Below are 226,133 nucleotides of genomic sequence, written 5' to 3'. Positions count from 1 at the left end.
AGGGTCGAGCCGCCGGTGAGCCCGGAGAGCTGCTTGCCCGCCGGCGTCGCCGACATGTCCATCTGCAGCTCGCCCTGGAGGCCGGCGGCCCAGGAGACGGCCCCGGTGGCCGTGATCCGGCCGCCGCCGACGCTGATCTCCTCGGTGATCTTCGCGGAGGTCTGCGCGCCGGTCTTCTCGGTCACCAGCTTCAGGTAGGCCGCGGGGGTCAGCTTGACCGGGGCCTCCTTGGTCGGCTCGGCGGTCGGGGTGGGCGCGGCCGGAGCGGGCGCGGCCGTGGTCGGCTGGGCGGCGGCCGTGGTCGGCGCGGCGGGCGCGGCGCTGCCGCCCTTGTCGTCGCCGTTGCAGGCGGTCGCGGTCAGGGCCAGTGCGGCCAGCACGACGGCCACGGCGGTGTTGCGGGTGGTGGTTCCAGCCATGATTCCCCCTCCGAGGAGCTCCCGGGCGCACGGTGTGCCCGGAACGGAAGCCGGTGAAAGACGAGCCCGGTGGGCTCAGTGGAAGAGCTTGGCGAGGTCGGCCGCCTTGCCCACGTCGCTCGCGGCGGGTGCCTCGATCTTGGGAGCGGCGCCCAGGCCGGAGTACTTGACCGTGACGGTCGACTTCTCGCCGCCCTTGTCGCCGTACTCCTTGAGCTGCACGAGCTCCTGCTTGGCGTTGATCCAGAGGTCGACGGTCAGCGTCTTGCCGTCCTCGTCGAGCGACTTCTGCACGGCGGCCCGCTGGTCGGCGCTGAGCGCTCCCAGGCCCTCGACGAGCTTCGCGGTGTCCTCGACCGCGTGGAAGTGCGTGGTCTGGACCCCGTCGACGGTCTCCGGTCCGACCTTGGTCGGCTTCCCGGCCTGGGCCGCGACGGTCAGCTGCAGGACCGGGTTGACCATCTGTGCGGTGGTCAGGAAGACCCCGGCCGTCGGCCCGAGCACCGGGTCCTTGGGGTCCATCCTGGCCCAGTGCCGGCCGCCCAGCGCGGCCGTCGCGGGGCCGCCGCCGAGGTAGAGGTCGTCACCGATGACGCGGGCCTTGGTGCCGCCGCTCCCCTGGCCGACCAGGTCGACCGCGAGCTTCTGCCGCCAGTCGGCGGCGCCGGTGCCGGTGTCCTCGGGCGTGACCACGCTGATGCTGCCGTTGCCGGCCTTCTGCATCACCAGGGCCGAGGCCGCCAGCGCCGCCTTGGGATCGAGGTCGGCCACCTGGCCGGCGAGCGCGTCGGCCGCGGACTTCGGATCCGTCCTGGCGTCGGACGTACCGCTGCTGCTGCAGGCCGCCAGGGCGGCGACCAGGACGGCGGACGTGGCGACGACGGCACCGAGCCGCAGAGCGTGCATGAGCAGATCCCCCCGTTGCGACCCGGTCCCGGGCCGTTCCCAGCAGACTCTAACCAATCACCGAGCCCGCTCCCCACCGGATATCCCCGGCCGGGTCACCCCGCCGCGGCCGGGCCCTCCGGGGGTGTCCCGGTCTCCGAGACGTCGGTCGTGGTGACCACGGTTCCCGCGCTGCCCCGGGCGGTGGCGCGGAGTCTGAGCAGGTGGTCGCCGGGCGCGACCCAGAAGTCGTAGCCGATCGTGGTGACCCCGCGCTCGCGGTAGTACACCAGCACCGCGGCGAGCCGCGCCTCGCCGATCCCCTCGTCCGCGGCGAAGAACTCGGCGACCGAGGCCGAGCCCTGGTAGTGCGCCACGGTGGTGCCGGCCAGTTGCTCGCCGCCGAGCGAGGTGAGCTTGCCGGCCAGCGCCATGGCGTGGGCGCGGCCGCCCGGATTGCTGACCAGTCCGGTGAACCAGCCGCCCGCGTACCCTGCGCCGTTGCCGCGCGGGTCGAGCGACTCGGCGTCGGCCCGCTCCGCGCGCCGGCCCGGGGCCCCGTCGTACCCGAGGTCGAGGGTGCCGTCCTGGACCCGGAGCCGGCCGCCGCCCCGCTCGTCGGTGACGGTCAGGTCGGCGTCGTCCCGGGCTCCCCAGGACACCGTGCCGGAGGCGGTGCGGCGCCCGTCCGGCCCCTCCTCCACCGCCTCGATCCGCGCGCCGCCCACGTCGTCCAGGGCCTGCGCGGCCGAGAGCAGCACCTGCTTGGGCGGCCGGACGGTCGCGGCCCCGTCGTCCGGGGTGCGGTCCCCCGAGACGGCCATCAGACTGCAGGCGGTCAGGGCGCCGGCGAGCAGCAGCAGGGCGGCTCCCTGGGCGGCGGGGCGAAGGGCGGGCGGCACTGCACACTCCGGCGGTCGGCTCAGGGTCGAAGGTCCGGTCATATCGTCGGACCGGCCGAGCGTACGACGCGGGGCGCGCCGCTCGACCCCCGCGCCGGTCTCGATCCGGACACAACCCACCCGCGGCGCCCGCCTCCGCCACCGGCGGACCGCCCCCGGACACGACGGCGGGCCCGCACCCCCGAAGAAGGGGTACGGGCCCGCCGTACGGACTGCTGCTGCGCCCAGGACGCGGCTACCGGTCGGAGCCCATGGCTCAGACGGCGGCCGGGTCCTCCTCGACCAGGAGGTTGCGGGTGCGGTTCGGGTCCACCGGGATGCCGGGGCCGATGGTGGTGGAGACCGCGGTCTTCTTGATGTAACGGCCCTTGGCGGCGGACGGCTTGGCGCGGAGCACCTCGTCCAGCGCGGCGGCGTAGTTCTCGACCAGCTGCTCGTCGGTGAAGGAGACCTTACCGATGATGAAGTGCAGGTTCGAGTGCTTGTCGACGCGGAACTCGATCTTGCCGCCCTTGATGTCGTTGACGGCCTTCGCGACATCCGGGGTGACGGTGCCGGTCTTCGGGTTCGGCATCAGACCACGGGGACCGAGCACGCGGCCGAGGCGGCCGACCTTGCCCATGAGGTCCGGGGTGGCGACGACGGCGTCGAAGTCCAGCTTGCCCTTGGCGACCTCGTCGATGAGCTCGTCGGCACCGACGATGTCGGCGCCCGCAGCACGCGCGGCCTCGGCACGCTCGCCGGTCGCGAAGACCAGGACCCGAGCGGTCTTACCGGTGCCGTGCGGGAGGATCACGGTGCTGCGGACCATCTGGTCGGCCTTGCGCGGGTCGACACCCAGACGCATGGCGACCTCGACGGTGCCGTCGAACTTGGTGGTGCTGGTCGCCTTGGCGAGGCGGATGGCCTCGAGGGGGGCGTAAAGGCGCTGGCGGTCGACCTGAGCGTCCGCGGCCTTCAGAGCCTTGCTGCGCTTCACTGCTGCTCCTGAATGGTGATGGGAGTTGTGGTGCCTCGGGCCTGCGCAGGCCCTACCACGGGGGGCGGGACCGAGACGTCGGTCCCTGGTGGAACGGGGCTGCTCAGCCCTCGATGGTGATGCCCATCGACCGGGCGGTGCCGGCGATGATCTTCTCCGCCGCGTCCAGGTCGTTGGCGTTCAGGTCGGGCATCTTGGTCGTGGCGATCTCGCGGACCTGGGCGCTGGTGAGCTTCGCGACCTTGGTCTTGTGCGGCTCGCTGGAGCCCTTGTCGACGCCCGCGGCCTTCAGGATGAGGCGCGCGGCCGGCGGCGTCTTCGTGATGAAGGTGAAGCTGCGGTCCTCGTAGACCGTGATCTCCACCGGCACGATCATGCCGCGCTGCGACTCGGTCGCAGCGTTGTAGGCCTTGCAGAACTCCATGATGTTGACGCCGTGCTGACCCAGCGCGGGGCCGACCGGCGGCGCCGGGTTGGCCGCACCGGCGTTGATCTGGAGCTTGATAAGCCCCGTGACCTTCTTCTTCTTGGGAGGCATGTCTCTCCGGGTCCTTCCGAGAGGTGATTGCTGGTGTGTGCCGAAACCGGGGCGACACCCGGTCGCCAGCACACACATCGGACCAGGTTAACGCGGATGCGCCGCTGGACCAAAACGGCTTTCGGGGCGGGAGCCGCAGCCCCCGCCCCGAAAGCCGAAGAACGGGACGACTAGTTCTTCTGGATCTGGTCGAAGGAGAGCTCCACCGGGGTCTCCCGGCCGAAGATCTCGACCAGGCCCTTGACCTTCTTGGAGTCGGGGTTGATCTCGTTGATGGTCGCCTGCAGGGTGGCGAAGGGGCCGTCGGTGACGGTGACCGAGTCGCCGACCTCGAAGTCGAGCACCTGGACCTCGACCGGGCGCACCGGCGAGGCCTTGCCGGCCTCCTTGGCCGCCTGGCGCTCGACGTCCGGGGCGAGCATCTTGACGACCTCGTCCAGGGTCAGCGGGTACGGGTCGTAGGCGTTGCCGACGAAGCCGGTGACACCGGGGGTGTTGCGCACGACGCCCCAGGACTCCGGGGTGAGGTCCATGCGCACCAGGACGTAGCCGGGGAGCTTGTTCTGGCGGATGGTCTTGCGGTCGCCGTTCTTGATCTGGACGACCTCCTCCTGGGGCACCTCGGCCTGGAAGATGTACTCCTCCACGTTGAGGGAGACCGCGCGCTGCTCCAGGTTCTGCTTCACCCGGTTCTCGTAGCCGGCGTAGGTGTGGATCACGTACCACTCGCCGGGCATGAAGCGCAGGTCCTCGCGGAACTTGGCGACCGGGTCGACCTCGACGGCCGGCTCGACGGCCTCGGCCTCGTCCTCGGCCTCGTCCTCGGCGACGGGCTCCTCGTCGGACTCCTCGGACTCCACGTGCAGCGCGGCCTCCTCGGCGGGCTCGCCGGCCTCGGCCTCGTCGTACGCCTCGGCCTCGTCCTCGTCGCCGTCCGCGGCGTCCACGATCTGCTCGGCGGACTCGGCGTCGTCAGCCAGCTCGGCCGCGTCCAGCTCGGCGGCGACATCCGCCTCGCGGACGGTCTCGTCGGCGTCGTACAGGGGGGACTCAGACACGGTGGCTGCTTCTTTCCTGGAGATGGTGAAGGTGGCGCGCTCCGGGACCGCTCCGGCGCCGCTCGCTCGCGCGGGCGCCGACGGATGCCTCGGAGACTTCAACAGTACCGAGTCAACGGTAGCGGCCCCGTACGTCCGGCGCCGACAGCTCGACCCGGGCCGAAGAATCGGCCCGGGTCGGGAGGCTGTGGTGGAGGTCGTGCGGCTCGGTCAGCCGAAGATCCAGAGGCTGAGCTTCGAGAAGCCGTAGTCGAGGCCGGCCACGAAGGCCATCACGACGACGACGAAGACGACCACGACGGTGGTGTAGTTGACCAGCTCGTTGCGGCTGGGCCAGACGACCTTGCGCAGTTCGGCGATGATCTGGCGGTAGAAGAGGGCGAGACGGGCGAACACGCCCTTCTTGGCGCGCTTGCCGGACTTCTTCTCGCCCCGCTTGCGGTCGCGACGCGACTCGCCGCCGGCAGGCGTGGTCTCGGCAGCGCCGTCGGCACCCTCGGGGTTGCCGCTCTCAGGCGTTGCGGTGGAGCCCGTGGTCTCCGTCACTCGTCCTCACCTGAATCCGGGTCCTGCCGATCATCACCTGCGTACCCGATCGGGCACGAGCGGCCGGCTTAAGCGGTGCTGTTCGGTGCCCTCTCCGCATCAAGCCCGCTCGCTCTGTGGAGCGAACGGGCTGAATGCGGATCAAGCAGCAGGGCAAGAGGGACTCGAACCCCCAACCGCCGGTTTTGGAGACCGGTGCTCTACCAATTGAGCTATTGCCCTACGGTGCCTCGCGGCTCCAGTAGCGGCCACCAACGTACCGCATCTTCCGCCGCTGTATGCACAGGTGGTGGAAGCTGTGGCTTCTCGGTGGCCGTCGAGGAGTGAGTGTACGTGGTCGAGGGGTGTTTGGTCGAACCTCTTCCGCTTCCCGGCCGGTCCCGGGCGGTTTCCCCCCGCTCCGGCCCCGACCGCTCCGGACCGCGGCCGGGGCCGGAGCGGGCACCGGATCACGGGCGGGATCACGGGCCGGAGTGCGGCCGCGATGCGGACGGGCCCGTACATATGGTGAAACCACCGCACCCGGTCCGTCCCGGTTCTGCGACCATGCAGGCATGAGCGCTTCCACCCCGCAGCCCGACAGTTCCGTCCGCCCCGCCGACCGGCGCGTCTCCGCCCGGATCGGTGCGATCGCCGAGTCCGCGACCCTCGCCGTGGACGCCAAGGCCAAGGCCCTCAAGGCGGCCGGCCGGCCGGTGATCGGCTTCGGCGCCGGCGAGCCGGACTTCCCCACCCCGGACTACATCGTCGAGGCCGCCGTCGAGGCCTGCCGCGACCCCAAGAACCACCGCTACACCCCCGCCGGCGGCCTGCCCGAGCTGAAGGCCGCCATCGCCGCCAAGACGCTGCGCGACTCGGGCTACGAGGTGGACCCCGCCCAGATCCTGGTGACCAACGGCGGCAAGCAGGCGATCTACGAGGCCTTCGCCGCGATCCTCGACCCGGGCGACGAGGTCATCGTCCCGGCGCCGTACTGGACCACCTACCCGGAGTCCATCCAGCTGGCCGGCGGCGTGCCGGTGGAGGTCGTCTCGGACGAGACCACCGGCTACAAGGTCTCGGTCGAGCAGCTGGAGGCCGCCCGGACCGAGAACACCAAGGTCGTCCTCTTCGTCTCCCCCTCCAACCCGACCGGCGCGGTGTACACCCGGGAGGAGGCCGAGGAGATCGGCCGCTGGGCGCTGGAGCACGGCCTCTGGGTGCTGACCGACGAGATCTACGAGCACCTGGTCTACGGCGACGCGTCCTTCACCTCGCTGCCGGCCCTGCTGCCCGAGCTGGCCGACAAGTGCATCGTCGTCAACGGCGTCGCCAAGACCTACGCGATGACCGGCTGGCGGGTGGGCTGGGTGATCGGCCCCAAGGACGTCGTCAAGGCCGCGACCAACCTGCAGTCGCACGCCACCTCGAACGTCTCCAACGTCGCGCAGCGCGCCGCGATCGCCGCCGTCACCGGTGACCTCTCCGCCGTGCACGAGATGCGCACCGCGTTCGACCGCCGCCGCCGGACCATCGTGAAGATGCTCAACGAGATCGAGGGCGTCGTCTGCCCCGAGCCCGAGGGCGCCTTCTACGTCTACCCGTCGGTCAAGGCCCTGCTCGGCAAGGAGATCCGCGGCAAGCGCCCGCAGACCTCCGGCGAGCTGGCCGCGCTGATCCTGGACGAGGCCGAGGTCGCGGTCGTCCCCGGCGAGGCCTTCGGCACTCCGGGCTACCTGCGCCTGTCGTACGCGCTGGGCGACGCCGACCTGGTCGAGGGCGTCAGCCGGATCCAGAAGCTGCTCGGCGAGGCCACCGCCTGACCGACCTCCCGGCGACACCCGGGCAGCCGCCCCCTTTTCACCCCTTCGGGGGATGGGAAGGGGGCGGTTCCCGTATCGGGGCCGGATGCGGCAGGATCGGCGAATGGAACGCCTGTTGAATCCGCGAGACGTCAGGGACCTCCCCAAGGCCCACCTGCACCTGCACTTCACCGGCTCGATGCGCCCGGCCACCCTGCTGGAACTGGCCGACAAGCACGGCGTCCGGCTGCCCGAGGCGCTCAGCTCCGGCGAGCCGCCCAGGCTGCGGGCGACCGACGAGCGCGGCTGGTTCCGGTTCCAGCGCCTCTACGACACCGCCCGCTCGGTGCTGCGCGACGAGGCCGACATCCGCCGGCTGGTGCTGGAGACCGCCCAGGACGAGCGGCGGGACGGCTCGCGCTGGCTGGAGATCCAGGTCGACCCGACCTCGTACGCCCCGCGGCTGGGCGGTCTGATCCCCGCCCTGGAGCTGATCCTGGACGCGGTGGAGCACGCCTCCGCGGCCACCGGTGTCGGGATCCGGGTGCTGGTGGCGGCCAACCGGATGAAGTCCCCGATGGACGCCCGGACGCTGGCCCGGCTGGCCGTCCGCTACGCCGACCACGGCGTGGTGGGCTTCGGCCTCTCCAACGACGAGCGCCGCGGCCTCGCCCGGGACTTCGACCGGGCCTTCGAGATCGCCCGCAAGGGCGGCCTGCTGGCCGCCCCGCACGGCGGCGAGCTGGCCGGCCCGGAGTCCGTCCGGGACTGCCTGGACGACCTCGGCGCGGGCCGGATCGGCCACGGCGTCCGGGCCGCGGAGGATCCGCGGCTGATGCAGCGGCTGGCCGACCGTCAGGTGACCTGCGAGGTCTGCCCGTCCTCCAACGTCTCGCTGGGCGTCTACGAGCACGCCGAGGACGTGCCGCTGCGGCGGCTGTTCGACGCGGGCGTGCCGCTGGCGCTGGGCGCCGACGACCCGCTGCTCTTCGGCAGCCGGCTGGCCGACCAGTACGAGCTGGCCCGCGACGTGCTCGGCTTCGGCGAGGCCGAACTGGCCGAACTGGCCCGCCAGTCGGTCCGCGGCTCGTGCGCGCCGGAGAGCGTGCGCAAGGAGCTGCTGGCGGACATCGACGCCTGGCTGGGGGACGGCGCCGCTACAGCGTGACGCCGACCATCACCGGCTCGTTCACCAGCTCCACGCCGAAGGCCGTCCGCACGCCGTCCCGGATCTCCCGGGCGAGTGCGAGCAGGTCCTCGGCGGTGGCCGCGCCGCGGTTGGTGAGGGCCAGGGTGTGCTTGGTCGAGAGGGTGGCCGGGCCGCTGCCGTAGCCCTTGCCGAAGCCCGCCCGGTCGATCAGCCAGGCGGCCGAGGTCTTGGTGCAGCCGTCCGGCGCCGGGTAGGCGGGGGCGGTGAGCTCGCGCTGGGCGGTCAGGGCCAGGAAGGCGGCGTACTGCTCGGCGCTGAGCACCGGGTTGGTGAAGAAGGAGCCGGCGGACCAGGTGTCGTGGTCGGCCGGGTCCAGCACCATGCCCTTGCCCGAGCGCAGCCGCAGGACGGCGCCGTGGGCGTCGGCCAGCGGGACCGGCGCGCCCGGCTCGACGCCGAGGTGGCGGGCGGTCTCGGCGTACCGGACGGGGGTGGAGAGCCCGGCGTTGTCCTCCAGCGCGAAGCGGACCCGCAGGACCACGTAGCGGTCCGGGTCGGCCTTGAAGCGGCTGTGCCGGTAGGAGAAGGCGCACTCGGCGTTGGAGAGGGTGACCACCCGGTCGTCCCGGCGGTCGTAGGCGACCACCTCGGTGATCGACTGGGCCACGTCCTGACCGTACGCGCCGACGTTCTGCACCGGGGTGGCACCCGCCGAGCCCGGGATGCCGGCCAGGAACTCGATGCCGGCCAGGCCGCGCTCCACCGTACGGGTGACCGCGTCGGCCCAGACCTCGCCGGCGGCCAGCTCCAGGACGGTGCCGTCGAGGGCGAAGCCCTCGGTGGCGATCCGCAGCACGGTGCCGGGGAAGCCGGCGTCGCTGATCACCAGGTTGGAGCCGCCGCCGAGGACGAGCAGCGGCTCGCCGGCCGCGTCCGCCTCGCGGACGGCGGCGACCACCTCGTCGTCGGTGGTCGCGGTCACCAGGCGGCGGGCCGGGCCGCCGAGCCGGAGGGTGGTCAGCGGGGCGAGGGGGGCGTCGAGTTCTACCTGCACGCCCCCAGCGTACGGGGAGGGGCCGGGCGGCCCCTCCCCCACCGCGCGCTCAGGCCAGGCGGACGACGGCGCGGGACATGCCCAGCACCTTCTGGCCGCCGTAGGTCGCCACCAGGTCGACCTGGACCGTGCGGTCCTCCAGCAGCTTGGCCACCTTGCCGGTGACCTCGATCACGGAGCCGACGCCGTCGTCGGGCACCGGCACCGGGCGGGTGAACCGCACGCCGTACTCGACCACCGCACCCGGGTCGCCGACCCAGTCGGTGACCACCCGGACGGCCTGGGCCATGGTGAACATGCCGTGGGCGATGACGTCCGGCAGGCCGACCTCCTTGGCGAACCTCTCGTTCCAGTGGATCGGGTTGAAGTCGCCGGAGGCGCCCGCGTACTGCACCAGCGTGGCGCGGGTCACCGGGAAGGACTGCGCGGGCAGCTCGGTGCCGACCGCGGTCTCGTCGTAGCGGATCGCCATGGCGTTACTCCCCTGCCTCGTCGGCGGCCCGGGCCACCAGGGTCATGACCGACGTCACCACGTGCTCGCCGCTCGCGTCGGTCACCTCGCCGCGCACGGTCAGCACGTCGTTGCCGGCGAGGGACTTGATGTTGTCGATGGTCACCTCGACCGAGAGCCGGTCGCCGGCCCGCACCGGGCGGGTGTAGCTGAACTTCTGGTCACCGTGCACCACGCGGGTGTAGTCCAGGCCCAGCTGAGGATCCTCGACCACCTGGCCGGCCGCCCGGTACGTGATGACGAACGGGAAGGTCGGCGGGGCGATGACGTCGGGGTGGCCCAGCGCCTTGGCGGCCTCCGGGTCGGTGTACGCCGGGTTGGCGTCGCCCACGGCGACCGCGAACTCGCGGATCTTCTCCCGGCCGACCTCGTACGGCTCGGTGGGCGGGTAGGTCCGCCCGATGAAGGAGGGGTCGAGCGCCATGGGCAACTCCTCGGAAGTGCGTGCGGGTGACGCGTGTGCGGGTGACAAAAAGACTCCGGGCCACACCCTGGAGGGGTGCGGCCCGGAGTCGGAGACCTGAATCACACAGGCCCGGTGACACGCGACAGGGTCAGCGGGTCTCGCGGTGCGCGGTGTGCGAGTTGCAGCGGGGGCAGTGCTTCTTCATCTCAAGACGGTCCGGGTCGTTGCGCCGGTTCTTCTTGGTGATGTAGTTCCGCTCCTTGCACTCCACGCAGGCCAGCGTGATCTTCGGGCGGACGTCGGTGGCAGCCACGGGAGTGCCTTCCTTGGACAATGAATAAGAACACAACAAGAGTAGCCGACCGGGAGTGCGATCTCCCGACCGACTACGCGGGGTAGCGGTGACCGGACTTGAACCGGTGACACAGCGATTATGAGCCGCTTGCTCTACCAACTGAGCTACACCGCCACAGTGAGCAGGACGCCAGCCGGAGCTGACCCCTTTTCACCAGAGCCCCCATGCGGAATCGAACCGCAGACCTTCTCCTTACCATGGAGACGCTCTACCGACTGAGCTATAGGGGCGAACGAGGAAGACATTACACGTTCCGCGCCCAGAGGTGAAATCCGTATCCCGCCGCGAAGTCCGCAGGTCGGCGGGCTGCACGGTCGAGCGATCGAAGGCCGGGTGTTCGAGCGGCCTCCGGCGGTGCGGCCCGACGCGATACGACTATTGCCCGCCTCCCCGCCGCCCGCGTCCGTGCGCCATAGGCTCGACCCTCATTGATCGGGACGGGCCGGGCCCCGCACGGGCCAGCGCGAGGAGGAGCCGGGCGATGGACAGCGCAGCCGCCGACGGGCCGCACTCCGGGCCCGGCCCGTCGGCCAACCCCCTCGGGCACGGCCCGGTCCTGCTGCTCACCGATGCCCGGCTGGCCGACGGCCGGGTGGTGGACGTGCGGATCAGCGGCGACCGGATCCAGGCCGTCGGCACCACCGGCAGCCTCGGCCCGCTGCCCGCCCTGCCCGGCACCCCCACCGCCACCACCGGCGCCCGGATCGACCTCAAGGGCTATCTCCTGCTGCCGGCCCCCGCCGAGGCGCACGCCCACTACGACGCCGCCTTCGCCGCCGCGCTGCCCGCCCCGCCCCCGGACACCTCGGCCGACCTCACCCGGCGGGTCACCGAGGCCGCGCTGACCTCGCTCGGCTACGGCGCCACCGCACAGCGCACCCACGTCCGGATCGGCGACGTGCACGGGCTGGGCCGGCTGGAGGCGGTGCTCACCGCGCGGCAGGCGCTGCGCGGGCTGGCCGAGCTGCAGGCGGTCGCGATGCCCCGGCTGCTGACCGGCCGGGCCGGGGCGGACGGCCGGGCGCAGCTGCGCGACGCGCTGAAGCTGGGGGCGACGGCGGCCGGCGGCTGCCCCGAGCTGGACCCGGACCCGGCGGGGTACGTCCAGGTGCTGCTGGACGCCGCCCGGGAGGCGGACTGCCCGGTGGACCTGCACACCACCGGCACCGACCCGGCGCAGCTGGCCCGGCTGGCCGGCGCGCTCGCGCCACTGCGGCCCCGGGTGGTGCTCGGCCCGTGCGGGGCGCTGGCCCCGGGCGCCTCGACGGTGCTGGCCACCAGCGGTGTCCGGGTGGTCTGCCTGCCGCAGAACGGCTGCTGCACCGGGCTGGAGGGCCGGGCCCCGGGGATGCGGCCGGGACTGCTGCGCGAGCTGGTGACGGCCCGGGTGCCGCTGGCCGCGGGCAGCGGTTCGCTGCGCGACCCGGCCAATCCGGTCGGGCGGGCGGATCCGCTGGAGGCCGCGTACCTGCTGGCGTCGGGCGGGGTGCTGGACGCGGAGGCGGCGTACGACGCGGTGGCCAACCAGGCGCGGGCGGCGCTCGGGCTGCCGCCGGTGCGGGTGGACGCCGGGTTCCCGGCGGAGCTGCTGGCGGTGCGCGGGGACAGCCTGGCGGGCGCGCTGGCCGGCGGGCACAGCCGCCTGGTGGTGCACAGCGGACGGGTCGTCAGCCGCACCAGTGCGGTGCGGGAGTTCGCGGACACGGTGGCGCTGGCGCTGCCCCGCCAGTCGGGGAGCCCGGGCGGGGGCTGAACCGCCCGGGCGGCTCCTGACGGCCCGTCGACGGGGGCGCCGCTCAGGGTTCGAAGCGGTAGCCGATGCCGGGTTCGGTGATCAGGTGCCTTGGGCGGGCCGGGTCGCGCTCCAGCTTGCGCCGCAGCCCGGCCAGGTAGACCCGCAGGTAGTTGCCGCGCCCCTCCTGCGCGGGGCCCCAGACCTCGCGCAGGATCTGCCGCCCCGGCACCAGCCGGCCCGGGTGGGCGAGCAGCAGCGCGAGGATCCGCCACTCGGTGGGGGTGAGCCGGACCGGGCCGTGCGGGCCGGTGACTGTGGTGGCCGCGAGGTCCACGGTGTGGTCGCCGATCACCGGCGCGGCCGGGGCGGTCGCGCCCGGCAGCCGGCGCAGCACGGCGCGCAGCCGGGCCAGCAGCTCCTCCATCAGGAACGGCTTGGTGAGGTAGTCGTCGGCACCGGCGTCGAGCGCGTTCACCTTGTCGGTGGCGTCGCAGCGGCCGGAGAGCACGATGATCGGGACGGCGCTGCGGCGGCGCAGGCCGCGGATGACCTCCATGCCGTCCAGGTCGGGCAGGCCGAGGTCGAGCAGGACGGCGTCGGGCGCGGTGTGCGCGGCCCGGTCCAGGGCCTCGCCGCCGCTGGCGGCCGTCCGGACGGCGTACGCACGGGCGCTGAGGTTGATCCGCAGGGTGCGCAGCAGCGCCGGTTCGTCGTCGACGATCAGGATCTCACTCATGGTCGGGACCCCCGGGGCGTGCGGCGGGCAGGGTGAGCAGCATCGTGGTGCCGCCACCGGGCGTGTCCTCGACCTCCAGGCTGCCGCCCATGGCCTCGGCGAGGCCGCGGGAGAGGGCGAGGCCGAGGCCGACGCCGGTGGTGTTGTCGGTGTCGCCCAGGCGCTGGAAGGGGAGGAAGACCCGGTCGCGGTCCTCGGGGGCGATGCCGGGGCCGCGGTCGATCACCCGGACCTCGACCCGGTCCTGGTGGTGGCTGGCGGTGACCAGGACGGGTGCGCCGGGCGCGTTGTGGCGCAGGGCGTTGGTGATGACGTTGGCCAGGACGCGTTCCAGCAGCGGCGGGTCGGCGAGCACCGCCGGGGCGGTGTCGAGGTCGAGCGGCCGGACCGGCGCGTACGGGTCGGCGAGGGTGTCCAGCGCGCGCGGAAGGATGTCGTCGAGGTGGGTCTCGGCGAGGTGCAGGGTGAGGGCGCCGGCCTGGAGGCGGCTCATGTCGAGCAGGTTGTCCACCAGCCGGGTGAGCCTGACCAGCGATTCGTCGGCGGTGGCCAGCAGTTCGGCCTGGTCCTCGGGCGAGAACTCCACGTCGGGGCTGCGCAGCGAGCCGACCGAGGCGAGGGCCGCGGCCAGCGGGGTGCGCAGGTCGTGGCTGACGGCGGCGAGCAGGGCGGTGCGCATCCGGTCGGCGGCCTTGATCGGTTCGACCTCGGCGGCGACCACGGCGAGCCGGTCGCGTTCGAGGGCGGCGGCGACGTGGGCGGCGAAGGCGGTCAGCACGCGCTGGTCCGCGGCGGGCAGCCGGCGGCCGGTGAGGACCAGCACCGCGTCGGGGCCGACCGGGACCTCGGTGGCCTCCGTCGCCCGGCCGGGCCCGGGCCGGCTCTCGCTCTCGCTGGCGGCCAGCACCTCACCGCCGGTGCGTTCCAGCAGGGCGACGGAGTCCATGCCGAAGGCGGTGCGGGACTTCTCCAGCAGGACGGGCAGGGCGGAGCCCGCGTCCGGGCCGCCGAGGTGCGGGGTGCGCAGCACGCTGCCGGCCAGGGTGGAGAGGGTCTCGGCCTCGGCGGTGGCCCGGGCGGCCCGGGTGGTGAGCCGGCTCGCGTGGTCGACCACGGTGGAGACGGTCAGCGCGACGGCGGCGAAGACGATCAGGGCGACCAGGTTGTTGGTCTCGCCGATGGTCAGGGTGTGGACGGGCGGGATGAAGAAGTAGTTGAGCAGCACCGAGGCGACCACCGAGGCCAGCAGCGCCGACGTGGCGCCGCCGAGCAGGGCGACCGCGACGACGCCGAGCTGGAAGATCAGGGCGTCGGTGGTCAGGTTGACCGTCTCGTGGAAGCGGGAGAGGACGACGGTGAGCAGCGAGGGCACCGCCAGGCCCGAGGCGAACCCGGCGACGGTGCGGCGCCTGGAGTGGCGGCGGCCGAGCGAGGGCAGCCGGCCGCGGCCGGTGAACTCGTGGGTGACCATGTGGACGTCGATGTCCTCGGAGGCGTCGACGGTGGTCTCGCCGATCCCGGGGCCGGTGAGGAAGCGGTTGAGCCGGCCGCGGCGGCTGGTGCCGAGCACCAGCTGGGTGGCGTCGTGGGCGCGGGCGAAGGCGAGCAGCGAGGTGGGGATGTCGTCGCCCACGACCACGTGGTAGCTGCCGCCGAGGGTCTCCACCAGCTGCCGCTGCTGGGCGAGCGCGCCGGAGGAGGCGCCGGCCAGGCCGTCGCTGCGGGTGACGTGGACGGCGATCAGGTCGCCGCCGGCGGTGCGGTCGGCGATCCGGGCGGCGCGCCGGATCAGCGTCTCGCCCTCGGGGCCGCCGGTGAGGGCGACCACGACGCGCTCCCTGGTCTCCCAGACCCGGTCGATGTTGTGACTGGCCCGGTAGTCGCGCAGCCCCTCGTCGACCCGCCCGGCGACCCAGAGCAGGGCGAGCTCGCGCAGGGCCGTCAGGTTGCCGACCCGGAAGTAGTTGGAGAGCGCGGCGTCCACCTTCTCCGCCCGGTAGACGTTGCCGTGGGCCATCCGGCGGCGCAGCGCCTGCGGGGCCATGTCGACGAGTTCGATCTGGTCGGCCCGGCGGACCACCTCGTCCGGGACGGTCTCGCGCTGCGGGATGCCGGTGATCTTCTGGACGACGTCGTTCAGCGATTCCAGGTGCTGGACGTTGACCGTGGTGATGACGTCGATCCCGGCGGCCAGCAGTTCCTCCACGTCCTGCCAGCGCTTGGCGTGGCGCCCACCGGGGATGTTGGTGTGGGCGAGCTCGTCCACCAGGACGACGGACGGCTTGCGCGCGATGACCGCGTCGAGGTCCATCTCCTCGAAGTCCGATTCGCGGTAGGAGCGTCGGACGCGGGGCAGGACCTCCAGGCCGGTGAGCATGGACTCGGTGTTGCGGCGGCCGTGGCACTCGATGTAGCCCACCACGACGTCCGCGCCCCGCTCCTGTCTGCGGCGGGCCTCGTCCAGCATCCGGTAGGTCTTGCCGACACCGGGGGCGGAGCCGAGGTACACCCTCAGCCGGCCGCGGCGGGGGCCGCTGCCGGGGGCGAGGTCGCGGGCCATGGACGCTGCTCTTTCGTCTTCGGGGCGGGGTCGGGGCGTGCGGCGGCCGACCCGGGCGCGGGGCGGTGCCCCTTGCCCGGGTCGGCCCGGTCTCACGGATCCGATCGGATGTCCGTCACTTCTGTTCCGCCAGCGCGGTGTTGAGCAGGACGACGTTGACGCCCTCCTGTCCGAGGAAGCCGAGCGAGCGGCCCTCGGTGTACTTCTCGACCAGCCTGTTCACCGTGTCGACCGGGAGGTTGCGTTCCTTGGCGATCCGGTGGACCTGCTCCTCGGCGTAGGCCACGGAGATGTGCGGGTCGAGGGAGGAGCCGGAGGCGGTGAGCGCGTCCACCGGCACGCTGGCCGGGTCGACGCCGTCGAAGGCGGCGACCGCGGCCCGGCGGTCCTCGATCGTCTTGGTGAGGTCCTCGCTGTTGGGGCCCTGGTTGGAGGCGCCGGAGACCTTGCCGTCGTACTTGTTGGCCGAGGGGCGGGGCTGGAACCACTTCGGGTCCGGCCGGGCCTGCTCGTTCTCGTCGTCCGGGTTCTGCTTGGGCAGGTCGTAGTTCTGGCCCAGCAGGCTGGAGCCGATCTCCTTGCCGTCGGCCGTCTTCACGATCGAGCCGTTGGCCTTCTGGCCGAAGGCGGCCTGGGAGATGCCGGTGACCAGCAGCGGGTAGGCGACCCCGAGGATCACCGTCATCACCAGCAGCATCCGCAGTGCGCTGAAGTGCGTGCGCAGGAGGGTGGGCAGGGGCTTGGACATTCCGGGAACTCCTCTCTCAGCTCAGGCCGGGGATGAACTGGACGACCAGGTCGATCGCCTTGATCCCGACGAAGGGGACGACCAGACCGCCGAAGCCGTAGATCCCGATGTTGCGGCGCAGCAGCGAACTGGCGTCGGACGGGCGGTACTTCACCCCGCGCAGGGCGAGCGGGATCAGGCCGACGATGACCAGGGCGTTGAAGACGATGGCCGAGGTGATCGCGGACTGCGGGCTGTGCAGGCCCATGACGTTGAGCTTGTCCAGGCCCGGGTAGACCGCCGCGAACATCGCCGGGATGATCGCGAAGTACTTCGCGACGTCGTTGGCGATGGAGAAGGTGGTCAGCGCGCCGCGGGTGATCAGCAGCTGCTTGCCGATCTCGACGATCTCGATCAGCTTGGTCGGGTTGGAGTCCAGGTCGACCATGTTGCCGGCCTCCTTGGCCGCCATGGTGCCGGTGTTCATCGCGACGCCGACGTCGGCCTGGGCGAGGGCGGGGGCGTCGTTGGTACCGTCGCCGGTCATCGCGACCAGCTTGCCGCCCTCCTGCTCCTTCTTGATGAGGGCCATCTTGTCCTCGGGGGTGGCCTCGGCGAGGAAGTCGTCCACGCCCGCCTCCTCCGCGATCGCCTTGGCGGTCAGCGGGTTGTCACCCGTGATCATGACGGTCTTGATGCCCATCCGGCGCAGCTCGTCGAAGCGCTCCCGCATGCCCTCCTTGACCACGTCCTTGAGGTGGACCACCCCCAGGACACGGGCGGGCTCGGCGCCGGTCCTCGTCGCCACCACGAGCGGCGTGCCACCGGCGGCGGAGATCCCGTCGACCAGTGAGGAGACCTCCAGGCCGACCGAACCGCCCTGCGCGACGACCCAGTTGGTCACGGCGTTGGCCGCGCCCTTGCGGACCTGGTGCAGGCCGTCCGCCTCGTCGAGGTCGACGCCGGACATCCGGGTCTGCGCGGTGAAGGGCACCCAGGTGGCGTGCGTCAGCTCGCCCTGGGCCCGGGCCCGCAGGCCGTACCCGGTCTTGGCCAGGACCACGATCGAGCGCCCCTCCGGGGTCTCGTCCGCGAGGGACGAGAGCTGCGCGGCGTCGGCGAGCTCCTCGGTGGAGGTGCCGGGCGCAGGCAGGAACTCGGCGGCCTGGCGGTTGCCGAGGGTGATGGTGCCGGTCTTGTCGAGCAGCAGGGTGTTGACGTCGCCCGCGGCCTCGACGGCGCGGCCGGACATCGCCAGCACGTTGCGCTGCACCAGCCGGTCCATGCCCGCGATGCCGATCGCGGAGAGCAGGGCGCCGATGGTGGTCGGGATGAGCGCCACGATCAGGGCGACCAGCACGATCGTCGACTGCGGCGCACCCGCGTAGGTGGCCATCGGCTGCAGGGTGACCACCGCGACCAGGAAGACGATGGTCAGCGAGGCCAGCAGGATGTTGAGCGCGATCTCGTTCGGCGTCTTCTGCCGGGCGGCGCCCTCGACCAGGGCGATCATCCGGTCGATGAACGACTTGCCCGGCTCCGAGGCGATCTTCACCACGATCCGGTCGGACAGCACCTTGGTGCCACCGGTCACCGCGCTGCGGTCGCCGCCCGACTCGCGGATCACCGGCGCGGACTCGCCCGTGATCGCCGACTCGTCCACCGAGGCCACGCCCTCGACGACGTCGCCGTCACCGGGGATGACCTGCCCGGCCTCCACCACGACGTGGTCGCCGAGCCGCAGCGCGGTGCCGGGCACCTCCTCCTCGGCCTGCGACCTCGGCCAGTCCGTGAGACGCCGGGCCGTGGTCTCGGTCTTGGTCTTGCGCAGCGTGTCGGCCTGCGCCTTGCCGCGGCCCTCGGCCACGGCCTCGGCCAGGTTGGCGAAGATCGTGGTCAGCCAGAGCCAGACGGTGATCGACCAGGCGAACACCGACGGATCGGCGATCGCGGCGACGGTGGTGACCACCGAGCCGACCTCGACCACGAACATCACCGGGTTCTTGACCATCACCCGGGGGTCGAGCTTCCTCACCGCGTCCGGCAGCGAGGCGACGATCAGCTTCGGGTCCAGCAGTCCGCTGGCCACTCTGTGCGGCGCCGCGGCGGGCGCCTCCGGCTGGGCGGCCGGCTTGTCGGTAAGGGTGGACGACATCAGGAGAGACCTTCCGCGATCGGCCCGAGTGCCAGGGCCGGGAAGTAGGTGAGACCGACGACGATCAGGACGACGCCCGACAGCAGGCCCACGAACAGCGGCTTGTGGGTGGGCAGGGTGCCCGGGGTGGCCGGGACGGGCTGCTGGCGGGCGAGTGCGCCGGCCAGGGCGAGGACGAAGACCATCGGCAGGAACCGGCCGAACACCATCGCCAGGCCCAGCGCCGTGTCGTACCAGTCGGTGTTCACCGTGATGCCGGCGAAGGCCGAGCCGTTGTTGTTCGCGGCCGAGGTGAACGCGTACAGCACCTCGGAGAAGCCGTGGGCGCCCGAGTTGAGCATCCCGGCCCGCTCACCCGGCAGCGCCATCGCGACGCCGGTGCCGACCAGCACGATCGCCGGCGTGGTCAGGATGTAGAGGGAGGCGAACTTCATCTCCCGGCCGCCGAGCTTCTTGCCCAGGTACTCCGGGGTGCGGCCGACCATCAGGCCGGCCACGAAGACCGCCACGATCGCCAGCACCAGCATCCCGTACAGGCCGGAACCCACCCCGCCGGGCGCGATCTCGCCCAGCATCATGTTGAACATCGTGATCCCGCCGCCGAACGGCGTGAACGAGTCGTGGAAGGAGTTGACCGCACCGGTCGAGGTCAGCGTCGTCGAGGCGGCGAACAGGCTGGAGGCCGCGATGCCGAACCGCTGCTCCTTGCCCTCCATCGCCCCGCCGGCCGCGTTCATCGCCGCACCCGAGTGCTGCGACTCGAAGAAGGTGATCAGCGCCACCGAGGCAACCCAGAACAGGCCCATCACCGCGACGATCGCGTACCCCTGGCGGTTGTCGCCGACCATCCGGCCGAACGCCCGCGGCAGCGCGAACGGGATCAGCAGGATGAGGAAGATCTCCAGAACGTTGGTGACGCCGGTCGGGTTCTCGAACGGGTGCGCCGAGTTGGCGTTGAAGAAGCCGCCGCCGTTGGTGCCCAGCTCCTTGATGACCTCCTGCGAGGCCACCGGCCCGCCCGGGATCGACTGCGGATCGCCGGCCAGGGTGGCCACCTCGTGGAAGCCGTGGAGGTTCTGCACCACGCCGTTGGCCACCAGGACCAGCGCGAACACGATCGAGAGCGGCAGCAGCAGGCGCAGGCAGATCCGGGTGAGGTCGACCCAGAAGTTGCCCAGCCGGTCGGTGCGGTTGCGGGTGAACCCGCGGATCAGGGCCGCCACGACGGCGATGCCGACCGCGGCGGAGACGAAGTTCTGCACCGCCAGACCCGCCATCTGCACCAGGTGCCCCATCGCCGACTCACCGCTGTAGGACTGCCAGTTGGTGTTCGTGACGAACGAGATCGCGGTGTTCCACGCCTGGTGCCCGGCCATCTGCTCCACCCCGAGGTTCAGCAGCAGGTGCTGCTGAAGCCGGATCAGGCCGTAGAGGAAGAGGACCGAGACGGCCGAGAAGGCCAGCACCGAGCGCAGGTAAACCGGCCAGCGCTGGTCGGCGTCGGCATCGACGCCGACCACCCTGTACAGGCCGCGCTCGACTCTCAGGTGCTTCTTGGAGGTGAGGATTCGGGCGATGTAGTCGCCCAGGGGGCGGTAGCACAGGACCAGCGCGGCCACCAGGGCCAGGACCTGCAACCAGCCCGCGAGAGTGGAGCTCATGTCAGAACTTCTCCGGGTAGATCAGCGCCACGACGAGGTAGCCGACGAGGGCGACGGCGACGATGAGACCTGCGACGTTCTCGGCGCTCACAGCTTCTCCACCCCCCGCGCGATCAGGGCGATGACACCGAACACGGCAACCGTGACGGCGACGTAGATGAGGTCGGACATGGGCTCCACCACGGTGGTTCGGAGGTGGCCGCAGCCCCGGCCCGGCGGGCTCGGCGCGGCACCGGCGGCGGGCCGGCGATGCCAGCCAACCGCGTTCACGGGCCGTTACCGCCGCTCTTGACGGCCTCCATACGCCGCCCGTTCGATTGTTGACGGGCTCCATACGGGGGTCGCCGGGGGCCGGTGAGAACGTCCGCGTGGGGGTCGTGGCCGGCTCGGGCACGGCGAGAGCCCCGGGCGGGTTGCCCGGGGCTCTCGGTGCCGGCGGTCCGTGGGCGCCCTCGGTGGTTCGGCCTCCGGCGGTCGTCACCCCGGGCGGTCGCCGACCCGGGCGGTCGGCGGCCCGGGCGGTCGCCGGCTCGGGCGGTCGTAGCCCCGGGCGGTCGGCGGCCCGAAGACGTTCGTCGCCCCGGGCGGTCGTCGCGCCCGCGACTCGCCCCCTCAGGCGTTCTCGGGGGCCGGGAGCTTCTCGTACTCCGACCGCGCCTTCGGCTCACCGCGCCGGACCGCACCGGGTGCCCGGCCGGCGGGGTGGTGCGCCCGGCTGGAGGAGCTGAGCTGCCACGGCACGCTGATCACCATCACCCCCGCGGTGAACAGCAGCCGGCTCTTCAGCCAGAGCGCCGACTGGTTGTGCAGCAGGTGCTCCCACCAGTGCCCGACCACGTACTCGGGGATGAAGACGGCCACCGCCTCCCGCGGGCTGCTCCGCCGGTACTCCCGCACGTACTGCAGCACGGGCTTGGTGATCTCCCGGTAGGGCGACTCCAGCACCCTGAGCGGCACCTGGACGTCCAGTTCCTCCCACTGCCGCTCCAGTTCGGCGGTGGCGTCCTTCTCCACCGCGACCGTCAGCGCCTCCAGCGAGTCCGGCCGGAACGCCTCCGCGTAGCCGAGCGCCCTCAGCGTGGGCTTGTGCAGCTTCGACACCAGCACGATCCCGTGCACCCGGGACGGCCGCACCGACTCCGCGTCCGGGTCGTCCACCGCCAGCTCCGCGGCCACGCCGTCGTAGTGCCGGCGGATGCCGCGCATCATCACCCAGAGCACGGCCGCGGCGACCACGGCCAGCCAGGCGCCCTGGGTGAACTTCGTCAGCAGCACGATCACCAGCACCAGCGCGGTGGTCACCGCACCGAAGGCGTTGATCACCCGCGACCGCTGCGCCGAGCCGCGCACGGCCGGGTCGGTCTCGGTGCCGAGGACGCGGTTCCAGTGCTTCACCATCCCGATCTGGGAGAGCGTGAAGGAGGTGAAGACGCCCAGGATGTAGAGGTGGATCAGACTGGTGACGTCCGCGTCGTACAGCCAGAGCAACCCGCCGGCCACCACCGCGAGCGCGATGATGCCGTTGGAGAAGGCGAGGCGGTCGCCACGGGTGTGCATCTGCCGGGGCAGGTAGCGGTGCTCGGCCAGGATCGAGGCCAGCAGCGGGAACCCGTTGAACGCGGTGTTGGCCGCCAGGATCAGCACCAGCGCGGTGACGGCCTGGATGAAGTAGAAGAGGACGCTCTGGTCCCCGCCGAAGATCGCGGCCGCCAGCTGGGCGATCACGGTCTGCTGCGGCGCCGTGTGGCAGTCCCCGGCGAAGCCGGTCAGCTGGCAGGCGTCGTCGGTGATGTGCACCTTCGCCATCAGGGCCAGCGCGGTGATGCCGACGAACATGACCACGGCCGTGGTGCCCATCACGACCATCGTGGCGGCGGCGTTCTTCGACTTGGGCGCGCGGAACGCCGGCACACCGTTGGAGATCGCCTCCACCCCGGTCAGTGCCGTGCAGCCGGAGGCGAACGCCCGCAGGCCGAGCATCAGCAGGCCCAGACCGGCCAGGGTGTCCTTGCCGTCCACCGGCAGCACCCCGTACGCGGCGCTGGCCGCCACCGGGGTCTCTCCGAAGACCGCCTTGATCAGACCGGTGACCACCATCAGCAGGATGCCGCCGATGAAGAGGTACGTCGGCGCCGCGAACGCCTTGCCCGACTCCCGGACTCCGCGCAGGTTCATCGCCGCGAGCAGGACCACGAAGCCGAGCGCCAGCTCGACCCGGTGGTCGGCCAGCGAGGGGAGCGCCGAGATGATGTTGTCGACACCGGAGGCCACCGACACCGCGACCGTCATCACGTAGTCGACCAGCAGCGAAGCGGCCACCACCAGGCCGGAGTTGGCGCCGAGGTTGCGGGACACCACCTCGTACGAGCCGCCGCCGCTCGGGTAAGCGTGCACGACCTGGCGGTAGGACATCACCACGACCGCCATCAGGGCGACCACGCCGGCCGCGACCCACGGGGTCAGGTAAAGGAACGCGGTACCACCGACGGTGAGCACCAGCAGGATCTCCTGGGTCGCGTAGGCGACCGAGGAGAGCGGGTCGGAAGCGAAGATCGGCAGCGCCAGCCGCTTGGGGAGCAGCGTCTCGCCCAGCTCCTCGCTGCGCATGGCTCTGCCGATCACTAGGCGCTTGAGCGCCTGGGGCACGTTGAACACATGGGCGAGCGTAAGCGCGCCGAACGGGCGCGCAATCGGCCGTCGCGGAGCGTCCGGAACGCCCGGCACGCCCAACGGGCGGGGTGTTCCCGCAGGTCGGAGCCGCTAAGGGCGGAATGTGCCGGGCCGCGCGGCGGCGTTTCGAGGGCATCAAGGAGGGCCGTTAAGACATCGTCAAGATATGACGATCAGACCTGACGTTTGCCTCTTATCGGTCGATATCGGACAGCACTACATCCGCATCCGGAGCCGGCAGACCACCGCGTCGGTGTGGCGGCGCAGGGCCCGGTCGATGACGGCGCCGCGCCGGTTCTGCAGCGCCCGCCGCCAGGGCCGGACCGGTTCGACCTCGGGGATCAGGACGGTGAGGCGGTCGTAGGCGTGCTCGGCGGCGAGGGCGCTGACGAAGCCGGCGATCGGCGGGCCGAGGCGGCGGTGCGCGTCCGCGATCTCCACCAGCGGCACGCCCGGCCGCCAGAGCTCCCAGTCCCGGCGCAGTGCCTCGGTGGCGGCGGTGTCGTGGGCGACGGTGACGGCGATCACCTCGTCACCGAGCGAGAGGGCGGCGGAGAGGCCGTCCCGGGTGAGGCGGGTGATCGCGGTGACGGGGACGACGACGAGGCTGCGCTGCGGGGTGAGGGGGCCGGGGATGCGGCCGAGTTCGAGGCGTTCGCCGATGCGGGCGTAGGCGCGGTGGACGGCCTCGAAGAGCAGGACGAGCAGGGGCAGGGCCAGGCAGATGCCCCAGGCGCCCTCGGTGAACCTGGTGCCGGTGACGACGAGGGCGGCGACGCCGGTGAGCAGGGCGCCGAAGCCGTTGAGCCCGGCCTTCGCCCGCCAGCGGGCCGGCCTCTCGCGCGACCAGTGGCGGACCATGCCGACCTGGCAGATGGTGAAGCCGACGAACACCCCGATCGCGAACAGCGGGACGAGGCTGTTGACGTCGCCGCCCGAGCCGACCAGCAGCACCGCCGACACCGTCGCGAGGAAGAGCACGCCGTGCCGGTGGACCTGGCGGTCGGCGCGCAACGCGAAGACGTGCGGGAGGTGGTTGTCGCGGGCGAGCAGGTGGAGCAGGACGGGCAGACCGCCGAAGGAGGTGTTGGCGGCGAGCCCGAGCAGGACCACGGTGGCGAACTGCACCAGGTAGAAGCCGGCGCCGTGTCCGAGGGAGGCGTCCGCGAGTTGGGCGAGCACCGTGACGCCCTCGACCGGTTGCAGGTGGAAGCGGCCGATCAGCACGGCCAGTCCGATCAACATGACGCCGAGCAGTGCGCCGAGCGCGACCTCGGTGCGCTGCGCGCGCTTCACGCCGGGCGTGCGGAAGGACGGGACGGCGTTCGCCACCGCCTCCACGCCGGTCAGCGCCGAGCAGCCCGCCGCGAAGGCCTTGAGCAGCAGCAGCGCACCAACGGTGGTGGCGCTGTCCGCCAGCACGGACGGGTGCCCGGCGGCGGCCGCGGTGCTCGCCGGCGCGTCCCGGAACAGGCCGACCACGACGATCGCCAGGACGGAGAGCACGAACACGGCCGTCGGCGCCAGGAACCACCGCGCCGACTCCGCGATCCCCCGCAGGTTGACCGCGGTGACCAGCGCCAGCACGCCCAGGCACAGCCACACCCGCTCGCCGTACAGCCCCGGCACCGCCGAGGTCAGCGCCGCCACCCCGGCCGTCACCGAGACCGCCACGTTCAGCACGTAGTCGATCACCAGCGAGGCCGCCGCCGTCAGTGCCGTGCGCCGCCCCAGATGTGCCTTGGCCACCGCGTACGAGCCGCCGCCGTCCGGGAACGCCGCGATCACCTGCCGGTACGAGGCCACCAGCACCGCCAGCAGCACCGCGATCGCCACCGTGACGGGAAGCGTGAACCCGAGCCCGTACCCGCCGGCCGCGGCCAGCACCAGCACGACCGACTCCGGCCCGTACGCCACCGACGCCATCGCGTCCAACGACAGGGCAGCCAGCCCACCCAGCACGGAGAGCCGGTGGCGCTCGTCCGGGGCCCCGGGCGCCGCCCGGCCGGTATCGGGCGGCGCGGACTCGGCGGTGAGCGCCGGAGTGACGGGGCTGGACATCGGACGGAACCTCCGCGGTCGGGTAGTGCTCCCGATCCTGCGGGCCGGTCCTGCTCCGCATCATCCGCCCCTACGGGTTCCTGACGCCTCGGCAGGCACTCTTGACGCGCCCTTGACGGCCCCTCGCCAGGCACCCTGAGAGCGTGCGCGAGCTCAGGCGGGGGACGCGCGAGGGGCGGGCGGACCGGTGTCCCGGCGGGCGCCGGTTGGGAAGACGATCAGCTCATACGGAGGACTCCGGCGCACCTCGGCACGTCCGGAACGTCTCAGCGGAAAGGCCGAACGGCCCGACCGCCCCTGAGGACACTGTGCTGCTTCATCCATGTAATTGCAAGTGATATGCAATAAGAGCCGCCTCCAGCCCACCCCGACCTCATCCCCGATCATGCGCTACTCTCCGCGCATGTCCGACCACTCTCCGCCCCTGCTCCTGATCGACCTGGACCACACCCTGGTCGAGCGCGACGGCACCGCGGACGCCTGGACTCCGGCCTTCTGCGCCACCCACGGCCTCCCCGCCGAAGCCGCCCCCGCCGTCTTCGACCTCTTCCTCGCCGACCGCTCGCCCGTCGGCTTCGCACGGATCGCCGCCGCCTACGGCCTCCCCCACTCCGGCGAGACCCTCTGGGAGGAGCACGTCGCCCAGGAGGCCGCCCGCACCCACCTGATCCCCGGCGTCCCGGCAGCCCTCGCCGCCCTCCGCGAGGCCGGCTGGGTCATCGCCGTCGTCACCAACGGCTGCACCGACATCCAGCGCGCCAAACTCGCCCGCACCGGCCTGCTCCCGGCCGTCGACGCCGTCTGCGTCTCCGAGGAGGCCGGCGCTCGCAAGCCCGCCCCCGAGATCTTCCACCTCGCCGCCGCCCGCCTCGGCCGCACCCTCACCCCCGACGCCTGGATGGTCGGCAACAACCCCGCCACCGACCTCCGGGGCGCCCACGCCGTCGGCCTGCGCTCCATCTGGATCACCCCCGCCCCGGCCCCGCCGCTCCCCCCGTCACACCCCGCCCCTACTTACACCGCCCCCGACACCCCCGCCGCCACCACCCTCCTCCTGGCCACCCCCTGACCCCCAAAACAGAACCGGCCCCGAACAGCGTCTCCGCTGTTCGGGGCCGGTCTGGTAATCCAGTGGCTGGTGCAGGGTTCGAACCTGCGTAGCTTGCGCGACAGATTTACAGTCTGCTCCCTTTGGCCGCTCGGGCAACCAGCCAGGATCGGTGTCTCGCGGGGCTTCCCCCGCTCGACTCCGTAAACGATACCTGATGCCAGGGGGTGGTTCGCCACTCGGTTGGTCACGTGATGATCAAGGCGCGCGGGGCGCTCGCCGCAGGCGGGGGCGGGGTGGCGCTGGATAGGCTGGGGCGGCGGTCGTCCGGTGGGGCGGGCCGTGCCAGTGAAGCCACAGCATCAAGGAGACCAACACCCATGGCCGACTCCAGTTTCGACATCGTCTCGAAGGTCGAGTGGCAGGAGGTCGACAACGCGATCAACCAGACCTCCCGCGAGATCGCCACCCGCTTCGACTTCAAGAACGTCGGCGCCGAGATCAGCCGCTCCGGCGAAACGATCGAGATGAAGGCCAGCGGCGAGGAGCGCGTGAAGGCCGTGCTGGACGTGCTGCAGAGCAAGTTCATCAAGCGCGGGCTGTCGCTGAAGGCGCTGGACGCCAAGGAGCCGCAGCTGTCCGGCAAGGAGTACAAGATCTTCGCGAACGTGAAGGAGGGCATCTCCCAGGACGATGCCAAGAAGGTCGCGAAGATCATCCGCGATGAGGGCCCCAAGGGCGTGAAGGCCCAGGTCCAGGGCGACGAGCTGCGGGTCAGCTCGAAGAGCCGCGACGACCTGCAGGCCGTGCAGGCGCTCCTCAAGGGCAAGGACCTGGACTTCGCGATCCAGTTCGTCAACTACCGCTAGCAAACCCCGCTGACCTGCGGGAACGCTAGCTTTTCGGCCCGGGAGGGCACAACGCTGAAGATGGCGCCAATCGCTACCCTCCAACCCTCTCGGGCCGAGCCGGGACAACCAGGCTCATCCCGCTCCCGTCTACCCGCCGCAGCCAAATGGCCGTGTCAGAGCTGGCCGCTACGATCCCAGGACGGCAACGGCAGGCACGGTTGATGCCCCCGTTGCGGGGAACCACATCCGGCCTGGGGGGTCGATGGCAACGGGAACCGTGCTTTGGTTCAACGAGGAGAAGGGTTACGGCTTCATCCGCGTTGACGCCGGAGCTGACGTCTTCGTCCACTACAGCGCGATCAGTGGCGCGCCCAACGCAGACGGCTATCGCACCCTCGCCGAAGGGCAGCGCGTCTCGTTCGGGGTCTCCCGAGGGCAGAAGGGACCCCAGGCGGACATGGTCGCGCCGTTGGACGAACACCAAGGTGACAACACCGATCAGTCGCCTCAGCCGATCGCCGGCGAGGAGACGCTGGGCATAGAGCTGCGAGACGGGCGGATCCGTTTGGTTGCGGTGCAACCCGACGGACGGGTCCGGTTCGTCGATGCGCCCCGCGAGCAGCACAGTCTCCTGTACGTCGCATCGCTTGAAGCAACCAGTTGGAAAGCCCTGGTGGACGAGCTGGAGAGCCTGATGAACTCTCCCCAGGTCGCCGAGCGTGATCTGCAGAAATTCTTCGAGCAGAACCCAGAGTTCATCTGCGGTGACACCTACGAGGAAGCGCGGCCTCACATAGTCCTCAAGCGCGATGGAGAGGGACCCTTGATCCCCGACTTTGCCCTGAAGCCAATCAACACCAGTGCCCTGTGCGACCTGCTGGAGATCAAGCTCCCCAAAGCCCGGCTTCTGACAGTACAGAAGAACCGGGTCCGCATCTCGTCGGCGATCATGGAGGCTTGTGCTCAACTCCGGGAGTACCAGTCCTACTTCAATAGCCTGGACAACCGCCGGTCAGTCGAGAGAGCTTACGGCCTGCAGTTCTTCCGCCCGCGGATGATGGTCTTGATCGGCAAGCGAAGCGACTACGCGCCGACCAGCCTTCGAGATGCCGAACTCGATGTGCCCGGCCTCTCGATCATCACGTACGACGACATCCTTGAACGGGGGCGGGCACGACTACGGCGCGTGCGCGGTTAACGCTCGTCGCCGCCCACGTAGTACGCCTATCAACCGCTAACTCTTCCGTTCAGTCGAGCTAATCGAGGGCACCGCACTGAAGACAGCCTCGATCGCAGCCCTCGTCGTGTCCTCCTCGTCCGGCCACAGGGCGTGTAGGTATTGAGCGTGATCGACGGCTTGGCGTGGCCGAGCCGCTTCTGCACCGTCTTCACGCTCTCGCGGTGCTTGATCAGCACCGAGGCATAGAAGTGCCGGAGGTCGTGCATCGTGGCGTCGTCCGGCACCTGGCGGAGCGTCGGCTCCGCGTCGGCCGGCCGGCCACGGCGCTCCCAACTCTTGAGCGCGCCCTCGTACTGCTTCCGCAGGGCGTTGTCGGCAACCCGCACGAGGGTCTCCCACACCGACGCCCAGGCCGCACGGCGGATCGCCTCACCGCGCTCGTTGGTGAAGACGAGCAGCGCCTTCCGCCGCTTCCACTTGGAGGGGCGCGGGTCGGTGCGGTCCTCGATATCGACCCGGCGAGCCGGGTACTTCTCCAGATGCGCCGCCAGCGCGTCCATCGCGGGCTTGGCCACCGGGACCATCCGGTAGCTCTCGTGGGTCTTGGGCGGCGCAAGGTACGGCTCGCCCCGATCAGGGCCGACGACTTGTTGCTTCACCTGGACCGTGCCGCGCTTGAAGTCGATGTGCTCCAGCTCGAGTCCGAAACAGCTCGCCCTGACGCAGTCCCGAGGCCGCCGCCAGTAGCAGCAGCACCCGGTACCAGCCGGGAGCAGCGTCGACCAGGGCAGCCACGACCTCGACGGCGAGCGGGACGATCTCCTTGCGCGGCGGGGGTGGCAGCTTCACCCCCTTCGTCGGGTTGAACGGGATCTGGCGGTCGAGCTCCGCTACGCGAAGGATCGCGGTCACGTAGCTGTAGTGCACCCGCAGGGTCGACGGCGCCAGGATCTTCGAGCGGTCCTTGACCCACGCCTGGATCTCCGAGGTCTTGAAGCCCGCGATGGCCCCGTGGCCGAGGATCGGGTAGATGTGCAGGCGAAGCGCCCGATCGACGCGCTCTACGGTGCTCGACCCGTGGACGGCGCTCGCGCGCCGGCGACGCCGGGTTGCAGCGGCGAGGCGAGGACCGAGCGGTGCCCGATCAGAACCCAGAGTCCCAGCGCGGCACGCGGCGGTCGCCAGCAGCCGCGAAGACAACGCTGAGGAGAGGGTCGATCTGGATGCGAAACGTGCCGGTGTCCTCATCACCCATGACCATCAGGTCCCGGCCCGCAAGCAGCTGCCGCGTCTTGTGCGGGTCGGTCACCGAGACATGCAGCTGAGCGACCGGCTGAGCCGGTGTCGCAGACGCCTCACGGTCTTGGGCAAGAACGAGCTGACCGTACGACACCCAGGTAGGCCCGTAGTGGTCCGGGTCGAGGCCAAAGAAATCCTTGAGTGTGCGGCGTACGTGCTCAGCGTCAGCGACGGGCAGGTAGGCCCCTTGTAGCAGGGCTCCGCTGCTCGGTTTAGGGGCACGCGGGCGCGGTTGTTCGACCCGGGTAGCAGCAGGACTTGGCTCGACGTCGAACAGCGGGATCTGACGTGAATCGGGCCGGCGCAGGTAGAGGGTCTGTCCGTCCTGGGTCACCGCTTCTAGCCACCGGCTGGCGTTGTCACCCGTGGCCGGGCTCACTTGGGCGTTGCGGCGGTCGGGCAGTTGAAGCACGTGTGGACCGCCCACCACATCGGAGATCTGCTCGGTAAATACGGTTCGAGCCCGGTGGGCCTGCTCATACGTCGGAGTCTTCATCCGGGCCTTCTCTGGCCCGGTTAGGAGCCCTTCGGCCAGGTTGATCAGCAAGGTGCGATCCTGGACGGAGCGACCGTAACCCCCAAGCCATTCGGTGCCGAGCGCCGCACCGAGCAAGGCTCCGGTCATGGAGGCCAGAGTGTCGGTGTCAGCTCCCTCAAGGTGAGCGGCGGTGGCAAGGCCACGGTCCGGGCTGGAGGCCGAACGTGCAGCAAGGTAGGCGGCTGCCACCGCGCACAAGGTCCCTGACCCACGTGCGTCCGTGGAGGTGAGGCCCTGCCGGGTGAGGAACACGGTCGGGGCGCTGATCGCACCCTCCCTCAACTCCCTTTGTGCGGCGGCTAGGAGCTGCTCGACCTCGGCGGCGACCCCCAGCCATGCCTGATCGAACCGGTCGTCGAAGTGGCCACCAGCTCGGTGTTGCCACGCGTCCGGCAGGGCTCGCCAGAACGGCTGCTGCCACTGCTTTGCATCGTCCAGCAGGGTGTCGACCAGCCATCCATACGGCAGTGGCGCAGGTTCGCGCAGACTGACCCACAGCGCGTAGGCCTGCACCAACGCGCCGAGCAGCGCCCGCGGGTGGCCGTGAGTGGTGGCCGCGTCCCGGACCACGTCGGTGGCGAGCTCGTCGAACCGCAGGTCCTGATGGTGGACTAGAACGTGCGGGGCGATCCGCATCGCGGCGCCGTTCGCGCCGGTGGCAAAGTACCGGGCCACCGCCGAAGACGGGGCTTCCCAGGGAGCGCGGCCGCGCGCCCAGGCACGGCAGGCAGCCTTTACGCTGGCACCCGCGCCGCGCTCGTAGTCCAGTAGAAACGGCCACTCCACGCGCTCCAGCCAGGCCAGCCACTGCCTGCCGCCCATCAATCGTGCGCGCGCAACCGCAATGGTCATCTGGGTGTCGTCGCTGTAATCGCCAGCGCCAACCCTCTCAGGAATGCGCTGCTGGCGCGAGCCCGCGAACCGTTCCCAGGCAAAGAAGCCTCCCGAGCCGCCCGGAGCCCCGGTCAGCGGCCGGGTACGGTCACGGCGCTCGAAGGGCCAGCCCAGCGCGTCGCCGACCGCAGCGGCCAGCAGCGTGCCAGTCGCGCGATCGCGCCAGGGGTGAAGGGCGGGCGATGCAGTCACGAGGGTCACTCTGCCAGAGTCGTTCACGGGTTGACGGGACGCTCGGCAGGACGCCGCCCGGCCCGCACCACGTTGCTGAGCTGATACTTGTCGAACATTACGGGGCTCACCAGAATCGGCGGAAGGAGCTTGCCGGTGCCTAGGTGAACGGTCAATCGGTACCGCTCCAGCTCGGCCTGCTCTTCAGACTGAACGATCACCGCTGTGATGGCGGTCGCGGATACCGGCCCAGGGATCAGCACCTCGGCTTGGTCGTCGGTCGGGGCCCAAGCCGGGTGGCCGGGCCCGCGCCGGCGGACTGCGTTGCCGGTCACCTCCGGCGCGAACATGGCCTCGAACGCGGCCATGCCCTGGGCGACACCCGCGCCGCCCCGGCGGGCAGCGTTGTAGGGGCAGAAACCGGCCCCCGACAGGTCCAGGAGCCGGGGATCCAGCGCGAGGACCACCCACTCCTTGAAATGCGGATCTTGAGCCCGGGCTCGGTCCAGGTACCAGGTGTTGGGATATTCGATGCTGCAGTTGATGTGGTGCAGGTAGCCGTCGAGGCGCTGCTGGTCGGTGGGCCGGAACCCGTCGCGGCTCTCCCGCAGCTCCGCCGCGCCGCGCAACTCGCCCGTGGCCAGGATATGGCCCAGGCCCACGGCCTTGGTGAAGTGGCAGAGCCGCGTGATGCCGCGCTGCTTCGCCCGTTCCCAGATCTCCGTCATGAAGCAAGCCTATGGAAGAGGTCTGACACCGCGTCGGGCATCAGAGGAGTGAGCGGGCCGGAACGCAGGATGACCAGCTCGCTTCGGGCGCGGGTGACTGCCACGTACAGCTGCCGTGCTTCCCGCGCCATCGCCTCCTCCAGGCCGTGGGCCGCGACCTCGCTCGGCTTGGGCAGCTCCTCCGCATCGCACAGTGGCAGGATTACTGAGTCGAACTCCAGACCTTTCGCGGCAGAGTAGGTGCCGTAGAAAACGCCGGGCCCCTGCGGCCACGACTGGAGTTCGCGGTGGATGCGGTAGTGCTGGTGCCGGGGATCCAGGTACCGCTTGAGTGTCGTCTCCTGGTCGCGGGTGCGCATCAACACAGCAACCCGCCGGTCTGCGGCCAGACCGTTGGCGTAGGCGGCAGCCAGGCGCAGCTGCTCCGCCTTCGAGACCGCCGTCACAATCGTGGGAGGCGGCCCGTCGGCGGTCGGCGTCCGCGGCGCGACCAGGTCGACCTCGTCGCGGAAGTGAGACATCTCAGACATCGCCTGTGCCAGGCGAGCGATCTGACGGCTGTTTCGGTAGTTCTGCTCGAACTCGACCGTGTTTGATACCGACAGCCCCAGCGATCTCCAAGACATGCGGCTGCCGTAGATCTGCTGCGCATAGTCGCCGAAGAACGTCAGCGACCCGTCCTGGGGGATCGCCGCAGCCAACGAGCGAATCATCTCCGGGGTGAAGTCCTGACCCTCGTCGATCACGATGTGCCGGTAGCGGCGTGCCCGCGCGTCGGTCTTCAGGTGTTCCAGCACATGGCTGGCCACGTCGTCCCAGTCCATGCTCAGGCCGGAGGTGGCGCGCAGCTCGAGATACCGGCGGTACACCTGGTACACCACAGCCCGGTCGGCCGGGGCCAGAGGCGTGCCACGGCCAATGCGCGGCACTCCATTGAGGTAGATATCCTCGGCGGTCACCCCGTGGCCGGCCATCCAGTGCAACTCGTCCAAGAAGAAGGCCAGCGGCCGGCTGGCCACCGCCCGCTGCGTGGTCGCCCGCACCTCAGTCAGTGCCTTCTCGACCAGCGCCTCCTTGATCTTGCAAACATAGACCGGGCGGCCAGTCACCGAGCTCAGGTAGCCCAGCGCGAACTTGTGGTAGCTCTCCACGGTTAGACGTGGGGCGCGGGCGCCGACCGATCTCAGGTACGTCACCAGTGCCCGGTTGAAGGTGAGCAGGAGCGTCGGCCCGCCAATTCCGGGCGCTCCGGCCAGGTACCTGGCCCGATGCACCGCCATTGTCGTCTTGCCGCTGCCCGCTGTGCCCAGCACCACCAGATGCCCCTGCGCAGTCAGGTAGACGACCTCGCGCTGCTGTCCGTGCGGCTCCGGAAGATCAACCCCCACCATGGGGAGCAGTATGTCGTGAGTGCGAACAGATTGTTGGATGTTCTCGCGCATTGCACGCACCGAACGTTCCGATAATTGTGCGGGCAGAGACATTTGCCGCCTCCAACGAGGGACCTGCGCGGTGCCCCGACCGCCGATCACCGGCGCGAAGACCGCATTCGGCGGTGCAGCCGCGTGAGCCAGCCGCCAGGAGCTTCTGCCAAGGTGTCGCTTCCACCGTGCGACCCCTGGTTCACACGTTGGGTCAGGGCAGTTGACCCAGCCACTGCACGTACGCCGAACGATGAGAGGGAAGCCGGGGAGGGCCGGGGCGGTTCAGGCGAGGGCCGCCCAGCGGGCCGTGCTGCGGTGGGCCGGGAGGCCGACGGCCTCGAACTCGTCGACGTCACGGGTCCCGTCGGCCCGGGCGGACTCCACACGGGCGCCGAGGTGGCGCAGGGCGCGGGAGATCGGGCTGCCCTCGGGCGGGAAGGGCGCGAACTCGGCGCTGGTGAGAGGGCCGAGGGCGAGACGGCCGTCGGCCCAGACGGCGGCGCGCTGGGTGCCGCTGCCGCCGAAGAAGCAGGCCTCGACGCAGGCGATCGGGCCGGCCTTGGACCAGGCGGCGAGCCGCCGCCCGGACCCGTCCGGGAGCCAGTCGAACCCGGCCGTTTCCCCCGACGCGCCTTCGCCGCCGCCGACTTGGTAGCCGAGTGCGGCCAGGAACGCGGGGGTGGCCGGGATCAGGGCCAGCCCCTGCGACAGCGGGGCGAGACGGGCGACCGGCACCTCGGCGGCGGCCACCGCTAGCAGCTCCGCCGAGCCGATCAGCGCCTGAAGTTCGTATGGCATTCAGTCATCCTGAACCACGGCACTGACAGTCCGCCCGCGATTTACGAATCCGTGCCTCGACGGGAATCGGCCCGAGAGCGGCGCTCCGGCCGGACGCCGTGGAGCAGGGCGAGCACGGTGACGTCCACGGCGTCCTCCGGCTCGTTCCCTGGGCGCTTCTGCGTCTCGGCGAACAGCAGGTCGAAGGCTCGGCGAGGCCGGCTCCGGAGCCGGACCGGGGTCCGGCCGAGCCGTCCTCCGGGTGCTCAGGTCGAGCCGGCCGCAGCCGGCGCCCGCGGCCGGCCGGACGCTGCGCCGCCCTCCTGGCCGGGCGAGCGGTGACCGGCCCGACACCCACCCGGTCCGGCACTACGCCGCCCCGGTCCGGGCGTGATAGGGCATCAGTGACGGCCGCCGGCCCCGGCGTCCGGCGGCGCGCGGTGGGATCCGTCGTGCGCCGCCGGTCCGGGGTGCCGGGCGTCCGAGGCCAGTGCCCACCGCAAGACGCTGCCGATCCAGGAAGGCGGGAGACACCCGTGCCACGACCGTTCACCACCGAGGACTACGCCGCCCGGATGGCCCGGGCCACCGCCGACGCCACCGCCGCCGGGCTCACCGGCCTGGTCGTCGCCCCGGGCCCCGACCTGGTCCACCTCTGCGGCTACCAGCCCACCGCGATCACCGAGCGGCTGACCGCGCTCGTCCTCACCGCCGGGCGCGAGCCCGCCCTGGTCGTCCCCAGGCTGGAGCGCCCGGACGCCGAGAAGGCCCCCGGCGCCCCCGCCGTCCGGCTGGTCGACTGGACCGACGGCGAGGACCCGTACGCCGCCGCCGTCCCGCTGCTCGAACCCGGCGGCCGGTACGGCGTCTCCGACAACGCCTGGGCCATGCACCTGCTCGGCTTCCAGGCAGCCCTCGCCGGCACGCGCTGGACCTCGCTCACCGAGTCCCTGCCGATGCTGCGCGCCGTCAAGGACGGCGACGAGCTGGAGCGCCTGGCCGCGGCCGGCGCCGCCGCCGACGCCGCGTACCGGGGAATCCTGGAGGTCCGGTTCGCCGGTCGCCGGGAGACCGACGTGGCCGCCGACCTCAGCGCGCTGCTCATCCGCCACGGGCACAGCCAGGTCGACTTCACCGTGGTCGGCTCCGGCCCCAACGGCGCCAACCCGCACCACGAGGCCGGCGACCGGGTCATCGAGCCCGGCGACACCGTGGTGCTGGACTTCGGCGGCCTCAAGGACGGCTACGGCTCGGACACCACGCGCACGGTGCACGTCGGAGCGGACGTGCCGGACGAGGTCCGGAAGGTCCACGACGTCGTCCGGCGGGCGCAGCAGACCGCGTTCGAGGCCGTCCGGCCCGGCGTGAGCTGCCAGGAGATCGACCGCACCGCCCGCCGGGTGATCACCGAGGCCGGCTACGGCGAGTACTTCATCCACCGCACCGGTCACGGCATCGGCATCACCACCCATGAACCCCCGTACCTGGTCGAGGGCGAGGAGCGGCCGCTCGTCCCGGGCATGTGCTTCTCGATCGAGCCCGGCATCTACCTCCCGGGGCGGTTCGGGGTGCGGATCGAGGACATCGTGACGGTGACCGGGGACGGCGGGCGCCGGCTCAACAACACCCCGCACGAACTGGGCATCGTCGCGTAGACCGCGCGCCGGCCGGCGTGACCGCGCAGCCGCGGCGTCACCGCCCACAGGTCGGCGTCAGCGCCCGCAGGTCGGCGTCAGCGCCCGCAGGTCGGCGTCACCGCGGCCCGGCCGCCCCCACCCGGCCCGCGGTTACGCCGACCGGCGGCTTTCTGAGGCTTTGCTGGGCGGCAGGCCGTTCGCGTAGAGAGTCCTCAAAGAATGCCTTGCTAGCTTCGACCGGCATGACCAAACTGCTCCGCCCGGCGCCGCTCCCACCCGAGCGAGCCGGGCGGCTGCGTCCGGTGAACCGGCCCCTGCCGGGTGCGCCTGCCGGCGCCCTGTCCCGGCTCCGGCTGCTGGCGTGGCCGCTCTACCTCCTCGCACTGCTCTGGTACCTGCGCGCGTACGGGCTGCCGTACGCCAACGACGTGGTGTTCTGCTGGCTCATCGCCGCGTTGCTGGCCGCCGCCGTGCACAGCGGTCACGGGCCGCGCGGCTTCCTGCTCGTCCTGCGTGACTGGGTCCCCGTGATGGCCGCCGTCTGGGCGTACTCGCTGCTGCGCGGCTACGGCGCGCACACTCCCTGGGCACCGCACTGGCGGCCGCAGCTGCGCGCCGACGAACTGCTCGGTTTCGGCGAGACCTGGACCGTCCGGCTCCAGTACGGGCTCTACACCCCCGGCTCGCCGCGCTGGTACGACTACGCGGCGGTCACCGTCTACCTGTCGCACTTCTTCGTGGTCTTCGTGGTGCTGGCCGTGCTCTGGCGGCGGCGCCACGACCGGTTCCGCCGGCTGCTCACCTCCTACCTCGCCCTCACCTTCGCCGGCTTCGCGACGTACCTGCTGTACCCCGCCGACCCGCCGTGGCTCACCGCCCAGGAGGGGAACATGCCGGCGCTCACGCGGGTGGTGTCGGACGTCCTCACCCAGAGCGGGCTGCCTCGGGCCGGCTCGATCTTCGAGAACGGCAGCCGGTTCGCCAACGACGTCGCCGCGATGCCCTCGCTGCACTCCGCCTACCCGGCGATGCTGCTCTTCTTCTTCTGGCCGACGGCGACGCGCCGGGTGCGGGTGCTGCTGGTCGCCTACCCGCTCGCGATGGCGTTCACCCTGGTCTACGGGGCCGAGCACTTCATCGTCGACATCTTCGCGGGCTGGGCCTACGCGGCGGCCGTCGTGTACGGGCTGCGGTGGCTCCGGGAGCGGCGCCACGCCCGGCTGCGGGCCGCCGGCCGCGGGGCCCCGGCCGGATCCGGTGCCCTGGACGAAGCCGGCGCCCTGGCCGGATCCGGTGCCCGGACGGCCCCCGGCACCCCGGCGGCGGGCGCGGGCCGGGCAGACTGGACGGGTGACCGACAAGCCCGCGAAGCACGCCGAGTCCCCGCATCCGACGAAGTCGGCGAAGGCCGCGCCCACGGGGCCGGCCCGGTCGGCGAGGTCCACGACGCCGGCGGGGTCCACGACGCCGGCGAGGTCCGCGACGCCGGCGAGGTCCGCGACGCCGGCGGTGGTGAAGCCGACGGCCGAGCAGCTGCTGGCCGCCCGTGACACCACCATCCCGGAGGTCGTCGCGCCCGGCCTGCGGGTGCTCTTCTGCGGCATCAACCCCGGACTCTGGTCCGGCGCCACCGGTCACCACTTCGCCCGCCCCGGGAACCGGTTCTGGCCCGCGCTGCACCGCTCCGGCTTCACCCCCCGCCAGCTGCGCCCGGACGAGCAGCGCGAGCTGCTGGCCCTCGGCCTCGGCATCACCAACGTCGCTCCGCGTGCCACCGCCAAGGCCGACGAACTGACGGCCGACGAACTGCGCGAGGGCGGCGCCGCGCTGACCGAACGGGTGCTGCGGCTGCGTCCGCGCGTCCTGGCCGTCCTGGGCATCGGCGCCTACCGCACGGCGTTCGGGCGGCGGACGGCCGCGATCGGACGCCAGCCGGAGGGCATCGGGTCGACGGAGGTCTGGGTCCTGCCCAACCCGAGCGGCCTCAACGCGCACTACACCTTGGACGGGTTGGCGGCCGAGTTCCGCCGGCTGCGGGAGGCTGTGGAGCAGCCGGCTGCGGAGGAGTAGCGGCTGAGTGGTGGCGGCGTGGTGGGTGGCGGCGTGGTGGGCGGCGGCGTGGTGGGCGGCGGCGCGGCGGCGCAGCAGCCTGCGCGCCACCTCCGGTCGACCGCCGTGCCGACCGCTCACGCGCGGCCCCGGCGGCGGCCCGGGCCCGGCGGCGAGGCCGGCCGTCGACAGGCCGTCGGCCGGCCGCGGCCTCAGGCCGCCGACAGGCCCTCCGGAAGGGTCGCCGAGCGCAGTTCGCGGATCAGCGCCCGGACGGCCGCCGTGCCCGCGAGCTCCGGTGTGGTCACGTACCCGACGTACCGGCTGGGCGGCTGCGGGCCGAGGTCGGTGACGGCCAGGCCGGCCGGGGCGCCGAGCAGGGCGGTCCGCGGCATGATGGCCATCCCCAGCCCCTGCGAGACCAGCGAGAGGGCCACCGTGTCGTCCTCGACGTCGATGGTGGCGGGCGGGATCCAGTCCTGACGGTCCCACCAACTGCGCGTGTAGGAGCCGCAGTTCTCGTCCCAGTCGACCAGCGGCAGCCCGCGTGGCGCGGGGTGGCCGTCCGGGTGCGCCAGGGCGTAGGACTCCTCGAAGAGGCGGACCGCGACCAGTCCGGGGACGGCCGGCGGGCCGCCCGCGTCCAGGGTGGCGAGGCCGAGGTCGGCGCGACCGTCCGCGACCTCGCCGGCGGTGCCCCGCCCGACCTCGCGGACGATCCTGACCTGCGCGGTCAGCTTCGGGTGACGGGCCGCCAGCGCGGCCAGTACCGGCGGCAGCAGGTGGGCGGCGACACTGCGGAAGGCCGCGATGCGCAGCGTGCCGGAGACCTCCCCGGCGCCGCCGGCCGCGGCGGCCGCGCGCACCTCCGGCCCCATCGCCTCCAGCAGCCGCAGGACCCGCCGGGCGTACGCGACGGCCCGCGCGCCTGCCTCGGTGGGGCGTGCGCCGTGGCGCCCGCGGTCGAAGAGCACCGCGCCGAGCTTCCGCTCGCAGCCGCGGACGGCGTGCGAGACGGCGGACTGGGTGGTGGCCAGGCGCGCGGCCGCGGCCGTGAAACCCTGTTCCTCCTCGACGGCGACCAGGATGCGCAGTTCCTGCGGGGCGAGATCGGGGACGGCGGCGGCCCGCGCGAGGTCGGTCATGCCTCGAATCTAGAGGCCGCCCGCGCGTGCCCCGACTCCGGCCCATCGAAGCTGTTCATGGAAGCGGCTCTTCCATCGACGCGCACCCCTGCCCGGCCGGCCCCCGCCCTCCCTACGGTGATCACGTTCGCCCGGCCGGCCCGGCGCCGCGCCCCGCAACGGCAGCACCCGCTCGCACCCGCTCGCACCCCCACCGCACCCGCACCCCCACCCGCACCCACCCGGAGTCACCGCCATGTCGCGCCCCACCGCCCTCGTCGTCCACCAGGTCTCCCGCCCGGTCGGCGCGCCCACCGCAGCCGACTTCGCCTTCCTGGAGGAGCCCGTCCCGGCACTCGCCGAGGGTCAGGCCCTGGTCGAGAACGTCTACCAGTCCGTCGACCCGTACATGCGCGAGGAGATGGACGAGGGCGGCTGGGCGCTGCACGCCCCGCTGGAGGGCCGGACGCTCGGCCGGGTGGTGGAGTCCCGCGGTTCGGCCCTGCCGCTCGGGGCGCTGGTCTTCCACCGCAAGGCCTGGCGCACCCACTCCGTGGTCGGTCCCGGGGAGGCGACCGTACTGCCCGACTTCGCAGGCGTCCCGCTCAGCGCCCACCTGAGCGTCCTCGGCGGTACCGGCCTCTCCGCCTGGGTCGGCCTGACCCGGATCGCCCGTCTCCAGCCCGGCGAGACGATCTTCATCTCGGCAGCGGCCGGCGGCGTGGGCTCCGCCGCCGGGCAGCTCGCGCGGCTGCTCGGCGCCGGCCGGATCGTCGGCAGCGCCGGCTCGGCCGCCAAGGTGGAGCACCTGACCGAGCGGCTGGGCTTCGACGCCGCCTTCGACTACCACGACGCTCCGATCGCCGACCGGCTCCGCGAGGCCGCCCCGGGCGGCCTCGACGTCTACCTCGACAACGTGGGCGGCGACCACCTCGAAGGCGCGATCGACGCCCTGCGCGACCGCGGGCGGATCGCCTGGTGCGGCGCCGTCGCCCAGTACAACCACCTCCAGGACCCGCCGGCCGCACCGCGCAACCTCTACGACGTGGTCGGCAAGAGCCTGCGGCTGGAGGGGTTCCTGGTCCGCGACCACCTGGACGCCCGACCGCAGCTGTACGACTTCCTCGTCCCCCACCTGCGCTCGGGTGCCGTCGTCCCGGACGAGACCGTCGTCCGCGGCTTCGAACACGTGGTGGACGCCTTCCTCGGCATGCTCCGCGGTGCCAACACCGGCAAGATGATCGTCCAGCTCGCCGAGGCGCCCTGACCGAGGTGCCGCCCCTTCTCGCCTAGCGCCTGCGGCCGGCCGGGTCGCCCTCCCCCGAACGAACGGTGACCAGGCCGGACTCGTACGCCGCGATGACCGCCTGGGCGCGGTCGCGCACGTCGAGCTTGCCGAAGAGGCTGGTGATGTAGTTCTTCACCGTGGAGAGGCTGATGTCCATGGCCCGGGCGATCGCGGCGTTGTCCAGGCCGGTGGCCATCAGCCGCCACACCTCCACCTCACGGGGCGTGAGCTCCCCCGCCGCGACGCCGGGCGGTGGCGGGGCGCCGAGCGGCGTCCGGACGTAGGCGGAGATCAGCCGGGTCAGCAGGCGCGGGGCGACCACCGCCTCCCCGGTGTGGACGGTGCGGATCGCCGCGGCGAGGTCCTCCGGCGAGGCGTCCTTGGGCAGGAACCCGTACGCGCCGGCGCGCAACGCCGCCACCACGTACTCGTCCATGTCGAAGGTGCTCAGGGCCAGGACCCGGCATCCGGGCAGCGTGCGGGCCAGCTCCTCGGTCGCGGCGACCCCGTCCAGGACGGGCATCCGGATGTCCATCACCACGACGTCGGGCTCCAGCCGCCGGGAGAGCGCGACGGCCTGCTCGCCGTCCTCCGCCTCGCCCACCACCTCGAAGGCGGGGTCCGGCGAGAGGATCAGTGACAGGCCGCGCCGGACCAGCGGCTGGTCGTCCGCGATGAGGACCCGGATGCCGGGGGTCACGGCCGTCACCGGTACACCGCCTCCCCGCGCAGCCCGCCGCCGACGTGCCCGGCCGTCGCCGCGTCCGCCTCCCCGCTCTGGACGGCCGCCTCGGCCGTCTCCTCCGGCGCCAGCGGCAGCTCGGCCACCACGGCGAAGCCGCCCTCCGGCCGCGGCCCCGCCCGCAGGGCGCCGCCGTGCAGGGCGACCCGCTCGCGCATGCCGATCAGGCCGTACCCGCCGCGCACCGGTTCGTGCCCCGCGTCCTGGGACGGCGCGCCCCGGCCGTCGTCGCGCACCTCGACGGTGATCCCGTCCGCGCGGTAGGTCAGCAGGACGGACGCGCTGGCCGGCCCCGCGTACTTGCGCGCGTTGGTCAGGCTCTCCTGGACGATCCGGAACACCGTCAGGCCGAGGGTCGGCGGCAGCGGCCGACGCGGCCCGCGCACGGTGAACGCGGTCGGCAGCCCGGCCCGGCGGGACTCGTCGACCAACCGGTCGAGGTCGTCCGCCCCGGGCTGGGGCGAGGCGGGGGCGGCGTCCGGTTCGTCACCGGCCCGCAGAACGTCCAGCAGCTGGCGCATCTCGCGCAGGGCCAGCCGCCCGGAGGACTCCAGGGTGACCAGGGCCTCCTGCACCACCTCCCGGTCGGCGAGGTTGGCCCGGGCGCCGCCGGCCATCAGCTGCATGGTGGTGATGTGGTGGGCCACGATGTCGTGCAACTCCCGGGCGATGCGGCGGCGCTCCTCGGCCACCGCGCGCTCGGCCAGCAGCCAGCGGTTGGCGTCCACCTCGCGCTGCCAGCGGGTGACCGCGAGGCCGCCGCCGGCCACGAGCGTGGCGGAGGCGACGGCCGCGACGCCCGATTCCACGGAGGGCACCGGGAAGTCGCTCTGGCTCAGCATCGTCACCAGCGCCGTCGCCGCGACGGCCGCTGCGGTGACCGGCCAGGCGCGGTTGCGGCCGACCGAGTACACCGCCACCGTCAGGACGGCCCCGAAGTGGATGCCCATCGGGGTCGACAGGTCGATCGCGCACTGGAGCACCAGGACGACGGCGAGCGTCCGCAGCGGGTGGCGGCGCCGGGCGAGCAGCGGCACGCCCGACAGCACGAGCAGGACGAAACCCGGCAGGCCGACGCCGCGGGTGCCCCCCACCTCGCCGACGAGCAGACGGGCGAGCAGGTCCAGCATGCCGGCTCCGACGGCCACCAGCGCGTCCGCCTGGGTCCACGGCAGGCCGTCCCCGCGCTCGCGCGGCACCTCGCCCACGGCCTCCCCGGGGCGTTGACGCCCGTTCATTCCCGTCCTCCCGGCTGAGCAGCGTTGACGCCCCATTCTGGCACCGGCCCGCCCGGCCCCGGATGGTCCCTGCGGGCGAGGACGGGCGGGCGGACCAGGAGCACGGTCCCCGGTTCCGGCCCGCCGGGGGAGCGGGGGCCCCGCCCTGGATCGTCCGCTGCCCGGACGCCGGGCACCCCCTTCGCCTGATGGTCTGTAACCCTGCCGGGAACCCCCGGCGACCCGACCGACGTTCGCGTCCATCAGCCGGAGGGCACAGTGATCCGCGCACTGACCGGATTCTCCACCAGACACGCCTGGAAGGTCATAGCCCTCTGGGCGGTGCTGGGACTGGCACTGAGTGCGCTGAGCCCGACACTGCTCGGCCGGGTCACCCAGTCCCAGACCGGTGACTTCCTGCCGAAGAGCTACGACTCGGCCGCAGCCCTGCGGATCGCCGAGGATCAGTTCGGGGTCGAGCCCGACGCCACCACGGTCACGGTGCTGGTCGCCCGCGGCGACGGCAAGGCACTCACCGACGGCGACCGGCGGCGGATCGAGGCCGAGGCGGCGGAGCTCGGCAAGCGCCGGGTCACCATGCCGAGGGAGAAGGACGAGCCGGCGTTCCTCAAGCCCGACCGCTCGCAGACCCCCCGGATCGCCCCGGCGACGACGGCGCCCGACCGGAGCTTCGAGCTGCTCTCCGTCGAACTGACCGGCAGCGCCGTGGACGAGGGCGTCCAGGAGGTCTACCGGACCTTCCGGGACTCAGCCCGCGCGCAGTTCGCCGCCGCCGGGATGCGCACCGGGTTCACCGGCGCACTGGCCGAGGCCGCCGACAGCGCGGACGACAACCGGGTCGCCACGCTGATCGGCAGCAGCCTGGTCACCGGGCTGATCGTCCTGCTCAACGTGCTGGTGTTCCGCAGCGTGCTCGCTGCCGTGCTGCCGCTGCTCGCGGTCGCCATGATCGGCGGAGTGGCCGCCGGAGCGGTGGCCGGCGCCGCGACGCTCACCGGCCTGCGGCTGGACGTCTCCACCCCCGGTCTTATCTCCGTGGTACTGCTCGGCATCGGCGTCGACTACCTGCTGTTCCTGCTCTTCCGGTTCCGCGAGCACCTGCGCGCCCGGCCCGACCAGCCCGCCCGGGAGGCGGCCGCCGAGGTGTCCGGCCGGGTCGGCACCGCGATCACCTCGGCCGCACTGACCATCGTGGCCGCCTTCGCCACCCTGGGCGTGGCGAGCTTCGGGCAGTTCCGCTCGCTCGGCCCGGCGATCGCCGTCGCCGTCCTGATCATGCTGCTGGGCAGTCTCACCCTGATGCCGGCCCTGCTCGCCGCCTGCGGCCGCAAGATGTTCTGGCCGTCCCGCAGCCTGGACCGGCAGCCGCGGGCGGGCGCGGCCGCCCGCTACGGCGCCCTGGTCGCCCGTCGTCCGATGGTCCTGCTGCTCGGCTCCGTCGCGCTGCTCGGCGCCCTCGCCGCCGGGATGACCGGGATCCGGATGGACTACGGCCAGGGCGGCGACTCCGGGACGGCGGCCGCGGCCACCGCCAAGGAGATCGCCCGTGCCCTGCCGGCCGGCGTGTCCGACCCGACCACCGTCTACGTCACCGCGAACGACGGCGGCACCCTCGACGCCGCCCGGCTCGACGGCCTGTCCCGCGCCCTCGCCAGGACCGAGGGCGTCGGCCAGGTCGGGGCCACCGCCCTGAACGAGAACCGCCGCGCCGCCCGGATCGACCTCTTCCTCACCGCCGACCCGCAGAGCGCACGGGCCCGCGACCTGGCCTCCGGACCCGTCCGCGCCGCCGTCGCCGCCCACACGCCCGCCGGGACGAGCGCCCACGTCGGCGGCACGGCGGCGGTCTTCGCCGACATCTCCGTCGCCGTGGACGAGGACCTGGCGGTCGTCTTCCCGGTCGCCGCCGCCCTCATCGCCCTGATCCTGCTGCTCCTGCTGCGCAGCCTGCTCGCCCCGGTGGTGCTGATGCTCGCCGTCGGGCTCGGCTTCGCCGCCACCCTGGGCGCCGCCACCCTGCTGTTCCAGCACGTGCTGGACGAGCCGGGCGTCAGCTTCACCCTGCCCCTGGTGCTGTTCCTGTTCGTCGTCGCACTGGGCACCGACTACAACATCCTCATCACCGACCGGATCCGCGAGGAGATGCACCACCCCGGCCCGGCCCGCGCCGCCGTGGCCCGCGCCGTCCGCCACACCACGCCCGCCGTCGCCACCGCCGGCCTGGTCCTGGCCGGCTCCTTCGCCACCCTCGCCACCACCCCCGGCAGCGCACAGATCGCCTTCGCGCTGACGCTCGGCATCCTCCTCTCCGCCGTCGTCCTCTCGCTCGCCCTGGTCCCGGCCCTGGCCACCCTGCTGGGCCGCGCCCTCTGGTGGCCCCTGCGCCCCACCCGCCACCACCCCACCGCCCCCACTACTCCCACCGCCCCCGCTACCCCCACCGCCCCGTCTCCGACGCGCGCCCTCATCCCCTGACCGGTCCGGGCGGCCAGTGGACGCCGGACCCTCACCGCTCCGCCGTCGGCTGACGCTGAGCGGCCCCGAACAGAGCGAACGCTGATGGCCGACGAGGATCTCCGCCCTCGTCGGCCATCAGCGCTCGTGACGGCTAGTAGGTGCCCCATCTCTCGTCGGTGGAGACGACCTCGCGTCCGAGCGGCATCAGGGAGATCGGGATCATCTTGAGGTTGGCCCATCCGAACGGGATCCCGATGATCGACAGGAACAGCGGGATGCTGGTCGCGATGTGCGCCAGCGCCAGCCACCAGCCGGCGAAGACCAGCCAGACCACATTGCCGACGCAGGACGGCGCCCCCGCGTCCGCCCGCTCCACGGTCGTCCGCCCGAAGGGCCAGATCACGAAGCCGGCGATCCGGAAGGCCGCGATGCCGAACGGGATCGTGATGATGAGGATGAAGCAGACGATGCCCGCCACTGCGTAGGCGATCGCCATCCAGATGCCGCAGAAGATCAGCCAGATCGCGTTCAGGACGAATTCGAGCACCTTCATGGCGAGCACCCTCTCGCGGTGTACGGTCAGCTCCTCCCTCCGATCATCCCCGCCCGGGGGCGTGTCCACTCGGTGGGAGACCCGGCGCCGGCCCGCCGAGGTCAGCCGGCCGGGCCCGCTACAGCGGGGTGACGGCCTTCAGGACCAGCAACAGGGCCACCGCCGCGTTGACCGCGCAGAGCGCCGAGGCCGCCGTCCCGATCGCCGCCACCATCGCGGCGACGCCCGCCCTGGAGTGGGCCGGGGGCCAGTTCCGCGCGGCCGGCACCGGGCCGAGCAGCGCGGCCACCCGGCGCGGCACCGGCCCGGGAGCGGCGAAGGCGGCGAAGCCGGGCACCGGGGCCCGGTGCGAGACCAGCGCGGCGCGGGCCACCGCCCGGGCCGTGACCCGCCGGTCGCCCACGGCCTGGGCCGACTCCTCGTCCGCCCAGCGCTCCGCGCTGTACGCCACCGCCTGCTGCAGCGGCCGCAGGAACGGGTTGACGCAGCCCGCGAGCTGCGTGGCCAGCAGGTAACGGTGGTGCCGGTGCTCCAGGTGCGCCCGTTCGTGGGCGAGCAGCGCCTCCCGCTCGTCGGCGGCCAGGCCGGCCAGCATCCCGGTGGAGACCACCACCCATCCGGGCGATCCGGGCAGCGCGTACGCGTACGGGCTGGCGTCCGGCAGCACGGCGACGTCGTCGGCGTCCGCCGCACCTGCGGCCGCGGCACCCGCGCCGGCGACGCCGCCCGCGCCGCTCACGCCGCCCCCGCCCGCCACGGCCCGGCGGCCCAGCGCCCGGCGGGCCCGGGCGCGGACCCGCAGGTGCCGGACGGCCGTCCGAAGACAGGCCGCGGCCACCGCGGCCAGCAGGCAGATCGCCGCCGTCCCGACCGTCTCGTGGTACGGCAGCGCCGCCCGGACCTCCGGGTCGGACCAGCTGTCCGGCAGCGGATTGCCCGGGATCTGGGCCGTGCCCACGACACCGGTCAGCCCCAGGCAGACGGCGCTGCACAGCGCCATCACCGCGCCGATCGAGGTCAGCAGCCGGGCCGCGCCGCGCGGGTGCAGGTGCTGCTCGGCGAGGCGGGCGATCGGAACCGCCGTCAGCGGCAGGACGAGCGGGAGGAAGACGAAGACGCCCACGGGTCAGCTCTCACGGTCGGCCACTGCCGGATCGGCGGACGCGCTGTCCAGCAGGGCCCGCAGCAGTTCCTCGTCGTGCGGCAGCAGAGCGGTGACGAAGCTGGCCAGCACGGCGTCCCGGTCGGGCTCGCCGTCCAGGACGCGCCGCATCCGCAGGGCCGCCAGGCCGGCCGCGTCGGAGGCGGCCTGCCAGAGGTAGGAGCGGCCGGAACGGCTCCGGGAGACGGCGTTCTTGGCGTGCAGCCGGGAGAGGATGGTGATCACCGTGGTGTAGGCGAGGTCGCCGTCCAGGTGCTCCTGGACCCAGCCGGCCGTGGCCGGGCCGGGCGCGCGCTGGAGCACCGCCAGCACCTGGGCCTCCAGTTCGCCCTGGCCGCGCCGCCGGCCCCGCGGGTCCCCTGCCGCCGGGGCGTTGGTCTCCTCTGCCATGGCGGCCATCCTAACGAGCGCCCGGGGACCGCCTGCGGACCGCCCGGCGCCGCCGGACGGGCACCGGAGGGGCGCCGGAGGGGCGCCGGACGGGCACTGGAGGGACGCCGGAGAGACACCGGAGGGACACCGGACGGGCCGGACCGCCCCCCGCTCAGACCAGCGGTTCGCGGGCGGTCCGCCGCCGCTGCGGCGCGGCGAGGTCGGGGTGGTGCAGGTCGAAGGCCGGCGACTCCGAACGGACCCTCGGCAGGGTGGTGAAGTTGTGCCGCGGCGGCGGGCAGGCGGTGGCCCACTCCAGCGACCGCCCGTACCCCCACGGATCGTCCACCGTCACCTTCTCGCCGTACCGGGCGGTGTACCAGACGTTGTAGAGGAACGGCAGCGTGGAGAGGCCCAGCAGGAACGAGCCGATGCTGGAGACGGTGTTGAGCGTGGTGAAGCCGTCCGAGGCCAGGTAGTCGGCGTACCGGCGCGGCATCCCCTCGGCGCCCAGCCAGTGCTGCACCAGGAAGGTCGCGTGGAAGCCGACGAACAGCGTCCAGAAGTGCATCCGGCCGAGCCGCTCGTCCAGCATCCGCCCCGTCATCTTCGGCCACCAGAAGTGGAACCCGGCGAACATCGCGAACACGACCGTCCCGAACACCACGTAGTGGAAGTGCGCCACCACGAAGTACGAGTCCGATACGTGGAAGTCGATCGGCGGCGCGGCGAGCAGGACGCCCGTCAGGCCGCCGAACAGGAAGGTGACCAGGAAGCCCACCGTCCACAGCATCGGGGTCTCGAAGCTCAGCGAACCGCGCCACATGGTGCCGATCCAGTTGAAGAACTTCACCCCGGTCGGCACCGCGATCAGCATCGTCATGATCGAGAAGAACGGCAGCAGCACCTGCCCGGTGACGAACATGTGGTGCGCCCAGACCGTGATGGACAGACCGGTGATGGCGATGGTCGCCGCGATCAGGCCGGAGTAGCCGAAGACCGGTTTGCGGCTGAAGACCGGGATCACCTCGGTGACGATGCCGAAGAACGGCAGCGCGATGATGTACACCTCCGGGTGCCCGAAGAACCAGAACAGGTGCTGCCAGAGCAGCGCGCCCCCGTTGGCGGCGTCGAAGACGTGCGAGCCGAACCGGCGGTCCGACTCCAGGCAGAGCAGCGCGGCCGCGAGCACCGGGAAGGCGAACAGCACCAGCACGGCGGTGAGCAGCACGTTCCAGACGAAGATCGGCATCCGGAACAGGGTCATCCCGGGGGCGCGGAAGCAGACGATCGTGGTGATGAAGTTGACCGAGCCCAGGATGGTGCCGAAGCCGGAGAAGGCCAGGCCCATGATCCAGAGGTCGGCGCCGAGGCCGGGGGTGTACTCGGCCCTGTTCAGCGGCGCGTAGGCGAACCAGCCGAAGTCGGCCGCCCCGTCGGGGGTGAGGAAACCGTAGACCGCGATCAGCGAGCCGAACAGGTAGAGCCAGTAGGCGAGCGCGTTCAGCCGGGGGAAGGCCACGTCCGGCGCGCCGATCTGCAGGGGCATGATCCAGTTGGCGAACCCGGCGAACAGCGGCGTCGCGAACATCAGCAGCATGATCGTGCCGTGCATCGTGAAGAGCTGGTTGTACTGCGCGTTGTCGAGCAGTTGCATCCCCGGGCGGGCCAGTTCGATCCGGATCAGCATCGCCATCAGGCCGCCGAGCAGGAAGAACAGGAACGAGGTCGTGATGTAGAGGGTGCCGATCCGCTTGTGGTCGGTGGTGGTCAGCCAGCCCACCAGCGCCCGGCCGCGACGGCGGCGGGCGGCCGCCCGGAAGCGGGCCAGCCGGGAGGAGCGCGGCGCACGCGCGGCCTCCTCCACGTCGTCCTTCGGCAGAAGAGTCACGCGGCGCGCCTCCGTGCTCGGGCCGGGCGGCGGCCCCGCCGGAGCGGGCGGACCGGGCCCGGACAGTGGTCGCACAACCACTACCAGTCCCGCTCCGCGCGCCCCGGCGGCGCGCGGAGCCCGTCACCCGAACAGGTGCGCCCGATTGCCCGGCGCCCGGGTTCGGCGGACGGTCGAAGTCCGAACGCCTTTCCGTACGCCCGTTCCGGGCCCCGGCGCGTCGCCTCCGTGCGGCCGCACCCACGGCCCCGGCGCACGGCCCAGGAGGAGCACCATGAGCAGCGCGTCGCCCACCCCCGACCAACCCCCGCCCTGGCGCTCCGGCACCGGGCAGCCACCGCCGCCGACCTCGGTCAACCGGTTCGGCGAGTGGGCCCCCGGGCTGGTCGTCTTCGCCGGTGTCCTGATGCTGATCAACGGCTTCTTCGAGGCCTTCCGCGGCATCATGGCGATCGCCGACGACGACGTCTTCCTCACCACCCCGCGCTACGTGTTCCGCTTCGACCTCACCGGGTGGGGCTGGGTCCACGTCATCATCGGCGCGGTGGTCGCCCTGATCGGTGGCTTCCTCCTCTCGGGCGCCCGCTGGGCCCGCTGGGCCGCCGTCGCGGTCGTCGCGCTGAGCGCCCTGGAGAACTTCCTCGACCTCCCGTACTACCCGTTCTGGTCGATCATCGTGATCGCGGCGGACGTCTTCATCATCTGGGCGCTCTGCGTCTACCGCCCCGAGAACACCTGACCGTCCGCCACCGCGCCGCGCCCGCACCCGGTGCCCGGGTGCGGGTGCGGGCGCGGGCGCGGGCGCGGCGGCCGTCCCGGCCTCAGCTGCGGGCGCGCTGGGTGACCGCGATGCAGACCAGTACCACCACCGCCGTGACCGGCGCCGCAGCCGGCAGCTCCTCGCCCAGCAGGAGCACCGACCAGACCAGCGTCAGCAGCGGCTGCGCGAGCTGGAGTTGGCTGGCCTTCGGCACGCCGATCGCCGCCATCCCCCGGTACCAGACCACGAACCCGCCGAACTGCGACACCACCGCCGTGTACGCCAGCCCCGCCACCGCCTTCGCACCCGGGTGGACCGGCTCCGCGGGCAGCGCCAGTGCGGTGGTCAGCACCGTGACCGGCAGCGCCGCGACCACCGCCCAGCCGATCACCTGCCACCCCGGCAGCTCCCGGGAGATCCGCCCGCCCTCCGCGTACCCGGCGGCGCAGACCAGCAGCGCGGCGAACAGGTAGAGGTCCGCGAGGGTCGGCCGGCCGTGACTCTGCATCAGGGTGAACGTCAGTACCGCCGCCGCCCCCGTCAGCGCCGCGCCCCAGAAGGCCCGGGACGGCCGCCGGCCGGTCCGCAGTGCCGCGATCGAGGCGGTGGCGACCGGCAGCACCCCGATGACGACGGCCGAGTGCGCGGTCGACGAGGTCCGCAGGGCCAGCGTGGTGAGCAGCGGGAAGCCCAGCACGCAGCCGGCCGAGACCACCAGCAGGCCGGGCCAGTGGCGGCGTTCGGGGACCGGGACCCGGGCGGCCGCCAGGCAGACCGCGGCGAGGAGCCCGGCGAGGACCCCGCGCAGCCCGGTGGCCGTCCACGGACCGAAGCCGCTCAGGGCCCAGGCGGTGGCCGGGAAGCTGAACGAGAAGGAGAGCACCCCGAGCCCGGCCAGCACGGTGCCGGAGCTCCTGGGGGAACGGCCGCCGCGGGAGGAGCCGCTGACGCGGGAGGAGCGGCTGCGGCTGGGGGCGCCGTCGGCAGCGCGGGCTCCGGGGGCAGGCGCCGGCTGCTCGGGTGCTATCGCGAGGGACTGAGTAGCGCTATCTTGTGCCGTCATGAACGAGCGTAGCAGCGTCACCGGACTCGCCGACATCCTCCGACGGGAAGTGGAGCGCTATCCGGAGGGGCGGAAGCTGCCGTCCAGCCGGGCGCTGGTCGAGCGCCACCAGGTCAGCCCGGTGACGGTCTCCCGGGCGATCGCCGTGCTGGCCGCCGAGGGCCTGGTGGTCTCCCGGCCGGGCGCCGGGGTCTTCCGCGCCGCCGCCTTCGCCCCGCCCACCGCGCCCGCCACCGCCCCGCCGCCGGGGCGTTCCGGCGACCTCTCCTGGCAGGAGGTGGCGCTGAGCGCCGACGGCCCGCGCACCCCCGCGGCGGAGCCGCTGCTCGCCACCCTGAACGTCCCCGCGCCCGGGGTCGTCGACCTCACCGGCGGCTACCCCCACGCCTCGCTGCTGCCGGAGCGCCTGCTGGCCGCCGCACTGGCCCGGGCCGGACGGCGCCCCGGCGCCTGGGACCGCCCGCCGGTGGAGGGTCTGACCGAACTGCGCGGCTGGTTCGCCCGCGACATCGGCGGCAACGGCGGGCCGCTCGACGCGGGGGACGTGCTGATCACCGCCGGCGGCCAGAGCGCGCTGACCGTGGCCCTGCGCTCGCTGGTCGCCCCCGGCGCCCCCGTCCTGGTCGAGTCCCCGACCTACCCCGGCACCCTGGCCGCCGCCCGGGCCGCCGGACTCCGGGTGGTACCGGTGCCGGTCGACGCGGACGGCGTGCGCACCGACCTGCTGGCGGCGGCCTTCGACGCCACCCGGGCGAGGCTCTTCGTCTGCCAGCCGCTGTTCCAGAACCCGACCGGCGCGGTGCTCTCGGCCGAGCGGCGGGCAGAGGTGCTGCGGATCGCCCGGACCGCCGGCGCCTTCGTGGTCGAGGACGACTTCGCCCGCCGCCTGGTGCACTCCGACTCCCCCGCGCTGCCCCGCCCGCTCGCCGCCGACGACCCGGACGGCGTGGTGGTCCACCTGCGCTCGCTCACCAAGGCGGCCTCGCCCAACCTCCGGGTCGGCGCACTCACCGCCCGCGGTCCCGCCCGCCAGCGGCTGCGGGCCACCCAGGTGGTGGACAGCTTCTTCGTCTCCCGGCCGCTCCAGGAGGCCGCGCTGGAGCTGGTCGCCGACCCCGGCTGGGCCCGCCACCTGCGCACGCTCGGCGCCGAGCTGCGCGACCGCCGGACCGCCACCATCGCCGCGCTGCGCCGCGAGCTCCCCGGTCTGCTCGGCGCGTACCGGCCGGGCGGCTACCACCTCTGGCTCCGGCTGCCCGACGGCACCGACGAGACAGCGCTCGCCGCCGCCGCGCTCCGGGCCGGTGTCCTGGTCGCCCCCGGCCGCCCCTACTACGCGGCCGAGCCGCCGGCCCCGCACCTGCGGCTGAGCTACGCCGGGGTGGACAGCCCCGCGCACGCCGCCGAGGGCGTCCACCGGCTGCGCCGGGCGTACGAGGAGACCGCCGCCGGCTGAACCCGGAACCGCCCCCGGGCCCGCCCGGCCCCCCGGCCGCGGCGGGTGGGCCGGGTGCGGGTGGCGGGGCGCGGGTGGGCCGGGCGCGGGTGGCGGGCGTTCAGCGCCGGTAGCCGGCCATCTGCTCCAGCCGGGCGATCCGCTCCGCCATCGGCGGGTGCGTCGAAAACAGCCGGGCGCCGGCCTCGCCCGGCCGGAACGGGCTGGCGATCATCATGTGGCTGGCCGTCTGGAGCTGCGGCTCGGGCGGCAGCGGCAGCTGCCGGGTGCCGGCCTCCAGCTTCCGCAGCGCGCTCGCCAGGGCGAGCGGGTCCCCGGTGATCCGGGCGCCGTCGGCGTCGGCCTGGTACTCGCGGGAACGGCTGACGGCCAGCTGGATCAGCGAGGCCGCCAGCGGCCCGAGGATCATGATCGCGAGCGTCCCGAACAGACCGGGCCCGTCGTCGTCCTCGCTGCGTCCGAACGGGATCAGCCAGGCGAAGTTCACCAGGAACATCACCACCGAGGCGAGCGCCCCGGCGACCGAGGAGATCAGGATGTCCCGGTTGTAGACGTGGCTCAGCTCGTGCCCGATCACGCCCCGCAGCTCGCGCTCGTCCAGCAGTTGCAGGATGCCGTCGGTGCAGCAGACCGCCGCGTTGCGCGGGTTGCGGCCGGTGGCGAAGGCGTTCGGCGCCGGGGTGGGCGAGATGTAGAGCCGGGGCATCGGCTGCCGGGCGGAGGTGGAGAGCTCGCGGACGATCCGGTAGAGCCGGGGCGCCTCGATCTCGCTCACCGGGCGGGCCCGCATCGCGCGCAGCGCGAGCTTGTCGCTGTTCCAGTACGCGTAGGCGTTGGTGCCGAGGGCCACCACCAGGGCGATCACGAATCCGGTGCGGCCGAAGAGGCTGCCGATCAGCAGGATCAGTGCCGAGAGGCCGCCGAGCAGTGCGGCGGTCCTCAGTCCGTTGTGCCGGCGGTGCACGGCAAGGCCCTCCAATGGTGCGGTGGGGAAGCCCTCTCTGCCTCGTCCCTCTGCCCGCTCAACGGGTGGGGCCGTGGGCCTTGTTCCCTTGTGACCTCGCCGGTGACCGCCGCACCGCACCCACCGGGGCCGGCCGGGGCGGGCCCGGCCGGCGGAGGTCAGAACAGGGTGCCGCCGACGACCTGGAGGACGAGCTCCGGGGCCACCGAGAGCACCACGGCCGCGGAGGCGGTGAGTCCGAGCGTGGCCGCGAGCGGGACCGGGAGCCGGCGCTCGGTGACAGCCTCGCCGACCGGCTCCCCGGCCGCCACCGGAGCGAACAGCCGCGCCGTCCAGAGCAGGTAGTAGTAGAGCGCCACGACCACGTTGACGGCCATCACCACGGCCAGCCAGCCCAGCCCGGCGTCGACCGCGGCGCGGAACACCACGACCTTGCCGAACAGGCCGATCACGCCCGGCGGCAGGCCGGCCAGGCAGAGCAGGAAGAAGGCGAGCGCCAGGGCGGTCCAGCGCCGGCGGGCGAACAGGCCGCGGAAGTCGTCGACGCTGGTCCCGGCCCGCCGGCCGACGGCGGCGACCACGCCGAAGGCGCCCAGGTTCACCACGCCGTAGATCAGCGCGTACGCCGCGGTGGCGCCCAGCGGGTCGGTGCCGGTGGGCGCGTACCCGGCGGCGGCCAGCGGGACCAGCAGGTAGCCGGCCTGGCCGACCGAGGACCAGGCGAGCAGCCGGACGGCGCTGTACCGGGTGTCGAACCGCTGGCGCAGCGCGCCCGCGTTGCCGACCGTCATGGTGGCGGCGGCCAGCACCGCGAGCACCAGGCCCCAGGTGTGCGCGTACGGCCGGAACGCGATCACGGTGACCAGCGCCAGGCCGGACAGGCCGGCCGCCTTGCCGACGACCGAGAGGTAGCCGGCCACCGGCAGCGGGGCGCCCGTGTAGGTGTCGGGCACCCAGAAGTGGAACGGGACGGCGGCGACCTTGAAGGCGAAGCCGACCAGGGTGAGCACCGCGCCGACCTCGGCCAGCGGCTTCAGCTGGGCCGGAGCGTGCGCCAGGCCCTCGGCCACCGCGCCGAGGTGGAGGTTGCCGGCGGCGGCGTAGACGAACCCGACGCCGAGCAGCATCACGGCGGTGGCGGTGACGGAGGTGAGGAAGAACTTGAGCGCGGCCTCGGCACCCCGGCCGTCCCGGCGCAGCGCGACCAGCGCGAAGGCCGGCAGCGAGGCCACCTCCAGGGCGATCACCAGGGTGGCGAGGTCGCGGGAGGCGGGCAGCAGGGCGGCGCCGGTGGCGCTGGAGAGCAGCAGGAACCAGTACTCGCCGCCGGGCAGCTTCTCGTCCTCGACGGTGTGCACCGAGAGCAGCGCGGCGATCAGTGCGCCGCCGAGCGCGAGCAGCTGGAAGACCAGGGCGAAGTGGTCGGCGACGTAGGAGCAGCCGGCGTTGTCAGTGGCGCCTGTTACGTTCTGCGCACAGAACGTCACCCGGGGCGACCCCCCGGTGAGCGGGAGGAGCGAGATGAGCGCGAGGGCGAGTCCGGCCGCGGCGAGCAGGCCGAGGAGCCTCTTGTGGCGCTCGGGCAGGAAGAGGTCGGTGACCAGCACCGCGAGGGCGGCCACGGCGGCGATCAGCGGGGGCGCGATCGCCACCCAGTCCACGGACTGGATCAGGCTGCCCGGGTTGGCTACGGCGAGGGAGGTCACAGTGTGCTGCCCCGTGGAGTGAGGTCCGAGTGCGGCGAGCTGGGGTCCGAGCATGCTCAGCCACCCCCGAGGAGGAGCTTGACGGCGGGTTCGGAGAGGCTCAGCAGGAGCGCCGGCCAGAGTCCGGCCAGCAGGGTGAGCGCGGCCAGCGGCGTCCAGCTGACCGCCTCGTACGGGCGCAGGTCGGCGAGCTCGGCCACCGGGGCGGGCTGCTTCGGGTCGCCCATGCAGACGCGCTTGACCACGACCAGCAGGTACGCGGCGGTGAGGAGGGTGCCGAGGCCGGCCAGGACCATGTAGGTGAGGAACGCGGGACGCGAGAGACCGGCGGCCGGGTCGAAGGCGCCGAACATCGCGAGCAGCTCGCCCCAGAAGCCGGCCAGGCCGGGCAGGCCGAGGCTGGCGACGGCGGCGAAGGCGAGCAGGGCGCCGATCCGCGGGGCCCGCCCGTAGAGCGCGCCGCCGGTGGAGCCGGCCAGGGTGTCGAGGTCCGCCGTGCCGTAGCGGTCCTTGAGCGCACCGACCACGAAGAAGAGCAGACCGGTGATCAGACCGTGGGCGATGTTGGCGAACAGCGCGCCGTTGACGCCCACCGCCGTGAGGGAGGCGATGCCCAGCAGGACGAAGCCCATGTGGCCGACGGAGGAGTACGCGATCAGGCGCTTGAGGTCGCCCTTCGAACCGGGGCGGGCGAGCGCGAGGCAGGCCAGTGAGCCGTAGACGATGCCGACGGCGGCGAACGCGCCCAGGTAGGGGGCGAGCGTCGCGGTGCCGTCGGGCACGACCGGGAGGAGGACGCGGACCAGGCCGTAGGTGCCCATCTTCAGCAGCACGCCGGCGAGTAGGACGGAGCCGACGGTCGGGGCCGCCGTGTGCGCGTCCGGGAGCCAGCTGTGCAGCGGCCAGGCAGGGGCCTTGACCGCGAGGCCGACCATGATCGCCAAGGCGGCGGTCACCTGGGTCGTGTGGCTCAGGCCGTTGCCGTGCGCGGCGGCCAGGGCCTGCATGTCGAAGGTGCCCGCCTTGCTGCCGACCAGCAGGAAGCCGAGCAGCATCACGGCCGAGCCGAGCAGGGTGTAGAGGATGAACCGGTTGGCGGCCGGCACCTTCGCGCCGCTCCCCCAGCGGGCGATCAGGAAGTACATCGGGATCAGCACGATCTCGAAGGCCAGGAAGAAGAGCAGCAGGTCCAGCACCGCGAAGGTGGCGAGCATGCCCACCTCGAGGAGGAGGAACAGCCCGACGAAGGACTGCGCCGACGGACGGGGCGCCGACGGACGGCCCGCACCGGGGGTTCCGCCCGGGGCGTCGCCCGAGGGCGGCCGCTTCTCCGAGTACAGCGCGCAGAGGAAGGTGAGCAGCGAGGTCAGCACGATCAGCGGCAGCGAGACGCCGTCCACGCCGAGGTGGAACCGGACGCCGATGGCCGGGATCCAGGACACGTCCGTGGTGGCCTGCATCCGGGCGGGCTCGTCGTGGTCGAAGCCGGCCGCCAGCACGACGGTCAGCACGAGCACGGCACCGGTGACGGCGCTGTTCAGCCGGAGCGCGCGCCGGTCGGCGACGGCCGCGTCGGCGCCGAACACCGGCGCCAGGGTCAGCGCGGCGCCGGCCAGCGGCAGCAGCAGGAGGGCGATGAGGACTGCGTTCATCGGGGGCTCCTACGGGCGGTACGGGCGGCGGTGGACATCGGGGGGACCGGCGGGGCGGGGCGGGGCATCCGGCTACACCGCCACCAGGACGGCCAGCAGGACGACGCCGGCGAGCAGGGCGCTGAGGTAGGTCTGCGCGTTGCCCGTCTGCGCGAGCCGGACGGCCCGGCCGAGCAGGTTGGCGCCGAGCCCGCTGCCGCGCACGTAGGTCTCGATGACCTCGCGGTCGAGGAAGCGGACCAGCTGCGCGGCGGCGGCCACCGGGCGGACGAACAGCGCGCTGTAGAGCCGGTCGACGCCGAAGCCGTGCCGGGCCGGACCGAACAGCGGGCCGAGCAGGGCACGCCCGGGGTCACCGACGATCACCTCGGCGGCCGGGGCTCCGGCCTGCTCGGGCACCCGTCCCGCGTCGGCCGGCTCGGGGCGGCCGGCCGCGACCCGCGCGGTGGCGGAGCGCCAGGCCCCGTACGCCAGCAGTGCGCCGATCACCGCGAGGCCGGTGCCGATCACGGCGGTGACGGGCGAGGGGCGCAGCGAGCCGCCGTCCAGCAGCGCGGGCAGCCAGGCGGAACGCAGGCCGAGCACGCCGAGGCCCATGGTGGGGAGGGCCAGCACCCAGAGCGGCCAGCGCATCGCGGGCGGCTCCGCGGTGGCCGGGTCGGCCTCGTCCACCTCGGGCGAGTACGGCGCGTCGGTCTCGTGGTCCGGCCGCCCCGCCCCGTGGGCGACGGCGGCGACGGCCGCCGGGGTGTGGAAGGTGATGAGGAACATCCGGGCCGCGTAGGCCGCGGTGAGCAGCGCGGTGAACGCGGCCGAGACCAGCACGATCCACCCGGCCGCCTCCGGGACGGCCGAGGCCGGGCCGAGGCCGTTGGTCAGCGCGTCGCCGTCGGCGGCGTGCTCGGCGGCGGTCAGCACAGCCTCCTTGCTGAAGAAGCCGGAGAACGGCGGCAGCCCGACCAGGGCGGCCAGCGCGATGCCCATCGTCCAGTAGGCGTCCGGGACGCGCTTGCGCAGCCCCGGCACCCGGGACATCGCGGAGATCGAGTTGGTGTGCGCGGCGTGGATCACCACACCGGCGGCGAGGAACAGCAACGCCTTGAAGACGCCGTGGGTGACCAGGTGGAAGACGGACGCCTCGCGGTCGCCGCTGGCCAGCGCGCCGGCCATGTAGCCGAGCTGGCCGACGGTCGAGTAGGCGAGCACCCGCTTCAGGTCGTCCTGCGCGAGTGCGCAGAGCGCCGAACCGATCATCGTCACGGCGGCCATGACCGCCAGCACGACCAGCGCCGCCCCGGAGAGCAGGAAGACCGGCAGCAGCCGGGCCACCAGGTAGATGCCGGCCGCGACCATGGTGGCGGCGTGGATCAGCGCGGAGACCGGCGTCGGGCCGGCCATCGCGTCCGGGAGCCAGGTGTGCAGCGGGAACTGCGCGCTCTTGCCGGCGACCCCGGCGAGCAGCAGCAGCGCGGTCAGCGTCGGGTGGCCGAGCCGGCCGTCGGTGGCGGCGGCCAGCACGTCCGGGACCCGGAAGCTGCCGGCGTCGGCGCCGAGCAGGAAGATCCCGAACAGGAACGGTACGTCGCCGAGCTTGGTGACCAGGAAGGCCTTCAGCGAGGCGGAGCGCGCGTCGGCGGTCTCCCAGTGGTGGCCGATCAGGAAGTACGAGCAGATGCCCATGACCTCCCAGCCGACCAGCAGCACGATCAGGTCGCCCGAGTAGACGACCAGGAACATCGCCGCGGTGAAGAGCGAGACCAGCGCCGCGTACGAGGGGTAGCGCGGGTCGCCCTTGAGGTAGGCGGTCGAGTAGACCTGCACGCAGGTGGCGACCAGGCCGACCAGGACGGAGATCAGCGAGCTGTAGCCGTCCAGGTAGAAGCCCAGCGAGATCTCGGGGCCGCCGGTCGGGGTGAGCCGGGTGGCGGCGTCCAGGACCTGGCCGGTGCCGAGCTGGAGCGCGACCACCACGGCGAGCACGGCCGAGGCGGCGACCGGCACGATCGCCAGCGGCTTGGCCAGCCCGGGGGCCCTCCTGCCGGTGGCCAGGGTGGCGGCGGCACCGATCGCGGGCAGCGCGGGGACGAGGGCGGGCAGGGCGAGGTTCATGCGGCGGCCTGGCCCTTCAGCGCCTCGGCTCCGGTCGGGGCCTCTTCGGCGGTCTCGGCCGGGTCGCCGAGCTCGGTGGCCCGGTCGACGTCCGCGGTGCCCCGGGCCCGGAACAGCAGCAGGACGATGGCGAGCCCGAGACCGATCTCGGCGGCGGCGATGGTGATGGTGAACAGGGTGAGCGCCTGGCCGGCGTGCAGGGAGTCCCGCAGCCAGACGTCGAAGGCGACGAGGTCGAGGTTGACGGCGTTGAGCATCAGCTCGACGGACATCAGCACCAGGATGACGTTCCGCCGGGCGAGCACGCCGTAGACGCCGACGCTGAACAGCAGCACGGCGAGCACGGCGGGGTAGGCGAGGTGCATCAGCTCTCCTCCGCCGGGGTGGTCCCGGACGCGGCTGCGGTCGGCGCGGCGGCAGCGGCAGCGGCAGCGGCGGCGGCGGCGGTCGGGCCCTCCGGAGCGGCCTTCGACCCGCCGGCGGGATCGGGCTTCGGCTCCGCGGCCCGCGGCGCGGTGGCGGCGACCGTCCCGTTGCCGCCCACCGGCCGGCCGGCCCTGATCCGCCCCGCCCGGGGCGGCGGCACCCGCCGCTTGGCCCCGCGCGACAGCACGATCGCACCGACCAGGGCCGCCAGCAGCAGCACCGAGAGCGCCTCGAACGGCAGCACCCAGGTCCGGAAGAGGCTCGCCCCGGTCACCGCGGCCGAGCCGCCGCCGGCACCGAGGTCGATCCAGGACTTCCGGAAGGCGTCCACGACGAGGGTCACCAGCGTGCCGGCCGAGGCCAGCGCGACCACCAGGGCGACCCAGCGGTTCTTCGAGTCGGCGTCCGGCGAGCGCCCGATCGGCGCCTTGGTCAGCATCAGCCCGAACAGCACCAGCACGACCACCGAGCCGAGGTAGATCAGCACCTGCACCCAGGCGATGAACTCGGCGGTGAGCAGCAGGAACTCCACCGCGAGCCCGCCGAGCGCGGCGACCAGCCAGAGCGCGGCGTGCACCAGCTGTCTGGTGGTCACGGCGACCACGGCCGAGCCGAGCACGGCGATGCCGACCAGCAGGAAGACGATCTCGACCCCGGTCGGGGAGAGGAACGAACGGGCGGCCGGGTCCAGCGACCCGGTCGCAGCGATCAGGGCGGCGCTCACTCGGCGTCCTCCTTCCCGTCCGGCTCCTGCGGCGCGGCGGCCGCGGCGGCGGCCGCCGCCAGCTTGTCCGCCGCCTTGCGCGCGGTGACGATCTCCTTGGGCTCCTCGGCCCCGGGGTCCAGTGCGGGCGGCGCCGGCACCGTCCACATCCACTCGCGGAGCTTCTCCCGCTCGTGGGTCAGCTCCAGGATGTCCGTCTCCGCGTACTCGAACTCCGGCGACCAGAACAGCGCGTCGAACGGGCACACCTCGATGCAGATCCCGCAGTACATGCAGAGCGAGAAGTCGATCGCGAACCGGTCCAGCACGTTGCGGGTGCGGGCGCGGGCGTTCGGGTCCGCGGCCGGCAGCGTCTCCTTGTGGGAGTCGATGTAGATGCACCAGTCCGGGCACTCGCGGGCGCAGAGCATGCAGACCGTGCAGTTCTCCTCCAGCAGCGCGATGACGCCGCGCGAGCGCGGCGGCAGCACCGGCTGCACGTCGGGGTACTGCGCGGTGACGCTCTTCCTCGTCATCGTCCGCAGGGTGACGGCCAGGCCCTTGGCCAGGCCGGAGCCGGGGAAGGTCATGAGATCGCCACCTTGATGACGCCGGTGAGGGCGAGCTGGACGAGGGCGAGCGGGATCAGCACGGTCCACGCGAACTTCATCAGCTGGTCCTCGCGCAGCCGCGGATAGGTGACCCGCAGCCAGATGACGACGAAGGCCAGCGCGAAGGTCTTGAGGATCGTCCAGAGCCAGCCGAGCTGGTCCGGCAGCGGTCCGTGCCAGCCGCCCAGGAACAGCACCGCGGTCAGCCCGGACACCACCAGGATGCCTGCGTACTCGGAGAGCAGGAAGAAGGCGAAGCGCAGGCCGGTGTACTCGGTGTACGCGCCGAAGATGATCTCGGAGTCGGCCACCGGCATGTCGAACGGCGGGCGCTGCAGCTCGGCGAGCCCGGCGGTGAAGAAGACGAACGCGCCGATGAGCTGCCACGGGAGCCAGTACCACTGCCAGGCGTCCATGATCCCGGGCAGTGAGAGAGTGCCGGCGGCCATCGCCACGGAGGCGGCGGCGAGCACCATCGGCAGTTCGTAGGACATCAGCTGCGCGGCCGTGCGCAGACCGCCGAGCAGCGAGAACTTGTTCGCCGAGGCCCAGCCGGCCATCAGCTTGCCGATCACGCCGATGCCCATGACGGCGAGCACGAAGAACAGGCCGGCGTCGACCGCCTGGCCGACGAAGCCGTCCGGTCCGACCGGGATCGCCAGCAGGACGAAGAGGTACGGCAGCAGCGAGACGGCCGGGGCGACCTGGAAGATCCGGCGGTCCGCACCGGCCGGGACGATGTCCTCCTTCTGCGCGAACTTCACCCCGTCCGCGACCAGCTGGGCCCAGCCGTGGAAGCCGCCGGCGTACATCGGGCCGAGCCGGCCCTGCATGTGCGCCATCACCTTGTGCTCGGTCTGGCCGATGATCAGGGGGAAGGCGAGGAAGACGACGAGCGTGGCGGCGCAGCGCAGCAACGTGTCGAGCAGGTTCACGTGCTGTCTCCGTCCTGGCCGGCCTGATCGGCCGGCGTCTCGTCGGTCGTCCCGTCGGTCGTCCCGTCGGTCGTCCGGTCCGCCGTGGGCCCCGCCCCCGGCGCGGGCTCCGGTGCGGGCGCCGCTTCGGGCTTCGGTGCGCGCTCCGCCTCGGCCGCCGCTTCGGGCTCCGGTCCCGGCGCCGCTTCGAGCGCCGCGTCCGGCTTCGCCCCGGTCGCCGCCCCGGGCTCCTCGTGCGCGGGCACGGGGTTGTGCCAGGGCGCGTCCGCGGACTGCGGCCGGCGCGGCGCGGGCCGCTCGGGCCTCACCCCGGCGGCGGCGGAGTCGGTCCCCGCAGCCGCCGTCTGGCTCGCGGAGCCGTCCGAGGCCGTCCTGGTCCGACGGGGCCGATCGGCCCGCACCGGCGGCGCGGCGGCCTCCGCCGCACCCTCGACCGACGCACCTTCGACCGACGCGCCCTCGACCGGCGCACCCTCGACGGCCGCACCCCCGGTCGCCTCGGCGGCCTGGCTCGCGGAACCCTCGGAGACCGACCTGGTCCGCCGCGGCCGGTCCGCCCGCACCGCGGCAGCGCCCTCGGCCGCCCCGGCAGCGGCACCCGCACCGGCACCGGCACCGGCGCGCGGCACCCGGGCCGCGCCCGCCGCCCGCGCGCCACGCGCGGGCCGCTCGGCGACCGGCGGCAGGGTGCCCTTGAGCGGCCCCCACTCGTTCGGGTCCGGTACACCGGCAGGCTGCATCTTGCGTCGCGCCGGCCCGTCGCCGTGATCGGACTCGCCCGGCTCCTTGGCGCCCGGCCAGGCCTTGGCGACCCGCGCCGCGAGCACGAACTCCTTGCGCAGCGGGTACCCCTCGAAGCCGTCCGGCAGCAGCAGGGTGGCGAGGTAGGGGTGCCCGGGGAAGTCGATGCCGAACATCTCGTGCGTCTCGCGCTCGTGCCAGGCGGCGCCGGCGTACACCGGGACGGCCGTGGGCAGCGCGGCCCCGTCGCGCGGTACGCGGGTGCGCACCGCGAGGTGGCGCACGCCCGGCGCGTCGGCGGAGGCGAGGTGGGCGACCACCGAGAAGCCCTCGGCGAGCTCGTCCACGGCGCTCAGCCAGTCGAAGAAGGAGAGCCCGAGGACGTCGCGGGCCGCGGTGAGGGCCTCGATCCAGTGCTCGGCGGGCACGTCGACGGTGATCAGCCCGTACGCCTCGGCGCCGGTGGCCCACTCGCCGACCGAGGCCGCGTACTCCTCGGCGGTGCTCATGCGCCTCCTCCTTCCGAAGCGGTGTCCGGCCCGGCCACCAGCGGGCGGCGGAGGGCGGCGGCGGGCGCGGTGTACCGGCCCGGCAGGGACTCGGCGGCGATCTTCTCCTGGAGCTTGAGGATGCCCTGGAGCAGCGCCTCCGGCCGCGGCGGGCAGCCGGGCACGTAGACGTCGACCGGGATGATCTGGTCCACGCCCTTGGTGACGGAGTAGGAGTCCCAGTACGGGCCTCCGGAGTTGGAGCAGGCACCGAAGGAGATGACGTACTTCGGCTCGGGCATCTGCTCGTACAGGCGCTTCACGGCCGGGGCCATCTTGTCGGTGACGGTCCCCGAGACGATCATCAGATCGGCCTGGCGGGGGCCGGGCGCGAACGGGATGACACCCATCCGGATGAAGTCGTGCTTGGCCATGGACGCGGCGATGAACTCGATCGCGCAGCAGGCCAGGCCGAAGTTGAAGCACCAGAGGCTGTAACGGCGCCCCCAGTTGAGGACGACCTTGACCGGGTCCGGGGCGAGCCTGGCCAGCGGGCCGATGCCGCGGCGCTCGACGGCCGCTCCGGGGCGGGAGGGGTCGGGCAGGCCGAGCGGGACGGGGCCTGCGGCGCCGTGCGAGTGGTTGTGCGTCACGTCCATTCCAGAACGCCCTTCTTCCAGGCGTAGAGCAGCCCGACCGCGAGGAAGCCGATGAAGACGAACATCTCGATCAGCGTCCCGGCGCCGTACCCGGGGGCGGCGAAGACGGTCGCCCACGGGAACAGGTAGATCGCGTCGACTGCGAAGATCACGTACAGGAAGGCGTAGACGTAGTACCGGATCTGGGTGTGCGCCCAGTCCTCCCCGACCGGGTCCACACCGCATTCGTAGGCGAGGAGTTTCTCCGGCGAGTACACCACCGGCCGCAGCAGCCGGTTCGCGGTGAACGCCACGGCGACGAACAGCACGCCGACCACCGCGAGCAGGCCCATCGCGGCGTACGCGTCGAAGTAGCCGCTGCCGACCGCCGGGTCGGCAGCGACGGCAGCCGCCTGCTGCCCCTCCATGCCACTCGCCTCCACATCGGCCGTGGAAACCGCCCCTCAGGGCAGTTCTACGACGTTTCTTTACACGGTCATAACCATCGCCAATGCGTGAGTCTAAGTGCACGGCCGTGGACCACCGCACCCTGCCCGATCCGCAAGACAGCCCGTGGACGGCCGCCGGACGCCCGGCGGACACGGGAGCACGCACCGCGGGGGAGGCGGGGCGGGCACCGGGGAGGGAGGCGGGGCGGGCACCGGGACCGACCCGGGGTGGGGATAACCCCCGCCCGGGAAGACGGAGCACCCCCATGGCCCCCGCCGTCGCCGACCCGGGAAGCTTGGATCACCAGCTCGACGGAGAGGGACGGTAGATCCAGATGAAGCCAGAGCACCGCGGCACCGCGGACGCCAGCGACGAGCGGGGCGCACGCAGTGGGCGCACCCCGCTGTACGGCGCGCGGATGTGGCGGCAGGCCGGGCAGCTGATGCTCAACCTGCCGATCGGCATCGCGGGGTTCGTCTTCGCCGTCACGCTGCTCTCGATCGGCCTGGCGCTGTCGGTCACCGTGGTCGGGCTGCCGCTTCTCGCCGCCGGGCTGGCCGGGTGCCGGGCGCTGGGCGGCCTCGCCCGCCGCCGGGCCCGCTCGGTGCACGGCTCCGGGGTGACCGAGCCGCCGCCGGTGTGCCGGACCCGCCCGGGGATCACCGGCTACGCGATCGCCCACCTGACCGACGCGCTGAGCTGGCGCTCGGCCCTCTACTGCGTGCTGCTGCTGCCCTGGGGCGTGCTGAGCTTCGCCCTGACCCTGGTCTGCGTGATCGTCGGCTGGCCGGTGCTGCCCTGGGTGATCCGCTTCGAGTCGGCGGTCGACCGGATGCTGGTGGAGATCCTGCTCTTCCCCGGGGCGCTCTCCGAGCGGGTGCGCGAGCTGGAGGACGACCGCGGCACGGTGGTCGACACCGCCGCCGCGGACCTGCGCCGGATCGAGCGGGACCTGCACGACGGCGCCCAGGCCAGGCTGGTGGCGCTGGCGATGGACCTCGGCATGGCCAAGGAGCGGCTGCGGGAGACGGAGACGCCGGAGGACGTGCAGGCCGCCGCCCGGATGGTCGACAACGCGCACGGCGAGGTGAAGCTGGCCCTCCAGGAGCTGCGCGATCTGGCCCGCGGCATCCACCCGGCGGTGCTCACCGACCGTGGCCTGGACGCGGCGCTCTCCTCGGTGGCCGCCCGCTGCACCGTTCCGGGCGGGGTGAAGGTGCACGTCGAGCTGGGCAGCGGAAACGGCACGGCGGAGCGCCCGGACTCCGCGGTCGAGGGCATCGCCTACTTCACCGTGAGCGAGCTGCTGACCAACATCTCCAAGCACTCCGGTGCCAGGTCCGCCACGGTGGACGTCTGGCGGGCCGGCGAGCAGCTGATGCTGCTGGTCCAGGACGACGGCAAGGGCGGCGCGGCCCCGTACCCCGGCAGCGGCCTGGCCGGCCTGGCCGAGCGGATCAGGGCCGTGGACGGGGTCTTCCTGGTGGAGAGCCCGCACGGCGGCCCGACCACGGTGACCATCGAGCTCCCCTGGCGCACCCGGGCGGCCCGGCGCTGATCCCCGGGGCGCGGAGACGGGCCCGGGCGGCCGAAGCGGCCGGGATCCCGCCGAGGCAGGGGGCGGGTTCCCGGCCGCGACCCGTCCGACGGCCGCCCGCGGACCCTTGCGCGGCGGGCGGGCGGCTTCCGGCGGGGCCTAGGGGGTCGCCAGGGTGCCGAGGGTGACCTCGGCGGTCCTGGACTGGCCGTCCCTGGTGTACGTGACGGTGGTCTTGTCGCCCGGGGAGAGCGAGGCCAGCGCGGTGGTGAGCGCGTTCAGCGAGTCCACCGTGGTGTCGCCGACCTTGGTGATCACGTCGCCGACCTGGAGGCCCGCCGCCTCTGCCGCGCCGCCCGGGGAGACCGCCACGATGACCGCGCCCGCCGGGCGGAACTCCTGGTCGAAGAAGGTCCGGGCGGTGATGCCGAGGGCGGCCCGGCCGGAGTTGGTGACCTTGCCGTCCTTGATCAGCTGGTCGGCGATGCGGGTGACGGTGGACGCCGGGATGGCGAAGCCGATCCCGGGGGCGGCGGCGGTCCCGTTGCTCTCCGGCTCGGTGGCGGCCAGCGTGTTGATGCCGATCACCTGGCCGTCCAGGTTGACCAGTGCGCCGCCGCTGTTGCCGGGGTTGATCGCGGCCGAGGTCTGCACCATGTTGCCGATGGTGGCGCCCGGCGATCCGGGGCTGTCGGGTTCGGAGACGGTCCGGCCGGTGGCGGAGACGATGCCGTCCGTGACACTGCTGGACAGCCCCAACGGGCTGCCCATGGCCAGCGTGATCTGCCCGAGCTGAACCTTGCCGGAGTCGGCGAAGGAGGCCGGCTTGAGACCGCTCGGCGGGTCGGTCAGCCTGATCACCGCGAGGTCGGAGTCCGGGTAGCTGGCGACCAGCTTGGCGTTCAGCGGCTTGGTGCTGTTGGCCAGCGTGACCGTGAAGTCGGTCGCGGTGCCGACCACGTGGGCGTTGGTGACGATGTCGCCCTTGTCGTCGTAGACGATCCCGGAACCGAGCCCGCTGCCGGTGGTGATCTGCACCACCGAGGGCAGCACGTCGGTGATCACCTTCCGGTAGGCCTCCTCCAGCTGGTTGGCCGGTCCGGTCGGCTGGGTGGTGGCGGTGGCGCCCGTGGTGGCGGCGGCCGGGGACGCCGCCGACGACGAGCCGCTACTGCAGCCCGCCACGACCGGCGCGGCGAGCACCGCGACGGCCGCCAGGACGGCCGTGCTCACGCCGAAGGCCTTCGGTCCGGTCGGCCGCGGCCCGGCCGGGATCGGGCGGGTGGGCTCCTTCTTGCGGTTCACCTTGGCTCCCTCCGAATCCCCGCACAGAGATCTTTGTCAGCATTTCACCGAAATGTCCGAATGCTGCGCACCGACTCGCCCGGCCACCCCTGCGACCGGAGTGGCCCGTAAGATGCGGCCATGACTTGGTTGATCACCGGCGGCGCCGGATACATCGGCGGGCACGTGGTACAGCAGCTCGTCGAGGCCGGCGAGCGCGTCGCCGTCCTCGACGACTTCAGCACCGGCGACCGCACCCGGCTGCCGGAGGGGGTCGCCCTGATCGAGGGCTCCACCCTGGACCGCGCCGTCCTCGACGCGGCGATCCGCGAGCACGCGGTGGAGGGCATCCTGCACTTCGCGGCGAAGAAGCAGGTCGGCGAGTCGGTCGAGAAGCCCTTCTTCTACTACCGAGAGAACGTCACCGGCCTGCAGACCGTGCTGGAGGCCGCGGCCGAGGGCGGCGTCAAGCGCTTCCTCTTCTCCTCCTCCGCCGCCGTGTACGGCATGCCGGACGTCGACCTGGTCACCGAGTCGACCCCGTGCGCACCGATGAGCCCGTACGGCGAGACCAAGCTGGCCGGCGAGTGGCTGGTCGCCGCCGCGGGGCAGGCCTACGGCATCTCCACCGTGGCGCTGCGCTACTTCAACGTGGCCGGCGCCGCCTCGCCGGAGCTCTCCGACGCCGGGGTCTTCAACCTCATCCCGATGGTCTTCGAGCGGCTCACCGCCGGTCAGGCGCCGCGCATCTTCGGCGCCGACTACCCGACGCCCGACGGCACCTGCGTGCGCGACTTCATCCACGTCTCCGACATCGCCTCCGCCCACGTCGCGGCGGCGAAGCGGCTGGCGTCCGACCCGGCCGGCGAGACCTCCCTGGTCCTCAACATCGGCCGCGGCGAGGGCGTCAGCGTCAAGGAGATGCTGGACGTGATCGGCAAGGTCACCGGCTACGACGCCACCGGCGAGGTCACCCCGCGCCGCCCCGGCGACCCGGCCCGGGTGGTCGCCTCCGCCGACCTGATCCGCCGCGAGCTGGACTGGACGGCCCGCTACGGCGTCGAGGAGATGGTGGCCTCGGCGTGGGAGGGCTGGTGCAGCCGCCACCCCGAGGCCCGCAAGAAGTAGCCACGGGGTCGTGACACCGCACGCGGAGGGGCGGGAGCCGTACGACGGCTCCCGCCCCTCCCTGCTGCTCGCCCCTTCGGCTCGGGGCGGCCCGCGGCGGGGCACTCGCCCGCCCCCGCACCGTGCCGGAGCCGGTCAGTGCGAGGGCACCGCCGTGCCGTAGAAGGCGTCGAGCGCGTAGACGCAGCGGTCCTTGCTGCCGACGAAGACCTTCCCGCCGACCGCCACCGGCGAGCCGGTCAGCTCGCCCTTGGTACCGAGCTCCCAGCGCAGCTGACCGCTCGCCAGGTCCAGGGTGTGCAGCGAGTGGTCCCGGCTGCCCAGGTGCACCAGGCCGTCGGCCACCGCCGGCGAGCCGACGATCTCGCCCCGGACGGTGTACCGCCACCGCTCCCGGCCACCGGCCGCCTCGAAGGCGTACAGCACCTCGCCGCTGGCGACCAGGACCATGCCGTCGCCGACCACCACCGGCTCGGCGCCCTGCCGGTTGCCGGTGACGCCGCGCCAGCGGTCCCGGCCGGTGGCCGCGTCCAGCGCGTACACCGTGCCGAGGTAGTCGGCGACGTACACGGCGTCCGCGTCCAGGGCGGGCGGGGTGAAGAGCACCACCGGGGCGTCGAAGCGCCAGCGCTCGGTGCCGCTCGCCGCGTCCAGCGCGTACACCCGGGTGCCGGCCGTCACGTACAGCACCCCGGCCCGCTCGACCGGGCGGGACGGCACGTCCTCGCCCACCGGGAAGGACCAGCGCAGACCGCCGCCGCGCGGGTCCACGCAGCGCAGCCGCCCCCCGCCGTAGTAGTACGCGGCGCCGCCCACCAGGGCCGGGCCGGACTGCGGGTTCTCGTAGTCCTGCTGGGCGTCGTCGGCGCGCCAGAGCTCGGCACCGTTCGCCGCCGACCGCAGCTGCACCCCGCCGCCCCGGACGCCGCAACAGAGCACGCCCTCGGCCGCGTCCAGCGAGTAGACCCAGCCGTCCAGCGAGTGGCGCCAGCGCTCGGTGCCGTCCGCGACGTCCACCGTGTACAGGTGCGGGCCGTCGGCGGCGTGCACCCGTCCGGCGTCCACCGCGAGCGCCCAGGCGACGTCCCGGGTCTTGTAGCGGCGCTGGCCGGAGGCGATGTCGAGGGCGTGCACCTCGAAGCTGGAGACGAACAGCGTGCCCTCGGCGACGACGGGGGTGCCCCAGACGTCGTTCGACATCCGGAACCGCCACGGGCGCCACCGGGCGGCCCGCACCGGCGGCGGGGTGGCCCGGCGGACCCAGTCGGTCTCGGCGGGCGCGGCGCCCGGCCCGGCCTGCTCGGCCCGCGGTCCCGGGCCTATCCGGACGGAGGCGCCCGGCAGCTTGACCTCGGCCGCGCTCCCCCCGGCGACGGGGGCCCGGTGGCTCCGGGGCGCGGCGATCTTCTCGGTGGCGGCCTCGGTGTCCGGCCCCGGCAGGGCCGGCGCGGCGTGCACCGGCCCGGTCCCGGGCGGGGCGTGCCGACCGACGGGGTGCCTGGTCCGCGGGTCCTCCTGGACCGGGATGCGCGGCGGCGCCGGCTGCGACAGCTGCTGCTCCGGGCGGGGCGGGGCCGGCTGGGGCTGCACCGGCACGGGCGGGGTCGGCGGGGCGACCGGGGTCTGACGGCGGCCGCGCTTGCGCTCGATCAGCTCCAGCGCGTTCGCCGGCAGCCAGTCGCCCGCCTCGCCGGAGGCGTCGTCCCGGGAGAAGAGGTGCGGGGCCAGCTCGGCCTGGATCTGCGCCGGGGTCGGCCGGTGCTCCGGGGACGGCCGCATGCAGGCGCGGACGAGGTCCACCAGCTCGGCCGGCAGGCCGGAGAGGTCGGGCTGCTCGCGCAGCAGCTGGAACACCGTCTCCACCGGGTTGGCGCCGCGGTAGGGCGGGTGGCCGGTGGCGCAGAAGACCAGCAGCGAGCCGAGCGAGAAGACGTCGCTGGCGCCGGTGACGCCGCGGCTGTCCCGGGCCTGCTCGGGCGACATGTACGCCGGGGTGCCGACCGCGACGTTGGTCATGGTGAGCCGGGTGCTGGAGACGCCGGCGGCGATGCCGAAGTCGATCACCCGCGGGCCGTCCTCGACCACCAGCACGTTGGAGGGCTTGAGGTCACGGTGGACCAGTCCGGCCGCGTGGATGGACTGCAGCGCCTCCGCGATGCCGGCGACCAGCCAGCGCACCGCGTCCACCGGCAGCGGCCCGCACTCGCCGACCAGGTCCTCCAGGGACGGCGCCGGGACGTACGCGGTGGCCAGCCAGGGCACCCGCGCATCGGCGTCGGCGTCGACCACGGCCGCGGTGTAGAAGCCGCCGACCGTCTTGGCGGCCGCGATCTCCCGGGCGAAACGGACCCGGAACAGCTCGTCCTCCGCCAGCTCCCCCCGGACGGTCTTGATGGCCACCCGCCGACCGGCGGGCGAGCGCGCCAGGTAGACCAGCCCCATCCCACCCGCGCCGAGTCGCCCCAGCACCTCGAAGGGCCCGATCCGCCTCGGATCGTGCGCCGTCAGCTGGTCCACTCCGCTGCCACCTCCCCGTTTCCGCACCCGCCGCGTGGTGCCGGACCCGATTCTCCAATGCCGCCGGTCCCATCTCCAACCTCCCCCGCCCAGAGGCCTTCACCGGCTGGTCACCGTCCGGTCAGTGACGGCGGAACGGCCGGATTCTGACGTCCGCTCCGTCGGCGGCTTGCGCCCGGCGGCTCCGGCACTCTCGCGACCACGGCAGGACCGGCCCCCGAAGTCGTCACACCCTGTCACCGGACCGCCCCTCAGCGAAGGGGCCGTCACGCTGTGGGGTCAAAAGCACACGGGGGGGCTCCATACCGGCCCGCCTGATCCCGATGAATATCCGTCCGAACTGCTTCGGGCCCCCCGGACGAACCCCCGAGCGGAGTAATTGTCACATCACCGAATCGCGCCAAGATCGTGCCGCGGTAAGCTGACGGCATGACAGGACAAGTTCGCACCGTCGACGGTCGCGTCGCCGGGCGACGCGGACAGGAGACGCGGCAGAAGCTGCTCGACTGCCTCCGCGAGATGCTCAGCACGTCGCCCTATCGGGACGTCAAGGTCATCGACGTCGCCCGTATGGCGGGTACCTCCCCCGCGACCTTCTACCAGTACTTCCCGGATGTCGAGGGCGCCGTCCTCGAAATCGCCGAGGAAATGGCCAAGGACGCCGACACCCTCAAAGAGCTGGTGGCCGGAAAGTCCTGGGCAGGGAAGTCCGGCACGGCCACTTCGGAAGAACTGGTCGACGGATTCCTCGCCTTCTGGCGCAAGAACGACGCCATTCTCCGAGTGGTCACGCTCGGTGCCGCCGAAGGGGACAAGCGGTTCTTCAAGATCCGCATGACGGTCCTCAACGCGGTCGCCAAGCCGCTCACGGATGCCGTCAGGGAACTCCAGGCGAAGGGACAGGCCGACAAGACGCTGGACGCGGCCGCCGTCGCCGGGTCTCTGGTCTCGCTGCTCGCCTCGGCGGCCGAGCACCAGAAGGCCTTCACCTCCTGGGGCGTCAAGGTCAAGGACCTCAAGCCCAACCTCGCTCCCCTGGTGTACCTGGGCGTCACCGGCAAGAAGCCGCCCCGGTAGACCATCCGCCTACCCACCCATCCGCTCCGCGCGCAGCCCCGGCCTCCTGTCCGGGGAACGACGGACGGCGGCCGTGTCCTCGGGGGAGGTCCGCCGGCGGTCCGCAGCGCGCCCGACATGCCGGTGGGCGGGCACCCTCCACGGGTGCCCGCCCACCGGCATGTTCGCGTTCCGGGGCGGCGCGAGCGCCTTCCGGAGCCCGGGAGGGCCCGCCGGGACCCGCAGGGGCGCACGGGAGCCCCGCAGGGGCTCCAGCGGCTCTCAGGGGCAGCGGACGACCTGACCGGCGTACGCGAGGCCGCCGCCGAAGCCGAACAGCAGCACCGGGTCACCGGGCGAGAGCTCGCCGCGCTCGACCAGCTTGGAGAAGGCCAGCGGGATGGACGCGGCCGAGGTGTTCCCGGAGTCCACGACGTCCCGGGCCACCACCGCGTCGGTGACGCCCAGCCTGGACGCGATCGCGTCGATGATCCGCAGATTGGCCTGGTGCGGCACGAAGCCCTTGAGCTCGGCGGCGTCGATCCCGGCCTTCTCGCAGGCCTGACGGGCCAGGGGGGCGATCTGGGTGGTCGCCCAGCGGAAGACCGACTGGCCCTGCTGGCTGATGACCGGGTCCCAGCCGGTGATCACCACGGCATCGCCCCGCTCCGGCTCCGAGCCCCAGACCACCGGGCCGATGCCGGGCTCGGCGCCCTCCTCCTGGGCCTCCACGACCGCGGCGCCGGCACCGTCACCGAAGATCACACAGGTGGACCGGTCGGTCCAGTCGATGGTGTCCGACATCCGCTCGGCCCCGATCACCAGCGCGACGCGGGCCGCGCCGGCCCGGATCGCGTGGTCGGCGGTGGCCAGCGCGTAGGAGAAGCCGGAGCAGACCGTGTTGATGTCGTAGGCGGCGGGCGCCCGCACGCCCAGGCGGGCGGCCACGGCGGCGGCGGTGTTGGGGCTGCGCTCGATCGCGGTGCAGGTGGCGACCACCACCAGGTCGACGTCGGCGGCGGTGCGGCCGCTGTTCGCCAGCGCCTTCTGGGCCGCCTCGGTCGCGAGGTCGACGAGCGTCTCGCCCTCGGCGATGTGCCGGGTCCGGATCCCGACCCGGCTGCGGATCCACTCGTCGTCGGTGTCGACCAGCACCGCCAGATCGTCGTTGGTGAGGACCTTGGGGGGCTGGTAGTGCCCGAGTGCCACAATGCGCGAACCGCTCATAAAGCCACTCAACCGGGTTACCCGCTGGTCAGCGGGGCGCGACCGGCTACAGGATCCGACCCGGGAAGCTGTAGGAGGCCCACAAGAACCGTTGCGGCGCCCGGGTCGTGGGCCGGTCGCGGCGGGAACGCGACGGGTGTCCGACGCGGGTCCGACGGGCGTTCCACGCGCGTGCGGCGGGTCGCTCAGGCGGCCAGCGAGGCCGCGTCGCCCATCACGATCACCGGGTGGGCGGCCGGGTCGAGGGTCCGGATCAGCTCGGCCATCTTGTCCTCCGGTATCGAGACGCAACCGTGGGTGGGGCCGTCGTGGTCGACGTGGATCCAGATGCCGCCGCCCTTCTTCGAACCCATCGGGCGGCGCGGGTCCAGCGGCGAGTTCCCGGGGACGCGGTTGTAGTTGATCGCGATCACGTAGTCGAAGGAGCCCTCCAGCTGGTCGCCGAAGAAGCCCGTTCCCGAGACCACGAAGGCCGGGTCCTTGTCGTACGGGAGCTTGCCGCCCGGGTCGGCCTTGCGGCCGCCGGCGTCGGTGAGGCTGAAGACACCGATCGGGCTGCGCAGGTCGCCCTCCTTGTGATCGGTCGTCCAGCCGTTGTTGCCGTTGTGGCCCTGCCAGGTCTCGCCGGCCAGCCAGCGGCCCTCGGGGGTGCGGGTCCAGAGGGTCACGCTGTTCTTGTTGCCGTTCTTGTCCTGTCCGGAGGCCAGCACCACCTGGGTGGTCTCGGCGGGTATCCGGGCGGTGAAGGCGGCGCCGAGCCCGGGTATCGCGGCCACCGAGGCGTCCGGCCGGGCCTCGCTGCGGGCGGCGGCGGGGGTCTCGCCCTGCCGGTCGGCGGCGGCCTGGGCGGCGGGGGCCGCGGCCTGCGGGGCGGGCTGGTCCGGGGTGGAGACCCCCTCGGGGCCGGGGCCGTCGGCGGCCGTCACGCCGGGCTTGGCGCCGTCCTGGCCGACGGTGTACCAGCCGGCGGCGGCCGCGAGCAGCAGCGCGGTGCCGGCGGTGATGGCCTTGCCGTGACGCTTCTTCTTGGGCTTGCGCCGGTGGCCGCGGGCTGCCGTCCGGGAGCCGACCGGGGCCGGGGCGTCCGGGGCGGCGGGGTCCGCCGACGGCTCGGGCACCGGGGCGGGGGCCGGCGCGAAGACGGAGTCCGGGTCGTAGGAGGGGCCCTGCTCGTGGCCGGGGTCCGCTTCGTGGCCGGGGTACGGCCGGAACGGCTGGTCGTAGGCGTCGAACCCGGCGTCGAAGCCGTCATGGCCCTCGAAGCCGCCGTGGCCCTCGTAGCCGCCGTGGCCCTGGTAACCCCCGGGAGCCTGGCCGGCCTCGTGGCCCTCGTACGGCTGGTACGCGCCGTAGGCCTGGTTCGCGCCGGTCCCGTACTGCTCCGAGGCGTCGTACGCCGGGTAGGACGCCTGCTCGTACACCCCATAGGACGGCTGCGGCACCTCGTGTCCCGGCTCGTGCATCGGCTCGTACGGCGGGTACGTGGTGGCGCGATGGGAACCGGACATGTGGCCGATCCTGCCAAACCAACGGCCCGTAGGGAAACCCGGGTCCTGTGCGGGGGCGGTGAAGGCTGTGCCGACCCCGTGGAGACGCACCGCCCCCCGGGCCGCGAGGCGGGCCCGGGGGGCGGTGGACCGCGCTGCTGGGAGCGGGTCAGAGGCGCATGGCCTGCGGGGTCTCCCGACGCATCAGATCCGGGCCGTCGTACTCCCGGATGACCTCGTAACGGGTGTTCCGCTCGACCGGGCGGAAGCCGGCGTCCCGGATCAGGCCGAGCAGGTCGTCGCGGCCCAGCTTGTTCGGGGTGCCGAAGTTGTCCGCGTCATGGGTGATCTTGTACTCGACCACCGAGCCGTCCATGTCGTCCGCGCCGTGGCTGAGCGCCAGCTGGGCGGTGGTGATGCCGTGCATCACCCAGAAGACCTTGACGTGCGGCACGTTGTCGAAGAGCAGCCGGGAGACCGCGAAGGTCTTCAGTGCCTCGGCGCCGGTGGCCATCTCCGTGCGGGCCATCAGCTTGTTGCGCACGACGCCGTCCTTGGAGTCGTGGAAGTCGTGCTGGTAGCGCAGCGGGATGAAGACCTGGAAGCCGCCGGTCTCGTCCTGCAGCTCGCGCAGCCGCAGCACGTGGTCGACCCGGTGGCGCGGCTCCTCGATGTGGCCGTAGAGCATCGTCGACGGCGTCTTGAGGCCCTTGCTGTGGGCGAGCCGGTGGATCCGCGACCAGTCCTCCCAGTGGGTGTCGTGGTCGACGATGTGCTGGCGGACCTCCCAGTCGAAGATCTCGGCGCCGCCGCCGGTCAGCGACTCCAGGCCGGCGTCGATCAGCTCGTCCAGGATCTCGTCGGCCGGCAGGCCGCTGATCCGCTCGAACCAGTGGATCTCGGTGGCGGTGAAGGCCTTCAGCGAGACGTTCGGCAGCGCCGCCTTCAGCTCCCGCAGCGAGCGGGGGTAGTAGCGCCACGGCAGGGTCGGGTGCAGCCCGTTGACGATGTGCAGCTCGGTGAGCGAGTCCACCTCCATGGCCTTGGCCAGGCGGACGGCCTCCTCGATGCGCATCGTGTACGCGTCCTTCTCGCCCGGCTTGCGCTGGAACGAGCAGTACGCGCAGGACGCGCTGCACACGTTGGTCATGTTCAGGTGGCGGTTGACGTTGAAATGGACGACGTCGCCGTTCTTCTGCGTCCGCACGTGGTGGGCGAGGCCGCCCAGCCACGCCAGGTCGTCGCTCTCGTAGAGCGCGATCCCGTCCTCACGGGTCAGCCGCTCACCCGCGTAGACCTTCGCCTCCAGCTCGCGCTTGAGCCCTGCGTCCATGCGGTGCCCCGCCTCCTCCGACTTCGAATCAATGCCGGAACGAGCGTACGCCTATGCCCGGCTCAGACCGCGAGCAGCTCCGAGAGCAGCGCCGGGTCGATGTTGCCGCCGCTGACCACCGCCGCCACGACCTGACCGCCGACCTCGTCCGAACGGTGGAAGTACGCCGCCGGCGCCACCGCACCGGAGGGCTCCGCGACCAGCCGGCCGCGCCGGGCCAGCAGCGCCACCGTCGCCCGGATCTCCTCCTCGGAGACCGTCACGATGTCGTCGACGTAGGCGGTGAGGTGCTGGAACGGCAGCTCGCCGACGGACGGCGTGCGCAGGCCGTCCGCGATGGTCCGGTAGGTGTCGGCGACCGGCCAGCTGAGCCGTTCGCCGGCCCGCAGGCTGGCCTGCGCGTCCGCGGCCAGCTCGGGCTCGACGCCGACCACCCGGACGCCCGGGCGGGTGAGCTTGAGCGCCGCCGCCGTCCCGGAGATCAGTCCGCCGCCGCTGACCGGCACCAGCACGGTGTCCAGCTCCGCCGGGGCGTCCTCGGCGATCTCCAGGCCGACCGTGCCCTGGCCCGCGATGATGTACGGGTCGTCGTAGGGCGGGACCCAGACGTAGCCGTGCCGCTCGGCCAGCTCGACCGGCAGCGTGTCCCGCTCCTCCGGCGCGACGACGACCACCTCGGCGCCGAACGCGCGGGTCGCGTCGATCTTAACCGCCGGCGAGGTGTCCGGCATGACGATGACGGCCTTGATGCCGAGCAGCCCGGCCGCGTACGCCACCGCCTGCGCGTGATTGCCGCTGGACTGGGCGACCACGCCGCGGGCCCGCTCCTGCTCGGTGAGCGCGGCGAGCCGGTTGTACGCGCCGCGGGTCTTGAAGGCGCCGGTCGGCTGGAGGTTCTCCGGCTTGAGCCAGAGCCGGCGCTCCGCGGAGCCCGCCCACGGGGCGGGGACCAGCGGTGTCCTCACCGCGACCCCCGCGATCCGCTGCCGAGCCGCCCGCAGCTCCTCCAGTCCGACCAGTGCCATCGCGTTCACTCCCCTTCGGCGAGCGGGAGTTCGCTGACCCGGTTCTCCCACTTCGTGGAGAGTACGACGGTGGTGCGGGTCCGGGCCACGCCCTTCGTGCCCGAGATCCGCTTCACCACCGACTCCAGGCCGGCCACGTCGGCCACCCGGACCTTGAGCATGTAGGAGTCGTCACCGGCGATGAACCAGCAGTCCTCGACCTCGCTGAGGTCCTTCAGCCGGAACGCCACGTCCTCGTGGTCGGCCGCGTCGGTGAGCTGAAGGCCGATCAGGGCTGTGACGCCGAAGCCGAGCGAGGCCGGGTTGACCGTCGCCCGGTAGCCGGTGATGACCCCGGCCTGCTCCAGCCGGTTGATCCGGTCCGTGACGCTCGGGCCGGAGAGGCCCACCAGTCGGCCCAGCTCGGCGTAGGACGCACGGCCGTTCTCCCGGAGCGCCTGGATGAGCTGTCTGTCCACCGTGTCCATATACCGTCCGCGTCCTTCCGAACCTCACCAGACCCACAGATCATTATCCGGATTCAAAGGCGCCGTGCGCGGAACAACCCGGATATCGCAGAGAACATACTCTCCCGGTTTCCGCTTCCTCACGCCCCCTCACTCCGGTGGCGCGGCGTCGCGCGCGGCCGCGCCCAACTCGCCCTCCCAGCGCCGGTACAGCGTGTGCGGCACGCCGACGGCGTCCAGCACCCGGCCGGCCACGAAATCGACCAGTTCGCGGACGGTGGAGCCGCCGGCGTAGAAGCCGGGCGAGGCGGGGAGCACGACGGCGCCCTGCGCGTCCAACTCGACCAGGTGCTTCAGGGTGACCCCGTTGAGCGGCGCCTCGCGGACGCAGACCACCAGCGGGCGGCGCTCCTTGAGGGTGACGCTGGCGACCCGCTGCAGCAGGTCCTTGCTCAGGCCGAGCGCGATCCCGGCCACCGCGCCGGTGGTGGCGGGCACGACCAGCATGCCCTTGGCCGGGTAGGAGCCGCTGGACGGCCCGGCCGCGAAGTCCCCGGCCGACCAGTAGCGCACGTCGTCGAGCTCACCGGCGTCGGTGCCCAGCCAGGCGGCCAGGTCGGTGCGCCAGTGCGCGTCGCGGAAGGAGATGCCGGTCTCGTCCAGGATGGTGAGCCGGGCCGCCCGGCTGACCACGAGGTCCACCGCCTCCCCCGCGGCGAGCAGCGCCCGGATCACGGAGGCGGCGTACGGCGTTCCGGACGCGCCCGAGACCCCGACCACCCACGGCTGACGCTTCGCTGTTCCCATGCCCCCTTTCTATACGGCGGGCCCCGCTTCCCCACGGTGGGCCCCGCGGCGGGTCCATCCGGCTTCACCCCTGGGAGGATGGGCGGCATGGCAGCGACCCTCGTCGACCTCACCCACCAGGTGACCACCGCGATGCCGGTCTACCCCGGCGACCCGGCCGTCGTCCTGGAACCGGCCCTGACCACCGCCACCGCCGGGGTGAACGTGCTGGCCCTGCACCTCGGCTCGCAGTCCGGCACCCACGTGGACGCGCCGTACCACGTGGACGTCACCTGGCCCACCCTGGACGGCCTGCCGCTGGAGCGGTTCACCGGTCCGGCGGTCGTGGCCGACCTGCGCGGTCTGGAGCCGCGCGCCGAACTGACGCCGGAGCTGATCGCCCCCGCGCTGGAGCGAGCCGGAGCCGGCACCGTCCTGCTGCTGGCCACCGGCTGGGCCCGGCACTGGGGCACCGACGCCTACCTCGCCCACCCCAGCCTGACCGCCGAGGCGGCCGAGGCGATCGTCGCGGCCGGGGTGCGGACGGTCGGGGTGGACGCGCTCAGCGTCGACCCCACCCCCGACCCCGGCCCCGGCGATCCGGCGGTGGCCGCACTGCTCGCGGACCTGACCGACGAGCACGACCAGCCGGGCGCCGCGGAACCCACGCTGGCAGCGCACCGGGTGCTGCTCGGAGCGCCCGGCGGCGGGGTGATCGCGGAGAACCTCACCGACCTGCGGAAGCTCCTGGACGCCCAACGGGCCGGACGGCCGGTGGAGGTCTCGCTCTTCCCGCTGCGGCTGGCGGCGGCCGACGGCGCACCGGTCCGGGCGGTGGCGCGGCTGGGCTGACCGCCCACCCGCAACGAACGCCTGCCGGACACTTGGTCTAGACCATGCCCGGCGGGCGCCGCTACGCTGTCAGCCCATGGCAGAGATCATCGGAGTGATCGAGCGGCTCTGGCGCTACCCCGTGAAGTCCACCGGCGGTGAGCGGCTCGACTCCGTCGAGGTCGACGACCGCGGCCTGGCCGGCGACCGCCTCTACGCCGTGCGCGACGGGGCCGGCAGGCTCGGCTCCGGGAAGAACACCCGGCGCTTCCGCCGGATGGACGGCCTGCTCCGCCTCTCCTCCCGGCTCGGCCACCGGCTCGACCGGCCCGAGCTCCTCGACCCGCTCGGCCGGCCGGTCGCCGACCCGACCGCCTTCCTGCGCGCCTACCTCCTGCGCCCGGACGTCGCGCTCGCCCGCGAGGACGCCGTCTCCCACTTCGACCAGCTGCCGGTCAGCGTGCTCACCACGGCCACCCTGGACTGGGTGCGCGAGGCCGCGCCCTCCGCCGTGGTGGACGAGCGCCGGTTCCGCCCCAACATCCTGCTCCGCACCCCGCCGGGTACCCCGCCGTTCGTCGAGGACACCTGGTTCGGCCGGGAGGGGCACGGAGGCACCGGGGTCCGGCTCGCCTTCGTCCGGGCCAGCGAGCGCTGCGCGATGACCGCCGCCGCCCAGCCCGGACTCCCGCACGCGCCGGAGATCCTGAAGGCCGTCGTCCACGCCCACGACGGCCGGCTCGACGCCCTGGCCGAGGTGGCCGCACCCGGGCGACTCAGCGTCGGTGACGCCCTCTCGCTCGGCCGACCCCACCCCTGAGAAAGTGTTGGGTAACTGGGTGATCACTCGCTCGTGAGGTCGTCGGCGAGGCGGCGGGCTGCTTCGATCTCGATGGGGCCGTGGGGTTCGATCGTCTCGTCGGCGAGGCGGGCGGCCATGAGGCGGATCATCGCGACCTTGATCATCGCTTCGGCGTGCGCGGTCTTGCGCTCGTAGTCCCGTGCCAACCGTCTGCACCGTCCCAGCCAGGAGAATGTCCGCTCGACCACCCACCTGCGGGGCAGCACCTGGAAGCCTTTCACATCCGCATTCCGGGGCACCGCGACGATCTCCAGGTTCTCCCGCTCCGCCGCCCAGCCGACGAGCCCCGCATCGATCGCGTTGACGTAGCCCCCGTCCACCCACACCAGTCCGACCTGCGGAAACGCATCGCGGACACCGGCGAGGACCAGCTTCGCCCCGGCGCGCTCCTGCACCGAGGCCGAGTGCACGACCGCCCGCAGCACGAGGCCGCAGGTGTCCACCAGAAGGTGCCGCTTGCGGCCCCGAACGCGCTTGCCCGCGTCGTAGCCGATGGCCTCGCCGCCCTGGTGACTGCGCACGGATTGTGAGTCCAGCACCGCCGCCGACGGCTGCGGATCTCGGCCGTCCGCCACCCGGAGCCGCTCGCGCAGCGCATCGTGGACCCGGTCCCAGGTCCCGTCCGCCGTCCAGGCGCGGAACCACCGGTAGGCCGCATCCCACGGCGCGAGATCGTGGGGCAGCAGCCGCCACGCACAGCCCGTGACCAGCACGTACAAGACGCTGTCCACGACGAGTCGACGAGGGAACTTCAACGGACGGCCACCCCGGCGCGGATCCCGCCCGGGCAGCAGCGGCTCGATCACCGCCCACTGAGCGTCCGTCAACGACGAGTCATAGGACGGCTTGCAGGAACAGGCACACATGGTGGTGATCTTCGCGGACCCGTCACCCACGAAGATCATCGCCAGCGCATCACGCCATGCAGTTGATCAATTACCCAACACCTTCTGAGGCACAAAACCCCAGGTCAGAGCCGCCGCAAAAGATTCCCGAAAAAGTTCGGAACCCACCTGCAACCCCCGTGGCCCCCACACGTCTGTGTAAGTGAGCGGCGGGGAAGCCCCCGCCGAGGGGACCGCAAGCGGCGCCGAGACAGCGCTTACTCCGCGAGTCCGGCCACCGCATCCGTACCACGGCTGCCGACCCGAGTCCGCAGCTTGAAACACCCTGGGGGGTATTCAGAATGTCCATCACCACGCGCGCCCGTCGTTCCCGCTCCACCGTCCTGACCGCCGCCACCCTCGGCGCGCTGCTGGCCACCGGAGCGGTCGTCTCGGCCCCCGCCGCGTTCGCCGCCGACGTCCCGCCGGCCGTCACCGCCCCGGCCACCACGGCGCCTTCCGCGACGGCCACCGAGGCCCCGGCCGCCAAGGCCCCGGACGCCCCGGCGGCCAAGACCGCCAAGGCCGCGAACGGGGCCGCCAAGCCGGAGCTGACCGTCAACCCGCCGGCGTCGATCGGCCACGGCGGTCAGGCGGTCGAGTTCACCGAGACCGTCACCAACCCCGGCACCGCCGAGGCGTCCTTCACCCTGAAGCTCGACGCGAGTGCCCCCGGCGCCCTTGGGACGGGCCGCATCGGCATCGACTACCGCGCCGCGGACGGCACCTGGAAGCCTGTCGCCCTGACCTTCGCCTCGCCCCACTTCACCGGCGAGATCTCCGGTGTGACCGTCGCCGCCGGCGCCACCAAGACCGTCCAGCTGCGCATCGCCGCACCGCTCCACAACGACTGGGGCAACGGGGACTCGCCCGTGACCCTCAGCTCCGCCGTGCTCGACCCGGCCGCCAGGACCGTCCTCGCCGAGAGCACCAAGGAGTTCACGGCCAGGGCCCTCACCGTGCAGGTGAAGGACGCGCCGACCAGCATGGTCGCCGGCGGCGCGCCGGCCGAGTTCGACGTCACCTTCACCAACGCCAGCGCCTCGCGCTACACCGACGTCGACAAGGTCGTGGTGGCCGACGGGCGCAGCACGCTCCAGGTCCGCAAGGCCGACGGCAGCTGGGAGAACATCACCGGCGAGGCCAGCAGCCAGCCCGGTTCCAAGCAGGTCACCTACCACCTCACCGAGGACAAGACCCTCGCCCCCGGCGGCAGCGACACCCGGCACGTCCGCTTCGCCTTCACCGCCGACGCCCCGCTCGGCAAGGCCTACCTCAACCCGTGGGCCGTGCAGCACATCCCGGGCTACATGGACGCCGCCCGCGGCCCGCAGTTCGCCGAGATCGACCTCACCGCCGCGCCGGTCGCCGCCAAGCCGGAGCTGACCGTCAACGCGCCCGCCTCGATCGGCCACGGCGGTCAGGCGGTCGAGTTCACCGAGACCGTCACCAACCCCGGCACCGCCGAGGCTCCGTTCACCCTGAAGCTCGACGCGAGCAACGGCTTCGCCCGCTCGAAGGACCGCATCGCCATCGAGTACCGCGCCGGGGACGGCACCTGGAAGCCCGTCACGCTGGCGTTCAGCCAGGGCAACGGCTTCCACTTCACCGGCGAGATCACCGACCTGGCCGTCGGCGCCGGCGCCACCAGGACCATCCACCTGCGCATCGCCACCCCGCTGAACAACGACTGGGGCGGCTCGGACTCGCCGATCAAGCTCAGCTCGGCCGTGCTCGACCCGACCTCGAAGACCGTCCTCGCCGAGAGCACCAAGGAGATCGTCGCCAAGGCCCTCACCGTGCAGGTCAAGGACGCGCCGACCACCGCCGTCGCCGGCGGCGCCCCGGCCGAGTTCGACGTCACCTTCACGAACGACAGCGGCTCGCGCTACACCGACGTCGACAAGGTCGTGGAGGCCGACAGCCGCAGCACCCTCCAGGTGCGCAAGGCCGACGGCAGCTGGGAGAGCATCACCGGCGTCGCCAGCGGCTCCGACCGGGTGACCTACCACCTCACCGCCGACAAGACCATCGCCCCGGAGAGCAAGGACACCCGGCACGTCCGCCTCGCCTTCACCGCCGACGCCCCGCTCGGCAAGTCCTACGTCCACCCCTGGGCCGTCCAGCAGACCCCCGGCTTCGCGCCCGCCGTCCGGGGCCCGCAGAACGTCGAGATCGAGCTCACCGCCGCGCCGGCCGCCACCGGCACCACCACGGGCACCACCGTCCGGAACGCCGGCTTCTCGACCACCACCACCGGCGGTACCACCACCGGCACCACCTCGGTGGCGGGCGGCGAGCTGGCCCACACCGGCTCCGACGGCATGGAGAAGGCCGCGACGGGCGCCGGCGCTCTCCTCCTGGCCGGCATCGGCGCGCTGTTCGCGTCGCGCCGCCGCCGCTCCGCCTGACGCCCCTCCAACGTCGAGCCCCGGCTCCCCGGCCCCCAACCGGAGAGCCGGGGCTCGGCCCTTTCCACGCGCGGGGCCGGCTCGGCCCGCGCGCCGGCCCGCTCAGCCGCGGATGAGGCAGAACGGGTGGCCGGCGGTGTCCGCGTAGACCCGCCAGCCTCCGGCGTCGCTCAACCGGGTGGCGCCGAGCGCGAGCACCTCGCGCTCGGCCGCGTCGAGGTCGGCCACCTCGATGTCCAGGTGCACCTGCTGCGGGTGGGCCGGGTCGGGCCACCGCGGCGGCCGGTGGTCGGCCACCCGCTGGAAGCAGATCACCGCCCCGTCCTCCGTGTGCAGGGTCGACCAGTCCGCGTCGAGCGACCAGCGCCGGTCCGGCCGGTCCACCTCACCGCCCAGCAGCCCCGCGTAGAACCGGGCCAGTGCGGCCGGGTCCGGACAGTCGAGCACGATGCACTGCAGCTTGCCGATCACGTGTCTCCTCCAGAGGTCGAGTGGTCCGATTCTTCCCGCCGGACGGCGGTCAGCGGGCGGTGGCCGCGCGGGCGGCGACGGCGGCGGCGAGCCGCTGGAGACCCTGCGGGGTGTGGCCGAGGAAGAGGTTCGGCTCGATCAGCTCCAGTTCCATCACCACCGGCTCCCGGGCCTCGTCCAGGGCCAGGTCGACCCGGGCGAAGAGCAGGCCGTCCGCGGCGGGGGCCGCCGCCAGGGCGGTCCGGGCGGTGCGCAGCTCCGCCTCGGTCGGCTCGTACGCCGTGAGGCCCGGGTGGGCGACCCGGTCGTTGTCGATGACGCCCGGCTCGGTCAGCACCGGCCCCTTGCGGATCGCGTGGCTGAACGCGCCGGCGACGAAGACCAGGGCGCGCTCACCCTCCGCCACCAGCGGGAGGTACGGCTGCACCATCGCCGTGCGGCCCTCGTCCAGCAGCATCCGGGCGTGGCGCAGGGCGTCCGAGGACCGGCCGGGCTCGTACCACGCGGTGTCGCGGGCCCCCGCCGAGACCGCGGGCTTGACCACCACGCCCGCGGGCCGGTCGAAGTCGGCCTCGGCGGCCGGCGCCCCCGGCTCGAGGATCCGCGTCGGCACCACGGGGACGCCCCGCTCGGCCAGCTCCAGCAGGTAGCGCTTGTCGCTGTTCCAGCGCACCACCGGCGCGGGGTTGAAGAGCCGGGTGGCGCGGGCCGTCGCGTCGGCCCAGGCCAGGAACTCGCCGAGCCGCTCCGAGTAGTCCCAGGTCGAGCGGATGACCGCCAGGTCGAACGCCTCCCACCCCGGGCGGTCGGCGTCCCAGGCCACCGGCTCGGCCGCCAGTCCCTCGGCGCGCAGAGCCTCGACGACCAGCGCGAGATCGGGGTCGTACTCCGCGTGGGCGAGGCTGGTCACGACGGCGATCCTGGCAGTGCTCACGCGGCTCTCCTGGGTCCGGATCCCGGGGGATCCTCGGTGTGGGTACGGCCGTGGCGAGCAGGGGGCTCACACGTCCGGGTGAACATCCTGCCCGGCTACGGGAATCTGCGGCAGGCTCTTTTCCCGTAGCTGACAGACCGTCAGCCGATCCGCCCGGCGATACCCGGAGAGGCCCCCATGGCGCACATCCCGAACGACCGCAAGTACACCAAGGACCACGAGTGGGTGGCGTCCCTGGGCAAGGACACGGCCCGCGTGGGCATCACCGACTACGCACAGCGCCAGCTCGGCGACGTCGTCTTCGTGGAACTCCCCAAGAAGGGCGACGCCTTCGAGATCACCGAGCCGTTCGGCAGCATCGAGTCGGTCAAGTCGGTGAGCGAGACCTACATGCCGCTCACGGGCACCGTCGCCGCCGTGAACGAGTCCCTGAACGACGAGGCCGAGCTGGTCAACAGTGACCCGTACGACGAAGGCTGGATGATCGAGATCACGTTCACCAAGCCGGCCGAGCTGGACGGCCTGCTCACCGCCGCCCAGTACGAGGCGTACATCAAGGCGGAGTCGGCCGAGTAGCGGCACCGCCCGCCCGGGTCGGCCGCCACCCGGCCGACCCGGGCCCGGCCCGGCCGGCTCAGGTCAGAAGCGCCGGTAGACCTCGCGGCGATACCCGGCAGCGAGGACCCACACGATGAGCCGGCCGTCCTCGATCGTGTAGACGATCCGGTAGTCGCCGGACGTCGAGGACGGCTCGGCCGAACTCGGCTACCGGATCGGTGAACGGGCCGCCGGCCGGGGCGTGGCCACGGCCGCCGTGCAGGAGGTCTGCCGGCTGGCCGCAGCCGGGTACGGGCTCTCCGCGCTCACCGCCGTGACGACCGTCGACAACCCGGCCTCCATGGCCGTGCTCCGCCGCACCGGCTTCACCGCCGTCGGGGAGGTCACGATCGACGACCGGCCGGGCGTCCGGTACCGGCGCGGCCTGACCGGCTGAGTGGGTTCAGCCGGCGGCGAGCTCCCGAGCACGGGCCACGACCTCGGGCGTCGCGGTGGCCAGGGAGCCGCTGTCGAACGGCGGCTGGGGGTCGTACTCGGTGAAGAGTTGGATGGCTCTGGCGGTGAACTCGTCGCTGAGCAACGCACAGAGCTGCAGGGCCAGGTCGATACCGGCGGAGACTCCGGCCGAGGTGAGGATCTTGTCGTGCCGGACGACGCGTTCCGCGGTGTAGGTGGCGCCGAACGTCTCCAGGTCGTCCATCGCCATCCAGTGGGTGGTCGCGGTGAGCCCCTTGAGCAGCCCCGCCTGCCCGAGGATGAGCGCCCCGGTGCAGACCGAGGTGGTGAAACGGGTCGTCTCGTGGATCCGGCGCACCCAGTCGATGAACTCCGTGTTGTTGAGCATCAGTCGCGCCCCGGCACCGCCCGGGACGAGCAGCACGTCGCAGGACTCGACCTCCGAGAACCGGGTGGGCACCTCCACGTGCAGGGAGCGCAGCACGTCGGTGACCCGCCCCGGTTCGGGCGCGACGAAGCGCACTTTGGCTTCCGGCAGGTTCGCCAGGAGCTCGTACGGACCGATGGCGTCGAGTGGCTCGTAGAGCTTGAAGAGCGGGATGACGATGTCCATGCCGGGGAGCCTAGGCAGGGACGCGTGGAGCCTGAGGACGCCTCTGCGGACACGCCCGGGGACGCGCGGCAAGTTCACGAGAACGGGTGCCGGGTTGTCTCAGCCCGGCAACCCCGCGGCCGGACGGGGGCCGCGCAGGGCGAGGCGAGCCCGGGCGACCCCGGCAGCCACCACGGCGGCCCCGCGCCCGACGGCGAGCGGTCTCGCCGCCAGGCCGGCACAGGCCCGGCAGATGCCGGGGCGGGGAACCGGATCGTGACACCCGGCGCATTCGGCGTACCCGGCCGGCCGAGGCTCGGGGGTCGTCCGTTCGGGCGGCATCTTCCGCTGCAGGCGGTTCCGGAGCAGGCCGACCGGGGAGCACACGTCCGAGGGCAGGCCGGGCAGCAGGGCCTGGACCAAGTCCGCCTCGGTGGAGCCCCTTTGCAGCCACTCGGCGACGAGCGGCGCGAGGGCCGCCGCCTCGCGCTCGCCGAGCCGCAGGCGCGGCTCGGGGCGGAGCACCCGGAACAGCAGGGCGACCGCGGCGGCGGTCTGCGGATCGGGCGACTCGGCCGGGAGGGTGGGTTCTTGTTCCGGGTTCTTTACGGGAGGGGTGACAGGGGCGCCACCTTCCGGCCCACCGACGTCCGGAGGGGTGTCACCCGGCGACCGGCGGGGCTGCGGCGTGTCGTAGACGTGCGCCTCCGAGCGGAGGGTGCCGTCGGGCATCCGGATCAGCTCGACGCGGTAGTAGCCCGCCTCGGTCAGCTCCTTGAGGGTCCGTCGGATGGTTCCGCGCCCGTGCGGGCTGGAGTCGGCGATCTGGCGCCCGTCCTCGCGCCAGCCGTCGGGCCGGGAGAGCAGGTCGGCCAAGAGGCCGCGGGCGGTGAAGCTGAGCCGACGGTCCTGGAGCAGGACGTTCGGAAGGACGGTGAAACCGCGCGCGTGCGCGCTACGATGAATCTGCATGGGGAGGTCCTGCTCCTGATGCCAGACCCCGGGGTGTTGGCGCACCGCTGGGGTCTTCTTCTTTTCTGCTTACGTCGCGGACCGTAACACGGTCATAACGCAGCGCGGTAGTCGGTCTGCGAAACAGTCAACTCCGTTCTTCAGCAGGCAGATTACGACCACGAACGGTCCTGCGGCCCGGACTCGGCCGGCCGGCGCCAAGAACAGCATCGCGGCGCGCACAAGGGGTCGATGAACGACAGGGGCCCCCGGGACGGAGGCCTCAACGTGGGCATCAGGTTGGCCGACACGCACGCCAACAGTCGAGCAAAGAGGTCCAATCGCTCCCCGCGAGAGACCCTGCGGCGCCCACCTCGACGAGCACCTCGGCGCGACCGCCCGGCGGCCGGGTCGAGGCCGGGCACCACCGGTTGGCGAGGGTGAAGCAAACCTTGCTGGCCGCACATGGTGCATATTGCAGCATGCTCGCCTTATGGGAGCTACAACTCGCATCACGGTGACGCTGCCGACGGAGCAGGTCGCGGAACTCAAGAAGCTCACAGACAACGTCTCCGGCTTCGTCGCCGAAGCCGTGGCCCGGCAGATCAGGAACCGGCTTCTTGGCGACGACCTCCGCCGCTACCAGGAGGAGCACGGTGCGTTCACCGAGGAGGAGCTTGCCCAGGCCCGCGCGGAGATCTTCGGATCGGGTGGATCTTCACAGGCAGAAGCAGCGTGACTGACCGATTCGAGACCCTGGTCCTGGATTCCCAGGGACTGTCCACCTTGGTCTCACAAGATCGCCGCGCAATGGCCCGGCTCCAAGTCTTTCAGGGTATGGGCGCAGACGTCGTCGTCTGCGCCAACACCATCGTGGAAGTCATGCATGCGCGCGTGAACATGGCTCGCCTGAACTGGGCTCTGTCTCGGGTCAAGATCGAGGCGGTCACGGAGGATGTGGCGAGAGACGCGGCGAACCTCCTGAAGCGAACCGGCTTGCACGGCCACAAGTACGCGATCGACGCGACCGTTGCCGCTTTGGCGCTCAGACAGCCCGGGCCGGTAGCCATGCTCGCCTCCGACGCGGACGAGATGCTCCGGCTCTGCGACGGCCGGGTTCGGCTCATCGCGGTCTGAGCGATATCCGCGTCCACTCAGCGCAGGGTGTCGAGCTCGGCGGTGACGGCGGCGCGGATCGCGTCGTGCCGCGGGGCGAGGGCGTACCGCTCGTCGCGCCAGTGGTCCGACGAGTAGAGCCAGACGGGCTTCTGGACGAGGTGCTCCGGCTCCCAGTCGAAGCGGGGCCAGACGTGGGCGTGCAGGAAGGGGTCCTTGTTGCCGAGGATCTCCAGGTTCACCCGGCGGAAGGCCGGATCGGCGGCCCGGCAGGCGCGTTCGACGGCCTCACCGAGCAGGTCCAGGTCCGCGAGGTAGGCGAGCCTGCGCGGGCGGGGCAGGTCGGAGAGCCGTTCGACGCCGGGCTCGTCGGTGAGCAGGATCGAGTACCCGGGCAGGAACTGCACGTCCCCGATCACGGCGAACCCGGCGTCGAGGCGGCGCATCACGGTCGGGTTCTCGCCGCGGAGGGCGCTGCCGATCCGGTCCTCACGGAAGTCCACGGATTTGTCGATCACGCTGCCGATGCTAGTGCCGCGGCCTTCCGAAAACCGCTTCGGCCGGACGTGCTCCCGCCTCTACGGTGACCTGGTGACGACTCAAGTGATCGTTTTGAACGGCGGATCGAGCTCGGGCAAGTCAGGGATCGTCCGGTGTCTCCAAGCAGTCCTGCCCGATCCGTGGCTCGCAGCGGCGATCGACTCGCTGATCGAGATGATGCCGGCGTCCATGCAGGCCTCGGACCTCGGGATCGACATCACCGACGACGGCGCGGTGACCATCGGCTCGACCTTCCGGGAGTTGGAGGCCGCGTGGATGGCAGGGGTCGCCGCGATGGCCCGGGCAGGGGCCCGGATCATCGTCGACGACGTGTTCCTCGGCGCAGCGGAGTCCCAGGCGCGCTGGCGGGACGTCCTCGACGGCCTGGAGGTGCTGTGGGTCGGCGTCCGGTGCGAGAGCGCGGTGGCCGCCGGCCGCGAGATCGCCCGCGGGGACCGGGCCCTCGGCATGGCCGCCCAACAGGCGTCCATCGTCCACCAGGGCGTGGTCTACGACCTGGAGGTGGACACCACCCACACCGAGTCCCTGGACTGCGCCCGAGCCATCGCCGCCCGGGTGCGGTGAGCGCCAGTCAGGCGGCGCCGAACTCGCCGGTGGCGGTGGCGGTCACGAAGGCCTGCCAGGCAGCCGGGGTGAAGCGGAGGCGCGGGCCCTCAGGGTCCTTCGAGTCACGAACCGAACCCGGGCGAGCGTCGTCCACCTCGATGCAGTTGTCGTTTGCGTTGCCGCTGCTGTAACTGCTCTTGCGCCACTGCTCAGTTCGATGCATCCGAGAACTCCTGGCGAGCGGTGGCGGTCACGAAGGCCTGCCAGGCGGCCGGGGTGAAGCGGAGGCGCGGGCCCTCGGGGTCCTTCGAGTCACGAACCGAACCCGGGCGGGCGTCATCCACCTCAATGCAGTCATTACTCTCGTTGCCGCTGCTGTAACTGCTCTTACGCCACTGCTCGACTCGGTGCATTCGCGTAGCCCTTCGCCGCCGATTCGATCAGGGCCAGGGACGCCTCCGGCGGCAGTGCGGCAGCCCTGACCAGATCGTAGGCCAGCGTGCACCTACCGACCAGCGCCGGATCGTCCACCAGGTTTCCCGTGAAGGGCCCCTCGACGTACGCGACCGGGGGCGCATCGTCGAAGGTCATCAGACAGAGCGGACCCACCATCAGCGAGTGCGCACCGACCGAATACGGGACCACCTGAATGAGCGCCTTCCTGCTGCGAATCAGCTCTCCAAGGTGAGCCATCTGCGCCCCCATCACGGCCGCTCCGCCGACTGGCCGGCGAAGGACTGCTTCGTCCAGGACGGCCCAATACTGCGGGGCTTTCGACTGCTCAAGCAGCTCCGTCCGTGCCATGCGCGCGGCCACAAGGGCCTCGTTGTCAGCTGCCTTCCTGAGCGGTTGCGCCGACTCGAACAGTGCCCGTGCGTAGTCGGGCGTCTGCATCAACCCCGGTACTAGCAGCGGTGAGGACTGGCTGATGGTTCTCGCCATCGATTGGAGTTCTGCTACATCAGCGAAGTAGTCGACGTACCGCGACGACCTCTTCACCATCTCGTACACCCGCAGCAGGTGGCCGTCGGTCTTGAGCACTTGGTCCAGCCGCTTCGACAGATCCTCCTGCGGCTTCCGCACCGCCACTTCCATCTGCCCGATGTAGCCGCCGGAGCAGAAGACCAGCTGCCCCAGGGCCTCCTGGCTCAGGCCGGCCTGCTCCCGGAGGCGCCGCAGCTCCGCGCCGTAGTACGCGCGGGGAGAGTGCGAGGGGTCGTGCTCGACAGCCATGCCATGCTCCTTCAAGGAACCGGTGTTTGGGCCTCAGGCCGCCCACACTAGTCAGCCGCCACGGCCGCCGGGACAGGAACAGCGATAGTGGGCTTGTCACACCAGCGCGTGACCCAGATCACATCCATGCCGGCGATGAGTTCCGCCCACTCCCCCGGTCTTACCGGCATGACCAACACGCTCACCGCCGCCCCGCTCGCCACCGCCCCCGCGACCCGGACCCTCCTCGCCGCGGGCGCTCTCGCGGGGCCGCTGTTCCTCACCGCGGGCATCGCCCAGGGCCTCACCCGCGAAGGCTTCGACTTCTCCCGCAACGCCATCAGCCAGCTCGCCCTCGGCGACGCCGGCTGGACCCAGACCGCGAACTTCCTCCTCGCCGGCGTCCTGATCCTCGCCGGCGCCGCCGGCCTCCACCAGGCCCTGCGCAACCGCCCCGGCGGCACCTGGGCGCCCCGCCTGGTCGCGGTGTTCGGCACGTCGTTCCTCCTCAGCTCGGCCTTCGAGGCCGACCCCGGGGCCGGGTTCCCGGTCGGCGCCCCCGAGGGCCGGGTGACCGGGCTGAGCGCCCACGGCGCCGTCCACATGGTCGGCGGCGCGGTCGGCTACCTCGCGCTCTGCGCCGCGTTCCTCGTCCTCGCCCGATACTTCGCCGCCACCGGCCGCCGCGGCTGGGCGATCGCCTCGCGCCTGATGCCGCTCGGCGTGCTGGCCGGCTTCGCCGGCTCCGGCGCCACCGTCATGGCCTTCACCATCGGCGCCGCGCTCGGACTCGCCTGGCTGAGCGCTGTCGCCGTCCGGCTCTCTGCGTGAGAATCATCCCCGGCAAGATCGAACTGACGACCTGACAGGAGAACCGCTGCCATGAGCACCGACGCCGTCAAGGGCCCCGCCAGCTACTTCCCCTCCATCGAGAAGAAGTACGGCCGGCCGATCGCGCACTGGAAGGACCTGATCCGCTCCTCCCCGCTCACCAAGCACATGGAGCTGGTCGCCTGGCTGAAGGCCGAGCACGGCCTCGGTCACGGACACGCGAACGCCCTCGTCAAGCACACGCTCGACGAGGGCGCCCGGTAGCCGCGCGCGGGGGTCAGATCCCCAGGCCGCGCACGACCAGGTCGACCAGCGCGAAGAAGAACAGCGAGATCCCGACGAACCCGTTCGTCTGGAAGAACGCCCGGTTCAGCTTCGACAGGTCGTTCGGCCTCACGATGGTGTGCTCGTAGACGAAGGCGCCGGCCACGACGGCGAGGCCGGTCCAGAAGGCGACGCCGGCGCCGGTCAGCACCGCGTACCAGCCGAGCAGCAACGTGGTGAGCACGTGGCAGACGCGGGCTCCCCACACCGCCGCCGGGATCCCGAAGCGGGCCGGCACCGAGCGCACGCCGCCCTCGCGGTCCGACTCGACGTCCTGGCAGGCGTAGATCAGGTCGAAGCCGCCGATCCAGATCCCCACCGCCGCGCCGAGCACGACCGCGTCCCAGGACCACGAGCCGGTGACGGCCAGCCAGGCGCCGACCGGGCCCATCGCCTGGGCCAGGCCCAGGATCGCCTGCGGGAAGTCAGTGAACCGCTTGCCGTAGGGGTAGACCACCATCGGCACCACGGCGACCGGCGCGAGCGCCAGGCAGAGCGGGTTCAGCAGGGCGGCCGCGCCCAGGAAGACCACCAGCGCGATCGCCGAGCCGATGTACGCGGTCTTCACCGCGACGGCGCCGGTGACCAGCTCGCGGCCGGCGGTGCGCGGGTTCCGGGCGTCGATCTCGCGGTCGATGATCCGGTTGGCGGCCATCGCGAAGGTCCGCAGGCCGACCATGCAGACGGTGACGATGAACAGCTCGCCCCAGTGCACCCGCTTGTCGGCGAGGAACATCGCGGTGAGGGCGGCGATGTAGGCGAACGGCAGGGCGAAGACCGAGTGTTCGATCATCACCAGCCGCAGGAAGGCCTTGACCTTGCCCGGCGGGACCTCGGGGAGGGCGGCAGCGGTGCTCATCAGAGCCCGTACTCCTTCCAGCGGCGGTCGACCAGGGCGGCGGTGGCCGGGTCGGAGGAGACCATCTCGGGCCAGCCGCCGTCCCGGGTGTAGCCCTCCTCGGGCAGCTTGCGGGTGGCGTCGATGCCCGCCTTGCCGCCCCAGAACTGCTGGTACGAGGCGTGGTCGAGGTGGTCGACCGGGCCCTCGACGACGGTGAGGTCGCGGCTGTAGTCGACGTTGCCGAAGGCCCGCCAGGCCACTTCCTGGTAGTCGTGGACGTCGCAGTCGGAGTCCACCACGATGATCAGCTTGGTCAGCGACATCATGTGCGCGCCCCAGATCGCGTGCATCGTCTTCTGGGCGTGCTTGGGGTACTTCTTGTCGATCGAGACGATCACGCAGTTGTGGAAGCCGCCGGCCTCGGGCAGGTCGTAGTCGACGATGTCCGGGATGATCACCTTCAGCAGCGGCAGGAAGAACCGCTCGGTGAACTTGCCCAGCGGGCCGTCCTCCGTCGGCGGCCGGCCGACCACGATGGACTGCAGGATCGGGCGGCGGCGCATCGTCACGCAGTCGATCTTCAGCGCCGGGAACGGCTCCTGCGGCGTGTAGAAGCCGGTGTGGTCGCCGAACGGCCCCTCCGGCAGCATCTCGCCCGGCTCCAGCCAGCCCTCCAGGACCACCTCGGCGTCGGCCGGGACCTGCAGCGGCACCGTCTTGCAGTCGACCATCTTCACCCGCTCGCCCGCGACGAAGCCGGCGAACAGGTACTCGTCGATGTCGCCGGGCAGCGGGGCGGTGGCCGCGTAGGTGACGGCCGGCGGGCAGCCGAAGGCGATCGCGACCGGCAGCCGCTCGCCGCGCCTCGCGGCGACCGCGTAGTGGTTGCGGCTGTCCTTGTGGATCTGCCAGTGCATGCCGATGGTCCGGCGGTCGTGCCGCTGGAGCCGGTACAGGCCGAGGTTGCGGACTCCGGTGTCCGGGTCCTTGGTGTGGGTGAGCCCGAGGTTGAAGAAGGAGCCGCCGTCGAGCGGCCAGGTGAAGAGGGCCGGCAACTCGTCCAGGTTGACGTCCTCGCCGGTGAGCACGACCTCGTGCACCGGGGCGTCGGTGGACTTCACGTGCTTCGGCGGCACGTGGGCCATCGAGGCGAGCTTGCCGAAGGCGTCCCGGAAGCCGGTGAAGCCCTGCGGCAGCTCGGGCTTCAGCAGACCGGCGATCTTGTCGGCGATGTCGTCGGGGCCCTTGAGCCCGAGCGCCTTGGCGAGCCGGCGCTCGGTGCCGAAGACGTTCATCGCCAGCGGCATCGAGGAGCCCTTGACGTTCTCGAAGAGCAGGGCCGGGCCCTTGGCCTTCTGCACCCGGTCGACGATCTCGCCGATCTCCAGATGGGGGTCCACCTCGGCCCTGATGCGCTTGAGATCGCCCTCGCGGTCGAGGGCCCGCAGAAACGAACGGAGATCGTCGTATGCCATGCCAGTCAGTATCCGCCACCCGATAGCCTGGCTCGGTCAAGGGCCCCCGTCGAAGCCGTCCAGCGGTTCGCGGCGCCCGCCGCCACCGCCGCCGGGGGAGATCGCCGCCGTGCTGAGGATCCTGACCTTCGTACTCCCGCTCGCCCTCTGGGTGTGGGCGTTCATCGACTGCCTGACCACGCCCGAGGAAGAGGTGAAGCACCTCCCCAAGGTGGTCTGGGTGATCATCGTGCTGCTCTTCCCGCTGGTCGGCTCGATCGCCTGGCTGGTGGCCGGCAAGCAGCGCGGCGCGCTGCAGCCCCGCACGGCGGGCCGCACCACCGGCTATCCCGAGTACGAGCGCGCGCGCGGCGGCCGACCGCTCGCGCCGGACGACGACCCCGAATTCCTAGCGTCGTTGAAGAAGGACGACAACCGGCACGAGGACATGCTCAAGCGGTGGGAGGCCGACCTGCGCCGCCGCGAGGAGGAGCTGCGGGGCAAGGACGAGCCGGAGGACGGCCGCAAGAGCTGAGCGCTCCCTCGGACGGCCCACCCGGAGCCTCCCGGGTGGGCCTCGCTGTTTTTGGCGCTTCCCTACGACTGATCGGCGCCCGGAGCCGCCTCGGGCCGCCCAGCACACTCCGCTGAAATCCGGCTATCGACCCCCTTGAGGAGCCCCGTCCGGGCCCCCGTCCGCCTGGGCTGACCTGCACGTTTCCTTCCGTTCAGATCATCGGACCGCCACTCGGACGACAGCTTCGGGTAATCGAACGGACACTGTCCGATCACAGGGCCCGCCCTCGGTTTCTGTACAGCCCTGACATCTAAACGGACGCGACCTTGTACGGAATCGACGCCGAAACCAGCGCCGGGCCCCTCGTACAGTCATAAGTGAAGAAGTGATTCGCAGCCGGGGGCAATGCAGACGTTGGCTGTCGGACAGTTCCCTCACCCTTGGAGTGGTTCGAGATGACGGTTGTGCATGAGGCGCCGGTCGGCGACGAGATCCCCGAGATCCCGGCCGACGCCCACGGGCGGGTCGCCGAGCTGCACGAACTGCGCGACCAGGTCCGCCGAGGCCCGAGCGAGAAGGCCACCGAGGCCCAGCACGCCAAGGGCAAGCTGACCGCCCGTGAGCGCATCGAGCTGCTGCTCGACGAGGGCTCGTTCCGCGAGGTGGAGCCGCTGCGCCGACACCGCGCCACCGGCTTCGGCCTGGAGGCGAAGAAGCCGCACACCGACGGCGTCGTCGTCGGCTGGGGCACGGTGCACGGCCGGACGGTCTTCACCTACGCCCATGACTTCCGCATCTTCGGCGGCGCGCTGGGCGAGGCCCACGCGCAGAAGATCCACAAGATCATGGACATGGCCATCGCGGCCGGTGCGCCGCTGGTGTCGCTGAACGACGGCGCCGGCGCCCGCATCCAGGAGGGCGTCACCGCCCTGGCCGGCTACGGCGGCATCTTCCAGCGCAACACCCGGGCCTCCGGTGTCATCCCGCAGATCTCGGTGATGCTCGGCCCGTGCGCCGGCGGCGCCGCGTACTCCCCGGCCCTGACGGACTTCGTGTTCATGGTCCGCGAGACCTCGCAGATGTTCATCACCGGCCCGGACGTGGTCCAGGCCGTGACCGGCGAGAAGATCAGCCAGAACGGCCTGGGCGGCGCCGACGTCCACTCCGGGGTCTCCGGCGTCTCGCACTTCGCCTACGACGACGAGCAGTCCTGCATCGAGGAGGTCCGCTACCTCCTGTCGCTGCTGCCGCAGAACAACCGCGAGATGCCGCCGACCGTCGTCAACGACGACCCGGTGGACCGCCGCAACGACGCGCTGCTCGACCTGGTGCCGGTCGACGGCAACCGCCCGTACGACATGCGCAAGGTGATCGAGGAGATCGTCGACCACGGCGAGTACCTGGAGGTCCACGAGCGCTGGGCCACCAACGTGCTCTGCGTGCTGGCGCGGATCGACGGGCACGTCACCGGCATCATCGCCAACCAGCCGCAGTCGCTGGCCGGTGTGCTCGACATCAACGCGAGCGAGAAGGCCGCGCGCTTCGTCCAGATGTGCGACGCCTTCAACATCCCGCTGGTCACCATGCTCGACGTCCCCGGCTTCCTGCCCGGCGTCGACCAGGAGCACGACGGCATCATCCGGCACGGCGCCAAGCTGCTGTACGCGTACTGCAACGCCACCGTGCCGCGCATCCAGCTGATCCTGCGCAAGGCCTACGGCGGCGCGTACATCGTGATGGACTCCCGTTCGATCGGCGCGGACCTCTCGTTCGCCTGGCCGACCAACGAGATCGCCGTCATGGGCGCCGAGGGCGCCGCCAACGTGATCTTCCGCCGCGACATCAACGGCGCCGAGGACCCCGAGGCGATGCGCGCCCAGAAGATCAAGGAGTACAAGACCGAGCTGATGCACCCGTACTACGCGGCCGAGCGCGGCCTCGTGGACGACGTCATCGACCCCGCCGAGACCCGCCAGGTCCTGGCCTCCTCGCTCGCCATGCTCCGCACCAAGCACGCCGACCTGCCGAGCCGCAAGCACGGCAACCCGCCCATGTAGCACCGCAGTTCTGCTGACCATTCACCAGAAACGTGCCGGGGGAGAAACCAACACCATGACCGCTTCCGCCGAACCACTCGTCCGCGTCGTCCGCGGCTCGCTCTCCGACGAGGAGCTCGCCGCCCTGACCGCCGTGCTGATGGCCCGCGCCGCGGCCGCCCAGCAGGCCGCCGCCGCCGTGGCGCCGGTCGAGCCGATCGCCAACTGGCACCGCCTGGAGCGCCGCCCGGCGTACTTCTCGCCGGTCAGCTGGCAGCAGGCCGCCTGACGGCCCCGCAGCATCCGACCGACGGCCGGCCACCCCCTCCGGGTGGCCGGCCGTCGCCGTTCCCGGCGCCTGCGGGGCCCTCGCACCCCGGGCCCGTGACGGGCGGCTCGGTAGAATACCTACTGGACGGTATGCGATTCCCCGCCCCGTCGGCCCCCGTAGGATCGGCCGCCGCCGAGTACGAGAGCATTCCAGGGAGGCTGCGATGGCCAGGCAGGCCCGGGCACTGGCGACGCGCCAGGCGGTACTCCTCGCCGCGGCCGAGGTGTTCGACGAGCGCGGCTACGCCGCCGCCACCATGTCGGAGATCCTGGAGCGGGCCGGCGTCACCAAGGGCGCGCTGTACTTCCACTTCGGCTCCAAGGAGGAGCTCGCGCTCGCGGTGATCGAGGGGCAGGGCGCCTGGCTCGCCACCTGGCGGCCGACCTCGGACAGCCCGGTGCAGACCCTGATCGACCTCGGCTACGCCTTCGCCCACGCCCTGGTGGACGACCCGATGGTGCGCGGCAGCATCCGGCTGACCATCGAGCACGGCAGCTTCACCCAGCCGCAGATCGCCGCCTACCAGCGCTGGTCCGACGCGGCGCGCGCACTGCTGGAGCAGGCGCGCGACGCGGGAGACCTGCACCCCGGCCTGGACCCGGCGGCGGCCGCCGGGGTGATCACCGGAGCGGTCACCGGGATCCAGCTCAGCTCGCAGGTGCTGACCGGCCGACGCGACCTGTTGCAGCGGATGGCCGACCTCTGGACGATGCTGCTGCCGGGGCTGGTCCAGCCGGACGCGCTGGCCCGGATCAGCGTGGCCGAGCGGGCGCCGGGCCGTGGCCCCGAGCCCTCGCCCGTCCCCGACCCGGTCACGGGCACCGGCACCGGCACCGGCACCGGCACCGGCGACTGAGCCGGGCTCAGGTGCCGCCGGCCCGGTTCCGGGTGCGGTGGCGCGGCCTCAGGTCCGGTACGCCGAGCAGCGGTCGGCCGGCACCAGGGCGGGCAGGGCCGCGGCCCAGAGGCCGCGCACGGCCTCCGGCCGCAGCCGGCCGGCGTCCTCGGGGGCGAACAGCACCAGGCCGGCCGCCAGGGTGGTGAGCAGGTCCGCGGCCTGCCGCAGGTCCACCCCCGGGTGCAGCTCACCCGCGGCGGCGGCACGGTCCAGCAGGCGGCGGAACACCTCGCTGAGGCTCCGCCAGGCGGCCCCGGCGCCGAACCGGGCGCCCTGGCCGAGCTGGACACCGGCCCGCACCAGCACGTCCTCGCGCAGCAGCCGGGCCAGTTCGTGCGAGAAGTCGATCAGGCCCTGGAGGGCCGGGCCGCCGGCACGCCGGGCACGCAGGGCGGCCGAGCCGATCTCGCGGGCGGCCGCCGCCCGGACCCCGTCGGCCAGCGCCTGCTTGGAGACGAAGTGGAAGTAGAGCGCGCCCTTGCTGACGCCCGCGCGGCGGCTGATGTCCACCAGGTTGGCCGCTTCGAAGCCGGCCTCCGCGAACGCGTCCGCCGCGGCGAGCAGCACGGCCTGCCTCGTCCTCCCCGCACGTTCCTGCTTGACCACTGGCCCCTCCGGCCTCGGCCTCGGCGAGATCCCGGCTCGCCCGGCTGCTGTCAGGGCGCCGCCGTCGTTGGTGCGACGCCTCGCATGCGGACGGCCCGCCCGAAACCGCATGGTTGGTATCTAATCTAGCTCCTCGCTCTCCCCCGCCGTCCAGCGGGGATCGACCCCCGCCCAAGGTCCGGCATCGCCCGCCCGGACGTTCCCGCAGGCCGGTGCGCGGGTAACGTGATCATGCCGAGGTCCCGGCAGCGGGGACCCCGCTCACTGCAGGCAAACCGGTTGGTTTGTATGTTTTGTGAGGGGGCCGCCGGCGCGGCCGTCGACCGAGACCCGGGAGTGGGGCCAGCCATGCCAGCGATCGTAGAACCGGATGCCGACGGTCCGTATTTCCACACCGGCGCCGGCTACGACTTCCACGACCGGACCGTCTCCCGCCACCTGGTCCACCGCTCCTCCGTCTCCGAGGTCCTGATCACCGGCTGGCAGTCCACCGGCCCCTACGACTTCCTGCTCGGCGCCCAGTGGCCCCGGCTGCACGGCTTCTACCGGCTGCCCGGCGACCGTCACCACGACCCGGTGCTGATGGCCGAGACCGTCCGGCAGGCCGCCCTCCTGATCGGCCACGTCGGCTTCGGCGTACCCCGCGGGCACCACTTCGCGCTGGACGAGCTCTGCTACTCCCTCGGCCCGGACGGTCTCGACGGACTCGCCATCACCGGCGCCCCCGCCGCCCTGATGCTCCGGGCGACCTGCCAGGACGTCCGGATGCGGCACGGGCGGCTGGCCTCGCTGCGGGTGCACGTCGAGGTCGAGCGGGACGGCCGCCCGGTCGGCCGCGCCGCCGTCCAGTTGCGGGCGCTGTCCCCCGCCGCGTACGCCCGGCTGCGCGAGCCCTCCCGGCGTGCGGCGGCGCCCTGGCTGCCCCCCGCCTGCACCAAGCCCCAGATGGCCGGCCGCGAGCAGGCCGCGGACGTCGTGCTCGGGCCGTCGCCGGTGCCGGGCAGCTGGCTGCTGCGGGCCGACGTCCGCCACCCGGTGCTCTCCGAGCCGGCCCTGGACCACGTGCCCGGCATGGTCGTCCTGGAGGCCGCCCGGCAGGCCGCCCAGCGGCTGCGCCACCCCGATCCGGTGGTGCCGGTGGAGCTGGTGTCGTCGTTCAGCGGCTTCATCGAGCTGGACCGGCCGTGCCTGGTGCGCGCCGTCCGGGAGTCGCGGATCGCCGCCGGAGCCGGGGCGGACGGCCCGGCCGTACCGGTCCGGGTGCTGCTGACGCAGGACGGCCGGACGGTCGCCGAGTGCCGGCTGCTGACCGCCCCGGCCGACGGCGGGGCGGCCGACCGGCGCCCGGCCGGCCCGGACCGCGATCCGGGCCTGCCGCTCGCCTGCTGAGCCCGGCGGCGCGCCGCCGGGGTCAGGCCGCGACCAGCGCGGCCGGGCGGCCGGCGTGCATCACGCTGAGGTTGGCGGCCAGCCGGCTCGGGTCCTGGGCGAGCCAGAGCCGCAGCGCGGCGCCGAGCATGGCGCTGGCCGACCCGACCCGGACCTGGGTGACCTGGGCGATCCGGGCCGCACCCGGGACGAGCAGGTCGGCCAGCGGCGTCGGCAGCCAGACCGTCAGGGCGCACGGCGCGGGGGCCGCGAGCGCACCCAGCAGGCGGAAGGCGTCCGCCTGCGTACTGAGCGTGGGGATGATGTCCAGCAGGCCGTCCGCCACGACCTCGGAGACGTCGCTCCGGTGCCCCTGGGCGAGCCGGCGGAGCAGCGTGCGCTCGGCGGCGGTGATTCGGACGGTCAGCATGACCTCGTCGCACTCCATTGCGCGATTTCCTCCTCGTTCCTCCCCGTGCCGGCTCGGGTTGGCCGGCACGAACTACCCCTGTCACACCTCGGCCCGGCTTCCGTTCTGCGGAGCGCCGGGCCGAGCGTGCTTCGTGCTGTGCCCGGGTCAGATCCCCGCGTAGGAGTGCTTTCCCGTGACGAAGATGTTCACGCCGTAGTAGTTGAAGAGCCAGCAGGCGAACGCGGCGAGGGCCAGGTAGGCGGCCTTGCGTCCCTTCCAGCCGGCGGTGGCGCGGGCGTGCAGGTAGCAGGCGTAGGCGACCCAGGTGATGAACGACCAGGTCTCCTTCGGGTCCCACTCCCAGTACTTGCCCCAGGCGGCCTCGGCCCAGATCGCGCCCGCGATGATGGTGAAGGTCCACAGCGGGAAGACCAGCGCGTTGATCCGGTAGGAGAGCTTGTCCAGGGTGGACGCGGCCGGCAGGCGCCGCCAGACGGACGGCGAGGTGCCGAGCGGGCCGGTGGCGAGGCCGGCCGCCATCCGCTTGTCGAACGAGTCCTTGCCCAGGTAGAGCAGCGTGGCGATGAACGCCGCGTAGAAGGCGCCGCCGCAGACGATCGCGGTGGAGACGTGGATCGCCAGCCAGTACGAGTGCAGCGCCGGGACGAGCTGCTCGGACTCGGTGTACAGCACCGAGACCGCGACGCCGAGGGTCAGCAGGACGGCCAGGGTGACCGGCAGGCCGAGCCAGCGGACCTTCTTCCGGGAGGCCAGCAGGCCGAGGTAGGCGGTGGTCATCGCCAGCGCGAACGCGCAGGAGAACTCGTACATGTTGCCCCACGGCCAGCGGGAGACCGAGAGCCCGCGGGTGAGCACGCCGCCCGCGTGCAGCATCGCGGCGAGCACGGTCAGCGAGACCGCGATCCGGCCGGCCAGGTCGGCCCGCTCGCTGGTGCCGGCGGCGCCCGGGCCGTCGGTCTCGTCCTCGCCGCGGCCGCTGGTGACCACCGTCGCGCCCTCGCCCGCCAGGGCGGTCCGGGTGAGCGTGGTGGTGCCACCGCCCGCCGAGGCGACCGTGACGGTGACCTTCTTGGCGCTCCTGGCGTTCGCGGCCCCGGCCGCGGCGACCGTCTCGGCCAGGCCGGCCTGCTCGGTCGAGCGGACGGCGACGGCGCCCTTGCTGCCGAACGTCCACTCGAACATGTGGGCGAACATGGCGATCAGGTAGACGGCCATGGCCGAATAGATCAGCTTGTTGGAGAGGTCGGCCAGCTGGGGGTCGACCGCCGAGGCGAGTTGCACCGTCTACTCCTTGGACTTCTGGTCGGCGGGGACTGCGGGCTCTGCGGGCTGTGCGGGCTCTGCGGGCTGCGGGGGCTCGGGGGCGGCCGAGGCCTCGCCGGACTCGGGGGTGCCGGGCCCGCCCTCCGCGGCGGGCGCGGCCGGGTCGTCGGTGGCGGACTCGTCCGGGTCGTCGGTGGCCGGCGCGTCGTCCTGGAGGTCCACCGCCAGCTCGGCCAGCTCCTCGGCGATCTTCGCCGACTCGCTGCGGGCCAGGCCGGCCAGCTCCACCTGCGTGCCGCCGCCCGGCAGGGCCACGGCCCGCACCCAGATCCGGCGGCGTTGCACGAACAGCGAGCCGATCAGGCCGAGGATCGCCAGCACACCGCCGGCCAGGGCGATCCCGTTGCCCGGCCGGTGCGAGATGTTGAAGCTGGCCCACTGCTTGTAGCCGTCGAAGGTGACGGTGCCGTAGCCGTCCGGCAGGGTCCAGCCCTGGCCCACCTTCAGTCGGACCTTGGCGGGCTGGCCGTCCTGCTGGAGCTGGGTGAGGTTCTTGGTGTTGAGCTGGTAGACGTTCTGCGGCAGGCCCGAGTCGGTGCCGAGGTCGCCCGCGAAGGCGTTCAGCACCAGCGCCGGGTCGGCGTCGCCGGGGAAGAGCGAGCGCGGGCCGGTGTTCGCGTCGAACGCCACCGGGGCGGTCGGCAGGAAGAAGCCGGAGAAGCCCATCTGGGTCTTCTTGCCGTCCTTGTCGCCGTAGTCGGAGACCTTGACGACGCCGGTCGAGGTGAGGTTGCCGTCCTGCGGCAGGAACGGCGTGGCACCGGAGTAGACGACCTCCCCGGCGGCGTTGCGCACGGTGATCACCGGGGCGTAGCCGTGGCCGATCAGGTAGACCTTGCTGCTGCCGATCTCCAGCGGGTGGTTGACCTCGATCGTGCCCTGCTTGAGCTTCTCCGCGTCGCTGCCGGCGTAGTACTCGACGTTCGCGGTGAACTGCCGGGCCGCGCCGATCTGGTCGCCCTTGCTCTGGAAGCGCGCCGTGAAGCCGTTCAGCTTCAGGTAGAAGGGGTCGAGGTCCTGGCTGGCGTAGAACCGCGAGCCGGTGAAGTCGTCCAGCTGGGTGATGGTGTTGGAGTAGCCCTCGCCGGCGACCATCAGCTTGCCGCCGGTGCCGCTGGCCAGGCTCGCCCAGGCGAAGCCGCCGAGCAGGGCGAACAGGGACAGGTGGAAGACCAGGTTGCCGACCTCGCGCAGGTAGCCCTTCTCCGCGGCCACCGAACCGCCGGCCAGGTTCGCGCGGAACCGGCGCTTGCGCAGCAGCCGGTACGCCGCGGCGTTGACCGTCCCGGCGTCGGCGTCGGTGCGCCAGGCCGCGTGGACCGGCATCCGGGTCAGGTTGCTCGGCGCGGCCGGCGGCTGGGCCCGCAGCACGCCGACGAACTGCCAGGTGCGCGGGACGATGCAGCCGGCCAGCGAGACGAAGAGCAGGATGTAGATCGCCGAGAACCAGACCGAGCTGTAGACGTCGAACAGCTGGAGCTTCTCGTAGATCGGCGCGACCGTGGTGTGCTGCGCCTTCCAGGTCTCGACCTTGAACTGGTTCTGGCCGTTCTGCGGGATCAGCGACCCGGGGATGGCGGCCAGCGAGAGCAGGAAGAGCAGGATCAGCGCGACCCGCATCGAGGTCAGCTGGCGCCACACCCAGCGCAGCCAGCCGAGCACGCCGATGCCGACGGGGCCGTCCGACTCGGTCGGCGCGGTGGTCAGCCGCTCGGCCGCGTCCTCGACCGCCCCCGGGGGCAGCTCGGTATCGGTCGTGGTCTTGCTCACGGGTCAGATTCCGATCTGGAAGTCGGCGGTCCAGGACTGCAGCTCGTTCACCATGGAGTCCCAGGCTCCGGTGACCAGCAGCAGACCGACCGCGACGAGCATGCCGCCGCCGATCCGCATGACGAGCGGGTAGTGCCGCTTGACCCAGCCGAAGGCGCCCAGCGCCCGGCGGAAGGCCAGTGCGGCCACGACGAACGGTACGCCCAGCCCCAGGCAGTAGGCGGTCATCAGCAGCGCCGCGCGGCCCGCGTCGGCCTCGTTGAGGGCCAGGTTCTGGACGGCGGACAGGGTCGGGCCGAGGCAGGGCGTCCAGCCGACGCCGAAGACCACTCCCAGCATCGGCGCGCCCAGCAGGCCGACCGCCGGGCGGCGGTGCGAGCGCAGCTCGCGCATGCTCAGGCCGGGCACCAGCCCCATGAAGGCGAGGCCCATCACGACGGTCAGCGCGCCGAGCACGATCGAGATGACCCGCTTGTGCTCCTGCAGCGTCGAGCCGAAGTAGCCGAAGAGCGCTCCGCCGGAGACGAAGACGGCGGTGAAGCCGAGGATGAAGAGCAGCGCCCCGGCCAGCATCCGGCCGCGCCGGGCGCCGCGCGCGTCGGCGAGGTCGGCGGCGGAGAAGCCGGTGACGTAGGAGAGGTAGCCCGGGACCAGCGGCAGCACGCAGGGCGAGAAGAACGAGGCCAGGCCGGCCACCAGGGCGATCGGCGCGGCGATCAGCAGCGCCCCGCTCTGGATGGTCCCGGTGGTGTCGGCCAGCTGGAGTGCGGCACTCACTGCTTCTGCTCCGCGAGCACCGGCTGGAGCACCGACTCCAGGGCGTCGTCGGTCTGGCCGCCGACGGCCCGGGCGGCGAGCTTGCCCTCGCGGTCGACCACGATGGTGGTGGGGACGGACTGCGGGTTGAGGCTGCCCTTGGGGAACTTCAGCAGCTGGGTGCCGGCCGGGTCGTAGAGGCTGGGGAAGGTGACGCCCTTCTCCTGCTCGAAGCGGACGGCGTTGGCGATCTCCGGATCCCGGGTGTTGATGCCGAGGAACTGGACGCCCTGGTCCTTGTACTTCTCCCAGACGCGCTGCAGGTCGTCCGCCTCCGCCCGGCAGGGACCGCACCAGGAGCCCCAGACGTTCAGGACGACGACCTTGCCGCGGTAGTCGGCGAGCTTGACCGGGGTGCCCTCCAGGGTGTTGCCGGAGAGGTCCGGCGCGTCCTGGCGGTGGCCCACCTCGGCCTTGGAGATGTTGCTGCCCTTGGCGCTGACGAAGCCGATCTGGCCGTCACCGCTGCCCGACGAGCCCGAGGACGAGCAGCCGGTGAGGGCGAGCGCAGCGGCGGCGGCGGTGGCGGCGGCGGCTGCGGCGACACGGGGACGGGGGCGCGCCATGGCAGACATGTGAAAAGTTTCGCATGGAGTCCCGGGCAGGTTCGGGGGGGTCCTGCCTTGCGCGTCGCACCCCCTCTGACCTGCGATGAGGCCGGACCACCCGGTGGCGGTCCGAGTGATCCGGCTCATACTTACGCACGGCTTACGGCCCGGTGGGCGCGTGGTTCGTGCACGGTTCCGCGTCCGGCTCCGGTCGCGGTCCGGTTGCGGTCGCGCTCCGGCTCCGGTCGCGGCTCGGGTCACGGTCCGGAGCGTCACTCCGGGGCGTCGCTCAGGCCCCGAAGCTCTTGCCCACCGGCTTGCTCTTGCCGCCCTTGCCGACCAGGTGCGCGGGCAGCAGGTCGCGGGCCGGCTCGCGGTAGCCGACCGAGACGATCCGGTCGCCCTCGAACGTGAAGCTGGTCAGCGAGGCCAGCGAGCACTGCCGGTTGCGCGGGTCGTGCCAGAGCCGGCGGCGCTCGACGAAGGAGCGGACGGTCCAGATCGGCAGCTGGTGGCTGACGCAGACCGCCTCGTGACCGCGCGCGGCGTCCCGGGCGGCGGCCAGCGCGCCCATCATCCGCACCGCCTGCTCGACGTACGGCTCGCCCCAGGAGGGCTTGAAGGGGTTGGTGAGGTACTTCCAGTGGCCCGGGTTCCTCAGGGAACCGTCGCCGACCCCGAAGGTCTTGCCCTGGAAGATGTTGTCCGCCTCGATCAGCCGCTCGTCGACCGCCAGGTCCAGGCCGTGCGACTTGGCGATGGGCTCGGCGGTCTCCTGCGCCCGCTCCAGCGGGGACGCCACCACGTGGGTGATGTCCCGGTCGGCGAGGTCCTCGGCCACCCGGTCGGCCATCCGCCGGCCCAGCTCGGAGAGCCGGTAGCCGGGCAGGCGGCCGTACAGGATGCCCTCGGGATTGTGCACCTCGCCGTGCCGCATCAGGTGCACGACGGTGATGTCCTTGGCGCTCACTTCTCAGTTCTCCTGGGACTTCGTAGGGGCTGGGCCTGTGCGACCGGCCCTCAGGCCGTGGCCTCGGCGGCGGCGCGGGCGGCCGCCGGCAGGGCGGCGGCGATCCGCTCGACCGCCCGGTCATCGTGGGACGCCGAGACGAACCACGACTCGTAGGCGGACGGCGGCAGGTAGACGCCCTGGCCGAGCATCGAGTGGAAGAAGGCGTTGAACCGGAACGCCTCCTGGGTCCTGGCCTCGTCGTAGTTGGTGACCGCGGCCTGGGTGAAGAACACCGAGAACATGTTCCCGGCGGTCTGCAGCCGGTGCGCCACGCCCTCCTTGGCCAGCGCGTCCGACACCAGGGTCCCGACCTCGGCGGCCACCGCGTCGACCCTGGCGTAGACCTCGTCGGTGCAGCCGCGCAGCTGGGCCAGGCCGGCCGCGGTGGCGATCGGGTTCCCGGAGAGGGTGCCCGCCTGGTAGACCGGGCCGGCCGGGGCCAGGTGGCCCATCACGTCGGCGCGGCCGCCGAAGGCCGCCGCCGGGAAGCCGCCGCCCATGACCTTGCCGAAGGTCAGGAGGTCCGGCGCCCAGCCCTCGTTCGCCGCCTCCAGGCCGTACCAGCCGGCCTTGGAGACGCGGAAGCCGGTCATCACCTCGTCCGAGATGAACAGCGCGCCGTTCTCCCGGCAGAGCCGGGCCAGGCCGCCGTTGAAGCCGGGCAGCGGCGGGACGACGCCCATGTTGCCGGGCGAGGCCTCGGTGATCACGCAGGCGATCTCGCCCGGGTGGGCCCGGAAGGCCTGCTCGACGGCGGCCAGGTCGTTGTAGGGCAGCACGATGGTGTCGCCGGCCTGGGCACCGGTGACGCCCGGGGTGTCCGGCAGACCGAAGGTCGCCACACCGGAACCGGCGGCGGCCAGCAGCGCGTCCACATGACCGTGGTAGCAGCCGGCGAACTTCACGACCTTCGCCCGGCCGGTGAAGCCGCGGGCCAACCGGATCGCGGACATGGTCGCCTCGGTGCCCGAGGAGACCAGGCGGACCTGCTCGACCGGGGCGACCCGGGCGACGATCTCCTCCGCCAGCTCGACCTCGCCCTGGCCGGGCGTACCGAAGGAGGTGCCGCGGGAGACGGCCTGCTGGACGGCATCGATCACGGACGGGTGCGCGTGGCCGAGAATCATCGGGCCCCACGAGCACACCAGGTCGACGTACTCGCGGCCGTCGGCGTCGGTGAGGTAGGGGCCGGTGCCGGACACCATGAACCGCGGCGTGCCGCCGACCGCGCGGAAGGCGCGCACCGGGGAGTTGACGCCGCCGGGCGTGACGACCGAGGCCCGCTCGAAGAGCGACTGGGACTGGGGTGCTTCGTAGGGGTAGCTCACGGGAGACATGGTCTCAAATCGTGTCCTTCACCTCTGCATGTCGGACCTCATCATCTGGAACGATGATCCGGGCGAGGAATTCTGTACGGTTATCCGTACAACGGAGCCCCTGACTGCTCCGGCTGCACGGACCAGTCAGACTATGTACTCGGCTTTCACCGCGGGGGGTTTCCGGCCTCCTGCGGGTGCAGGGGTGTTGAGAGGACTGCCGCGTGCCCGGACTGGGTACGGCGGCGCATGACGGGTAAGGAGCACGTCCGGAGGGACGCCGGGCGTGCGGGGGTCTGTCGATTCCGGCGAATTCCGGTGAGGATGGTCCGAGTGTCCGAGGCGCAGGACGGCTACGACGAGGCGGCGGGTGGCTCCCGCAGGCCCGCCGAGGCCGCACGCGGGGGTACGGGAGCGGGTACGGGTCGTGGCGGTCGCGGCGGTGAGAGGCGGGGTGAGGGACGCGTGGGGGTGACCTACAAGTACTTCGGCGCGCCCGACCGCGCCACGGCTGCCAGAGTCCCCACCGCCCTCGGCCCCGGCGGGCTGGGCCTGGACGCGGGCGAGCTCGGCTCGCTCGGGCGGCTGGGCGACCTGATGGAGACCAGCGGCTCCCCCAACGGCCACCTCTCCACCAAGATCAAGCCGGAGACCATGAGCGCCATGGTCCTCACCGGCATCCAGGGCGTGCCGCTGCACCAGGTCCCGCCGCTGGAGCTGGTCGTGCTGCACCCCGACTACGCCGTCGTGCAGCTCCCGCACAACGTCGTCGAACCGCTGCGCAAGGCCGACGAGACGGAGCTCGGCGCGGCCGCGTTCATCTGGTCGACCGTCCCCGACCGGCGCGGCCCCCGGGACGCCTTCGTGATCTACAGCATGCTGCACGAGTGGCAGGACTTCGCCAACCGACTGCACGACGCCGGCCACCAGCTGTACTGCCTGGTCTGGCCCTGACCGGTCCGGCCTGACCGGCCCGCCCTGCCCCTTCCGGCCGTGACACCGGGGGTCCGGCCCGGGCCCTTCCCGTCGTGGCACCGGCGGTCCGGCCGGCGCCGGGCGGCCCTTTGCGGCGCCGGCCGGACCGCCGGTGCTCAGCTCCGGGAGCGGCGGGCCCGCCGGATCGTCCGCTCGCCCTCCACCGGCTCCGCCAGCGGCCCCGCCACCAGTCGCGACAGCGCCGAGACGAAGGCCGCCCGTTCCGCGTCCGGCAGCGACTCCAGCACCTCACGGTGGACCCGGTCGGCGATCTCGGTGCCGCGCTCGACGGCCCGCTCGCCGGCCTCGGTCACCGAGACGATCCGGGCCCGGCGGTCGGTGGCGGACGGCCGGCGCTCGGCCAGGCCGGCCCGCTCCAGCTCGTCGACGGTGACGACCATCGTGGTCTTGTCCAGGTCGGCCAGCTCGGCCAGCTGGATCTGGGTGCGCTCGGCCTCCATCGCGTGGAACAGCACCGAGTACGCACGCGGGGTGATCCCCAGCCCGGTGAAGGCGGCCGCCATGCGGGTCGCCAGCACGTGGCTGGCGTGGTCGAGCAGACCGGAGACGTCGCGGAACTGGCGGACGGGGCGACTGGTCGTCATACGCACGAGCGTAGCAATGCCGTCCATCGGCAGATGATCCCGTGAACAACCATCTCCGCCGGGCCGGTCGGGCGGTGCCGTTACGGAATACCCAGTTCGAACAGGGCGTACCCGGCGTACCAGCCGGCCGCCACCGCCGGCATCGCGAAGAGGCCCGCCAGCGTGGGCGGCCGCAGCCGGCGCAGCGCGATCGCGAGACCGACGAAGAGCGGGAAGGCCGGCAGCAGGTAGCGCGAGATGTTGCCGAAGATCTGGTTGCTGCTGAGCGCGGTGAAGACGGTCAGCAGCGTGTAGACCACCAGCACCAGCGGCGGCCGGGTGCGCAGCAGCAGGACCAGCAGGCCGGGCAGGAGGATCAGCAGCGCCACCGCGATGAGGTCCGGCACGGGGTTGGACTGCCAGAAGTCCCAGTGCCCGGTGACGACGTCCAGGAAGGTGCGGGAGGTGGAGGCGCCCCAGTCGAAGTAGCGGTTCCAGGCGCCGCGCTGCAGCTTGAAGTAGCCGCCCCAGTCGCCCATCCGGTAGCCGACCCAGGCGACGTACCAGAGCAGGCCCCACGGGGTGATCAGCATCGCGGTCAGCGGGCGGGCGATGCCGTCCGTCCGCCGGACGAGCGCCACCAGCGCGGAGATCGAGACGGCCGCGATCACGGCCGCGGCGGTCGGGCGGTTGAGGCCGGCCGCCAGGGCGAGCGCCCCGGCCGCGACCCAGCGGTGCGTCATCACGCAGTAGCAGGCCCAGGCGGAGATCGCCACGAAGAGCGAGTCCGAGTAGACCGCCCACTCCACCCCCGAGCCGGGGAAGAGGCCCCAGATCACCGCGGCGATCACCCCGGCGCGGAAGCCGCCGAGCCGCTCGGCGATCGCGAAGATGCCGGCCGCAGCGACGAACGAGGCCAGCACCGAGACCAGGATCCCGGAACCATAGGGCCCGAGGCCGGTGACGGCGCCGACCAGACGCATCAGCCACGGGTAGAGCGGGAAGAAGGCGGCCGAGTTCTCGTAGTAGCTGGCCAGCGGGTAGCCGTGCAGCGGGATCAGCTGCGGGTCGTAGCCGTTCTCGGCGATCCGCTGGTACCAGACGCCGTCCCAGGTGCCGAGCACGTCCCACGGCCGGGCACCGCCGCCGCGGCCGACGTCCTTCTTCAGGAAGTCCCCGGTGTGCGAGAGCAGCAGCATGAAGACGGTCAGGCCGGTCGCCTTCACGACCGCGTACGCGCCGAGTGCGGGCGCGAAACGGTCCACGGCGGCGGAGAACCGGCCCTGCCGCTCGGCGCCCCCGGACCGCTCGGCGCGGTCGTCCGGCTCCGCGCTCGACGGCTCCGTACTCGGTGTGCTCGATGCCGTGGTCATCGCTCTGGACTCCCCGCCCCCGCTCGTGATCGGCGCGACCACGAACGGGCGGCCGCCGGGCGAGCCTACGACACCGGGGTCCGGCGGTACGCGTCAACCTTCCGTGCCGGGCTCCCCGAAGGAGTAGAGCCGGTGCAGGGCCTCGACCAGGGCGCGGCCCCGCGCGGTGAGGGCACGGCCGTCCGGTGCGGTGAGCGAGCGGCGGGCGACCAACCTGGCCAGCACCGCGCCCGGGTGGAGCACGGTGCCGTCCGGGGGCAGGTTGACCAGCACGGTCTCCTCGGGGCCGCACTCCAGCAGCCCGGCGGCGTCGCCCCGGCGGACCAGCACCCCCTCGCACAGCGCGTACGCCCCCGCCCGCGGCACCCGGACCGCCCGGGCCGGTCCGCCGGTGTGGCGGACGGTCAGCTGCACGCCGGACGCCGGGTCCGGATCGGGCTTGCCGAGGGTGGGCATTCCGTGCCGCTCCAGCACGTGCCGCACCTGGGTGGGCAGCCGGCCGTCCGGGCGCTCCAGCTCGATCTCGCCGAGCAGCCAGGTGGACCCCTGCATCCGGCAGTTGATCTCCAGGGCCAGCGCGCGGTCGCCGTCGAGGACGAAGTCGGCGCCGAAGACACCCCGGTAGCCGAGGCCGGCCAGGCCCCAGCCGATCCGCTCGGTGGCCTCCAGGCACCGGCCCAGGGCGCGCGGGGAGAGCCGCTCCGGGGCCTCGAAGTCGCAGCCGGCGTACTGGCCGAAGCCGGCGCCCGCCTCGGCGACCCCGATCAGCTGGAGCGAGGGCCGCAGCACCTGCGGCAGGCCGTCCAGCCCGACGAAGCCGTGCACGTTGAGCGCGGTGTCGCCGACGTACTCGCTGACCAGCCAGCGCTCGCGCTCGGGCAGCACGGCGGCGTCGTCGGCGCCCCGGACGAGGTGGGTGCCGTTGCCGCCGGAGCCGCGTGGCGACTGGGCGACGTAGAGCGCACCGAAGCGGTCGCGGAGCACCCGGTGGTCGGGCCGGCCGGACAGCACCGTGCTGTCGGGTGCCGGCACGCCGAGGTGCTCGAACCAGGCGCGCATGGCGACCTTGTCCACCAGGACGTCGGAGTCGGCGGTGGGCGGCGGCACCAGCAGCCGGGCACCGGTGGCCCTCACGGCGGCGGTCCACTGCTCGCGCTGGCTGCCGTAGCCGGCCAGCCGCAGCTCGCGGCCGCGCCAGCGGGTACCGACCAGCCTGGGCAGCCGGCCTGCCACGCCGTCCAGCCCGGGCCCTCCCGGTCCGCCGTCGCGGCTGCCGGACCACTCCTCCTGCGCGTGCAGCTCCACCCCGAACCGCGCGCCCCAGCCGGCGTCCGCCGCCTCGCTGGAGAGCAGCGCGGCCAGGGCGCCGGTGCGGAGCAGTGGCAGCAGGTACAGCGGCCGGGAGACGATCCCGAGGTGTGCGCCCGGGCGAAGCATCCGCCCGGCGTCCTCCAGAGTGGCGATCACCCGATGGATTATGCACCCGGGGACGACCCGGGATTTCCACCAAGGCCTCTGCAGCGCAAAGAATCTGACGATGCCTTAGAATCCGCCGCCGGGTGGCCGCCCCGGAGCGGGAACACCACGCACAAAGCGGAGAGCCGCCGCCCCGCACCCCAGGAGGGAAGCGCGGGGCGGCGGCTCGCGCCGGCCGAACCGGGCGCAGATCAGCCCGCGTTGACGCAGTGGTTGCCGAACGCGGGGTTCAGCAGACCGATCACGTTGATCGTGTTGCCGCACAGGTTGACCGGGACGTGCACCGGAACCTGGATCTGGTTGCCGGAGATGACACCGGGGGAACCCGCGGCGACACCCTCGGCGCCCGAGCTGGCCATCGCGGTGCCGGCACCGGCCGCCACGATGCCTACCACGGCGGCACCGACGGCGGCCGTCTTCTTGATGCTCATAGGAGCCTCCTGACTCATCGACAGATATGCACGGGGAGTGCGACATCTAGAACGACACCCGCCCGACCCGGTTGCGACGACCTGCCCTTTGTCACCCAACCGGCCTAACGCGAGGTCCGCCAGGCATTCGGGTGATCACAGGACCCGACCGTTTCCCTCCGGGCCCGGCCTCGTTCTCCCTGTCGGAACACGCTCCACCGGGCCCCACCGGGCCCCACCCGTTCCACCAGGCTCCACCGGGCCCCACGGGGCTCCCTAGACGAATCGAGTACCGCACATGCGCAAGCTCGCCCACGGCGTCCTCGGCACTGCGGCCTCCGCCGCGCTGCTGGTCGCCGGCGCCGGTGCCGCCTCCGCCCACCACGCGCACGGCGCCTCGGCCGAGGGTGTCGCGGCCGGCTCGCCCGGCGTGGCCTCGGGCAACGAGGTCCAGGTGCCGCTGCACATCCCGGTGAACCTGTGCGGGAACTCGATCGACGTGGTCGGCGCCCTGAACCCGGCGTTCGGCAACCACTGCACCAGCGCCTGACCCGGCTCGACCGGCGACCCGGCCACGCCGCCGGCCGCCCTCGATCCCGGGACATCCGCCGCCGGTCCGAGCCCATCCGGAATTGCTCCCGGTCGCGCGTCTGAACGAATTGCCCCCGGCCGTGCGGGAACAATTCGCGACGCGCGGTTCCGCGGCCGCGTCCGTCGTCCAAGCCACGGGCGACACGCGCCACTTGGGCCGCCAGAGTGACAATCACGGCATTTCCAGAAGCCAGCGGGCGATGATTTCCTTTCGCCCGGCTCCCGACTATTTCCAATTTCGGTCGGGCAGAAAACGGAGGAAGAACCCAACATGCGTAACCTCAAGAAGGCCGCCGCCCTGTCCCTCGCCACCGCCGGCCTGGTCGTCGGTGCCGCCGGCGGCGCGTTCGCCAGCTCCGGCGCCGAGGGCGTCGCCGCCGGCTCCCCCGGTGTGCTCTCCGGCAACCAGATCCAGATCCCGGTGCACATCCCGGTCAACGTCTGCGGCAACTCCATCGGGATCGTCAGCATCCTGAACCCGGCGTTCGGCAACCACTGCGCCAACATCGGCTGATCCGGCCGTCGCCGCACCGGCGACAGCCGGCTCACCGAGTCCGTGCCGCACCCCGCCGCCGGCGGGGTGCGGCCCGCTCAACCCGTGTGTGATCGAGGAGATCAACCCCCATGCAGAACGTGAAGAAGGCCGCCGTCCTCTCCGCCGCCGCTGCCGGCCTGGTGCTGGGCGCTGCGGGTTCCGCCGCCGCCAGCGCCGGCGCCGAGGGCGTCGCCGCCGGCTCCCCCGGTGTGCTCTCCGGCAACCAGCTCCAGGTGCCGGTGCACATCCCCGTCAACCTGTGCGGCAACTCCGTCGACGTGATCGGTGCCCTGAACCCGGCGTTCGGCAACAGCTGCGCCAACGTGGAGGCGCACCCGCACGCGCACCACGACGCGGACGACTGCTGATCCCCGGTCGGCACGCGTTTCGGCCGAACTGCCCCCCGACCAGCCGGCCGGGGGGCAGTTCGGCATCCCCGGGCGCAGACCGGACGCCCGGCGACCCGAACCCCGAAGGGTGATTCCGCATGGTTTCGAAGAAGAGCGGGGCCGGCGTCGCCGCCGCCCTGGGCGCCGCGATGCTGCTCGGCGCCGGTGCGGGCACGGCGCACGCGGCACCGGCCGAGGGCGGCGCCAGCCTGGCCAAGACCGACGTCGCCCAGGCGCTGGGCGGCACGACCGCCGGCCTCGGCTACGGCATCGCACCGGTGAAGGACCTGCGCCTGGACCCGTGGGCCAACTCCTCGGCCGACGTGCTCAACAACGGCGCCACCGTCCAGCCGGACAACTCCGGCCTGGCGCCGGTCTCCACCGGAACGCTGACCGGGCCGCTGAGCGCCGGTGGCGGGCCGCGGGACCTCCCGGTCGTCGGGCAGCTGCTCGGCGCGCTGCCGGGCTGAGCCGGCGGGCGCACGCGCGGGAGCCCGGCACCCCTTCCGGTGGAGGGGTGCCGGGCTCCCGCACTGCCGGGGCCGGTCGGCGCGCTCCCGCCCGTCCGCGTCGGCACGGCGCGGCGGATGGGATCGGAGCCGGGCTCAGAGCTGGGCGAGCCCGGCCAGGCCGGTCTGCTGCACCACGCCGGTGGTGGTCGCCGTGGTGGTCTCGGCGAGGTTCCCCACCGAGTCGGTGACGGAGATCCGCTCGTCCTCGTTGCCCAGGGTCGCCTTGGCGCCCGGCACCGCCTGCACCGCGCCGGTGATCAGCCGCGGGTCGACCTCGTCCACCTTGAGCGCGCCGGCGGCCAGCTGGCCGGTGCCGTCCTGGGCCAGCGCGAGCGGCTTGCCGAGGCCGACGCCGGGGGTGTCGGCGTGCAGCGGCGCGGCGGGGGCGTCCAGCAGCAGCTCGCCGAGGTCGGCGCCCTGGTCGACCAGCGGCAGCGGCAGCTCCGCCTTGGCGCTCGGGCCCACCTTGCCGGTGCCGAGCGCGGGCACCAGCCGGTCCGGTAGCAGCGCGTCGCCGCTGGTGCGGCCCGGCACCGGCGGCATCACCAGGGAGGTCGGGATGCCGCCGGAGATCCGGCTGTCCAGCGGCGCGAGCGGCACGTCGAGCGGGACCTGCTGGGTGCCCAGCCGGTCCTCCAGAGCCCCGACCTGGTCAGGGCCGACCGCGGCGGCGGAGGCCGCCCCGGGGGACGCGAGCACGCCCGCACCGACCGCCAGCAGCATCGCGCCGGCCCGCTTGGAGAACTTCATGCTTTTCACCGTTCTGCCTGTCCGTACTGGAGTCCTGGGGGGTCGGCTGCGCGGGCGCAGCCGGAAAGCAATCTGTCTCAACGATCCATCGGGAGCCCGGATTGCGGGCGTTAACCGGTTCGGCCTAATAATCCGACCGGAAACCCCCCGTCGTCGCGCCTCCAGGGGTGTTTTCAAAATTCCGCGTAACCTTCCGTGCCGTCATTCTTTGATCTGAGCGTCAGTGACCGCAGACCGGGTCTGAGCGTTGTACGCGTTGTACGCACGGAAACCAAGAGCTTTTCAGAGAGGGATCTCCCCATGATCCAGAAGTCCTTCGCCGCCGCCGGCCTGGCCGTCGCCGCGCTGGCCGCCGCCGCGGCGCCGGCCTCGGCCATCGCGGACTCGGACGGCTCCGCCGCGTCCCTCCAGGGCAACGGCGGCACCAACTTCACCGGCACCGTCGGTGACAACAGCCCGAACTTCCACTTCCTGGACAACGCGAACGTCTGCCTCCCGGAGATCCACAACATCGCCGTCGGCGTGCTCGGTGTGGCCGTCCCGGTCGAGGTCCCGATCGCCAACAGCGGTGGCAAGCAGTACTGCACCCAGGGTCAGGGCACCCAGAGCAAGGGCGACGCCGGCGTCTCCCACCTGATCGGCTGACCCCCACCAGCTGCGCCACCCCCCGAACCACCCTTCGAATCGCTCCCCGATTCACCCCTCGAGAGGAAACCCAGAAATGATCAAGAAGACCCTCGCCGCCGCCGGCCTGGCCGCCGCCGCCATCGCGATGTCCGCCGGCTCGGCTTCCGCCATCGCCGACTCGGACGGCTCGGCCGTGTCCGCCCAGGGCAACGGCGGCACCAACCAGACCGGCACCCACGGCAACGGCAGCCCGAACTTCCACACCCTGGACAACGCGAACATCTGCCTGCCCGAGGTGCACAACATCGCGGTCGCCGTCGTCGGTGTCGCGGTCCCGGTCGAGGTTCCGATCCTCAACAGCACCCCGAAGCAGATCTGCAACGTCGGCCAGAACACCCAGTCCTCGGGCGACGCGGGTGTCTCGCACCTGATCGGCTGATCCAGGGGCATGGCGCGGTCGGAGGGCCCGGGGACGTGTCCCCGGGCCCTCCGGGCTTCGGTGCGATCGACTGTCCGGCCGGACCGTCCCGAACGGGCGCGGACCGGCCGGGTGACAGGCCGTCGGGAGCGGCGCGTGGGGTGCCGCGGCCGACGGCAGCGTGTGTTCACGTGATCAGTGAGAGCGCTCCGACCGAGCGCTCCGGACGAGAGGGCAGATCCATGAAGAGCAAGCTGGGCAAGGTCGCGCTGACCGCCTTCGGCGCGCTGGCGCTGGCGGGCGTCGCCACCCCGGCGTTCGCGCACGTCGGCCTGGTCGGCGGCGGCGAGTTCGTCGCCTCGGCCGACCCGGTCTTCGCGGCCGGCGAGTGGTGGGGCCTCGCCCACACCTCGAACATCCACACCGGTGCCCACGGCTGGGGCGCCGCCACCTCCACCGACGCGGTCGGCGGCGAGGAGGGCTTCGCCCACGTCGGCTGACGCCGGGCGAACGACGGAGGCCGGGCCCCAGGGGGCCCGGCCTCCGTCGTTCCCACTGCGCCTCAGAGCATCCCGGCGGCTTCGAGGGCCCAGTAGGTGAGGATCTGCTGGGCGCCGGCGCGGCGGATCGAGGTGAGCGTCTCCAGGATCATCCGGTCCCGGTCGATCCAGCCGTTGGCCGCGGCGGCCTCGACCATCGCGTACTCGCCGGAGACCTGGTAGGCCGCCACGGGCACCGGCGAGGCGTCGGCCACCTGGCGCAGGATGTCCAGGTAGGCCATGGCCGGCTTCACCATGACCAGGTCCGCGCCCTCGGCGAGGTCCTGCTCCAGCTCGCGCAGCGCCTCCCGGGCGTTCGCCGGGTCCTGCTGGTAGGTCTTGCGGTCGCCCTTCAGCGAGGAGCCGACCGCCTCGCGGAACGGGCCGTAGAACGCCGAGGCGTACTTGGCGGTGTAGGCGAGGATGCCCACGTCCTGGTGCCCCGCCTCGTCCAGCGCCCGGCGGACGACGGCGATCTGGCCGTCCATCATCCCGGACGGGCCGACCAGGTGGACGCCGGCGTCGGCCTGCACCCGGGCCATCTCCGCGTAGCGCTCGAGCGTCGCGTCGTTGTCCACGCTGCCGTCCGCGGCCAGCACACCGCAGTGGCCGTGGTCGGTGTACTCGTCCAGGCAGAGGTCGGACATCACCACCAGGGCGTCGCCGACCTCGGAGACCACGTCGCGGATCGCCTGCTGCAGGATGCCGTCCGGGTTGGTGCCCTCGCTACCCACCGCGTCCTGCACCGCCGGGACGCCGAACAGCATGACCCCGCCCAGGCCCGCCTCGGCGGCCTCGACCACGGCCTTGCGCAGGGTGTCGCGGGTGTGCTGGACCACGCCGGGCATCGACGTCACCGGCACCGGCTCGCTGACGCCCTCGCGGACGAACAGCGGCAGGACCAGCTCCGCCGGGTGCAGCCGGGTCTCGGCGACCAGGCGGCGCATCGCCGGGCTCCGGCGCAGCCGGCGGGGGCGAACGTACGGGAATTCAGCGGACACGGCTTCTCTCTCCGAACGGTTGTGCAGACCCGGGGGCGGCGGGCGGGCCGCCCCCGGTCTGGGTGCTTCTCGGCCGGGGCCTCAGCGGGCCTTGCGGCGCGAGCCGGGACGGCGCTCGCTGGGCCGGTAGACCGGCTCGCCGGCCGCGGTGGCGGTGTCGCGGCGCTTGGCCCCGAAGTCTGCCAGCGCCTGGGCCAGCGCGGCCGCCGACGGGGCCGGGGCCATCACGTCGACCCGCAGGCCGTGCTCCTCGGCGGTCTTGGCGGTGGCCGGGCCGATGCAGGCGATCACGGTCACGTTGTGCGGCTTGCCCGCGATGCCGACCAGGTTCCGCACGGTCGAGGACGAGGTGAAGAGCACCGCGTCGAAGCCGCCGCCCTTGATCGCCTCCCGGGTCTCGGCCGGCGGGGGCGAGGCGCGCACCGTCCGGTACGCCGTCACGTCGTCGACCTCCCAGCCCAGCTCGACCAGGCCGGCCACCAGGGTCTCGGTGGCGATGTCGGCGCGCGGCAGCAGCACCCGGTCGATCGGGTCGAACACCGGGTCGTACGGCGGCCAGTCCTCCAGCAGGCCGGCGGCGGACTGCTCGCCGGACGGCACCAGGTCCGGCTTCACACCGAAGTCGACCAGCGCCTGCGCGGTCGTCTCGCCGACCGCGGCGACCTTGATCCCGGCGAAGGCCCGGGCGTCCAGGCCGTACTCCTCGAACTTCTCCCGGACGGCCCGCACCGCGTTCACCGAGGTGAAGGCGATCCACTCGTAGCGGCCGGTGACCAGGCCCTTGATCGCCCGCTCCATCTGCTGCGGGGTGCGCGGCGGCTCGACCGCGATGGTGGGCACCTCCTGCGGCACCGCGCCGTAGGAGCGGAGCTGCTCGGACAGGCCGGTGGCCTGCTCCTTGGTCCGCGGCACCAGCACGTTCCAGCCGAACAGCGGCTTGGTCTCGAACCAGGAGTGCGAGGCGCGGTGGGCGACCTGCTCACCGACCACGGCTATCACCGAGGTCGCCGGGTCCACCGGGGCGGAGACCGGGGAGGGCAGCACCCGGGCCGCCTTCAGGTCGGCCGCGATGGTGGCCAGGGTGGCGGTGAAGGTCCGCTGCCGGGTGGTGGTGCCGGAGAGCGTGGCGCTGAGCGCGGAGTCCGGCTTGCGGCCGTTGGAGACCAGCGCGTTGGCGGTGGCCGGCAGCTGGCCCAGCGTGGTGCGGACGACCAGGGTGGTCTCCGGCGCGCCCAGGTCGACCGGGCTGCCGGCGAGCAGCGCGCCGCCGTCCACGAACCGGACGTCGGCACCGCCGGTGCCCCGCAGCGGCACACCCGCGTAGGCCGGTACGCCGACCGACTGGGCGACGCCCGGGATCACCTCGAAGGCGATGCCGTCGCCGGCGCAGCTGAGCATCTCCTCGGCGGCGCAGCCGTCCAGGCCGGGGTCGCCGTCGACGGTGCGGACCACGTGCTTGCCGCTGCGGACGGCCTCGGCGACCAGCTTGGCCAGGTCGAAGTCGGCGCCCTCGGCGGTGGTGGTGTGCACCTGCACGCCGGCCGGACAGTGGCTGCGCACGGCGGCCGCGGTCAGCGGGTCGGCGATCAGGACGTCGGCCGAGGCCAGCACCTCGACCGCACGCAGGGTCAGCAGGCCCGGGTCCCCGGGGCCCGCGCCCAGGAAGGTGCACCGGCCGGCGGCGGCCGGTGCACCCGGGAACGGGCTGTCGGCCGGGTAGGGGGTGTCGGTGGCGGTCGTGGGGCTCATCGGGCTCGCTCCCCCATGAGGGCGGCCGCGCCCGCGTCGAGCAGCCGGGCGGCAAGGGCGTGGCCGAGGGCGGCCGCCTGCTGCTCGGCGGTCTCGTCGAGGACGATCGGACCGTGGGCGGACATCTTCAGCAGGGTGGCGCCGTCGGTGGTGCCGACCACGCCCTCCAGCCGCAGTTCGTGCTGGTGACCCCAGGTGGCCAGGCCGGCGACCGGTGCGGAGCAGCCGGCCTCCAGGGCGGCCAGCAGGGCGCGCTCGGCGGCCACCGCGACCCGGGTGGGGGCGTGGTCGAGGGCGGCGAGCGCAGCGGCCAGGGAGGGGTCGGCGGTGGTGCACTCGATCGCGAGCGCGCCCTGGCCGGGGGCCGGGATCATCAGTTCCGGGTCGAGGTGCTCGGTGACCTCGGCCGCGCGGCCGAGCCGGTTCAGGCCGGCGGTGGCCAGCACCACCGCGTCCAGCCCGCCGGCGGCGACGAAGCCGATCCGGGTGTCCACGTTGCCGCGGATCGCGACCGTCTCGATCTGGGCGCCCCGGGCGCGGGCCCAGGCGTTCAGCTGGGCCATCCGGCGCGGCGAGCCGGTCCCGATCCGGGCGGCGCGGCCGGCGCCGGCCAGCTTCTCGGCCAGCTCCTCCAGGGTCAGTCCCTCGCACGCCACCAGGGCGTCGCGGACGTCCTCGCGCTCGGGCACGGCGGCCAGCACCAGGCCCGCGGGCTCGGCGGTGGGCAGGTCCTTCAGCGAGTGCACGGCGAAGTCGATCCGGCCCTCCAGGAGCGCGTCGCGCAGGGCGGAGACGAACACGCCGGTGCCGCCGATCTGCGCCAGCGCCTCCCGGGAGGTGTCGCCGTAGGTGGTGATCTCCACCAGCTCGACGGGGCGCCCGGTGAGCCGGGTCACCTCGCGGGCGACCATGCCCGACTGGGCCATGGCGAGCGCGCTGCGCCGGGTGCCGAGCCGCAGCGGAGCGGTGTCGGCCGGAGCCTGGTCGGTGAGCGGTTGACCATTCATGAGGTGATCGTCCCGGTGGTACTCGTGGGATGGCTGACGGTTCATCTGGCGCCCCCGCCCGAGGGCTGGGTGCCGATCGGGGTGCCGGAGACCGCGTGCACGGCCGCCGGGTCGAGGTCGAACAGCTCGCGCAGGGCGTCCGCGTAGGAGGCCCCGCCGGGCTCGGCGGCGAGCTGCTTCACCCGCACGGTCGGCGCGTGCAGCAGTTTGTCGACGACCCGGCGGACGGTCTGGGTGATCTCGGCGCGGGAGCGGTCGTCCAGGCCGGGCAGCCGGGAGTCGAGGCGGCCCAGCTCGGCGGCGACCACCTCGGAGGCCATCGCCCGCAGGGCGACCACGGTCGGCGCGATCCGGGCGGCCCGCTGGGCGGCGCCGAAGGCCGCGACCTCGTCGGCCACGATGCCGGTGACCGCGTCGACGTCCCCGGCGCCGGGGCTGGCGGCGTGGGCGTGCGACAGGCTCTCCAGGTCGACCAGGAGCGCGCCCGGCAGCTCGTGCACCGCGTGGTCGACGTCGCGCGGCATGGCGAGGTCGAGCAGGGCGAGCGGGGTGGCGGCCGTGCGGCTCGCGACGGCGGCCGCCACGTCCTCGGCCCTGATCACCACGCCGGCCGCGCCGGTGCAGGAGATCACCAGATCGACGTCGGCCATGGCCTCGGGCACCTTGGCGAGCTCGACGGTGCGCGCGACGTCGGCGCCGAGGATCTCGACCAGGCGCTCGGCGCGCTCCGGGGTCCGGTTGGCGATCAGCAGGTCGGTCACGCCGGAGCGGACCAGGGTGGCGGCGGCCAGCGAGCTCATCGAGCCGGCGCCGACCACCAGGGCCCGCTTGCCCGCGATCTCGCCCGCGCCGGCCGCGACCTGCTCCAGGCCGAAGGTCACCAGGGACTGCCCGGCCTTGTCGATGCCGGTCTCGCTGTGCGCGCGCTTGCCGACCCGCAGGGCCTGCTGGAACAGCTCGTTCAGGCCGCGGCCGGCGGTGTGCTCGTCCTGCGCGGTGGCCAGCGCGTCGCGCAGCTGCCCGAGGATCTGGCCCTCGCCGACCACCATCGAGTCCAGGCCGCAGGCCACCGAGAAGAGGTGGTGGACGGCACGGTCCTCGTAGTGCACGTAGAGGTGGGAGGTCAGCTCCTCCAGGTCCACCCCGCTGTGGTGGGCCAGCAGCAGCGACAGCTCGGCGACGCCGGCGTGGAACTTGTCCACGTCCGCGTAGAGCTCGATCCGGTTGCAGGTGTTCAGCAGCGCCGCCTCGGCGACGGTCGCGGTGGCCGCGGCGTCGTGCAGCAGCCGGGTCGGGGCCTCACCGGTCAGGGCGGCGCGCTCCAGCACGCCGACCGGGGCGGTGCGATGGCTCAGTCCAACGACGAGAAGGCTCACGCCCGCCCCCAGGTGCCACGGATCTCGGTGCTCATGCCGGCATCACCGCGGAGAGCTCGCCCTCGCCGCCCTTGCCGGGCTTGGTCGTCCCCGGGTCGGCGTCCTTGGGCGCGGGCTCGACCGCGCGGGCCTTGCCGTTGCCGCCGCCGGCCGCCCGGCGCAGCTTGGCCGCGGCCGCCCGGACCGGGCCGGGGGCGCGGTCGAGCACGGACTCGGTGCGGTCCGGCTCGTCGCCGGCCTTGCGCTGCTCGTGGAAGGCCAGGATCTGCAGCTCGATGGAGAGGTCCACCTTGCGCACGTCCACGCCGTCGGGGACGGTCAGCACGGTCGGGGCGAAGTTGAGGATGCTGGTGACACCGGCCTCGACCAGCCGGTCGCAGACCTGCTGGGCGGCGCCCGGCGGGGTGGTGATCACGCCGATCGAGACGTGCTGGCTCTCCACGATGGACTCCAGTTCGTCCATGTGGCGCACCGGGAGGCCCGCTGCGCTGGTGCCGACCACGGCCGGGTCGGCGTCCAGCAGGGCGGCTACCCGGAACCCGCGGGAGGCGAACCCGCCGTAGTTGGCGAGCGCGTGGCCGAGGTTCCCGATGCCGACGATGACGACCGGCCAGTCCTGGGTGAGGCCCAGTTCGCGGGAGATCTGGTAGACGAGGTACTCGACGTCGTAGCCGACACCGCGGGTGCCGTAGGAGCCGAGGTAGGAGAAGTCCTTGCGGAGCTTCGCGGAGTTCACGCCCGCGGCGGCCGCCAGCTCCTCCGAGGAGACGGTCGGCACCGAGCGCTCGGAGAGCGCGGTGAGAGCCCGCAGGTAGAGGGGCAGGCGGGCGACGGTCGCCTCCGGGATGCCCCGGGCACGCGAGGGTCGGCGCGCGGCGCCCTGGTCGGGCGTCTGCGAACTGCTCTGTGGTGATCGGCCGATTGCCACGGTGCTCCTGTGGGTGAAGCTGGGCTTTGGCAGCCAGGCTATGCGTTTGTGAACGTGTGCACAAAGATGGTGTCCGATTTGTCCCCGCACAGTGATGCGCATCACGCCGACGACCCCATAGCACCGGTCTCCTTCCGGACCTCCGCCGGGGGCCGCGACCGGGGCGGCCGAAGGCCGTACGCAGGGCTGCACGGGGACCCCTCCGGCGCCTGGCGCGGCTGCTCGACGGGCTCGCCGGAAGCGGGGCCGGACGCCTGCACCGGGAAGCCGGACAGCGGGCCGCCGTCCGGTGCGCCGACCGGCTCGGCCGTCGCACCGGTCTCGGAGTCCGGCCAGGGGTGCAGGCCGGGCAGCGGGTCGCGCCGCACCAGCAGCACCGGCTCGTCGGACGGGTGCGAGCGCGCCCGGCCCAGCTGCGGCCACGGCACCCGCGCCGCCTCGCGCAGCGGCACCGCCCAGTCGTCCGGCGGGCAGGACGCCGCCCCCGCGCAGTGCCGGAGCAGGTCGGCGGTGGCCCGGGCGTCACCGAGCGCGGTGTGCGCCGGGAACCGGCCGAGCCCGGCCGCCTCGACGCAGGCCGCCAGCCCGAAGCCGCGGGCCTGCGGCAGGTGGTCACGGGCCAGCCGCATGGTGCAGAGCAGCGGGACCGGCGGCAGCGCAACACCGATCCGCGCGAATTCGCGGTCGAGGAAGGCGTGGTCACAGGTGACGTGGTGCCCCACCAGCACCCGCCCGGCCAGCAGCTCCAGCAGCCGCGGGGCTATCTCGCGGAACCGGGGGGCGCCCTCGACGTCGGCCTGGGCTATCCGGTGCACATGGGTCGGGCCGACGGGGCCCAGCGGATCCAGCAGGGTGCAGAACTCGGCCTCCGGACGAAGCCGCTCGTCCAGCAGCACGACGGCCACCTCGACCACCCGGTGCCGCCACGGACTGCGGCCGGTCGCCTCCACGTCCACCACCGCGAAGCCCCCGGCCCCGGTCGGGGCGAGGGGCGTCCCTGGTGTCGGGCCGGGAAGCATGGCGGCACTCCTCGCGTGCTCAGCCCCCCACGGGCGCAAACGCGTTCGATCGTAAGCCGACGAACACCGGGCGCCCCAGACCGTGCACGCGATTCTTCACAACGATTCGGCGAACCGCCCCCGCCGGTCGGCGGGGTCGGCGGTGCCGCGCGCCGGCTCGCCGGGCCGGGGCCGAGGCGGGCCCCAGGCGTGCCGGACGGAACCCTAGGCGCCGAGGGCGGACCGCAGCCGGCGCTCGTCGACCCGCCAGAAGTCGTGCTGGCGGCCGTCGACCAGGGTCACCGGGATCTGCTCCCAGTACTTGCGGTACAGCTCCTCGTCCTGCGTGATGTCCTTCTCCTCGAAGGCCGCGCCCAGTTCCCCGGTCACCCGGACGATCACCTCCCGGGCGTCGTCGCACAGGTGGCAGCCCGGCTTGCCGACCAGGGTCACGGTCCGGTCGGACGGCTTCGGGCTCGGGTTCTTGTCACGTCGCAGCAGAGGACTCACCCGGCCATTGTGCGCCTGTTTACACCCGCGCCGGCGCCGCCCGGGGAGCTCCCGGCGGCCACGGACGGGCAGTGCGCTGTTCACTCCCCGGGCACGCCGCCGTCACGGCCCCTCCGTGCCCGGCTGGCTATGCTCGGTGCCATGGCCGTGCTCCGAAGGCTCACCCAGGCAAGGCGCCCCACCAGCGCGCAGACCGCCCTGGCGGGCGAGGCTGCGGCCGAGGCCGCGGAGGCCGCGCTGAAGGCCGACCCCGGCGCCCCGCCCGTCGGCCGGCGGACCGCACCCGCCGAGCAGGGCACCCCGCCCCAGGACGCCGCCGCCGGACGGGCCGGCACGCCCGAGCGGGCCGGCAAGGCCCCCAAGGCGCCCGCCGGGAACCACACCCCCGAGCCGGACGACCCGCGCGCCGCCGCCTTCTTCGACTGCGACAACACCATCCTGCGCGGCGCGGCGATCTTCTACCTCGGCGTCGGCCTCTACCGCCACGGCCTCCTCACCCGCCGCGACATCGCCCGGTTCGCCTGGCAGCAGGCGTGGTTCCGGCTGCACGGCACCGAGGACCCGGACCACATGGCCGACGCCCAGCACACCGCGCTCGGCCTGGTCGCCGGCAAGCGCACCGCCGACCTCGAAGCGCTCTGCGAGGAGGTCTTCGAGCAGGTCGTCGCGGACAAGATCTGGCCCGGCACCCGCGCCCTGGTCCAGATGCACCTGGACGCCGGCCAGCGGGTCTGGCTGGTGACGGCCGCTCCGCTGGAGGTGGCCCGGATCATCGCCCGGCGGCTCGGCATGACCGGCGCGCTCGGCACCGTCGCCGAGGCCCGTGACGGCGCCTACACCGGCCGGCTGGTCGGCGACCTGCTGCACGGGCCGGCCAAGGCGGCCGCCGTCCGGTCGCTGGCCCGCCGCGAGCGGCTCGACCTGGACCGCTGCGCCGCCTACAGCGACTCGGCCAACGACATCCCGATGCTCTCGCTGGTCGGCCACCCGTACGTGGTCAACCCGGACGGCGCACTGCGCCGGCACGCCCGGGCGCAGGGCTGGCGGGTGCGCGACTTCCGGACCGGGCGCAAGGCGGCCCGGGTGGGCCTGCCGGCGGCGGCCGCGCTCGGCGTGGCCGCGGGCGCGGCGGCGGCCGGGGTCGCGCTGCACCGCCGGCACCGCGCCTGACGCCGCGGGCCGTCGCCCGGCTGCCGCGGGCCGCTCCCGCACCGCTGCGGGCCACCGTCCGGCCGCGGCGGTCGGCGTCCCCTGCTCGGGTGACTACGCGTCAATCCGCACGCGTACCAGCCCGCTCGTACGGGCGAACCCGGGCATTCCGCGGACCCGCCCGACCGCTCTGACCGAACCTGTAAGCCGACGACCGGTTCTGATCGTTCGCCAGACCGGGGAAGTCGGGGGTTACCGAGGCCAACAGCGGGGAAACCGCCCGCCGGGCCACCGAATTGGTCACCCAGCGCACCCGTTCGATCACGTTGAGCCGGATGAACGATGACATCTTCGGTCAGTGTCGGCCGAATATGCATGCGATGCGGATCCCAAACGGCCACTTCGACCACACGGTGTAGCTGTCATTGCACAAAGCGTTATTCTCTCCTGGATGCACGTCACCCACCCGCCCCTCGCGACCGGGCGGCGCCGGCGTGCTCTCCGCGCAGGCGGAGGTGATCCGTCCACAGTTCTGCCTCTGGGAGTCCCGTGTACCCACCCGTCCGGAACGACGCGCCTGCACCCTCCCGCCCGTCGCCCGCGCCCCTGCGCTCCCGCACCAGCCTCCGCGGCCGGCCGGCGTCCGCGCGGCAGATCTCCACCGGCCTGGAGCTGCTGCGCACCCTGCTCCGCAGCCAGCTCGCCGCGACCCCCCAGCTGGTCCCCGCCGGCGTCCCGTCCGGCTTCGGGCCGCCCCACCCCCCCGGCCTGGCGCTGCGCACCACCGCGGCCGGCTCCACCGGCGCCGGCGCGCGCGGCCGGACCGGAACCGGCACGGGCGGCCGCAGCCGCACCCGGATCGCCCCGCGCCCCGGCTTCGAGACCGAGCACAACCCGATCATGGAGCTGGTCGAGCAGGCCCAGGCCGGGGAGAGCGAGGCCTTCGGCCGCCTGTACGACCACTACGCGGACACCGTCTACCGCTACATCTACTACCGGGTCGGCAGCCGGGCCACCGCCGAGGACCTCACCAGCGAGACCTTCCTGCGCGCACTGCGCCGGATCGGCACCTTCACCTGGCAGGGCCGGGACTTCGGCGCCTGGCTGGTGACCATCGCCCGCAACCTGGTGGCCGACCACTTCAAGTCCAGCCGGTTCCGGCTGGAGGTCACCACCGGCGAGATGCTCGACTCCAACGAGTGCGAGCGCAGCCCCGAGGAGTCGGTGCTGGAGTCGCTCTCCAACGCCGCCCTGCTGGAGGCCGTCCGGCGGCTCAACCCGCAGCAGCAGGAGTGCGTCACCCTCCGCTTCCTGCAGGGCCTTTCGGTCGCCGAGACCGCCCGGATCATGGGCAAGAACGAGGGCGCCATCAAGACCCTCCAGTACCGCGCGGTGCGGACGTTGGCCCGCCTCCTGCCGCCCGATGCGCGGTGAGCGGTACCAGGACCGGGGACGGTGCCGGCGGCAGCGCCGGTGGCGCCCCCTGTGGAATAGCCGGAACAACCGGAGGGCCGTCACCGTCGGTGCCGGTCCGACACGTCCGGGTGAACGGTCGGTCCGATGATCAGCCGTGCGTAACCGACCGCCCGCACCGCTCGTTGGCCAGCGTGCAAGCCCCCACCAGGCGTACGGTCAAGTCGAATTGCGACCTCTCACCCGATGGAGTGGCTTTGGCCCGCCGAGGCAACCGTCCGGCAGGCCGGGGTGTCGACAACGACGAAGGGAGGTGTGGCCCGTGACGGCAAACGTGCTGGAGCACCGGCGGGCGAAGGCCTTCGCCGAGGCGCTGGAGGCCCACCAGGCAGAGCAACGCGGCGCCACCGCGGCCGGATCGGCCAACGCCGCCGCCACCGGCGCCGGTTCGACCGCGACGGCCGAACTGGTCGGCCTGGCCGGCGCACTAGGGGCACTGCCGGGACCGGAGCTGGACGCGGAGGTCCGGACCGTCCAACGCGCGCAGCTGATGGCCGCGTTCGAGCAGGTCTTCGCCGGCGGGACGGGTGCCGTGGTGCCCCGGCAGCGCAGGCACCGGGCGCTCCGCGGCGCACCGCGCGGCCGTTGGAGCCGCCGGTTCGCGATCGGCGGCCTGGTCGCCGGCCTCGCCGTGGGCAGCTTCGCCGGCGCGGCGGCCGCGAGCTCCAACGCCCTTCCCGGGGACACGCTATACGGCATGAAGCGCGGCCTGGAAGGGCTCCGGCTCGACCTCGCCGACTCGGACACCGAGCGCGGCGAGCTGCTGCTCGACAACGCGGCCACCCGACTCGGCGAGGCCAAGAGCCTGGTCGGCCGGGCGGACGCGACCGAACTCAGTCCGGGCACCGTCGAGCGGGTCCGCAAGGCGCTGGACGACATGCACGCCGACGCCCTCAAGGGCCGCGACCTGCTGCGCTCGGTCTACCGGAGCAACGGCTCGCTCGACCCGATGCGCACGCTCGCCGGCTTCGCCCAGGACGAGGACGGCCACTGGGCCGAGCTGCAGAGCAAGCTCCCGGTCCAGCTGATCTCGCAGGCCCACCTCGTCGACCAGCTCTTCGACGACATAAGCGAGGACGTCGCGCCCCTGCGCCTGGCCCAGCCGCCCGCCAAGAGCGGCAGCCCGGCCGGCTCCGGGGCGGTCGGCGCCACGGGCAGCCCGGCGGGCGGCGGCGCCACGGCCGAGGCCCCGGCCGCGGGCGGCGCCCCGGCCGCGGGGGCCGGACCGGCCCGCAACGGCGGATCCGGAGGCACGGGCGGCAGCGGCAAGGCCGGCAGCACGGAGCAGGCACCGTCCGCCGGTGCCAGCACCCCCGGCGCCGGCGCGGCGGCCGGCGGCGGAGCCGCGCCGAACAGCCTGCCCAGCAGCGCCTCGGACGCGGTCGGCGGGCTGGTGGACAACCTCACCAGCGGCCTGCCCGGCACCAAGCCCTCGCCGAGCGCCGACCCGGCGCCCGCGCAGGCCCCGCAGCCGTCCGGCACGCCCAGTGCGGCCACCGGCGGCGGCAGCGGCACGCAGCAGGGTGTCGACGTGCCCCCGCTGGTCCCCGGCCTGTTGCCCGGCCTGCGGATCCTCGGCGGCTGACGGGCCCGCAGAGGCGGAGGGGCCCGGCCCGGCCCGCGCCGCCCGGGCCCCTCCGCCGTCAGCGCCCGGGCGGCGCGGGCCGGGCCGGGCCGCTCGGGCGGGCGGCGCGGGCCGGGCCGGGCCGTCCGTCAGAAGAAGACCGACCGCCGCTGCACCAGCAGCGTGTAGAGCGTGTGCTGGATGGTCTCCCGCACCTCGTCGGCCAGGTCGAAGACCAGCATCGGGTCGTCCGCCGCCTCCGCCGGGTGGCGGTCGGTGGCGATCGGCTCGCCGAACTGGATGATCCACTTGGTCGGCAGCGGCACCGCACCGAGCGGCCCGAGCCACGGGAAGGTCGGCGTGATCGGCACGTACGGCAGGCCGAGCAGCCGGGCCAGCGTCTTGAAGTTGCCGATCATCGGATAGGTCTCCTCCGCCCCGACGATCGAGCAGGGAACGATCGGCACCCGGGCCCGCAGCGCCGAGGAGACGAAGCCCCCGCGCCCGAACCGCTGCAGCTTGTACCGCTCGGAGAACGGTTTGCCGATGCCCTTGAAGCCCTCCGGCCAGACCCCGACCAGCTCGCCGCGCTCCAGCAGCGCCTGGGCGTCCTCGTTGCAGGCGAGCGTGTGGCCGGCCTTGCGGGCCAGCTCGTTGACGCCGGGCAGCACGAACACCAGGTCGGCGGCGAGCATCCGCAGGTACCGCCGCGCGGGGTGGTGGTCGTGGATCACGACCTGCGTCATCAGCGCGTCCAGCGGGATCGTCCCCGAGTGGTTGGCCACCAGCAGTGCGCCGCCCTCGGCCGGGATGTTCTCGATCCCCCGCACCTCGACCCGGAAGTACTTCTCGGCGAGCGGCCGCAGCATCCCGAGCAGCACCTCCTCGGTGAGCTCCCGGTCGAAGCCGAACTCGTCCACCTCGTAGTCGCCGGTGATCCGGCGACGCAGGAAGGAGAGGCCGTCGGCGGCCCGGCCCTCCCAGCCCTTGCCGAACAGCCGGGTGGCGGTCGGGCCGAGCGGCCCGGCCAGCGCCCCGCCGACGGCTCCGGCCAGGCGGTCGGCCAGACCGACGGGCCGTTCGGGCTCGCTCCAGCTCGGCGCGGACTCGATCGGGATGACCTTGGCCTCGCCCGGCGCGTTCTCGGCTGCGGCACTCATCGCGGGTTCAGCTCCTGGGTCGACGGGGACGGTTCGGGGGGCCCGGGTGCGCCGGGTGGGCGCCCGGGGCGTGCTCCGGCCCCAGCAGCGCGCCCAGCCGGTCGGTGACGGCGGTCAGCCGCTCCGGCGGCAGCAGCCCGGTGCTCTGCGCGGCGGCGAAGTCGGCGAACGCCTCCGGGGTGGTGAAGCGCGGCCGGTAGCCGAAGGTGTCGCGCAGCGCGGTGGTGTCCACCACCCGGCCGTGGGTGAGCAGCCGCAGCTGCTCGGGGGAGAAGTCGACCATCCGCGTCCGCCGGGCCAGCCCGGCCATCCAGCTGATCGCGGGCAGCAGCAGCGGCAGGGTGGGCCGGCCGAGCCGGCGGGCGCACTGGGAGAGCAGCAGGACGCCCTCCCCCGCCACGTTGAAGGTGCCGGTGTTGACGGTGCCGGGCTCCGGCTCCTCCGCCGCCCGGACGAGGACCGCGAGCGCGTCGTCCTCGTGGACGAACTGCAGCCGCGGGTCGTAGCCGAGGACGGTGGGCAGCACCGGCATGGCGAAGTACTCGCTGAGCGGGGTGTCCGCGCCGGGGCCGACGATGTTGGCGAACCGCAGCACGGTGACCGCGACGTCCGGGCGACGCCGGGCGAAGCCGCGGACGTAGCCCTCGACCTCGACCGCGTCCTTGGCGAAGCCGCCGCCCGGGAGGTTCTTGGGCTGGGTCCGCTCGGTGAACACCGCGGGGTCGCGCGGCGCCGAGCCGTACACGCCGGTCGTCGACTTCACCACCAGCCGGCGCACCCCCGGGGCCTTCTGGCAGGCACCGAGCAGCTGCATGGTGCCGATGACGTTGGACTCCTTGACCGCGGCGCGGTTGGTGGAGCCCAGGCCGGTGGCGCTCACCGCAAGGTGGACGACGGTGTCGACCCGGTGCTCGGCGATCACCCGGGCCACCGCGGGCCGGCGCAGATCGAGCTGCTGGAACCGGTACGGGGCGGCGGGTTCCGCCGGCTCCTCGACCGGCGACCGGGGCGGCTGCACGTCCACGCCGACCACCAGGTCGACGCCGGGCCGGCGCCGGAGCTCGGCGACGAACCGGGCGCCGAGCCGGCGGGACACGCCGGTGACGAGCACGACCATCCCCACGGTGCTGCACCCCATTCCTCGGCCCTCCTCGGCCCTGCGTGCACCGTACCGCGCCACCCGGCCGGGCCGGGAAGTGACACCACCCGGACGCCGCCAGGAAGTGCCACCGCCGGAGCTGCCGGGAAGTCACCCCGCCCGGGAACGACACCGCCCGGGAACGACACCGCCCGCCCAGGCCGGCTGGCCTGGACGGGCGGTGGAAGCGCCGGGCGCGCGAGGGGCGCGGCCGGGGGCGCTTACTTCTTGTTGCGACGCTGAACGCGGGTCCTCTTCAGAAGCTTGCGGTGCTTCTTCTTGGCCATACGCTTGCGACGCTTCTTGATGACAGAGCCCACGGAACAACCCTCGCTCACTAAGACTCGCGCCCGTGAGAGACGGAGTCCATACGACTGACGGAGGGCCTAGCCTACCGTCCGTCCGGCCAGGGCCGTAATCGTGCTCCCCCGGAACGGCGAACTCGGGGGAAATCCGGGGCGAACGGGCGCGGGGGCCACCGGCTGTGGTCCCCGCCCCGTCGACCGGCCCTACGCGCTCTCAAGCCGCACGTAGGACTCCTTCAGGTACTCGTGCACCGCCTGCTGGGGCACCCGGAAGGACCGCCCGACCCGGATGGCCGGCAGCTCTCCGCTGTGCACCAACCGGTACACCGTCATCTTGGACACCCGCATGACCGCGGCCACCTCGGCCACGGTCAGGAAGACGACTTCCTGCAGGGGGCGTTCGCCGGAACTCATGACCATCACCGACCCTTACCCGTGTGCAAGGCACCGGCTTCCCCTCCGGTGACTCCACCGGCACACGTGTATCCCCAGAGTAGTTATGGGTGGTACCAGTGGGAAGAGGGGGAAGCGCAGTCCTCGTACGGTGAGAGATAGGACTGTTGCAGTACGTAGTCGCTAGGCGGTCTGCACTAGCGGGCGTGCGCACCCACCGGCATCTTCACAACCGGGGCCCGGCGTTCGGCCCGCCCGCCCGGCTCGGGTCAGGGCAGCAGTCCGTGGTGCGGCAGTACGGCGCGGCGGGCGGCCAGGATCGCCTGGTCGAGGCGGTCGGCCGGATCGTAACCCGCGTCGAAGTCCCGATAGGACGGCCGCGCCCCGTCGGTCATCCGCGGCGGGGCCGGGCGGCCGGTGCGCCGCAGGACCTCCGCGCGCCAGGACTCCGGGGTCTCGGCCGCCGGGTCGACGGGTCTGCCGGCGGCGGTGGCGACCAGGTGGGTCCAGCTCCGCGGAACGACGTCGACCACCTCGTAGCCGCCCCCGCCGAGGGCGATCCAGCGGCCGCCGGCGTGCCGGTGGGCGAGGCCGTGCAGTTCCTCGGCGATCAGCCGCTGCGCGTCCACGGTGACGGCGAGGTGGGCGAGGGGGTCCTCCAGATGGGTGTCCGCGCCGTGCTGGGTGATCAGGACCTGCGGGCGGAAGGCCGCCAGCAGCTCGGGGACGAGGGCGTGGAAGGCGCGCAGCCAGCCGGCGTCGCCGGTGCCGGCCGGCAGCGGCAGGTTGGCCGCCGAGCCGGGGGCGTTCGGCCCACCGGTCTCGGTGGCCCAGCCGGTCTGCGGGAAGAGCGTGGCGGGGTGCTCGTGCAGCGAGACGGTGAGCACCCGGGGGTCGTCCCAGAACGCCTCCTGCACGCCGTCGCCGTGGTGGACGTCGACGTCGACGTAGGCGACCCGCTCGGCGCCGAGTTCGAGCAGCCGGGCGATGGCGAGCGCGGGGTCGTTGTAGATGCAGAAGCCGGAGGCCCGGCCGGGCATGGCGTGGTGCAGGCCGCCCGCGAAGTTGACGGCGTGCGGGGTCTCGCCGCGCCAGACGGCCTCGGCGGCGGCCACCGACTGGCCGGCGATCAGCGCCGAGGCGGAGTGGACGGCCGGGAAGCCCCAGTTGTCGTCGGTGCCGAGACCGTGCCGCCGGTCCGGCTGGTCGGGGTGGTCGGCGGCGTACTTGACCGCCTCGACGTAGGCGCGGGTGTGCACCAGGTGGAGAGTGGACTCGCCGGCCGGCGGTGCGGCCCGGACGGTCACGCCCGGGCCGGCGTCCAGTCCGAGTGCCTCCACCAGGCGCATGGTGAGCGCCAGGCGGGTCGGGTCCATCGGGTGGCCGGGACCGAAGTCGTAGGCGGTGACCGCCTCGTCCCAGAAGAGGTGCAGGCCGCAGGGGGTGTCACGCTCGGCTTCGGGCATGGCCCCACCGTAGTGCGTCGCGGCCGCGGGAAGGCCGCCAGGGGCGCACCGCCGACCGCGCGCCCCGCCGCCGTTGCGGACGGCCCGTCAGTCGCGGGCGCCGGCGCGGGCGGCTACCGGTGCGGGAGCCGCGGCGGCCGCCGGTGCGGGGGCGGTGGCCCGGGCCGGCCGGCCCGCCAGGCGACAGCCGAGGCAGTCGGGGTGGCCGTGCCGGGCCGCGGTGTCCCGGGTGCGCCAGTGCCGGCGGTCGGCCGGCCGCGGTCCGGTGGCCTTGCCCCAGCCCGCGAGGTGCAGCACCCAGCTGGCGATAGCCGCCAGGGCGGTGACGGCCCCGCCCAGCCAGAGGCCGGCCGCCGAGCCGGCCGTCAGGGCCACGCCCGCGACGGCCGTACCGGCGACCGCCACGGCCGTACCGGTCCAACCGGCGACGGTGTGCCCCATGTCGTGCTCGTCGTGTGCGCCCATGTCCCCTCGTTTGGTGTGATGGAGCCGCGACCGCCCCGCCAGGGCGGCGCTGGAGATGTCTTATCTCACGAGCTAAGTAACTTAGATGCTAAGGAGATATTCCGTGGAGGGCAAGCCGCGCCCGGAGGCGACGCCCGAGCAGGCGCAGTTCGCGATGGACCGGATGATCGCGCTCGCGCAGTTCGGACAGCAGGACATCGCCGCTCGGCTCGGGCTCAACGTCACCGACCTGACCTGTCTCGGCTTCGTCATCGAGGCGGCGCTCGCCGGCACCCCGCTGGCCGCCGGCGACCTCGCGGAGCGGGCGCAGCTGACCACCGGCGCGGTGACCGGTGTCCTCAACCGCCTGGAGAAGGCCGGCTTCGCCCACCGGGAGGCGGACCCGGCGGACCGGCGACGGGTGCGGGTGGTGATGGCGGATTCGGCCCAGGAGCGCGTCCTGGCGGTCTACGGCCCGTTCTACGCCCGCCTCGCGGGGCTGTTCGCCGACTACACCCCGGACGAGATCGCCGTCCTGGCGGACTGGTTCACCCGGGCCAGGGCGCTGATGCAGGTGTCACTGGAGGAGATCCGGGAGCGCTGAGCCGCTCCCCGGCCCGCTGCGGCCCGCCGGCGCCGGACCGACCGGGCGTCAGGCCACCGCCCGCGCCGGACCGACCGGGCGTCAGGCCACCGCCGGCGCCGGGACGGGCGCGGGGGCCGGGGCGAACCGGCCGGCCAGCGGCAGCACCACCAGGACCAGCAGCATCGGCGCGAGCAGCGCCCAGCGGTACGAGCTCGCGTCCGCGATCGCCCCGACCAGCGGTGAACCGACGAGGAACCCCGCGTAGTTGAACAGATTGAGCCGGGCCACGGCGGCGTCCGAGTCGGCTGGGAAGAGCCGCCCACCGGCCGCGAACACCTGAGGGATGATCGCGCAGATGCCGAGGCCGAGGACGGTGAACCCGGCGATCCCGGTCCAGGCGCCGGGCGCGGCGGCGGCCACGGCGAAGCCCAGCGCGGCCAGCGCGGCCCCGACCCGCACCACCGGGACGGCGCCCCAGTGGTGCACCGCGCGGTCCCCCACCGCCCGGCCGAGCAGCATCGCCACCATGTAGCCGAGGTAGGAGAGCTTGGCGACGTCCTCGGGACTGTGCAGGCCGTCGGTGACGTACTTGACGCTGTAGTTGGAGACGGAGGCGTCCGCGATGTACGCGAAGGCCATCGCCAGGCAGAGCGGCAGCAGCGGGCGCCAGGGGATCGACCGGGCGGACGCCTCGGCGGCCTCCTGGGCGGCGTCGCCGAGTTCGGCCGGCCCCGCGGTGGGGGTCCCCCCGGCCGCAGGGCGGGGGACGGCGCCGGCCAGCACGGCGAGCGGGGCGATCACCGCGGCCGCGGCGCCGAACAGCACCGGCAGGCCGGCGTCGTAGTGCGCGCCGAGGCCGGCCAGCGCCGCACCGAGGATGCCGCCGAGGCTGAACGCGGCATGGAAGCCGATCATGATCGAGCGGCCGTAACGGTGCTGCAGACCCACCCCCAGCATGTTCATACTGGCGTCCAGCGCGCCGACCAGCAGGCCGAACGCGCCGAGGGCGAGCGCGAGTTGCCAGAGCTCGTCGCCGAGGCCGACGCCGGCCAGGGTGAGGCAGACGACGGGCTGGACGACCCGCAGCACCGCCCGGGCGCCGGTCCGCCGCACCAACTGCTCGGAGGCGATCGACCCGACCCCGGCCAGGATCGGCACGGCGGCCAGGAAGACCGGCAGCAGCGCGTCGCTCAACCCGTACCGGTCCTGCAGTTCGGGGATGCAGGTGACCAGCAGCGCGAAGGTGGTGCCCTGGAGCAGGAAGCCCGCGGCGAGCGCCGCCCGGCCCTGGCGCAGGCGGGGCGTGATCACGGGACTCGCGGCAGTCATGCGGACCTCGCTACCGGCCGGTACGACGATGTTGGCGAGAGCGTAGGCGGTGCCGCCGCTTTTGGGGAGGGGTCGCGCAAGCTGCGCTCGCGCGCGGGACGGGGGTCCGGGGCGGGGGTCCGGGGCGGGGGTCCGGGGAGCGGTCGCGGCGGCGGGGCCCCGCGACCGGTCAGCCGAGCAGCGCCGGCACCTCGGCGAGGTCGGCGATCAGCCCGGTGGCACCGGCCGCCAGCAGCTTCGCCGGATCGGTGAGCGCGGTGTAGCCGTACACGTCCATCCCGGCGGCCCGGGCGGCCAGCACGCCGTTGACGCTGTCCTCCAGCACCAGGCAGCGGGCCGGGTCGGCGCCCAGCGTGCGGGCGGCGTACAGGAAGAGGTCGGGCGCGGGCTTGCCGATGCCGACGTCCTGGGCGCTGAAGATCCGCTTTTCGGCGAGGTGCCCGCGCAGGCCGGTGAGGTCGAGCGCGGTGCGGATCCACGTGTGGTGGGCCGAGGAGGCCAGGCAGTACGGCACGGAGCGCTGCCGGAGCTCCTTCAGCAGCGTCTCCGCGCCGTGCACGGCGGTGAGCTCCTCGGCGAAGGCCGCGAACACCCGGGCGTGGAACAGCTCGTCGAAGCCGTCCGGCAGCTTCGCTCCGTCGTACCGCTCGGCGATCACGTCGTGGATCCGGTGGGCGGCGCTGCCCATGAAGTCCCGGTACGAGTCCTCGACGGTCGTCGGGTACCCGAGCTCGGTCAGGTACTCGGCCAGCACCCGGTTGGAGAGCGGCTCGCTGTCCACCAGGACGCCGTCGTTGTCGAAGATCACCAGTTCGTAGGACACCGGAGGAGCCTACTTGCCGCCGGAGGCCAGCTCCCGGGAGCGGTCGCGGGCCGCCTCCAGAGCGCCCAGCAGCGCAGCCCGGACGCCGTGGTTCTCCAGCTCGCGGATGGCGGCGATGGTGGTGCCGGCCGGCGAGGTGACCGCCTCGCGGAGCTTCACCGGGTGCTCGCCGGAGTCCCGCAGCATGACCGAGGCGCCGATCGCCGACTGCACGATCAGATCGTGCGCCACGTGCCGGGGCAGGCCGAGCAGGATGCCGGCGTCGGTCATCGCCTCCACCAGGAAGTAGAAGTAGGCCGGGCCGGAGCCGGAGAGCGCGGTGGCGGCGTCCTGCTGGGACTCGGGCAGCCGCAGCGCCTTGCCGACCGAGCGGAAGATCTCCTCGGCCCGCTCCAGGTGCGCCTCGGTGGCGTGCGAGCCGCCGGAGATGACGCTCATCCCCTCGTCCACCAGGACGGGCGTGTTGGGCATCACCCGGACCACCGGCGTGCCGGCCGCCAGCCGGGCCTCGAACCAGGCGGTGGGGATGCCGGCCGCCGCGGAGATCACCAGCCGGTCGGAGCCGACGTGCGGCGCCAGCTCGTCCAGCAGGGTACCCATGTCCTGCGGCTTGACCGCGAGGATCAGGGTGTCGGCGAGCTTGGCGGCCTCGGTGTTGCCCACCACGCCGACGCCGTACTTCTCGGCCAGTTCGGCGGCCCGCTCGGGCCGGCGGGCGGTCACCAGGACGTCCGCCGGGTCCTTGCCGGCCCGGAGCAGACCGGAGAGCAGCGCCTCCCCGATCTTGCCCGTGCCCAGGAAGGCGATCTTCTGCCCGTGCGCCGCTGCGCTGCCCATGCCCGCTCCTCGCGTCCGTACCTGCCGCCATCCTCGCACCGCGCGCCCGCGCGCAGCGGGACCGTCCACCCTGCGGAAGGGCCCCGGACGGCGCCGTGGCCGTGGTCGTGGCCGTCGCCTGCCGTGGACGGCCCGTAGGGGCCGAACTCCGGGTTCTCCCCTATGGTCCCGGGGGGCTCCCGGGCGCACCGTGGAGGTATGTCACACGGAGAGATGTCCCGACGTGAGAACCGGCAGGCCGCCGTCGCCGCTGCGACGGTGGGCCCCTGGAAGACGGCCGCGGGTGTCGGTGCGGTGGTGGGGGCGACGGCCCTGGGGATCGATCTGGTCACCGGGGACTGGTCGCTGAGCATGCTGGCCGGCCCGGCCGGCTGGGCGCTTTTCTTCTTCTTCCTGGTCGGCACGGTGGGCGGTCAGTTGCGCCGCGACACCGCGGACCGGCGGCTGCGCAGGTGGGCGGCCGAGCACCCCTGGCAGTCCGCGGTGCCGGCGGCCGGCGCCCTGCTGGTGCTGAACACGCTGGCGCAGACGATCCTCGGCGACGCGAGCCTGATCGGCGCGTTCTTCCTCTCGCTGCTGCCGGCCGGCGTGCTGCTGGCGGTCGCCGGCGTGGTCGGATCGGTGAAACAGGCCCGCGGCAAGGGGTGAGCGGGGGTGAGCGCGTCTCAGGGACGGTGCACCAGGGGGTGATTCGCGCAGATCGCACACGCGGTCACCACATGGTGCGCCCCCGATCGACGCTTCGTCACACCCCGTCGGCATACTGGCGCGATGCCGATAGCCGAAGATCCAGAGCCGCGCCCGACGGAGGGCCGCGACCCGGACGGGGCCGACCCGTCCGGTACGGGCGGGAAGGACCCGTTCGCCGACCTCGTCCTGGACGAGGAGTTCGTCAGAGGCGCCACCGTCAAGGAGCAGGCCGGCCGCACCCGGATGCTCGCCGCCCGGTGGAAGCACACTGCCCCGGTGGACCCGGGCGGCCGGCGCTCGGTGAACGACGGCCCGCGGAAGGCCGGCCGGTTCAGGCCCAAGACGCAGCCACTCGACGCCCGGGGCAACCCGCGCCCCCGCCGCCGGTTCGAGGGGCGGACTGCGCTGTACGTGCTGCTGACCGTCGCGGTGCTGCTCGGGGCGCTGAACGTCGACGCCGTGAGGCGCTGGTACGCGGACGACTCCGGCGAGAGCTCCTCCCCCCCGCGGCCCGGTGCCGACCGCCGCCGCGGCCGGCAGGCCGACCCTCGACCACCCGTGGGTGGGCTCCCCCGCTAAGGACTGGGCATCCGGTCCGGCCGGGATCGAGGTCTCGAAGGCTCCCCTGGCCACCGGCGCGTTCGGCACCGACGAGGTGGCCGCTCAGCTCCAGCTGGTGAAGGACTACCTGGTGGCGGCCAATCTGGACCCGCAGCTGATCGCGGGCGGAAGCCCGGACGCCGCGCTGGCCATGCTGGACCGCGGGACGAAGGACACCGCACGGCAGGCGCTCGCCCACCCCTCACCCACCACCGATCCCAGCTCGTGGTTCACCCGCTTCGACCCGCGCGAAGCGATCCCGGTGTCCGACGCGATCAGGGTGCAGGGCTGGATCAGCTACGACGCCGACGGGGAGAACGGCGTGGTGGTGAAGACCGACGTCACGTATGTGTACGCGTTGCGCCCCGGTCCGGAGGCGGTCCGGTTGGCGGCCTCACCCGGAACGCCCGCGACCGGCCCCGCAACCCCGCAGGACGCCGTCCGGGCGACGCCCGACCCCGATGTGCCCGGGTACACCTGGACGGCCCGGACCATCGTCCGGCGGGCCGACACCTTCCACTTCTACGACCCGGCGAGGTACGCCGTCGATCCGAAGAAGATCGTCGCCGATGAGACCAGGCCCAGTTTCGGCAACAGCGCGTGCAACGTCCACGACGGCTATCTGCACCCGGAGTTCGATCAGTTCCCGCCGGCCCGGCCGAACCCGACCGGGCCGACGCGGGACCCGTACGAGCGCACCGGGGAAGTGCCGGGCAAGGGCGGCTGCAACACGATCAGCCGCTCCTGAGTCAGCGCCGGCGCTTGGTCCGGGCCGGCGCCTTGGCGTCGGGCCGGCCGCTGCGGGCGGACTGCCGGCGCCGGTGGGCGGCGGTGGCCCGCTCGTAGTCGGCGCGCCTGACCGCCTCGCCGGGAGCCTCGACCAGGCTGCGGACGAAGTAGGCGAGCAGCGCGCCGACCCCGCCGATGATCCAGACCGCGCCGAGCGACCTGTCCTCGGCCATCCAGCCGGTCAGCCGGTCCTTGCCCTCGGTGAGCTGCTTCCAGGTGCGCAGCGCGGCGAGCAGCGAACAGACCGCGATGGCGGCGACCAGCAGGCCGTTGAGGAAGCCGCCGTTGTCGGAGAGCCGGATGCCCTCGACGCCGAAGCGCAGCACGAGCGCGGCGACCGCGGCGGCCAGCAGGGCGCCGATCGGCACGGCGATCCGGCGCAGCCGGTAGTCGGTGCCGCGCTCGACCCAGCTGGTGCCGAACCAGCGGATCGGCTCCGGCTCGGGGGCGCCGGCGGGCGTGGGGGCGGGGGCGGGGTGCTCGGTCACACGGCCGATTATCACCCGGCGCCCCGCGACACCGGCGAACGGCCGCGACCACCGGCGGGTGGCGGGCGGAACCGCCGGAGCACGCCGGAGGAGCCGTCCCGGCGGGCGGGACGGCTCCTCCGCGGCCACCGGGCGCACCGGGCGCCCGGGTGTGCGGTGTGCCGAGGTCGTCAGCCGAGCTTGCTGACGTCCCGGACGGCGCCCTTGTCGGCGGAGGTGGCCATCGCGGCGTACGCGCGCAGCGCCTGGCTGACCTGGCGGTCGCGCTTCTTCGGCCGGTAGCCGCCCTCGGCCTCCAGCTTCAGCCGGCGCTCGTGCAGCTCCTCGAAGGGGACCTCCAGCGAGATCTTCCGGCCGGGGATGTCGATGGCGATGATGTCGCCGTCCTCCACCAGGGCGATCGTGCCCCCGGAGGCCGCCTCCGGCGAGGCGTGGCCGATCGACAGGCCCGAGGTGCCGCCGGAGAAGCGGCCGTCGGTGACCAGCGCGCAGGCCTTGCCGAGGCCGCGGCCCTTGAGGAAGGACGTCGGGTACAGCATCTCCTGCATGCCCGGGCCGCCCTTGGGGCCCTCGTAGCGGATGACGACGACGTCGCCCTCCTTGACCCGCTTGGTGAGGATCGCGTCGACGGCGTCCTCCTGCGACTCGACCACGACGGCCGGACCGCTGAAGGTCCAGATCGACTCGTCCACGCCGGCGGTCTTCACGATGCAGCCGTCCTCGGCGAGGTTGCCGTAGAGCACGGCCAGGCCGCCCTCGACCGAGTAGGCGTGCTCGACGCTGCGGATGCAGCCCTTGGCGGCGTCGGTGTCCAGGGACTCCCAGCGCTCGGACTGCGAGAAGGCCTCCGCGGAGCGGACGCAGCCGGGGGCCGCGTGCCAGAGCTCGACGGCCTCGGCGGACGGCGAGCCGCCGCGGACGTCCCAGGTCTTGAGCCACTCGGCGAGCGAGTCGGAGTGGACGGTGTGCACGTCCTCGTTGAGCAGCCCCCCGCGGTAGAGCTCGCCGAGGATGGCGGGGATGCCGCCGGCCCGGTGCACGTCCTCCATGTAGTACGAGCCGTTCGGCGCGACCTTGGAGAGGCAGGGCACCTTCCGGGAGATGGCGTCGATGGCCCGCATGTCGAAGTCCAGCTCGGCCTCCTGGGCGGCGGCGAGCAGGTGCAGGATCGTGTTGGTGGAGCCGCCCATCGCGATGTCCAGCGCCATGGCGTTCTCGAAGGCGGCGCGGGTGGCGATCGAGCGCGGCAGGACGGAGTGGTCGTCCTGGCCGTAGTGGCGGTTGGCGATCTCGACCACGGTCCGCCCGGCCCGCTCGTACAGCGCCCGGCGGGCGGTGTGGGTGGCGAGCACCGAGCCGTTGCCCGGCAGCGAGAGCCCGATCGCCTCGGTCAGGCAGTTCATCGAGTTGGCGGTGAACATCCCCGAGCAGGAGCCGCAGGTCGGACAGGCGTTCTCCTCGATGATCGCGATGTCCTCGTCGGAGACGTTCTCGTTCACCGCCTGGGAGATCGCGTCGACCAGGTCGAGCTTGCGGACCGTGCCGTCGACCAGGGTGGCCTTGCCGGCCTCCATCGGGCCGCCGGAGACGAAGACGGTCGGGATGTCGAGCCGCAGCGCGGCCATCAGCATGCCCGGGGTGATCTTGTCGCAGTTGGAGATGCAGATCAGGGCGTCGGCGCAGTGCGCGTTGACCATGTACTCCACGGAGTCGGCGATCAGGTCGCGCGAGGGCAGCGAGTAGAGCATGCCGCCGTGGCCCATCGCGATGCCGTCGTCGACCGCGATGGTGTTGAACTCGCGCGGGATGCCGCCCGCCTGCTTGATCGCCTCGGAGACGATCCGGCCGACCGGCTGGAGGTGGGTGTGGCCGGGGACGAACTCGGTGAAGGAGTTGGCGACCGCGATGATCGGCTTGCCGAAGTCCTCGCGGGCTACGCCGGCGGCCCGGAGAAGCGCCCGGGCGCCTGCCATGTTGCGACCGTGGGTGACCGTACGGGACCTCAGCTCGGGCACTGTGCTCCACTCCTTCGGGGGCTGATCCGGCGGCCCCGCTCGGCACGGAGGGTGCGGAACCGCTGTGTCTGTCGAGCCTACGCCCGCCGTCCGGGCGGCGAGCGCCGCGTCCGCGATGCGGTCAGCACGCGGCGCCGGCCTGTTGGGGGCGCGGCGCGTCAGCCCGGGGTGATCGCCACGGTGAGGTCCAGCACGTACGGCTCGACCACCCAGCCGTCCGGGAACTGCGCCAGCAGTGCCTCGCGCTCGACGGCCAGCAGCGCCCCGCGCCGCTCGGGGTCGAGGGCGGCGAGGTAGGAGCGGGACGTGAGGTCGGTGATCACGTGGTCCACGGTGACCCGGCGCTCCCAGCGGAGCACGGCGGTGCCGATCCGCAGCCCGAACGGGGCGAGGTGACCGGTGATCTCGTTCACGGCCCCGTAGGCGTGGTACGTCCCCGGCAGCGCGACCGCCAACCGCTCACCCATCGCCCGGACCCACGGGACGGCGCCGTCCTTCACGTTCCAGAAGGTGGCGAGGGCACCGCCGGGACGCAGCACCCGGACCGCTTCGGGGATCGAGCGCTCGGGGTGGGTCCAGTGGAAGGCCTGGGCGTAGGTGACGACGTCCGCGGAGCCGTCGTGGAACGGGAGGTCGTCACCGCTGCCCCGGACCAGCGGCAGGCCGGGGCTGCTCGCCAGGAACTGCGCGCCCATCCCGTCGTTGGGCTCCACCGCGACCACGGCCGCACCTCGGGCGGCCAGCAGACGGGTGGCGATGCCCGTCCCGGCGCCGACGTCCAGCACCCGGGCACCCTTGAGCGGTCGGCCCGCCAGCCGCTCCAGCTCGTCGAACAGCTCCTCGGGGTAGGTCGGCCGCGCCCGGTCGTACTCCGAGGCCACCGACCCGAAGGAACCGGCGAGCTCCCGGTAATCCGTCATGTCTCCCCCTCCGTACGGCAGTTCGTACTCAGCGTACGCGCGCCGGGGTCGCCAGGTGGAGCCGGGTGAAGGCGAGCGCCTCGGCCAGGTCGGCCTCGCGTTCGGCGGGGGACGCGGAGCGGCGGGTGTTGACCTCCAGCACCACGTGGCCGTCGAAACCGGTCCGGGCGAGGTGTTCCAGCAGCTCGGCGCAGGGCTGCTTGCCGCGGCCGGGGATCAGGTGCTCGTCCTTGCCGGAGCCGCTGCCGTCGGCGAGGTGGATGTGGGCCAGCCGGTCGCCCATCCGCTCGACCATGGCGAGCGCGTCGATCCGGGAGGTGGCGGCGTGCGAGAGGTCGATGGTGAAGTGCCGGTACTCCTCGTCCGTGACGTCCCAGCCGGGGGCGTAGGCCAGCATCTCGCGGTCGCGGTAGCGCCAGGGGTACATGTTCTCGACGGCGAAGCGGACGTCGGTCTCGCCCGCCATGCGCTCGATGCCCTCGACGAACTCGCGGGCGTACTGGCGCTGCCAGCGGAACGGCGGGTGCACGACGACGGCGCTCGCGCCGAGCTTCTCGGCGGCGGCCCGGGCGCGGACCAGTTTGGTCCAGGGGTCGGTGCTCCAGACCCGCTGGGTGATCAGCAGGCAGGGCGCGTGCACGGCCAGGATCGGCATCCCGTGGGCGTCGGAGAGCCGGCGCAGCGCCTCGATGTCCTGGCTGACCGGGTCGTTCCAGACCATCACCTCGACGCCGTCGTACCCGAGCTTGGCGGCCAGCTCGAAGCCGACCGCGGTGTTGGCCGGGTAGACCGAGGCGGTGGAGAGGGCGACCTTGGTGTCGGGGATGTGCAGGGACGGGTGCGACGGCAGCACCAGGCGGTCGGTGGTGCGCAGCAGCGGGGCGGTCCGGGCGGCGGCCTGGCGGGCGGCCTTGACGGACCGCACGGACTGGACGGCGGCCTTCGCGGCGCCGGCCGCACGGGCGGTCCGCTTCTCCCGAGGGGCCCGGGCGGCGGTGGGCGCGGCGGCGGACGTGGCGGGCGGGGTCTGCCGGGCCGCCTTGCGCGCGGCCTTCGCCTCGGCCCCGGGGGCGGCCTTCGCCTCGGCCCCGGGGGCGGCATTCGGGGCGGCCTCCGGGCCGGCCGTCGGCTCGGCCCGCGCGGCGGACGTCGGCTCGGTCTCCGGCGCCGGGGCCGGACGGGCGGTGCGCTTCACCGCGGCGGCGGTCTTGGCGGTGGCGGCCCGGGCCGCAGCCTTGGCCGCGGTCTTCGCCGCAGTCTTCGCCGCGCTCTTGGCGGCCTTGGCGGGCTTCGCGGCCTTGGCGGGCTTCCCGGTGACGGCCTCCTCGGGGCCCGGCCCGGCGGCGCCGCCCCGGGCGGGCTCGCCCTCGCCGGCGGTCGCGGTCCTGGCGGCACGGACGCCCTGGACCGCCTGCACGGCCTTGCCCAGCGCGCGCGGGCGGCCGGCCGCCCCGCCGTGCCGGTCCCTGCCGCCGGTGCGACGTGCGCGGCGCGGGCCGTCCGGCCGCGGCTGCCCGTCCCCGGGTGCCCGGCCCTCCTGCGTCCCGTCCTCGTCCGCTGGTTGCGCCACGGGAGACAGCGTAAGCGGACCGCGCCCGGAACGGGGAGCGGCCCTCGGGCCCGCCCTCAGATGGTGAGGGCCTGGCTGCGGCGGTCGGCGGAGCTGCCCATGGCGTCGAGGCGGCGCAGGATGATGCCCTCGCGCAGCGCCCAGGGGCAGATGTCCAGCTCGTCCAGGCCGAAGAGGTCCATCGCCGCATCGGCGACCAGGGCACCGGCCAGCAGCTGCTTGGCCCGGCCCTCGGAGACGCCCGGGATCTGCGCCCGTTCGGCGACGGTCATCCCGGAGAGCCGGGGCAGCCAGGCGGAGAGGCCGCTGCGGGTGAGCCGCCGGTCGGCGTACGGACCGGCGTCGGCGGGGGCCGCGCCGGTCATCCGGGCCAGCTGCTTGAACGTCTTGGAGGTGGCGACGGCGTGATCGGGCGGACCGAGCCGGGAGACCTCGCCGACGACGGTGGCCATCTCGGCGCGGATGTGGCGTCTGAGCTCGCGCAGCCGCTCCGGGTCGGCGATCTCGCCGGGCAGCCAGCGGCCGGTGAGCCGGCCGGCACCGAGCGGGAGCGAGCAGGCGGCGTCGGGCTGCTCGTCCAGCCCGCAGGCGATCTCCAGCGAACCGCCGCCGATGTCGAGGTTGAGCAGCCGTCCGGAGGACCAGCCGAACCAGCGGCGGACGGCGAGGAAGGTGAGCCGGGCCTCGTCCTGCCCGGAGAGCACCTGGAGCTCGACGCCGGTCTCGGCGGCGACCCGGCCGAGCACCTCCTCGCCGTTGCCGGCCTCGCGGATGGCCGAGGTGGCGAACGGCAGGATGTCGACGACGCCCTTGTCCTCGGCGACCCGCAACGAGGAGGCGACCATGTCGATCAGCTTCGCCACGCCCGGCTCGCTTATGCCGCCCCCCTCGTCGAGGAGTTCGGCCAGCCGCAGCTCGGCCTTGTGGGAGTACGCGGGCAGCGGGGCGGCCCCGGGATGGGCGTCCACCACCAGGAAGTGGACCGTGTTGGAACCTACGTCGAGCACACCGAGTCGCATAACCCTCCACGCTACGCGATCCACTCCGGCGGAAAGCCGGCTACTCGGGTATTCGCGCTGGTCCGCCGGTCGGCCCGCGGCGCCGGGCCGGGGCCTGCCGCAGGGGCCTCAGTGCGCGCGGGCGCCGCGCGGAGCCGCCGGGGGCCCGGTACGGCAGTCGGCGTCGGCCCAGCGGCGGGCCCGGCCGGGGGCGTCGGTGATCAGGCCGTCAGCCGAGCGCTCGGTCATCAACTGCCAGGAGTCCTCGTCGTCCAGCGTCCACACGTAGACCTCGCGGCCGGCCCGGCGCTCGGCGGCGATCCGGGAGGCGGTGGCCAGGGTGGCGTCCAGGGCGATGCCGTGCAGCGGCAGGTCGCCCGGGTCCTCGGCGAAGGAGGCCCCCTGGATCAGCACCACCGGCAGGTCGGGGGCGGCCGCGTGGGCCTGCCGCAGGTGCTCCGAGGAGAAGGAGTAGAGGAAGACGCGGGCACCGCTGCCGGCGGCGAGCCGGGCGATCCGGGTGACGTCCTCGGCCCGCTGCCACTTGATCTCCATCAGCAGCGTCACGCTGCTGCCGGAGAGCCGCTCGAGCAGCTGCTCCAGGGTCGGCACCGGCTCGTCCGGCCCGGGGCCGACGGTCACCCGCAGGGCGGCCACCTCGGCGGCGGTGAGGTCGGCGACCGCGCCCTTGCCGTTGGTGGTGCGGTCCACGGTCGCGTCGTGCATCAGCACCGGGACGCCGTCCCTGGTGGTCTGGACGTCGGTCTCCAGCCAGTCGGCACCCTGCCGCAGGGCCGTCTCGAAGGAGGCCATGGTGTTCTCGGGGGCGTCGAGCGGCGAGCCGCGGTGACCGATCACCGCCGGTCCGGCGCAGACCGGCTGGGCGGCGGCCGGGCGGGCGTGCAGGCCGGGGGCGGCCGCGCAGCCCGCGGCCAGCACCACGAGGGCGGCGGCGAGCGCGGCCGTGCGGGTGGCGGCGCGGGGCGAGGCGGTCACGGCGCGGGCTCCAGCTCTGGTTCGGACGGCCGCGGGTGCGGCGCTCGGGGACGGTCGACGGGTCGGCGAAGCATCGTCAATATGATCTGACAAGCCGACAGTACGGTCGGTTCCCCTCAGCGTGCGCCCGTCGCTCGGCGTGCCGCCGCCGCGACGCACCGCGGGTCACCCGGACGCGCCGCCGCGCCGGCGTCCGCCTGCTGCCGGGGGCCCGGCCGGCCGGGACCGGGCTCACAGCAGGCCGTCCCAGAGCTGCTCGACGATGACGGCCCACCAGTTCTCCGGATCGTCGAAGACGGTCGGGTCGATCGCCGCCAGTTCGCGCTGCAACGCGTCCACGGCGGCACCGGCAGCCCGCCGGTCGAGCCCGCGCAGACCGGGCAGCCGCTCGTCGAACAGGGCCAGGCAGCGGACGAAGGACGCGGCGCCGTCGTTGCAGTGCCGGGCGGTGGCGTAGTCGGGGTCGACCGCGCGGACGGCGCCGCAGGCGGTGTCCACCGTGATCAGCGCCCAGCCGTCGGTGCCGAGCAGCAGCTGCGGCGCCAGCGCCAGGCGCTCCCGCTCGGCCACCCGGGTGCCGCGCCCGATCTCCGCCAGGTGGGCGGCCAGCGGCGGGAGCACGCTGGCGGGCCGGGTGCCGTCGGCTATCGCGTCCGGCCCCGGGTGGTGCAGTCCGAAGAAGCCCTCGACGGCCACCGGCACACCGATGTCCCGCAGCACCCGGGCGGTGGCCTCGGGCAGGTCGGCGCGGGTGAGGTCCGCCGGGTCGAAGCGCCGGACGCCGCCGGCGCCGAACCGCTCCACCAGCCGGTCGGCCAGCGCCCGGTCCGTCAGCTCCCCACCCGTCGGTTCCCCGGCCGCCCCGTCCGGGCGCGGCGCGGCTCCGCGCGGGAACGGCACCCGGTTGCGGGCCGGGCCGTCCGGATCCGCGGGCAGGGCGCGGACCGCCGCCGCCCGGTGGTCGAAGCGCGGCCCGTACGGCAGGTCGAACCCGACCCGGACGCCGGGCAGTTCGGCGGCCAGTGCATGGGCCCAGTAGCCGCCGGGGAGCGCGGACAGCCGCAGGTCGGTGTGGACGGCGAGCACGTCCTCGGTCCGCACCCCCTGCTCGCGCAGCCACCACCAACCGCGCAGCGCCGGGTGCGGCAGGCCGGGTGCCGAGCGCAGCGTGAGCGCGCGCGGCTCGCCGAGGGCGTCGCGATAGGTCAGCTCGGCCGTGGTGCCCCGGCCGGTGGCCGGCGGCAGGCCGGGGTCGTGGGCGCCCGCGCCCACGAAGTCCCGGTAGAGGGTGACGACCTCGTCCACCGGCACCGAGGGCCAGACGGTGAAGCGGCCGGTCGCGCGGTCCACCACCGCGCAGGCCGCGCCCACCTCCTCGGGGGCGCGCCGCTCGCCGGTCAGCGGGTCCACCCGCACCGGCGAGGGCTCGGCCCAGAGCACCCAGCCGAGGTCGAACTCGTGGGAGTGCACCCGCCTCGCCCCGGTCGAGCCGTCGGCCGAGGCGCTGGGCAGCTCGCCGTTGATCCAGCGGTGCGCGGCCTCGATCGCCTGCGCGCGGGTGGTCACGAGGTGGTGCTCCTTGCATCGGCGCGAGGTTGGGGGAAGCGGGCGGGCTGCGGGCCGGCGGGCTCCGGGCGGCGCCCGGGGGCCCCGCTGACCGGCAGCCAGGATGCCACGCGGGCGCCGGCCCGCCCGCGCCGGGCCGGGGCCGCCGGACGCGGCGTCACCGGGCGGCGGGCGGGAGGCGTGAGCCGTTCCCGGCCGCCGGGCCGCCCGGTGGCCTCACGGGTCGTCACGGGGTGGTGCTCGCGACGGGCTCGGGGGCCGGGGCGGCCGCGGACCGGCGGCCGGTCAGGTCGAGCGGGCGTCCGTCGGAGTCCAGGGCGATGGCCCAGAGCCCGCCGACGGCGTCGTGCAGCGGCGCGGCGCCCCGGCGGCCGACCTGGTGGTCCAGATAGGTGACGGCGTCCTCGTGGTTCACCGCGTTCCAGGCGTGCGGACGGCCGAAGCCGTCCAGGGTGAGCAGCACCGCCTGGGAGCCGTGGCCGGCCCGCTTCAGCTCCTCGGCCAGGCGGCCGAAGGCCTGCCCGCCGTCGCCGAGGTCGCGGAACGGCGCGCCGAGTTCGCGCTCGGCGCGGTCGCGGCCGCCGCGCTCGCCGGCGTCGCCCTCGGTGGGGATGCGCGGGGCGGCGCAGGTCGGCCGGCCGGTGAAGGTCTCGACCGCGGAGAGCGCGATCTCCAGGCTGTTGTTGGCCCGTCCCGGCTCGCGGTGGCCGCCGTCGTTGACCACCTCGGCCCAGCCGCCGGCCGCCGGATCGGGATGGCGCAGTGCCAGGCCCTCGCCGTCCCGGGGCGCCCGGCGCTCGATCTCGCGCTGGTGCTCGGGATCGACCGGGCCGAGCCCGCCGGGCAGACCGTACGGGCGGCTGTCGGCGATGGTCCGCGGCCGGTGCGACGGCTCGTCCCCGGTGGTGCCGCGACGGGCGCGCAGCGCGAGCTGCAGGGCCATCGCGTGGGCGGTGGCGACCGGGACGGCCGCCCAGGCGAGCCCGGTCTCGCCCTCGGCGGGGGAGCCGTCGGGGCGGCGCCGGTGGTCGCCGGGGTGGAGCTCGGGGCGGGCGGTGCCGACACCGGGGCCGGCCGCCGGCGGGGCCGCCGGGGGCGGGACGACCAGCGGGCCGGGGGCGGGGACGGGGTGCGGGGCTCCGGTGGTCGGGCGGGGGCCGCCCGGTCCGGTGCCGGCGCCCGGCCGGGGCTCGGTCTGCGCGTGCTGGCCGGGGCCGGGCGTGCCGGGCGTGCCGGGCGTGCCGGCGGCTCCGGGGGCCGGGGCCGATCCGCTGACCGGGCCGCCCGGCACGGCGACCAGGCCGGCCGGGCCGGCGGCGCCGGCGGGAGCGCCGGAGCCGATGCCGCTGCCGAACGGGGCCGGTCCGTGTCCGGCGGCCGCGGGGCCGGCGCCGTAGCCGGGGTGCCCGCCGACCAGCGGGCCGGGGCCGACCGGGCCGGTGGCGGCCACCGGCCCGGCGCCGCCGCCCGGCACGTTGAAGGCGCCGCCGGAGGAGGGGCCGCCGTACGCGGGACCGCTGTACGAGGGACCGCTGTACGAGGGACCGCTGTACGAGGAGCCGCCGGAGGTCGGGCCGCCCGGCCCGCCGCCCGTCGGCGCGTCCGGCCCCGACGGGGACCAGGCCGGCGCCGCCGGGGGCGCGGGCGGCGCCAGGACGGAGTCCGTCCGGACCGTCACCGGGCCGCCGCCACCGCCGCCACCGCCGTGCGGGGCCGGGGCGGCCGGCGTCAGGTGGTAGTCGCCGTCGGCCGGGCCCGACCAGCCGGCCGCCACCGAGCCGCTGCCGCCTCCGGAGCCGCCGTCACCACCGTGGTGCGCCGGTCCGGCGGGACGGGAGGGGGCGGCGTCGGGGTGGCCGGGCGGCGACCAGTCGCCACCGCCGTTCACCGGCCCGGTCCGCACCGGTCCCCACCCGCCGTCGCCGGCCTGGTCCGGCCCGCCGCCGGGCGGGTTGCCGGGGCCACCGGGACGGCCGTGCCCGTCGCCGTCCGGCGCCGACATGATCACCACGTCGTCCGGTCCGGCCCCGCGCACCACCGAGCCGGGTGCGACGGGGGCTCCGGGCGTGCCCGGCAGCACCGCGCCCGGTCCGTCGGCGAGCGGGCCGCCGGGCCTGCCGTCCAGCGGGCGCCCGTCGCGACCCCCGCCCGCCGGGTCGGCCAGCGGGAGGCCGGCGACCTCCTTGCCGTCCTTGCCGAGCACCACCGGGCGGCCGTCCTTGCCCAGCAGCGGCTGCCCGTGCTCGTCCAGCTTGACCGTGAGGTCCTCCACGCCGACCACGGGCCGGCCGTCCGCGCCCTTGACCACCAGCAGCCCGTCGGCGTCCGTCACCCGGGTGCCGTCGGGCCGGAGGATGACCGGGTCGCCGTGCTCGTCCAGCACCGGGCGGCCGGCCTCGTCGAGCTTGACCGCCAGGCCGGGCACGCCGACCACGGGCCGGCCGTCCTCGCCGACCAGCGGCTTGCCGTCCTTGCCGAGCACCACCGCCAGGCCGGCGCCGCCGCCGGCCCCCAGCACGCCGGGCTCGCCGAGCACGGCGGGCAGTCCGGCCGCCACCGGGTCGAAGGCCCCGCCGCGGCCGCCGAACGAGGCCGGGCGCACCCCGCCGGGACCGCCGCCGGGGCCGAGGCGCAGCACCGCGACCACCGCGGGCTCCTTGAGCGCGCTGGCCAGACCGTCCTTCATGGCGCGGCCGAGCTCGTCCAGCAGCCCGCCGATCTTCAGCCGGGCGCCCTCGACCGCCAGCGCTGCCGCGGCCTCGGCGACCGTCTCGGTGGCGGTCTGCCGCAGCCCCTGCGCGACGGCGTTGGCGCTGCGCCGCAGCCCGCCGAAGACCCCGCCCCCGGTGTCCCCGCCCCCGGTGGCGGCGGCGACCTCGGCGGCGGCGGCCTTGGCCCGGGCGGCCTGCTCCTCGGCCTGCTTCAGCTCGGCGGCCAGCTCGTTGAGCGCGGCGACGATGTCGGCCTTGCAGGAGTCGACGGCCCGGGCGGCCTGGTCGAAGGCACCGGCGACCAGGCCGGCGGCGGAGTGGGCGTCGTCCAGGTGGCCCTTGCCGCTGCCGCTGAACGCCCGCCAGTAGGCCTCGAAGGCGTCCACCGCGCGGCCGGAGTTCTCCGCGGTGACGCGCTTGGCGGAGTCCCCGCCGCGCTTGCCGAGGCGTTCCGCCTCCGTCCCGAACTCGCGCCAGAGCCCGGCCGCCTTGCGCAGGCCGTCCTCGTCGGCCTGCGGCCACCGGTGACCGGTCCGGGCCAGGACCGGGGCCAGTTCCTCGGGCAGCTTCCGGGACACGCGCTTCCCCCTTCGACGTGCGGACCTCCGGCGCGGGCCCCCGGGTGCGGAGTGCGGGCGGCGGATGTCCGTGGTGCGGACTTCGCCGTGCGGCCCCTCAGCGGGCCGCCGGCGTGGAAAGGCCGGACGGTTCCGGCGTCAGGCCGACACGTCCTTGTGGGGGACGGTCCGGGCGGGCACCGGGGTTGCGCCCGGGCGCGCGGCTCCACCGAATCCGGCGGCGGCCGAGGATTCGGCGTCGGCCGTCCGCTCGGCCATGGTGTGCAGCCCGGTCCCGACCCGGCCGAGCCCGCCGGCCAACCCGCGCAGGCCGCCGATCAGCCCGCCCTGCGCCTCCCGGTAGGCGGCGGCGAACCCGCTGCCCGGCCGGTCCTGCCCCCACGGCGTGCCGAGGGCGGCGAGGCCTTGTTCCAGGGCACCGGCCGCCTTGCCGAAGTCCGCCGAGATCTTCTCGAACTCCCGCCCCTCACCGTGCAGTTCCCATGGCTTGAGGACGAACGAGCCGCCTCCGTCGCCCCCGCTGCCGCTGCCGCCGGCCATCCCCGTACCTCCCCGTAGCGGACCGGCCGCCATCCTAGGGCGAGCCCCGGGGCGGCCCGCAGCCCGCGGGCGACCTCTTCACCCCGCCTTCACTCCGTCACCGTCCGTGCGGCCCGGCCACCACCCGGTGAAATCGCCCCAAATGCCCACGCCACGGGCGGTTCGCACCTCCGCCGAGGCTCTACCCTTGCCAGGTGGCAGCAGACACGTCCAAGAAGAAGTCCAAGGCCGGTTCCACCGCGGTCGACCTCGCCATGCCCACCCTGCGGACCGAGGTCCCGCTCGACTTCCCGCGGGCCTGGGTCGAGTTCACCGACCCCGACGACGAGGAGCAGGTCTTCCGGTGCGACCTCACCTGGCTGACCTCCCGGTGGTCGTGCATCTTCGGCCAGGGCTGCCACGGCATCCGCGAGGGCCGGGGCGAGTCGGACGGCTGCTGCACGCTCGGCGCGCACTACTCGGACGAGGAGGACGAGCAGCGGGTGACCGGCCACGCCGCCCGGCTCACCCCCGAGCTCTGGGAGAACTTCGCGCACGGCACCGACGCCGCGGGCCGGATCAGGACCGACGGCGGCATCACCATGCTCGACGAGGACGGCGACCGCCAGACCCGCCGGGTGGGCGGCGCCTGCATCTTCGTGAACAGCCCCGGCTTCGCCGGCGGCGCCGGCTGCGCGCTGCACGCACTGGCGCTCAAGGAGGGCCGGGAGCCGCTGGAGACCAAGCCGGACGTCTGCTGGCAGCTGCCCATCCGCCGCACCTACGACTGGATCGACCGCCCGGACGACACCCGCTACCTCCAGGTCACCATCGGCGAGTACGACCGCCGGGGCTGGGGCCCGGGCGGTCACGACCTGCACTGGTGGTGCACCGGCAGCCCGGAGGCGCACCAGGGCGCCGAACCGGTCTACGTCAGCTACCGCCCCGAGCTCACCGAGCTGATGGGCGCGGCGGCGTACGAGGTGCTGGTGGGCCTCTGCGAGCAGCGGATCGCCGCCAAGGGCGACCGCAGGCTCGCCCCGCACCCGGCCGACCCGGCGAAGAAGGCCGCCCGGAAGGCGGAGTAGCCGCCCGGGGCCGGCGCCGCGCACCCGCCCCGGGCCGCGCGGGCCGGCCCGCGCTACCGGTCCCCGCGACCCGCTACTTGTCGATGTCCCCGACGACGAAGAACATCGAGCCCAGGATCGCCACCATGTCGGCGACCAGGGTGCCGGGCAGCAGCTCGGTCAGCGCCTGGATGTTGTTGAAGGACGCCGAGCGGAGCTTGAGCCGCCACGGCGTCTTGTCCCCGCGCGAGACCAGGTAGTAGCCGTTGACCCCGAGCGGGTTCTCGGTCCACGCGTAGGTGCTGCCCTCGGGGGCCTTGAGCACCTTGGGAAGCCGCAGGTTGACCGGCCCGGGCGCGAGAGCGGCCAGCTTGTCCAGGCAGGCGTCGGCCAGGTCCAGCGAGTTGACCGTCTGCTCCAGCAGGCACTCGAACCGGGCCAGGCAGTCGCCCTCCTCGCGGGTGACCACGGTCAGCACCGAGCGCAGCTCGTCCGAGCCGTAGGCCAGGTAGGGCTCGTCGCGGCGCAGGTCGAGGTCGAGACCGCTGGCGCGCGCGATCGGGCCGCTGACGCCGTACGCCTCGGCGTGCTCCCTGGTGAGCACGCCGACGCCGGCGGTGCGGGCGCGGAAGATCTCGTTGCCGAGGACGAGATCCTCGAAGACCGGCAGCTGGGAGCGGACGACGGCGACCGCCGCGCGGACCCGCCCGAGCCAGCCGGCCGGCAGGTCCTCCTTCAGGCCGCCGACCCGGTTGAACATGTAGTGCATCCGGCCGCCGGAGGCCTCCTCCAGCACGTGCTGGAGGTCCTCGCGGCTGGAGAAGGCGTGGAAGATCGGGGTGATCCCGCCCAGCTCCAGCGGGTAGGAGCCGAGGAACATCAGGTGGTTGAGCACCCGGTTCAGCTCGGCGAGCAGGGTGCGGATCCAGACCGCCCGCTCCGGCACCTCCATGCCGAGCATCCGCTCGACGCCCAGCACCACGCCGAGCTCGTTGGAGAAGGCCGAGAGCCAGTCGTGCCGGTTGGCCAGCATGATGATCTGCCGGTAGTCGCGGGCCTCGAAGAGCTTCTCCGCGCCCCGGTGCATGTAGCCGATCACCGGCTCCGCGGTCACGATGCGCTCGCCGTCCAGCACCAGCCGCAGGCGCAGGACGCCGTGGGTGGCGGGGTGCTGCGGGCCGATGTTGAGCACCATGTCGGTGCTGCCCGCCGTGCCCGTGAAGTTCTCGGCTCCCGCCCCGATGCCGACCGTGGTCTCCCTCATGACCCCAGAGTCTGCCATCCCGGCAGGGGCTCCAGGCTCTCCGGTACCGGCATGCGGACGGTCTGCACGAGCCAGCCGAAGGCGCCCAGACCTGCCGCGTCGGTCAGCTCGGCGCCCTCGCCCGCGCCGCCGAGCGCCCGCAGGTAGGCCACCGGGTCGGTGGAGGCGAGCGCCAGCGACGGGCGGGCGCCGCTCACCCCGAGGGCGCGCAGCGCGTCCCGCTGCGTCGTCCACAGGCTGTGGAGAGCGGGGACCGCGATCGAGTCGAGCGCCACGTGGGCGGTGACGTCGCAGGAGCCGTCCGGCACCGGGGCCACCTCGCGGCCGGACCGGAAACCGGCCCGGGTGGCGAGCGGCGGGCGGCGGGCGGCGGTGTGCCCGTAGTCGACGGCGACCGCCAGCCCGCGCTCCAGCCCGGCCACCGCGTGCGCCCAGGCGGCGTCCCGGGGGCCGCCGAACTCCACGGCGTCGCCCGGACGTTCGGCCGGCCACCAGCGGGCCGCCCAGGCCGCGTCCGCGGCGGTGACCCGGTCCCCGAGGCGCTCCGCACCGGTCGTGGTGTCCACCTCGACGTAGCGCAGCACCCCGGCGTCGTCGACCTCCCCGGCGTCCAGCGGCACGTTGTCCAGCCACTCGTTGGCGAACAGCAGCCCGGTGACGCCGCGCGGCACCTCGTCCGTCCACAGGACCCCGGCCGGCAGGGCGTCCGGCCGGGCCGCCAGCTCCACCGCGTACGGGCGCAGCCGGTCCCGCACGTCCGCCGGCACCTCGGCCAGGACGCCGGCCGTCAGCTCGCCGCGGCCGGCCCCGACGTCCACGAAGGACAGCTCCTCCGGCCGGCCGAGGGCCGCATCGACCTCGCGCAGGAGGCGCGCCACCGCGCGGGCGAACAGCGGGGAGGCGTGCACCGAGGTCCGGAAGTGCCCGGCCGGCCCCTCCGGCCTGCGGTAGAAGCCGCCGTCCGGGTCGTACAGGGCCCGTTCCATGGCGGGCCGCCACCGCATCCAATCCACGGAACGGGACGCTACCGGCCCCGGAGGCGGCCCTCCCAACCGGCGACGGGTGATCTCCGACCTAGGGAGTAGGACGGATCGCCCTCCCGGCGGACCTGGACACGCTGCGCGACTGCCTAGGCTTGAGACGTGCATCGACTCAACGCCTGGCTCCGCCGTCACCCCATGGTGGTCGACTCCGCCTGGGCGTCGCTGGTGCTCTTCTTCAGCGTCCTGCCCGACAGCACCTCCGCGGAGGGCTGGCGGCTCGGCGTCCACTACGTCATCGCCCTGGTCATCCCGCTGCTGATGGTGTTCCGCCGCAGGATGCCGGACCTCACCGTCCACCTGGCCGGCGGCGTCGGGCTGCTGCAGGTCGCACTCGGCGTCCCGGTCGCCGCGTCCAGCATCGGCTACCTGGTCTTCGCCTACACCGGCGCCGCCTTCGGCACGGCCTGGACCTCGCGGCTCTGCCTGGCCGGCAGCCTGCTGGCCGGGCCGCTGACCCTGGCCCGCTTCCCCTCCGGCTACACCGACGACGAGGGCATCTGGCACGGGCAGCACCGCAGCACGGCGGAGTTCCTGCTGATCTCCGCCCTGATGTCGACCCCGTTCATCCTCTGCTGGGCGTGGGGCCGGCTCACCCGGGTGCGCCGCGCCTACCTGGTCGAGCTGGAGGACCGCGCCGCCCGGCTGGAGCGCGAGAGGGACGCCCAGGCCAAGGTGGCGGTCGCCGCCGAGCGCGCCCGGATCGCCCGGGAACTGCACGACGTGGTCGCGCACAACGTCTCGGTCATGATCGTCCAGGCCGACGGCGCCGCCTACGTGCTGGAGAACTCGCCGCAGCAGGCCAAGGAGGCGCTGGGCACCATCGCCTCCACCGGCCGCCAGGCGCTGGTCGAGATGCGCCGCCTGCTCGGCGTGCTGCGCACCTCCGACACCAACGCCGAGGAGTACGTGCCGCAGCCGGGCGTCGAGGAACTGCCCGAGCTGCTGGAGCAGGTCCGCACGGCCGGCCTGCCGGTGGACTTCGCCACCTCCGGCACCCCGCGCGAGCTGCCCCGCGGCGTCGAGCTGACCGTCTACCGGATCGTCCAGGAGGCGCTGACCAACGTCCGCAAGCACGGCGGCCCGGACGTGCACGCCCGGGTCGCGGTCGACTTCGGCGAGCGCGAGCTGGCCGTCCTGATCGAGGACGACGGCCGCGGCACCACCGACGAGCAGCTGGCCGCCGGCGGCACCGACGGCCTGGGCCACGGGCTGATCGGCATGCGCGAGCGGGTCGGCATGGTCAGCGGGAGCCTGGACATCGGGCCCCGCCCGGGCGGCGGCTTCCGGATCCGTGCCGTCCTGCCGCTCAAGGCGGCCCACTGAAGCGCGCCCGAACCGCGCCGCTCCCCACGAACCAGGAGACCCCCTTGACCATCCGCGTGATGCTCGTCGACGACCAGGAGCTGCTGCGCACCGGCTTCCGGATGATCCTGCAGTCGCAGGGCGACATCGAGATCGCCGCCGAGGCCGGCGACGGCGCGCAGGCCCTGGAGAAGCTGCAGCACACGGCCGTGGACGTGATCCTGATGGACGTCCGGATGCCCCGCATGGACGGCGTGCAGGCCACCCGCCGGATCTGCCTCGCCGAGGACGGCAGCCCGCTGCCGAACGCCCCGCACGTGCTCATCCTCACCACCTTCGACCTGGACGAGTACGCCTTCGCCGCGCTCAAGGCCGGCGCCAGCGGCTTCCTGCTCAAGGACGTGCCGCCGACGGAGCTGGTCGCCGCCATCCGCGCGGTGCACGGCGGGGACGCGGTGGTCGCGCCGACCACCACCCGGCGCATGATCGACCGCTTCGCCGAGGTGCTGCCCACCCCGCACCACCTGCCCGGCCCGGACCCCCTGGGCCCGCTCACCGAGCGCGAGCGCGAGGTCTTCCTGCTCGTCGCCCAGGGCCTGTCGAACGGCGAGATCGCCGCCCGGCTGGTCCTCTCCGAGGCCACCGTGAAGACCCACGTCGGCCGGATCCTGGCCAAGCTCGGCCTGCGCGACCGCGTCCAGGCCGTCGTCCTGGCCTACGAGGCGGGACTGATCCGGGCCGGCTCCTCGGACTGACGCTCCCTCGAACGCTCTCGCGACCTGCCGGGGGCCCGCGACGGGGGCGCCCGGGGGCCCGTCGGCCCGGCCGTAGAATGGGCCGGTACGTCCGGTACCCGAAGAGGACCGGAACGGAGAGTGAGGACCAGGGCCCAGCCGTGACCGAGCGAAGCGACAGCGCCGACTTCACCCCGCTCGCCGACGGCTTCGGCGACCCGGCCGACCCGGGCAACCGCCCGGCGCGGCTCGCCGTGGGCGTGGTCGGCACCGGCCGGGTCGGCCCGGCGCTGGGCGCCGCGCTGCAGCTCGCCGGGCACCGGGTGGTCGCCGCCTCCGGGGTCTCCACCACCTCCCGCCGGCGCGCCGAGGCGCTGCTGCCCGGCGTACGGATCGTCACCCCGCCGCAGGTGCTGGCCGCCGCCGACCTCGTCCTGCTGACCGTCCCGGACGACGCGCTGGCCGACCTGGTGGCCGGCCTGGCCTCGACCGGTGCCGTCCGCCCCGGCCAGCTGGTCGTGCACACCTCCGGCGCGCACGGCGTCGCCGTCCTGGAGCCCGCCACCCGGGCCGGGGCGCTGCCGCTGGCCCTGCACCCCGCGATGACCTTCACCGGCACCTCCGTCGACCTGGCCCGGCTGGCCGGCTGCCCGTTCGGGGTGACCGCGCCGGAGGAGCTGCGCCCGGTCGCCGAGGCGCTCGTGGTGGAGATGGGCGGCGAGCCCGAGTGGGTGCCGGAGGACGTCCGCCCGCTCTACCACACTGCCCTCGCCCACGGCGCGAACCACCTGGTCACCCTGGTCGCGCAGGCGCTGGAGCTGCTGCGCACCGCCGGGGTCGCCGAGCCCGGCCGGCTGCTCGGCCCGTTGCTCGGCGCCGCCCTGGACAACAGCCTGCGCTCCGGCGACGCGGCCCTCACCGGCCCGGTCGCCCGGGGCGACGCGGGAACCGTGCGGCGCCACCTGGCGCAGCTCAGTACGGTGTCCCCCGACATCCCGGCCGCCTACCGGGCGATGGCCCGCGCCACCGCCCAGCGGGCGCTCGCGCACGGAACGATCGACGAGACGTCGGCGGCGGCACTGCTGGACGTACTGAACGAGGAGAACCACTGATGGCACGCGGCAAGCAGCCGGGCAAGGCCCAGCGCGCCCCGAAGGTCCACCGGGCCGTGGTCACGCACACCGTCGACGACTTCGAGGCCGCGTTCTGGCCGGACGAGCAGCCGGTGGACAACGCGGTCGTGATGACCATGGGCGCGCTCCACGAGGGCCACGCCGCGCTGATCCGGGCCGCCCGCCGGCAGGTGGGCCGCGACGGCCGGGTGGCGGTCACCGTCTTCGTCAACCCGCTGCAGTTCGGCGCCGGCGAGGACCTGGAGCGCTACCCCCGCAGCCTGGACGAGGACGTCAAGCTGGCCGAGGAGAACGGCGCCGACGTGGTCTTCGCGCCGTCCGTCGACGAGGTCTACCCGAACGGCCGGCCGCAGGTCCGGCTGGCGGCCGGCCCGATGGGCGAGCGGTTCGAGGGCACCACCCGGCCGGGCCACTTCGACGGCGTGCTGACCGTGGTCGCCAAGCTGCTGCACATCACCGACCCCGACTTCGCCTTCTTCGGCGAGAAGGACGCCCAGCAGCTGGCGATCGTCCGCCGGATGGTGGCCGACCTGGACTTCGACGTCGAGGTGGTCGGCGTGCCGACCGTCCGCGAGGAGGACGGCCTGGCGCTGTCCTCGCGCAACCGCTACCTCTCCGCCGAGGACCGCACGCACGCGCTCGCCCTGTCGAAGGCGCTGTTCGCCGGCCGCGACGTGGCCGCGCAGGGCCCCAAGGCCGTGCGCGAGGCCGCCGCGGCCGTCCTGGACGGCGCCGAGGGCGTCACCCTCGACTACCTCGCCCTGATCGATCCGCACGACTTCACCGAGGCGCCGGACGACTTCCAGGGCGAGGCGGTGCTGGCCGTCGCCGCGACGGTGGGCACCACCCGCCTGATCGACAACGTCCACCTCATCTGCCGCTAGGCGGACGGGGACGGGCACCGGATCCGTCCGCCCGGCGGCGGCCGACCGGTGCCCGCCCACAGCTCAAGCCCACGTTCGGTAGCTCCCCTTCCAGGCATGCACTCACAGGAGGCGTGACCCCATGCTCCGCACCATGCTCAAGTCCAAGATCCACCGGGCCACCGTGACCCAGGCCGACCTGCACTACGTCGGCTCCGTCACGGTGGACGAGGACCTGCTCGACGCCGCGGACCTGCTCCCCGGCGAGCTGGTCCACATCGTCGACATCAACAACGGCGCCCGGCTGGAGACCTACACCATCGCCGGCCCGCGCGGCTCCGGCGTGATCGGCATCAACGGCGCCGCCGCGCGCCTGGTCCACCCCGGCGACCTCGTCATACTCATCGCCTACGGGCAGATGGACACCGCCGAGGCCAAGGGCTACGAGCCGAAGGTCGTCTTCGTGGACGAGCACAACCGGATCACCGGCACGGGCGGAGACCCGGCCGACGCCGGGGAGGGCACTGGACTGCTCCGCGGCGACCGGGCGTACGGTGACCACGACGCGGCCCCGACCGCCGCGCGCTGAAGGAGCCACTGACCGACATGCCCGTCACCCACCGCCTCACCGCCCCCGCCCCCGGCTGGACGACCGCCACCGACGTCGTCGTGGTCGGCTCCGGGGTGGCCGGTCTCACCGTCGCCCTCAACGCCCGCCGGGCCGGCCTGCGGGTCATGGTGGTCACCAAGGCGATGCTGGACGACGGGTCCACCCGCTGGGCCCAGGGCGGCATCGCCGCCGCCCTGGGCGAGGGCGACACCCCCGAGCAGCACCTGGACGACACCCTGGTGGCCGGCGCAGGCCTCTGCGACGAGGACGCCGTGCGCACCCTCGTCACCGAGGGCCCGGACGCCGTCCGCCGGCTGATCGCCACCGGCGCCGCGTTCGACCGCGACGCCGGGGGCGAGATCATGCTCACCCGCGAGGGCGGCCACCACCGCCGCCGGATAGCGCACGCCGGCGGCGACGCCACCGGCGCCGAGATCTCCCGCGCCCTGGTCTCGGCGGTCCGCTCGGACCCGGGCATCGAGCTGATCGAGCACGCCCTCGTGCTCGACCTGCTCACCGACGCCGACGGCAACGCGGCCGGCCTCACCCTGCACGTGATGGGCGAGGGGCAGCGCGACGGCGTCGGCGCCATCCGCGCCCGCGCGGTGGTGCTCGCCACCGGCGGCATGGGCCAGGTCTTCTCGGCCACCACCAACCCGGCGGTCTCCACCGGCGACGGCGTGGCGCTCGCGCTGCGGGCCGGCGCCGAGGTCGCCGACCTGGAGTTCGTCCAGTTCCACCCCACCGTGCTCTGGCTCGGCCCGGACGCCGAGGGCCAGCAGCCGCTGGTCTCCGAGGCGGTCCGCGGCGAAGGCGCGCACCTGGTCGACGCGAGCGGCACGCGCTTCATGCTCGGGCAGCACGAGCTGGCCGAGCTGGCCCCGCGCGACATCGTCGCCAAGGCCATCACCCGGCAGATGCAGCTGCAGGGCGCCGAGCACATGTACCTGGACGGTCGGCACTTCGGCGCCGAGATGTGGGAGCACCGGTTCCCGACCATCCTCGCCTCCTGCCGCGCGCACGGCATCGACCCGGTCACCGAGCCGATCCCGGTCGCCCCGGCGGCGCACTACGCCTCCGGCGGCATCCGCACCGACCTGTCCGGGCGCACCACCGTCCCCGGCCTGTACGCCTGCGGCGAGGTCGCCTGCACCGGCGTGCACGGCGCCAACCGGCTGGCGTCCAACTCGCTGCTGGAGGGCCTGGTCTTCGCCGAGCGGATCGCCGACGACCTGGCCGCCCGGCACCGGGCGGGCGACCTGCCCGAGCGGGCGGTGGACGTGGCCGCGGCGCGCGCCGCCCACCCGGTGCCGCTGCCCGCCCCCGAGGCGCGGGCCGAGATCCAGCGGCTGATGTCGCGCGGCGCCGGCGTCCTGCGCTCGGCCGCCTCGATGGCCGACACCGCCGCCGGGCTCGCGCTGCTCGCCGAGACGGCCTACACGCACGTCGCCCAGGAGAAGCCGGCCGACCCCCGGGTGGAGACCTGGGAGGCCGCCAACCTGCTGCTGGTCGCCGCCGCCCTGGTCGCCGCCGCCGCCCAGCGCGACGAGACCCGCGGCTGCCACTGGCGCGAGGACTTCCCCGAGCGGGACGACACCCGCTGGCAGCGTCACCTGATCACCACCCTCACCGCCTCCGGCGATCTTGTCAGCACCCCTGAGGAGCAGTAGAACCATGACCCACTCGCACGAGGAACTCCCGATGGCCGGCTGCGGCGACGGCTGCGCCTGCGGCGACGGCGAGGGCTACGAGACCGGCCTGGACCCGCAGCTCGCCGAGCTCCTGGAGGAGGCCGGGCTGGACCCGGTCGAGGTCGAGGACGTCGCCACCCTGGCGCTGGCCGAGGACCTCGCCGGCGGCGAGGACGTCACCTCGGTCGCCACCGTCCCGGCCGACGCGGTCGCCACCGCCGACTTCACCGCCCGCGAGGGCGGCGTGGTGGCCGGCCTGCGGATCGCCGAGGCCGTCGTCTCGCTGGTCTGCGAGGAGGAGTTCGAGGTCGAGCGCCACGTCCAGGACGGCGACCGGGTCGAGGCCGGCCAGGTGCTGCTCTCGGTCCGCGGCCGCACCCGCGACCTGCTCACCGCCGAGCGCAGCGCGCTCAACCTGCTCTGCCACCTCTCCGGCATCGCCACCGCCACCCGGGCCTGGGCCGACGCCCTGGCCGGCACCGGCGCGGTCGTCCGCGACACCCGCAAGACCACCCCGGGCCTGCGGGCGCTGCAGAAGTACGCGGTCCGCTGCGGCGGCGGCGCCAACCACCGGATGGCGCTCTCCGACGCGGCCCTGGTCAAGGACAACCACGTGATCGCGGCCGGCGGCGTCGCCGAGGCGTTCCGCGCCGTCCGGGAGGCCTACCCCGACCTGCCGGTCGAGGTCGAGGTGGACACGCTGGAGCAGATCCCGCCCGTGCTGGAGGCCGGGGCGGACCTCATCCTGCTGGACAACTTCACCGTCCCCCGGCTGAAGGAGGCCGTGGACCTGGTGGCCGGCCGGGCCAAGCTGGAGGCGTCCGGAGGCCTGACCCTGGCCACCGCGCGCGAGGTCGCCCAGACTGGTGTCGACTACCTGGCCGTGGGCGCGCTCACGCACTCCTCGCCGATCCTCGACATCGGCCTGGACCTGCGCGCCTGATCACCACTGATCACCCCTCACGCAGAAAGCACCCCATGCTTCTCACCATCGACGTCGGCAACACCCAGACCACGCTCGGCCTGTTCGACGGCGAGGACGTGGTCGAGCACTGGCGGATCTCCACCGATCCGCGCCGCACGGCCGACGAGCTGGCGGTGCTCCTGCAGGGGCTGATGGGCTCGCACACCGCGGTCAACGAGGCGGCGGTGGAGGGCCTGGCGATCTGCTCGTCCGTCCCCTCGGTGCTCCACGAGTTCCGCGAGGTGACCCGCCGCTACTACGGCGACGTCCCCGCGGTGATCGTGGAGCCCGGGGTGAAGACGGGGGTGCACGTCCTGATGGACAACCCCAAGGAGGTCGGCGCGGACCGGATCGTCAACGCGCTGGCCGCCAACCACCTCTACGGCGGCCCGTGCATCGTGGTCGACTTCGGCACCGCGACCACCTTCGACGCGATCAACGCCCGCGGCGACTACGTCGGCGGGGCGATCTCCCCCGGCATCGAGATCTCGGTGGAAGCGCTCGGCGCCCGCGGCGCCCAGCTGCGCAAGATCGAGCTGGCCCGGCCGCGCAACGTGATCGGCAAGAACACCGTCGAGGGCATGCAGTCCGGGATCCTCTACGGCTTCGCCGGGCAGGTCGACGGCCTGGTCGACCGGATGGCCCGCGAGCTCGCCAAGGACCCGGACGACGTCCAGGTCATCGCCACCGGCGGCCTGGCCCCGCTGGTGCTCGGCGAGGCCGGCAGCATCGACGTCCACGAACCCTGGCTGACGCTGATCGGCCTGCGCCTGGTCTACGAGCGCAACCGCCCGAGCTGACACCTCGCTCGAGCTGACACTCGCTCGGGGTGCTCGCCGTGCCTGGGGTGGCGGGGGCCCGCCGCTGGACCGCGGTCCCGGACCCGCTGACGGTGGCCGCCGCACCGGCCGGCCGGCCGACGCTTCGTCCACGGGACATTCACCGGGCCAAACGTGGGGCATCGGCGCGACGTTACCGACAAATCGGATATTCCTCACGTAGTGTCAGCGCATGCCTACGCCACACGGATCGCGCGGCGGCATGGCCTTCAGCGCCGACGAAGTCCGCGTGCTGCGCCGCGCCCTCGCCCAAGCCCTCCACCCCGCCGTCCCCGTCCACCTCCAGAGCCCCGACCGGCTGCCGTTCAACGGCACCGGCGCCGAACTGTGGGCCGAGGACGTGCAGGACGCCCTGCGCCTGACCGAGGCGATCGACGAGGCCGTCCAGGAGGGCGGCCGGCTCCGCGCCTTCCTGCTCGCCGACCTCGCCCGCTACCGGGCGGCACTGCCCGGCAGCGCCGCCGGCTACCTGGAACGGCTGGAGGAGGCCGTGACCGACGGCTACCTCCCCGGCCCCGAGGACCTCACCGCGCTGCGCGGGCTGACCCGCCAGCCGTGCGGCCAGCACGAGCGGTCGCGCCGCTCGCGACTGGCCGGGCGCTGCCACGCGCTGGCCGAGGCGGCCGTCCGCGAGCGGCTGGCCCTCACCACCGGCCAACGCCACCTCGTCGCCGTACCGAGCCCAGCCGCACCCCCGAGCAGTCTCCCCACCCCTGTTGGAGGACGGATCCCGATGAGCAGCACCGAGCCCACCGCCGCCGCGAAGCAGACCGCTCCCACGACGGCGCCCCGGCCGCACCGGATGCCCACCCCGGCCGAGCTGTTCGGCCGCCGGCCCAAGCCCCCGGCCCGGCCCGCACCGCCCGCCGCCGGCGAGGAGCTCGAGCTGGCCACCGGCACGGGCTGACCGCTCGCACGCACGCACCCGGAGGGGGAGACCGCGCCGCGGCCTCCCCCTCCGGCGGTCCCCGGCGCCGTCGCGCGCGCGGCCCGTTCACCGCACGGCCGACCAGCCCGGGCGCGCGGCACGGATATCCCGTGGCGGAGCACCACCACGGGCTGGCTACCCTGGTGGGGTGAGCGATCAGAGCCCCCTCCCCGCGACCGACGACCTTCCCGAGCAGATGCGCGTGCGGCGCGAGAAGCTGGACCGGCTGCGGGCGGCCGGTGTCGACCCGTACCCGGTCGGATTCCCCCGGACCAGCACCATCGCGGACCTCCGCGCCAAGCACCCGGACCTGGCGCCGGACACCGCGACCGGCGAGCGGGTCGGCATCACCGGCCGGGTGATCCTCTCCCGCACCGGCGGCAAGCTCTGCTTCGCCACCCTGCGCGACGGCACCGCCGACCTCCAGGTGATGCTCTCCCTCGACAAGCTGGGCGAGGAGCGGCTGGCGGCCTGGAAGTCCGACATCGACCTCGGCGACCAGGTCGGCGTCGAGGGCGAGGTGATCACCTCCCGCCGCGGCGAGCTGTCGGTGATGGTGGACGACTGGGCGCTCACCGCCAAGTGCCTGCGCCCGCTGCCGGACAAGCACAAGGGCCTGACCGACCCGGAGGCCCGGGTCCGCCAGCGGTACGTCGACCTGATCGTCAACCCCGAGGCCCGCGAGATCCTGCACCTGCGGTCCAAGGTCGTCCGCTCGATCCGCCGCACCTACGAGGAGCGCGGCTACATCGAGGTCGAGACCCCGATGCTGCAGCCGGTGCACGGCGGCGCCAACGCCCGCCCGTTCAAGACGCACATCAACGCGTACGACATCGACCTCTTCATGCGGATCGCCCCCGAGCTCTACCTCAAGCGGCTCGTGGTCGGCGGTGCGGAGAAGGTCTTCGAGATCAACCGCAACTTCCGCAACGAGGGCGCGGACTCCACGCACAACCCGGAGTTCACCTCGCTGGAGTCGTACGAGGCCTACGGCGACTACGACACCCAGGCCGAGCTGATCCGCGCCACCATCATCAACGCCGCCCGGGACGCGCTGGGCACCACGGTGATCAAGGGCCTGGACCCGCACGGCGTGGAGCACGAGATCGACCTGGCCGAGCCGTGGGCCGAGGTCAGCGTCTACCCGGGCATCTCCGAGCACCTGGGCACCGAGGTCACCCCGGAGACCGGTGTCGAGGAGCTCCGCAAGCTGGCCACCGAGCACGGCATCCCCTTCGAGAAGGAGTGGGGCCACGGCCAGATCGTGCTGGAGATGGTCGAGCGCCTGCTGGAGGAGAACGCCGTCCGGCCGACCTTCATCAAGGACTACCCGACCGAGGTCTCCCCGCTGACCCGCCAGCACCGCTCGATCCCGGGCGTGGCCGAGAAGTGGGACCTGGTGATCTTCGGCACCGAGATCGGCACCGCCTACTCCGAGCTGATCGACCCGGTCGAGCAGCGCGCCCGGCTGACCGCGCAGTCCCTGCTGGCGGCCGGTGGCGACGTCGAGGCGATGCAGCTCGACGAGGACTTCCTGCGGGCCCTCGAGTACGCCATGCCGCCCACCGGCGGCCTCGGCCTCGGGGTGGACCGCCTGATCATGCTGCTGACCGGCAAGAACATCCGGGAGACCGTGCTCTTCCCGCTGGTGAAGCCGGAGCCCAAGGCGTCCGCCGCCGCGGCGGAGAAGACAGAGGAGGAGTGACCTGATGGACTACGTCAGCGCGATCGTCCCGCCGCTGGTCATGGCGGTCTTCTTCGGCTTCCTGGTGCGGGCCATCGTCCGCACCCAGGGTGGAGCCCAGAAGGCCAAGGAGGACCTGGTCGACTGACGCCGTCAGCCGCCCGCGAGCAGCCGCGCGCCGCCATTCCCGATTCCGGGGGTGGCGGCGCGCCGGTTTGGCGGCACTTCACAAGATTTGCCCCATTCACTCCCTATCCTGGCCGCACTATGGTCCGGCAACTCGGCGAACTTGAGAACGCCATCATGACCCGGGTGTGGCAGTGGAACCGACCGGTCACGGTTCGCGAGGTTCTCCTGGATCTGCAGTCGGAACGCGATATCGCGTACACCACGGTGATGACCGTCCTGGACAAGCTCCACAGAAAGGGCTGGCTGCGCCGGGAGCGCGCCGGGCGGGCCTATCGATATGAACCGGTCTCGTCCCGCGAGGCCTACACCGCGGCCCTCATGAACGACGCGTGGGCGACCAGTGACAATCCCGCGGCGGCCCTGGTGCACTTCTTCGGCCTGATGTCGCCCGAGCAACGGGAGGCACTGCGCGACGCGTTGCGGGTGGCCGCTCCGTTCCCGACCGATCCGGCGCCGGCGGATTCCGCCGGGCCCCCGGCGGATACCGGGGAGACCGGGGAGGGGCCGGCGCGATAACGTCCCGCCATGGAGGTCACCATCCGCCGGGCGCGGACCACGGACGTGCGGGCAGTGCGCGGGCTCATCGACGCGTACTCACGCGACGGCATTCTGCTCGACAAGCCGACGGTCACACTGTTCGAGTCGGTCCAGGAGTTCTGGGTCGCGGAACGCGACGACGACGGCACGGTCGTGGCCTGCGGAGCACTGCACGTCATGTGGGAGGACCTCGCCGAGGTCCGCACGCTCGCGGTCGATCCGTCCTGCCGCGGCCACGGGGTCGGACACCTGCTGCTGGAGAAGCTGCTGCAGACCGCGCGCTGGCTGGGCGTCCGTCGGATTTTCTGCTTGACGTTCGAGGTGTCCTTCTTCGCGAAACACGGTTTCGTCGAGATCGGCGAGCTCCAGGAAACCGATGATGGTACGACAGACCCGGCGGCGATCGCTACGGATGTCTATGAAGAACTTCTCCGCTCGTACGATGAAGGTGTCGCGGAGTTCCTCGACCTGGAGCGGGTGAAGCCCAACACTCTGGGCAACTCGCGCATGCTGCTGCACCTGTGACCGCCCCCGGGAGCGGGCAGGGGTTTGTGTTTTCCGCGGAAAGGCGCTTTCCTTTCCTTAGGCAATGGGTCGTTTAGCGGAAAGGGAAGCCCGTGGCACAGAGGGTGCAGGTCATTCTTGAAGACGATCTCGACGGTGGTTCGGCGGACGAGACGGTGACGTTCGCGCTCGACGGCGTTGCCTACGAGATCGACCTGAAGAGCGCCAACGCGGACAAGCTGCGCGGTCTGCTGGCGCCGTACGTGGAGAAGGGCCGCAAGCAGAGCGGCCGGCTGGCCGGCGCCCGCCGCCCGGGCCGCAGCGCGGCTCCGCGGCCGTCCGGCAGCGCTCCGGACACCGCCAAGATCCGCGCGTGGGCCAAGGAGCAGGGTCTGGAGGTCAACGACCGCGGCCGGGTGCCGAGCAACGTCCGCGAGGCCTACGAGAAGGCCAACGCGTCCTGATCCCGGCGCCGCCGGACCGCCGGAGCGGCGGGGCCCCGGTGGGAACCCGCGGCCTTCCGGCCACACGCACGGGGCGCGGAGGAACCTCCTCCGCGCCCCGCGGCACGCGGCCGGGCGGCCGCCGGCCGGGGCCTGAGCGCCGCTGCGGGCACCGCTGCGGCCGTCGGCCCGGAGAGCGGCCGGGACGGCTGCCCTTGCGGCTGCCCGGGCGGCGGCTCGGGCGGCGGAACAATCACGAGTTGTGCAACGCTGTAGGGGCGGAGCGGTAACGCCGACACCACCGGTATGGCCTACCGGCCGCAGCGGTCGCAGCTGAACCGACGTCACCGCCGGCCGACTTCTCGCCAGGCGAACACCGCCACCGCGGAAACTGCGCGAGAACCGCCCCGATACCGGGTATGAATGCAGGTGGACGGGGTCCGACCACCCCGACCGGGGCAGTACGTGCGACCGACCGCAGGCCGCCCGGATCCGGCGAGGCCGGCGTTGTTCGCCGATGGCGTAGCGGTATCTGGTGCATCCGGCCCACCTGTGGGAACACCGTCTCCCAGCATCAGGTTGGGATTGGTGTCGGCTGGTCGCGCAGCATCTCGCTCCCGTACGGGGAGTGAATCCGTGGGCCGCGCCGCTGAGCGGGACTAGCATGCGGAAGGACAGGGCGGGGACCGACCCCGAACTGCCCGACCGCTCTGAGGAGCGATAAACGATGTTCGAGAGGTTCACCGACCGCGCGCGGCGGGTTGTCGTCCTGGCTCAGGAAGAAGCCCGGATGCTCAACCACAACTACATCGGCACCGAGCACATCCTCCTGGGTCTGATCCACGAGGGTGAGGGTGTCGCCGCTAAGGCCCTGGAGAGCCTCGGGATTTCTCTTGAGGCCGTTCGCCAGCAGGTCGAGGAGATCATCGGCCAGGGCCAGCAGGCCCCGTCCGGTCACATTCCCTTCACCCCCCGGGCGAAGAAGGTCCTGGAGCTGTCGCTCCGGGAGGCCCTGCAGCTCGGCCACAACTACATCGGCACCGAGCACATCCTGCTCGGCCTGATCCGCGAGGGCGAGGGCGTCGCCGCCCAGGTCCTGGTGAAGCTCGGAGCCGACCTCAACCGGGTGCGCCAGCAGGTCATCCAGCTGCTCTCCGGCTACCAGACCGGTGGCGGCAAGGAGTCGGCCACGGCCGGCGGGCCCGCCGAGGGCACCCCGTCCACCTCGCTGGTCCTGGACCAGTTCGGCCGCAACCTCACGCAGGCCGCCCGCGAGGCCAAGCTCGACCCGGTGATCGGGCGCGAGAAGGAGATCGAGCGGGTCATGCAGGTGCTGTCCCGCCGCACCAAGAACAACCCCGTGCTGATCGGTGAGCCCGGCGTCGGCAAGACCGCCGTGGTCGAGGGCCTGGCCCAGGCGATCGTCAAGGGCGAGGTCCCGGAGACGCTCAAGGACAAGCAGCTCTACACGCTGGACCTCGGCGCCCTGGTCGCCGGCTCGCGCTACCGCGGTGACTTCGAGGAGCGCCTGAAGAAGGTGCTCAAGGAGATCCGCACCCGCGGCGACATCATCCTGTTCATCGACGAGCTGCACACCCTGGTCGGCGCGGGCGCCGCCGAGGGCGCCATCGACGCCGCCAGCATCCTGAAGCCGATGCTGGCCCGCGGCGAGCTGCAGACCATCGGTGCCACCACCCTGGACGAGTACCGCAAGCACCTGGAGAAGGACGCCGCGCTGGAGCGCCGCTTCCAGCCGATCCAGGTCGCGGAGCCCTCGCTGCCGCACACCATCGAGATCCTCAAGGGGCTGCGGGACCGCTACGAGGCCCACCACCGGGTCTCCATCACGGACTCCGCCCTGGTCGCCGCCGCCACCCTGGCCGACCGGTACATCTCCGACCGCTTCCTCCCGGACAAGGCGATCGACCTGATCGACGAGGCCGGCTCCCGGATGCGCATCCGCCGGATGACCGCGCCGCCGGACCTGCGCGAGTTCGACGAGAAGATCGCCGACGTGCGCCGCGAGAAGGAGAGCGCGATCGACGCGCAGGACTTCGAGAAGGCCGCGTCCCTGCGCGACGACGAGAAGCAGCTCCTGCAGGCCAAGGCCAAGCGCGAGAAGGAGTGGAAGGCCGGCGACATGGACGTCGTCGCGGAGGTCAACGAGGAGCTCATCGCCGAGGTCCTGGCCACCGCCACCGGCATCCCGGTCTTCAAGCTGACCGAGGAGGAGACCTCCCGCCTGCTGCGCATGGAGGACGAGCTGCACAAGCGCGTCATCGGCCAGAAGGACGCCATCAAGGCGCTCTCCCAGGCCATCCGGCGCACCCGTGCGGGCCTCAAGGACCCGAAGCGCCCCGGCGGCTCGTTCATCTTCGCCGGCCCGTCCGGCGTCGGTAAGACCGAGCTGTCCAAGACGCTGGCGGAGTTCCTCTTCGGCGACGAGGACGCGCTGATCGCCCTCGACATGTCCGAGTTCTCCGAGAAGCACACCGTCTCCCGGCTCTTCGGTTCGCCCCCCGGATACGTGGGCTACGAGGAGGGCGGCCAGCTGACCGAGAAGGTCCGCCGCAAGCCGTTCTCGGTCGTCCTCTTCGACGAGGTCGAGAAGGCCCACCCGGACATCTTCAACTCGCTGCTGCAGATCCTGGAGGACGGCCGCCTGACCGACTCGCAGGGCCGCGTGGTCGACTTCAAGAACACCGTCATCATCATGACGACCAACCTCGGCACCCGGGACATCTCCAAGGGCTTCAACCTGGGCTTCGCGGCCCAGGGCGACACCCAGACCGGGTACGAGCGGATGAAGGCGAAGGTCGGCGAGGAGCTCAAGCAGCACTTCCGCCCCGAGTTCCTGAACCGCGTCGACGACATCGTGGTCTTCCACCAGCTGTCCGAGGACGACATCATCCAGATCGTCGACCTGATGATCGCCAAGGTGGACGAGCGGCTCAAGGACAAGGACATGGGCCTGGAGCTCAGCGTCGAGGCCAAGAAGCTGCTGGCCAAGCGCGGCTACGACCCGATCCTGGGTGCCCGTCCGCTGCGCCGCACCATCCAGCGCGAGATCGAGGACCACCTCTCCGAGAAGATCCTCTTCGGCGAGCTGCGGGCCGGCCACATCGTGGTCGTCGACGTCGAGGGTGAGGGCAAGGAGGCCACCTTCACCTTCCGCGGCGAGGAGAAGTCCGCGGTCGCGGACACTCCGGCTGCTGTCGCCTCGTCCGGTCCGGACCTGACGAAGTAGCAACATTTAACAGACAACAGCAAACATTCTGAGCCCCCGGCGTTCGCGCCGGGGGCTCAGGCCGTTTTACGCGACGTCGCGAAACCTGTGATCCTGCCCACGAAGCCGCAGGTCGGAGGCCCCCTCAGGGGCTCGTGCGAGCACGATCGACTCAACTGTCATCATTAATGACAATGTTGTTGACGCTCCGTCATCTGATAGCAAGTCGCGGAGGATAGCGCTGTGGCCATGTCACGGTCAAGGTCTATCTTTTCCGTCCACGCTTGGATCAAATGTCCTCCACCTGTCTTTCATTGGTTTACCGGGAGGCCAAGAGCCGGCCGGTTTGGGGAGGACGTCACAACGTTGAAGATGACCAGGAAAGCCGCTGCGGCCGTCTCGGCCACGGCGGTCATAGCCGCGCTCGGCGCGGGCCTGCTCCCGGGCACGGCCGTCGCGGCCGGTTCGGCCCCGGCCCCGCAGGACCCGGCCGACGCCGTTCAGGTCAGCACTGAACACAACATTCCGGGCCCGCTGACCGCCAAGGTCGAGGCCGAGCAGAAGGCCGCCACCGAGCAGCTGCTCGCCGGCACCGCGAAGATCGAGGAGCACGGCGGCAGCACCAGCATCAAGCTGGGCAAGGACAAGTACGTCGAGCTGGCCCGCGAGCGCACGGACAAGATCTTCACCATCCTGGTCGACTTCAGCGACCAGGTGGACACCACCACGAAGACCCCGGACGGCAAGGTCAAGTACGGCGGCACCCCCGGTCCGTCGCACAACCAGATCGAGAAGCCCGACGCGGCCACCAACAACTCGACGCTCTGGCAGGCTGACTACAACCAGCAGCACTACCAGGACATGTACTTCAGCAAGACCCAGGACTCGCTGAAGACGTACTACGAGAAGCAGTCCTCGGGCCGCTACTCGGTCGACGGCCAGGTCACCGACTGGGTGAAGGTGCCGTGGAACGAGGCCCGTTACGGCTCGGACTACTGCGGCCAGCACGTCTGCGCCAACGCGCAGGACCTCATCCGCGACGGCATCAACGCCTGGGTCGCCGACCAGAAGGCCAAGGGCCAGACGGACGCTCAGATCAAGGCCACCATCGCGCAGTACGACCAGTGGGACCGGTACGACTACGACCACGACGGCAACTTCAACGAGCCCGACGGTTACATCGACCACTTCCAGATCGTGCACGCCGGTGAGGACCAGTCGGCCGGCGGTGGCAAGCAGGGCACCGACGCGCTCTGGGCCCACCGCTCGTACGTCTACGGCTCCCAGCAGGGCTCGACCGGCCCGACCGGCAACCTGCTCGGCGGCACCCCGGTCGGTGACACCGGCATCTGGATCGGCGACTACACCATGCAGCCCGAGAACGGCGGCCTCGGTGTCTTCGCCCACGAGTACGGCCACGACCTCGGTCTGCCGGACCTCTACGACACCTCGGGCAGCGGGATCGACAACTCGGTCGGCTTCTGGTCGCTGATGTCCTCCGGCTCCTGGCTCGGCGAGGGCAAGAACTCGATCGGCGACATGCCGAACGACCTCGACGCCTGGAGCAAGCTCAAGCTCGGCTGGCTGAAGTTCGACAAGGCCAAGGCCGGCACCGAGTCGACCCACCACATCGGCCCGGTGGAGTACAACAGCAAGCTGCCGCAGGCGCTGGTCGTCGACCTGCCGAAGAAGACCGTCACCACCGAGATCAACACCCCGTTCGCGGGTGGCAACGAGTGGTGGAGCGGCAGCGCGGACGACCTGAACGTCTCGCTGGCCCGTGACGTCGACCTGACCGGCAAGACCAAGGCCGCGCTCAGCGCCAAGGCCTGGTACGACATCGAGCAGGACTTCGACTACGGCTACGCCGAGGTCTCGACCGACGGCGGCGCCAACTGGACCGCCCTGGACGGCACCTTCAACGGCGTCGCCATCCCGAAGAACGCCGCCAACAAGGCCGGTCTGACCGGCAACTCGGGCGGCAAGTGGGGCGACCTGTCCTTCCCGCTGGACGCGTACGCCGGCAAGGCCGTCAAGGTCCGCTTCCACTACACCACCGACGGCGGTCTGCACCTCAAGGGCCTGGCCCTGGACGAGATCGCCATCACCGCCGACGGCGCCACCGTCTTCACCGACGGCGCCGAGAACGGTGACAACGGCTGGACCCCCAAGGGCTTCTCCCGGATCACCGGCAAGTTCTCGAACGAGTACAACCAGTACTACATCGCCGAGAACCGCCAGTACGTCTCGTACGACCGCACCCTCCAGGTCGGCCCGTACAACTTCGGCTTCGGCGCCGCCAAGCCGAACTGGGTGGAGCACTACCCCTACCAGGCCGGTCTGCTGATCTGGCTGTGGGACGAGTCGCAGACCGACAACAACGTCACCAACCACCCGGGCTCGGGTCTGATCCTCCCGATCGACTCGCACCCGACCCCGATCAAGTGGGCCGACGGCAGCCTGATGCGTCCGCGCATCCAGGGCTTCGACTCGCCCTTCGGCTCGCGCCGGGTCGACGGCCTGACCCTGCACAAGAACGGCGTCGAGACCGTCGTTCCGAAGGCCAAGGGCGTCGACGAGTTCTCCGACCTGAAGTCGTACTGGTCGAAGGACAACCCGTACAGCAGCGTCATCGTCCCGAAGACGGGCACCAGCATCGAGGTCGAGAACGAGTCCTCGAACTACCTGGAGACCTGGATCCGGGTCCGTCCGGTCGACAACTGATCGCACCGAGCAGTGACGATCAGCCTCTGACCAGGCGCCTCTGATACACCGTCCGGCCCGTCCCCGCACCCGCGGGGGCGGGCCGGACGCCTTCCGGGGCGGTCCGGCCGGCGGGCCCGGCGGCTCCCCCGGCTCGGGCCCCGCCGATCGGGCCCCGCCGCTCGGGCCCCGCCGCTCGGGCAGCGCCGCTCGGGCCAGGTCCTACCTGCGGTCCGGCAGCAGCGCGACGAAGGCCTCCACCGCCTCCGCGACGTCCTTCTCCGTCCACTCCAGCGCGTCGGCCGCCACCGTCACCTCGGTCATCGACAGCCCCGGCAGCCCCTGCTCCCGCCAGGCGCCGAACAGCGCCGCCCCGGACCCCTCCACCAGCCGCAGCCCCGCCGTGTCCAGCTCCTCCGGGGTGTACGGGAGCCAGAGCTGGAACTGGTGGGTGTGCGGCGGTGCCGGGTGGACCCGGGCGCCCGGAACCGCCGCGAACCCCTCGACCAGCGCCGCCGCGACCGCCTTCGCGTGCGTCACGTACCCGGCCAGCCGCGGCAGTTCGCGGTCCAGCCCGGCCAGTGCGGAGAGCGCCGCGGGCCACTGCTGGAAGAGCTGCCCGCCGTAGCGGTGCCGCCAGGCCTTGGCGGTCCGGACGAAGCCCTCCCGGCCGGCCAGCGCGGCGCCGCTGATCCCGCCCAGGGTCTTGTAGAAGGAGACGTAGACGGAGTCCGCCTGTGCGGCGACCTCCGGCAGCGGGCGGCCGAAGTGCACCGCCGACTCCCAGATCCGGGCCCCGTCCAGGTGCAGCGCGGCGCCCTGTTCCACCCGGACCACCGCGGCCACGGCCAGCAGGTCGTCCCAGGACGGCAGCACGAACCCGGCCTCGCGCAGCGGCAGCTCCACGATCATCGCCGCGTACGGCTCGTCGAAGGCGCGCAGCTCGGCCACGGTCGGCAGGCGGGGCGCGACCGTGGGCCAGACGCTGCGCAGACCGCTCAGCACGGAGAGCGCCTGGCGCTCGTGCTGCTCGGTGTGGCCGAGCGGGTGCGTCGCGACCGTCCACAGGCCGGCCGCCTCGGCGTGGATCCGCAGCGCCACCTGCTGGGCCATGGTGCCGGTCGGGAAGAAGGCCGCGTCCTCGGTGCCGAGCAGCTCCGCGACCTTGCGCTCCAGGGCGCGGACCACGCCGTCGCCGTACATGTCCGGCCGCCGGTCCAGGTCGTACACGCCGCCGGCGTCCTCGGCCAGGTCGGCGAGCCGCTCGCGCATGCTCCGCGGCCGGGCGCCGGAGAGCAGCCGCTCGCAGCCGCGCAGCGCGGCGTAGCGGCGCTCCTGGAGGCCCGGACCCCGGTCGCCCTCGGTGGATTCGCTCCTGTTGGGATACATGCGTCGATGGTCCCGCAGCGGGGGCCTCCGGTCAGCGGTGCGGACGGCGCGCGCGCCGTCGGCTCCGCCGGCCCGTGCGGCGGCCCCGTGGAGCGGCCCCGGGGGGCGGCTCCGCAGGGCCTGGACGGCCCGCAAACGCCCGCGGCGGGTGGCACTGGTCACAGGACCCCCGGGCGGTACGAGCGGCCGTAGTAGGACCGCCGGAGGGGCCCTGCGGGCGCCTCCGCCCCTGAACGGACCATCCGATCGAATGATCGTTACTCCATCAGCTTGAATCTCCGGCGCAACGCTGACTACACGCCGTAGTAGGTCACACCGTTTGGGACTCCGCTCGGTGACGGTTACACCTGAGTGGTCCCCCGCTCAGCACGCCCGAACGGGCTCGTTGTGCTGTCCCCGTACGTCCGTGAGGTTGAGCTCCCGATGTCTTCCGTCCCGCCCATGGGGCCGGCCCTCCGCCGCCTCGCCGCCCGCGCGGCGACCCAGGCGGCGGCCTGGCAGCCCCGGCTCGGCCACGCCGTCCGCACCCACTCCGCCCCGCTGCGCGCCCTCACCGCCCCGCGGAACGCGCTGGCCCAGGGCCCGCTGCAGGCCACCCGGCACCGCACCGCCACCGCGGTCGGCGCCAGCGCGGTGATACTGTCCGGCGCCCTGCTGGTCGCCGCGCCCGGCAGCGCCTCGGCGCAGACGGTCATACCCACGACCCCCGGCAGCTCGGCGTTCACCGCCCCGCAGGGCGCGGCGCCCGCCACGGGCGTGGTCCAGGTGGCCGGTCCGAGCCCGTACAAGCTGGCGCACGACCAGGAGTCCGCCCAGCAGGACGTGGCCGTCGCCGCCAACCTCCAGGCCCCCGAGCCGCCCGCCGCCCCGGCGGCCTCCCAGGACCAGGCTCCGCCGGCCGAACCGGCGCCCGCCCCCGCCCCGGAGCCCGCGCCGGCCCCGGCACCCGCCCCCGCCCCCGCGCCGGCGCCCGCCCCCGAGTGGTCCGCGCCCGTGCCGGGCGCGCCGACCAGCAACCCGTACGGCGTGGCCAACCCCGAGTACGCGGCCGGCTACCACACCGGGGTGGACTTCGCGGTGGCCCCGGGCACGCCGCTGCTGGCCGTCGGCAACGCCACCGTGGTCTCCGCCGGCTGGGACGGCGCCTACGGCAAGGAGATCGTGCTCCGGCTCGCCGACGGGCGGTACGCGCAGTACGCGCACCTGTCGTCGATCTCGGTGTCGAAGGGCGAGAAGGTCTCGGCGGCCGAGCAGATCGGCCGGTCCGGGAGCACCGGCAACTCGACCGGGCCCCACCTGCACTTCGAGATCCGCTCCAGCAACCACTACGGCGCGGTGATCAACCCGATCGCCTACCTCTCCGGGCACGGGGTCACCGGGTTCTGAGGAACCGTCCGGGATTCCCGGGGCGGCCGGGTCCTCCGGCCGCCCTTCGGTGTGTCCGGCGGCGTGTCCGGCGGCGTGTCCGGCGGCGGTCGGGGCGGGCGCGCCGGACGGCGAACGGGTGAACGGGTGAACGGGTGAACGGGTGTCAGACGGTCGCCGCGGGGTGGTCGATCAGACCGCCGATCTGCAGCGCCACCCGCTGGGCGGCCGCCATCGCCTCCTCCAGCGTGGCCACCTTCACCGGGGCGCCGTCGGCGCGCTCCCCGGCCTCGCACTCGGTGACGTCCTGCTTGAGCAGGAAGAGCGCCGAGTTGATGGTGAACAGCGACATGGCGGCGCGCAGCCGGTCCTCGAAGGTGGCGTCCGGGCCGTGCACCAGGCGGACCATCGCGATCATGCGGTCGCGGAACTCCAGCCCGGCGGGCGAGTCGCGCAGCGCGGGCTGGTTCTCGTGGAAGAAGCGCAGCAGCGGCGCCCGCTCGGACATCCCGGCGGCGAACCGGCGGATCAGCTCGTCCCGCAGTCCGGGCGACCAGGGCTGCGTGCGGCCCCAGGCGATGGTCTCGTCGATCGGGGCGGCCATGCCTTCGACGATGCCGTGGACGATGTCGTCCTTGGTCTTGAAGTGGTAGTACAGCGCCGCCTTGGTGACGCCGAGCCGGTCGGCGATCTCGCGCAGCGAGGTCTGCTCGTAGCCCTGCTCGGAGAACAGCTCCAGTGCGACCGCGATGATGCGGGCCCGGGTGTCGCTGCGCGGGCTGTGCGTCGTACCCATGGCCTGCCTCATGCGTCGGTCGGAGTGCTGCGTTGGCCGGGCCCGGCTTCCGATGCCCGTCCCCCCGGCCACATTCTCCCTGCCCGGGGGGCCGTCGGAAAAACTGGCTTGACGACCGGCTAGTGGACAACTTACCGTGCCGACGGTCCACAAAACTAGCCGGGCGACAAGTAAGTAGGCCGAACAAGCGGCCAGCCCGACCGTCCGATCCAGTCCGGGAGACACCACCCCCATGTCACAACCCAAGTCCGCCGACCCGGCACCGGAGAAGAAGGCAGCCGAGGAGGAGGAGCCCGTCCGCTCCCCCCGCGAGATCCGCCTGGTCATGATCGGCCTGGTCGTCACCATGCTGCTGGCCATGCTCGACAACCTGATCGTCGGCACCGCGATGCCGACCATCGTCCGCGACCTCGGCGGCGCCGAGCACCTCTCCTGGGTGGTCACCGCCTACATCCTCGCCACCGCCGCCTCCACCCCGATCTGGGGCAAGCTCGGCGACCTCTACGGCCGCAAGGGCACCTTCCTCACCTCGATCGTGATCTTCCTGGCGGGCTCGGCCCTCTCCGGCCTCTCGCAGAACATGAACGAGCTGATCGGCTTCCGCGCGCTGCAGGGCCTGGGCGCCGGCGGTCTGATGGTCGGCGTGATGTCGATCATGGGTGCGCTGGTCCCGCCGCGCGACCGCGGCAAGTACCAGGGCATGTTCGCCGCGGTGATGGCGCTCGCCACCGTCGGAGGCCCGCTGATCGGCGGCTTCCTCACCGACCACCTGAGCTGGCGCTGGACCTTCTACATCAACCTGCCGCTCGGCGTGGTCGCGCTCGCCGTCGTCGTCGTCACGCTGAAGCTGCCGAAGGTCCACAACAAGGCCCGGATCGACTACGTCGGCGCGCTCCTGCTCACCACCGGCATCACCGCGCTCACCCTGATCACCACCTGGGGCGGGCAGGACTACGCCTGGGGCTCCAAGCAGATCCTGGGCCTGGCCGCGCTGGCCGCCGCCACCCTGATCGCCTTCTGTTACGTCGAGCGGCGGGTCGAGGAGCCGATGCTCCCGCTCGACCTGTTCAAGAACCTGAACTTCACCCTGGTCTCGCTGATCGGCTTCATCGTCGGCTTCGTGATGTTCGGTGCGACCGTCTTCCTGCCGCTCTACCAGCAGACCGTCCAGGGCGCCTCGGCCACCAGCTCCGGCCTGCTCCTGATGCCGATGATGTTCGGCATGCTGGTCATCTCGCTGGTGGTCGGCCAGGCGGTGACCAAGACCGGCAAGTACCGGATCTACCCGATCATCGGCACGATCGTGATGACCGGCGGCATGCTCCTGCTCTCCACCATGGGCACCGAGACCAGCAGCTTCACCTCCGCCTGCTGGATGGTCGTGCTCGGTGCGGGCATGGGCTTCCTGATGCAGATCACCATGCTGGTCGCGCAGAACAGCGTCGAGCTGAAGGACATGGGCGTGGCCAGCTCCACCGCCACCCTGTTCCGCACCATCGGCGGCTCCTTCGGCGTCGCGCTGTTCGGCGCGCTGTTCAACAGCCGGGTCACCGAGACCATGAAGGAGCGGCTCGGCGATGCGGCCGCGGGCGGCGGCAACGCCGACCCGAACCAGGTGAGCCTGGAAACGCTCAAGGCGATGCCCGCCCCGGTCCAGGACGCCTACCACCACGCGGTGTCCAACGGCATTCACACCGTCTTCCTCTGGGGTGCCGCGGTCGCGGTGATCGCGGTCGCCGCCGCGGTCTTCATGCGCGAGGTCCCGCTGCGGGGCGCCGGCGCCCCGCCGAAGGACGGCGACGGCGGCAAGGCCACCGAGCCCAACGCCGAGCCCGTCGCGATCTGACGCCGGCCCGGAGATCCCCCCTTCCGCCTCGGGAGGGGGGATCCGCGCTTTCCGGGGCCGCCGGTCACGGGTCCGCCGGAGGGGCGCTGTGCGGTGGGGTGGGGCGCTGTGCGGTGGGGTGGGGTGGGTGCGGTGGGGTGTGGTGCGGTGCGGCGGCCCGGGTGGGCGTCCCGCCGACGGTTCCGGGCTACTGCGGGAGCCGGTAGACGCCCTGCTCCACGGGCTCGACCAGGCCGTCCGCGACGAGGCCGTCCAGCGCCCGGGCCCGCTGGACCGGGTCCGGCCAGACGGCGTCCAGCCGGGCCTGCTCCACCGTGCCGTGCTCGGCCCGCAGCACCGCGAGCAGCTTCCCGCGCACCTGGCGGTCGGTGCCCTCGTACGACTGGCCGCGCCGCGCCGGGCCCTCGTAGGGCGGGCAGCCGGCCCGCTGCCAGGCGCAGGCGGTGAACAGCGGGCAGTCGCCGCACTCCGGCCCGCGGGCCGTGCAGACCAGCGCGCCCAGCTCCATCACCGCGACCGCCCACGTGGCGGCCGTCTCGGTGTCCGCGGGCAGCAGCGCGGTCGCCGTCCGGCGCTCCGCCGCCGTGGTGGCCTGCGCCGGGTACTCCACCCCGATCACCGCCCGGGCGAAGACCCGGCGGACGTTGGTGTCCAGCACCACGTGCCGCTGGCGGAAGGCGAAGGACGCCACGGCGGCGGCCGTGTACTCGCCCACGCCGGGCAGCGAGAGCAGCGTCGCGTGGTCGTCCGGGACCTCACCGCCGTGCTCCTCGGTGATCGCCACCGCGGCCGCGTGCAGCCGCAGGGCGCGCCGCGGGTAGCCCAGCCGCCCCCACATCCGCACCGCCTCGCCGGGCGCCTCGGCGGCCAGGTCGGCCGGGGTCGGCCAGCGCTCCAGCCACGCCGCCCAAGCGGGCAGCACCCGCTTCACCGGGGTCTGCTGGAGCATGAACTCGCTCACCATCACCGCCCAGGGCGTGGCCTCGGGGGTCCGCCAGGGCAGGTCGCGGGCGTTGGCCTCGTACCAGCCGAGGACGGTCGAGTGCAGCACCGGCAGCGGCAGCGCGAGCGGGACGACGACGGCGTCCGCCCCGGCCGGGCCGGCGGCGGTGGCCGGGCGGGCGGCGGGACGGGGGACGGCGGGGGTGACGGTGGTGGCAGCCATGGCCCTTCGATCCTCCCATGCCGGCGCGGCCGACCGAAGCGGAGTGAGGAGATCCGCATCTCACCCGAAAGCCCCCGATCAGCCTCGCCCGAACGGCGCAAATGGCGGATCATGTGAAGGAAGGGGCGACTGTGCGGTGTTGGTGCGTCAAGGGGCACACACTGTCTCGTAGAGTTTGGGCGTGCCCTCTCTCCGTCAACCCGTCGGACCGCTGCCGGCCTCGATCTACTGGCGGCGACGCCTCGTCGTCGCCGTCGCCGTCGCCGCGGTCATCGCCCTGGTCTACTGGCTGATGTCCGATCAGGGCGGCGGTGACGGCGGCTCGGCCGGCAAGGCCGCGCAGGCCGCGCCGTCCCAGACCCCCGCCCAGGCGATCACGCCCGGCGCCTCGCCCAGCGGCCCCGCGAACAACTCGCGTCCCGGCAGCGGCGGGAGCGGCGGCGCCGGCACGGGCGGCGGGGCGGTCTCCGGTTCCGGCGGCGGCGACGTCAGCCTCAGCACCGGCGGCACCACCGGCGGTGGCACCAACCCGGCACCCACCGGCGGGACGACCGGAGGCGGTGCGGCGGCGGGCGGCGCAGCGGCCGGCGGTTCCGGCGGTTCCGGCGGCGCAGCCGGTGGCACGGGCGGCGGTTCCGGCGGCACCGGCGGGACTCCCCCGGTGAACACCTCCGAGGTGATGGCCCTGCCGGTCTGCGTCTCCTCCCAGGTGACCCTGGAGCTGGCCGGCGCCCAGAACGCCTACCAGCCCAAGGACAAGCCGAAGCTGGCACTGACCGTGCACAACGCCTCTGGCGCCAACTGCCGGGTCGACCTCGGCCGCACGGCCTCCGCCATCACCGTGACGGCGAGCAACGGCGACCGCGTCTGGTCCTCCGGCGACTGCCCGCAGGACCGGGGCAGCAGCTGGGTGCAGATCCCCGCGAACGGCAGCCTGACCGAGACCTTCACCTGGGACCGCGTCCGCAGCAAGCCGCAGTGCGCCACGGCCGATCCGGCCCCCGCGCCCGCCGGGAACTACCTGGTGGTCGCCGAGCTGACCGGCCTCTCCGGGGGCCAGGCCTCGGCGCGCTCCTCGATCCGCCTGGAGAGCTGACCACTCCTCACCACCGCCGCACCGCTCCTCGTCGTCCCGTTCGCCCCGGCCGGTTCCCGCGCCGGGGCGTCGGCGTCCTCCGCGCGGGCAGCGGCGCGGTGGCGCGGGGTACGGGCGTCCCGGCCTCGGCAACGCGGCCGGCCCCGGGGATCCGTGGATCCTCGGGGCCGGCCCGGCAGCTACCCGGCGGCCGGGCGCTCGGGCGCCGGCGCCTTATCTGGCCCCCCGTCAGACGTGGCGCTTCATCAGACGTAGCGCTCCAGGATCGACGACTCGGCGAGGCGGGAAAGGCCCTCACGGACCGAGCGGGCCCTGGTCTCGCCGACGCCCTCGACCGTCTGCAGATCGTCGATGCTGGCCGCCAGCAGCTTCTGCAGCCCGCCGAAGTGCTCGACCAGCCGCTCTATCACCGTGTTGGGCAGCCGCGGGATCTTGGCCAGCAGCCGGTAGCCGCGCGGCGAGACGGCCGAGTCCAGCGACTCCGGCGTGCCCGAGTAGCCGAGCGCCTTGGCGACCGTCTGCAGGTCCAGCAGCTCGGCGTGGGTCAGCGCCTCCAGGTCGGCCAGCACCTCGGTGACCGTCCGGCCCTTCTTCGCGGCCCGCTCCGGGAAGTAGTCCCGGGCGACCAGCTCGCGCTCCGGCTCGACGCCCGCGATCAGCTCGTCCAGCTGCAGCGAGAGCAGCCGGCCGTCGATGCCGAGCTCCAGCACGTAGCCGGCGATCTCGGTGGCGATCAGCCGGACCATCTCCAGCCGCTGCGCCACCGCGGTGACGTCCCGGACCGTCACCAGGTCCTCGATCTCCAGCGCGGAGAGGGTGCCGGCCACCTCGTCCAGGCGGAGCTTGTACCGCTCCAGGGTGGCCAGCGCCTGGTTGGCCCGGGAGAGGACGGTGGTGGAGTCCTCCAGCACCCGGCGGGTGCCGTTGACGTACATCGCGATCAGCCGCATCGAGTGCGAGACCGCGACCACCGGGAAGCCGGTCTGCCGGTTGACGCGCTCCGCGGTGCGGTGGCGGGTCCCGGTCTCGTCGGTGGGGATGGTCGAGTCCGGCATCAGGTGGACCCCGGCCCGGACGATCTTGGTGATGTCCTTGTCCAGCACGACGGCGCCGTCGAGCTTGCACAGCTCGCGCAGCCTGGTCGCGGTGAACTCCACGTCCAGGACGAAGCCGCCGGTGCAGATCGACTCGACCGTCTTGTCGAACCCGAGCACGATCAGACCGCCGGTGTTGGCCCGCAGCACCCGTTCCAGGCCGTCACGCAGCCCCGTGCCGGGGGCGATGGCGGTGAGGGAGGCCCGCAGCAGGGCCTCCTCGCGGGAGGACTTGTCCGCCCGGTCGCTGGCTGCCACGTGACTCCTCCGGTCGACCCCGTACCGCGCGCCTCGCGCGGTGCGCCGGCCTACGGTCTGTTGCTCTGTCGCTTAGTACTGCCTTATCACCAATGAGACAGGGGAAAGTCTAACTGCGACCGGCATCGACAGGGCTTGGGTCAGCGCAGTTCGTCGGAGTCGAGCGGCTCCCACCCTTCCATCAGCTCCTCCGGGTAGGCGGCGACGGGGGCCGGGGCGGCGGCCCGGCGCGGGGTGGGCGGCGCCGACGCGGCCTCACCCCGCGGCTTCGCGGGACGGCGGCGGCCGGGGATGGCCCGCAGCGCCTCGCCGATGTCCGCCACCTCGACGACCTTCATGCCGGCCGGCACCTTGCCCGGGTCCGGCGGGACCAGCGCGTGGGTGAAGCCCAGCCGGTGCGCCTCGGCCAGCCGCCGCTGCACACCCGTCACCCGGCGGACCTCGCCCGCCAGGCCGACCTCTCCGATCGCCACCAGGTTGCTCGGCAGCGGGGTGTCGGAGGAGGAGCTGGCCACGGCCAGGGCGACCGCGAGGTCGGCCGAGGGCTCGCTCAGCTTCACCCCGCCGACCGTCGCGGTGTAGATGTCCTGCTTGCCGAGCTTGACCCCGCCGTGCCGCTCGACCACGGCCAGGATCATCGCGATCCGGGGCGATTCCAGGCCGGAGGTGGTGCGGCGCGGGGACGGGATCTGCGAGTCCACCATCAGCGCCTGCACCTCGGCGACCAGCGGGCGCTTGCCCTCCAGCGTGACGGTCAGACAGGTGCCCGGGACGGGCTTGTCACGCCTGGTCAGGAAGAGGCCGGACGGGTCCGCCAGGCCGGCGATGCCCTCGTCGTGCAGCTCGAAACAGCCCACCTCGTCGGTGGCGCCGTACCGGTTCTTGACCCCGCGGATGAGCCGCAGCCGGGCGTGCCGGTCCCCCTCGAAGCTCAGCACCACGTCCACCAGGTGCTCCAGCAGACGCGGGCCGGCGATCTGGCCGTCCTTGGTGACGTGGCCGACCAGCAGGGTGGCCATGCCGCGCTCCTTGGACGCCCGGATCAGCGCGTTCGCCACCTCACGCACCTGGGCCGGGCCGCCGGGGGCGCCGTCCAGCTCGGCGGAGGCGATGGTCTGCACCGAGTCCAGGATCAGCAGGCCGGGACCGACCGCCTCGATGTGGCCGAGGACGGCCCCGAGGTCGGACTCCGCGGCCAGGTAGAGGTGCTCGGAGAGCGCGTTGATCCGGTCCGCGCGCAGCCGGACCTGCCCGGCCGACTCCTCGCCGGTGACGTAGAGCGTGCGGTGCTGCGCACTGGCCGCCTTGGCCGCGACGTCTAGCAGCAGGGTGGACTTGCCGACGCCCGGCTCGCCGGCCAGCAGCACCACGGCGCCGGGGACCAGGCCGCCGCCGAGCACCCGGTCCAGCTCGGGCACGCCGGTGGAGCGGGCCGTCGCCACCTGACCGTCGACCTGGGCGATCGGGCGGGCCGGCGCGCTGACCGGCCCGGCGGCCGTCGTCCGGATCGGCACGGCGCCGTACTCCTCGACGGTGCCCCAGGCGTTGCACTCGGGACAGCGGCCGACCCATTTGGGCAGCTGGTTACCGCACTCGGTGCAGCGGTACGCCGGGCGCGGCTTGGCGGTGGTCTTGGAGCGGGCAGCCATGCGGTCACCGTAGCGCCTGGGTACGACAACGCGGGTCCGGCCCGGGGCGGGCGGGGTTCGACGGCAGAGGTCCGCCGGTACACGAACAGGCGATGCTGTTACCCGAAAGAAGTACAACAGCAGGGAACAGCCCGGATCCCCCGCCCCCGCTCTCTACCGTCGGACGCGTGACGACGAGTGCTGAAGCGCCGCGCGACCCCGTGCTCGCGGCGTACGACCGGCAGGTGGACGGGCTGTTCACCTACTGCCTCTCGGTGCTGTGCGAGCACGGGGCGGCCACCGCCGCCCTGCGCGAGGTCCGCGAGCTGGCGGTGCGGCACGCGGCGCGGCTCGCCGAGCCCGGCCTGGTGCGGGCCTGGCTGTACTCGCTGGCGCGCTACTGCTGCCTCCGCCGGCTGGAGGACGGCGCCGGCAGCGGGGCGGGCCCGGGTGCGGTCGGCAGCGGGGCGGGCCCGGTCGCAGCGGGCCCGGTCGGCGTGGCCGCGGCCGGGGGCCCGGTCGGCGTGGCCGCGGCCGGGGGTGCGGCGGTCGCGGCCCGGGGCGGCGTGTCCGAGCCGGAGGCGGCGCGGCGGCGGCGCGAACTGGCCTCGCTCGCGTGGCCCGAGGCGGCCGGCACCGACCCCGAGCAACGCGAGGCGCTGGAGCTGTCGGTGCGCCACCGGTTGACCCCGATCGAGGTGGCCGCCGTACTGGGCCTCCCGTTCGACGCCGTCCGGGCCCTGCTCGCCTCGGCGGAGGCCGAGGTCGGCCGGACCAGGGCGGCCCTGCTGGTGCTCGGCGTCGGCAGCTGCCCCGAGCTGGACCGGCTCGGCGGCGCGGGCGCGGAGAGCTGGCGGGACTGGGTGCTCGGTCCGGCCCTGCGCCGAGAGCTGGTACAGCACGTGGTCGACTGCCCGACCTGTCGGGGCACCGCCGAGCGGGTGGCCGACGAGGTGTCGGCGGGCACCGCCGGCCTCTCCGGGCTCCCGGTGCTCAGCGCGCCGCCCGCGCCGCCCACGCCGACCACGACCGCGCCGACCACACCGACCGCGACCGCGCCTCCGTCGGCCGGGGGCGGGGCCGGGAACGGCAGCGCCGGCCACGTGCACTTCCTGCCGCACGCGGCACCGGCGGGCCGGCGCGCGACCGGGCCGGCCCCGGTCGTCGAGCCGTGTCTGCGGTTCGACCAGGGCGGGTTCCCCCGCCACCGGGCGCCCGACGCGGCTCGCGGGCTCGCGGTGCGGCGGCGGGTGGTGACCACGGGGGTGCTGGCGGCGGTCCTGGCCGCGCCGGTGGTCGCGCTCTGGGCCGGGCACCGGGGCGGTGGCGGTCCGGGCACGGCCGCGGCGGTCTCCACGGTCCGGGTCGACGACGACGCGCGGTCCGCCGGGCACCGGCCGGGTGGCCTCCGGCCGGACGGCGGGCCCGGTCGGGGCGGGCCGGGCGGCGGCGCGGCGGGCGGCGGCGCGGCGGGCGGCGGCGCGGCGGGCGGCGGCGGGTCGGGGGACGTCGCCCCCGCAGTGGCCGGACTGGAGCTGGCCTGGGCCGGGCCGGCGGCTGCAGAAACGTTGCTGCCTGGGCTGCTGGGGCCGGCCGTCCCGGTACCCGCGCACGGCGCGACCCCGCTCGGCAGCCCCACCCTGGTCGCGGCGCCGGCCCCCGCGACCGGACCGGGCGGAGGCAACGGCTCCGGGCGGGGCCCGGACGCCCCGGCCCCGGCCGGGCTGCTGACCGTCGAGGCCGGCGAGTACGGCAACCGGACCGTGCTCACCCTCACCAACTCCGGCACCACGGAGATCCGCTGGCACGCGGTGGTGGACGCCGCCTGGCTCCGCCTCAGCCGGGACGCCGGGACGCTCGCACCGGGCCAGCGGATCACCGTCATCGTCAGCGTCGACGACGACCTCGCGCCGACCGCGCCGTGGACCGCCCGGATCGCGCTGCCGCCCTCGCAGGCGGTGGTCACCCTGGAGGGCGGCCCGCACCGCCGCGGCGGTGCGACCCCGGTCGAGCCGGCCGAGAGCCCGACCGAGTCGGGCCGGCCGTCCCCGGGCGGGACGCCGTCGGCCACCCCGACCGGCGGGGGGCCGAGCGGCGGCGGGTCCGGCGGAGGCTCCGGCGGAGGTGGACCGACGGCGGGGCCGTCCGGCTCGCCCACGCCCGGTTCCACCGGTTCACCCGGCTCGAACGGCTCGCCCGCGCCGACGGGCGGACCGGCGTCGCCCACGGCCGCGCCGTCGTCGCCGGCGCCGAGTCCGAGTGCTTCTTCGGCCCGGCCGGGGCCGTCCGGGGCGCCGTCCGCCCCGGCGTCGTCGGCGTCCCCGGCGAGGTCGGCGCCGGCGTCGGCCCCGGGAGGCACCCCCGGTGCACCGGCGTCGTCGCGCTGAGGCCGGGCCGGGGCGCGGGAGCGCCGAGGGCGTACCGACGGCGGCGTGCCGACGGCCGCGGTCGGCCCGACGGTCGCGGCCGGCCCGGCATGCCGGGGGACCGAGGACCGCGGTCAGAGCCTGCGGATCGGCGGCACGCGGTAGGTGCCGTCGAGCACGGCCTGTGTCGGCTGGTAGAGCCGGATGATCGGGCGGAAGCCGCCCTCCGGGGTGGGCAGCCAGTTCGCCGCCGCGGCCGGGTCGGCGGGCGGCTCGTGCTGGAGCAGGAGGGTCAGCGAGCCGTCGTCGCCGTACACCAGGCCCGGGGTGCGGTCCCCGATCGCGTAGCGCTCGATCGGGTTGGCGACCAGGTAGTAGTCCGGCAGGCCGTACATGGTCAGGGACCAGAAGGCCTCGGCCGGCGGGGGCTCGTCGAAGTGCAGCGTGTACGCGTGGGCGCCGCTCAGCGGGCGGCCGTCGGCGTCGTCGTAGGTCATCGCGAACACCGCCTCGTACGCGTGGTTGCCCCAGAGCCCGGCGCGGGCGGCGGCGGCCCGGCTGAGGTAGGCGGCCCGGCGGTCGGGGATGCGCCACTCGGGGTCGTCGATGGTGCCCGGGCCCAGGTAGTCGGTGTTGAAGTCGAAGAGGTGCAGCCCCGAGCGCCACTCGCCGGCCGGGTGGTCCTCGGGCGGCCGGGTCGCGTCCTCGACCCGCTCCCGGCCCGCCGCCAGGCCCTTGAGCAGGGCGGCGGTCCACTCCGGCGCGGCGGCCCGGTACGGCGAGGGATCCGGATCGAGCAGGCCCAGGGGGGCGAACCGCCGCTGGTACTCCACGTCCCGACCGGCGGGCGGGAAGGCCGCCATCCAGACCCGGAGCCGTTCGAAGAAGGCCAGCCGCTCGGGGACGTCCGGGTCCGGCTCGGGCAGCCCCGCGACCAGCCCGCCGGGCTCCAGCGGGCTCAGCGTCAGCGCCTCCTGGAGCGCCCGGACCCGGGGCAGGTCGTCCGGGCCGGTGCAGGCGAAGCGGCCGACGATGCTGGCGATCGTGGTGGGCGAGACGATGACGCGGCCGGGATCCGGCGGGATGCCGTGCCACTTCGGCGGGACGATCAGCCACGTCTGCTCGCCGGTGCCGGTGGCCCGGCTGCCGACGTAGGCGAAGTTGTCGGTCCAGGCGTCGACGAACTGCAGGACGTAGTACGCCCCGGCGGTGTCCGGGACGTGCAACACCTGCGGGCCCTCGGAGAGGTCGAGCTGGGCGATCGAGTAGACGATGTCGTTGTTGACGGAGACGAAGGGGTCGCCCGGCTCGGCCAGCCGGGTGGCGTGGCTCAGCCGGTTGAACGGGGCCGCCGGCAGGGTGCCCATGCCGCCCCCGGTGAAGCGCTCGACCATGGTGAGGTCGGAGACCAGGGGGTAGCCGTAGACGTAGGCGTCGGCGGCCAGGGCCTCCAGCTCGGGCTGGGTCATCGGGGGTCCTTCTGGGGTCCTGGTGGGGGCGGGGCGGCGGGCGGCGGTCCGCTGCGGAGCGGCGCCGGGCCGGGGCTCAGCGGGGTGTGAGCGGGGGTGGCGTCCAGCGGCCGTCCAGCACCTGTGCGTCCGGGCCGTAGAGCCGCAGGACCGGTGTGAACGGCCCGTCCGGCGCGGGCAGCCAGTTGGCCGAGTGCTGGGCGTCGGCGGGTCGCTTGTGCTGGAGGTAGAGCGTGAGACCGCCGTCCGGGTCGTGGACCAGACCGGGGGTGCGGTCACCGATCGCGTACCGGTCGAGGGTGTTGTCGACCAACCGGCGCTCCGGCAGCCCGTACATGGTGACCGACCAGAGGAACCGCGCGGGCGGCAACCGGTCCGGGGCGAACCGCAGCACGTAGTCCCGGTCGCTGGCGTTCGGCGGGCCGTTGCCCTCGCTGTCGACCGTCCAGCCGCCGTACCAGGCCTCCCCCTCGGGCAGCCCGTACAGCCCCTTCATCGCGCCGACCGCCTGCTTCAGGTACGCGGTGCCGATCTGTTCGCGGGTGCCGAAGAGACCGGACGAGTCGGCGGTCCGCTCGGCGGCCCGCTCCAGTTCGGCGCGGCCGTCGGCGATGCCGCGCTCGATCTCGGCGCGGACCTGGATCGGCAGGGCGGCCGGCTCGAACTCGCCGCGGCCGTCAACACCGAGGTCGGTGAGGCGGCCGCGCAGGTCGGCCTCGGCGGGGAGGACCGGGAAGAAGCCGAGCAGGAAGTCGAGGAACGAGAAGAACTCGATGGTGTCCAGCACCTCGTCGCGCCAGACCGGCCAGATCGGGTGCGGGGCCGGCTCGGGCGCGGGGGTGCCGGCGTACTCGTGCAGCGGGCGCAGTCGGTACTGCTGCTGGAGCGCCCTCAGCTCCGAGACCGCCGCCGGCGAGGCGTCGGCCAGGTGGGTACGGCCGACGATGCCGACCAGCTCGGTCGCCGTGCGGATGACGCTCGTGATGCCCGCCGGGACCTCCCCCCGCCAGCCGGGACCGGCCACCAGGTGGTCGCCGGCCTCCTGGCCGGTGGTCCGGGCACCGATGAACCCCGCGTACACGGTGTCGAGTTCGTGCACCGGGAGGACGTAGTAGCGGTCCTCCGCCGGGACGGACACCACCCAGGGCTCGGTGCGCAGGTCCAGCCAGGCCCAGGAGCAGGGCATGTCGTCTTCCGGGGCCAGGACGTCCGGGGCGAGGACATCCGGCGCGAGGACGTCCGGGGCGACGAGGTCGCCGTCGACCCGTGCGAAGGGCTGTCGCTGCTCGTGCCGGAAGACCCCGAAGCCGCCGGCGTACTTCGGGTCGGCGTCGTCCACAGCCTGTGCATAGAGGGTGCGGTAGTTCCGCAGGACGGGATAGCCGCGGACCCAGGCCTCGGCGGCGGTCGCACGGATGGTGGCCGGGTCCACGAGTGCCGGGTTGACCATGCTGACGCACTCCCCAGGGGCGGGATGCCCGAGCCTCGCTCGCAGACATCGGTCACAATTCGGACATACAGGTACACGGGGATGCTATGCGGAGCGGATTCGGTCAGCACCTCGGACGCGGGCGGCGGGTCCGCTGCAGGTGCGGGGCGGGCGCGGGCGTTCTCGGTCCCAGGCGGCCGGGGCTTGCCCGCCGGACCGTGCGCCGGGCCGCACGCCGGGGCCGCACGCCGGGCCAGCACGCCGGGCCAGCACGCCGGGGCCGCACGGTACCTCTGCCGACAGCGAATCCGCGTGTGCGGGCGAATCCGGGCATGCAGTCTTGCCCGTATGAGAATCCTGCTGCTCGGCGGATCGTCGTTCCTGGGACGGGCCTTCGCGACCGAGGCCCTCGCACAGGGCCACGAGGTGACCACGTTCAACCGCGGCCGTTCCCACGACGACCCGCCCGGTGTCGAGCCGGTCCGGGGCGACCGCGACCGCGCCGACGACCTGGCGCGGCTGGTCGAGCGGCGGCACTGGGACGCCGTCGTGGACACCTCGGCCCAGCAGCCCGCCCAGGCCGCGACCTCCGCCCGCCTGTTGCGCGAGCACGCCGACCACTACACCTTCGTCTCCTCCGTCCACGCCTTCGCCGACTGGCCGGCCCAGGCGGTCGACGAGGACTCCCCGCTGCGCCCGTGCCCGGCCGACACCCCGCCCGACCAGCCGTTCGACAGCGCCCTCAAGGCCGGCTGCGAGCGTGCGGTACAGAAGTACTTCGGCGCCGAGCGGACGCTGATCCTCAACAGCGGGTTGCTGATCGGCCCGCACGAGAACGGGGGCCGACTGCCCTGGTGGCTGGAGCGGATGGCCCGCGGCGGCCGGGTGCTGGCACCGGGCGATCCGACCCGGGCCATGCAGGTCATCGACGTGCGCGACTTCGCGGCCTTCGGCCTGGACGTGCTGACCGCCGGGCACACCGGGCGCTACATCACCACGGCTCCGCCCGGGAGCATCACCTTCGGGGAGTTCCTGCACATCTGTCGGGACGTGGTCGGCGCACCGGTGGGCGGCGGTGCACCCGCCGAGCTGGTCTGGGTCGAGGACGGCCCGCTGCTCGCCGAGGGGCCGGACAGCGTCCAGCCGTGGAGCGAGCTACCGCTCTGGGCGCCCTCGGGGCCGGACTTCGCAGCCGTCTGGCTCGCCGACACCTCCCGGGCCCAGGCGGCCGGTCTGCGGTGCCGACCGTTCGCCGAGACCGCGCGCGACACCTGGGCCTGGCTCCGACGGCGCGGGCCGGCCGAGGACACCGACGGGGACGGCCGCAAGGGGCGCAAGGGTGCCCACGTCCGGCAGGGAATCGTCCCGGCCAAGGAACAGCGCCTGCTCGCCGCCCTGGCGTAGCGCGACGGGCCCGGAGGCGCGGGCACAGACGCACGGCGACAGACGCACGGGCGCGGGGGGGGGCGGGCGCACCGGCGTGGACGCACAGACGGCGGGCCCGGGTGTGCGCGCACAGACGGCGGGCCCGGCCGTACGCACAGGGGGTGCGGCGGGCGGGCCCGTCGGCTGGCATGCTCCGGGCCGGCTGGCATGCTCCGGGCCGACGCCCCCCGGCCGGAGTCCCCGGCCCGGGCCTCCCGGGGCCGACCTTCCCCGGGCCGGCGCCGCCGGCCCCCTCCCCGGGCCGGGGACTCCCCCTCAGTGACTACGCCGGGTGACCAGCTCCGCCAGAGCGAGCAGGTCGTCGGCCGCGGAGGGCTCGGGCACCGCGACGGCCAGCTGGGCGAGCGCTGCCGCCATCCGCTCGCAGGACTCCCCCTGCGCCCAGCCACGCCCGCCCGCCCTCTCGACGGCCTCCGCACAGCGGCGCAACTCCTCGGGGCTGAGCACCCGTTCGAGCGCATACAGCTCGGCCAGGACCCGGCCTTCGGCCGTCCCGGAGCCGAGCGCCGCCACCACCGGCAGCGACTTCTTGCGCGCCACCAGGTCCGCACCGACCGGCTTGCCGGTGACGGCCGGGTCACCCCAGATCCCGATCAGGTCGTCGATGAGCTGGAACGCCAGTCCGATCTCGCGGCCGAAGCCGTCCAGCGCCTGGGAGGCCTCCTCGGAGGCGCCCGCGTACCGCCCGCCGATCGCGCAGGCGGCACCGAGCAGCGCACCGGTCTTGGCCTCTGCCATCGCCAGGCATTCGGGGAGCGAAACGTCACTGCGCTGCTCGAAGGCGCAGTCGATCTGCTGACCCTCGCAGAGCTCGACCACGCAGTCGGTCAGCCGGCGGATCGCGCCCTGGGCGGCCGGATGGCTGTCCTCCGCGAGCAGGCGCAGGGCCAGCGAGTGCATGGCGTCGCCGGCCAGGATGGCCTCGGTGGTGCCGAACACCCGCCAGGCGGTGGGCCGGTGGCGCCTGGTCTCGTCGCGGTCGATGACGTCGTCGTGGAGTAGCGTGAAGTTGTGGACCAGCTCGACGGCGGCCGCCGCCGCGGTCGCCGAGCCCGGGCTGCCACCGAGGGCCTGGGTGGCGGCCAGGACCATCGCCGGCCTGATGGCCTTTCCGGAGGGCGCCGCCACGGGCGATCCGTCCGCCTCCCACCAGCCGAAGTGGTAGCCCGCGACCTTGCGCATGGAACCGGGCAGCGAGTCGACGGCGGCGCGCAACACCGGGTCCACCAGGCCACGGGCGCGGGCGAGCACGTCCGCCGCCTCGTTCCCCTCGCGGTGATCGCGCTCCAATGTGAAGATTCCCATGAATTCCTCCCCCTCATGAGGTGGCCGGCGCTGCCCGGCCGGGCCTGTTCCGCCCGGCCGGGCAGCGCGGTGGCCGACCGGCCCCGGTCAGTCGCGACGCTGGGCGACGTTGACGTTTTCGAGGACACCGATCGCGTCGGGCACCAGAATGGCTGCGGAGTAGTACGCGCTGACCAGATAGGAAATGATGGCCTTCTCGTCGATCCCCATGAACCGGACCGAGAGGCTCGGCTCGAATTCGTCGGGGATTCCGGTCTGGTGCAGGCCGATGACGCCCTGGTTGTCCTCGCCGGTACGCATCGCGATGATCGAGCTGCTGTGACCGTCGACGATCGGGATCTTGTTGCACGGGAGCACCGGCACCCCGCGCCAGCCGAAGACCTGCCGCCCCTGCACCTCGACGGTGTCCGGGTAGAGGCCGCGGCGGTTGCACTCGCGGCCGAAGGCGGCGATCGCCCGCGGGTGGGCGAGGAACATCTTGGTGCTGCGCCGGCGACTCAGCAGCTCGTCCATGTCGTCCGGGGTGGGCGGGCCGGAGTGGGTCTGGATCCGCTGGTCGTACTCGGCGTTCTGCAGCAGGCCGAACTCCGGGTTGTTGATCAGCTCGTGCTCCTGGCGCTCGCGCAGCGCCTCGATGGTCAGCCGCAGCTGGTGCTCGGTCTGGTTCATCGGCTGGTTGTAGAGGTCGGCCACCCGGGTGTGCACCTTGAGCACGGTCTGCGCGACGCTCAGCTCGTACTCGCGCGGCCGCAGCTCGTAGTCCACGAAGGCCCCGGGCAGCTCGTACTCGCCGTGGTGGCCGGCCGAGAGGTCGATCGCCGCCTCACCGTGCTTGTTCTGCGCCCGCTCGAAGCCGGCCAGGTACTCCATGATGTGCAGCTGCAGGGCCTCGGAGCGGTCCGCGAGCTCCTGGAACGAGGACCAGCGGAGCGCCAGCACGGTGCCCCCGGTGGCGGCCCGCACGGTGTACGGCCAGACGCCCTCCGTCCGGAGCGCCTCGTCGCCCAGGTGGTCGCCGTCGGCCAGGGTGCCGACCACCGCCTCCTCGCCGTACTTGCCGGAGCCCAGTCGGTCGAGCTTGCCGTGCGCGATGACGAAGACCTCGTCGACCGGCGCCCCCGCCGCTACCAGGACGTCGCCGGCGGCGAACTCGCGCTGGACGAAGCGGCCGGCCAGTTCCTCCAGCACGGCGTCGTCCTCGAAGCCGCGCAGCACCGGGACCTCGCGCAGGCTCGGCGGGAGGATCCGCACCTCGGCCCCGGTCTGGACGAAGCCCACCCGGCCACGGCCGACCGAGTAGCGCAGGCGACGGTTCACCCGGTACGTGCCGCCGGACACCTCGACCCACGGCAGCATCCGGAGCAGCCAGCGCGGGCTGATGCCCTGCATCTGCGGCGCGGACTTGGTGATCGTCGCGAGGTTCCGCGCACCCGCCGTGCTGAGACTCTGCTGCTGGACCTGCGGCTGACCGCCGGGCGCAGGAATACCGACGGTGGTTTCGGTCGACATAGGGAGCCCTTCGCATACCCGGTGAAGTGTCGCCTTGCAACAATCATGGTGAGGCCATTCGGAGGCCCGCCGCAATCACTCTTTCGAGTGGTCGGAATAACCGAACAAATAGGACGACTAGATCACCTGATCGATATTGCTTCGATAAGCATTCGAATACCTGGAACCCGTCCGCCGCTGGACTTTCGAACACCCTGCCGGAAGGGCCGCGGCACGACCCGCCCGCCACGGCCCCCGCCGAGCGGCCCCCGCACCCCTCGGCCCCCCCGGGCACCCCCGGTGCGCGACCGCGTCAGGGGCCGCTAAGGTGCCACCTCAAAGGGCCCCGGGGCCGGTTGACGCGTGTGGTCGAACACCGGACGGCCCTCTCCTCGTTCACCCCTGCCCTGGTAGGCCCTCATGAGCGCCCCCGTACGTGTCTGGCTCAACCGCACCTACGCCGAGAACGTCTTCTTCATCGAACAGCTGCGCGCCGCCCCGCGCCCCGTCCTGGTCCACGCCACCCACGTCGACGCCGACTCCCCCGTCCTGGCCGCCGCCGACCGCGCCGCCCTGGAACCGGGCGACCTGACCCCGGACGCCTACGTCGCCTACGCGCTCGACTACTGCGCCCGCCACTCCATCGACGTCTTCCTGCCCCGCCTCAACCAGCTCGCGATATCCCTGCACCACCAGGAGTTCGAAGCGATCGGCACCGCCCTCGCCTGCCCGCCCGCCACCGCGATCGCGGCCTTCGACAGCAAGGCGGACGGCTACGCGGCGCTGGCCGCAGCCGGGCTGCCCACCCCGCCCTGGTGGCAGGTGCGCAGCGCCGCCGACCTGCTCACCGCGGTCGACCGGATCGAGTCCGCCGGCCTCACCGCCTGCCTCAAGCCGGTCTCCGGCGCCGGCGGCGAGGGCTTCCGGGTGCTCACCCGCGAGCCGTTCGGCCTGCACCGGCTGGCCGGCTGGGACAGCCGGGTCCAGGTGGAGCAGGTGGCCGCCGCGCTGGACGCCGCCGAGGAACCCGCCGACCTGCTGGTGATGCCCTTCCTGGACGGGCCCGAGGTCTCGGTGGACTGCCTCGCCGACCGCGACGGCACCCTGCTCGCCGCCGTCGGCCGCAGCAAGCACCGGCGCCGCCGCAGCTTCACCACCGCACCGCGGTACCTGGAACCGGCCCGCCGGGTGGTCGAGTCCACCGGGATGGCCTTCCTCTCCAACGTCCAGTTCCGCCACCTCGCCGGGGAGCCGATCGTCATCGACGTCAACACCCGGCCCTCCGGCGGCCTGCACCAGCTGCGCCTGTGCGGGCTCAATCTGCCGTGGAACGCCGTGCAGTTGGCGCTCGGCGAGCGGCCCGACACCGACTGGCCCGAGGAACTGGCCGGGATCGAGTACACCTTGGTGGCCGGCATCCAGCCGGTACTGCCGCGCGAGGTCCCGTTCGGCCTCGGCCTCACCCCGGTGGAGCTCGTGCACTGAGCGACGGCGCCCCCGGGGTCGGCGTACGCCTCGTCGGGCCCGGCCGCTCCGGCCGCCGCTGTGGGTCCAATCCTCCTGCTACAGCGGGCCGTTCCAGTCCAGCGTCGGCTCCAGCACCCCCTCCAGGGTGAGCAGCCAGCGCTTCACCTCGATGCCGACCCGGCCGCCGCCGAAGCCGCCGATCCCGTCCGCCGCCACCACCCGGTGGCACGGCACCAGCAGCGGAACGGGATTGGCGGCCATCATCTGCCCGACCGTCCGGGCGGCCAGCCCCGGCTCCGCCACGTCCTCGAACACCCCGCTGCGGGAGGCCAGTTCGCCGTAGGTGATGGTCCTCCCGTACGGCACCTCACGGAACAGGGTCTGCAGCACCGCCCGGTGCGGACCGGTGCTCAGGCTCCAGTCGATCGGGAGTCCCAGCTCCCGGCTCCGCCCGGCCAGGTAGTCGCCGATCCGCCCTTTCACCGCGGCGATCTTCGCCTCGTCCGTGCAGCGCGGCAGCTCACCGGCCTCGTCGCCCAGGTAGCCCCCGGCCACCACGCCCAGCGGCGTCACCGCGATGTGCATCGGCCCGCTCGGCAGCGGTGTCTCCACGGTCAGCCAGGACATCCCGCCCGGCCGGGGCGCGCCACCGGGCCGCGCTCCGACCACTCCGGACGGCGTGGCCGACGTGGCCGCTCCGGAGGGCGTCACCGCTCCGCCCGCTCCGGTCTGCGCCGTCGGTCGCGACTGCGACATCCGCAGGCCTCCGCCCTCCTCCGCCGGACCGGCCGCCGGCCGCGCCGGCACCCGGAAGGCGCGCGCGGACCACCCGCCCCGCGCGCCATCGTACGTCCCGCGGCGGTCCGCCACCGGCTCGTCCGGAACCCGTCCTCGCGCGGGGACCGGCCCGCCGGTCCTGCCCTAGAGGCGCCCCTTCAGCTCCGTGGCGAGCTCCCGCGACCAGTGCACCAGCTCGGCCCGGTCGGGCGCCCGGCCCTCGCAGAGGGCCACGAGCTGTGCGTCGTTGATCCGGTTGGGGCCGGGGATCTCCAGCAGATAGACGAGCTCCTCGAGCATCGTGGCGAGGCGCTTGGCGTCGGTGTGCTCCATGGCGACGGACGCCTCGTGGTGGCTGATGGTGAGAGAACCAGGCATGGCCGACCTCCTCCGTTGCCCCCCGCACTCCCTCCACCGTACGACCGGCCCGGTCCCGGTGCTCACCCGGTGCGCCGGAGCAGCACCCGCGGGGCGGCCCGACCCCGGTCCCCTGGCATGCCCCGACTCAGTCCGCTCCGCCGCCGCTCGGCGGTCCGGGTGAGTCCCAGCCGGCGCAGCGCACCTCGCGCACCCCCAACACTGCGACGGTGGCGACGAGTTGCCACAGGGCTCCGAAGGCCAGCACGGCGCCCGCCCCGACCCGGTCAGCCAGCGGACCGGCCGCCGCCAGTCCGAGCGGGCCGAGGACGAAGGCACCCAGCCCGCCGAAGGCGGTGACCCGCGCCAGGACGTCACCGGGCACCCAGCGTTGCATCGTGGTCTCGTACAGCGCCCCGCAGACCGCCGATCCGAGCCCGGCCACCAGCGCCGCCGCGGCCGTCCAGGGCAGCGGCACGCCCGCCGCGAGCGTCGCCGAGGGCAGCGCCCAGCCGAGGCTCGCCACCGTGGCGACCGCGAGCGGCCGAGTCGGCCGGCGGCCCAGCACCAGCAGGCCGCCCAGCACCGCACCGGCCCCGTACACCCCCATCACCAGACCCCAGGCGCGCGCCCCGCCGAGCTCGCGCTGCGCGGTCAGCGGGCCCAGCACCAGGAACGGCGCCCAGACGAGCAGGTTGAAGAGGGCCATCTGCACCGTGGTGACCCAGAGCCACGTGCGCGACCGGAACTCCGACCAGCCCTCGCGCAGATCCGCCGCCAGCGAGTCCGACGCGCCCGGCTCCGCCGGCCGGGCCACCGATAGCCGGGCCAGCGCCAGCGCACCGATCCCGTACGTGACGGCGTCGACCAGGAGGACGGAGGCCGGGCCGGACCACGCCACCAGCACTCCCGCGAGCGCCGGGCCGGCCACCATGGAGACCGAACGAGCCAACCCCAGTAGGGCGTTGGCGTCCCCGAGGCGCTCCTTCCGGGTGACCAACCCGGGCACCAGCGCCCCGAGCGCGGGCAGGAACACCCCCTCGCCGAGCCCCCACACGGCGACCAGCCCCACCACCGCCCACACCGGCGCCTGTCCGGCGGCCAGCGCGGCCGCGAACACCCCCTGCACCCCGCAGCGCAGCACGTCCGCGGCCAGCATCACCCGGCGGCTGCCCAGCCGGTCCGCGGCCACCCCGCCGGCCGCCATCACCAGGACGATCGGCAGGATCCGGGCCGCCATCACCCACCCCAGGTCGGTGCCACTCCCCCCGCCGTCGAGCACCGCGAAGGCCACCGCGACCGGCGCCATCGAGGAGCCGAACAGGGAGGTCGCGTAGCCGACGAAGAACCACCGGAAATCGTGTTCGCCCAGCACGGAGAGGCGGCTGCGCAGCCGCGTCCGGCGGGCGGGAACCAGGTCCACATCCACTGCCATGGGCGGCAAGTCTGCCCGTGCGCCGAAGCCGCTTTCAAGACTTCCGGGCGGAAAACCTGAGCCCATTCGCATCAATTTCCACCGTCGAGCCTATTACCGCAGTAAATCACCCCACAAACCACCTCCCACCTGCCGTTTACTGCGCTTCTCGTCTATGCTGAATTCGCCTTCCCTCCACCATTTACTGCGGAAAGAGCGCGCCCGATGACCCTCAGGCCCCCCGTCGAGTACGCGGTCGCCGTCGAGCGCTACCTGGCCGCCTCCGGCCTCGGCACCGGCTCCCGCCGCGTCTACCGGATCGCCCTCGACACCTGGGCCTGGGCGCTCGCCGACCGGCCCGTCCCCACCGGCCCCGAACGGCGCCGCGCCCGCCCACCGGTCCTCCCGCTCGCCCTGCTGGAGCGCCCCGGCGCCGCCCCCCGCCTCCAGGCCGCCGCCGCCCACCGCGCCGTCACCGCCGGCACGCGCACCCTCAACCGTGAAATCTCCACCCTGCGCGCGGCCGCCGCCTGGTGGCTCACCCGCGGCTGGATCTCCACCGACCCCACCACCACCCTGCGCCCGCAGGCCCTCCCCGCCCCCGCCCCCACGGACCCCGCCAGGCTCACCCCCGAACAGCTGAGCGCGCTCTTCGCGCTCCGCGCCCCGCTCCGCGAACAGGCCCTCTGGCACCTTCTCCACGAGAGCGGCGCCACCATCGAGGCCGCCCTCGCGCTCGACGTCGACCACCTCGACCTCACCCGCCGTCGCACCCACACCTCGACCGCCCCGCTGCGCTGGCGGACCGGCACCGCCCGCCTGCTCCCCCTCCTCGTGGCCGGCCGCACCGCCGGCCCCCTCTTCCTCACCGACCGCCGCGCCCCCGCCACCACCCCGGCGCGCGACCGCTGCCCCCACACCGGCCGCGCCCGGCTCTCCTACCGCCGCGCCGCCGAGCTCCTCACCACCCACACCCGCCCGCTGACCCCCGACGCCACCGGCTGGACCCTCCGCCAACTCCGCCCGCACTGAGGCGAACCCACGCGCCGGCACGACGAAGCGCCCCGAGCCGGACACCGGCTCGGGGCGCTTCTGAAGCCCTCCACAACGAGCCCCCTGTCGGGTTCGAACCGACGACCCCCGCTTTACAAGACGAACCCGGATCATGACGGGGCGTGACGCCTGATGCCGCGTGGCACTGAACCTGCAGGTCAGCGCCACGTGGCAGACCTCGCGATCCCGCTCCGATGGCCTGCTGCCGTCCTGTCCGCTCACGCATCGCTCACGCATCAGCAAGCCTCAGCAGGACAGCTGGAGCACCTGCTCACGCCTCGCTAGTCGACTCGCTGCTCCTCGATCATCCGGAGATAGCGCTCATAAGCCTTATCAACCTCGGCGGGAATCTTTACTAGCGTCCCTTCCTCCATCCTGTAGGGAAGCTTGGGGTCGCCACGAAAGGACAGCCAGTTAAAGCTAGTTGAGACCCACAATCCATCACAGATGAGGATCTTGGCATGTGTATCTCTCAACCTGGCTAGCGTAAATCGATCTGAGTGCCGCTGTTGGAGGTTATACAGGCGGCGCAGAGCATCCTCATCTGATCCAAGGTCGTCTGGGCCGTAACCGTGCGCTATGTGTACGCGAACGCCCTGCCGCAGCCGCTGCCCCAGCCGCTCGACGAAAGCGCGATTCACGACACCCCGCTTAACCCATGGGGATATTATCAAGAGTCGCCGACTGGCATCATCCAATGCTTTTGCAAGCAGGTCGGAGTGCTAAAATACGCTGAGGCTTCGAACCGGAACGGTATGGAGAGAGGGGATCGGATCCGCCACTCCATTTGCCTCAAGCACAGGGAGAGCTTGCGATGATGCCTGCGTAAGGTGCTGGGCTACCTCACTGCTATCCATCCGGATATCTTCGAGGTCCGCGCGCAGAACAGGACGCTCAGCCGCCGGGCCGATACTAATTTTGAGGCTTTCTACAGCGTTGACGCGCTGCAGGGCAGCATCATGACTCGGGCTCAAGTCGCTGTCCACGCACACAGCCAGCTGAACATCATCCCGTGCGGCATCACCATATACAAGCAACTTCACCGGCATATAGCGATACGATGTCCGATTGACAGCCCTTACACGGAGTACCTCAACACTCGGCTTTCCACTTCGCCGCGCAAGTAGAGAATTGATTCCAGCTGGCGTTACGTCCGGGAGCTCAACCCGCGCAGACCGGGCGGCGGGAAGCAGAATCATCCCGTCTTCGATTGCTTGCTGCTTAGTCTTCAGCATCGCTTTTGGATAATCGACGATTGACCACGTCAACCGATCGAATACCAGAGGCAGTGGCCGCAATACTGGCTGAACTGCCACTAGAGTCCGGACCGTTTCCCGACCCTGCAAAGTCAGCGAAAGGCCCTGATCGCGCTCCCGATACTGGAGGTTACCGATAACAACCTGATTCGCCACAGCAGTAGAAACCTGGTCCTCGTGAAGGCCAAGGATTCCAGCGAGATCAGAATTAGAGGCAGCTCCTTCTGCCGCGAACCTGAGGATGAACTCGTCCAGGAGTGGAAGCTTCTTGCGCTCCTGGGCAACAACATCCGCTGTCACCACCGTGACCGGCACAGCCGCATCCTCGATAGCCAGAAGATCAAGCCCAGGACGAAGGTGGCCAAACCTAAGATGGAAGTCAGTCACTGTCAGCCTGCCTGATCACACAGTCATCCGAATGCCCGTCAACGTATTCAAGTACCTGGCGCAGCGCTCCAGTGGTGCTGCGAATGAAGTGGGCATCGCCTACAATCACGAGGCCAAATCGCGCACGCGACAGGGCGACGTTGACGCGGCGCCAATAGTCGGCCGACAGGAATCCCAACTTCGCTTCTGTGTTGCTACGGGTCACGGAGAAGAAGGCGATATCAGCCTCTCGCCCTTGCGCCGCATCGACGGAAAGCACGGACACATCGAGGTGTCGAAACTGGACAGCGGTCGTCCGCCGGCGCAAGTCCTCAACCTGATGGCTGTAAGGCGCGATAACCAGAACCTCAAGCCGATCACGGCCATCAGGGAGGGAAATCACCGACTTATCCACTCCACCATCAAGCGCCCTCAGCCGATCAACAATGATCTTTGCTTCAGCAGGATTCGCATAGCTCCGGTTGGCCGCGCCAGACAGAACCTCGCTTCGAGACTTCCCGAGGATGCTGGTGTCCAGCCAGAGAACCGGCTTTCCAAATATGGCATTATAGCCGCGCAGGCCTTCTACCCGGGAAGATCGAAGCTCGCCATCGTAGAAGCATGTAGAGATCAGATCGCCAATCGGGCGGATCATTCTGTACTGCTCCTGGAGCATAAGCTGCGAATGCTCTGGCATATTCTCAGCAAGTCGACTGAATAGTGTCTCTTCCACCTCTTCTCGGGTGAGCTCATGCTCCTCCAATACCTTACGAGACCGAAGGAGTTCCTCATCCATTGGCGGAAGCTGCCGTGTATCTCCAACAAGGATCCAGCGCTTAGCACGCGCCATTGGCACTAGGGCCTCAGTCACCGTGGCTTTCGATGCCTCGTCAAGAATACATAGATCCAAATCAAGGGCCTTTACCGCGGGATTTCCGAGAAATCCCACACACGTACCTGCGACCACGCGGGCAGTCTCCAGGAAGACAGAGACAAGAGCAGAGTCCGAGGCAATCCTCTGCAGCCACTCCGCCTGAAGAGTCATAGTCTTCATCAGAGCGAGTGCGGTCGGACTTTCGCCGATCAGCAGGTCCACTGCAGCCTCAGACTCAGCAAGGGTGATCCCCTCGTGGAGCGTCAGCTCTCCCGCCAGTTCGCGTTGGGCCTGCGCCCGCAGCTCCTCCTGAAGACTTGCCAAGGCATCAAGTCGCTGACGAAGGCCGGATGGTTCCGCAGTCAGTGTCAATGCGGTCGCGATCTCAGATGGGTCGTCCTCGCCTTGAAGGAGCAAGTCCAGCTCAATCTTCTCTGACTCACGGATCGCCGCTGACAACTCGCGAAGAGCAAGCGCTGCACGCAGATGATGCGGCGCTATCCCAGATGACTCAGATTGAGACTCCAGATATTTCTCCGCGCTGCGACGGACGCGACTGGCCCATCGAGTCATCTGCTGTTCAAGGAGAAGATGGCTAACAGATCCATTCACGCGCGCGTCCGCCGGCGTACCAAGACGGACCAGCCCGTTGATGCCAGCTTTATCCAGGCGTTGAAGTGCATTATCCACCGCCACGTGAGTCTGAGACACAATGAGGATCCGTGCCGCAGGGTTGCGCCTCAAATATTGCGCCACAGTCTCGGCAATGAAGCTTGTCTTACCGGTCCCGGGTGGCCCCTGCACAAGGAAAATATCGCTTGCGCCGAGGGCCGACTGAACTGCAGCCCGCTTACTGCCGTCCAGATCGAGGTCCCAAGTATCGATTGTTACGGGCTCAGGGGCCGCACAAAGAGACGGAGTCAGAATCAACTCTCGGAGGTCTGAGCGAGCAGTGCTTCCCGTCCGTATCGCAGCGACAGCCGCACGCTGCCGCGCCAGAGACGCCTCGCTACGCCCCAGCGAGGGAGCGAGCATGCCTTGTCCAGGAATCTTGTCGAATATGCGATCGCTGCGCAGAGTAAGTGTAGAGCCGATTTGGCGGATCACCTCGCCCCGCCCATAAGCCCAACCGGTCTGGGCGAGCGTGATCTGCCATTCAGTCCCTACGAGATCCTGCTCAGGCGCGGAACGCAGAGTGAAATCTGCCTCACGACCGCGTACGGCCACTGAGCGATAAGTTACGGCCTGAAGATCTCCTCTCGCGAGATCCTCACGAGCTCGAAGAACCCGCGCCCATAGTTCGAAGAGGCCATCGCCATCTGCGCGGTCCTTCCGCTGTTCGCGCTGCGCAGCGCGTTCCTCTTCGAAGGAATCCAGGCAGGAAATGAGCGCGTCGAAGGAATTCCGCGCACTGACAGGATCTCGAGGATCAGAAAACGACCACGAAAACGTTGCCGGCAGAATCAGCGATCGTTCACGAAGGCGGTCCAACTCATCCGACTCGGGCCTCACAGCCCACGTGACCACAAATCCGGAACTTTCGGCTGGCTTTAGAGTATATTTCCACTCTCGACCAGATAGAATGACGACGTCGCGAGACGGTCGAGCATTCTCTCTATCATACCCGAACACGATATATGAAGCCTCTGCGAGGTCCGCAGAGGCAAGCGTCGCAGCAGCCCTTCGATCCGAAATCTGAGAATTTCCTAGAAGCTGCCCCATTGCTGCTTTGGTCAGTCGAAGCGAAACTCTCGTCGGCCCGCCGGGAGAAATTGAGGCTCGCTCTCTGATGCATCTATCGAGCTCACCCGCCAGCACCGATGCATTCGCTGGCCTGGAAGCCGGCTCCGAGCTCAGACACTTCTCCAGCAGCCGTCGCACGTCTGGAGGAACGTCAACCGAAGCAAGGGAAGACGCGACGTCGCTCGCATCTCTAATACGATCTTTGGTCAAGCACTGAAGCAGTAGAACCGCAGTAGCGTACACATCCCGTACATACGGGATGGGAGTCTCAATCTCGGGAGGAGTGTATGGACCTGATCTGAAACCCGCGACAGTCATGTCGCCACTACTGTCTATTTCTCCCCGCAGCTTAGCGATCCCAAAGTCAGCAAGAAGGGGCCGCCCACTGGAATCGATTAGAACGTTCCCCGGCTTGATATCCCTGTGCTCAACGTGATTTATGTGGGCGTGGGCCAACGCTTCAAGCATCGGGGTCGCAATGACTTCCGCCAACTCTTCCCACGCGTACGGGCCGTGAGCTGTCAGCACGTCGAAGAGCGAGCGCTCCACCCAATCCAGGACGATATAGAAAACTCCTGTACCCTCTTGAATGCCAGCATCTCTGAAACGCACGATGCCGGGGTGTGACAGAGACCGAAGTGAGCTAACCTCGCGATCAAAGATCTTTCGCGTCAGGGCATCTGAGGACGCGCTGATGAACTTGACAGCGACCACTGCACCAGACCTCGTGTCGAACGCCTGCCGCACCACGGATAGACCGCCAGTTCGGGATCCGCCCTCAACCAGCACATATCGGTTGGCGATGATCTCTGGCACTCATACCCCTGAAGCACTAGCAGGTGCAGTCTGCTGACATGGCGACGTCAGAGATGGCTCGGAAGTAGAGAGCCCCCCACGGTCTTCCGAACAGACTAGTCGTGACTGCCCATCAGCGGTACGCCTTCGCGCCAGACAGCTGCGGTCCTATGCGATCGCTCGGAGATCAATCGACGGGGATCGGACTGCCACGAGCGTCTCTGGGCATGTATCCGAACATGGACGGTGGGCTGGTGTCGTGGGCGTTCCAGATAGCTGCGGCGGAGTTGGGCGGCCCTCTACCGCGCCGGTGGACACATTCTCAAGGTGTTGCCGCGCGCGCCGTCGAGCTCGCGCGGCTCCTGGAAGCTGATTGCGCGCTCCTACGGGCAGCGGCTGTGCTCCACGATGTCGGATACGCCCCTCGGCTAGCACTCACGGGGTTCCACCCGCTCGACGGCGCCCGATTCCTCCGCGACGTTCATGGCGCTGACGAGCGGCTGACGCTGCTGGTGGCGAACCACTCGTTCGCGCTGATGGAAGCGGAGGAGCGAGGCTTGCGGGAAGTGCTGGAGTCCGAGTTCCCGCCGCTGGAGGATCAACGGCTGGTGGATGCATTGGTGTGGTGCGACATGACGACAACGCCCGACGGGGAACCGACGACGGCCGAGGCGCGGGTGGCGGAGATCGTCAGCCGCTACGGGGCGGACAGTGTGGTCGGTCGGTTCATTCGTCGGGCGTCGCCGGACATCTTCGCAGCGGTGGTTCGGGTGGAGACGGCGCTGACGGCTCATCCGAGGTAGGGGTAGGTGCCAGCGAGGTAGTCGCCGATCTGCTGGCGCATGCTGGGGTGGATGTCGTACTGGTCGAGGTCGGCGGGCTGGACGAAGCGGACGCCGTCGGCCTCATCGTTGATCGTGGGCTGTCCTCCGACGGGGCGGCCGATGTAGGTGTTCTCGTACTGCTGGCGGATCTCGCCGTCGGTGTAGGCAACGATGTGGTTCGGGTTGGTGTAGATGCCGAGGAAGCCAGTGATCTCGGCGATGATGCCGGTCTCCTCCAGGCACTCGCGCACGGCGCACTGGGCTGCAGTCTCACCGATGTCCTGGGCTCCGCCGGGTAGGGCCCACTGGCCTGTGTCGCGGCGGCGCTGGAGCAGGATCGCTCCCTGGTCGTCGACGACGAGCAGGTTGCTGGCGGGGATGAGGGTGTTGGCCTTGGGGGCGTTCGGGTCGTTGTAGTACTCAGTCCTGCCCATGCGCGGCGGTCCCCTCCCGGTCGGGCGTCCAGGGGCGTGCGCCGGCCCAGACGGCTTCGAAGCTCTGAGCGTAGTTGTCGAACCAGCCGGTGGCATCCACTCGCTTGAGGTGGAGCAGAGGGTTGGCGCTGGCCGGCTGGCCGAAGACGTGCGGGTTGACCAGCAGGTTGTCGTCGTAGCGGAAGAGGGAGTTGTAGAGCGTGGTGTCGTGGAGACGCACCTGGCAGCCGTCTTCCGGCAGCAGCGGGCGGTAATAGGTGAGGGAGGCGCGGATCTTCGCTGCGAGGGTGTCGCCGATGCCCTCTTCCCGACCTCGGATTGCGGCGGCCTGGCCGCTCGGGTCGCCGAAGCAGAGGCGGACCTGGACACCGTCGGCTGCGCGTTCGGCGAGCATTTTGGCGACGTGCGGGTTGGACTGGGCGAAGAAGGTGCCGGAGAAGACAAGGACGTCGATCTGCTGTTGGGCTTCCTGCAGCAGGGTCAACCAGGTATCTCTAGGGACGCTGGCACGGTTTTGGTAGGTGCCGACCAGCTCGGTTCCTAATCCGTCGCCAGTCCGGCCTGTGCGGGCCTGGGTGTCCGGCCAGAGGAAGGTCTCTTCGACGCGCAGGTACTGTGCGGCGCGGAACCGGTGCCGCGGGTGGGGCACTCGCCCGCCGAGCCAGCGGCCGACTGTCTTGGGGTCCACGTCGCAGGCTTCGGCGAGCGACTCGGGCTCGATGCCACGCTGGGCGAGTACGGAGTGAAGTCGCTCGTTCACGGAGGCTATACAAGCCGAGGGTCTCATGCCCGTGCAAGGACGTTGCGGTACGTCCGCATGAAGCTGATGGTGCGACAGGGTGCTTACGCTGGCGGTATGCAGCTCATCGTCCTGTGGGACATCGACCACACGCTCATTGACAACGCTGGGGTGAGCAAGGAGATCTATGCCGCCGCGTTCGCGGCTCTCACGGGAACGGCGCCCACGACGGCTGCGGCGACGGAAGGCCGTACGGATCGCCTGATCATGCAGGAGATGTTTCACCGGCACCACCTGCCCGAGCCAGACTGGGCGACTGTCGAGGCCGCGCTCTCGGAGGCGGGTGAGGCACGGCTCAATGACCTGCGCAGGCGGGGGACGGCGCTGCCGGGTGTCCGCGAGACGCTCAAGGCGGTGTCGGTGCAGGGGGAATGGGTGTCGTCGCTGCTGACGGGCAACGTCGCGGCCAATGCCCGCGTGAAGCTGTCGGCCTTTGACCTCGATCCGCTGCTGGACCTACCAGTCGGGGCCTACGGGGCCGATGCCGTCGATCGTCCGGACCTGGTGGCCGTCGCCCGCGAGCGTGTCCAGCGTGACCGTGGCGTGCGAAGTGATGCGCCTGTGGTCCTGGTTGGTGACACGCCACGCGATGTCGAGGCCGCGCTCGCCACCGGCTCCGGGATCATCGCGGTCGCTACCGGCATCCACAGCCAGGCCCAGCTGAGGGCCGCCGGCGCATCCGTTGTGTTGCCGGACCTCTCGGACACAGTGCACGTCCTCGGCCTCCTGGCGACGTTCGCAGGACGCTGAAAACGTCCCAGGACGTCCTTGGCCCGTCCGCCTACGCGGTGACGCCGTCCCTGCACTCTCCGACACCATCAGGTCTCCAACAGGCAACTGGCTCAGGGAGGCCCCACGTGATCGGGGAAGTCACCGGAATCAGCGTGATCCGGATGCTGTACCTACAGCTGCTGTACCGCTGCAACATGGACTGCCTGCACTGCTTCCACGGCGAGCGGCTCAAGCACGCCGACGCCTTCAGCCCCGAGGAGGCGATCAACCTCCTCACGCTCATGCGCGACCAGTACGACACCGAGGGCGTCACCCTGCTCGGCGGCGAGCCCTTCGTCTACAAGGACCTCACGCAGGTCGTCCGGTACGCCAAGCAGGAGCTGGGCCTCCAGGTCGAGATCTGCACCAACGGCTACCGCATCGAACGCCGCCTCACCGAGATCGCTCCGTACCTGGACGTCCTGCGGATCTCCCTGGAAGGCATCGGCGCCACCAACGACCGTATTCGCAAATTCGGCAGCTACCAGGGCGCCCTGAGCGCCCTCGACCTCGCCCGCGAACTCGGCATCCGCACCGGGGCGACCATGACGGTGACCTCCCAGAACATCGAGGAGGTGCTGCCGCTGGCGCGTACTCTCCAGGAGTACGGCGCCGCGCAGCTCAAGCTCCACCACCTCCGGCCGGTCGGCAACGCCTCCTCCCACCCCGAACTCCTCGTCACCGACCGGGCCCTGTACGCCCGACTGCGCCAGCAGATCCACGGCGCCACCGACCTGACCATTCAGGTCGTCCTGGACGAGGACCTGTCCCTCGACGGCGCCCCCGAGATCGGCCCTCCCATCAACGGTCTCCGAGAGATCCCGCGGATCGAGGCCGACCCCCGAGGCGCACTCACGATGTCGTGCAACGCAGTCGGGAAGGACTCCCACGCCTTCTGGTACGACAAGGCTGCCGACCGCATCGTCCACCGGCCGAGTGCGATCGACGAGATCACCCTGTCCGTGCCGGCCGTGGTGTACGAGCGTGTCTGACCGCCTGCTGTTCGAGAGCCTCGAAGGGCTGCGCGGGACCGGCAAGTCGACCATCGCGCCGATGCTCGCCGCAGCCCGCGAGGCCGTCCTGGTCCCCACCGTGCCGCTGCTCTACCTGCCGCTGCGGCGCGAGATCGACATGCGCGGCAACGTCGAGGCCCGGATGTGCTTCTACCTCTCCGGACTGTTCACCGCCGTCGACGAGATACAGCGCTACCTCTCTGCCGGCATCCCCGTCGTCGTGGAGAGCTATTTCGCCCGCTGCCTGGCCAACCACCGAGCCTTCGGCGCCCGCCTGGGCATCGCGTTGCCGCCGGACCTGCCGGAGCCCGTCACCTACCACCTGGTCTGCGCTGAGGACGAGCGCCGACGCCGACTGGCCGAGCGGGACAAGCCGGCCTCGCGCTGGGACGTACTCGGCGAGGAGGTCTCCGACCGGATCACCGACGCCTACTCGCGATTTCCGATGCATCGGGTGGACACAACGGGCCTCGGCCCGGAACAGGTCGTCCAGGCGATCCTCGCCACTGACACGCAAGGAGCCCACCGCCGTGCAGACGCAGAGTCTGTGGGAGCACACCGTCACCTTCTTCCCCCAGTTCCTCGCCGCTCTGAAGGAACGCGTCTCCCCTGACGGCACGGTCGCGGTCATCGGCGCCGCCGACGGCAGACTCGTCCTTCCGCTTGCCGCCGCCGGCTACCGCGTCATCGCCTTCGAGCGCGACCCGTTCGCGCTCCACGGCGGCAAGGTCAGCGTTTCTGGTGAGGTCAACGCCCACGCGCTCGGGCTGATCGACCGGCTCAAGCTCGAAGAGCTCTACGACCGAGTACAGGTCGTAGAAGAGGACTTCCTCGACGCTCAGCCGCTCGACATGCTCTGCGACGCGGTCTGGACGAGCTGTTCGTGGCACTACAGCACCAACCACCACCGACCTCTCGCCGAGTTCGTCGCACGGATGCAGCTACTCGTCCGCGCGAACGGCCTGTTCGGCGCGGAGTTCATGATGCCCGTCGAGCCTCGCCACCACCTGATCGAGCACTACACCTCGCCCGAGAAGCTCAGCCGCCACTTCTCCAGCGCCTGGAGCGTCCTGCTGACCCTGCGCACAGGCGAGTTCACCGAGCGGGCCCACCTCGGCCAACCCCAGGACCACACTCACCGCATGGGGCTGCTTCTCGCAGCCCGCACTCCCAGGTAGCTAAACCAACCCGCCAAGAAGGGGAATCATGAAGCACGAGTACGAGGCCAAGTTCCTGTCCGTCGACGTCACGGACCTCCAGACGAAGCTGACCGCTCTGGGCGCGGTCCAGGCGTTCCCCCGAACCCTCCTCACCCGCAAGATCTTCGAAAACGACGCACTCGACGGCAACCAGTGGATCCGGCTGCGCGATGAGGGCAAGCGCTCGACCCTGACGCTCAAGCAGGTCACCGACGCCACGACGATCGACGGCACCACCGAGATCGAGACCGAGGTTGCCGACCTCCACGCCATGGCCGAGATCCTCCGCCGCGTCGGCCTGCGCGAGGTCCGCTACCAGGAGAACTACCGCGAGGAGTGGCGCCTCGGAGAGGTTGCCTTCGACTTCGACACCTGGCCCGACCTTCCGACCTTCGTCGAGATCGAGGGACCGGACGAGGCGTCGGTCCGCCAGGCCGCGGCCCTGCTCGACCTCGACTACTCCGAGGCCCGGTTCGGCAGCGTCGACGAGATCTACAAGAGCGAGGCCGGCCGCGACATCCTCGCCGAACCCACCCTCCTGTTCGCCGACGCCGACAAGGCCGGGTTGGCGGCTGTAGCAGCCGAGAGCCGCTGAGCCGGGAGCTGAGAGCTGTGCTAACGGAGCTGGCACTGCCGCACATGGTGATACCCGGCATCGCCGAGCTCGCCCGAGGCGGCCTGCCCGCCCCGGCAGCCACCGATGACGGCAACCGATGGGTCGACGGCTTCTGCTGGCTATTCTGCGGCCAGCAGTGGACCCGCGTCCTGTGGATCGGCCCGGCAAGCGTGGCCGGCGCCCAGGCTGCGATGTACGCCTGCGGACCCTGTATCCAGGAGCTCCACGAACGCGTCTGGCGATCGATCCTCCTGAGCGACGACCCAACTCGAGCTACGGCGGGCGCGAGGTCAGCCGAATCGGAGGCTCCGGACGGTCGCCGCCCTGGGCACCGTCGGCGGCCGAGGTAGCGCCGCGTTTCCGTGCCCCACGGCCCGAATTGCACTCTGCCCTCGGCCCCCCGGTCGAGGGCAGAGCGTCAGCCGAAGGACCACCGTAGGCGGCAACTTGCTCTGCCCCGGGGGCACGGGCAGGGGTAAGGACTCCTTACCCCACAACTTGCTCCGGCTGGCCGGGGGTCGGGGTAAGCGCTGCTTACCCCACAACTTGCTCCGCCTGGGGTTCTGGCTCGTAGCTCCGTCGTGGCGCGAAGCTGGTGGCTGCCAGCACAGCCGTGAGGATCTTCTGGCCGCCGGGATGGCGTTGCAGTCGTCCCACTCGTTGCGTGCCTGGTCACGCTGGTACGGGTGGTGATTCAGGGACGCTTGGACTCGTTGCGGGGAAGTGACCCGTCCCCGCTCTGAGCTGGGCGGGGACGGGTGGTACGGGTGGTGGAGGATCAGCTGCCGATAGCGGGCTGCTCGACGGGGTCCGGGCAGTAGCGACTCCAGGGGTCGAGGAAGCTGTTGCGGGTGAAGCCCTTGCGCTGGGTGTCGCGGTCGAAGCGGATGTTCGCCGAGCCGATGCCGTAGTCCTTGAGCAGGAGCTGCAGCCCGCGTGCGGTCAGACCGCTGGTGCCGTGCTCGGCCCAGGGTGCCTCGCTGTCGGCGTTGAGGGCGGTCAGGATGTGCTCGGTGGACAGGGCGTCCGGGTTGCCTCCGGCGGCGAAGACGCGGCGGATGTCGACGAGGATCCTGGTCTTCAGGCCGCCGTCCTCGTCCTGGCCGGACTCGTGCGCGGTCATGGCGCGACAGGCCGCGCGGGCGCGGGCGGGCCACTCGCCTCCGGCGAGGTCGGCGACCGTCACCAGGGGCTCCCAGGTGTCGGCAGCGCGGTCGTCGACGGGCATGAGCGGTTCCATGTTGGCGGCCGTGCCGGTCAGCGGCACCAGCCAGGCGTGAAGATCGTCGCGCAGTTCGTGCAGAGCTGGATTGTCCCGGTCGGAGCGGTACGAGGAGACACGCTCGCCCGGTGCACGGCGGCGCATGCGGATGACCACAGACCGGTCCATGATCGTGTCCGGGAGATCTCCAATGCCGGCCAGGGCTGCCATGGCGAAGGTGGGGAACTTCACCACCTTGTGGTCCGGGCCGGTCACCCGCAGGGTGGGCCGATTGCGCTGGTGACCGGCATTAAGCAGGCCACGCAGGTCCTCGTTCTTCTCGGCCGCCTTGATGCTGCCGAACAGGGTGTCGGCCTCGTCCACCAGCAGGGTCGGCGGCTTGTCGGTGATCGACCGGAAGATGGCCGCCGTGGACGCGTTGACCGTGATGAGCGCGTCGTGGACGGTCTCGGTGATCACATCGAGCAGCCGCGACTTCCCGCACCGCTTTGCCGGGCCGATGACCGCCAGCCGGGGAGCGTGCTGCCATGCGGGCTGCAAGTGCGTAGCGGCCACCCACAGAGTCACCGCGTCCAGGGCGTGCCCGGACGGCAGGATGACGAACCTGGCGATGGCTGACCGTAGTTCGGACAGCAGTTCCGCACCCGGGGTGGGCGGGCTGACCGGACTGACCGGGTCAGTGACCGGCTCGGTGGCGACCCGGTCGGTCAAGGCACCGGGCTCACGGTCAGTCCGGTCGGTCAGTACGTCGTTCTGACCAACCGCCGGTCGGTAGTGACCGGGTTGACCGGGGACGGCAACCGCGGGCCAACCCTCCGCCGGGTCTCCCGACACAGGCTGGCGGGAAGTAGAGTTCACGGTGAAGCTCCTCGCTGGTGCGCGCGACCTTGACCGTCGCGCTGCCACCGGTTGAACTGATTCGCTGATCTGGGGACTTCGCCCGGCCCTCGGTGTTCGTAGCACCGAGGGCCATCGCGTTCCCGGCTGCCGAGCCAACGAGCTGACTTGGCTCAACTCGCAGGTAGGTGGAGTGCGTTGCTCCGGTTTGCGACCGGCGGGCGACGCGACGATACGACCGCCCTGACGGAAGATCCACTGCTCCGGTGGCAGTCCTCTCGCGGCAGACAAGCTCGTGGCCCGACCTGCGGCCTTGTCGTCACGCAGCCGCACCGTCCGGCGCGACGTCGATGCCCAGCAGCCGCAGGAGGTCTGCGGTGATCACCCGGTACTTCTTGCCCAACCGCAGCACGCGGCACGGGTAGGCGTCCCGCCGCGCCAGCTCGTAGCCCTTGCTGCGGCCAAGGCCGATGGCACGGTTGGCGGTGTCCAGGTCGATGGCGGCCGGCAACGCGAGCAGCTCCGCCCGGCTCATGCCCGTGAGCTCCTGGTTGCCCGTCTCAGTTCGCACAGCTGTCTCCATTCACAGGGGCGAGCCCCGGTCGGCGGCCCCGGGAAGTCCGGGATCGAGGAGCAGCTTGCATCGAAATTAAGTGTCGGTATGACACACGACGAAGTGGAATCTTGGTCGGCGCAGGTCACGAGGACCGTGATCGCCGAGGTTCGCAGGTGCCGGAAGGAGCTGGGTATGACCGCGCAGGACCTGGCCGACGCCTGTGACGAGCTGGGCCACCCCATCCCACGCAACGTCATCGCGAACTGGGAGTCCGGGCGCCGACTGACCCTCACCGTCCCGGAGCTGCTCGTGCTCGCCAAGGCAGTCGACACGCCGCCGGCCGCGCTGGTCTTCCCACTCGGCGGGAGCGCCGCCGTGGACTGCCTCCCGCGCGAGAGCCGAGACCCGTGGACGGCGTTCAGCTGGTTCACCGGCGAGGACCTGGACTTCGGCGACGCGGCCGTGTTTCGCGAGTACGCGGGCGTCGAGCACCGTATCCGGACCGGGCACCACGACGCCTGGCAGCTCCAGTTCTCCGGTGCGAGGGAGGGCTGGCCTTACGGCGCAGAAGCCAAGTTCGGCCGCCTCGTGAAGGCCATTCGCTCGGAGCTCGTGCCGATCCGGCACCGGATGCGCGAGCTGGGGCTGACTCCCCCTCCGCTCCCCAGCCACCTCGCATTCCTCGACACCGACCACAAGGACGACCAGATGAAGGAGGGAACCCCGTGAAGGGCTCCACCTACCACCGCTGCTACTGCCGGGACGCCGACACCGGCAAGCCGCTCGGCAAGGCCTGCCCGAAGCTCAGCAGCCGCAAGCACGGTTCCTACGCGGTCCGCCAGGAGCTGCCCAACCGCGAGGACGGCTCGCGCCGGTCCTTCAACCGCTCCGGCTATGAGTCCCGGAAGACCGCCCAGGCCGATCTCGACCAGGTCCGCGAGCTGCTGCACATCCCGGACGCGGACGATCCCGAGGGCCTCGCGCAGATAGCCGACCTGCTTGAGAAGGTCGCCCACGAGAAGGCGCCGCTGCCCGACGTCGAGGAGACCCGTCGCCGACTCGCCTCCGGCCAGGACCTCCAGAACCGGCTGACGGTCGGCGAGTGGCTCGACCAGTGGCTGGCGGGCAAGCGCGGCCGACAGACCGCGATCAGCCGGGACGAGAGCAGCATCCGGCTCTACCTCAAGCCGCGGATCGGCCACATCCGGCTCGACCGCCTTCGGGTCCGGCACCTGGAGGAGATGTTCGCGGCCATCGAGGAAGAGAACATCGAGATTGCCGAGGCGAACGCCCAGCGGCGAGCCGCCATCGACGAACTCGCCCAGATCCCCTGGAAGGGCCAGGAGGTCCGCGCGCAGCGCAAGGCTCTCAAGGCCGCCATCGCCGGCATGGAGCCGTTCCGGCGGACCGTCAGCGCATCGACCTGCCAGCGCATCCGCTCCACGCTCAGGGCCGGCCTCAACGCCGCGATCCGACGGCAGATCATCACCTTCAACCCGGCGTCCCACGTAGAGCTGGAGGCCGCCAAGCGACCGAAGCCGCTCGTGTGGACGGAGGAGCGGATCGAGCACTGGGAGCTGACCGGCGAACGGCCGTCCCCGGTGATGGTCTGGACGCCGGAGCAGACGGGCCTGTTCCTCGACCAGGCCGCCGAGGACCGCCTCTACGCGCTGTTCCACCTGATCACCTTCCGGGGGCTGCGACGCGGCGAGGCGTGCGGTCAGCGCTGGGCTGACACCAACCTGAAGTCGGGGCTGCTTACCGTGGCCAAGCAGCTCGTCGTCGACGGCTGGGCGGTCTACGAAGACGACCCGAAGACGGACGCGGGCGCCCGCACGATCGCCCTCGACTCCGAGACGGTGTCCGCCCTGGAGGCGCACCGCGAGCGGCAGCGGGCCGACCGCGAGAGGTGGGGCACCGCCTGGGTCGAGACCGGCCGGGTCTTCACCAAGGAGAACGGCGAGTGGCTGCACCCGACCGCCGTGACCGACCGGTTCCGCGAGCTGGCCGAGGAGGCCGGTCTGCCGCCGATCCGGCTGCACGACCTCCGGCACGGCGCGGCCACGCTCGCTCACGCGGCGGGCGCGGACCTGCACTCGATCAAGGAGATGCTCGGCCACTCCTCGATCGGCATCACCTCGGACACGTACACGACCCTGCTCCCGCAGGTCGACCGGGCGATCGCAGAGGCGGCGGCCCGGCTTGTCCCCCGAGCGAACAGGCCGCGCAAGGCTGCCCAGTCCACGGCGACAACCGACCCGACCAGGCCATCCGCTCACGCATCGCTCACGCAAACGGCCTCGGACGAGAAGTCCGAGGCCGGTGATCAAGCCCCCAGAAGGCCAAAGCTGCAGCTCATCCGGGGTGGAAACGAGAGCCCCCTGTCGGGTTCGAACCGACGACCCCCGCTTTACAAGAGCGGTGCTCTGGCCAGCTGAGCTAAGGAGGCATGGTGGCCGTCCGCGACGTGGTCACGGCGGCACCGGGGGAAGTCTACCGGGCGGGGGTGGGGCGGTGGTGGCATATCCGCGGTATGGGCGGGGTGGCTGGGATGAGGCGGGCGTGATGCAACCGATGCCGAAATCGGGGGCATCGGGGGCTGACAAGCGGCGTAGGCGCAGGTAGCGTCGCCGGGAGTCGGCTTGTGCGGTGGTTCAGACCACTGTGCGGGCCGGCGGCACGACATCCACCCTTTACTCGGATCGTCCGGCACGTTCCTGCCGGTGAAGGAGAGCTCAGTCATGGCTTCTGTGACGTACGACAAGGCGACCCGGGTCTACCCCGGTGCCGACAAGCCGTCGGTGGACGCGCTGGACCTGGAGATCGCGGACGGCGAGTTCCTCGTCCTGGTCGGCCCCTCGGGCTGCGGCAAGTCGACCAGCCTGCGGATGCTGGCCGGTCTGGAGGACGTCAACAGCGGCGCCATCCGCATCGGCGACCGCGACGTCACCCACCTGCCGCCGAAGGACCGGGACATCGCGATGGTGTTCCAGAACTACGCGCTCTACCCGCACATGACCGTGGCGGAGAACATGGGCTTCGCGCTCAAGATCGCGGGCGTCAACAAGAGCGAGATCCGCACCAAGGTCGAAGAGGCCGCGAAGATCCTGGACCTCACCGAGTACCTGGACCGCAAGCCGAAGGCACTCTCCGGCGGTCAGCGCCAGCGCGTCGCCATGGGCCGCGCGATCGTCCGCGAGCCGCAGGTCTTCCTGATGGACGAGCCGCTGTCGAACCTCGACGCCAAGCTCCGCGTGTCGACCCGCACCCAGATCGCGGGCCTGCAGCGCCGCCTGGGCATCACCACCGTCTACGTCACCCACGACCAGACCGAGGCGCTCACCATGGGCGACCGGGTCGCGGTGCTCAAGGGCGGCGTGCTGCAGCAGGTCGACACCCCGCGCAACATGTACGACAAGCCCGCCAACCTCTTCGTGGCCGGCTTCATCGGCTCGCCGGCCATGAACCTGGTCGACGTGCCGCTGGTGGACGGCGGCGTCAAGTTCGGCGGCTCGGTCGTCAACATCTCCCGCGAGGACCTGGCCGGCGCCGGCAGCGACAAGACCGTGACGGTCGGCATCCGCCCGGAGCACTTCGAGATCGTGGCGGGCGGTGGCATCGAGGGCGTCGCGGTGACCGTCAACGTGGTCGAGGAGCTCGGCTCGGACGGCTTCGTCTACGGCACCACCAAGATCGGCGGCGAGGACCGGGACCTGGTCGTCCGCGTGCACGGCCGCCAGATCCCGGCCCGCGGCGAGACGATCCACGTCGTGCCGATCGCCGGCGAGACCCACGTGTTCTCCACCACCACCGGTGCCCGCCTGAGCAACTGAGCGCACCGGGGGCGGTGGGCCGCCCCCGGCAGCACGCCGGACGGAGCCCCGTCGGACCTCGCGGTCCGGCGGGGCTCCGCCGTCGTCAACACGGTGCAGGGACGAACCGGGACACCCTGTCACTCGATGGTGTAACGGAGCGCGATCCTCCCCGCACCCGCCGCTACGCTCCTGAGCGTGAAGCAGCTAGTTCGCCGCATCGGCCAGACCATCGCCCTCACCCTGCCCGTGGTCCTCGTCACCACCGGCACCCTCGCCGTGACCAGGGTGCCGTGGGCTCCGCCCACCGGGCTGGACCAGCAGGTGGTGGCGGCCTCCAGCGAGGACGGCGCCGGCATCGGTCGGACGTCCACCGGCAAGGCGCCGGACGGGCTCGCCCCGCAGGACGCGCTCCGCGTCGCGCTGCTGGACGAACTGCGCGCGCACAACCCGGGCACCGCACTGGACCTGCTGGAGCGCTCGATGGGCGAGCAGCCGGAGCTGACGCCGTACTGCAGCACGCTCGCCACCGAGCTGGGCAAGGCGGCGGTGCGCAAGTACCAGGGCGACGCCAAGCGTGCGCGGTCCTTCGCCCGCCCGGTCTGTGACGGCTCCTTCGCCTCGGGTGCCGCCGGCTGACGACCGCCGGGCGGCGGGCGCGCCTATTGTGCAGGCATGAGCGCTGACACCACGCCCCCGCCGGCCCCGCAGCCATCCGCGGCGCAGCAGCAGCCCGTCGTCACCCAGGCCGTCATCCTGGCCGGCGGCCAGGGCTCCCGGCTGCGGCCCTACACCGACGACCGGCCGAAGCCGCTGGTCGAGATCCCGGGCACGGGCACCCCGATCCTCGGGCACCAGCTGTCCTGGCTCGCCGACGAGGGCGTCACCGACGCGGTGATCTCCTGCGGGCACCTGGCCGACGTGCTCGAGGAGTGGCTCGACGGGGCCGAACTGCCGCTGCGGGTCCGTACGGTCGTCGAGGCGGAGCCGCTCGGACGCGGCGGCGGGCTCAAGTACGCGGCCAAGGCGCTGCCCCGGCCGGACGAGCCCTGGTACGCCACCAACGGCGACATCTGGACCAGGTTCAGCCTGCGCGACATGGCCGCCTTCCACCGCGAGCGGGACGCGGTCGCGACGCTCGCGCTGGCCCGCCCGCGGATCCCCTGGGGTGCGGTGGAGACGGACCAGTTCGGCAACGTGCTCGACTTCATCGAGGCCCCGCCCTCGCCGTTCCTCATCAACGCCGGCCTCTACGTGTTCAGCCCGGAGTTCACCGAGCTGCTGCCGGACGTCGGCGACCACGAGCGGACGACCTTCCCGCAGCTGGCGCGGAGCAGGAAGCTGGCCGGGTACCAGCTGCCGCAGGGCGTGTACTGGCGCGCCATCGACACCGCGAAGGACCTCACCGAGGCGGCCAAGGAGCTCGCCTCGGGGGCCGGCCGCCCGCCGGCGTAGCCGCGGACGGCCCCGGCGGACCACCAGCAGCGGGCCCGCAGCCCGCCGGCCCCGGCCCCACACGGCAGCCGGCCGGGTGCTCCCCCACGGAGCACCCGGCCGACGCGTTCTCCCGGCGAGCAGAAGGCGGGGGCGGTGGGGGGAGGTGGGCCGGGGGGCCGTGACCGACCCGGCTGGGCCGGGCGGTCCCGAGCCCCGCGCCGGCCAGGCCCGCCCGAGCCCCCACCCACCGCCGTACGTCAGGTGGACGCCGGCACTCCCGGCCGCGAGCCGCGCGCGCCGCCGCCGGAGAGGTCGGACAGCGGACCGCTGCCCAGCACCCCGCCCAGCAGCCCCGAGCCCGAGCCCGAACCGGAGCCCGAACCGCCCCCGGAACCGCTGCTCTGGCTCGGCTTCGGCGCCGTCCCCGTCCCGCCCGCCGGCGAACTGCGCTGCGCGGGCGACGAGCCCGCGGCCGGTGCGGCGGCCGACGGCGCCGCAGCCGGGGCCGAGCCGGCGCCGCTCTCCGGCTTGGTCGAGCGCGCCTTCCCGCTCGGGGTGCCCGTCGCGGCCTTCGGCGGCGTCGACGGCGCCGAGGCGGACGGCGAGGCCGGAGCGGACGCGCTCGGCGTGGACGAGGCCGGCCGCGAGGGTGCGTGCGAGGGGGAGGTGGACGGGCCCTGCCCGCCGGGGGCGACCGACGGACCGCCGCTCGGCCAGACCGGCGTGCCGTAGTCGGTGGCCGGCTTGGCCGGCGCCGGGTGCGACCGGCTGCCGGTCCGGACCGCCGCGCCCAGCATCGAGCCGAGCAGCAGGGTCAGGCCGACCACCACCGCGGTGACTACCGCGCCGCGGCGCAGGACCCGCCGCCGCAGCGCCGCGGGGGCACCGGAGCCGTACCGGCGCCAGGCCTCCAGGTTGAGCCGGCCGTCCAGGGAGGCGAACGGCGCCCCGGCGATCAAAAGCGGGCTCCACGCCGCCAGGAAGATCAGGTCGGGGGTGTCGTAGACCGGCACCGCCCGCCAGCTGACGGTGAACAGCAGCGCGGCGGAGAGCAGCATCGCCGCCCCGGCCGCGATCCGCTGCCAGAGGCCGAGGACGGTCAGCACGCCGACCACGATCTCGGTGAACGACACCACCAGGCCCGCGCCCACCGGGTGCGCCATGGCGAAGGCCAGCAGCGGCTCGGCGACCTTCCACGGGTGCAGCGAGGAGAGCCAGCGCATCATCGAACCGCGCTCGCCGCCGTCGAAGTACACCGGGTCGCAGAGCTTGCTGAACCCGGCGTAGACCGAGAGCGAGCCGAGCACGGCGCGCAGCGGCAGCAGCACCAGGCCCAGGTCGACCCGGCGGCCCGGGTACCAGGGCTGCTTCCCCTCCGCGGAGGCCGCGGAGACCTCGGGCAGCTCGCCGCTGGGCGTCCAGCCCTGCGGTGCGCCGACCGGGCCGACGCCGGCCTCGGTGGCCGTCCCAGCACCCTCGCGCGGCTGCCTCGGGACGGTCCGGGCACCCGCGTACGAGGGGATCACCCGGGTGTCCGCGTCGGCCGAGGAGCCGCCGCGCCCGCCGACCCCCGCGGGGGCGGGCACGCCGGTGAGCTGGACGGCCTCCAGCAGCCGGGTGGCCGCCAGGTCCCCGGGGGGAGCCTGGCCGGTCCAGGTGACGGGGGTGACCCGGCCCTTGCGGCGCGGTGCGCCCGCGCCGCCGACCCCGGCGAACGCCGGGACGGCCGCGGCGGGCACGACGACCTGCGGGGTGACCAGCGGACGGCGGATCAGGCCCTGCGAGGCGTACGGGTCGCCGAACGCGGCGCCGGTGGAGAGCAGTCCGGCCGGGGCCTCGATCAGCGGCGCCACCGGGGCGCCGAGCCGGAGCCGGAAGCTCGCCTGGGTGCTGCTGAGGCGCGCCGGGTCCGACGGCACCTTGACGGTGTTGAGGCCGGGGCCCGCGTCTATCCCGGTGCTGCCGCCGCCCAGGAGGGGGCGCCGAGGTGTTCTGGTGTCCACACCCGTCTAACCGGGTGACACCCGGTTAGGACACTCTCCCGAGTGGATGTCCGGCGCCCACTTGAAGTGATCATGAGTAAAGCGATCGGGCCCGGTCGAGCCCGATCGCTTTCACCCGGATTGCGGACGGAGCGCGGCCAAAACGGAAGACCGGCTGCGCCGCGCCCGGCGAATGTGCGTGTGGGGTCAGCCGACCTTGGAACGCAGCCGCGCGGCCTCGTACAGCACCACGCCCGCGGCGACACCGGCGTTCAGCGACTCGGTGAGACCGGACATCGGGATCCGCACCCGCAGGTCGCAGGTCTCCGAGACCAGCCGGGACAGACCCTTGCCCTCGCTGCCCGCGACGATGACCACCGGACCGGTCAGCGCCTCCAGGTCGCCGATCTCGGCCTCGCCGTCGGCGGCCAGGCCGACCACCATCAGGCCGGCCTTCTGGTAGGCCTCCAGCGTCCGGGTCAGGTTGGTGGCGCGGGCGACGGGCAGCCGCGCCGCGGCACCGGAGGAGGTCTTCCAGGCACCGGCGGTCATGCCGGCCGCCCGGCGCTCGGGGATGACCACGCCGTGCGCGCCGAAGGCGGCGGCGGAGCGGACCACGGCGCCCAGGTTGCGCGAGTCGGTGACCCCGTCCAGCGCGACGATCAGCGCGTCCTGGCCCGCGTCGGCCGCCTCCTCCAGGAGGTCCTCGGGGTGCGCGTACTCGTACGGCGGGACCTGCAGCACCAGGCCCTGGTGGTTCATCCCGCCGGTCATCTGGTCCAGCTGCGCGCGCGGAGCCTCCATCAGCGGGATGCCGCGGTCGTTGGCGGCCTGGAAGGCGTCGCGGACCCGGTCGTCGGTGTCGATGAACTGCTGGACGTACAGCGCGTTGGCCGGCACGTCGCCCTGCAGGGCCTCGACCACCGAGTTGCGGCCGAACACCAGCTCGGCGGAGCCGGCGCCGCCGCGGCCGCCCCGGCCGCCGCCACCGGCCCGGCGCATGCCGGCCCGGGCCTTGGCGTCCCGCTCGCGCTTGAGGGCGGCGTTGGCGGCCCGCTGCTTCGGGTGCCCCTTGCGCGCCTCACCGGGCGGGGTCGGGCCCTTGCCCTGGAGCGCCTTCCGGCTGTGCCCACCGGTACCGACAGACGCGCCCTTCTTCGATCCGGGGTTGCGGCGGTTCCTGCGCTGGCTGTTGCCGGCCATGGCTGTACTTCCTGTCTGTCTGTCCGGCATGGCCGGCCGCCCGGTGGGAACCGGGACCGCCGACGGCATGCGCTCCGTCATGCGGGAGGGCCGCACCGGTCCGGTACGGCCCACCCTCACCCTTTCGTGCGCTGAGCGCCGAAGGGGTTACTGGCTGTTGATCGTCCAGCGCGGGCCGGACGGGGTGTCCTCGATGGCCAGCCCGGCCTCGCCGAGCTGGTCGCGGATCGCGTCCGCGGTGGCGAAGTCCTTGCGGGACCGGGCGGCCTGCCGCTGCTCCAGGACCATCCGGACCAGCGAGTCGACCACGCCGTGCAGGTCCTCGCCGCGCGCCGCCCCGGCCCAGTGCCGGTCGAGCGGGTCCAGACCCAGTACTCCGAGCATCGCACGGACCTCGGCCAGACGCGCCACCGCGTTCTCCTTGTCGTCCGCGGTCAGGGCGCTGTTGCCCTGGCGGACGGCGGTGTGCACGATGGCCAGCGCCTGCGGCACGCCCAGGTCGTCGTCCATCGCCTCGGCGAAGGCCGGCGGCACCTCGGCCGCGGCCTCGACCGGGCCGCAGAGCTCGACCACGCGCTGGACGAAGCCCTCGATCCGGGCGAAGCCGACCTCGGCCTCGCGCAGCGACTCCTCGCTGTACTCGATGGTCGAGCGGTAGTGCGGGGCCGCCAGGTAGTACCGGAGCACGAGCGGCCGCCAGCGCTCGACCATCTCGGAGACCAGCACCGAGTTGCCGAGCGACTTGCTCATCTTCTCGCCGCTCATGGTGACCCAGGCGTTGTGCACCCAGAAGTTCGCGAAGTCGTCGCCGTACGCCTTGGACTGGGCGATCTCGTTCTCGTGGTGCGGGAAGATCAGGTCGATCCCGCCGCCGTGGATGTCGAAGGCCCGGCCGAGGTACTTGTGCGCCATCGCCGAGCACTCCAGGTGCCAGCCCGGACGACCGGTGCCCCAGGGCGTGTCCCAGCTGGGCTCGCCCGGCTTGGCCGCCTTCCACATGGCGAAGTCGCGCGGGTCGCGCTTGCCGGTCTCGCCCTCGCCCTCGGGCTGACGCAGGTTCTCCAGCTTCTGGTTGGAGAGTTCGAGGTACTCGGGGTACGACTTCACGTCGAAGTAGACGTTGCCGTCGGCCGCGTAGGCGTGTCCCTTGGCGATGAGCGTCTGCATCATCTCGATCATCTCGGGGACGTGCCCGGTGGCCCGCGGCTCGACGGTCGGCGGCAGGCAGCCCAGCGCCGTGTAGCCGTCGTTGAAGGCCCGCTCGTTGGCGTAGGCGATCTGCCACCAGGGCGTGCCGAGCTCGCGCTCCTTGGCGATCACCTTGTCGTCGATGTCGGTGACGTTCCGGGCGAAGGTCACCTGGTAGCCGCGGTAGGCGAACCACCGCTGCATGATGTCGAAGTTGAGCCCGGACCGGATGTGCCCGATGTGTGGCGCCGACTGGACGGTAGCGCCGCACAGGTAGATCGAGACACAACCCGGTACAAGCGGGACGAAGTCGCGTACCTGGCGGGTGCTGGTGTCGTACAGGCGAATGCTCACAGCGTCAAGCGTAGTGGGCAGCAGGGGGTGCCCCGCGACATTCCGGAATGTCAATACCGCGGCTGCGCAGTTTTCTGTTCCGCGACCCGGCCGGAGCGGCCCGTCGCGGGCGGGCGGGGCGCCGGCTCAGCGGGCGGGCGGGGCCCCGGCTCGGCGGGCGGGCGGGGCCCCGGCTCAGAGGTTGCCGACCACCTTGCGCGGGGTGAGCCGCACCACCACCCGCACGTCCTCGGGGCCGTCGAAGCGGTAGACCTCCTCGCCGCGGTACTTGTGCGCCAGCTCGTCGATCAGCTCCTTGCCGCCCTCCCGGGTGAGGGTGACCGGGCCGCGCACCTCCGTGTAGGTGTACGGGCTGTCCGGCGGGTTGACCACCAGGGAGATCCGCGGGTCCCGAACCATGTTGAGGTGCTTGCGGCGGCCCTCCACGGTGGAGAAGAGGATGTCCTCGCCGTCCCGCTTCACCCAGACCACGGAGGACTGCGGGCTGCCGTCGGGCTGGATCGTCGAGACCACGGCGAAGCTCTTGCCGTCGATCAGGGCCTTGGCCCGGTCGGAGAGGTGTTCGGCCATCGGGGACCTCTTCTCGTCAAGCGGCGGAGACGGGCGGGACCGCCGAGCGGGCCCGCACCGAACGGTAGCGACTCCCGCCCCGGCACACCGTTCTGAACACCCGTCAACACCGGGGAATTCCCGGACCGGACCAGTGCGGCCCCGGCGGGCCGGCGCTGCGCCGTTCGACACCGGCCCGGCGGCGGGCGGCCGCCGAGGCGGCGCCCGGCGGCCGCCGGGTCAGCGCCGCTCGTAGACCAGGGCGGTGGCGATCGCCGCCAGCCCCTCGGCCCGGCCGGTGAGACCGAGGCCGTCGGTGGTGGTGCCGGAGACCGACACCGGCGCGCCGACCGCCGCCGAGAGCGCGGCCTGCGCCTCGTCCCGGCGCTTGCCGATCTTCGGCCGCACGCCGATCACCTGGACCGAGACGTTGCCGATTTCGAACCCGGCCTCGCGGACCAGCCGGGCCGCCTCCGCGAGCAGGGTGACGCCGGAGGCACCGGACCACTCGGGCCGGTCGGTGCCGAAGTGCGCCCCGAGGTCGCCGATCCCGGCGGCCGAGAACAGCGCGTCGCAGGAGGCGTGCGCGGCCACGTCGGCGTCCGAGTGCCCGGCCAGGCCGTACTCGGCGCCCGGCCAGTCGAGCCCGGCCACCCGGAGCGGGCGGCCGGCCTCGAAGGCGTGCACGTCGGTGCCGATGCCCACCCGGGGCAGGATCGGATCAGTAGCCATCGGAGGCCCTCCTGCGGGCGAGCACGGCCTCGGCGAGCACGAGGTCCAGCGGACGGGTCACCTTGAACGCCTCCTCGTGGCCGGGCACCACCACGACCCGGCCGCCGAAGCGCTCCACCAGGCCGGCGTCGTCGGTGACCGGCGGCAGGCCGCCGGCGGCCTCCTCGGTCAGCGCCTTCTCGTGCACCTCGGCCAGGGTCTCCCGGCGGAAGCCCTGCGGCGTCTGGACGGCCCGCAGGGTGGCTCGGTCGGGCGTGTCCAGCACCGGCTCGGGGCCGCCCCGGTTCGGCTCGACCCGCTTGACCGTGTCGGCCAGCGGCACGGCCGGCACCACCGCCTCGGCCCCGGCCCGGACGGCGGCCGCGACGGCGTCCACCACCTCGACGGGGACGAGCGGGCGGGCCGCGTCGTGCACCAGGACGATCTCCACGTCGGCCGGGATGGCGGCCAGGCCGAGCCGGACCGACTCCTGGCGGGTCGCCCCGCCGGCCACCACGCGGACGTCCTTGCCGTCCAGGCCGTGGCTGTCGAGCAGCCCGACCACCTCGGCCACGCCGTCGGCCGGCGCGGCCACCACGACCAGGCCGACCGCACGGCTGCGGGCCAGCGCGCGGACGGCGTGCACCAGGAGCGGCACACCGCCCAGTTCCCGCAGGGCCTTGGGGGCACCGGGCCCCAGCCGCTCGCCGCGTCCGGCGGCGGGCACCACTGCTGCTGCGACTGCTGCTGTGGCGTTCAGGTTTCACTCCTTCGGCGAAGTGGGTATGGCCATGGCGTGCACGACGGGCGCGGGCCTCTTCCGTGAGCACCACCGGTCCCCCGCCCACAGGACACGCAGCACGGAACGCGCGGAAACGGTCATGCGGGGCCAGGGCCGGCCGGCTCGGGTGAGGGGCGTCGTCCGGACACGCCTCAGCGCCCGAAGTGCCACTGCACCACTCGCGGACCTACGGTCCGGTGAGCGGCGCGCCGGCATCGGGCGCTGTGTGCGGTGGGCGCAGGCCGCCCGCCCTACGAGGCCAGCACCTCGTCGAGCAGCGTCTCCGCCTTGTCCTCGTTGGTGTTCTCGGCCAGCGCGAGCTCGCTGACCAGGATCTGGCGCGCCTTGGCGAGCATGCGCTTCTCGCCGGCCGACAGGCCGCGCTCGCGCTCGCGACGCCAGAGATCGCGCACAACCTCGGCGACCTTGATAACGTCACCCGAGGCGAGCTTCTCGAGGTTCGCCTTGTAGCGACGGGACCAGTTGGTCGGCTCTTCGGTGTACGGTGCGCGCAGCACCTCGAAGACCCGGTCCAGACCCTCCTGGCCGACTACATCGCGCACGCCGACGAACTCCGCGTTCTCGGCGGGCACGCGGAGCGTCAGGTCTCCCTGCTGCACCTTGAGCACCAGGTAGGTCTTGTCCACACCTTTGATCTGGCGAATTTCGATGGCCTCGATCAGCGCGGCCCCGTGATGGGGGTAGACCACCGTGTCGCCAACCTTGAACGTCATGTGACAGGACCCCTTCCGTGGCTTTCCAGAATAACACGCCCCACGGCGCACCCGAAGGGCGTTTTCGCAGGTCAGGGCGGGTCTCGGGGCTTGACAAGGACCCCCATGACGTGCTGCGACCGGTGTTCGAGACGGGCTTCCCGCAGGTCGGAGGCGGTTCCGGCACCTGCCGAAACCTGCGGCAACACTCCCGAAACCGTGATTGGATCTTGGGATTTCACCGTTTATCGGGCCGTTTCCCGATCGTGATCCGATCTTGGTCTCGCTTGATCTGAACACGCCGATGTGCGGCCGTACGGGCGCCCGGCCGCGAACCGGCGGGCGACACGGGGACCACCCCGTGAGGAGCGCATAAGCAGGGTCGATAATCTGAGACCTGACCAATCGACACGTGACCTAGGAGAAGCCGCCGCCGTGAGCCGCAGCCTTCGAGTCGGCAGCATCGCCGCCATCGCCGCCCTCGCCATCGCCTCGCTGTCGGCCTGCTCGGCCGGCAACACCGCGGAGACCCTGGAGATCAAGCCCGACAACGCCTCGGCGACGATCGGCACCGACCTCCGCATGAGCAACATCGTCGTCGTCACGGGTGACGAGAGCTCCGGCGAGCACACCGGCCCGGCCAACGTGTCGGTGAACATCAGCAACACCGGCGAGCTGCCCGCCGAGCTGCAGTCCATCACGGTGGGCAACGCCGCGGCCGCGCTCGCCGACGACAAGGGCGCACCGCTGACCAGCCTCGTGATCCCGGCCCACGGCGCGGTGGCGGTCGGCGGAGCGGGCAACCCGTCCGCCCGGGTCGCCTCGGCCACCGTGAGCGTCGGCGGCTTCGTGCCGACCACGTTCACGTTCAAGAGCGGCCAGTCGGTGCAGGCCGAGGCCTCGGTCTACCCGAACAAGGGCCTGTACAAGGGCTTCGGCCCGACCGCCAGCCCGGCGGCGGTGCCCACCAAGGCCGCGTCGCCGGCCACCGGTGCCACCGGCAGCGCGACCGCGCCGGCCGCCGGTGCGACCACCCCCGCGGGTGCCGCCACCGCGACCGGCTCCGCCACCCCGGCCGCCGGGACCCACTGACCCCGTCCGGACCTTGATCGCGGGGCCGGGCCGGGTCCGGTCCCGCGGTCGAGCCCGGGCGACACCGCACGCCCGCGGCAACGGCCCTGACGAAAGGCTCCTCCGGCAGCTGCCGGAGGAGCCTTTCGTCAGGGCCGAGCCGTGAGCCGGGCCCGCACATGGGGCCCGGCTCACGGCTCGGCCCGGGGGCCCGCCCCGGCTTACGGCTCGAACTTGTAGCCGAGGCCGCGGACCGTCACCAGGTAGCGCGGCGCGCCCGGGTCCGGCTCGATCTTCGCCCGCAGACGCTTCACGTGGACGTCCAGGGTCTTGGTGTCGCCGACGTAGTCCGCGCCCCAGACCCGGTCGATCAGCTGCATCCGGGTGAGCACCCGGCCGGCGTTGCGGAGCAGCATCTCCAGCAGGTCGAACTCCTTGAGCGGCAGGTCGACCTTGGCGCCGTCCACCGTCACCACGTGCCGGTCGACGTCCATCCGGACCGGGCCGGCCTCCAGGGCACCCGGGCCGCCGCCGTCGCCGGGGCCCTCCGCCTCGCCCCGGCGGCGCAGCACCGCGCGGATCCGGGCGACCAGCTCACGGGTGGAGTAGGGCTTGGTGACGTAGTCGTCGGCACCTATCTCCAGACCGACCACCTTGTCGATCTCGCTGTCCTTGGCGGTGACCATGATCACCGGCACGTTGGAGCGCACCCGGAGCTGGCGGCAGACCTCGGTGCCGGGCAGTCCCGGCAGCATCAGGTCGAGCAGGACGAGGTCGGCGCCGTTCCGCTCGAACTGCTCCAGGGCGTCGGGGCCGGTGGCGGCGATGGCCACCTCGAAGCCCTCCTTGCGGAGCATGTACGAGAGGGCGTCGCTGAACGACTCCTCGTCCTCGACCACCAGTACACGGGTCACGATCAGGCCTCCGGGGCAAGCTGGGGGGTTGTGTCTGACAGGGGTTCCGCGGCGTCCCCGGCCGGGGGCGTGTGGTCCGCGGGGGCCTGCCCGGCGGGCAGGCGGAGGGTGAAGGTGGAGCCCTGGCCCTCGACGCTCCACACCGACACGGTGCCGCCGTGCGAGGCGGCCACGTGCTTGACGATGGAGAGGCCGAGGCCGGTGCCGCCGGTCTGCCGGGAGCGGGCCGGGTCGACGCGGTAGAAGCGTTCGAAGACCCGCTCGCGGTCCTTCTCGGAGATGCCTATGCCCTGGTCGGTCACCGAGATCTCGATCAGCTCGCCGTCCGCCTCGCCGAGGGCGGCGGCGCTGGAGATCCGGCGGGTGGCGATCGCGACCCGGGTGCGCGGCGGACTGTAGTTCACGGCGTTCTCGACCAGGTTGCCGAGGGCCGCGGCCAGCTGGCCGCGGTTGCCGTGCAGGTAGAGGCCGGCGATGCCGCCGGCCGCGATCAGGATCTGCTTCGCCGCGGCCTGCTGGCGGCAGCGGTCGATCGCCTCGGCGATCAGCTCGTCCACCGCGACCGGCTCCGGGTCGGTCATCAGGCGGTCGTCCTGGACCCGGGAGAGGTCGATGATCTCCTGGACCAGGCTGGCCAGCCTGGTCGCCTCGATCTGCATCCGGCCGGCGAAGCGCTGGACGGCCTCCGGGTCGTCGGCCGCGTCGGCGACCGCCTCGGAGAGCAGCGAGAGCGCGCCGACCGGGGTCTTGAGCTCGTGGCTGACGTTGGCCACGAAGTCGCGGCGGACCGCCTCGACGCGGCGGCGCTCGGTCTGGTCCTCGACCAGGACCAGGACCAGCCGCGAGCCCAGCGGGGCCACCCGGACCGAGACCGCGAGCGGCTCGGCGGCGCGGGCCGCGCCCGGCCTGGGCAGCTCCAGCTCGACCTGGCGGATCTCGCCGTCCCGGCGGGTGGACCGCGCCAGCGCGAGCAGCTGGTCGACGGCCACCGCACCGCCGCGGACCAGGCCCATGGCGTAGGCGGCGGAGCTGGCCTTGACCACCTCGTCGCCCTCGCCGAGCACGACCGCGCAGGAGCGCAGCACCGAGAGCACGGTGTCGACCCCCGGGGGCAACGGGGGCTCCTGGGCGGTGCCGCCCAGGGTCTGCTGCCGGTTCCTGCCGCTGGTGCCGCCGTACCTGCCCCTGGCCTGTTCGCGCTCGCTCCAACGGAAGGCGATGGAGGCCGTGAGGCCGACGCCGAGCCCGGCTATGGCGCAGGCAGCGGCGGCGGCCACGTTCACGTCCATACCGAAAGCCTAAGCGCACGGCGCGGGCCCTCCCCAAGGGTCGGATCAAGGCATCGGCCTCGCGTTGCCGAGAATTCACCTTCGTGTGGCTGTCGATTCACCGGACCGGCCGTGCGTGGTCGCCCGGACGGCCGAGAGTTGACCGCGCAGCCCGTGTGGGAGTGGGCGCGGGCCGAACAGAGGTGCGCCACCCAGGTGCGCGCGTACCATTCGCGGCACCAGCAGCGGTCGCCCGTACGCCGTATTCGCGGTCGTACCGGCTGACCGGTCGGCACCGCCACCGACACAGCTTCTGAGGAGAGAGCATGCGCGACGCGTACCACGAGGAACTCGACTCGATCGGCGACAGCCTGGTCGAGATGGCCCGGCTGGCCGGCTCGGCGCTGGG

The 226,133-nt window shown here is 72.8% G+C and carries 210 protein-coding genes, 6 tRNA genes and 5 pseudogenes (2 of these 221 cut by a window edge); 84 read left to right on the top strand and 137 right to left on the bottom strand.

The annotated features are described in order from the left end of the window. From MCM47_RS24270 to MCM47_RS24235, 8 genes are all read right to left on the bottom strand, one after another. Positions 1-419, bottom strand: partial view of a hypothetical protein gene (locus tag MCM47_RS24270; protein WP_238863791.1) — the 5' portion only. It extends 553 nt beyond the left edge of the window; 419 of the gene's 972 nt are visible here — the first part of the coding sequence; the start codon lies at positions 417-419; its stop codon lies off the left edge, out of view. Between the two features lie 75 nt (positions 420-494). Then, positions 495-1,325, bottom strand: a complete 831-nt coding sequence (locus tag MCM47_RS24265; protein ID WP_238863790.1) for a hypothetical protein — start codon at positions 1,323-1,325, stop codon at positions 495-497. 95 nt (positions 1,326-1,420) lie between these two features. Next, complete coding sequence (locus MCM47_RS24260; RefSeq protein WP_238863789.1) at positions 1,421-2,206, bottom strand: hypothetical protein; 786 nt, start codon at positions 2,204-2,206, stop codon at positions 1,421-1,423. 256 nt (positions 2,207-2,462) lie between these two features. Then, entirely contained in the window at positions 2,463-3,185 is a 723-nt protein-coding gene (rplA, locus tag MCM47_RS24255) for a 50S ribosomal protein L1 (RefSeq protein WP_238863788.1), read from the bottom strand. A 103-nt stretch (positions 3,186-3,288) separates the two neighbouring features. Beyond that, positions 3,289-3,723 (bottom strand): 50S ribosomal protein L11, encoded by a 435-nt coding sequence (gene rplK, locus MCM47_RS24250; protein ID WP_238863787.1) that lies wholly within the window; start codon positions 3,721-3,723, stop codon positions 3,289-3,291. 170 nt (positions 3,724-3,893) lie between these two features. Then, on the bottom strand, positions 3,894-4,781 hold the full coding sequence (nusG, locus tag MCM47_RS24245) for a transcription termination/antitermination protein NusG (protein ID WP_238863786.1): 888 nt from the start codon (positions 4,779-4,781) through the stop codon (positions 3,894-3,896). Positions 4,782-4,991: 210 nt separating this feature from the next. Beyond that, positions 4,992-5,327 (bottom strand): preprotein translocase subunit SecE, encoded by a 336-nt coding sequence (gene secE, locus MCM47_RS24240; RefSeq protein WP_238863785.1) that lies wholly within the window; start codon positions 5,325-5,327, stop codon positions 4,992-4,994. A 149-nt stretch (positions 5,328-5,476) separates the two neighbouring features. Further along, positions 5,477-5,549: transfer RNA gene (locus MCM47_RS24235), tRNA-Trp, on the bottom strand. Positions 5,550-5,881: 332 nt separating this feature from the next. Between MCM47_RS24235 and MCM47_RS24230 the strand changes: the two genes are divergently transcribed. Both MCM47_RS24230 and MCM47_RS24225 read left to right on the top strand, forming a co-directional pair. After that, a complete protein-coding gene (locus tag MCM47_RS24230) occupies positions 5,882-7,129 on the top strand; it encodes a pyridoxal phosphate-dependent aminotransferase (protein ID WP_238863784.1) in 1,248 nt (415 codons plus the stop codon). A 103-nt stretch (positions 7,130-7,232) separates the two neighbouring features. Next, positions 7,233-8,276 (top strand): adenosine deaminase, encoded by a 1,044-nt coding sequence (locus MCM47_RS24225; protein ID WP_238863783.1) that lies wholly within the window; start codon positions 7,233-7,235, stop codon positions 8,274-8,276. On the opposite strand, the gene MCM47_RS24220 is transcribed toward MCM47_RS24225, so the two are convergent. From MCM47_RS24220 to MCM47_RS24195, 6 genes are all read right to left on the bottom strand, one after another. Next, the gene (locus MCM47_RS24220) at positions 8,266-9,312 is read right to left on the bottom strand and encodes a UDP-N-acetylmuramate dehydrogenase (RefSeq protein ID WP_238863782.1); all 1,047 of its coding nucleotides are present in this window, start codon (positions 9,310-9,312) and stop codon (positions 8,266-8,268) included. The two genes, MCM47_RS24225 and MCM47_RS24220, sit on opposite strands and share 11 nt — an antisense overlap. Positions 9,313-9,361: 49 nt before the next feature. Then, on the bottom strand, positions 9,362-9,784 hold the full coding sequence (locus MCM47_RS24215) for a MaoC family dehydratase (RefSeq protein WP_238863781.1): 423 nt from the start codon (positions 9,782-9,784) through the stop codon (positions 9,362-9,364). Between the two features lie 4 nt (positions 9,785-9,788). Next, on the bottom strand, positions 9,789-10,247 hold the full coding sequence (locus MCM47_RS24210; RefSeq protein ID WP_238863780.1) for a MaoC family dehydratase N-terminal domain-containing protein: 459 nt from the start codon (positions 10,245-10,247) through the stop codon (positions 9,789-9,791). Positions 10,248-10,377: 130 nt separating this feature from the next. Continuing rightward, positions 10,378-10,542, bottom strand: a complete 165-nt coding sequence (gene rpmG, locus MCM47_RS24205; protein ID WP_006604855.1) for a 50S ribosomal protein L33 — start codon at positions 10,540-10,542, stop codon at positions 10,378-10,380. An 83-nt stretch (positions 10,543-10,625) separates the two neighbouring features. Continuing rightward, positions 10,626-10,698: transfer RNA gene (locus tag MCM47_RS24200), tRNA-Met, on the bottom strand. Between the two features lie 43 nt (positions 10,699-10,741). Beyond that, a tRNA-Thr gene (locus tag MCM47_RS24195) sits at positions 10,742-10,814 on the bottom strand. 251 nt (positions 10,815-11,065) lie between these two features. On the opposite strand from MCM47_RS24195, the gene MCM47_RS24190 reads away from it, so the two are divergent. Continuing rightward, positions 11,066-12,337, top strand: a complete 1,272-nt coding sequence (locus tag MCM47_RS24190; protein ID WP_238863779.1) for a hydrolase — start codon at positions 11,066-11,068, stop codon at positions 12,335-12,337. A 43-nt stretch (positions 12,338-12,380) separates the two neighbouring features. Here MCM47_RS24190 and MCM47_RS24185 read toward each other — a convergent pair whose 3' ends face one another. The 8 genes from MCM47_RS24185 to MCM47_RS24150 form a co-directional block, all read right to left on the bottom strand. Next, complete coding sequence (locus tag MCM47_RS24185) at positions 12,381-13,055, bottom strand: response regulator (RefSeq protein ID WP_238863778.1); 675 nt, start codon at positions 13,053-13,055, stop codon at positions 12,381-12,383. Beyond that, positions 13,048-15,615, bottom strand: coding sequence for a sensor histidine kinase KdpD (locus tag MCM47_RS24180; protein ID WP_238863777.1), 2,568 nt, complete (start codon positions 15,613-15,615; stop codon positions 13,048-13,050). Before MCM47_RS24180 ends, MCM47_RS24185 begins: the two co-directional genes overlap by 8 nt. Before the next feature lie 115 nt (positions 15,616-15,730). Further along, positions 15,731-16,363, bottom strand: coding sequence for a K(+)-transporting ATPase subunit C (kdpC, locus tag MCM47_RS24175; protein ID WP_238863776.1), 633 nt, complete (start codon positions 16,361-16,363; stop codon positions 15,731-15,733). Between the two features lie 16 nt (positions 16,364-16,379). Continuing rightward, entirely contained in the window at positions 16,380-18,497 is a 2,118-nt protein-coding gene (gene kdpB, locus MCM47_RS24170) for a potassium-transporting ATPase subunit KdpB (protein ID WP_238863775.1), read from the bottom strand. Next, the gene (gene kdpA / locus MCM47_RS24165) at positions 18,497-20,158 is read right to left on the bottom strand and encodes a potassium-transporting ATPase subunit KdpA (protein ID WP_238863774.1); all 1,662 of its coding nucleotides are present in this window, start codon (positions 20,156-20,158) and stop codon (positions 18,497-18,499) included. Before kdpA ends, kdpB begins: the two co-directional genes overlap by 1 nt. A gap of 1 nt (position 20,159) precedes the next feature. After that, positions 20,160-20,249: a K(+)-transporting ATPase subunit F gene (gene kdpF, locus MCM47_RS24160; RefSeq protein ID WP_238863773.1), complete on the bottom strand. Its 90-nt coding sequence runs from the start codon at positions 20,247-20,249 to the stop codon at positions 20,160-20,162. A gap of 521 nt (positions 20,250-20,770) precedes the next feature. Next, on the bottom strand, positions 20,771-22,765 hold the full coding sequence (locus MCM47_RS24155; RefSeq protein WP_238863821.1) for an APC family permease: 1,995 nt from the start codon (positions 22,763-22,765) through the stop codon (positions 20,771-20,773). A 279-nt stretch (positions 22,766-23,044) separates the two neighbouring features. Then, a complete protein-coding gene (locus MCM47_RS24150; RefSeq protein ID WP_238863772.1) occupies positions 23,045-24,889 on the bottom strand; it encodes an APC family permease in 1,845 nt (614 codons plus the stop codon). A 403-nt stretch (positions 24,890-25,292) separates the two neighbouring features. Here MCM47_RS24150 and MCM47_RS24145 point away from each other — a divergent pair, with 403 nt between their 5' ends. Next, positions 25,293-25,958 (top strand): HAD family hydrolase, encoded by a 666-nt coding sequence (locus tag MCM47_RS24145; protein ID WP_238863771.1) that lies wholly within the window; start codon positions 25,293-25,295, stop codon positions 25,956-25,958. Between the two features lie 63 nt (positions 25,959-26,021). Here MCM47_RS24145 and MCM47_RS24140 read toward each other — a convergent pair. Next, positions 26,022-26,102, bottom strand: a tRNA-Tyr gene (locus MCM47_RS24140). A gap of 215 nt (positions 26,103-26,317) precedes the next feature. Here MCM47_RS24140 and MCM47_RS24135 point away from each other — a divergent pair. The 3 genes and pseudogenes from MCM47_RS24135 to MCM47_RS24125 all read left to right on the top strand — a co-directional run bounded on the left by MCM47_RS24135 (position 26,318) and on the right by MCM47_RS24125 (position 27,986). After that, positions 26,318-26,806: a YajQ family cyclic di-GMP-binding protein gene (locus MCM47_RS24135; RefSeq protein WP_238863770.1), complete on the top strand. Its 489-nt coding sequence runs from the start codon at positions 26,318-26,320 to the stop codon at positions 26,804-26,806. 244 nt (positions 26,807-27,050) lie between these two features. Continuing rightward, a pseudogene (locus MCM47_RS24130) lies at positions 27,051-27,251 on the top strand (cold-shock protein); the annotation flags it as partial. Beyond that, the gene (locus tag MCM47_RS24125; RefSeq protein ID WP_308222429.1) at positions 27,246-27,986 is read left to right on the top strand and encodes a Shedu anti-phage system protein SduA domain-containing protein; all 741 of its coding nucleotides are present in this window, start codon (positions 27,246-27,248) and stop codon (positions 27,984-27,986) included. The pseudogene MCM47_RS24130 and the gene MCM47_RS24125, both read left to right, overlap by 6 nt. 29 nt (positions 27,987-28,015) lie before the next feature. Here the strand turns inward: MCM47_RS24125 and MCM47_RS24120 are convergent, their stop codons facing one another. The 6 genes from MCM47_RS24120 to MCM47_RS24095 form a co-directional block, all read right to left on the bottom strand. Continuing rightward, entirely contained in the window at positions 28,016-28,627 is a 612-nt protein-coding gene (locus MCM47_RS24120; RefSeq protein ID WP_238863769.1) for a tyrosine-type recombinase/integrase, read from the bottom strand. Beyond that, a complete protein-coding gene (locus MCM47_RS24115) occupies positions 28,602-29,168 on the bottom strand; it encodes a hypothetical protein (RefSeq protein ID WP_238863768.1) in 567 nt (188 codons plus the stop codon). Before MCM47_RS24115 ends, MCM47_RS24120 begins: the two co-directional genes overlap by 26 nt. Continuing rightward, complete coding sequence (locus MCM47_RS24110) at positions 29,113-30,900, bottom strand: ADP-ribosylglycohydrolase family protein (protein ID WP_238863767.1); 1,788 nt, start codon at positions 30,898-30,900, stop codon at positions 29,113-29,115. The genes MCM47_RS24115 and MCM47_RS24110 overlap by 56 nt, the downstream gene beginning before the upstream one ends. A gap of 14 nt (positions 30,901-30,914) precedes the next feature. Further along, positions 30,915-31,598, bottom strand: a complete 684-nt coding sequence (locus MCM47_RS24105) for a DarT ssDNA thymidine ADP-ribosyltransferase family protein (protein ID WP_238863766.1) — start codon at positions 31,596-31,598, stop codon at positions 30,915-30,917. Further along, positions 31,595-33,040, bottom strand: coding sequence for a 3'-5' exonuclease (locus MCM47_RS24100; protein WP_238863765.1), 1,446 nt, complete (start codon positions 33,038-33,040; stop codon positions 31,595-31,597). The genes MCM47_RS24105 and MCM47_RS24100 overlap by 4 nt, the downstream gene beginning before the upstream one ends. 264 nt (positions 33,041-33,304) lie before the next feature. Further along, a complete protein-coding gene (locus MCM47_RS24095; protein WP_238863764.1) occupies positions 33,305-33,820 on the bottom strand; it encodes a hypothetical protein in 516 nt (171 codons plus the stop codon). Between the two features lie 554 nt (positions 33,821-34,374). Between MCM47_RS24095 and MCM47_RS24090 the strand changes: the two genes are divergently transcribed. The 3 genes from MCM47_RS24090 to mug all read left to right on the top strand — a co-directional run bounded on the left by MCM47_RS24090 (position 34,375) and on the right by mug (position 37,506). Then, a complete protein-coding gene (locus tag MCM47_RS24090; protein WP_238863819.1) occupies positions 34,375-35,454 on the top strand; it encodes an aminopeptidase P family protein in 1,080 nt (359 codons plus the stop codon). Positions 35,455-35,678: 224 nt separating this feature from the next. Then, positions 35,679-36,986: a phosphatase PAP2 family protein gene (locus tag MCM47_RS24085; RefSeq protein ID WP_238863763.1), complete on the top strand. Its 1,308-nt coding sequence runs from the start codon at positions 35,679-35,681 to the stop codon at positions 36,984-36,986. Continuing rightward, positions 36,949-37,506: a G/U mismatch-specific DNA glycosylase gene (mug, locus tag MCM47_RS24080; RefSeq protein ID WP_374209192.1), complete on the top strand. Its 558-nt coding sequence runs from the start codon at positions 36,949-36,951 to the stop codon at positions 37,504-37,506. Before MCM47_RS24085 ends, mug begins: the two co-directional genes overlap by 38 nt. A 191-nt stretch (positions 37,507-37,697) precedes the next feature. Here the strand turns inward: mug and MCM47_RS24075 are convergent, their stop codons facing one another. Next, positions 37,698-38,630 (bottom strand): LysR family transcriptional regulator, encoded by a 933-nt coding sequence (locus MCM47_RS24075; RefSeq protein ID WP_238863761.1) that lies wholly within the window; start codon positions 38,628-38,630, stop codon positions 37,698-37,700. A 235-nt stretch (positions 38,631-38,865) separates the two neighbouring features. On the opposite strand from MCM47_RS24075, the gene MCM47_RS24070 reads away from it, so the two are divergent. Further along, entirely contained in the window at positions 38,866-39,876 is a 1,011-nt protein-coding gene (locus tag MCM47_RS24070) for an NADP-dependent oxidoreductase (RefSeq protein ID WP_238863760.1), read from the top strand. Between the two features lie 22 nt (positions 39,877-39,898). Here the strand turns inward: MCM47_RS24070 and MCM47_RS24065 are convergent, their stop codons facing one another. Then, positions 39,899-40,597, bottom strand: coding sequence for a response regulator transcription factor (locus MCM47_RS24065; RefSeq protein WP_238863818.1), 699 nt, complete (start codon positions 40,595-40,597; stop codon positions 39,899-39,901). A 5-nt stretch (positions 40,598-40,602) separates the two neighbouring features. Further along, the gene (locus MCM47_RS24060; RefSeq protein WP_238863759.1) at positions 40,603-41,877 is read right to left on the bottom strand and encodes a sensor histidine kinase; all 1,275 of its coding nucleotides are present in this window, start codon (positions 41,875-41,877) and stop codon (positions 40,603-40,605) included. A 258-nt stretch (positions 41,878-42,135) separates the two neighbouring features. Between MCM47_RS24060 and MCM47_RS24055 the strand changes: the two genes are divergently transcribed. Beyond that, positions 42,136-44,352, top strand: a complete 2,217-nt coding sequence (locus MCM47_RS24055) for an MMPL family transporter (protein WP_238863758.1) — start codon at positions 42,136-42,138, stop codon at positions 44,350-44,352. Positions 44,353-44,485: 133 nt separating this feature from the next. Here MCM47_RS24055 and MCM47_RS24050 read toward each other — a convergent pair whose 3' ends face one another. The 4 genes from MCM47_RS24050 to ctaD all read right to left on the bottom strand — a co-directional run bounded on the left by MCM47_RS24050 (position 44,486) and on the right by ctaD (position 48,252). Continuing rightward, entirely contained in the window at positions 44,486-44,887 is a 402-nt protein-coding gene (locus MCM47_RS24050) for a YccF domain-containing protein (RefSeq protein WP_238863757.1), read from the bottom strand. Positions 44,888-45,005: 118 nt separating this feature from the next. Further along, positions 45,006-46,010: a M56 family metallopeptidase gene (locus MCM47_RS24045; RefSeq protein WP_238863756.1), complete on the bottom strand. Its 1,005-nt coding sequence runs from the start codon at positions 46,008-46,010 to the stop codon at positions 45,006-45,008. A 3-nt stretch (positions 46,011-46,013) separates the two neighbouring features. Then, on the bottom strand, positions 46,014-46,439 hold the full coding sequence (locus MCM47_RS24040) for a BlaI/MecI/CopY family transcriptional regulator (protein ID WP_238863755.1): 426 nt from the start codon (positions 46,437-46,439) through the stop codon (positions 46,014-46,016). A gap of 154 nt (positions 46,440-46,593) precedes the next feature. After that, positions 46,594-48,252 (bottom strand): cytochrome c oxidase subunit I, encoded by a 1,659-nt coding sequence (ctaD, locus tag MCM47_RS24035; protein WP_238863817.1) that lies wholly within the window; start codon positions 48,250-48,252, stop codon positions 46,594-46,596. Positions 48,253-48,586: 334 nt separating this feature from the next. Between ctaD and MCM47_RS24030 the strand changes: the two genes are divergently transcribed. Then, positions 48,587-49,051 (top strand): hypothetical protein, encoded by a 465-nt coding sequence (locus MCM47_RS24030; protein ID WP_308222427.1) that lies wholly within the window; start codon positions 48,587-48,589, stop codon positions 49,049-49,051. 82 nt (positions 49,052-49,133) lie between these two features. Here MCM47_RS24030 and MCM47_RS24025 read toward each other — a convergent pair whose 3' ends face one another. Beyond that, positions 49,134-50,135 carry a DMT family transporter gene (locus MCM47_RS24025; RefSeq protein WP_238863754.1) on the bottom strand — a complete coding sequence of 334 codons (1,002 nt, stop codon included), beginning with the start codon at positions 50,133-50,135 and terminating at the stop codon, positions 49,134-49,136. On the opposite strand from MCM47_RS24025, the gene MCM47_RS24020 reads away from it, so the two are divergent. Further along, positions 50,134-51,591: a PLP-dependent aminotransferase family protein gene (locus MCM47_RS24020; protein ID WP_238863753.1), complete on the top strand. Its 1,458-nt coding sequence runs from the start codon at positions 50,134-50,136 to the stop codon at positions 51,589-51,591. The genes MCM47_RS24025 and MCM47_RS24020 overlap by 2 nt on opposite strands. A 100-nt stretch (positions 51,592-51,691) precedes the next feature. On the opposite strand, the gene htpX is transcribed toward MCM47_RS24020, so the two are convergent. The 11 genes from htpX to MCM47_RS23965 all read right to left on the bottom strand — a co-directional run bounded on the left by htpX (position 51,692) and on the right by MCM47_RS23965 (position 62,992). Then, positions 51,692-52,555, bottom strand: coding sequence for a zinc metalloprotease HtpX (gene htpX, locus MCM47_RS24015; RefSeq protein ID WP_238863752.1), 864 nt, complete (start codon positions 52,553-52,555; stop codon positions 51,692-51,694). A 158-nt stretch (positions 52,556-52,713) separates the two neighbouring features. Beyond that, the gene (locus MCM47_RS24010) at positions 52,714-54,315 is read right to left on the bottom strand and encodes an NADH-quinone oxidoreductase subunit N (RefSeq protein ID WP_238863751.1); all 1,602 of its coding nucleotides are present in this window, start codon (positions 54,313-54,315) and stop codon (positions 52,714-52,716) included. 2 nt (positions 54,316-54,317) lie between these two features. Next, a complete protein-coding gene (locus tag MCM47_RS24005; protein ID WP_238863750.1) occupies positions 54,318-55,913 on the bottom strand; it encodes a NuoM family protein in 1,596 nt (531 codons plus the stop codon). Positions 55,914-55,985: 72 nt separating this feature from the next. Further along, entirely contained in the window at positions 55,986-58,022 is a 2,037-nt protein-coding gene (locus tag MCM47_RS24000) for an NADH-quinone oxidoreductase subunit L (RefSeq protein ID WP_238863749.1), read from the bottom strand. Beyond that, positions 58,019-58,387, bottom strand: a complete 369-nt coding sequence (nuoK, locus tag MCM47_RS23995) for an NADH-quinone oxidoreductase subunit NuoK (protein ID WP_238863748.1) — start codon at positions 58,385-58,387, stop codon at positions 58,019-58,021. The genes MCM47_RS24000 and nuoK overlap by 4 nt, the downstream gene beginning before the upstream one ends. Beyond that, a complete protein-coding gene (locus tag MCM47_RS23990; RefSeq protein WP_238863747.1) occupies positions 58,387-59,172 on the bottom strand; it encodes an NADH-quinone oxidoreductase subunit J in 786 nt (261 codons plus the stop codon). Before MCM47_RS23990 ends, nuoK begins: the two co-directional genes overlap by 1 nt. Then, entirely contained in the window at positions 59,169-59,741 is a 573-nt protein-coding gene (locus MCM47_RS23985) for an NADH-quinone oxidoreductase subunit I (RefSeq protein ID WP_238863746.1), read from the bottom strand. Before MCM47_RS23985 ends, MCM47_RS23990 begins: the two co-directional genes overlap by 4 nt. Then, a complete protein-coding gene (gene nuoH, locus MCM47_RS23980; protein WP_255752746.1) occupies positions 59,738-60,691 on the bottom strand; it encodes an NADH-quinone oxidoreductase subunit NuoH in 954 nt (317 codons plus the stop codon). The genes MCM47_RS23985 and nuoH overlap by 4 nt, the downstream gene beginning before the upstream one ends. 2 nt (positions 60,692-60,693) lie before the next feature. Next, positions 60,694-61,947, bottom strand: coding sequence for an NADH-quinone oxidoreductase subunit C (locus MCM47_RS23975; protein WP_238863744.1), 1,254 nt, complete (start codon positions 61,945-61,947; stop codon positions 60,694-60,696). Then, a complete protein-coding gene (locus MCM47_RS23970) occupies positions 61,944-62,585 on the bottom strand; it encodes an NADH-quinone oxidoreductase subunit B (RefSeq protein ID WP_238863743.1) in 642 nt (213 codons plus the stop codon). Before MCM47_RS23970 ends, MCM47_RS23975 begins: the two co-directional genes overlap by 4 nt. After that, complete coding sequence (locus MCM47_RS23965; protein WP_238863742.1) at positions 62,576-62,992, bottom strand: NADH-quinone oxidoreductase subunit A; 417 nt, start codon at positions 62,990-62,992, stop codon at positions 62,576-62,578. Before MCM47_RS23965 ends, MCM47_RS23970 begins: the two co-directional genes overlap by 10 nt. 356 nt (positions 62,993-63,348) lie before the next feature. Between MCM47_RS23965 and MCM47_RS23960 the strand changes: the two genes are divergently transcribed. Next, positions 63,349-64,572 (top strand): sensor histidine kinase, encoded by a 1,224-nt coding sequence (locus tag MCM47_RS23960; RefSeq protein WP_374209191.1) that lies wholly within the window; start codon positions 63,349-63,351, stop codon positions 64,570-64,572. A 138-nt stretch (positions 64,573-64,710) separates the two neighbouring features. Here the strand turns inward: MCM47_RS23960 and MCM47_RS23955 are convergent, their stop codons facing one another. Beyond that, positions 64,711-65,784: a S1C family serine protease gene (locus tag MCM47_RS23955; RefSeq protein ID WP_238863814.1), complete on the bottom strand. Its 1,074-nt coding sequence runs from the start codon at positions 65,782-65,784 to the stop codon at positions 64,711-64,713. Positions 65,785-65,976: 192 nt separating this feature from the next. Here MCM47_RS23955 and galE point away from each other — a divergent pair, with 192 nt between their 5' ends. Beyond that, the gene (gene galE, locus MCM47_RS23950) at positions 65,977-66,963 is read left to right on the top strand and encodes a UDP-glucose 4-epimerase GalE (RefSeq protein ID WP_238863741.1); all 987 of its coding nucleotides are present in this window, start codon (positions 65,977-65,979) and stop codon (positions 66,961-66,963) included. A 135-nt stretch (positions 66,964-67,098) separates the two neighbouring features. Here the strand turns inward: galE and MCM47_RS23945 are convergent, their stop codons facing one another. Further along, the gene (locus MCM47_RS23945; RefSeq protein WP_238863740.1) at positions 67,099-69,480 is read right to left on the bottom strand and encodes a serine/threonine-protein kinase; all 2,382 of its coding nucleotides are present in this window, start codon (positions 69,478-69,480) and stop codon (positions 67,099-67,101) included. A 429-nt stretch (positions 69,481-69,909) separates the two neighbouring features. Between MCM47_RS23945 and MCM47_RS23940 the strand changes: the two genes are divergently transcribed. Continuing rightward, positions 69,910-70,557, top strand: a complete 648-nt coding sequence (locus MCM47_RS23940) for a TetR family transcriptional regulator (protein ID WP_238863739.1) — start codon at positions 69,910-69,912, stop codon at positions 70,555-70,557. Positions 70,558-70,818: 261 nt separating this feature from the next. Here MCM47_RS23940 and MCM47_RS23935 read toward each other — a convergent pair whose 3' ends face one another. From MCM47_RS23935 to MCM47_RS23910, 6 genes are all read right to left on the bottom strand, one after another. Further along, on the bottom strand, positions 70,819-71,763 hold the full coding sequence (locus MCM47_RS23935) for a beta-ketoacyl-ACP synthase III (protein ID WP_238863738.1): 945 nt from the start codon (positions 71,761-71,763) through the stop codon (positions 70,819-70,821). A 185-nt stretch (positions 71,764-71,948) separates the two neighbouring features. Beyond that, entirely contained in the window at positions 71,949-73,271 is a 1,323-nt protein-coding gene (locus MCM47_RS43380; protein WP_308222425.1) for a L,D-transpeptidase family protein, read from the bottom strand. Positions 73,272-73,419: 148 nt separating this feature from the next. Then, a complete protein-coding gene (mqnE, locus tag MCM47_RS23925; RefSeq protein WP_238863737.1) occupies positions 73,420-74,583 on the bottom strand; it encodes an aminofutalosine synthase MqnE in 1,164 nt (387 codons plus the stop codon). Between the two features lie 62 nt (positions 74,584-74,645). Next, positions 74,646-75,608 carry a threonine/serine dehydratase gene (locus tag MCM47_RS23920; RefSeq protein WP_238863736.1) on the bottom strand — a complete coding sequence of 321 codons (963 nt, stop codon included), beginning with the start codon at positions 75,606-75,608 and terminating at the stop codon, positions 74,646-74,648. A gap of 5 nt (positions 75,609-75,613) precedes the next feature. Further along, positions 75,614-76,075 carry an Lrp/AsnC family transcriptional regulator gene (locus MCM47_RS23915; protein WP_238863735.1) on the bottom strand — a complete coding sequence of 154 codons (462 nt, stop codon included), beginning with the start codon at positions 76,073-76,075 and terminating at the stop codon, positions 75,614-75,616. Between the two features lie 129 nt (positions 76,076-76,204). Further along, positions 76,205-76,861 (bottom strand): UbiX family flavin prenyltransferase, encoded by a 657-nt coding sequence (locus tag MCM47_RS23910; RefSeq protein ID WP_238863734.1) that lies wholly within the window; start codon positions 76,859-76,861, stop codon positions 76,205-76,207. An 87-nt stretch (positions 76,862-76,948) separates the two neighbouring features. Here MCM47_RS23910 and MCM47_RS23905 point away from each other — a divergent pair, with 87 nt between their 5' ends. Both MCM47_RS23905 and MCM47_RS23900 read left to right on the top strand, forming a co-directional pair. Continuing rightward, positions 76,949-77,692, top strand: coding sequence for a cyclase family protein (locus MCM47_RS23905; RefSeq protein ID WP_238863733.1), 744 nt, complete (start codon positions 76,949-76,951; stop codon positions 77,690-77,692). Between the two features lie 76 nt (positions 77,693-77,768). Beyond that, positions 77,769-78,491: an MOSC domain-containing protein gene (locus MCM47_RS23900; RefSeq protein ID WP_238863732.1), complete on the top strand. Its 723-nt coding sequence runs from the start codon at positions 77,769-77,771 to the stop codon at positions 78,489-78,491. 23 nt (positions 78,492-78,514) lie between these two features. On the opposite strand, the gene MCM47_RS23895 is transcribed toward MCM47_RS23900, so the two are convergent. Next, positions 78,515-79,399 carry an IS5 family transposase gene (locus MCM47_RS23895; protein WP_238863051.1) on the bottom strand — a complete coding sequence of 295 codons (885 nt, stop codon included), beginning with the start codon at positions 79,397-79,399 and terminating at the stop codon, positions 78,515-78,517. A 320-nt stretch (positions 79,400-79,719) separates the two neighbouring features. Between MCM47_RS23895 and MCM47_RS23890 the strand changes: the two genes are divergently transcribed. Continuing rightward, a complete protein-coding gene (locus tag MCM47_RS23890; RefSeq protein ID WP_238863731.1) occupies positions 79,720-81,828 on the top strand; it encodes an LPXTG cell wall anchor domain-containing protein in 2,109 nt (702 codons plus the stop codon). A 102-nt stretch (positions 81,829-81,930) separates the two neighbouring features. On the opposite strand, the gene MCM47_RS23885 is transcribed toward MCM47_RS23890, so the two are convergent. Next, positions 81,931-82,299 carry a VOC family protein gene (locus tag MCM47_RS23885; RefSeq protein ID WP_238863730.1) on the bottom strand — a complete coding sequence of 123 codons (369 nt, stop codon included), beginning with the start codon at positions 82,297-82,299 and terminating at the stop codon, positions 81,931-81,933. A 49-nt stretch (positions 82,300-82,348) separates the two neighbouring features. Then, positions 82,349-83,233, bottom strand: coding sequence for a RimK family alpha-L-glutamate ligase (locus tag MCM47_RS23880; protein ID WP_238863729.1), 885 nt, complete (start codon positions 83,231-83,233; stop codon positions 82,349-82,351). 177 nt (positions 83,234-83,410) lie between these two features. Here MCM47_RS23880 and gcvH point away from each other — a divergent pair, with 177 nt between their 5' ends. Then, positions 83,411-83,809, top strand: a complete 399-nt coding sequence (gene gcvH / locus MCM47_RS23875) for a glycine cleavage system protein GcvH (RefSeq protein WP_238863728.1) — start codon at positions 83,411-83,413, stop codon at positions 83,807-83,809. 160 nt (positions 83,810-83,969) lie between these two features. Then, a pseudogene (locus tag MCM47_RS23870) lies at positions 83,970-84,227 on the top strand (GNAT family N-acetyltransferase); the annotation flags it as partial. A gap of 6 nt (positions 84,228-84,233) precedes the next feature. Here MCM47_RS23870 and MCM47_RS23865 read toward each other — a convergent pair. Together MCM47_RS23865 and MCM47_RS23860 are read right to left on the bottom strand one after the other, a co-directional pair. Continuing rightward, positions 84,234-84,860 (bottom strand): DJ-1/PfpI family protein, encoded by a 627-nt coding sequence (locus MCM47_RS23865; RefSeq protein WP_238863727.1) that lies wholly within the window; start codon positions 84,858-84,860, stop codon positions 84,234-84,236. Positions 84,861-84,959: 99 nt separating this feature from the next. Next, positions 84,960-85,811 (bottom strand): helix-turn-helix domain-containing protein, encoded by an 852-nt coding sequence (locus MCM47_RS23860; RefSeq protein ID WP_238863726.1) that lies wholly within the window; start codon positions 85,809-85,811, stop codon positions 84,960-84,962. A gap of 472 nt (positions 85,812-86,283) precedes the next feature. Between MCM47_RS23860 and MCM47_RS23855 the strand changes: the two genes are divergently transcribed. Both MCM47_RS23855 and MCM47_RS23850 read left to right on the top strand, forming a co-directional pair. Then, a complete protein-coding gene (locus MCM47_RS23855; protein ID WP_238863725.1) occupies positions 86,284-86,529 on the top strand; it encodes a type II toxin-antitoxin system CcdA family antitoxin in 246 nt (81 codons plus the stop codon). Then, positions 86,526-86,927, top strand: a complete 402-nt coding sequence (locus tag MCM47_RS23850) for a PIN domain-containing protein (protein ID WP_238863724.1) — start codon at positions 86,526-86,528, stop codon at positions 86,925-86,927. The genes MCM47_RS23855 and MCM47_RS23850 overlap by 4 nt, the downstream gene beginning before the upstream one ends. Positions 86,928-86,944: 17 nt before the next feature. Here the strand turns inward: MCM47_RS23850 and MCM47_RS23845 are convergent, their stop codons facing one another. Further along, positions 86,945-87,424, bottom strand: a complete 480-nt coding sequence (locus MCM47_RS23845; protein ID WP_238863723.1) for a diadenosine tetraphosphate hydrolase — start codon at positions 87,422-87,424, stop codon at positions 86,945-86,947. Between the two features lie 73 nt (positions 87,425-87,497). Between MCM47_RS23845 and cpt the strand changes: the two genes are divergently transcribed. Beyond that, positions 87,498-88,031: a chloramphenicol phosphotransferase CPT gene (gene cpt, locus MCM47_RS23840; RefSeq protein WP_238863722.1), complete on the top strand. Its 534-nt coding sequence runs from the start codon at positions 87,498-87,500 to the stop codon at positions 88,029-88,031. Positions 88,032-88,038: 7 nt separating this feature from the next. Here the strand turns inward: cpt and MCM47_RS23835 are convergent, their stop codons facing one another. Genes MCM47_RS23835 through MCM47_RS23825 form a run of 3 tightly spaced genes read right to left on the bottom strand, consistent with a single transcriptional unit; the run spans position 88,039 to position 89,246 of the window. Beyond that, positions 88,039-88,236 carry a DUF397 domain-containing protein gene (locus MCM47_RS23835; protein ID WP_238863721.1) on the bottom strand — a complete coding sequence of 66 codons (198 nt, stop codon included), beginning with the start codon at positions 88,234-88,236 and terminating at the stop codon, positions 88,039-88,041. Next, positions 88,223-88,426 (bottom strand): DUF397 domain-containing protein, encoded by a 204-nt coding sequence (locus tag MCM47_RS23830; protein WP_238863720.1) that lies wholly within the window; start codon positions 88,424-88,426, stop codon positions 88,223-88,225. Before MCM47_RS23830 ends, MCM47_RS23835 begins: the two co-directional genes overlap by 14 nt. Further along, positions 88,401-89,246, bottom strand: a complete 846-nt coding sequence (locus MCM47_RS23825; RefSeq protein ID WP_238863719.1) for a helix-turn-helix transcriptional regulator — start codon at positions 89,244-89,246, stop codon at positions 88,401-88,403. Before MCM47_RS23825 ends, MCM47_RS23830 begins: the two co-directional genes overlap by 26 nt. A 168-nt stretch (positions 89,247-89,414) precedes the next feature. On the opposite strand from MCM47_RS23825, the gene MCM47_RS23820 reads away from it, so the two are divergent. Together MCM47_RS23820 and MCM47_RS23815 are read left to right on the top strand one after the other, a co-directional pair. Then, entirely contained in the window at positions 89,415-90,056 is a 642-nt protein-coding gene (locus MCM47_RS23820; protein ID WP_238863718.1) for a DUF998 domain-containing protein, read from the top strand. 51 nt (positions 90,057-90,107) lie between these two features. Next, positions 90,108-90,320, top strand: coding sequence for a DUF4287 domain-containing protein (locus tag MCM47_RS23815; protein WP_238863717.1), 213 nt, complete (start codon positions 90,108-90,110; stop codon positions 90,318-90,320). A 13-nt stretch (positions 90,321-90,333) separates the two neighbouring features. On the opposite strand, the gene mqnP is transcribed toward MCM47_RS23815, so the two are convergent. Next, the gene (mqnP, locus tag MCM47_RS23810; protein WP_238863813.1) at positions 90,334-91,242 is read right to left on the bottom strand and encodes a menaquinone biosynthesis prenyltransferase MqnP; all 909 of its coding nucleotides are present in this window, start codon (positions 91,240-91,242) and stop codon (positions 90,334-90,336) included. Then, complete coding sequence (locus tag MCM47_RS23805) at positions 91,239-92,696, bottom strand: menaquinone biosynthesis decarboxylase (RefSeq protein WP_238863716.1); 1,458 nt, start codon at positions 92,694-92,696, stop codon at positions 91,239-91,241. The genes mqnP and MCM47_RS23805 overlap by 4 nt, the downstream gene beginning before the upstream one ends. A 109-nt stretch (positions 92,697-92,805) precedes the next feature. Between MCM47_RS23805 and MCM47_RS23800 the strand changes: the two genes are divergently transcribed. From MCM47_RS23800 to MCM47_RS42640, 4 genes are all read left to right on the top strand, one after another. Next, a complete protein-coding gene (locus MCM47_RS23800; protein WP_238863715.1) occupies positions 92,806-93,210 on the top strand; it encodes a PLD nuclease N-terminal domain-containing protein in 405 nt (134 codons plus the stop codon). 437 nt (positions 93,211-93,647) lie between these two features. Further along, positions 93,648-95,249, top strand: coding sequence for an acyl-CoA carboxylase subunit beta (locus tag MCM47_RS23795; protein ID WP_238863714.1), 1,602 nt, complete (start codon positions 93,648-93,650; stop codon positions 95,247-95,249). Between the two features lie 55 nt (positions 95,250-95,304). Then, entirely contained in the window at positions 95,305-95,517 is a 213-nt protein-coding gene (locus tag MCM47_RS23790; RefSeq protein ID WP_238863713.1) for an acyl-CoA carboxylase subunit epsilon, read from the top strand. Between the two features lie 205 nt (positions 95,518-95,722). Continuing rightward, a complete protein-coding gene (locus MCM47_RS42640; RefSeq protein ID WP_305068010.1) occupies positions 95,723-96,415 on the top strand; it encodes a ScbR family autoregulator-binding transcription factor in 693 nt (230 codons plus the stop codon). 48 nt (positions 96,416-96,463) lie between these two features. On the opposite strand, the gene MCM47_RS23780 is transcribed toward MCM47_RS42640, so the two are convergent. Further along, positions 96,464-97,063, bottom strand: a complete 600-nt coding sequence (locus tag MCM47_RS23780) for a ScbR family autoregulator-binding transcription factor (protein ID WP_238863712.1) — start codon at positions 97,061-97,063, stop codon at positions 96,464-96,466. Between the two features lie 348 nt (positions 97,064-97,411). Between MCM47_RS23780 and MCM47_RS23775 the strand changes: the two genes are divergently transcribed. Next, positions 97,412-98,452: a ScbA/BarX family gamma-butyrolactone biosynthesis protein gene (locus MCM47_RS23775; protein ID WP_238863711.1), complete on the top strand. Its 1,041-nt coding sequence runs from the start codon at positions 97,412-97,414 to the stop codon at positions 98,450-98,452. A gap of 22 nt (positions 98,453-98,474) precedes the next feature. Here MCM47_RS23775 and MCM47_RS23770 read toward each other — a convergent pair whose 3' ends face one another. The 7 genes from MCM47_RS23770 to hemL form a co-directional block, all read right to left on the bottom strand. Then, positions 98,475-98,861 carry a hypothetical protein gene (locus tag MCM47_RS23770; RefSeq protein WP_238863710.1) on the bottom strand — a complete coding sequence of 129 codons (387 nt, stop codon included), beginning with the start codon at positions 98,859-98,861 and terminating at the stop codon, positions 98,475-98,477. 147 nt (positions 98,862-99,008) lie between these two features. Beyond that, on the bottom strand, positions 99,009-100,145 hold the full coding sequence (ccsB, locus tag MCM47_RS23765) for a c-type cytochrome biogenesis protein CcsB (protein WP_238863709.1): 1,137 nt from the start codon (positions 100,143-100,145) through the stop codon (positions 99,009-99,011). 3 nt (positions 100,146-100,148) lie between these two features. Further along, on the bottom strand, positions 100,149-101,957 hold the full coding sequence (locus MCM47_RS23760; protein WP_238863708.1) for a cytochrome c biogenesis protein ResB: 1,809 nt from the start codon (positions 101,955-101,957) through the stop codon (positions 100,149-100,151). Between the two features lie 3 nt (positions 101,958-101,960). Beyond that, a complete protein-coding gene (locus MCM47_RS23755; protein WP_238863707.1) occupies positions 101,961-102,734 on the bottom strand; it encodes a cytochrome c biogenesis CcdA family protein in 774 nt (257 codons plus the stop codon). Then, complete coding sequence (locus MCM47_RS23750) at positions 102,731-103,348, bottom strand: TlpA disulfide reductase family protein (RefSeq protein WP_238863706.1); 618 nt, start codon at positions 103,346-103,348, stop codon at positions 102,731-102,733. The genes MCM47_RS23755 and MCM47_RS23750 overlap by 4 nt, the downstream gene beginning before the upstream one ends. 262 nt (positions 103,349-103,610) lie before the next feature. Continuing rightward, entirely contained in the window at positions 103,611-104,258 is a 648-nt protein-coding gene (locus MCM47_RS23745; protein ID WP_238863812.1) for a histidine phosphatase family protein, read from the bottom strand. Between the two features lie 83 nt (positions 104,259-104,341). Beyond that, positions 104,342-105,670 carry a glutamate-1-semialdehyde 2,1-aminomutase gene (hemL, locus tag MCM47_RS23740; protein ID WP_238863705.1) on the bottom strand — a complete coding sequence of 443 codons (1,329 nt, stop codon included), beginning with the start codon at positions 105,668-105,670 and terminating at the stop codon, positions 104,342-104,344. 303 nt (positions 105,671-105,973) lie between these two features. Here hemL and MCM47_RS23735 point away from each other — a divergent pair, with 303 nt between their 5' ends. Then, positions 105,974-106,603, top strand: a complete 630-nt coding sequence (locus MCM47_RS23735) for a hypothetical protein (RefSeq protein WP_238863704.1) — start codon at positions 105,974-105,976, stop codon at positions 106,601-106,603. A 137-nt stretch (positions 106,604-106,740) separates the two neighbouring features. Here the strand turns inward: MCM47_RS23735 and MCM47_RS23730 are convergent, their stop codons facing one another. The 4 genes from MCM47_RS23730 to MCM47_RS23715 form a co-directional block, all read right to left on the bottom strand. Beyond that, entirely contained in the window at positions 106,741-107,229 is a 489-nt protein-coding gene (locus MCM47_RS23730; protein WP_238863703.1) for a MarR family winged helix-turn-helix transcriptional regulator, read from the bottom strand. A gap of 80 nt (positions 107,230-107,309) precedes the next feature. Continuing rightward, entirely contained in the window at positions 107,310-108,581 is a 1,272-nt protein-coding gene (locus MCM47_RS23725) for a hypothetical protein (protein WP_238863702.1), read from the bottom strand. Between the two features lie 93 nt (positions 108,582-108,674). Beyond that, the gene (locus MCM47_RS23720; RefSeq protein ID WP_238863701.1) at positions 108,675-110,048 is read right to left on the bottom strand and encodes an ATP-grasp domain-containing protein; all 1,374 of its coding nucleotides are present in this window, start codon (positions 110,046-110,048) and stop codon (positions 108,675-108,677) included. Between the two features lie 200 nt (positions 110,049-110,248). Beyond that, entirely contained in the window at positions 110,249-110,488 is a 240-nt protein-coding gene (locus MCM47_RS23715) for a chaplin (RefSeq protein ID WP_238863700.1), read from the bottom strand. Positions 110,489-110,765: 277 nt separating this feature from the next. Between MCM47_RS23715 and MCM47_RS23710 the strand changes: the two genes are divergently transcribed. From MCM47_RS23710 to MCM47_RS23695, 4 genes are all read left to right on the top strand, one after another. Next, entirely contained in the window at positions 110,766-111,017 is a 252-nt protein-coding gene (locus MCM47_RS23710) for a chaplin (RefSeq protein ID WP_238863699.1), read from the top strand. A gap of 312 nt (positions 111,018-111,329) precedes the next feature. After that, positions 111,330-111,572 (top strand): chaplin, encoded by a 243-nt coding sequence (locus MCM47_RS23705; RefSeq protein WP_238863698.1) that lies wholly within the window; start codon positions 111,330-111,332, stop codon positions 111,570-111,572. 110 nt (positions 111,573-111,682) lie between these two features. Beyond that, the gene (locus MCM47_RS23700) at positions 111,683-111,961 is read left to right on the top strand and encodes a chaplin (RefSeq protein WP_238863697.1); all 279 of its coding nucleotides are present in this window, start codon (positions 111,683-111,685) and stop codon (positions 111,959-111,961) included. Positions 111,962-112,080: 119 nt separating this feature from the next. After that, positions 112,081-112,452, top strand: coding sequence for a hypothetical protein (locus tag MCM47_RS23695; protein WP_238863696.1), 372 nt, complete (start codon positions 112,081-112,083; stop codon positions 112,450-112,452). Between the two features lie 135 nt (positions 112,453-112,587). On the opposite strand, the gene MCM47_RS23690 is transcribed toward MCM47_RS23695, so the two are convergent. After that, a complete protein-coding gene (locus MCM47_RS23690) occupies positions 112,588-113,244 on the bottom strand; it encodes a hypothetical protein (protein ID WP_238863695.1) in 657 nt (218 codons plus the stop codon). Between the two features lie 300 nt (positions 113,245-113,544). Here MCM47_RS23690 and MCM47_RS23685 point away from each other — a divergent pair, with 300 nt between their 5' ends. The 3 genes from MCM47_RS23685 to MCM47_RS23675 all read left to right on the top strand — a co-directional run bounded on the left by MCM47_RS23685 (position 113,545) and on the right by MCM47_RS23675 (position 114,789). Then, entirely contained in the window at positions 113,545-113,889 is a 345-nt protein-coding gene (locus MCM47_RS23685) for a rodlet layer protein (protein ID WP_238863694.1), read from the top strand. Between the two features lie 76 nt (positions 113,890-113,965). Continuing rightward, positions 113,966-114,310, top strand: coding sequence for a rodlet layer protein (locus MCM47_RS23680; protein ID WP_238863693.1), 345 nt, complete (start codon positions 113,966-113,968; stop codon positions 114,308-114,310). A gap of 221 nt (positions 114,311-114,531) precedes the next feature. Next, positions 114,532-114,789 carry a hypothetical protein gene (locus MCM47_RS23675; protein WP_238863692.1) on the top strand — a complete coding sequence of 86 codons (258 nt, stop codon included), beginning with the start codon at positions 114,532-114,534 and terminating at the stop codon, positions 114,787-114,789. Between the two features lie 62 nt (positions 114,790-114,851). Here MCM47_RS23675 and hemB read toward each other — a convergent pair whose 3' ends face one another. From hemB to MCM47_RS23640, 7 genes are all read right to left on the bottom strand, one after another. Continuing rightward, positions 114,852-115,829 carry a porphobilinogen synthase gene (hemB, locus tag MCM47_RS23670; RefSeq protein WP_308222422.1) on the bottom strand — a complete coding sequence of 326 codons (978 nt, stop codon included), beginning with the start codon at positions 115,827-115,829 and terminating at the stop codon, positions 114,852-114,854. Positions 115,830-115,910: 81 nt separating this feature from the next. Continuing rightward, positions 115,911-117,578 carry a uroporphyrinogen-III synthase gene (locus MCM47_RS23665; RefSeq protein WP_238863691.1) on the bottom strand — a complete coding sequence of 556 codons (1,668 nt, stop codon included), beginning with the start codon at positions 117,576-117,578 and terminating at the stop codon, positions 115,911-115,913. Then, on the bottom strand, positions 117,575-118,585 hold the full coding sequence (gene hemC, locus MCM47_RS23660) for a hydroxymethylbilane synthase (RefSeq protein WP_238863690.1): 1,011 nt from the start codon (positions 118,583-118,585) through the stop codon (positions 117,575-117,577). Before hemC ends, MCM47_RS23665 begins: the two co-directional genes overlap by 4 nt. 41 nt (positions 118,586-118,626) lie before the next feature. Beyond that, positions 118,627-119,961 (bottom strand): glutamyl-tRNA reductase, encoded by a 1,335-nt coding sequence (locus tag MCM47_RS23655; protein ID WP_238863689.1) that lies wholly within the window; start codon positions 119,959-119,961, stop codon positions 118,627-118,629. Between the two features lie 31 nt (positions 119,962-119,992). Next, positions 119,993-120,889 carry a redox-sensing transcriptional repressor Rex gene (locus MCM47_RS23650; RefSeq protein ID WP_238863688.1) on the bottom strand — a complete coding sequence of 299 codons (897 nt, stop codon included), beginning with the start codon at positions 120,887-120,889 and terminating at the stop codon, positions 119,993-119,995. Between the two features lie 101 nt (positions 120,890-120,990). After that, entirely contained in the window at positions 120,991-121,908 is a 918-nt protein-coding gene (locus tag MCM47_RS23645; protein WP_238863687.1) for a 3'-5' exonuclease, read from the bottom strand. 204 nt (positions 121,909-122,112) lie between these two features. Next, a complete protein-coding gene (locus MCM47_RS23640) occupies positions 122,113-122,397 on the bottom strand; it encodes a glutaredoxin family protein (protein WP_238863686.1) in 285 nt (94 codons plus the stop codon). A gap of 141 nt (positions 122,398-122,538) precedes the next feature. Here MCM47_RS23640 and MCM47_RS23635 point away from each other — a divergent pair, with 141 nt between their 5' ends. The 3 genes from MCM47_RS23635 (at position 122,539) to MCM47_RS23625 (ending at position 126,604) form a co-directional block, all read left to right on the top strand. Continuing rightward, positions 122,539-123,567 carry an HAD family phosphatase gene (locus MCM47_RS23635; RefSeq protein WP_238863685.1) on the top strand — a complete coding sequence of 343 codons (1,029 nt, stop codon included), beginning with the start codon at positions 122,539-122,541 and terminating at the stop codon, positions 123,565-123,567. A gap of 633 nt (positions 123,568-124,200) precedes the next feature. After that, positions 124,201-124,980, top strand: a complete 780-nt coding sequence (locus MCM47_RS23630; RefSeq protein ID WP_374209197.1) for an ECF subfamily RNA polymerase sigma factor, BldN family — start codon at positions 124,201-124,203, stop codon at positions 124,978-124,980. A gap of 301 nt (positions 124,981-125,281) precedes the next feature. Then, positions 125,282-126,604 (top strand): DUF5667 domain-containing protein, encoded by a 1,323-nt coding sequence (locus MCM47_RS23625; protein ID WP_238863683.1) that lies wholly within the window; start codon positions 125,282-125,284, stop codon positions 126,602-126,604. A gap of 128 nt (positions 126,605-126,732) precedes the next feature. On the opposite strand, the gene MCM47_RS23620 is transcribed toward MCM47_RS23625, so the two are convergent. The 6 genes from MCM47_RS23620 to MCM47_RS23595 form a co-directional block, all read right to left on the bottom strand. Next, positions 126,733-127,743 (bottom strand): lysophospholipid acyltransferase family protein, encoded by a 1,011-nt coding sequence (locus MCM47_RS23620; protein WP_238863682.1) that lies wholly within the window; start codon positions 127,741-127,743, stop codon positions 126,733-126,735. 7 nt (positions 127,744-127,750) lie between these two features. Further along, the gene (locus MCM47_RS23615) at positions 127,751-128,866 is read right to left on the bottom strand and encodes an NAD-dependent epimerase/dehydratase family protein (protein WP_238863810.1); all 1,116 of its coding nucleotides are present in this window, start codon (positions 128,864-128,866) and stop codon (positions 127,751-127,753) included. A 236-nt stretch (positions 128,867-129,102) separates the two neighbouring features. Further along, positions 129,103-129,201, bottom strand: coding sequence for a 30S ribosomal protein bS22 (locus MCM47_RS23610; RefSeq protein ID WP_003948845.1), 99 nt, complete (start codon positions 129,199-129,201; stop codon positions 129,103-129,105). A 189-nt stretch (positions 129,202-129,390) separates the two neighbouring features. After that, the gene (locus MCM47_RS23605; protein ID WP_148644250.1) at positions 129,391-129,600 is read right to left on the bottom strand and encodes a helix-turn-helix domain-containing protein; all 210 of its coding nucleotides are present in this window, start codon (positions 129,598-129,600) and stop codon (positions 129,391-129,393) included. Between the two features lie 248 nt (positions 129,601-129,848). Then, positions 129,849-131,045: an acetoin utilization protein AcuC gene (locus MCM47_RS23600; protein ID WP_238863681.1), complete on the bottom strand. Its 1,197-nt coding sequence runs from the start codon at positions 131,043-131,045 to the stop codon at positions 129,849-129,851. An 87-nt stretch (positions 131,046-131,132) separates the two neighbouring features. Continuing rightward, positions 131,133-131,510: an HGxxPAAW family protein gene (locus MCM47_RS23595; protein WP_238863680.1), complete on the bottom strand. Its 378-nt coding sequence runs from the start codon at positions 131,508-131,510 to the stop codon at positions 131,133-131,135. 103 nt (positions 131,511-131,613) lie between these two features. Between MCM47_RS23595 and MCM47_RS23590 the strand changes: the two genes are divergently transcribed. Continuing rightward, complete coding sequence (locus tag MCM47_RS23590) at positions 131,614-132,093, top strand: MarR family winged helix-turn-helix transcriptional regulator (protein WP_238863679.1); 480 nt, start codon at positions 131,614-131,616, stop codon at positions 132,091-132,093. An 81-nt stretch (positions 132,094-132,174) separates the two neighbouring features. Here MCM47_RS23590 and MCM47_RS23585 read toward each other — a convergent pair whose 3' ends face one another. From MCM47_RS23585 to proC, 3 genes are all read right to left on the bottom strand, one after another. Further along, positions 132,175-133,404 carry an MFS transporter gene (locus MCM47_RS23585; protein ID WP_238863678.1) on the bottom strand — a complete coding sequence of 410 codons (1,230 nt, stop codon included), beginning with the start codon at positions 133,402-133,404 and terminating at the stop codon, positions 132,175-132,177. A 169-nt stretch (positions 133,405-133,573) separates the two neighbouring features. Next, positions 133,574-134,227: an HAD family phosphatase gene (locus MCM47_RS23580; protein ID WP_238863677.1), complete on the bottom strand. Its 654-nt coding sequence runs from the start codon at positions 134,225-134,227 to the stop codon at positions 133,574-133,576. A gap of 9 nt (positions 134,228-134,236) precedes the next feature. Beyond that, entirely contained in the window at positions 134,237-135,064 is an 828-nt protein-coding gene (gene proC / locus MCM47_RS23575) for a pyrroline-5-carboxylate reductase (protein ID WP_238863676.1), read from the bottom strand. 213 nt (positions 135,065-135,277) lie between these two features. On the opposite strand from proC, the gene MCM47_RS23570 reads away from it, so the two are divergent. The 3 genes from MCM47_RS23570 to MCM47_RS23560 all read left to right on the top strand — a co-directional run bounded on the left by MCM47_RS23570 (position 135,278) and on the right by MCM47_RS23560 (position 137,102). Next, complete coding sequence (locus MCM47_RS23570) at positions 135,278-135,712, top strand: hypothetical protein (protein WP_238863675.1); 435 nt, start codon at positions 135,278-135,280, stop codon at positions 135,710-135,712. A 123-nt stretch (positions 135,713-135,835) separates the two neighbouring features. Next, positions 135,836-136,333 carry a hypothetical protein gene (locus tag MCM47_RS23565; protein WP_238863674.1) on the top strand — a complete coding sequence of 166 codons (498 nt, stop codon included), beginning with the start codon at positions 135,836-135,838 and terminating at the stop codon, positions 136,331-136,333. Beyond that, on the top strand, positions 136,317-137,102 hold the full coding sequence (locus tag MCM47_RS23560; RefSeq protein ID WP_238863673.1) for a hypothetical protein: 786 nt from the start codon (positions 136,317-136,319) through the stop codon (positions 137,100-137,102). Before MCM47_RS23565 ends, MCM47_RS23560 begins: the two co-directional genes overlap by 17 nt. Position 137,103: 1 nt before the next feature. On the opposite strand, the gene MCM47_RS23555 is transcribed toward MCM47_RS23560, so the two are convergent. The 9 genes from MCM47_RS23555 to MCM47_RS23515 form a co-directional block, all read right to left on the bottom strand. Continuing rightward, entirely contained in the window at positions 137,104-137,631 is a 528-nt protein-coding gene (locus MCM47_RS23555; protein WP_238863672.1) for a hypothetical protein, read from the bottom strand. A 170-nt stretch (positions 137,632-137,801) separates the two neighbouring features. Next, positions 137,802-139,646: a dihydroxy-acid dehydratase gene (ilvD, locus tag MCM47_RS23550; protein WP_238863671.1), complete on the bottom strand. Its 1,845-nt coding sequence runs from the start codon at positions 139,644-139,646 to the stop codon at positions 137,802-137,804. Between the two features lie 158 nt (positions 139,647-139,804). Further along, positions 139,805-140,566: a class I SAM-dependent methyltransferase gene (locus tag MCM47_RS23545; protein WP_238863670.1), complete on the bottom strand. Its 762-nt coding sequence runs from the start codon at positions 140,564-140,566 to the stop codon at positions 139,805-139,807. Positions 140,567-140,594: 28 nt separating this feature from the next. After that, positions 140,595-141,398 (bottom strand): sugar phosphate isomerase/epimerase family protein, encoded by an 804-nt coding sequence (locus MCM47_RS23540; RefSeq protein WP_374209196.1) that lies wholly within the window; start codon positions 141,396-141,398, stop codon positions 140,595-140,597. A gap of 794 nt (positions 141,399-142,192) precedes the next feature. Continuing rightward, positions 142,193-143,155: a Ppx/GppA phosphatase family protein gene (locus MCM47_RS23535; RefSeq protein ID WP_238863669.1), complete on the bottom strand. Its 963-nt coding sequence runs from the start codon at positions 143,153-143,155 to the stop codon at positions 142,193-142,195. Between the two features lie 108 nt (positions 143,156-143,263). Then, the gene (locus tag MCM47_RS23530) at positions 143,264-144,130 is read right to left on the bottom strand and encodes a glycerophosphodiester phosphodiesterase (RefSeq protein WP_238863668.1); all 867 of its coding nucleotides are present in this window, start codon (positions 144,128-144,130) and stop codon (positions 143,264-143,266) included. A gap of 231 nt (positions 144,131-144,361) precedes the next feature. Further along, on the bottom strand, positions 144,362-145,696 hold the full coding sequence (locus MCM47_RS23525) for an SUKH-4 family immunity protein (RefSeq protein ID WP_238863667.1): 1,335 nt from the start codon (positions 145,694-145,696) through the stop codon (positions 144,362-144,364). Between the two features lie 226 nt (positions 145,697-145,922). Then, positions 145,923-148,985, bottom strand: coding sequence for a toxin glutamine deamidase domain-containing protein (locus MCM47_RS43375; RefSeq protein WP_308222420.1), 3,063 nt, complete (start codon positions 148,983-148,985; stop codon positions 145,923-145,925). 138 nt (positions 148,986-149,123) lie between these two features. Beyond that, entirely contained in the window at positions 149,124-149,525 is a 402-nt protein-coding gene (locus MCM47_RS23515; RefSeq protein WP_238863666.1) for a hypothetical protein, read from the bottom strand. A 254-nt stretch (positions 149,526-149,779) separates the two neighbouring features. On the opposite strand from MCM47_RS23515, the gene MCM47_RS23510 reads away from it, so the two are divergent. After that, positions 149,780-150,592, top strand: coding sequence for a hypothetical protein (locus tag MCM47_RS23510; protein ID WP_238863807.1), 813 nt, complete (start codon positions 149,780-149,782; stop codon positions 150,590-150,592). A gap of 73 nt (positions 150,593-150,665) precedes the next feature. Here the strand turns inward: MCM47_RS23510 and MCM47_RS23505 are convergent, their stop codons facing one another. Both MCM47_RS23505 and MCM47_RS23500 read right to left on the bottom strand, forming a co-directional pair. Further along, positions 150,666-151,835, bottom strand: a complete 1,170-nt coding sequence (locus tag MCM47_RS23505) for an NADH-quinone oxidoreductase subunit D (protein WP_238863665.1) — start codon at positions 151,833-151,835, stop codon at positions 150,666-150,668. Further along, positions 151,832-152,821 (bottom strand): SAM-dependent methyltransferase, encoded by a 990-nt coding sequence (locus MCM47_RS23500; RefSeq protein WP_238863664.1) that lies wholly within the window; start codon positions 152,819-152,821, stop codon positions 151,832-151,834. The genes MCM47_RS23505 and MCM47_RS23500 overlap by 4 nt, the downstream gene beginning before the upstream one ends. Before the next feature lie 192 nt (positions 152,822-153,013). Between MCM47_RS23500 and MCM47_RS23495 the strand changes: the two genes are divergently transcribed. The 16 genes and pseudogenes from MCM47_RS23495 (at position 153,014) to MCM47_RS23425 (ending at position 171,249) form a co-directional block, all read left to right on the top strand. Then, positions 153,014-154,201 (top strand): sensor histidine kinase, encoded by a 1,188-nt coding sequence (locus MCM47_RS23495; protein WP_255752726.1) that lies wholly within the window; start codon positions 153,014-153,016, stop codon positions 154,199-154,201. A 44-nt stretch (positions 154,202-154,245) separates the two neighbouring features. Continuing rightward, positions 154,246-154,935, top strand: coding sequence for a response regulator transcription factor (locus MCM47_RS23490; protein ID WP_238863662.1), 690 nt, complete (start codon positions 154,246-154,248; stop codon positions 154,933-154,935). A 140-nt stretch (positions 154,936-155,075) separates the two neighbouring features. Next, positions 155,076-156,026, top strand: a complete 951-nt coding sequence (locus MCM47_RS23485) for a Rossmann-like and DUF2520 domain-containing protein (RefSeq protein WP_238863661.1) — start codon at positions 155,076-155,078, stop codon at positions 156,024-156,026. Then, the gene (panC, locus tag MCM47_RS23480) at positions 156,026-156,931 is read left to right on the top strand and encodes a pantoate--beta-alanine ligase (RefSeq protein WP_238863660.1); all 906 of its coding nucleotides are present in this window, start codon (positions 156,026-156,028) and stop codon (positions 156,929-156,931) included. The genes MCM47_RS23485 and panC overlap by 1 nt, the downstream gene beginning before the upstream one ends. Positions 156,932-157,052: 121 nt before the next feature. After that, positions 157,053-157,499: an aspartate 1-decarboxylase gene (gene panD, locus MCM47_RS23475; protein WP_238863659.1), complete on the top strand. Its 447-nt coding sequence runs from the start codon at positions 157,053-157,055 to the stop codon at positions 157,497-157,499. Between the two features lie 17 nt (positions 157,500-157,516). Continuing rightward, the gene (locus MCM47_RS23470) at positions 157,517-159,190 is read left to right on the top strand and encodes an L-aspartate oxidase (RefSeq protein ID WP_238863658.1); all 1,674 of its coding nucleotides are present in this window, start codon (positions 157,517-157,519) and stop codon (positions 159,188-159,190) included. Positions 159,191-159,194: 4 nt separating this feature from the next. After that, positions 159,195-160,154, top strand: coding sequence for a carboxylating nicotinate-nucleotide diphosphorylase (gene nadC / locus MCM47_RS23465; protein WP_238863657.1), 960 nt, complete (start codon positions 159,195-159,197; stop codon positions 160,152-160,154). A 35-nt stretch (positions 160,155-160,189) separates the two neighbouring features. Beyond that, positions 160,190-160,975, top strand: coding sequence for a type III pantothenate kinase (locus MCM47_RS23460; protein WP_238863656.1), 786 nt, complete (start codon positions 160,190-160,192; stop codon positions 160,973-160,975). A 211-nt stretch (positions 160,976-161,186) separates the two neighbouring features. Beyond that, the gene (locus MCM47_RS23455) at positions 161,187-161,921 is read left to right on the top strand and encodes a hypothetical protein (protein ID WP_238863655.1); all 735 of its coding nucleotides are present in this window, start codon (positions 161,187-161,189) and stop codon (positions 161,919-161,921) included. A gap of 106 nt (positions 161,922-162,027) precedes the next feature. After that, a pseudogene (gene lysX / locus MCM47_RS23450) lies at positions 162,028-163,647 on the top strand (bifunctional lysylphosphatidylglycerol synthetase/lysine--tRNA ligase LysX); the annotation flags it as partial. A gap of 4 nt (positions 163,648-163,651) precedes the next feature. Next, positions 163,652-163,774, top strand: coding sequence for a hypothetical protein (locus MCM47_RS41855; RefSeq protein WP_255752688.1), 123 nt, complete (start codon positions 163,652-163,654; stop codon positions 163,772-163,774). Between the two features lie 119 nt (positions 163,775-163,893). Further along, positions 163,894-164,331 carry a BlaI/MecI/CopY family transcriptional regulator gene (locus MCM47_RS23445; RefSeq protein WP_238863654.1) on the top strand — a complete coding sequence of 146 codons (438 nt, stop codon included), beginning with the start codon at positions 163,894-163,896 and terminating at the stop codon, positions 164,329-164,331. A gap of 9 nt (positions 164,332-164,340) precedes the next feature. Beyond that, complete coding sequence (locus MCM47_RS23440) at positions 164,341-164,877, top strand: amino-acid N-acetyltransferase (RefSeq protein WP_238863653.1); 537 nt, start codon at positions 164,341-164,343, stop codon at positions 164,875-164,877. Positions 164,878-164,969: 92 nt separating this feature from the next. Continuing rightward, entirely contained in the window at positions 164,970-165,320 is a 351-nt protein-coding gene (locus tag MCM47_RS23435) for an Lsr2 family protein (protein WP_238863652.1), read from the top strand. A gap of 706 nt (positions 165,321-166,026) precedes the next feature. Next, positions 166,027-168,546, top strand: a complete 2,520-nt coding sequence (locus MCM47_RS23430; protein WP_238863651.1) for an ATP-dependent Clp protease ATP-binding subunit — start codon at positions 166,027-166,029, stop codon at positions 168,544-168,546. 351 nt (positions 168,547-168,897) lie between these two features. Continuing rightward, positions 168,898-171,249 carry an immune inhibitor A domain-containing protein gene (locus MCM47_RS23425; RefSeq protein ID WP_238863650.1) on the top strand — a complete coding sequence of 784 codons (2,352 nt, stop codon included), beginning with the start codon at positions 168,898-168,900 and terminating at the stop codon, positions 171,247-171,249. A 201-nt stretch (positions 171,250-171,450) separates the two neighbouring features. On the opposite strand, the gene MCM47_RS23420 is transcribed toward MCM47_RS23425, so the two are convergent. After that, complete coding sequence (locus MCM47_RS23420; RefSeq protein WP_238863649.1) at positions 171,451-172,617, bottom strand: low specificity L-threonine aldolase; 1,167 nt, start codon at positions 172,615-172,617, stop codon at positions 171,451-171,453. A gap of 441 nt (positions 172,618-173,058) precedes the next feature. On the opposite strand from MCM47_RS23420, the gene MCM47_RS23415 reads away from it, so the two are divergent. After that, positions 173,059-174,003: a M23 family metallopeptidase gene (locus MCM47_RS23415; protein ID WP_238863648.1), complete on the top strand. Its 945-nt coding sequence runs from the start codon at positions 173,059-173,061 to the stop codon at positions 174,001-174,003. 145 nt (positions 174,004-174,148) lie between these two features. On the opposite strand, the gene MCM47_RS23410 is transcribed toward MCM47_RS23415, so the two are convergent. Then, entirely contained in the window at positions 174,149-174,778 is a 630-nt protein-coding gene (locus tag MCM47_RS23410) for a TetR/AcrR family transcriptional regulator (RefSeq protein WP_238863647.1), read from the bottom strand. A gap of 232 nt (positions 174,779-175,010) precedes the next feature. On the opposite strand from MCM47_RS23410, the gene MCM47_RS23405 reads away from it, so the two are divergent. Beyond that, entirely contained in the window at positions 175,011-176,624 is a 1,614-nt protein-coding gene (locus MCM47_RS23405) for an MDR family MFS transporter (protein WP_374209190.1), read from the top strand. 187 nt (positions 176,625-176,811) lie between these two features. Here MCM47_RS23405 and MCM47_RS23400 read toward each other — a convergent pair whose 3' ends face one another. After that, positions 176,812-177,789: an A/G-specific adenine glycosylase gene (locus MCM47_RS23400; RefSeq protein WP_238863646.1), complete on the bottom strand. Its 978-nt coding sequence runs from the start codon at positions 177,787-177,789 to the stop codon at positions 176,812-176,814. Positions 177,790-177,970: 181 nt separating this feature from the next. On the opposite strand from MCM47_RS23400, the gene MCM47_RS23395 reads away from it, so the two are divergent. Next, on the top strand, positions 177,971-178,885 hold the full coding sequence (locus tag MCM47_RS23395; protein WP_238863823.1) for a hypothetical protein: 915 nt from the start codon (positions 177,971-177,973) through the stop codon (positions 178,883-178,885). Positions 178,886-179,130: 245 nt separating this feature from the next. Here MCM47_RS23395 and disA read toward each other — a convergent pair whose 3' ends face one another. Together disA and radA are read right to left on the bottom strand one after the other, a co-directional pair. Next, a complete protein-coding gene (gene disA / locus MCM47_RS23390) occupies positions 179,131-180,189 on the bottom strand; it encodes a DNA integrity scanning diadenylate cyclase DisA (RefSeq protein ID WP_238863804.1) in 1,059 nt (352 codons plus the stop codon). A 188-nt stretch (positions 180,190-180,377) separates the two neighbouring features. Then, positions 180,378-181,886, bottom strand: coding sequence for a DNA repair protein RadA (gene radA, locus MCM47_RS23385; protein ID WP_238863645.1), 1,509 nt, complete (start codon positions 181,884-181,886; stop codon positions 180,378-180,380). Positions 181,887-182,053: 167 nt separating this feature from the next. Between radA and MCM47_RS23380 the strand changes: the two genes are divergently transcribed. Continuing rightward, entirely contained in the window at positions 182,054-184,252 is a 2,199-nt protein-coding gene (locus tag MCM47_RS23380) for a sigma-70 family RNA polymerase sigma factor (RefSeq protein WP_238863644.1), read from the top strand. A 113-nt stretch (positions 184,253-184,365) separates the two neighbouring features. Here MCM47_RS23380 and MCM47_RS23375 read toward each other — a convergent pair whose 3' ends face one another. Then, complete coding sequence (locus MCM47_RS23375) at positions 184,366-185,700, bottom strand: DUF1254 domain-containing protein (protein WP_238863643.1); 1,335 nt, start codon at positions 185,698-185,700, stop codon at positions 184,366-184,368. A 76-nt stretch (positions 185,701-185,776) separates the two neighbouring features. Next, the gene (locus MCM47_RS23370) at positions 185,777-187,150 is read right to left on the bottom strand and encodes a DUF1254 domain-containing protein (RefSeq protein WP_238863642.1); all 1,374 of its coding nucleotides are present in this window, start codon (positions 187,148-187,150) and stop codon (positions 185,777-185,779) included. Between the two features lie 327 nt (positions 187,151-187,477). Here MCM47_RS23370 and MCM47_RS23365 point away from each other — a divergent pair, with 327 nt between their 5' ends. Further along, positions 187,478-188,533 (top strand): NAD-dependent epimerase/dehydratase family protein, encoded by a 1,056-nt coding sequence (locus MCM47_RS23365; RefSeq protein WP_238863641.1) that lies wholly within the window; start codon positions 187,478-187,480, stop codon positions 188,531-188,533. Positions 188,534-188,830: 297 nt separating this feature from the next. Here MCM47_RS23365 and MCM47_RS23355 read toward each other — a convergent pair whose 3' ends face one another. Both MCM47_RS23355 and MCM47_RS23350 read right to left on the bottom strand, forming a co-directional pair. Continuing rightward, entirely contained in the window at positions 188,831-189,880 is a 1,050-nt protein-coding gene (locus tag MCM47_RS23355) for a family 2 encapsulin nanocompartment cargo protein polyprenyl transferase (protein WP_238863640.1), read from the bottom strand. An 87-nt stretch (positions 189,881-189,967) separates the two neighbouring features. After that, positions 189,968-191,389, bottom strand: a complete 1,422-nt coding sequence (locus tag MCM47_RS23350) for a family 2B encapsulin nanocompartment shell protein (RefSeq protein ID WP_238863639.1) — start codon at positions 191,387-191,389, stop codon at positions 189,968-189,970. A 399-nt stretch (positions 191,390-191,788) separates the two neighbouring features. Here MCM47_RS23350 and MCM47_RS23345 point away from each other — a divergent pair, with 399 nt between their 5' ends. Then, positions 191,789-192,853, top strand: a complete 1,065-nt coding sequence (locus MCM47_RS23345) for an ATP-grasp domain-containing protein (protein ID WP_238863638.1) — start codon at positions 191,789-191,791, stop codon at positions 192,851-192,853. A 78-nt stretch (positions 192,854-192,931) separates the two neighbouring features. Here MCM47_RS23345 and MCM47_RS23340 read toward each other — a convergent pair whose 3' ends face one another. The 3 genes from MCM47_RS23340 to MCM47_RS23330 all read right to left on the bottom strand — a co-directional run bounded on the left by MCM47_RS23340 (position 192,932) and on the right by MCM47_RS23330 (position 195,404). Next, a complete protein-coding gene (locus MCM47_RS23340; protein WP_238863637.1) occupies positions 192,932-193,591 on the bottom strand; it encodes a methylated-DNA--[protein]-cysteine S-methyltransferase in 660 nt (219 codons plus the stop codon). A gap of 165 nt (positions 193,592-193,756) precedes the next feature. Next, positions 193,757-193,990, bottom strand: a complete 234-nt coding sequence (locus tag MCM47_RS23335; RefSeq protein WP_238863636.1) for a hypothetical protein — start codon at positions 193,988-193,990, stop codon at positions 193,757-193,759. A gap of 127 nt (positions 193,991-194,117) precedes the next feature. Beyond that, positions 194,118-195,404, bottom strand: coding sequence for an MFS transporter (locus MCM47_RS23330; protein WP_238863635.1), 1,287 nt, complete (start codon positions 195,402-195,404; stop codon positions 194,118-194,120). Positions 195,405-195,608: 204 nt separating this feature from the next. Here MCM47_RS23330 and MCM47_RS23325 point away from each other — a divergent pair, with 204 nt between their 5' ends. Next, positions 195,609-196,415, top strand: a complete 807-nt coding sequence (locus MCM47_RS23325) for a hypothetical protein (protein ID WP_238863634.1) — start codon at positions 195,609-195,611, stop codon at positions 196,413-196,415. 78 nt (positions 196,416-196,493) lie between these two features. Here MCM47_RS23325 and MCM47_RS23320 read toward each other — a convergent pair. From MCM47_RS23320 to MCM47_RS44070, 4 genes and pseudogenes are all read right to left on the bottom strand, one after another. Then, positions 196,494-196,580 (bottom strand) — tRNA-Thr (locus MCM47_RS23320). A gap of 578 nt (positions 196,581-197,158) precedes the next feature. Further along, positions 197,159-198,079, bottom strand: coding sequence for a hypothetical protein (locus MCM47_RS23315; protein WP_238863633.1), 921 nt, complete (start codon positions 198,077-198,079; stop codon positions 197,159-197,161). Continuing rightward, complete coding sequence (locus MCM47_RS23310; protein ID WP_238863632.1) at positions 198,072-200,423, bottom strand: DEAD/DEAH box helicase; 2,352 nt, start codon at positions 200,421-200,423, stop codon at positions 198,072-198,074. Before MCM47_RS23310 ends, MCM47_RS23315 begins: the two co-directional genes overlap by 8 nt. Before the next feature lie 333 nt (positions 200,424-200,756). Next, positions 200,757-201,425 (bottom strand): annotated as a pseudogene (locus MCM47_RS44070) (serine/threonine-protein kinase); the annotation flags it as partial. A 272-nt stretch (positions 201,426-201,697) separates the two neighbouring features. Here MCM47_RS44070 and MCM47_RS23305 point away from each other — a divergent pair. After that, positions 201,698-202,273 carry an HD domain-containing protein gene (locus MCM47_RS23305; protein WP_374209189.1) on the top strand — a complete coding sequence of 192 codons (576 nt, stop codon included), beginning with the start codon at positions 201,698-201,700 and terminating at the stop codon, positions 202,271-202,273. Here the strand turns inward: MCM47_RS23305 and MCM47_RS23300 are convergent. Both MCM47_RS23300 and MCM47_RS23295 read right to left on the bottom strand, forming a co-directional pair. Continuing rightward, a complete protein-coding gene (locus tag MCM47_RS23300; RefSeq protein WP_238863631.1) occupies positions 202,261-202,728 on the bottom strand; it encodes an NUDIX hydrolase in 468 nt (155 codons plus the stop codon). The genes MCM47_RS23305 and MCM47_RS23300 overlap by 13 nt on opposite strands. Beyond that, positions 202,715-203,488, bottom strand: a complete 774-nt coding sequence (locus MCM47_RS23295; protein ID WP_238863630.1) for a helix-turn-helix domain-containing protein — start codon at positions 203,486-203,488, stop codon at positions 202,715-202,717. Before MCM47_RS23295 ends, MCM47_RS23300 begins: the two co-directional genes overlap by 14 nt. A 96-nt stretch (positions 203,489-203,584) precedes the next feature. Between MCM47_RS23295 and MCM47_RS23290 the strand changes: the two genes are divergently transcribed. From MCM47_RS23290 to MCM47_RS23270, 5 genes are all read left to right on the top strand, one after another. Further along, positions 203,585-204,277, top strand: a complete 693-nt coding sequence (locus MCM47_RS23290) for an HAD hydrolase-like protein (RefSeq protein WP_238863629.1) — start codon at positions 203,585-203,587, stop codon at positions 204,275-204,277. 107 nt (positions 204,278-204,384) lie between these two features. Next, the gene (locus MCM47_RS23285) at positions 204,385-205,290 is read left to right on the top strand and encodes a radical SAM protein (RefSeq protein ID WP_308222416.1); all 906 of its coding nucleotides are present in this window, start codon (positions 204,385-204,387) and stop codon (positions 205,288-205,290) included. Continuing rightward, the gene (locus MCM47_RS23280; protein ID WP_238863627.1) at positions 205,283-205,924 is read left to right on the top strand and encodes an AAA family ATPase; all 642 of its coding nucleotides are present in this window, start codon (positions 205,283-205,285) and stop codon (positions 205,922-205,924) included. The genes MCM47_RS23285 and MCM47_RS23280 overlap by 8 nt, the downstream gene beginning before the upstream one ends. After that, on the top strand, positions 205,842-206,489 hold the full coding sequence (locus tag MCM47_RS23275) for an SAM-dependent methyltransferase (protein WP_238863626.1): 648 nt from the start codon (positions 205,842-205,844) through the stop codon (positions 206,487-206,489). Before MCM47_RS23280 ends, MCM47_RS23275 begins: the two co-directional genes overlap by 83 nt. Positions 206,490-206,517: 28 nt before the next feature. Next, entirely contained in the window at positions 206,518-207,105 is a 588-nt protein-coding gene (locus tag MCM47_RS23270; protein WP_238863625.1) for a class IV adenylate cyclase, read from the top strand. A gap of 799 nt (positions 207,106-207,904) precedes the next feature. Here the strand turns inward: MCM47_RS23270 and MCM47_RS23265 are convergent. Continuing rightward, the gene (locus tag MCM47_RS23265; protein WP_374209188.1) at positions 207,905-209,206 is read right to left on the bottom strand and encodes a DUF3631 domain-containing protein; all 1,302 of its coding nucleotides are present in this window, start codon (positions 209,204-209,206) and stop codon (positions 207,905-207,907) included. Positions 209,207-209,504: 298 nt separating this feature from the next. Next, the gene (locus MCM47_RS23260) at positions 209,505-209,720 is read right to left on the bottom strand and encodes a hypothetical protein (RefSeq protein ID WP_238863802.1); all 216 of its coding nucleotides are present in this window, start codon (positions 209,718-209,720) and stop codon (positions 209,505-209,507) included. A gap of 126 nt (positions 209,721-209,846) precedes the next feature. Between MCM47_RS23260 and MCM47_RS23255 the strand changes: the two genes are divergently transcribed. Both MCM47_RS23255 and xerC read left to right on the top strand, forming a co-directional pair. After that, positions 209,847-210,470 (top strand): helix-turn-helix domain-containing protein, encoded by a 624-nt coding sequence (locus MCM47_RS23255; protein WP_255752686.1) that lies wholly within the window; start codon positions 209,847-209,849, stop codon positions 210,468-210,470. Further along, positions 210,467-211,990 (top strand): annotated as a pseudogene (xerC, locus tag MCM47_RS23250) (tyrosine recombinase XerC); the annotation flags it as partial. The gene MCM47_RS23255 and the pseudogene xerC, both read left to right, overlap by 4 nt. A 126-nt stretch (positions 211,991-212,116) precedes the next feature. Here xerC and MCM47_RS23245 read toward each other — a convergent pair. Beyond that, positions 212,117-212,190: transfer RNA gene (locus tag MCM47_RS23245), tRNA-Thr, on the bottom strand. A 292-nt stretch (positions 212,191-212,482) separates the two neighbouring features. Here MCM47_RS23245 and MCM47_RS23240 point away from each other — a divergent pair. From MCM47_RS23240 to MCM47_RS23230, 3 genes are all read left to right on the top strand, one after another. Beyond that, positions 212,483-213,574, top strand: coding sequence for an ABC transporter ATP-binding protein (locus MCM47_RS23240; protein WP_238863622.1), 1,092 nt, complete (start codon positions 212,483-212,485; stop codon positions 213,572-213,574). A gap of 177 nt (positions 213,575-213,751) precedes the next feature. Then, on the top strand, positions 213,752-214,192 hold the full coding sequence (locus tag MCM47_RS23235) for a hypothetical protein (protein WP_238863621.1): 441 nt from the start codon (positions 213,752-213,754) through the stop codon (positions 214,190-214,192). Between the two features lie 36 nt (positions 214,193-214,228). Beyond that, entirely contained in the window at positions 214,229-215,008 is a 780-nt protein-coding gene (locus MCM47_RS23230) for a nucleotidyltransferase family protein (RefSeq protein ID WP_238863620.1), read from the top strand. A 239-nt stretch (positions 215,009-215,247) separates the two neighbouring features. Here MCM47_RS23230 and MCM47_RS23225 read toward each other — a convergent pair whose 3' ends face one another. The 7 genes from MCM47_RS23225 to MCM47_RS23195 all read right to left on the bottom strand — a co-directional run bounded on the left by MCM47_RS23225 (position 215,248) and on the right by MCM47_RS23195 (position 222,492). Beyond that, positions 215,248-216,993, bottom strand: coding sequence for a DoxX family membrane protein (locus MCM47_RS23225; protein ID WP_238863619.1), 1,746 nt, complete (start codon positions 216,991-216,993; stop codon positions 215,248-215,250). 186 nt (positions 216,994-217,179) lie between these two features. Then, the gene (gene rlmB, locus MCM47_RS23220) at positions 217,180-218,175 is read right to left on the bottom strand and encodes a 23S rRNA (guanosine(2251)-2'-O)-methyltransferase RlmB (protein ID WP_238863618.1); all 996 of its coding nucleotides are present in this window, start codon (positions 218,173-218,175) and stop codon (positions 217,180-217,182) included. Positions 218,176-218,322: 147 nt separating this feature from the next. Next, positions 218,323-219,717 (bottom strand): cysteine--tRNA ligase, encoded by a 1,395-nt coding sequence (cysS, locus tag MCM47_RS23215; protein WP_238863617.1) that lies wholly within the window; start codon positions 219,715-219,717, stop codon positions 218,323-218,325. 174 nt (positions 219,718-219,891) lie between these two features. After that, entirely contained in the window at positions 219,892-220,287 is a 396-nt protein-coding gene (locus tag MCM47_RS23210; protein ID WP_238863616.1) for a PPOX class F420-dependent oxidoreductase, read from the bottom strand. A 219-nt stretch (positions 220,288-220,506) separates the two neighbouring features. Beyond that, positions 220,507-220,998, bottom strand: a complete 492-nt coding sequence (gene ispF, locus MCM47_RS23205) for a 2-C-methyl-D-erythritol 2,4-cyclodiphosphate synthase (protein WP_238863615.1) — start codon at positions 220,996-220,998, stop codon at positions 220,507-220,509. Further along, positions 220,988-221,737 (bottom strand): 2-C-methyl-D-erythritol 4-phosphate cytidylyltransferase, encoded by a 750-nt coding sequence (ispD, locus tag MCM47_RS23200; protein ID WP_238863801.1) that lies wholly within the window; start codon positions 221,735-221,737, stop codon positions 220,988-220,990. Before ispD ends, ispF begins: the two co-directional genes overlap by 11 nt. A gap of 272 nt (positions 221,738-222,009) precedes the next feature. Continuing rightward, on the bottom strand, positions 222,010-222,492 hold the full coding sequence (locus MCM47_RS23195) for a CarD family transcriptional regulator (protein WP_030244332.1): 483 nt from the start codon (positions 222,490-222,492) through the stop codon (positions 222,010-222,012). Positions 222,493-222,906: 414 nt separating this feature from the next. Here MCM47_RS23195 and MCM47_RS23190 point away from each other — a divergent pair, with 414 nt between their 5' ends. Continuing rightward, entirely contained in the window at positions 222,907-223,563 is a 657-nt protein-coding gene (locus MCM47_RS23190; RefSeq protein ID WP_238863614.1) for a DUF461 domain-containing protein, read from the top strand. A 200-nt stretch (positions 223,564-223,763) separates the two neighbouring features. Here MCM47_RS23190 and MCM47_RS23185 read toward each other — a convergent pair whose 3' ends face one another. Both MCM47_RS23185 and MCM47_RS23180 read right to left on the bottom strand, forming a co-directional pair. Continuing rightward, positions 223,764-224,456 carry a response regulator transcription factor gene (locus MCM47_RS23185; protein WP_238863613.1) on the bottom strand — a complete coding sequence of 231 codons (693 nt, stop codon included), beginning with the start codon at positions 224,454-224,456 and terminating at the stop codon, positions 223,764-223,766. A 2-nt stretch (positions 224,457-224,458) separates the two neighbouring features. Continuing rightward, positions 224,459-225,745 (bottom strand): cell wall metabolism sensor histidine kinase WalK, encoded by a 1,287-nt coding sequence (locus tag MCM47_RS23180; RefSeq protein WP_238863612.1) that lies wholly within the window; start codon positions 225,743-225,745, stop codon positions 224,459-224,461. 305 nt (positions 225,746-226,050) lie between these two features. Between MCM47_RS23180 and phoU the strand changes: the two genes are divergently transcribed. Further along, positions 226,051-226,133, top strand: partial view of a phosphate signaling complex protein PhoU gene (phoU, locus tag MCM47_RS23175; protein ID WP_238863611.1) — the start only. It continues 604 nt past the right edge of the window; only the first 83 of its 687 coding nucleotides appear in the window; it begins with the start codon at positions 226,051-226,053; its stop codon lies beyond the right edge, outside the window.

It is taken from the genome of Kitasatospora sp. A2-31, from assembly GCF_022288725.1.
Taxonomy (GTDB): domain Bacteria; phylum Actinomycetota; class Actinomycetes; order Streptomycetales; family Streptomycetaceae; genus Kitasatospora.
Note: the sequence above shows the minus strand (reverse complement) of the source record. Positions and strands in the feature narration are given on the sequence as shown.

Bases quoted from the DNA above. Each gene is read 5' to 3' on its own strand.
- MCM47_RS24265 (WP_238863790.1), bottom strand. From the start codon at position 1,325: ATGCACGCTCTGCGGCTCGGTGCCGTCGTCGCCACGTCCGCCGTCCTG.
- rplK (WP_238863787.1), bottom strand. From the start codon at position 3,723: ATGCCTCCCAAGAAGAAGAAGGTCACGGGGCTTATCAAGCTCCAGATC.
- MCM47_RS24230 (WP_238863784.1), top strand. From the start codon at position 5,882: ATGAGCGCTTCCACCCCGCAGCCCGACAGTTCCGTCCGCCCCGCCGAC.
- MCM47_RS24225 (WP_238863783.1), top strand. From the start codon at position 7,233: ATGGAACGCCTGTTGAATCCGCGAGACGTCAGGGACCTCCCCAAGGCC.
- MCM47_RS24215 (WP_238863781.1), bottom strand. From the start codon at position 9,784: ATGGCGATCCGCTACGACGAGACCGCGGTCGGCACCGAGCTGCCCGCG.
- MCM47_RS24210 (WP_238863780.1), bottom strand. From the start codon at position 10,247: ATGGCGCTCGACCCCTCCTTCATCGGGCGGACCTACCCGCCCACCGAG.
- MCM47_RS24190 (WP_238863779.1), top strand. From the start codon at position 11,066: ATGGACAGCGCAGCCGCCGACGGGCCGCACTCCGGGCCCGGCCCGTCG.
- MCM47_RS24185 (WP_238863778.1), bottom strand. From the start codon at position 13,055: ATGAGTGAGATCCTGATCGTCGACGACGAACCGGCGCTGCTGCGCACC.
- MCM47_RS24180 (WP_238863777.1), bottom strand. From the start codon at position 15,615: ATGGCCCGCGACCTCGCCCCCGGCAGCGGCCCCCGCCGCGGCCGGCTG.
- kdpC (WP_238863776.1), bottom strand. From the start codon at position 16,363: ATGTCCAAGCCCCTGCCCACCCTCCTGCGCACGCACTTCAGCGCACTG.
- kdpB (WP_238863775.1), bottom strand. From the start codon at position 18,497: ATGTCGTCCACCCTTACCGACAAGCCGGCCGCCCAGCCGGAGGCGCCC.
- kdpA (WP_238863774.1), bottom strand. From the start codon at position 20,158: ATGAGCTCCACTCTCGCGGGCTGGTTGCAGGTCCTGGCCCTGGTGGCC.
- MCM47_RS24155 (WP_238863821.1), bottom strand. From the start codon at position 22,765: ATGCGCAGCGAGGAGCTGGGCGAGACGCTGCTCCCCAAGCGGCTGGCG.
- MCM47_RS24150 (WP_238863772.1), bottom strand. From the start codon at position 24,889: ATGTCCAGCCCCGTCACTCCGGCGCTCACCGCCGAGTCCGCGCCGCCC.
- MCM47_RS24145 (WP_238863771.1), top strand. From the start codon at position 25,293: ATGTCCGACCACTCTCCGCCCCTGCTCCTGATCGACCTGGACCACACC.
- MCM47_RS24135 (WP_238863770.1), top strand. From the start codon at position 26,318: ATGGCCGACTCCAGTTTCGACATCGTCTCGAAGGTCGAGTGGCAGGAG.
- MCM47_RS24125 (WP_308222429.1), top strand. From the start codon at position 27,246: ATGGTCGCGCCGTTGGACGAACACCAAGGTGACAACACCGATCAGTCG.
- MCM47_RS24105 (WP_238863766.1), bottom strand. From the start codon at position 31,598: ATGACGGAGATCTGGGAACGGGCGAAGCAGCGCGGCATCACGCGGCTC.
- MCM47_RS24100 (WP_238863765.1), bottom strand. From the start codon at position 33,040: ATGCGCGAGAACATCCAACAATCTGTTCGCACTCACGACATACTGCTC.
- MCM47_RS24095 (WP_238863764.1), bottom strand. From the start codon at position 33,820: ATGCCATACGAACTTCAGGCGCTGATCGGCTCGGCGGAGCTGCTAGCG.
- MCM47_RS24090 (WP_238863819.1), top strand. From the start codon at position 34,375: ATGGCCCGGGCCACCGCCGACGCCACCGCCGCCGGGCTCACCGGCCTG.
- MCM47_RS24085 (WP_238863763.1), top strand. From the start codon at position 35,679: ATGACCAAACTGCTCCGCCCGGCGCCGCTCCCACCCGAGCGAGCCGGG.
- MCM47_RS24075 (WP_238863761.1), bottom strand. From the start codon at position 38,630: ATGACCGACCTCGCGCGGGCCGCCGCCGTCCCCGATCTCGCCCCGCAG.
- MCM47_RS24070 (WP_238863760.1), top strand. From the start codon at position 38,866: ATGTCGCGCCCCACCGCCCTCGTCGTCCACCAGGTCTCCCGCCCGGTC.
- MCM47_RS24060 (WP_238863759.1), bottom strand. From the start codon at position 41,877: ATGAACGGGCGTCAACGCCCCGGGGAGGCCGTGGGCGAGGTGCCGCGC.
- MCM47_RS24050 (WP_238863757.1), bottom strand. From the start codon at position 44,887: ATGAAGGTGCTCGAATTCGTCCTGAACGCGATCTGGCTGATCTTCTGC.
- MCM47_RS24040 (WP_238863755.1), bottom strand. From the start codon at position 46,439: ATGGCAGAGGAGACCAACGCCCCGGCGGCAGGGGACCCGCGGGGCCGG.
- MCM47_RS24030 (WP_308222427.1), top strand. From the start codon at position 48,587: ATGAGCAGCGCGTCGCCCACCCCCGACCAACCCCCGCCCTGGCGCTCC.
- MCM47_RS24020 (WP_238863753.1), top strand. From the start codon at position 50,134: ATGAACGAGCGTAGCAGCGTCACCGGACTCGCCGACATCCTCCGACGG.
- MCM47_RS24025 (WP_238863754.1), bottom strand. From the start codon at position 50,135: ATGACGGCACAAGATAGCGCTACTCAGTCCCTCGCGATAGCACCCGAG.
- MCM47_RS24010 (WP_238863751.1), bottom strand. From the start codon at position 54,315: ATGCTCGGACCCCAGCTCGCCGCACTCGGACCTCACTCCACGGGGCAG.
- MCM47_RS24005 (WP_238863750.1), bottom strand. From the start codon at position 55,913: ATGAACGCAGTCCTCATCGCCCTCCTGCTGCTGCCGCTGGCCGGCGCC.
- MCM47_RS24000 (WP_238863749.1), bottom strand. From the start codon at position 58,022: ATGAACCTCGCCCTGCCCGCCCTCGTCCCCGCGCTGCCCGCGATCGGT.
- nuoK (WP_238863748.1), bottom strand. From the start codon at position 58,387: ATGCACCTCGCCTACCCCGCCGTGCTCGCCGTGCTGCTGTTCAGCGTC.
- MCM47_RS23985 (WP_238863746.1), bottom strand. From the start codon at position 59,741: ATGACCTTCCCCGGCTCCGGCCTGGCCAAGGGCCTGGCCGTCACCCTG.
- MCM47_RS23975 (WP_238863744.1), bottom strand. From the start codon at position 61,947: ATGAGCACCGCCGAGGAGTACGCGGCCTCGGTCGGCGAGTGGGCCACC.
- MCM47_RS23970 (WP_238863743.1), bottom strand. From the start codon at position 62,585: ATGGACGTGACGCACAACCACTCGCACGGCGCCGCAGGCCCCGTCCCG.
- MCM47_RS23965 (WP_238863742.1), bottom strand. From the start codon at position 62,992: ATGGAGGGGCAGCAGGCGGCTGCCGTCGCTGCCGACCCGGCGGTCGGC.
- MCM47_RS23960 (WP_374209191.1), top strand. From the start codon at position 63,349: ATGAAGCCAGAGCACCGCGGCACCGCGGACGCCAGCGACGAGCGGGGC.
- galE (WP_238863741.1), top strand. From the start codon at position 65,977: ATGACTTGGTTGATCACCGGCGGCGCCGGATACATCGGCGGGCACGTG.
- MCM47_RS23940 (WP_238863739.1), top strand. From the start codon at position 69,910: ATGACAGGACAAGTTCGCACCGTCGACGGTCGCGTCGCCGGGCGACGC.
- MCM47_RS23935 (WP_238863738.1), bottom strand. From the start codon at position 71,763: ATGAGCGGTTCGCGCATTGTGGCACTCGGGCACTACCAGCCCCCCAAG.
- MCM47_RS43380 (WP_308222425.1), bottom strand. From the start codon at position 73,271: ATGTCCGGTTCCCATCGCGCCACCACGTACCCGCCGTACGAGCCGATG.
- mqnE (WP_238863737.1), bottom strand. From the start codon at position 74,583: ATGGACGCAGGGCTCAAGCGCGAGCTGGAGGCGAAGGTCTACGCGGGT.
- MCM47_RS23920 (WP_238863736.1), bottom strand. From the start codon at position 75,608: ATGGCACTGGTCGGACTGGAGGAGCTGCGGGCGGCTCGGCAGCGGATC.
- MCM47_RS23915 (WP_238863735.1), bottom strand. From the start codon at position 76,075: ATGGACACGGTGGACAGACAGCTCATCCAGGCGCTCCGGGAGAACGGC.
- MCM47_RS23910 (WP_238863734.1), bottom strand. From the start codon at position 76,861: ATGGGAACAGCGAAGCGTCAGCCGTGGGTGGTCGGGGTCTCGGGCGCG.
- MCM47_RS23905 (WP_238863733.1), top strand. From the start codon at position 76,949: ATGGCAGCGACCCTCGTCGACCTCACCCACCAGGTGACCACCGCGATG.
- MCM47_RS23900 (WP_238863732.1), top strand. From the start codon at position 77,769: ATGGCAGAGATCATCGGAGTGATCGAGCGGCTCTGGCGCTACCCCGTG.
- MCM47_RS23895 (WP_238863051.1), bottom strand. From the start codon at position 79,399: ATGTGTGCCTGTTCCTGCAAGCCGTCCTATGACTCGTCGTTGACGGAC.
- MCM47_RS23890 (WP_238863731.1), top strand. From the start codon at position 79,720: ATGTCCATCACCACGCGCGCCCGTCGTTCCCGCTCCACCGTCCTGACC.
- gcvH (WP_238863728.1), top strand. From the start codon at position 83,411: ATGGCGCACATCCCGAACGACCGCAAGTACACCAAGGACCACGAGTGG.
- MCM47_RS23865 (WP_238863727.1), bottom strand. From the start codon at position 84,860: ATGGACATCGTCATCCCGCTCTTCAAGCTCTACGAGCCACTCGACGCC.
- MCM47_RS23860 (WP_238863726.1), bottom strand. From the start codon at position 85,811: ATGCAGATTCATCGTAGCGCGCACGCGCGCGGTTTCACCGTCCTTCCG.
- MCM47_RS23855 (WP_238863725.1), top strand. From the start codon at position 86,284: ATGGGAGCTACAACTCGCATCACGGTGACGCTGCCGACGGAGCAGGTC.
- MCM47_RS23835 (WP_238863721.1), bottom strand. From the start codon at position 88,236: ATGCATCGAACTGAGCAGTGGCGCAAGAGCAGTTACAGCAGCGGCAAC.
- MCM47_RS23830 (WP_238863720.1), bottom strand. From the start codon at position 88,426: ATGCACCGAGTCGAGCAGTGGCGTAAGAGCAGTTACAGCAGCGGCAAC.
- MCM47_RS23825 (WP_238863719.1), bottom strand. From the start codon at position 89,246: ATGGCTGTCGAGCACGACCCCTCGCACTCTCCCCGCGCGTACTACGGC.
- MCM47_RS23820 (WP_238863718.1), top strand. From the start codon at position 89,415: ATGACCAACACGCTCACCGCCGCCCCGCTCGCCACCGCCCCCGCGACC.
- MCM47_RS23815 (WP_238863717.1), top strand. From the start codon at position 90,108: ATGAGCACCGACGCCGTCAAGGGCCCCGCCAGCTACTTCCCCTCCATC.
- MCM47_RS23805 (WP_238863716.1), bottom strand. From the start codon at position 92,696: ATGGCATACGACGATCTCCGTTCGTTTCTGCGGGCCCTCGACCGCGAG.
- MCM47_RS23795 (WP_238863714.1), top strand. From the start codon at position 93,648: ATGACGGTTGTGCATGAGGCGCCGGTCGGCGACGAGATCCCCGAGATC.
- MCM47_RS23790 (WP_238863713.1), top strand. From the start codon at position 95,305: ATGACCGCTTCCGCCGAACCACTCGTCCGCGTCGTCCGCGGCTCGCTC.
- MCM47_RS42640 (WP_305068010.1), top strand. From the start codon at position 95,723: ATGGCCAGGCAGGCCCGGGCACTGGCGACGCGCCAGGCGGTACTCCTC.
- MCM47_RS23775 (WP_238863711.1), top strand. From the start codon at position 97,412: ATGCCAGCGATCGTAGAACCGGATGCCGACGGTCCGTATTTCCACACC.
- MCM47_RS23770 (WP_238863710.1), bottom strand. From the start codon at position 98,861: ATGCTGACCGTCCGAATCACCGCCGCCGAGCGCACGCTGCTCCGCCGG.
- MCM47_RS23750 (WP_238863706.1), bottom strand. From the start codon at position 103,348: ATGTCTGCCATGGCGCGCCCCCGTCCCCGTGTCGCCGCAGCCGCCGCC.
- MCM47_RS23745 (WP_238863812.1), bottom strand. From the start codon at position 104,258: ATGCGGCACGGCGAGGTGCACAATCCCGAGGGCATCCTGTACGGCCGC.
- hemL (WP_238863705.1), bottom strand. From the start codon at position 105,670: ATGTCTCCCGTGAGCTACCCCTACGAAGCACCCCAGTCCCAGTCGCTC.
- MCM47_RS23735 (WP_238863704.1), top strand. From the start codon at position 105,974: ATGGTCCGAGTGTCCGAGGCGCAGGACGGCTACGACGAGGCGGCGGGT.
- MCM47_RS23730 (WP_238863703.1), bottom strand. From the start codon at position 107,229: ATGACGACCAGTCGCCCCGTCCGCCAGTTCCGCGACGTCTCCGGTCTG.
- MCM47_RS23725 (WP_238863702.1), bottom strand. From the start codon at position 108,581: ATGACCACGGCATCGAGCACACCGAGTACGGAGCCGTCGAGCGCGGAG.
- MCM47_RS23715 (WP_238863700.1), bottom strand. From the start codon at position 110,488: ATGAGCATCAAGAAGACGGCCGCCGTCGGTGCCGCCGTGGTAGGCATC.
- MCM47_RS23710 (WP_238863699.1), top strand. From the start codon at position 110,766: ATGCGCAAGCTCGCCCACGGCGTCCTCGGCACTGCGGCCTCCGCCGCG.
- MCM47_RS23705 (WP_238863698.1), top strand. From the start codon at position 111,330: ATGCGTAACCTCAAGAAGGCCGCCGCCCTGTCCCTCGCCACCGCCGGC.
- MCM47_RS23700 (WP_238863697.1), top strand. From the start codon at position 111,683: ATGCAGAACGTGAAGAAGGCCGCCGTCCTCTCCGCCGCCGCTGCCGGC.
- MCM47_RS23695 (WP_238863696.1), top strand. From the start codon at position 112,081: ATGGTTTCGAAGAAGAGCGGGGCCGGCGTCGCCGCCGCCCTGGGCGCC.
- MCM47_RS23690 (WP_238863695.1), bottom strand. From the start codon at position 113,244: ATGAAGTTCTCCAAGCGGGCCGGCGCGATGCTGCTGGCGGTCGGTGCG.
- MCM47_RS23685 (WP_238863694.1), top strand. From the start codon at position 113,545: ATGATCCAGAAGTCCTTCGCCGCCGCCGGCCTGGCCGTCGCCGCGCTG.
- MCM47_RS23680 (WP_238863693.1), top strand. From the start codon at position 113,966: ATGATCAAGAAGACCCTCGCCGCCGCCGGCCTGGCCGCCGCCGCCATC.
- MCM47_RS23675 (WP_238863692.1), top strand. From the start codon at position 114,532: ATGAAGAGCAAGCTGGGCAAGGTCGCGCTGACCGCCTTCGGCGCGCTG.
- MCM47_RS23665 (WP_238863691.1), bottom strand. From the start codon at position 117,578: ATGAGCCCCACGACCGCCACCGACACCCCCTACCCGGCCGACAGCCCG.
- hemC (WP_238863690.1), bottom strand. From the start codon at position 118,585: ATGAATGGTCAACCGCTCACCGACCAGGCTCCGGCCGACACCGCTCCG.
- MCM47_RS23645 (WP_238863687.1), bottom strand. From the start codon at position 121,908: ATGCTTCCCGGCCCGACACCAGGGACGCCCCTCGCCCCGACCGGGGCC.
- MCM47_RS23635 (WP_238863685.1), top strand. From the start codon at position 122,539: ATGGCCGTGCTCCGAAGGCTCACCCAGGCAAGGCGCCCCACCAGCGCG.
- MCM47_RS23620 (WP_238863682.1), bottom strand. From the start codon at position 127,743: ATGAGTGCCGCAGCCGAGAACGCGCCGGGCGAGGCCAAGGTCATCCCG.
- MCM47_RS23605 (WP_148644250.1), bottom strand. From the start codon at position 129,600: ATGAGTTCCGGCGAACGCCCCCTGCAGGAAGTCGTCTTCCTGACCGTG.
- MCM47_RS23600 (WP_238863681.1), bottom strand. From the start codon at position 131,045: ATGCCCGAAGCCGAGCGTGACACCCCCTGCGGCCTGCACCTCTTCTGG.
- MCM47_RS23595 (WP_238863680.1), bottom strand. From the start codon at position 131,510: ATGGGCGCACACGACGAGCACGACATGGGGCACACCGTCGCCGGTTGG.
- MCM47_RS23585 (WP_238863678.1), bottom strand. From the start codon at position 133,404: ATGACTGCCGCGAGTCCCGTGATCACGCCCCGCCTGCGCCAGGGCCGG.
- proC (WP_238863676.1), bottom strand. From the start codon at position 135,064: ATGGGCAGCGCAGCGGCGCACGGGCAGAAGATCGCCTTCCTGGGCACG.
- MCM47_RS23570 (WP_238863675.1), top strand. From the start codon at position 135,278: ATGTCCCGACGTGAGAACCGGCAGGCCGCCGTCGCCGCTGCGACGGTG.
- MCM47_RS23565 (WP_238863674.1), top strand. From the start codon at position 135,836: ATGCCGATAGCCGAAGATCCAGAGCCGCGCCCGACGGAGGGCCGCGAC.
- MCM47_RS23545 (WP_238863670.1), bottom strand. From the start codon at position 140,566: ATGACGGATTACCGGGAGCTCGCCGGTTCCTTCGGGTCGGTGGCCTCG.
- MCM47_RS23535 (WP_238863669.1), bottom strand. From the start codon at position 143,155: ATGCGACTCGGTGTGCTCGACGTAGGTTCCAACACGGTCCACTTCCTG.
- MCM47_RS23515 (WP_238863666.1), bottom strand. From the start codon at position 149,525: ATGGCCGGCGGCAGCGGCAGCGGGGGCGACGGAGGCGGCTCGTTCGTC.
- MCM47_RS23510 (WP_238863807.1), top strand. From the start codon at position 149,780: ATGCCCACCCTGCGGACCGAGGTCCCGCTCGACTTCCCGCGGGCCTGG.
- MCM47_RS23505 (WP_238863665.1), bottom strand. From the start codon at position 151,835: ATGAGGGAGACCACGGTCGGCATCGGGGCGGGAGCCGAGAACTTCACG.
- MCM47_RS23500 (WP_238863664.1), bottom strand. From the start codon at position 152,821: ATGGAACGGGCCCTGTACGACCCGGACGGCGGCTTCTACCGCAGGCCG.
- MCM47_RS23495 (WP_255752726.1), top strand. From the start codon at position 153,014: ATGGTGGTCGACTCCGCCTGGGCGTCGCTGGTGCTCTTCTTCAGCGTC.
- panC (WP_238863660.1), top strand. From the start codon at position 156,026: ATGGCACGCGGCAAGCAGCCGGGCAAGGCCCAGCGCGCCCCGAAGGTC.
- panD (WP_238863659.1), top strand. From the start codon at position 157,053: ATGCTCCGCACCATGCTCAAGTCCAAGATCCACCGGGCCACCGTGACC.
- MCM47_RS23470 (WP_238863658.1), top strand. From the start codon at position 157,517: ATGCCCGTCACCCACCGCCTCACCGCCCCCGCCCCCGGCTGGACGACC.
- nadC (WP_238863657.1), top strand. From the start codon at position 159,195: ATGACCCACTCGCACGAGGAACTCCCGATGGCCGGCTGCGGCGACGGC.
- MCM47_RS23460 (WP_238863656.1), top strand. From the start codon at position 160,190: ATGCTTCTCACCATCGACGTCGGCAACACCCAGACCACGCTCGGCCTG.
- MCM47_RS23455 (WP_238863655.1), top strand. From the start codon at position 161,187: ATGCCTACGCCACACGGATCGCGCGGCGGCATGGCCTTCAGCGCCGAC.
- MCM47_RS41855 (WP_255752688.1), top strand. From the start codon at position 163,652: ATGGACTACGTCAGCGCGATCGTCCCGCCGCTGGTCATGGCGGTCTTC.
- MCM47_RS23445 (WP_238863654.1), top strand. From the start codon at position 163,894: ATGGTCCGGCAACTCGGCGAACTTGAGAACGCCATCATGACCCGGGTG.
- MCM47_RS23440 (WP_238863653.1), top strand. From the start codon at position 164,341: ATGGAGGTCACCATCCGCCGGGCGCGGACCACGGACGTGCGGGCAGTG.
- MCM47_RS23430 (WP_238863651.1), top strand. From the start codon at position 166,027: ATGTTCGAGAGGTTCACCGACCGCGCGCGGCGGGTTGTCGTCCTGGCT.
- MCM47_RS23425 (WP_238863650.1), top strand. From the start codon at position 168,898: ATGACCAGGAAAGCCGCTGCGGCCGTCTCGGCCACGGCGGTCATAGCC.
- MCM47_RS23420 (WP_238863649.1), bottom strand. From the start codon at position 172,617: ATGTATCCCAACAGGAGCGAATCCACCGAGGGCGACCGGGGTCCGGGC.
- MCM47_RS23415 (WP_238863648.1), top strand. From the start codon at position 173,059: ATGGGGCCGGCCCTCCGCCGCCTCGCCGCCCGCGCGGCGACCCAGGCG.
- MCM47_RS23410 (WP_238863647.1), bottom strand. From the start codon at position 174,778: ATGGGTACGACGCACAGCCCGCGCAGCGACACCCGGGCCCGCATCATC.
- MCM47_RS23405 (WP_374209190.1), top strand. From the start codon at position 175,011: ATGTCACAACCCAAGTCCGCCGACCCGGCACCGGAGAAGAAGGCAGCC.
- MCM47_RS23400 (WP_238863646.1), bottom strand. From the start codon at position 177,789: ATGGCTGCCACCACCGTCACCCCCGCCGTCCCCCGTCCCGCCGCCCGC.
- radA (WP_238863645.1), bottom strand. From the start codon at position 181,886: ATGGCTGCCCGCTCCAAGACCACCGCCAAGCCGCGCCCGGCGTACCGC.
- MCM47_RS23375 (WP_238863643.1), bottom strand. From the start codon at position 185,700: ATGACCCAGCCCGAGCTGGAGGCCCTGGCCGCCGACGCCTACGTCTAC.
- MCM47_RS23370 (WP_238863642.1), bottom strand. From the start codon at position 187,150: ATGGTCAACCCGGCACTCGTGGACCCGGCCACCATCCGTGCGACCGCC.
- MCM47_RS23365 (WP_238863641.1), top strand. From the start codon at position 187,478: ATGAGAATCCTGCTGCTCGGCGGATCGTCGTTCCTGGGACGGGCCTTC.
- MCM47_RS23355 (WP_238863640.1), bottom strand. From the start codon at position 189,880: ATGGGAATCTTCACATTGGAGCGCGATCACCGCGAGGGGAACGAGGCG.
- MCM47_RS23350 (WP_238863639.1), bottom strand. From the start codon at position 191,389: ATGTCGACCGAAACCACCGTCGGTATTCCTGCGCCCGGCGGTCAGCCG.
- MCM47_RS23345 (WP_238863638.1), top strand. From the start codon at position 191,789: ATGAGCGCCCCCGTACGTGTCTGGCTCAACCGCACCTACGCCGAGAAC.
- MCM47_RS23340 (WP_238863637.1), bottom strand. From the start codon at position 193,591: ATGTCGCAGTCGCGACCGACGGCGCAGACCGGAGCGGGCGGAGCGGTG.
- MCM47_RS23335 (WP_238863636.1), bottom strand. From the start codon at position 193,990: ATGCCTGGTTCTCTCACCATCAGCCACCACGAGGCGTCCGTCGCCATG.
- MCM47_RS23330 (WP_238863635.1), bottom strand. From the start codon at position 195,404: ATGGCAGTGGATGTGGACCTGGTTCCCGCCCGCCGGACGCGGCTGCGC.
- MCM47_RS23325 (WP_238863634.1), top strand. From the start codon at position 195,609: ATGACCCTCAGGCCCCCCGTCGAGTACGCGGTCGCCGTCGAGCGCTAC.
- MCM47_RS23305 (WP_374209189.1), top strand. From the start codon at position 201,698: ATGTATCCGAACATGGACGGTGGGCTGGTGTCGTGGGCGTTCCAGATA.
- MCM47_RS23300 (WP_238863631.1), bottom strand. From the start codon at position 202,728: ATGGGCAGGACTGAGTACTACAACGACCCGAACGCCCCCAAGGCCAAC.
- MCM47_RS23290 (WP_238863629.1), top strand. From the start codon at position 203,585: ATGCAGCTCATCGTCCTGTGGGACATCGACCACACGCTCATTGACAAC.
- MCM47_RS23270 (WP_238863625.1), top strand. From the start codon at position 206,518: ATGAAGCACGAGTACGAGGCCAAGTTCCTGTCCGTCGACGTCACGGAC.
- MCM47_RS23260 (WP_238863802.1), bottom strand. From the start codon at position 209,720: ATGAGCCGGGCGGAGCTGCTCGCGTTGCCGGCCGCCATCGACCTGGAC.
- MCM47_RS23255 (WP_255752686.1), top strand. From the start codon at position 209,847: ATGACACACGACGAAGTGGAATCTTGGTCGGCGCAGGTCACGAGGACC.
- MCM47_RS23240 (WP_238863622.1), top strand. From the start codon at position 212,483: ATGGCTTCTGTGACGTACGACAAGGCGACCCGGGTCTACCCCGGTGCC.
- MCM47_RS23230 (WP_238863620.1), top strand. From the start codon at position 214,229: ATGAGCGCTGACACCACGCCCCCGCCGGCCCCGCAGCCATCCGCGGCG.
- rlmB (WP_238863618.1), bottom strand. From the start codon at position 218,175: ATGGCCGGCAACAGCCAGCGCAGGAACCGCCGCAACCCCGGATCGAAG.
- MCM47_RS23210 (WP_238863616.1), bottom strand. From the start codon at position 220,287: ATGGCCGAACACCTCTCCGACCGGGCCAAGGCCCTGATCGACGGCAAG.
- ispF (WP_238863615.1), bottom strand. From the start codon at position 220,998: ATGGCTACTGATCCGATCCTGCCCCGGGTGGGCATCGGCACCGACGTG.
- MCM47_RS23195 (WP_030244332.1), bottom strand. From the start codon at position 222,492: ATGACGTTCAAGGTTGGCGACACGGTGGTCTACCCCCATCACGGGGCC.
- MCM47_RS23180 (WP_238863612.1), bottom strand. From the start codon at position 225,745: ATGGACGTGAACGTGGCCGCCGCCGCTGCCTGCGCCATAGCCGGGCTC.